Raw genomic sequence first — 186,783 nt, 5'->3', positions numbered from 1 at the left:
TCGGCGGCAGGCATCAGCCCCAACCCTGCGATGCGCTGGACAAGCAACTTGCGACCTTCCAATGTCAATCTGGCATTCTTATGGCTGTTCATCCGGTGGGATCCCTCTGTGACTCTGAAGCGTGTTACTCATAAGACGGTAACTTGCCGAGCACGCCAAGACAAGAAAGCCAGCATTCATGCGGTTTTCGAGGCGATCAATGTTCCCCAAGTTACTGACTTCTCAGTAACTCCAGTTTCCCAGACCCATTCGGGTGAACAACCTATTGAGACATCACAGCTAGGTGGCTGCTCTGCGACGAGACCACGAGCGTGTAGCCATCGGCCCTGGAGCGGGCCACGAACTGCGCGCCGATCGATCCGCCCGCGCCGGGCTTGTTGTCGATGACCATGGGCACGCCCAGGATGCGGCCGAGCGGCTCGGCGTATTGCCGCGCCATCACGTCCACCGAGCCACCGGGCGGGAACGGCACGACGAGCGTGATCGGGCGCGCCGGATACGTCTCTGCCGCGTGGCTGGCCATGGCGGGCAGGCCGGCCAGGCCCAGCCCGAGGCTGGAGGCCAGGATCTGGCGGCGGGTCAGGGGGCGGGCGTCGGGCGAGGAAAGGGCGGTGCGAAAAGGCATGGCAGGGGCGATGGCAAATGAAAAGGCAAACGGTAAAAACGGGAGGGCTGCGGCGTGCGAGCCGGCTATCAACCCAGCGCGAGCAGGGTGAGCGCGAGCGCCTGAGCGCGGGGCACGAAAGTGCTCAGGTCGCAGAACTCGCGCTCGCTGTGGGCATATCCGCCCACCGGGCCCAGCGCGCACAGCGAGGCAATGCCCATCGACGAGGTGATGCCGCTGTCGGCGGCCCCGCCGGTGAATTCGCCCTCGACCGCAAAGCCGACCTGGGCCGCGCTGCGCTGGTAGGCGGCCAGCAGTTCGGGCGGTGTTTTTGCCATGGGCAGCGTGCCGGTCTGCTCCACGATGCGGCCACTGGTGCGGGGCAGCGATTCTTCTTCGATGATGGCGCGGATGCGGGCCAGCACGGCGTCCAGGTCGTTTTCCGCCGTGTAGCGCAGGTCCAGATGGGCCTTCGCCAGCGGCGCGACCACGTTGGAGGCCATGCCGCCCTGGATGAAGCCGACGTTGAGCGTCACACCCGGCTCGCAGCCGTTGAGCGCGTGCAGTGCCACGGTCTTGCGCGCCAGGGCCTCGATGGCGCTGGCGCCCTGGGCGGGGTTGATGCCCGCGTGCGCCGCTACGCCCTGCACCTCGAAATCGATGCGGTACGAGCCCTTGCGCTCGACCACCACATTGCCCGAGATGCGGCCCGGCTCGGCATTGAGCACGGCGCGCGCGCCCTGGGAGATTTCACGGATCACCGTGCGGCAGGCAGGCGAGCCCACTTCTTCATCGCAGGAGAAGAACAGGTGCACGGGCGACGCATTGCCGCCGAACCGGGCCAGGGCCTCGGCCACGAAGACGTTCATCACCAGACCGGATTTCATGTCGGCCACGCCGGGGCCGAAGGCCTTGCCGGCCTCGACCCGCCAGGGACGCTCGGCGGCCGTGCCCAGGGGAAACACCGTGTCCATGTGACCCATGAGCTGCAGGTGACCCGTAGCCGCCGGGTCGCTGCCCGGAATGCGGGCCAGCAGGCATTCGCCCCACCCCGGCTGCGGCCGGGTTTCGACCGCGATGCCCGCTGCCTCCAGGTGCCCGCGCAGCAGCGCGGCCACTCGCTGCACGCCTGGCACGTGTCCGCTGCCGCTGTCGGTGTTCACCACATCGCGCAGGCGGTCGAACATCGCGTGTTCCTGTGACGACAGCCATTCCAGGATGGGCCGAGCGGCAAGCGACGGGGCACTGGCGGCATCGGGATGGACGGCGCTCGCAGAGGCTTCGATCGAAGTGGACATGGGCTGAGTCGTTGGGTGAAATGAATATTTCAATCATCATATATTTTTGAAAAAATCATTGCAAAAAAGCCGCTGTCGCTATGCTTGCCGGCGCTGGTGGGCGCTGCCGACCGCCGTCGATCGCCGCCACCTTCCAACGTCTGCCTACCGTAGTACTTTCGCCATGCTCCTGACCGAACGGCTCGTTCTTCACGCATCCACCCTGACGGCCAGCGAGCGAGCGCTGGCGGACGATCTGCAGCGCCATTACCCCGATGGCCTGCTCGATTCGGCCAGTGCCATGGCGTCGCGCGCCGGCACCAGCGCCTCTACCGTTGTGCGTCTTTTTGCCAAGCTGGGGTATGCCAGCCTGGCCGAGGTGCGCCGCGAGGCCCGCAGCGAGGTGACGGTGTTGCTGCAGACGCCCGCCCAGCGCACGCGGGCCACCATCGGCAGCGACCGCACGCTGGCCGAGTGCGTGGACGATGCCTTGCTGCACGACCAGCACAACCTCACCGCCACGCGGCAGGGGCTGGACATGGCCGTGTTCGGGGCGGTGGTGGACGCCATCAGCGGCTGCAAGGGCCGCGTTTTCGTGATGGCCGAGAAGAACAGCGTGCCCGTTTCGTCCTACCTCACCACGCACCTCAACATGTGCCGCGCGCATGTGCTGGAACTGGGCGCGGGCGCGCCGTTCGCCGTGGACCGGCTGCTGTGGACCCAGCCGCAGGATGTGTTGCTGGTGTTCACCATCCGCCGCTATTCCAACGGCGCGCTGCTGGCTGCGCAGCACTTTCGGCAGCAGGGCTGCACGGTGATCGCCATCACCGACAGCGCTGCCGCGCCCATCGTCGCGTGCGCCCACCACAGCCTGCTGGTGGCCACGGCCAATGCATCGCCGTTCGATTCGTACACCGCTGCGTTCTTCCTGTGCAACGCGTTGGTGTCGGCCGTGGCGCAGCAGCGGCACGCCGAAGTGGCGCAAACCCTGCAGCGGCGCGATGCGCTGTGGAAGGACTTCGAGGCCGACGCGGTGGATGGCCTGCGCCGCACGACGCAGCCGCCCGGGCGACCCCGCGGCGGGGCGTAGCAGCCCCACGGCCCAGTGCGGCCGGTGGAGGTTTCTACAATGGCGGAATGCTCCCACACGACCTGTTTTCCGGCGCGCCAGCGCCTTTTGGTGCTGGCGACGCCGGCCCCGCGCCGCAGTCCGATGCCGCTTCGCCGCTGCTGCAGAACCTGAACGACGAGCAACTGGCGGCGGTCACGCTGCCGGCCGGGCACGCCCTGATCCTCGCGGGCGCGGGATCGGGCAAGACCCGCGTGCTCACCACCCGCATCGCCTGGCTGCTGCAAAACGGCTACGCCACCCCCGGCGGCATCCTGGCCGTCACCTTCACCAACAAAGCCGCCAAGGAAATGGTCCTGCGCCTCTCGGCCATGCTGCCGGTGAATATTCGCGGCATGTGGATCGGCACGTTCCACGGCCTGTGCAACCGGCTGCTGCGCGCGCACTACAAGCTGGCCGGTCTGCCGCAGGCCTTCCAGATCCTGGACACGCAAGACCAGCTCTCGGCCGTCAAGCGCCTGTGCAAGCAGTTCAACATCGACGAGGAACGCTTTCCCCCGAAGCAGGTGCAGTACTTCATCAGCGGCTGCAAGGAAGAGGGCCTGCGCCCCGGCGACGTGGATGCGCGCGATGCCGATGCCCGCAAGAAGGTCGAGCTGTACCAGCTGTATGAAGAGCAATGCCAGCGCGAGGGCGTGGTCGATTTCGGCGAGCTGATGCTGCGCAGCTACGAGCTGCTGCGCGACAACGACCCGGTGCGCGAGCACTACCAGCGGCGGTTCCAGCACATCCTGGTGGACGAGTTCCAGGACACGAACAAGCTGCAGTACGCGTGGCTCAAGCAACTGGCGGGCGATACGGTGGAAGGCCATTTCCAGGCCCGCGGCAGCGTGATCGCCGTGGGCGACGACGACCAGAGCATCTACGCCTTTCGCGGGGCGCGCGTGGGCAACATGGCCGACTTCGTGCGCGAGTTCGACGTGCAGCGCCAGATCAAGCTGGAGCAGAACTACCGCAGTTACAGCAACATCCTCGATTCGGCCAACGCCCTCATCAGCCACAACAGCAAGCGCCTGGGCAAGAACCTGCGCACCACGCAAGGGCCGGGCGAGCCGGTGCGCGTGTTCGAAGCCACCACCGATCTGGCCGAAGCGCAGTGGATGGTGGAGGAGATCCGCCAGCTCGTGCGCAGCGATGGTTTTGAGCGCAAGGAAGTCGCCGTGCTCTACCGCAGCAATGCGCAAAGCCGGGTGATCGAGTCGGCCCTGTTCAATGCGGCGGTGCCCTACCGGGTGTACGGCGGGCTGCGGTTCTTCGAGCGGGCTGAAATCAAGCACGCGCTGGCGTACCTTCGAGTGCTGGAGAACCCGCACGACGACACGAGCTTTCTGCGCGTGGTCAATTTCCCGCCGCGCGGCATCGGCGCGCGCACGGTCGAGGTGCTGCAGGACGCGGCACGCAGCGCGGGCTGCTCGCTGCACGACGCCGTCACCGCCGTGCCGGGCAAGGCCGGCGCCAACCTGGGCAGCTTCGTCGCCCTGGTCGATGTGCTGCGCGAGCAGACCCAGGGAATGACGTTGCGCGGCATCATCGAGCAGATGCTCGAATCGAGCGGCCTGCTGGAGCACTTTCGCACCGAGAAGGAAGGCGCCGACCGCATCGAGAACCTGCAGGAACTGGTGAACGCGGCCGAGAGCTTCGTCACGCAGGAAGGCTTCGGGCGCGACGCCATCGCGCTGCCGGTGGACGAGCACGGCACCCCGCTCACGCAAAGCCCGGCGAGCCAGGGCCTGGACCCGGCCCTGCCCACCACCGACGAGCCGCTGCCGGGTGGCGTGGCCGGCATCGTGGACACCGATACCGGGGAGACGCTCTCGCCCCTGGCCGCCTTCCTGACCCACGCGGCGCTGGAGGCGGGCGACAACCAGGCGCAGGCCGGGCAGGATGCCGTGCAGCTCATGACCGTGCATGCGTCCAAGGGCCTGGAGTTCGATGCGGTCTTCATCGGCGGTATGGAAGAAGGGCTGTTCCCCCATGAGAACGCCATGAGCGACCGCGAGGGGCTGGAAGAAGAACGCCGACTGATGTACGTGGCCATCACCCGGGCGCGAAAGCGCCTGTACCTGAGCCACTCGCAGACCCGGCTGCTGCACGGCCAGACGCGCTACAACGTCAAGAGCCGGTTCTTCGACGAACTGCCGGAAGCCGCGCTGAAATGGATCACGCCCAAGCAGCAGGGTTTTGGCACCTTTGCTCCTAATTCAGGAGCTGGTGGCGCATATGGATCAAGCGCTAGGGGTGGATTTGGCTACAAGTCGGAATCGTTCGCCAGCCCGCCGGTCCCGGCGCAGAAGACCGCCCCCTCGCACGGGTTGCGGGTGGGATTGGGCGTTTTCCACACCAAGTTCGGCGAGGGCAAGGTGCTGGCGCTGGAGGGCACTGGCGACGACGCGCGTGCGCAGGTGAATTTCCCCCGGCATGGCACCAAGTGGCTGGCGCTGTCGGTGGCCAAGCTGACCGTGGTGGATTGACGCTCAAAGCCTTCTGCGAGAGGGGGCTGCCCGGCCAGTGCTGGCCTGGTGGCCGCCGCCCACGACTTTCTCGTCGGCACTGCAACACGCCATGTGTTATCTAAAGTAACAAGGCCATGGCATGCGAAAGCAGGGTTTACCCGGCCAGCACCCAATGGTTGTCCACCCGCGCCTTCGACAGTTCGCCGTGGTGTGCGTGGCTGCGGGGGGCCGTCTTGAGGGCCTCTTCGAGCGTATGGTCGAGCCCTGCCGCCCAGAGCGCAGTACCTTGCACCGCCAGCGCACAGACCTCGGGCAGCGCTATCAGCCGCTGCCATTCGCCTTGCGTGCAGAACGCCGCAATCCCCTGAGCTTTCGGGCAACTGACAGCCCAGCCTTCGCGGGTGGCGGCGATGCTGCCGCCATATCCGCGCAGACCGCCTCGCAGCTGGGCGGGTGGTGGGGCTGCAGCCTGCAAGCCCTTGCCATCGAAAAGCGCCAGCACGGGGGCTGCTTCACGGAGCGTCTGGCCGTCGTGTTCGGCCTGAAGCGCAATGCCCAGGACGGTTCCTTCGCTGTTCCACGCCAGGTGCCGCAGGCTCAACCGGCGATCGTCCAGCCGCCATTGGCCCAGCACTTCGCCGGTGCGGCCGTGCAGCCGCACGATGGACGAATCCATGGTGTCCAGCGCGCGCTTGACGCGGCCGGTTTCGGGGGCTGTCGGCACGCCGCCATTGGCGACGAGCAAGGTGGGGAAACCGCCCGCCAGCGTGCGACGGTCCCAGATGAGTTCATGCGCATCGATGCCTTGCGTGGGCCACGCTTGCAACGTCTCCAGCGTTTGCGCGTTGCGCTGCACGGCGAAGCTCTGGCCGGTCTCGGCATCGGTCTCGGTGGCGTAGAGCAGCCGTCCGTCCGGGGAGGCGATCACATGCCCGTTGAACGAGCGGGCGCCGTCCGACCACTGCCACACCGGTTCTCGCGCGGCGTCCGGCCACCATCGCACGAGCCAGTCGCCGGGGCGGCGCGATGCCGCCACGATGCTGCCGTCGGGCAAGGGGCACAGGCCGTGGGCGCGGGTGGGAATGTCCAGCGCGTGCGCGACCTGCAGCGGCGTGTTCTGACCGGGTTGGGCTGCCAGCACGCCGATGCGGTAGCCGCCATCCTCCTGCTGCCAGGCTGCGGCCAGTCGCAGGGTGCCCTGCGCGGCGCCCGGCCTGCCCCAGGCGGCCGCCAGCGGCACGGCCAGGCCAAGGCCCGCGCCGATGCGCAGCGCCTGCCGGCGGCTCAGGCGTATTGGCATCGACGAGGCGCCGTCCGTTCGTGCGGCCGCCATCGCGTCAGTCCCCATCGGCATCGGAGAAGCCGATGCTCACCTGCAGGGCCGGCGCGACCTCCGCCTCGGCCAGGCGTTTGAGCGCGCTCAGTTCCTTGGCCGCTTCGAGCACTTGCGGGCCGCCCTTGGCGGTGCCGGCCTTCTGGGCCGCCGCCATGGCAGCGTCGATGCGCAAGGCGGTGGCGCGCAATTGGTCGGCCAGCGGGTTCAGTCCCCGCCCGCGCAGGTAGGTTTCGAGCGGCACCAGGGCCTCGCCGGGCTTGGGCAGCGCGGCGCCTTCGGGCAGCACGGCCAGCGTGCGCAAGGCGTTCCACTCGGCGGCCCAGGCTTCGGGCGTGAGGCCGCCGGCGGCGCGCGGATAGTCCGGCGCGCGCGTGCCCTGGGCGGCGCGCAAGGGCTTTTCCATGTGGGCCCAGCGCAGGCGCTCGATGCCGCCCACCCATTGGTTGATGAACTCGCCCATGGCTTGGGTGGAGCGCTCCTGCTCGTCCTCGGCGGCCCAGTCGGTGGTGGCTGCGCCGTCGAACGCCGCCTTGAGGGCGACGGCCTCGCGCTCCACGTCCAGCGCGGCTTCCACCGCATACCGGCACGCGGACGTGGCCGGCTGAGCCGGCTGCGTCCACAGCAGCCATTCGATCGCGGGCAAGCCCTTGGCCGGCGTGCCCACGCGCTCGAAGGCCTTGGCGCCCTGTGGCTGCGTTTTGATGGCGCGCTCGATCAGCTGCGGGCGGGTGGGCGCAAAGTCGATCTGGCGCTGCGTGCGCCGCGCGATCACCGGGCCCACGGCCACGGCGCCCAGGCTTTCCCACGCGAGCATGGTGCTGCGCCAGGCGCTGCGGGCAGCGTTGAGCGCCGCGCCGGCCTGTGCGGGCGGTGCCTCGCACAGGGCGCGCAGCGCGGGCGGCAGGGCCTGCGCGGCCGTGGCGAAATCGCCCGCGCGTGGCAGCGCCCAGTGGCCGTACAGGCTTTGCAGCGCGTGCGTGGTGTCGTAGAACGGCACGGCATCGTGCCGCCAGTCGGTCTGCGCGGTGGCGGTGGCCGCAGCGCCGGCCAGGGCGCACAGCGCCACGGCGGCCAGGCGTCGAACAGGGCTCATAGCGCTCATAGGGCGAGGAGGGCGAGGAGGGCGAGGAGGGCAGGGGAAGGGGAACTTCGTCATAGCGACTCCACGAATTGCACCAGCGCATCGCGCTCGGCCTTGTTCATCTTGAGCACGTTCTGCTTGGCGCCTTCGGCTTCGCCGCCATGCCACAGAATGGCTTCGAGCACGCCGCGCGCGCGGCCGTCGTGCAGCAGGCGGGTGTGGCCGTTCACGTCCTGGATCAGTCCGGCGCCCCAGAGCGGCGGCGTCTTCCACTGCCGGCCGTTGGCCGCGAAGTCGGGCCGGTGGTCCGCCAGGGCTTCGCCCATGTCGTGCAGCAGCATGTCGGTGTAGGGCCAGATGCGCTGGCCCGAAACGGCTTTGCTGGTCAGGCGCGGGAATGGCCCTTCCCTGGTCACGTAGCTGGGGCGGTGGCAGGCGGCGCACTGGGCCTGCGCGAAGAGCGCCTGGCCGCGCTGCACCTGCACGTCGTTCACCTTGCGCCGCGCGGGCGGCGCCAGCGTGGCCTGGTAGAACACCACGTCGTCGAAGGTCTTGTCGTCGATCTCCACGCCGGGCTGGCCCTGCTGGCCGCCGCTCCTGCCGCTCGGGGCGGCCAGGCAGTCTTTCTGGGCGGGCGTGCAGGCCTCGTTGGGGAAGTGGCGCGAGGTGATGCCCATGTCGCCCACGAAGGCGCCGCCGGTCTGGTGCGCGATGGTGGCCACATTGCCCTTCCAGCCGAAGCGGCCGATCATCATGCGCGCCGAGGGCGCGTCCCACACGCGGTTGGGCACGCCCTTGATGGGGCCGGGCGCCTTGGCCTGGTCGGCGGCATTGGCCAGGATGTCGGCCTCGTCGATGGCTTCCAGCAGCCCCACGCCGATGATTTGCGGCGCGATGCGCGGGCTGATCATCACCTCGGGGTGCATGGGCCCGTACCCCAGGTCGGTAAAGCCGTATTTCGGGGCCAGCAGCGAGTACGGCGTGCCGTCGGCGAATTTGCCGTCGATGGTGTCGTAGCGCAGCGTGACACGGCCCTCGGGCTTCACGCCCGTGATGCCCGCGTTGTTGAACTGGTCGCCGTACACGGGCTCGTGCAGCGGCCCGCCGTGGCCGTCTGCGCCGGGGATCGACAGGCGAATCAGCAGCGCCACCGTGGGGTCCTTCGTTTCGCCCAGGCGGTTGAAGATTTCCGGCGGCTCGCCACGGCCGTCCTGCACGTGGCAGCCGCCGCACGAGCGCGCGATGAAGTGCGGCCCCAGGCCGTCGCGCGCCTTGGTCGAGGCGGGTGCCTCCACCCAGTTGCGGCGAAAGAACGAGTTGCCGATGACGAAGCGCGTGCGCTCGTCGTCCGGCAGGTTGGCTGCGGGGAACGAAAAGGCATTGCGCCCGGTGGCGAACACCGTGGTGTCGCCGCCGGGCTTCTCGCCCAGCGGGTCGGGGTTGCCGCTGGCGACCAGGCCCGTGGCGGCCGCCGCCAGGCCCGCGCTGGCGGTGGCCAGCCGCCAGGTGCGGCGGCGGTGGAAGGCTTTCAGGAAACGCATCGCGGCGATCAGGGTTGCACGAGGGTCAGCCGGGTGATGCCGATGGCGTTGGCGGCGGCGACCAGGTCCTTGGACTGGGCGCTCAGGCTGTCGATGGTCTTTTGGATGCGCTGGCGGCCCGGCGCGTCCTTCTCGCCGATGATTTCGCGGTCGAACGGCGCCTGGATGGCTTCGGCCGCCTTCACCGACGCGGCGATCTGCTGCGTGGTCTTCTCGGCCAGGGCCGCGTCCTTGGCGGCCACCAGGTCGCGCAGCGATGGGCCCTGCACCTGGCTGCCGTCGGCGCGGCGGTACTGGCCCAGCCACACGTTCTGAATGCCCTGCGCGTTGGTCACGGCGTCGCGGTGCGTGTTGTCGGAAAAGCAGGAGTGCTCGTCTTCCTGGTCCTGGCTGTTGAGCGCCACTTCCAGCCGCTCGCCGGCCAGTTCGCCGCGCGAGAGCGAGCCCAGGCCCACCAGCATCTTGCGCACCGATTCCTGTCCGCCCTTGGCGAACTGGGCGCGGTAGTTGTTCCTGGCTTTCGGGTCCCAGGCTTTCACGAGGAAGGTGAGGTCGTCGATGAGCAGGTCGGTGACGACGGTCAGGTACTGCCGGCGGCGGTCGGCGTTCTTGCCCTTGCCGTCCACGAAGTCCTCGAAGTTGCGGTCGCCGGGGCCGGTTTCGGAAAGGTCCTGGCCCCACAGGAAGAATTCGATCGCGTGCCAGCCGGTGGCGATGTTTTCCTCGCCGCCGCGCTCGTTCTGCCCGGACAGGGCTTTCTTGGTGATGGCGAATTTGCGGTTGTTCACCAGGCCGGCATCGGGCTTGCCTTCCACGCTGTCCACGTACGACTCGTCCATGGGCCAGGCGTTGATCTGGCCTTCGGGGCCCTTGTCGTCGTCGATCGGGCCGCCGTAGAAGCGGAAGGCTTCGGTCTGGCCGTAGAACTCGCGCGCGGCCAGCCAGGTCTTGCGGGCCTCGGCCAGCGTCTCCACCGAAGGCTTGGCGGTGAAGGCCTTGATGGCGGCCTGCATGGTTTTGGCCGCGTTCAGCGTGTCTTCGTAGTTGGCGTGCACCAGCGTGGCGTAGTGCGCCGCCACGGCATTGGCGGTGGCGGGCTGTGAGGCCTGGACGGCGGAACCTTGTGCCTGGGCCACGCCCACGGTGCCGAGCATGCCGGCAGCGGCCAGCAGGGCGGCGAGGGTGGCGGTTCTGAACAAGGGGGTCGTCATTGGCATCTCCTGGGTTGGGCAAAACGGGACGGGCAGGCGCTTGTTGGTCAGCCCGCCGAGGCAGGCGCCGTACCGCGAGCCGAGAGGGCAGCGACAGGTCAGCGGCAGCGGGAACAGGCGGCAAGGGCTGGGGCTCTTGGCCGCGCCGGGACGGCACGGCGCCCGGATGCGCCTGAGTGAGCGGGCATTATAAGAATGCGATCCATTATCATTTGAAGACAACCCTTCGCCTTGTACCGCCATGCGCGGCGTTCAAGGAAAAACCATCCTCGAAGCGGCAAAAGTGCGATGCTATTGTTTTTATAGCTATACCCCCTAGAGGAATATGCGCTGGAGGCGTTTTTCGCTCAAAGCCCCGCAATGCCGCAATGCCGCTGCGCGTTGCCTGCGGTGGCATGGCTGGACCGCATCGAAGGCGCCATGAAAAAAGCGAGGCACTGCCTCGCTTTTGGAAAGAGGCCCGGGTCCGCCGCACTGGCGATGGCCCGGAGCCGGTGACGGGCTGCGCTCAGCTCAGCTTCATCTGCGACGGCGTGCCCGTCAGGTAGCCCACGGCCGAGCCGAACTTGTCCTTGTAGTTGGCGCGCACCAGCGGATCCAGCGTGTCCTTGACCTTGCTGTGGATGCTGCCCCAGTCGCCGGCGTGCTGGAAGTTGCTCATGATGTACGTGAAGCCGTTGATCTCGTCCACGGCGTGCAGGCCGGTGGATTCGCCCCCGGCGGGGACCGACATCAGGCGCGACAGCTGCTTGGTGTCCACGTTGTACGCCCACAGGAAGTTGTTGACGTGCTGGCTGCTGTCTTCGCCGATGAACAGCGTGCGCAGCTTTTCGGAGAACTTGAGGTTGTCCGGGTTGGCGATGTTGTTCGGGTTGGCGGTGTTGCCCAGTGCGTCGGCCGTGATGTCTTCGCCGGCCAGCAGGGCCTTGGTGTCCACGGGCATCCAGTCGCTGTTGATCGCGGCGCCGGTCGTGTCCTTCTGGCCGCCGCGCAGGTTCAGCGCCATCACGGCGCCGGCCACGAGCTGCTTGGGCACCGAGATGCCGTTGCCCGGCACGTTGGCGGCATTGCCCGCGACCATCGATGCCTGGATGTTCTGCAGCGCCGAGTAGGCGATCTTGTCCTTGGCGTTGACCGTGGTGCCTTCCATCTTGGTGAAGCCCAGGCTGGCGCCCAGCAGGGCGGCGTAGCGGTGGGTTTCCAGGAAGGCGGCGGCCTTTTCCATACCGGCGTTCAGCTTGATCCACTCGGTCTTGCCGTTGACGACGATCTTGGTGAAGGTCGCGTCCTTCGGGTCGGCGCTCGCCACCGTCATGATGTCCGTGGGCTTGAGCTGGTTGGCCAGGGCTTCGATTTCGGCGCTGGTGGCCGAACCCAGCTTGATCCAGGTCAGGGGAGCGGCGCCGGTGGCGGCGGGGTCGATGGAGAAGCCCGCGCCGACCTTGGCGGCATACAGCGTGCCGGAGGACAGGTCCTTTTCCTTGTCGGCCACGAAGACGAAGTAGGCGCTGTTGGTGGCGTCGTCACCCATCAGCGCGGTGCGCTGGTCGGGCATGACCTGCACCAGTTCGTGCGAGATGCGGCCCATGCAGAAATGCTTCTTGATGCTGGCGGTGCCGTCGGCGTTCACCGTCACTTCGGGCATGTGGCCGTAGTGGTAGGGGTTGGCCGCCGTTTCGCTGCCGAACAGGTTCTTGCTGTAGGCCTTGAACTGTGCGTTGGAGGCGATGGTGAAAGCGTCGGGCTCGTACTCTTCGCTGGACAGGTGGGTGCCCCAGGGCGACAGGCTGGCGCCGCAGGTGATCCACAGGCCGTGCACCTTGGAGGTGTCCACGTTGTGGTACTTGACCAGCGACAGCTTGCCGGTGGCGGGGTCCTGGTCCAGGCTCAGCACGGCGATGGGGGAGGGCAGCTTGCCGTACATGTCGGTCTTGCCGTCCTGCGCCCAGGTGGTGTATTCGAACTGCACCACGGCGAACACGGGGTTGCCCTTGACGCCATCGACCTTGGCATTGGCCACGGTCAGCAGCGACGTGCCGTCCGGCGAGTCTGAGAAGAACTGGCGTTCCTTGCCAGCCACGGTGGTGTCGATGATGGCCTTGTTGTTGATGTCCACATAGCCGCCCGCGAGGATCTTGCCGCCCTTGCCGTCCGATACCATGTCGCCCGTCACGAAGAAGGGCTGATAGGCCAGCTGGTAGTTCTGCACCGAGTTGTCGCTGAACTTCACGCTCATCGTGGAGCCGACGGTGGTGGTCGCCATGGCGGCCGGGTTGGCGAGCGTGGGCGCGGCCATCGGGCTGAAGCTGGCCGATGCGAACGTGGCGCCATCGCTGCCGCCGCCGCAGGCAGCCAGCAGCGACGCGGAAGCGCTGGCGCCCAGCGGCAGCATCGGCACGCCGGCGAGGAATTGCAGGGCCTTGCGGCGGGTGGGCATCGGGGTGTGGGACATCGTTTTGTTCCGGAAAGGGAGAGGTGCGGTACGCCGCCAGCGACCACCGCAGGAAAGCGGCATGCCGGCGAGCCAAACGCGGAACCGGCGCAATGCCGCTTCCACTGCACGCATGCTAGGAATGCGCCGTGACAGCGATTTGAAGAAACGATGACAGTCGCGTGACGATGCCGGGCCGACCGCCCGGATGGCCGCGCCATGCCCCTGATCGAACCCGGCCGGAACGGACTGCGGCGGTCCGGTCGGCTTGGGCGGTGCTGCGGTGCCGCGCCGACCCGGGCTTTCAGGCCCCGCAGCGGCCGCAGGCTGCGGGGCTCAGAGCGGGCCGGGCGTGGAGCTGGCCGGGGTGTCCGCCGTGGGCGGGACGAGGCGTTCCGGCGGCTCGAAGCAGTCGCGGAACGAAAACACCACCGAGGTGAAGAACATCGCCGCCAGCATGAGGGCCGTGCCGACCATGATGCCCCCCGCGATGCCGGCGCCCAGGCCCAGCAGCGCCAGCAGCGTCACCGCGATGCTCACCACGATGCCGGCGCCCAGGAACACGCCCGTCCAGGCCAGGCCGTACACGGTGAACGCACCGAAATTGCGCAGGCACGCCACCATGCTGAAGAACAGGGCCTTCACCGGCGGCACGCCGTGCCAGTGGACCAGGCCGGGCGCATGCCAGAACAGCAGCGACAGCGGAACGTACAGCGCCAGCGCCACCCACATGGCCGCCTGGAAGTCGCCGGCTTCGGCCACTTCGCGGGTGAGCTGCTCGCCGCCCAGGTACACGCGGGCGAACTGACCGTCGTCCACCAGCGCCGAGATCGCCATCACGGCCAGAAAGCCGACGGCGTACAGGGCGCCCAGGATGAGCATGTCGCGCAGCCGCTGGCGCCCGGTGCGAAACGCCACCAGCAGCAGCGCCGGCGTCGGAAAGCGCCCCTGCGTCGCCTCGCCCGCGGCCACCATCATGGCCAGCGTGGCCGAAGGCAGCAGGGCCAAGGCCACGGCCGGCCCGATCAGCGGCAGCAGCGTGGCCAGCGACATGGCGGCCATGGTCATGAAGAACAGGGCCGCCAGCGCCATCGGCTGGCGCCAGAAGACGCGAATGCCGAGCCGGACCCACTCAAGGCCGGCGCGGGCGGGAACGATGTGGAGTTTCATGGGTGGATTGTGGTGGAGGGGCTTCGGCCGTGCGCCGGCCAGGGGCATGCGGCCATCGGCATGCCGCGGGTGCCGTCGTCAGGCATGCACGGGATGTGCCAGGCGTTGGCGCAGCACGCGCTCGAAATGCGTGGGGTCGTGGGGTGTCAGCAGCGAGGCCTCGCGCGGCAGGTAGAAGTCCCACAGCCGCGAAATCCAGAAACGCAGCGCCCCCGAGCGCAGCATGGCGGGCAGCAGCGTGCGCTCGTCGGCCGTGAGCGGGCGCACGCTCTGGTAGGCGTCCAGCATCGCCCGGGCCCGCGCGCCGTGGTGCGCACCCGTGGGCAGATCGATGCACCAGTCGTTCAGGCACACGGCCAAGTCGAACAGGAAAGTGTCCACGCCCGCGAAGTAGAAGTCGAAGAAGCCGGTGAGCTCTTCGCCGTCGAACATCACGTTGTCGCGGAACAGGTCGGCATGCACCGGCCCGCGCGGCAATGCGGCGTAGCCGGCCGAGGCGGCCACGTGGTTCTGGTAGGCCAGTTCGGCGCGCAGCAGTGCGGCCTGTTCGGGGCCGACGTGGGGCAGCACGGCAGGAACCGTCTCGTTCCACCAGGCCAGCCCGCGCAGATTGGGCTGGCGGCGTTCGTAGTCGCGCCCGGCCAGGTGCATGCGCGCCAGCGTGGCGCCCACGGCGGCGCAGTGCACGGCCTCGGGGGCCAGCTGGCTCTTGCCGCGCAGCTTGCTCACCACGGCGGCCGGCTTGCCGGCCACGCTGTGCAAGATGTCGCCGTGCTTGTCGGCCCGCGGATCGGGCACGGGAATGCCCGCGTGCGCCAGATGCTTCATCAGGTGCAGGTAGAACGGCAGCTGCTCGGCCGTGAGGCGCTCGAACAGCGTGAGCACGTACTCACCCTGGTCGCTGGTGAGAAAGTAGTTGGTGTTCTCGATCCCGCCCTCGATGCCGCGCAGCGATGCCAGCGTGCCCAGTTGCAAACGGCGCAGCAGATCGCGCGCCTCTTTCTTGGAGACTTCGGTGAAGACGGCCATCGCTCAGCGCAAACGAAGAAAAGGAAAAAGAAAAGGGAGGGGAGAAAAGAAGCGGAAAGCGCGAAGGCCACGGGTGCGGCAGCAAAGGCCGCCGCAGATGCCCGGGCTCACGCGGGCGAGGCGCGCAAACCTCAGAACTTGATCACGTTCCACACGCGCGGGGCGGTGTTGGTTTCGGCGCCGTTGCGGGGCCGGGTGCGTGCGCCTTCGCCGGGCTGGATCTCGTATTCGGGCATGCTGCCGGTCTTGGGCTGCACCGTGATGCTCTGCGTCTGGCCGCCCACGCGCAATTCATTCACGCGGCTGCCTTCGTCTTCGACCTGGATGCGCTCGACGCGCTGGTTCTGGCGGCCGTCCGCTTGCTCCTGATTTGGTAGCTGCTCGCGCTGATCCACTGTGCGCTGGGCCGCATTTTGATCAGTGGTCTGGGCCAGGACGGGGCCGGCAGCCAGTGCCAGCAGGAAGAGGGTGTGGACAGCGCGCATGGGCGGATTGTAGAGCGCCGCACCTGGCGGGCGCGCAGCGCGGGGCACAATCTGCGGCTATGAGCAAACCCAAGACCCTGGTGCTGGTGGACGGCTCCAGCTATCTGTACCGCGCCTACCATGCCATGCCCGACCTGCGGGCCGTACCGGGCGACCCGGCCAGCCCGGCCACGGGCGCCATCCGCGGCATGGTCAACATGATGCAGGCCCTGCGCCGCGAAGTGCGCGCCGACTATGCCGCCTGCGTGTTCGACGCCTCGGGCAAGACCTTCCGCGACGACATCTATCCCGAGTACAAGGCGCAGCGCGCCCCCATGCCCGACGACCTGCGCAGCCAGATCCCGGCGATCCACGAAGTGGTGCGCCTGCTGGGCTGGGCCGTGCTCGATGTGCCCGGCGTGGAGGCCGACGACGTGATCGGCACGCTCGCCGTCACCGCCGCGCGCCAGGGGGTGGAGGTCATCGTCTCCAGCGGCGACAAGGACATGAGCCAGCTGGTGGATGCGCACATCACCATCATCGACACGATGAGCGGCAAGAAGCGCGACATCGCCGGCGTGACGGCCGAGTTCGGCGTGCCGCCGCACCTGATGGTCGATTACCAGACCCTGGTGGGCGACACCGTGGACAACGTGCCCGGCGTGCCCAAGGTCGGTCCCAAGACGGCTGCCAAATGGCTCATGGAATACGGCTCGCTCGATGCGCTGATGGAGCGCGCGGCCGAGATCAAGGGCGTGGCGGGCGAGAACCTGCGCAATGCCCGCGACTGGCTGCCCACCGGCCGCCAGCTCGTCACCATCCGCACCGACTGCGACCTGGCCGCGCACGTGTCCGGCCTGCCCTCGCTGGATGCCCTCACCACCGGCGCGCAGGACGCCGCTTCGCTCAAGGCCTTCTACGAACAGTACGGGTTCAAGGGCCTGGCCCGGGCCATCGACATCCAGGAAGCCCCGCCCGAGCTGCTGGAAGAAGACGCGGCCAAGTCCGGCAAGGGCCGCCGCGGCGCCGCCATGAACCCGTCGCCCGGCCTGTTCGACGAGCCGGCCGAAGCCGCCGCCGCCAAAGTCAGCAACCTGCAATACGACACCGTGCTCACCTGGGAAGCCTTCGACGCCTGGTTCGCGCGCCTGCAGGCGGCCGATCTGGTGGCGATCGACACGGAGACCACTTCGCTCGACGAGATGCGCGCCGAGATCGTCGGCATCAGCTGGAGCGTGGAGGCCGGCACGGCCGCCTACGTGCCGCTCATGCACGACTACCCCGACGCGCCAACGCAATTGCCCCGCGACGAAGTGCTGGCGCGGCTCAAGCCCTGGCTGGAGGACGGCACGCGCAAGAAGCTGGGCCAGCACGTCAAATACGACCGCCATGTGCTGGCCAACCACGGCATCGAAGTGCAGGGCTATGCCCACGACACCATGCTGCAGAGCTATGTGCTCGAAGTGCACAGGCCGCACGGCCTGGGCAGCCTGGCGGAGCGGCACCTGGGACGCAGCGGCATCCATTACGAAGACCTGTGCGGCAAGGGCGCCAAGCAGATTCCGTTCAGCCAGGTGTCGATCGAGCTGGCGGCGGAGTATTCGTGCGAGGACTCCGACCAGACGCTGGACGTACACCGCGTGCTGTGGCCCCAGTTGCAGGCCGACGACAAGCTGCGCGGCATCTACGAGCTGGAGATGGCCAGCAGCGAGGCGCTGTACCGCATCGAGCGCAACGGCGTGCTGGTGGATGCGCCCATCCTCGCGCAGCAAAGCCATGAACTGGGCCAGCGCATCCTGCAGCTGGAAACCGAGGCGTACGAGATCGCGGGCCAGCCGTTCAACCTGGGCAGCCCCAAGCAGCTGGGCGAGATCTTCTTCGACAAGCTGGGCATGCCCGTGGTCAAGAAGACCGCCACCGGCGCGCGCAGCACCGACGAAGAGGTGCTGGAAAAGCTGGCCGAGGATTACCCCCTGCCCGCCAAGCTGCTGGAGCACCGCAGCCTGTCCAAGCTCAAGGGCACCTACACCGACAAGCTGGCGCAACTGGCCCATCCGTCCACCGGCCGCGTGCATACGCACTATGCGCAGGCCGTGGCGGTGACGGGCCGCCTGTCCAGCAACGACCCCAACCTGCAGAACATTCCCATCCGCACGGCGGAAGGCCGGCGCGTGCGCGAGGCCTTCGTGGCGCCGCCCGGGCGCCTGATCGCCAGCGCCGACTACAGCCAGATCGAGCTGCGCATCATGGCCCACCTGAGTGGCGACGCTTCGCTGCTGCACGCCTTCACCGAAGGGCTGGACGTGCACCGCGCCACGGCGGCCGAAGTGTTCGGCGTGGACGTCAGCCAGGTCAGCAGCGAACAGCGCCGCTACGCCAAGGTCATCAATTTCGGGCTCATCTACGGAATGAGCAGTTTCGGCCTGGCCAAGAACCTGGGCATCGAAACCAAGGCCGCGGCCGCCTACATCGACCGCTACTTCCAGCGCTACCCGGGCGTGAAGGCGTACATGGACGAAACCAAGGCCCTGGCGAAGACCAAGGGCTATGTGGAAACCGTGTTCGGCCGGCGCCTGTACCTGCCCGAGATCAACTCGCCCAACGGCCCGCGCCGCAGCGGCGCGGAGCGCGCGGCCATCAACGCACCCATGCAGGGCACGGCGGCCGACCTCATCAAGAAGGCCATGGTGGCGGTGCAGGACGTGCTGGGCGCCGAAAAGCCTGGGGTGCTGATGATCATGCAGGTGCACGACGAACTGGTGTTCGAGCTGCCCGAGAGCGAGGTCGACTGGGTGCGCCGCGAGATTCCCCGGCTGATGGCGGGCGTGGCGGACTTGAAGGTGCCTCTGCTCGCGGAAGTCGGCATGGGGCCGAACTGGGACAAGGCGCATTGACGCCAGCGGTGCGCTGACGCCCGGCGCTGCGTGCGCCTGACGCGCTGTAGCCGGTCGGTCAGTGGCCCGTTACAGGCCCGTGAACGGCACGTCAACGGCCCATCAACGTCCCTCAATGGCCCATGAGCGCAGGCAGCGCTTTCTCGCAGGCGTCTCCGCAGAGGAACCGCTTCGATTCAGAACGGGCCGCCTGTTCAGTCAGGTACCCGGCACCCGCCGCGTGGATGCGCCAGGCGTACCGCTTGCCACCCTTCGTCAGCGTGCCGGAAACGCTGCACGGCAGGATGATCGCCTCCGCATCGAACCGGCTCGCTGAGACTTCGGCCGCTGTCGAAAAATAGGTTTCCACATCCTTCGCTGCCAACGTGAGCGTTTCACAGCCCATCGTGGCTTGGGTGTGGTCGATGGCGTGTTCAAGGGGATGCGCCACCGCATGCCCTGGCATGCCGGCCGGACTCGGCAAAGCCAGCCAGAACCAAGCAAGCCCTCCCGCCGCGCAGGCGATCAGCGCCGCGGCACCCAGCCTTGGGGATTGGGGTCGGCCGGCTTTCATTGCCCCGTCGGTGCGAGGCCGATGCATCAGGATCAAGATGCCGGGCAGTCCGCCGCGACATCCGATCCCAGCGGGAGGTAGTAATGGGCTTTCGGCGTCCACTGGCCCTTTGCGCCGCTTTCCGCGATCTTCACGTGCATTCCCTCGCTGGAGAGGCAGTGGTCCACGCGCACCCTGGCCTTGCGGTCCGGCCATCGCAGCACGATGCGGTGGGCCGACGTGCGTGTGGCCACCGCGTTCTTTTGCAGCAGCAGGCCCACGAAGCCTTCATCGGGCGCTTTCTGGAATTGCGCCTCGCGTTCATCCACGGGCACCGCGTCTTCGCCGCGGTATTGGAGGATGGAGGCCTCCTGTGCGGCCGCGCCCGGCTGCACGCAGCACTCCGGCTTCTTGCCCATCGGCGGAGACAGCCGCAGGTAGTGCTGCGGCTCGCCGTCCGGCTGCGGTTGGGCCATGACCAGGCGGGGCGCATCGGGCCGGCGCGCGTCCAGGATGCCGACACGGGACGACACCGCCTGGGCCGACGGTGCCGACGGTGCCGACGGTGCCGATGGGGCAGGCTGGGCGGCCGGCGGGGCTCCCGCTTGCGCGGCCATGCCGCTGAAAAGCATGCCCAGCAGCGCGAGCACGGCGGGGCGCACCGACCGGCCCGCAGAAAAACCGCCGGCGCCGGTGCGGCGCGCAGGGGCGCCTTCAACGGGGCGTTCAGTGCCCATCGTCGGACCAGTGCGGTGGGTCGGACACCAGCTTGTAGACACCGTAGGTGGCGCCGAGGGCGTGCAGTTGCGCAGCGGTGGTGACAGTGGTGCTGGTGCCAGTGGCATTGTTGAAAGCCTTCCCTGAATAATTGGTGATCGTCATGTCGATGGCACGGCCCTCGGAGTGCCGCGAGGCGAGGGCCGGCGCATACACGATGCCATAGCCCGCAACCATCTGGTTGGCCGCGACCCGGGAGGCGCCCGCATTGACCGCTCCGGTGGCGCCGCGGTGCACCCATTCGATGTCCACGCCCGCCATGGCCGGCACGGTGCCGGCGTCCAGGTTCTCGCGCGCGATGCGCCATGCGTAATGCATGAGGTAGGCGCGTTCGGGCGGTCGCATCGTGGCGGAAATGGCAACCGATGCACCGCCGGCCTGCAGCGCGGCGATGAAGCTGTCCACCTTGGTGCGAAAGCTCGCGATCAGATCGCTCGTCTGGTTGCTGGTCGGAAATCTGGCCACCCATGCGCTGCCACTTAAATCTGCCATGCCTGTCTTTCTGAAAAAAGGTTGTCGGTGATGTTCTGGAACTGGAGGGAACCAGGACACGGAGAAAGGAAGAATGCGCCGCCGGAACACGGGCTTGCTCGCCGGCTCCGTCGCGCAATGCAGCGAGCCTATCGGTCTCTCATGACCGCCGTGCGGCATCTGTGTCAAATTGCTTCAACGGCAGAGCTGGGCAAGATGCTTTTTGATGCAATATGGCTGGCTTCGCCGTTCAAGAAAAGCCCGTTTCGCCATGCGCTTGCGCCACATCGAAGTCTTCAATGCGGTGATGCTCACCGGCAGCGTGAGTGCCGCCTCGCGGCTCATCAACGTCACCCAGCCTGCGGTCAGCCGCATCCTGGCGCATGCCGAGCTGCAGTTGGGCTTTCCGCTTTTCCACCGCATGAAGGGCCGCCTCGTGCCCACGCGCGAGGCGCAGACGCTCTACCCGCACATCGAACGCTTGTTCAACCAGCTCGACGATGTGCAGCGGCTCGCCAACAGCCTGCGCGGCCAGCAGCGTGAGGGGGAACTGCACGTGCTGAGCGTGCTGGCCCTGAGCCACGAAGTCATGCCGCGCGCACTGCACGCCTTTCGCAAGCTGCACCCCCGATGTGGCGGTGCGCATCGATGCGCTGCATTCGCCCCAGATCGTCTCGGCCCTGGTGCTGCAGGAGGCGGACATCGGCTTCGTATTCAGTGCGCTGGTGCATCCATCGCTGGCGCAGGAAACGCTGGCCGAAGGCCGTGTGGTGTGCGTGGCGCCCAAGGGCACTTTGGACGCGGCCATCGTTCAGGCAGGCGTGGTGCACCTCGCCGATCTGGCCCATACGCCCGTGATCCGGCTGGAGGCGACCGATCCGCTCGGCACGATGGTGAACCATGCCAGCCGCGAGGCCGACGTGGGGCTGCAGGCGGCCTTCACCGTGCAGACCTACCACGCGGCGCTGGCGCTCGCGCACCACGGGCTGGGGGTGGCGCTCGTGGATGTATGCACTGCGGCTTCCGCCGATCTGTCCCGGGTGGACGTGCTCGCGCTGGCGCCCCGCATCGCCGTGCCCGTGAAGGCTTTGCGCATGGTGAACCGGCCGGCCTCGTTGCTGACCGATGCCATGGTGCGCTGCATGCGGGAGGCGGTGGCGCAGACCTTGGCGTCGACCGGGCTGACGGAACGCGACTGACTTTGCGGCGGCTCAGGCGTGCGCCGTTGACTGCTGCATCTGTTTCGCCAGCAGCGCGGCCGTGCCGAAGGCCAGCGTGAAGCCCAGTGCGCCGTGGCCCGTGTTGATCCACAGGTTGGCGGGGCCTGCATCCGCGCGGCCTGCAATGGGCAGGCCGGTGGGCGTGGCGGGGCGCATGCCGGTCCAGGGGCGCAGCGCGTCCGCGGGCGCTTCGTGCCCCAGCACGGTGCGCACCGTGGCACGCAGGCCGTCGATGCGCGCGGGCGAGATGCTGTGGTCGTGGCCCACGAGTTCGGCCATGCCCGCCACGCGCAGCCGCTGCCCCAGCCGGGCAAACACCACCTTGCGCCCGGCATGCGTGACGTTCATGCGCGGCGCCCACGGCGCACCGTCCGGCGCGTCGAGCGTGACGCTGTAGCCTTTGATGGGATAGACCGGCAGGCGCACGCCCAGCTGGCGTGCCACCGCCACGCTACCGCTGCCCAGCGCCAGCACGAAGCGTTGCGCCTGGATCGGCCCCGCGCTGGTGCGCACCGCGGCGATGCGGCCCTGTGCAAGGTCGAAGCCCTGCACCTGCGCGCCCAGTTCGAAGCGGGCGCCGCGCCGGGCGAGCAGCGCGTGAAGGCCCTCGCACACCTTCTGGCAGTCGGCTGCGCATTCGCTTGGGGTGTGGATGGCCCCGGCGATGTGCGCGGCGTGGTGGGCGAGGGCAGGTTCCAGTTCCACGCACCGCTGGGCGGAAATCGACGCCTGTTCGCTGCCCCAGGCGCGCTGCAGTTCCATTTGCCTTTCGGCCGCAGCGAGGCTTTCCGGCGTGCCATAAAGCACCAGTTTGCCGGTGTCCGAAAAATCGCAAGACAGCGCTTCGCGGGCCCGCATGGCCTCGAAACCGGCGCGGCTGCGCACGGCCAGCGCCAGCAGTCGTTCGGTGGTGCGGCGCGATGTGGCGCTGTTGCAGGCCGCCAGAAACTGCAGGGCCCAGCGCCACTGGTGCGGGTCCCACTGCAAACGCAGCTGCAGCGGCGATTCGCGCGACAGCAGCAGCTTGGGCAACTGCGCCCAAAGCCCGGGGTCGGCCAGGGGCTGCACGTAGCTGTAGCTCAGCTGTGCGCCGTTGCCGCCGCTCGCACCGCCGCCCACGGGCCCCTGGTCGATCACCGTGACGCGCATTCCCTGGCGCTGCAGTTCGTAGGCGGTCGCCAGGCCCACGATGCCTGCTCCCATCACACATGCATCCATATCGCTCGATTCCCTTGGTTGTCCGTGGACAGTACTCTAAGGACGGCGGGCCTCGTTGAACAATGCCAAACCGCGCGGGACACATGCCGGCAAGTTATGCGTGGCACCGGGCGGTGGCTTGCATCGCCCGAGCGGGCCCGGAGATTGCTTCCGGCGCTCTATGGTCAATGCGGATGGCATAACTTTTCGTCATGGCCCATGCTGCCGAATGAATTGTTCAAAGCGGTGCCGAGTTCCTAAAGTGCCGTGGCACCCGCGCCGTTCCTCTCACTTTTTCTCTCCCTTTGTTTCCGTCAAGGAGTTCTCATGAAGCCATTCCTGTCTGCAGCCGTCCTTGCCGTCGGCGCTTTCGCTGCCACGGCGGCCAATGCCGATACCCTGCAGAAAATTGCCGAGTCGGGAAAGATCACGCTGGCCTATCGGGAATCGTCGGTGCCCTTCAGCTACCTGGCGGGCCCCGGAGAGCCGATCGGCTTTTCGGTGGAGATCTCCAATGCCGTGGTGGAGGCGGTGCGCGCCAAGCTGAAGAAGCCGTCGATCAAGGTGGAACTGCAGGCCGTCACGTCGCAGAACCGCATTCCGCTCATCACCAACGGCACGGTGGACCTGGAGTGCGGCTCCACCACCAACAACTCCGCGCGCGGCAAGGATGTGCAATTTGCCGTGAACTATTTCTACACCGGCACCCGCTTGCTCACCAAGAAGACGTCGGGCGTGCAGAACTACGCCGATCTGGCCAAGAAGAAGGTCGCCAGCACCAGCGGCACCACCAACGCGCAGGTCATCCGCAAGTACAGCCGCGAGAACAACCTGGACATGGACATCGTGCTCGGCAAGGACCATGACGACTCCATGCTGCTGGTCGATTCGGGCCGTGCGGAAGCGTTCGCGATGGACGACATCCTGCTCTTCGGCCTGAAGGGCAATGCCCGCAATCCGGCGGACTGGGTGGTGGTGGGCGATTCGCTGCAGGTCGAGCCCTATGCCTGCATGATGCGCAAGGACGACCCCCAGTTCCAGGCGCTGGTGAACGGCGTCATCGGCGCAATGATGAAGTCTGGCGAGTTCGAAAAGCTCTACACCAAGTGGTTCATGTCGCCCGTGCCGCCCAAGGGCCAGAACCTGGGCCTGCCCATGTCCAAGGAGCTGCGCGACAACCTGGTGGCGCAAAGCGACAAACCCGCCAACTGACCCGTCACCGATCGCCACGCCACCGCTTCCGAGGGGTTTTCATGATGACGGCGACTTTGTCCGTGCCCGCCTTGCAGCCCCGCATGGTCGGCATCCTCGGGGGCATGGGGCCCGCGGCCGGGGCTGATTTCGTGCGGCTTTTCGTGGAGGCTTGCACGCGCCGCATGGAGGCGCTGGGCATTCCCGTGCGCGACCAGGCCTATCCCGAACACTGGCTGGCGCAAGTGCCCATTCCCGACCGCACGGCGGCGCTGGGCGAGCGCATGCCCAGCGCATCGCAGCCTGCCGAACCGATGGCGCAGGCCACCGGCCGGCTGGCGGCGCTGGGGGTTCAGGCGATGGCGATCGCGTGCAACACCGCCCATGCCTGGCATGCAGAACTGCAGCAGCGGTTTCCGCAGGTCACAGTGCTTCATGGCATGCGCGAGGTGGCGGCGGCTTTGTCGGCTGCGCGGGAGCCGCGCGTGGGATTGCTCGCCACGCAAGGCTCGTACGACACCGGCCTTTACCAGGCCGCGCTGGCGGAGCAGGGCGTGGTCTGCGTGCTGCCCCTGCCGCATGAGCGCGAGCAGCTCATGCAGGGGATCTACGGCGGGGTGAAGGCTGGCGACTACGCGCTGGCCCGCAGCCGCTTTGCCGCCGTGTCGCAGGCCCTGCGCGAGCGCGAGGGCCTCTTCACGCTCATCATGGGCTGCACTGAAATTCCGCTGGCTCTGGACGAAGCGGCGGCGGGCACGCGACTGGTCAACCCCTCGCAGGTGCTGGCCGAAGCGCTGGCACGGCATGCCTATGCGGGCGTGCAGGCCGTGGCGAAGGCTGAGACCCTCGCCAGCGCCTGACCGGCCTCAGCCCCACAGCGCGGGCTTGTGGACCATCAGGTAATAAATCGCCAGCATCGCCACGAAGGCCGGGTAGCCCAGGGCTTCCCACCACCGCGCATAGCGGTTGTAGAGCGCTGGCATCGGCGTGCCATGGGCCGCCGCATCGCGGGCGATGGCGGCCATGCGCCACTGCAGCCACAGCACCGGCAGCCAGCACAGGCCCGCCAGCCCGTAGAGCCCGATCGATGCTGCGAGCCACGGCGTGGACAGCGGCCAGCCGGCCATCATCGCCATGGCGACACCGGTCACCGGCTGCACGATGCCGGCCGGCGTGGTGAACCAGGTGTCCGCCCGCACCACCAGCCGCGACACCACGGCCTGGGCCGCCACGCTGCCGCTGCGGTTGGCGAAGAACAGGTAGAACGCCGAGCCGAAGCCCGTGCCCACCAGCAGCACGCTGGACAGGATGTGAACCCATTTGAGCGCAAGGTAGGTGTTCATGTGCGGGGCGCTTTCAAGAGAACGATGAGGATGGCGGCGATGGGCAGGTTCTTGAGCAGCGGGCCCAGCGGGTCCAGCCACAGCGTGGGCAGCAGAACCGTCGCGATGGCGGTCATCACGCCCATCAGCACGAGCGCCATGGCATCGGTGGTGCGCCCGGGGCGCAGCCACAGCGCCAGGCCGATGGCGGTGTCGGCCGCGATGCCGCCCCACACCAGGGCCTGGATCCAGGCTTCGTTCTGCAGGCCGCCGCGCACCAGCAGGTCGCGGCCCTGGCCTTGCGCTTCGATGGCGCTGGCCAGCGCCGTGCCCAGCCATACCAGGACGAGGCTGCCGCGCAGCCATCGGGCGGTGGCGGCGTTCATCGTGCAGCCGGCGCCCAGGCGCTTTCGACCAGGCGGCGGTAGGGGGTGGCTTCGTGTCCCAGCAGGCGCCGAAGGGCGGCGGGGTCGGCCGTGTTGTCGCTGCCCAGCAGGGCGAGCGTTTCGCTGCACCACGGTACGCCGGGCACCTGGTCGCCCAGGCGCGCACTCAGGCGGCTGAGCGGCTCTGGCAGCCGCAGCACGCGGGCCGGGCCGTGGCCGCTTTGCTGGCGCAGGCTGGCGATCAGGCCGGCCATGGGCACGGCCTCGGGGCCGCTGCATTCGATGAGGCCGGTGGTGTCCTGTGCCGGGCCCATCAGGGCCACCACGGCATCGGCCAGGTCATGCACCGACACGGGCTGCACGCTGGCCTGCAACACGGCCCCAGGCAGCACCACCACGGGCAGCCGGGCCAGGTTCATGAACAGCGCGCTGCTGGCACCGCCGCGGCCGAACACGATGCTGGGCCGCAGCACCACGCCGGAGACATCTCCGCGCGCGGTGAGGCCGAGCAGGTGCGTGTCGGCCGCGCGCTTGGTGGCGGCGTAGCGCGTGCCGCTGCCCGCGATGCCGAGCGCGGAGATCTGCACGATGCGCCGCACGCCGGCCTGGGCGCAGGCATCGAACAGCGCCACGGGCGTGTGCTGGTGCAGGGCGTCGATCGGGCGGGCGCGGGTGTCGCGCAGCACGCCCACGGCATTCACCACGGCGTCGATGCCTGCCAGGCGCGGCAGCCACACGGCGGGGCTGGTGTCATGGGCGAAGTCCATGGCCACCTCGCCGGGCTGGCTGGCGAGGTGGCGCGGTGAAACGCCACCGTGCACGGTGTGGCCTGCGCGTTCGAGTGCGCGCTGCACCGTGCGGCCGATGAATCCGGTCGAGCCGGTCAGAAGGATGTGCATGGCATGGGCCTTTGAAAGAATGAAAGAAGGGCAGACGGCTGCGCGGTTCGCGGAGGGCTGCTGCGCCTCAGAGCCGGCATTGGTCGTCGCCGGGCTTGCAGTGGCGGGCCGCCGCGCGCCGGGCCGCGGCGCCGCTCGCGCGTTCGAACAGGCCCTGCACCAGCCACTGGGGCAGCCGGTAGCGGTTGCGGGCCAGCACCGGGTAGACCTTGTCGGCCAGCGGGCCGATCACGGGCCAGCGCGTGGCGGCGGTGACCCAGCCCAGGCCGACCGCTTCGTAAGCCGCGCGGAACACCGCCACGCCCCGCAGCAGGCCGCCGTCGGCGCGGCGCGCATGGATGAGGGTCAGAAGCTCTTCCTGGCTCGTACCGGCGGGAGGGCCTTCGAAGTCGGGCGCCCAGACGTCGGCGAAGCGCAGCAGGCCGGCCGTGTTGCGCACCATCAGGTTGCCCATCTCGGCGGCGCACAGGCGGCAGCGGGAATCGAAGTACAGGGTCAGGGGATAAACGGCCGGGTCGAGGGGGGCTGCGGAACTCATCTTTCAATCCTTCCGAAATTTCATTCAAAACAGAAATAATCTGGCAAAAAAAACCGCATGAGGCGTCAAGGCGGGGAGGGCGCCTTGCCCGCCTCGCCGCCCCGCACGAACTTCTGCACGCTGGCCCCCAGGCGCAGCACCTTGTCCAGGGTCGATGGGGAAAGCCGCAGCATTTCGTCGGCCCACACGCCCAGCGAATCCATGAGGTGCAGCGTTTCGCGCACGCGGTCCTGTGCGTCGGCGGTTTCGCCGGCGAAGTCGGGGCGGGCCACCAGCTCGCGCAGCATGCGCACGGTGGGGTCGAATTCGCGCTCCTTGCGTTCGCGCACCACGGTGCGAAACAGCTCCCACACGTCAGTGGAAGTTTCGAAATAGTCGCGCCGGTCGCCCAGCACGTGCGTGGTGCGGATCAGGTTCCAGTTGAGCAGCTCTTTCAGGCTGTTGCTGGCATTGGAACGGGCCACGCCCAGGGTTTCGCAGATCTCTTCCGCGTGCAAGGGGCGGCCATGAAAGAAGAGCAGCGCGTGGATCTGGGCCACGGTGCGGTTCACGCCCCAGGCGGTGCCCATCTCTCCCCAATGGACCACGAAACGTTGGGCGATGTCGGTGAGTTGCATGGGCGCAGTCTAGGCTTTCTTTTATTTCTGTCAAGACAGAAATAAAAGGCGGGTTGATGCGGTGGAGATGCCATGCCGCGCCAAGTGCGATGGCTTCGGAATCCCGCGTGCCTCTGCGGGGCATGCCGTCAGAGGCTGCAGGCCCTAGACTCCTGCGCTGCCGATCCCTTCACCCAACCAGGAGCCAGACCATGCTGCGTGACGACCTCAAGACCGATTTCGATGCCCTCTTGCCGGGCCAGAGCACCGAAGCGGGCGCGACCCGCCGAACCGCGATGCGCGTGGCCCTGGGTGCCGGCTTCGGGGTGGGCTACGCCGCCGCAGCCATGCCCGTGATGGCGCAAACGGCCATCCAGACCCCTGCGGACGGTCTGACGGCCGGCAAGGTGAGCATCGAAGTGAACGGTTTCAAGGTGCCGGCCTACCGCGCCGCGCCAGCGGGCAAGACCGACCTGCCGGTGGTGCTGGTGATCCAGGAGATTTTCGGCGTGCACGAGTACATCGCCGACACCTGCCGCCGCTTCGCCAAGGCCGGCTACCTGGCCATTGCGCCCGAGCTCTATGCCCGCCAGGGCGATCCGCTGCAGTACACCGAAGCCGCCAAGCTCATGAGCGAGCTGGTGTCCAAGGTGCCCGATGCGCAGGTGCTGGCCGATCTGGACGGCACCGTGAAATGGGCCGGCGAAAACGGCGGCGACCTGAAGAAGGTCGGCATCACCGGCTTTTGCTGGGGCGGCCGCATCACCTGGCTGTATGCCGCCCATGGCCCCGTCAAGGCAGGCGTGGCCTGGTACGGCCGGCTGGTGGGCCAGTCCAGCGAACTGACCCCCAAGCACCCCGTGGACATCGCCCCCATCCTCAAGGCGCCGGTGCTCGGCCTGTATGGCGAGAAAGACAGCGGCATCCCCCTTGACACGATTGATAAGATGAAAGCGGCTCTCCAGACCGGCTCCCCCGCCGCCAAGGCGTCGCAGTTCGTCGTGTACCCCGACGCACCCCACGCCTTCCATGCCGACTACCGGCCCAGCTTCCGCAAGGAAGCCGCCGAAGACGGCTGGAAGCGGGCGCTGGCGTGGTTCAAGACCCACGGCGTGGCTTGAGTTCCAAGCCTGCGCGGGCGTCCCCCCGGCGGTGAGCCTGTTCCTAAGCCCTTCGGGGCTTTTTTTGCGCGCCCTGCGCGCTGCACCGGCATCGATTTGACAAGGCCGAGAGGCCCTAGGGAAAGCGCGAGACACCATGACCTTGGCAGCAATCATCCTGGCCACGCTGGCGGCGGGCATCGGCAGCGTGTGGGTGGCCGCCCTGTTCATGCGCGCGGGCCTGGGCGATGGCCGGTATGGCGTGGGGCCGCAGCATCTGCTCAGCCTGGCGGCTGGCGCGCTGCTGGCCACGGCGTTCATGCATCTGCTGCCCGAGGCCTTCGAGAGCCAGGCCGGCGCGCACGACCTGTTCGCCACGCTGCTGGTGGGGCTGGTGTTCTTCTTCCTGCTGGACAAGGCCGAGCTGTGGCATCACGGGCACGAGCATTCCCACGATCACGGCCACGGCCACGGCCACGGTCATGGGCACGGCCATTCCCATGGCCACGTCCATGGCGACGATGACGGCCCCGGGCGGCGCGGCGGCGGCTGGGCGCTGCTCACCGGCGACAGCGTGCATTGTTTCGGCGATGGCATCCTGATCGCCTCCGCCTTCATGGCCGACCTGCGGCTGGGCCTGGTGGCGGCGCTGTCCGTGCTGGCCCACGAGGTGCCGCACCACATGGGCGACCTGGTGGTGCTGCGCCAGTCCAGCGCCAACCGCCGCATGGCCCTGGTGAAGGTGTCCCTGGCCGGCGCGGTGACCGCCCTCGGCGGCGTGGTGGGCTACTTTCTGGTGGGCGAGCTGCAAGAGTGGCTGCCGTACTTTCTGGCCATCGCCTCCAGCAGCTTCGTGTACGTGGCGCTGGCCGACCTGATTCCCCAACTGCAAAAGCGCCTGAGCGCACGCCAGACCGTGGCGCAGATCGCCTGGCTGGTGGCGGGCATGGCCGTGGTCACGCTGGTGAGCGGCATGGCCCACGCGCACTGATCGAGCGGCGGGATGCGGCGGCAGGGCCGGCGCTGCCTGGCCGGGGCACGCTGCGGCGGTGCCATGCTGCTGGCCGTTCGTTTGCTATGTTATTGATAGCTGGTTGCCGGCGTGTTTATTGCGCTGAAGGCCAAAAACACCATAACTCAGCGGGCCAGTTCTTCCCGCACGGCAGTGACCTGGCGGCGCGAGACCGCCAGCAGTTCGGTCAGTCCGTGCAGCCGCACGGCCCAGCCTTCGCCTTCCTCGGGGTCGTAGTGCTTTTCCAGCGCGCGCACGGCGCGGCGTGCCACCAGCGCGTTGCGGTGGATGCGCAGGAAGCGATCGCCATGGCGCGCCTCCAGTTCGTTCAGCGATCCGTCCAGGATGTAGCTGCGCACGGCGGTGCGCACGGTCAGGTATTTCTGCTCGGCCTTGAGGTACAGCACCTCGGACAGCGGCACGCGCTCGGTGCGGCCCCGGTCCTGGATCACCAGGGCTTCGCCTTCGGGCAGCGCGGCGGCCGCGGGCGGCGGTGCGCCCTGCTGCGTGGCGCGCCGGGCCTTGGCCAGGGCCTGTTCCAGCCGTTCGCGCCGCACGGGTTTGGTGAGGTAGTCCACCGCGTCCAGCTCGAACGCGCTCACGGCGTGGTCCGCGTGCGCGGTCACGAACACGATGGCGGGCGCCAAGGGCAGGGCGCGCATCGCATGCGCCAGCGCCAGGCCGTCCTGCCCGGGCATGTGGATGTCCAGCAGCACGGCGTCGAACGCCCTGCCGCCGGCGGGCTGCATCTGCGCCAGGGCATCGGCGGCGTTCGCCGCTTCGGCGCAGGTGTGCCGCGCGTCGCAATCGCCCAGCAGCGTGCGCAGGCGGCTGCGGGCCAGGGCTTCGTCGTCAACGATCAGGATGTGCATGGAGGATGTGCGTGGGCAAGGGCGACAAGAGCGTTCACGACCGTGCAGGCAGCGAAATGCGCACCTGGTAGCGGCCATTTTGCATGCCGGCGCTGAACTCGCACTGCACGTCGTGCAGCAGGCGCAGGCGGTCGCGCACGTTGGCCAGCGCGATGCCATGGCCGCGCGGCCGGCCCTTGTCGCGCTGGGGCACGGCGGGCACGGTGTTGGTGATGACCACGATCACGCGGCTGCCGCGCAGTTCGGTCACGATGCGCACCTTCCCGCCTTGCGGGCTGGGCTCCACGCCATGCTTGACCGCGTTTTCCACCAGCGGCTGCAGCAGCAGCGGGGGCAGGCGGGCGCCGTCGGCGCGGGCGTCCAGCGACCACTGCACGCGCAGCCGCTCTTCGAAGCGCACCTGCTCGATGTCCAGGTAGCGGCGCGCCAGGGTGATCTCCTCGCCCAGCGTGGCCGACTCGCCCTGGTCCATCAGTGCGTGGCGGAACAGGTCGCTCAGGTCTTCCAGCAGCGCCTCGGCCTTGGCCGGCTCGGCCCGCACCAGCGCGATGGCGCTGTTGAGCGTGTTGAACAGAAAATGCGGCCGAATGCGCGATTGCAGCTCGGACAGCCGTGCCGTGGTGGCTGCCGGGGTGCGGGCGCGTGCGCGCAGCACCAGGGCCGCCACCAGTGCCGCCGACAGCAGGGCGCCGCTGGCGCCGCTGGCAATCCAGGGCGGCTCGGCGGTCGCGCCCACCAGCGCGAGCATGCCGCAGGCATACAGCCCGGACAGCGTGCCTAGCGCCACGCCCGCCGCGTATTGCAGCGCCACCGGCAGGCGCTGCAGCACGGTCTTCAGGCTGCAGGCGGTGACCAGCCAGGCCAGCGTGGCGGGCAGGGCGCCGCCGGTCAGCAGCGACAGCCGCGAGATCCATTCCAGCGGCGTGGCGGCGTTGAAGAGCGCGCCCACGCCGAGCACCGCCTCCACGAAAAGCACCGCGCGCAGGATCACGCCGACATGGCAGGCGTCGAACACCAGCACCCGCCGGCCGAGGGGCTGGCGGGGGTCATCGGAGAGGGGCTGCGGCCGGGTCGATAAAATTTGCGTCTCTTGCATTGCGGCATCCGGGTGTTCCGGGTGTCTGAACCATCGGATTATTGCCCTCCATGTCCACCAGCCCCGCCTCCAGCCCAGCGTCCGCCCCCTCCCACAACCAGCTCGACACCAAGGCCCAGGCCTGGTCGGCGCTGTTTTCCGAGCCCATGAGCGACCTGGTCAAGCGCTACACGTCGAGCGTGTTTTTCGACAAGCGCCTGTGGCAGGCGGACATCGCGGGCAGCCTGGCGCACGCCGACATGCTGGCCGCGCAGGGGATCGTCAGCGGTGAAGACCATGCCTCCATCCAGCGCGGCATGGGGCAGATCCAGCAAGAGATCGAGTCCGGCGCCTTCGAGTGGAAGCTCGACCTCGAAGACGTGCACCTGAACATCGAGGCACGCCTGACCCAGCTGGTGGGCGATGCCGGCAAGCGCCTGCACACGGGCCGCAGCCGAAACGACCAGGTCGCCACCGACGTGCGCCTGTGGCTGCGCAGCGAGATCGACCTGATCGCCGATCTGCTGAAAGAACTCCAGGTGTCGCTGGTCGATGTGGCCGAGCAGAACGTGGAGGTGATCCTGCCCGGCTTCACCCACCTGCAGGTGGCCCAGCCGGTGAGCTTCGGCCACCACATGCTGGCTTATGTAGAGATGTTCGCGCGCGACGCCGACCGCATGGCCGATGTGCGCCGGCGCGTCAACGTGCTGCCCCTGGGCAGCGCCGCACTGGCCGGCACGACCTACCCGCTGGACCGTGAACGCGTGGCGAAAACGCTGGGCATGGTGGATGCGAACGGCAACCCCGCGGTGTGCCAGAACAGCCTGGACGCGGTGAGCGACCGCGACTTCGCCATCGAATTCACGGCCGCCGCCAGCGTGTGCATGGTGCACGTGAGCCGCCTGTCGGAAGAGCTCATCATCTGGATGAGCCAGAACTTCGGCTTCATCCGCATCGCCGACCGCTTCACGACCGGCTCGTCGATCATGCCGCAGAAGAAGAACCCCGACGTGCCGGAACTGGCGCGCGGCAAGACCGGCCGCGTGGTCGGCCACCTGATGGGCCTGATCACCCTCATGAAGGGCCAGCCCCTGGCCTACAACAAGGACAACCAGGAAGACAAGGAGCCGCTGTTCGACACGGTGGATACGCTCAAGGACACGCTGCGCATCTTTGCCGAAATGGTCGGCGGCCAGCTCAACCCCGCCACGGGCAAGAAGGAGGGCGGCATCACCGTCAACGCGCCCGCCATGGAGCAGGCCGCGCTCAAGGGCTACGCCACCGCGACCGACCTGGCCGACTACCTGGTCAAGAAGGGCCTGCCCTTTCGCGATGCGCATGAAACGGTCGCCCATGCGGTCAAAGCCGCCGTGTCGCACAACGTGGACCTGTCGGAGCTGCCCCTGGCCGTGCTGCAAGGCTTCCACCCGCAGATCGAGAAGGACGTGTTCGACGCCCTGAGCCTGCGCGGCTCGCTCAATGCCCGCAACACGCTGGGCGGTACGGCGCCTGCCCAGGTGCGCGCGCAGCTGGCGCGCCACCGCAGCCGGCTGGCCTGATCGCCCCGGTCATCCGCATCGCCCACGTTGCCCACGTTGCCCAGGCTCCCCGCATCCCAAGCGCTGGCCCGCATTCTGCTCAACCGTTTCGCACACTTCATGGAGCCGCTCATGCACCGTTCTTCTTCGCGCCGCCACTGGCTCGTGCAAACCGCCCGCGCCGCCGTTCTGGCCGGTGCGGCGGGCGTTGCCGCCCTGGCCTCGGCCCAGGCGCCTGCCAGCGGGCAGCCGATCCGCGTTCTGGTGGGGTTTCCGCCCGGCGGCGGCACCGACGCGATCGCGCGGCTGCTGGCCGAAAAGCTCAAGGACGAGCTGGGCACGCCGGTGGTGGTGGACAACCGCCCCGGCGCGGGCGGGCAGATCGCTGCCCAGGCGCTCAAGGCCGCCCCGGCGGACGGGCACACCGTGTTCCTGTCGCACGACCACACCATCTCGATCCTGCCGCAGGTGGTGAAGCACCCGGGCTATGACCCGGTGACCGACTTCATTCCGGTCGGCGGCGTGGCGACCTTCGTGAACGCCTTCGCCGTGTCCGGCGCGTCGCCGGCCAAGTCGTTCAACGACTATGTGCACTGGATCGCGACGCAGGGTGGCGGCAAGGGCGCGGTGGGCATTCCGGCGCCGGCCTCCACACCCGAGTTTCTGGTGAAGCTCATCGGCGAGAAGTACCGCATCGACCTGGTGGCCGCTCCCTACCGCGGCAGCGCGCCGATGATCGCCGACATGCTGGGCAACCAGATTCCGGCCGGCGTGGGATCGGTGCAGGACTTCATCGAAAACCACAAGGGCGGCAAGGTGCGCGTGGTGGCCGTGCTCGGCACCCAGCGCCAGGCGGCGTTGCCGGACGTGCCCACGTTCGACGAACTCGGGCTGAAGGGCTTCGAGGACCTGCCGTACTACGGCTTTTATGCGCCCACCGGCACGCCGGCCGCGTTCGTCACGCGGTTTTCGCAGGCGCTCGCCAAGGTGATCGCCCAGCCGGAAGTGAACCGCCAGCTGACCGCCATGGGCCTGACCGTGGCGCCGATGTCGCCCCAGCAACTGGGCGCGCGCCAGCAGGCCTACACGCAGGCCTGGACGCGAATCATCCAGCGCAGCGGCTTCGTGCCTCAGTGAGCGCCCCCGCGTTCTCGCGGCGCCTTCGCGCGCCGGGCCGCGCGCGCCGGCATGGCCAGGGCTGAATCGGCGCTCGCCCGGCCATGTTCTACGCCATTCCGCTGGACCAGCGCCCGTCGTGGCGCAATCCGCCATGGGCCACGGTGCTGCTCATCCTGGTCAACCTGCTGGTGTTCTGGGGGCCCCAGCGGTGGGAGGCCAAGGCCATCGACCGCGCGGCGCAGGGATACCTGTCGAGCCCGCTGCCCGACATCGAACTGCCCCGCTTCGTCCAGTGGCTGGAAGACTCCGGCCGCCGCGATGCCGGCCGGGCGCAGCGCCTGCTGGCATCGGGCCGTCAGCATGCGCTGCTGCAGTGGATGGAGCGTGAAGAAGCCTTTCAGGCCCGGCTGCATGCCGACCAGGTGGTGCGCAAGGACGAGCCCGTCCATGCCGACTGGAAAGCTGCCCGGGCGCGCTACGACGCCACGTTGCCCGAGCCGTTCACCCGCCGCTGGGCGCACAGCTACAAGGAAGACGCGCCGACGAGGCCCGTGACCTGGATCACCGCTGCCTTCCTGCACGCAAGCACCGGCCATCTGCTGGGCAACATGGTGTTCCTGTTTCTCTTCGGCTTCTCGGTCGAGCTGGCGCTGGGCCGGGGGCTGTACCTGGCCTTCTACCTGCTGGGTGCGCTGGGCGGTTCGCTGATGGCCGGCTGGGCCTATGCAGGGCAGGAGACCTATGGCCTCGGGGCTTCGGGCGCGGTGTCGGCCCTGATGGGCATGTACGCGGTGCTGTACCGGCTGCGGCGCGTGCGGTTCTTCTACCAACTGTTCTTCTACTTCAACTACGTCACCGCGCCCGCCATCCTGCTGCTGCCGGCGTGGATCGCGAACGAGCTGCTGCAGCATTGGCTCAGCGGCAAGGGCGTGGCCTACATGGCCCATCTGGGCGGGCTGCTGACGGGCGCTGCGCTCATGGCCGGCGCCGGGCTGGTGCGCCGCCAGGCCATCCCGGTGCCGCAGGCCCAGGCGCCGGCCGTGCCGGACGACGGGTTCGACGGCCATGTGGCCCAGGCGCGGCAGCTGGCGAAGGCGATGCAGTTCGAGCGGGCCCTGGTGCAGTGGCGGGCCGCGGCGCAGTTGAGGCCGCACGATCTGCCGGTGCTGAGCGCCTGGTTCAAGACGGCCAGCCTGTGGCCTTCCGGGGACGACTTCCACCGTGCCGCGCGCCGCATTTTCCGCCTGTCCCCGCAGGACGCGGCCACGCTGGATTTTCAGCACGCCAGCTACCGCACCTATCTGGACACCGCCAAGCCGAGCGCCCGCCTGGTGCCCGACGACATGGCCGCGCTGGCCCGCCGCTTCGTGCGGGGCGGCCACTGGAGCGATGCCGAAAAGCTGCTCACCGCCTTGCACCGCACCGCGCCCCAGCACACGGCGCTGGGCGAACTGGTGGGCATGCTCGTGACGGCGCTGCTGCAGTCGGGACGGCGCGATCAGGCCATGGCGTGGCGGCCGCAACTCCAGCAACTGGCGCCGGGCAGTGCGCCGCTGCGGCAACTGGAGGGCCTGGAAGGGCTGGCGTCAGCCAGTGCTATTGAAAGGTGAGCAAGATGCCGTGGGATTCATTGCACTTCAAGGCGAAAAACCATTGAAACCCAATGAAATCATGCGCTGGCAGCTATGCTTTTTGAAGCGAGGCGGCTTGCACGGCTTCAGGGTGCGGCAGGCGCCGTGCCTGCGGGCGCAGGCGCCGGGGGCAAGTGGGCGCGCAGCAGCCATTGCACTTCTTGCGTCGATGGGCTGTCCGCGTGCCGCGCCTGCAGGGTGGCCAGCACCTTGAGGGCCATGTCGGGCCGGTTCAAGCCCTGCAGCAGAACCCGCGCCGCCAGCTCATAGGCCTTGGGCACGAGCGCATGCCCCTTGAAGCGCCGGTCGAATCCGCCCAGCAGCGCGACGGCCTGCCGGGCGTCGCCGCCGTTCCACGCGGTGGTGGCCAGCGACAGGACGTGGCCGGCATCTTCGATGGCGAACTGCGCATCGCGCTCGCGGCAGGTGGTGAAGACCTTCAGCGCCTCGGTCGTCTGCCCCAGGTTCAGCAGCAGCGGGATGAAGCGCTCGGCATGGCTGAGCAGCGTTTCGGTCTTGTCGGTCAGCGCCAGCACACGGTGGTAGCGGCGCTGGGCGGGCAGTTCGTCCGGGTGCACGCGCTGGTCCTCATAGGCCGTCGCCAGGGCGCCCGCCAAGTCCCCGTCGGTGATCTGCTGGGCCACCAGCGCATCCATGGCCTCCTGCGCGATCTGCCTGGGCGTGCGCCGGTCCGGCGGGGCGTCCTCGTCCAGTCCGCCACCGGGGAGCAGGTCGATGTCGAAAGCCTCGTGGTTCTGGTACATCGCATACCCCAGCAGGCTGCACATCACCCAGCCGAAGTAGATGAACAGCCAGTTGGCCAGCGGCAGCAGGATCCAGCCCTTGAAAATCGGGCCCAGCACCGACAGCGCGATGGCGGCCCCCTGGCTGAGCAGGAACAGGAAAAAGCACAGCAGCACGTACGGCCAGCCGATGATCCGCACCACGCCCCAGGCGGCGGCCGGGTTGAGCGAGGCCCAGAGGCTGCCGGTCTGCACCAGCAGGATCAGCGTGGCGGGCAGCAGAAAGCTGACTCCCAGCCATGCCAGCTCGGCCAAGCCCGAACTGACGCGGTTCAGCCACCCCAGCACGATGCCTTGCACCACCAGGATGCCGAACAGCTTCCAGGGCAGGGCCTTCCACTCGTCGTCCAGCGCCTCGGGAAAATCCGCAGACCGCTGCAGTCCGCGCGATCCCATCGCCACCACCTTGAACCCGTAGCGCGATGCCGCCAGCAAAATGCCGATTTCCACCAGCAGCACCGCCAGAAAGTCCGGCAGGAAGAAAAAGAGGCCGTAGAGCAAACTGCACAGCGCCAGCACCGTGCCGTAGAGCAGCGGCTTTCTCTGCAGCGGAAAAGCGAAAAATTGGTTGAGGCGGCGCCAGAACGGAACGGGGTCCGAGGGTGCAAGATAGGCAGGTGGCATGGCAAGGGGAAAGCCCGATGGGCATTCCGGTGTAAATTTGTAAAAATTGTATGTGGTGGGAACGCCTGCCAAGACAAATCGCTCACACGCCGCTGCAGTCCTTTTTGGAGCCGCCTATGCATTCTCTCCGGGCCTTATCGACGCGTTCCCTCGTGACCCTGGTTCTGGCCTCTGCCGGTTTCGCGGTGCAGGCGGCGCCCGCCGCCACGGCGGCGGGGCTGAAGCTCCCGCCCGCCGATCCGTTAGCGCCGTCGGCCCTGGCGGCAGCGCCCTCTCCCTACGCCCGCTGGCAGTCCAGCATGGAAGCCTTCGCCGCCGCCGACAAGGAACGTCTGCCGAAGGCGGGTGGCGTGCTCTTCGTGGGCAGCTCCACCATTCGTTTCTGGACCGATGTGGCGGATGACTTCCGCCAGCTGCCGGTGGTCATCAACCGCGGTTTCGGCGGCTCGACCATGGCGGACTGCAACCATTTCGTGAAGAACCTGGTGCTCCAGTACCGCCCGCGCCACGTCATGGTCTATGCCGGAGACAACGACCTGGCCGAAGGCCGCACGCCCGAGCAGATCCTGGAGAGCTTCCGTTCCTTCGTGCAGACCGTGCGCGCGGAACTGCCCGACACCCGCATCAGCTACATCTCCATCAAGCCCAGCCCGTCCCGCGTGTCGCTGATGCCGCAGATGCGTGAGGCCAACGCCCTGTTGTCGCAGTACGTGCGCACCGTGCCCAACAGCGACTACATCGACGTTTTCTCCGCCATGCTCGACGCTTCTGGCACGCCCCGGGCGGAGCTCTTCGGCCCTGACCGCCTGCACATGAACGACGCGGGCTACGACCTCTGGCGCACGGTGATCGGCGCCTTCGTCACGCCAGCGCCCACGCTGGAAGCGGGCGTTGCGTCGCCTGCCACCGCCATCGCCACCGCCACGGCAGGCAAGGGCATCGGCAGCGCCGCACTGGTGCGGGTGGGCGCCGAACGCTGACTGGCAGGCATTGCTGCGGTGATGGTCTGGCGGTCCGCCGGACTCTGCGGCAGGCTGGCGTTCATGCCGGGGCCCACTGACGGCGGTTTGCCGGTGGGCGAGGGCTGGACCGGGTGGCCGTCGTCACCCGGTGGCTTGTCGATCCACAGCGTCACCCGGGCCACCGCATACAGCGTGGCGAAGCAGGCGGCCAGCAGCGCGATGTCCTGCGGCCATGGCCGCTCGTAATCGGCGCCCATGGACACGAGGGCGAGCAGCACCACCACCAGATGGGTGCAGAACACCGGCAGCGAGGCCGCGCCCAGCGTCTCCAGCCAGCGCTGGCGGGGCAGCCTGGCGGCCAGGGTCGGCCCGAAACGGATCGCCAGCAAGGTGAGCGCCAGCAGGTCGATCAGCCGCAGCGGGCCCAGCGCCCACTTGTCGAACAGCAGGTTCAGCGCCGGCCGGTCGTCGCCGAAGGGCACCTGCCCGATGGCATGCCGCCACACCATGCACACCACGGCGATGGCGCAGGCCACCCACACCGACCAGCGCGGAAACTGAAACGGCGGGGCTTGGGGATCGTTGCGGCTGGCGCCCATCCACAGGCCCAGCACCCAGAGAAACTGCCAGCCCCACATCACGAAAGCGCCGGTTTCGGTGAACGGAATGGGCATCGGCACGACCGCCGCGAACGCGTCATAGATCCAGCGCGACAGGCCGAACTGGGCCAGCACCCACAGCAGCACGCTGCCCGCCATGACCGGCGCCCAGCCGCGCCGCAGCGCGAACGTCATGATCCACGGGCTGGCCAGCATGAACAGCACGTACAGCGGAAGGATGTCGAGCAGCGGCGGCTCATACACCAGCAAAAGCCCCCCGACCAAGGCCTGCAGCGGATGCAGCAGGTAGAAGGTCATCATTCCCTTGATGGCCGGCTCGTCCACGCGGATGCCGATGAACGCGATCACGGTGAACAGGAACAGCAGCGTGGCCGCCTGGCAGCCATAGATCTTGAGGGCCCGCCGCCAGAACGCCTGGCGCATGTCGGCCACGCTCTTGCGCCAGGCCAGCCGGCCGTACACCATGCTCGCCATGTAAGCCGACAGCAGCACGAAGCCCTCGGCCGCCGAGACGAAGCCGAACGGCTGCCCGAGCGGCTGCGTGAGGCGCGTGGGAAGGTGGGTGACGGTCATCAGGGCCAGCATCAGGCCCCGGACGGCGTCGATTTCCCAGCGGCGGGTGGAGTTTGGGGGAGGCATGGGCGCGCCAGGGGTGGAAGTGCCGCCATTCTCCCGGACGGATGGGTGCGCGGCATGTAGTCCATTTACAACTGCGTCACTGCGCTGGTGGTTGCGGCCCCGCCGATGGGCTACGCTGCCGGTCCGTGAGGAAGACGGCCCACCCGGGCCCGTCCATATTCCGTTCAAACCCATGACAACAGCCATTTCCTTTCGCACCCTGGCGTTCGCCGCGGTGATGTGTGCCGCTGCGCAGGCGCACGCTCTTTCGATCATCAGTTTCTCGCCCCAGGGCGAGGTGTCCCGCGTCCGGCAGGCGGTGGCCAAGTTCGATGGCCCGGCGGTCAACTTCGGCGATCCCAAGGCACCGGCCCCGCTCACGGTGAGCTGCGCGGATGCTGAAGCCGGCCAGGGCACGGGCCGCTGGACCAGCGACCGCGAGTGGGTGTACGACTTCAAGGGCGACCTGCCGCCCGGCGTGCGTTGCACGGCACAGGTCAAGGCAGGGTTCAAATCGGCCTCTGGCGCAGAACTGGCGGGCACGAAAGGCTATCAATTCAATAGCGGCGGTCCGTATGTGCAGAACATCCGCCCCGGCACCTACCAGTCCATCGACGAAGAGCAGTTCTTCATGCTGCAGCTCAATGGCCCGGCCACGGTGGCCAGCCTGCAGGCCAACACCTGGTGCGTGGCGGACGGCGTGGGCGAGCGCATCCCGGTGCGCCTCATCGAAGGCCCCCAGCGCGAGGCGCTGCTGGCCTCGCAGGGGCTCGACAAGGCTGCGGCCAAGGAGCCGCTGAAGTTCGTCACGATGGCCTGCAACCGGCGGCTCACCTCCGGCGGGCGCGTGCAGATCGTGTTCGGCAAAGGCGTCGCCACGCCCAGCGGCGTGGCCAACACCGTGGAAAAGCGCTACGAGTACAAAGTGCGCGAGCCCTTCTCGGCCGATTTCCGCTGCGAGCGCGAAAACGCCCAGTCGGCCTGCCTGCCGATCCGCCCCATGTTCCTGTCGTTCAACGCCCCCGTGCCGCGCAAGCTGGCCGAAGCGGTGCGGCTGAAGTCCGACAAGGAAACGCTCAAGCCCCGCATCGAGGGCGAGGGCGACGAAGACACGGTGGTGAACGGGGTGCGCTTCGATCCGCCCTTCACCGCGCAGACGGCGTTCACCGTGCAGCTGCCCAAGGATTTCAAGGACGCCTCCGGCCGCACCCTGCGCAATGCCGACAGCTTTCCGCTCAAGGTGGGCACGGGCGCGATGCCGCCCCTGGCCAAGTTCGCAGCGTCGCCGTTCGGCGTGGTCGAGCGCTATGCCGAAGGCCCCAAGGAGCCCGCACTGCTGCCGGTGACCCTGCGCAACGTGGAGGCGGCGCTCAAGGTTCAGGGCCTGGAGGCCGGCGCTGCTGGCGCTGCTGGCGCTGCTGGCGCGCAGCCCAAGGTCAGCACGATGCAGCCCGGCACCGATGCCGAAATCATTGCGTGGTTCCAGAAGGTGCGCCGCTACGACGGCTATCTCGTGAGCCGCAAGGACGCGCGCCGCGATGTGAAGGGCCCGCTGCCCGCATCGCTGGAAAACGAAGGCGCCGACTATGTGCAGTCGCGCATGGTGTCGCTGCTGTCTGGGCAGGGCGGCGTCAAGACGCTGGATTTGCCCAAGCCGGTCAACAGCGACCCGCGGCCGTTCGAGGTGGTGGGCATTCCGCTGCCCACCGGCTTCCATGTGGTCGAGATCGCCTCGCCGCTGCTGGGCAAGTCGCTGCTGGATGAACGCCACGGCGAGGGCCGCACCATGTACGTGCGTACCTCGGCCCTGGTGACCAACCTGGGCGTGCACTTCAAGCTCGGGCGCGAAAATTCCGCCGCCTGGGTGACCACGCTGGACAAGGGCCAGGTGGTGGCGGGCGCCAAGGTGCGCGTGTCCGACTGCAACGGGCGCGAACTGGCCACGGCCACGACCGATGCGCAGGGCGTGGCCCGGTTCGAAGGGCTGTCGCCCGAGCCACCGGTCTGCCAAGGCGACTACGGTGGCAGCCAGGCATATTTCGTCAGCGCGCGTGCACCGGGGGCGGATGGCTCGCAGGACATGGCGTTCACCTGGAGCGACTGGCAGCGCGGCATCGAGCCCTGGCGCTTCAATCTGCCCACCAGCTCCGAGCCCCGCCCTGACGAGCGCGCCCACACCGTGTTCGACCGCACGCTGCTGCGCGCTGGCGAAACGGTGTCGATGAAGCACCTGATCCGCACCGAAAACCGCAAGGGCTTCGGCATCCCCGACCTGCAGCCCGACACGCTGGTGATCACCCACGTGGGCAGTGGCCAGCAGTACACCCAGGACCTGAACTGGCGCAAGACCGCCACTGGCGGCCTGAGTGCCGAGAACACCTTTGCCGTACCGCCTGCCGCCAAGCTCGGCGTCTATCAGGTGCAGTTGCAAGGCGGCGAGAACGACCGCAGCAGCTTCGAATCCGGCCAGTTCCGCGTGGAGGAGTTCCGCCTGCCCGTGCTGGAAGGCCGCATCACGCCTGCAGAGAAGAAACCGCTGGTGCGCGTGCGCTCGGTGCCGACCGATGTGCAGGTGAACTATGTCTCCGGCGGCGGTGCCGCCAATCTGCCGGTGCGGGTGTCGGCGCTCGTGCGGGGCAAGGCCCCTCAGTGGAGCGATTTCGACGCTTTCAGCTTCACGCCGCCCAGCCAGCGCCGCACCGGCTCGCAGACGGCCAGTGACGACGAAGAGCCTGCCGCCGAACAAGACGCCCGGGTGATCGCCGACAAGCTGCCGCTGACGCTCGACAAGAACGGCGCCGGCAAGCTCGCCATCGACAACGTGCCCCTCGCTCGCCAGCCGCAGGAACTGCTGCTGGAGGCGACCTATGCCGACCCGAGCGGTGAAGTGCAGACCCTGCGCAGCACGCAGACCCTTTGGCCCGCTGCGGTGGTGGCCGGCATCAAGACCGAAGGCTGGGTCTCTGCCTCGCAGAAGATCCGCTTCCAGGCCCTGGCCCTGGGCATCGACGGCAAGGCGCAGGAGGGCGTTCCGCTGCAGGTGCAGGCCATCGCCCGCATCACCACCACCAGCCGCAAGCGCATGGTGGGCGGCTTCTACAGCTACGACAACAAGACCGAAACGAAAGACCTGGGCACGGTGTGTTCGGGCAAGAGCGACTCGCGCGGCCTGCTGCTGTGCGAAACCAAGCTCGAAGAAGCGGGCGAGGTCGAACTGGTGGCCACGGCGCGCGACAAGGACGGCAATACGGCCGATGCCGCGTCGTCCGTCTGGGTCACGCGCCAGGGCGAACTGTGGTTCGGCGGCGAAGACCACGACCGCATCGACCTGCTGCCTGAAAAGAAGAGCTACCAGCCCGGCGAAACCGCCAAGCTGCAGGTCCGCATGCCGTTCCGCCATGCCACGGCCCTGGTGAGCGTGGAGCGCGAAGGCATCATCGACATGCGCGTGGTGCAGCTCAACGGCCAGGACCCGACCGTGCAGGTCAAGATCGAAGAGGGCTGGGGCCCCAACGTCTACGTGAGCGTGCTCGCCCTGCGCGGGCGCCTGCGCGAAGTGCCGTGGTACAGCTTCTTCACCTGGGGCTTCAAGGCGCCGACCGAATGGTGGAGCGCCTTCTGGTACGAGGGCAAGGAATACGTCGCGCCCACGGCCATGGTGGACTTGTCCAAGCCGGCCTACCGCCTGGGCGTGGCCGAGATCCGCGTGGGCACGCAGGCCCACCAGATCCAGGTGAAGGTCACGGCCGACAAGGAAAGCTATCCGGTGCGCGGCAAGGCGCAGGTCACCATCACCGCGACGCTGCCCGGCGGCAAGCCGGCTGCGGGTGCCGAGGTGGCGCTGGCGGCGGTGGACCAGGCCCTGCTGGAGCTGATGCCCAACACCAGCTGGAACCTGCTCGACGCCATGCTGCAGCGCCGCTCCTGGGGCGTGCAGACCTCCACCGCGCAGATGGAAATCATCGGCCGGCGCCACTATGGCCGCAAGGCCGTGCCTGCGGGCGGCGGCGGCGGCCATGCCCAGGCGCGTGAGCTGCTCGAGACGCTGCTGCTGTGGCAGCCCGCGATCCAGCTCGACGCCAACGGCCAGGCCAAGGTGACCGTGCCGCTCAACGATGCGCTCACCACGTTCAAGATCGTGGCGGTGGCCGATGCCGGCACGGGCCTGTTCGGCACCGGCAGCACGAGCATCCGCGCCACGCAGGACCTGCAGATCATCAGCGGCCTGCCGCCGCTGGTGCGTGAGGACGACCAGTTCCGCGCCCAGGTCACGCTGCGCAACACCACGCAGGCTGCGATGAAGGTCGAGGTGGCCGCCCGCGCCACCCTGCTGCAGCTGGACAAGCAGAGCGTGGACATTCCCGCTGGCGAATCCCGCGAAGTGGCCTGGACCGTGACGGCGCCGGCCCAGTTGGCACAGACCCGCACCGAGGCCATCCTCTGGGAAATCGAGGCCCGCGACACGACCGGCGCCAACGGCGCGCGCGATGCGCTCAAGGCCACCCAGCGGATCATTCCCGCCGTGCCGCTCACGGTGCAGCAGGCCACGCTGGTGCAGGTGGACGGCAGCTTCAACATCGACGTGAACCCGCCGGCCGATGCGCTGCCGGGCCGCGGCGGGCTGAAGATGTCGCTGCAGCCCAAGCTGGCCGAGGGCCTGCCGGGCGTGCGCGACTGGTTCGCCAACTACCCCTTCGCCTGCCTGGAGCAAAAGACCAGCAAGTCGGTGGGCCTGCGCGACGGCAAGCTCTGGCAAACCATGATGGCGCAACTGCCCACTTACCTGGACGGCGATGGGTTGGCCAACTACTTTCCGCCCCAGGCGGGCAGCGCCAACCGGGGCAGCGACACGCTCACGGCGTACCTTCTGTCGGCCGCGCACGAGGCCTCCAGCCTGTACCCCGATTTCGCCTTGCCCGACGAGGCCCGCGCGGCCATGGAGCGCGGCCTGACCGCATTCGTCGAGGGGCGCATCCAGCGCGAGTTCTGGAGCCCGCGCAAGGACCTGGACATGCGCAAGATCGCCGCCATCGAGGCGCTCTCGCGCTACGGCAAGGCCTCCGGCCGCATGCTGGGCAGCGTCACCATCGCGCCCAACCAGTGGCCTACGCACACCGTGATCGACTGGCTCAACGTGCTCAAGCGCGTGAACGACGTGCCCCAGCGCGACCAGCGCCTCGCCGAGGCCACGCAGGTCTTGAAGGCCCGGCTGAGCTACCAGGGCACCAAGCTCATCTTCAGCACCGAGCGGGACGACTACTGGTGGTGGCTGATGCAGAACGGCGACGTCAACACCGCGCGCCTCATGCTCGCGGTGATGGACGACCCGGCCTGGAAGGACGACATGGGCCGCCTGGCCAACGGCTTCATCAGCCGCCAGCAAAACGGCGCCTGGCACACCACCACGGCCAACCTCTGGGGCGGCCTGGCGCTGGAGAAATTCAGCGCCAAGTTCGAAGCCACGCCCGTCGCTGGCACGACACGCGCCGCCATGGGCAGCAACAACGCCAGCGTGGACTGGGCGAAGGTCGAACGCGTGAAGACCAGCGACGCCACCGGCGCTGCGCACCAGACCACCTGGTTCGGCGCGCCGGCATCGCCGGGCAACTTCAAGAACAACGGCATGTTCCTGCCCTGGTCGTCCACGGGTGGCAAGGAAAACCTGGCGGTCACCCACCAGGGAACGGGCAAGCCGTGGCTCACGCTGCAATCGGTCGCTGCCATCCAGCTCAAGGCCCCGTTCGCGGCCGGCTACGCCATCAAGAAGACCATCACCCCGGTGGAGCAGGCCGTGCCCGGCAAGTACACGCGCGGCGACGTCTTGCGCGTGACGCTGGAGGTGAACGCCAGTGCCGACATGACGTGGGTCGCGCTGACCGACCCGATCCCGGGCGGAGCCACCATCCTGGGCAGCGGCCTGGGCCGGGACTCCGAAATCGCGACCCAGGGCGAAAAGCGCGAAGGCAGCGGCTGGCCCGCGTTCGAAGAGCGCAGCTTCGAGGCTTACCGCAGCTACTACGAATACCTGCCCAAGGGAACGATCAAGGCGGAGTACACCGTGCGGCTGAACAACGTGGGCGACTTCGCGTTGCCCCCGAGCCGCGTGGAAGCCATGTACGCGCCCGAAATGTTCGGCGAAACGCCGAACGCGCGGGTAAAGGTGGAAGCCGCTGTGCGTTGATCGCAGCAGGCCGTTTTTTATCTTTCACGAACGGATTGCATGGCCTACATCTCTGCCAATTACGCGAAGAATACGGATGCGCCCGTCGGCAAGTGGACCTGCGCTCCGTCCTCGTCCCAGGAGCCTTTCGCAACGGCTCCGTCGGGCGACGACACCCAAGGCACGGACCTTTGCGGCCAATGCGTGTCTTACGTCAAGCGCGTGTGCCCGACCCTGCCGTCCACCTCCGCCTGGAAGAAGGGCGCGGCGGTGAAGGGCAATACCAAGTTGGTGCCCGGCACCGTCATCGCGACCTTCAACGCTGCCGGCAGCTACCACGGGCATGCCGCCATCTACGTGGGGCAAAGCCCGGCAGGCATCAGCGTGTATGACCAATACGTCACGCCGCCCAGTCCCAAGGCCATCGGCCCCCGGACGCTGCGCTGGGGTGCCCATGGAAACTCGAACAACGGAGACAAGTTCTATGTCGTCGACTAAGCCCCTGCTGGTGCTTTTGTTGGCGGCTGCTGCTGGCTGCGGCGGCTTGCCCGTTCAGGCGGCCGAGGTGTGCCCCGCGCAGCCGGCACAGCCTCTGCGGCAAGTGGACGTGTTCGACGGCCCGGTCGAGGACCTCGCTACCTTGGTGCCCGACAGCGCAAAGGAGCGCTCGGGTTACTGGCAGGTTGGGTACGTTTATGCCGCAGGCCGCACCGTGAATGTGCGCTGCCATTACGCCGATGGGCGCACGGTCGATGTGCCCATGGCGAAAAAGGTGGACCGCTGCGACTACCGCATCGACGCGAAGAAAACGCTGACGCTGAACTGCCAGTGAAGTCGGAATGGAAGGTCGTGATCGGAGCGGCTTGCCGGCCTCGTGCGGGCACGACGAATCTTCAGTGTTCGGCGGTGCGCCGATCGGTATGGGCTGCAAAGATCGCCGGTTTCAGCGAGCCAGAAATCCCTGGAGAGCCGCCGTTCGGATGAAGTGAACTTGTCCCGTCGAACGATATGAAGAACTCATGCGAAAGCTCATTTCCACATTGGCATTGATCGTTATGACCGGTATCAGCCAAGCGCAAGGAATGCCGCCCGAGGTCGCGCGGCTGGTGTCCGCCGTCTCATCGGTGAAGGGGACCACCCAGGTCGAAATCGAAAAAACCTACCTTCCAGACGTGAAGGTGTCGGATTTTTCGCTGCCCGGTGCATCTGCGGACCTGCCGATCGCCGCGCTTCGCCGCTCCAAAGGTGCGCTTTTAGACGAACAGCTTCTTTCCATCCACTTTCGGATAGAAAGAAATGAGACGGGACTGAAGGCCCTGGAGTTTCTTTCGTGGTGGGTACGGGACCAATCGCGCGGGGGAGAGACCATGCAAATTCGCTCGATGGGTCTCCCTCCAATGATTGGCGATCAAAAACAACTGGGCTCGACGCTTCGCTTCACGATCGATTGGTTCTACGCCGGCAAATCGCGCAACATGCAAGAAGTGCTCGCAGCGATGGACGCGAAAGCGAAAGAGTTGGAGCTTGCAGTGAAACTCTATGCCGCCGCCTTCTAGCGCGAACAGGGCTAACCCTCCGTGCGAGGGGATGCTGTCCTGGCTATCACATCCCGTGCCGACCGCCAATCGGGGCCGACGGCGTGCTGTGGTTTTGCCGTCGCATCGCTTGCGCGAAGCACTTGCTACGGTTGAGCACCCCTCGGAGAATGCGCAGGCCAAGCCACCGCACCCGCGCGGCATTTACCGCACGGAGCAGGGGCGATGGACCAGAATTTTTCAAACACTGTGGGGAGAGCGGATGCGCAAGATGATTTGTCCGGTGCTTGCATCGGTGGTGATGGCGATGGGCGCGGCAGCCCCTTCGTGGGCGCAGACTCCGCTCCGGGCCTGGGACACCCACCCGGACGGCTATCCGGTCACCGAGGCCATGAAAAGCTTCATCAGCGAAGTCGAGGCATCCACCAAGGGCCGCTATGCCATCAAGCTGTTTTCCGATGCCGTGCTGGGCGACCAGGCCAAGGCGGTGACCATGCTCAAGGCCGGCGAGATCGACGTGGCGGAGTTCAACCTGGGGCCGCTCGCCGAGGCTGCGCCGGGCCTGCAGGCCTTCAATCTGCCCTTTCTCTTCACCGACGCCCCGCACATGTTCCGCTACCTCGATGGCAGCATGGGCGACCGCCTTTCCGAGAAGCTGAAGGCCTCTGGCTTCGTCGTGCTGGGCTGGTACAACGGCGGCTCCCGATCGTTCTACTGCGCCAACAAGCCGGTCGCGCGGCGCGAAGATCTCAACGGGCAGCGGGTGCGCGTGCAGCAGTCGGACACCTACATCGAAATGGTCAAGCTGCTGGGCGCCACGCCCGTCGTGCTTCCCTACAAGGAAGTGCTGGAAGGTTTCCGCAGCGGCACCATCGACTGCGCGGAAGGCAACCTGGTTTCATACGAGTCCACCGGCCACTACAAGGTCGCCAAGTACATGCTGCTGGACCAGCACATGATCTCGCCAGAGGCCCTGGTCGTGTCCACCAAGCTGTGGAACCAGCTGAGCGCGGAGGACAAGCAAGCGTTTCAAAAAGCGGGCAAGGCATCGGCGGTGCTGATGCGCAGCCTGTGGGAAAAGCGCGTGGTCTCGGCCCGGGCCAATGTCGCGAAGGAAGGCGTGCAGTTCTTCACCGTGTCCGACTTCTCCCCCTATGTGCGCCGCATGGCGCCGCTGTACAAGAAATACACGGACAACCCCGAAGTGCGGGGCGATCTGCTCACCATCATCTCCAACCAGTGAGCGACCACCGGCCCTGGGCGCAAGGCGGCCAGGGCCGGGTCGATCAACGCCGCATTCGGCGATGCCACGTTATCGGACGGGCGCCGCAGGGGGCAGGCCAGACTCGGTGCGCCGGCGCTGGAAGAATGCGATCAACAGATGGGCGCCGATGGCCAGCGCCAGGATGATCAGCGCGCCCAGCCCCCAGATGGCCCAGGCCAGCACCGTGGCGGTTCCGGCCAGTGCCGGCATGGCGTCGAGCGCTCCCTGAACGATCGGGCCGGTGGAGGCGATCATGGTGCCGAACTCCCGGGCGAGGTCCGGCGGTATCCAGCCCCTGATCCACTCGGGCACCAGGGCCACGTTCGCGGCTGCGGCCGAAGCGCCGCTTGTCATGGTGCCTGCACTGGTCACGGCCCAGACCGTCAACGCATGCAGGCCCCAGCAGGTCAGCGACCACAAGCCCAGCACCATGAACGACAGAAACCAACTGATTGCGTAGAACATCGAAGTCATCCTTTCAAAAATAACCAGTCCAGTATGGTCAAGGCAGCCCTTGATGGACACCAGGTTGGGCCGAACTTAGTATTCGGTTTTATCGAACGGGACATGGCATGTTGAACTATCGGCATCTCTACTATTTCTGGATGGTGACGAAGGAGGGTGGATTCGCCCGTGCTGCGGATCGTCTGGAGATGGCGGTGCAGACCATCAGCGCGCAGGTGCGCGATCTGGAAAAGGCGCTGGGGCACCAGCTGCTCAAGCCATCGGGGCGGGGCATGGTGCTGACCGAAGCAGGCCAGGCGGCGTATGCACGGGCGGAAGAGATTTTCCAGTTGGGGCAGGGCATCGCCGAAGAAGTGCGGGAGGCCGCCAATGCCAAGGTGGCGCGGCTGACGGTGGGGCTGTCCGACGGCATCTCCAAGTTGGCGGCGCATGCCTTGCTGGAGCCGGTGCTGGCGACGCCCCACCTTCGCCTCGTGTGCCACGAGGGCGAATTCGACCAACTGCTGTCGGAGTTGGCCCTGCACCAACTCGATGTGGTGCTGGCCGGGCAGGCCGCGCCGCGCAACCCGAACCAGCGCCTGACCAGCGAACGGATCGCACGATCCCCGCTGCAGTGGTATGGCCCGGCTTCGCTCGTCCGAAAGCCCGCGCGCGACCGTTTTCCGGAGTCGCTGCAGGAGCTTCCCGTGCTGCTGCCGACTTTTCATTCTCCCTTGCGGTCCACGCTGGACCACTGGTTCCAGGACATCGGCGTGCGCCCCCGGATCGTGGGCGAGTTCGAAGACAGCGCGCTGCTCGCCGTGTTCGCGGCCCGCGGGCTCGGGGTGTTTCCCGTCAGCCAATTGGGCGCGCAGGATGTCGGCCTGGTGCGTGGCCTGCGCCTGCTGGGCGACTGCCCTGACATCAGCGAGGAGGTGCATGCCATCTGGTCGCGCCGAGGGCAGCACCATCCGCTGGTGCGGCAACTGGTGGCTTCGGCGCATGGGGGTCGAAGCGCTGCTTAGCGTCGTGGGACAGGGCGGGGCGCAATGCCCCTGGCCGACCGCAAAGGGCGCCAATGGCCCTGCGTGTCTTTGCTGGCTGGCGCGGTCAGCAACGCTGGCCAGCGCGGCGCCTCAGTGCTGCGTCGGCAAGTCGCCCGCCCGCCATTGCTTCAGTGCCGACGCCATGATCCACGCCTCCGCCGCGGCCACATGGCGGTCTGCCGTTGCGGCGGTATCGGCGAAGTGCAGCACCCGGTTCTGCAACTGCGGGTCGGTCACCTCTGCCAACAGAGCCGACAAGGTTGCCTGGTCGATGCTGCCGGTCAGCAAGCGGCGCTCACGCGCTCCCATCAGCAGGTCTTCGCAGAGCGCGTGCAGCACACCGGCGAAATCACCGGGCGCCAGGCCGAGCCCCTGTTCGACATCCAGCCCTTCGAGGGCCTCCATTTCGGAGCGGCTCACGTGGCCGTCCGAGATCAGCAGCAGGGCGACGATCCGGGCCGCTGCTTCCGGGCTGTTGGTGGGGTAGCTGCGCATCTTGTTTCTTTCGTTGGCGTGTGGGTTCGTCTGGGTTTGATTGACGGGTTCAGTCTCGATGCCGGTATTGGCGCCCTGGCCGCTCGCGGCGCATGGAGTCGATCCGCACAGGCACCAGGGCGGGTGAACGCAATGCCTGGCTGGCCTGCGTCGCGGTCCACCGCAGCTGCCGTGCGCTGTCGCGCAGCGAAGCCAGCAGAGCCGCAGCAAGAGAAGACAGTGTTTTCATGGGGTGCATTCCTTTTGTGGTCGAGCCTCGAATGTGCGGCCACGTTGGCAATATCAGAAGCAGTTTTTTTCTGAGTGCTGCATCGTATCGGCCGAACCTTCATCGTTTCGGCCGGTGTCGTAAGCAGCAGGTTTTACAAGATGCCCTGCGCAGAGAAAACCTGCTGTGCCATGCGGATGGCACGGGCTAAGGTGCAGGCTCCAACCCAGGAGAACGTTGATGCAGATCTTTCTCAAATCCCGCCATCCCGAAGCTGCCTTGATGCGCGAAACCGTTGATCGCCGGGTGCGATTCGTGTTGCGCCGGCTGAGCGAACAGGTGCCCCGTGCCGACATCCATCTGGTCGATGTGAATGGCCCTCGGGGCGGCATAGACAAGCGATGCCAGATCGAGTTGCGCATGGCGGGCGCGGGGCCGGTGGTGGTGTCGGCGGTGGCCAAGGATTGGCGAGCGGCGCTCGATGGTGCATTGGCTCGCGCGGCCCGCCATGTGCTGCGCGCCTGGCGCCGCGCTGCCACGCCCCGAAGGCCCCGCCAGCGCCTGCCCGAAATCGAGTCCTGACCCATTGCTGTCGCGGATTCAACGCTGCCGGGCCGCCGGCCCGGTGGCCTGCGCCGGGCAGACTTATAGCCCGCGAATGCCCGTTTCTACCGTGTGTTGAGCAAATTTGAGGATTGAAACATCGGCTCACCATAAAGATCGATGCGCCTCCCCGATCGATGTTGGCCAGCGCTATAACTGGCCCGGTGTTCATCGATTTCAAAAAGGGGTTTTCATGAAGAAACTGTTCGCGCAATGCGTTCTTGCAATAGCGGTCATCCTGCCGGTGGCAGCCCACGCACAGGTGCCCGTGGTGGAGCAGCCGGACCACGAGCAATTGCTCAAAAGCTATGACTGGCGGCTGGCCTGGAACAAGCGGTTGGTCTATGACTTCTGGCGCGAGGTGTTCGAGGCGGGCCACATGGATCTGGCACCCAGATACATGGCCGAAGACTACATTCAGCACAACCCCACGGTGGCGACGGGCCGTGCGGCCTTCATCGAATTTTTCTCGCAATTCGTGTCACCCCAGCCGATCGAACCACGCGTGAAGGCGCGGCTGGTTGCCATCACCGCGGAGGGCGACAAGGTGATCCTGAGCTTCGTGCGCGAGATGACGGACCCGCAAGACCCGACCAAGAAATACACGACCACCTGGTTCGACATGTTCCGCATCGAAAACGGCAAGATCGCCGAACACTGGGACGCGGCCACCAAGAACTGACGCTGTTCTCGGCGCCCAGCGGGCGGCGGTGCAGGCCACCGGGCGTGGCCTGCACCGCCGCCGCGTATCAATCCAGCGGCTGGCTCCGTGACCAATGCCGGAGCGAAGTGGCGTTGTGCCAAGGGTTACACGAGGGCACGGCTCGATCGGCGAAAGTCCCCAGGGCCCGTGCAGGTCCTTGAGCGGCATGCGGTAGCGCCTGCGCGAGAATCGGAAGGGCCCGCCCTGCGTCCGCGATTCAGGGTGCGGACGGCCCCCGGTGCAAAGCCGGGGCGAGGGGCGGTCACGAGAGGAGGCGACAATCCACGGTCGCGGCCGGCCTGTCGGCCGGGCTTTGCTCTCTTCGATTTCGACCCACCCCTTCTTCCCATGGCCCTGGACTTTCTCGCGGTAACTTTCGCGGTCGTGCGCGGCATCGCCACCTTGCGCCGCCACGCCCCGCGGCGAAGCGTGCCTTTCTCTTTCTGCGACGCCGGTCCCGCCACCGGCCGCCGTGAAAAAACCGCGATGGCTGCGATGGCCGCGGGCCGCACGTTCCTCACGCTGGCCTTGGTGGGCATTGCTGCCCCGGCCGCCTGGGCCTTGCCGACCTACAACGAAGTGCGCGCGGACTATCGCCCGTCGGACACCTTGGTGCTCTCGCGCGAGGGCGAGGTGCTGCAGCGCCTGCGCACCGACGCCACCGTGCGGCGCGGCCAATGGGTGCCGCTGGCCGAGGTGTCGCCCGCGCTGCGCACGGCGCTGGTGCTCAGCGAAGACAAGCGGTTTTACGAACACAGCGGCGTGGACTGGCGGGCGGTCTCGGCGGCGGCCTGGGGCAACCTGTGGAACCAGCGCACGCGGGGCGCGAGCACGCTCACCATGCAACTGGCCGGGCTGCTCGACGGCGACTGGCGGCAGGGGCCGGGCGGACGCACGGTGGTGCAAAAGCTCGGCCAGACCGTGGCGGCCCAGGTGCTGGAACGCCGCTGGCGCAAGGACCAGGTGCTGGAGGCGTACCTGAACCTGGTGCCGTTCCGTGGCGAGATCGTGGGCATCGACGCGCTTTCGCGCACGCTGTTCGGCAAGGCCGCGCATGGCCTGGACGAGCGCGAGGCCGCCGTCGCCGCGGCGCTGGTGCGCGCGCCCAATGCCCGGGCCGCCGCGGTGGCGCAGCGTGCCTGCGGTGTGCTGCGCGAAATGCAAAAGCCCGTGGTGCCTTCGTGCGACGCGCTCGATCTGTTCACCACCGCCGCGCTGCAGCGCCGGGCGTTCGACGGGGCCTATGGCGTGGCGCCGCACTTTGCGCGCTATCTGCTGCGGCAGGTGGACGCGCCGGTGCCATCGCCCGCCGCAACACCGGCCACGACACCGGCCGAAGAGCCACCGCAGCGCCGCGAGCGTGTCGCATCGACCGTGAGCGCGCCCCTGCAGCGATTCGCGGTGCAGACGCTGCACCAGCACCTGCGCGAGCTGCGCGGGCGCAACGTGGAAGACGGGGCCGTGGTGGTGCTGGACAACGCCACGGGCGAGGTGCTGGCCTGGGTCGGTTCCTCCGGCCTGCTCAGCCAGGCGGGCGAAGTGGACGGCGTGCTGGCCCTGCGCCAACCCGGCTCCACTCTCAAGCCGTTTCTTTATGCCCAGGCGTTCAGCGAGCAGCGGCTCACGGCGGCGTCGCTCATCGAAGATTCGAGCGCGCACATTCCCACCGCCAGTGGCCTGTACATCCCGCAGAACTACGACCGCCAGTTCAAGGGCTGGGTTTCCGCGCGCACGGCGCTGGCCGCGTCGCTCAACGTGCCGGCGGTGCGCACGCTGGTGATGGTGTCGCCCGATGCCTTCTTTCGCCAGTTGCGGGCGCTGGGTTTGCCGCTGCGCGAGAGCGGCGACTATTTCGGCTACAGCCTGGCGCTCGGAAGCGCCGAGGTCCCGCTGCTGCACCTGACCAATGCGTACCGCGCGCTGGCCAACGGCGGGCGATACGGTCCCGTGGCCGTGACGCCCGTTGCAGCGGGCCGTACGCCGAGTGCGCTTTCGCGCACGGCCTTCGCGATCTCTGCGACCGCGACGGCAACCGCGGGCGCAGCATCGGCCACCCCCGCCATCGATGCACGCGCCGCCTTCCTGGTGGGCGACATCCTGTCCGACGGCAACGCGCGCGCGCGCACCTTCGGCACCGACAGCGTGCTGGCCACCCGTTTCTGGACCGCCGTGAAAACCGGCACCAGCAAGGACATGCGCGACAACTGGGCGCTGGGCTGGTCGCGCCGCTACACCGTCGGCGTGTGGGTGGGCAACGCCAGCGGCGCACCCATGCACGACGTGAGCGGCACCAGCGGCGCCGCGCCCATCTGGGCCGAGATCATGGGCTGGCTGCACCACGCCGGACCAGGCGCTGGCGTGCGCAGCAGCCCGCCGGCGCCGCCCGCCGGCATGGTGCAGGCTGCCGTGCGTTTCGGCCCCGAGCCCGGCGGCACCCGCCAGCTCGAAAGCGCCCGGCAGGAATGGTTCATCGCTGGAACGCAGCAGCCGCTTTTTGCTATAGATATCGTAGCAATGCAACCAATAAAGACGGCGGCAGCACGGCAAAACCGCTCAAACCCGGGCCGCGCTGCCGCCGACGCCCCTGACGACGGCCTGCAGGCCCCCACCGCCCGCATTCTGGCGCCCGCGCCCGGCACCATCGTGGCGCTCGACCCCGACATTCCGCCCGATCGCCAGCGGCTGCAGTTCGCGGCCACGCCCTCCGAAGGGCTTGCCGACCTGCGGTGGCGCATCGATGGCCGCGTGCAGGGCCGGGGCGTGCAGTGGGCGTGGCTCCCCTGGCCCGGGCGGCACCGGGTGGAACTGGTGGACGGTGGCGGGCAGGTGCTCGATACGATCAGCCTCGAAGTGCGGGGCGCAGGATTGAAAAAATGAAACGATGCTTCGCGCGCGGTGCCTCCACCGCGCTCCCCTGCGGCGGTGGCGCAATGCGCCGCACGCCGTGGTTGGCCGCTGCGCCCCGGAGCGCCGCATGACCGCCTTCGCTCCGCTGCTGTTCGTGGTCATCTGGTCCACGGGCTTTCTCGTGGGCCGTGGCGTTTCCGCGCACGCCGATCCGTTCTGGTTCCTGGCGGCGCGTTTCGTCGGCGTGGCCGTGCTGTTCGGCGCGGCGGCGCTCTGGGCCCGTGTGGAATGGCCGCGCGGGCCGCGCCGCATCGCCCTGCATCTGGTCGCGGGCGCGCTCATGAGCGGCCTGTACGTGGGGCCGAGCTGGTGGGCCATGGCACAGGGCCTGCCTTCGGGCGTGATGGCGCTCATCGGGGCGCTGCAACCGCTGTTCACGGCGCTCATCGCCGTGACGCTGCTGCGCGGCCGGCTGGGGCCGGGCACCTGGGCGGGGCTGGCGCTGGGTTTCAGCGGCGTGGCGATGGTGCTGTGGCCTCGCCTGGCCGTCAGCGCCGGTGCGGCCGGGTTGTCGCTGCCCGTTCTGCTGGCGGCGGCGGGGAGCATTCTGGCCTTGACGGTGGGATCGATGGTGCAGAAGTCGCCGCTCGCGGCGGGCGACCTGCGCAGCGCCAGCGCGGTGCAGAACGTGGGCGCCATCGCGGTGCTGGTGCTCATGGCCCTGGTCTTCGGCGAGCCGCGCTGGGACGGCTCTCCGCTGCTGTGGGGCTACCTCGCCTATGCGGTGCTGGTGCTGTCCATCGGCGGCGCCACGCTGCTGATCTGGCTCATGCGCCACGGCGAAGCCACCCGCACCGCTGCGCTGGTGCTGGCCGTGCCGCCGCTGTCGGCCCTGCAGGCGTGGTTCATCTTCGGCGAGACGCTCACCGGGCTGCAGATCGTGGGCTTCGTGGTCGCCATCCTGGGTGTGGCGCTGGCGCGCCGATAAAAGGCCGGGCCGTTCACATCCGGCCGCTGCCATGCGGTGTGGCGCCGGCCCTCAAAATTTCTCAACCCCCGGGGAAAAGTCTTCAGCCCCTGGCAGGGGGCAGCCGCTACGATGCCCGTGCTCCGTGTTGCCGCCGTGGTGGGGCGCGGCTTTCAGAAAAAAACCAGGAGCATTCCCCTTGGCCGATCTTTCCAAAATCACCTGCATCGAAGACCTGCGCGTCATCGCCAAGCGCCGCGTGCCGCGCATGTTCTACGACTACGCCGACTCGGGCTCGTACACCGAAAGCACCTACCGCGCCAACAGCGAGGATTTTCAGCGCATCAAGCTGCGCCAGCGCGTGGCGGTCAACCTGGAAGGGCGCACCACGCGCACGCTGATGGTCGGGCAGGAGGCGGCCATGCCGGTCGCCATCGCGCCCACGGGTCTCACGGGCATGCAGCATGCCGATGGCGAAATTCTCGGCGCACGCGCAGCCAAGGCATTCGGCGTGCCGTTCACGCTGTCCACCATGAGCATCTGCTCGCTGGAGGACGTCTCCAGGCACGCCGGGCCGGGCTTTTGGTTCCAGGTGTACGTGATGCGCGACCGCGACTTCATCGAGCGCCTGATCGACCGCGCCAAGGCGGCAGGCGTGTCGGCGCTGCAGCTCACGCTGGACCTGCAGATTCTTGGCCAGCGCCACAAGGACATCAAGAACGGCCTGTCCACGCCCCCGAAACCCACCGTGGCCAACCTGCTCAACCTGGCGACCAAGCCGCGCTGGTGCCTGGGCATGCTGGGCACGCAGCGGCGCAGCTTCGGCAACATCGTGGGGCACGCCAAGGGGGTGGGCGACCTGTCGTCGCTGTCGTCCTGGACGGCCGAGCAGTTCGATCCGCAGCTCAACTGGCGCGACGTGGAATGGATCAAGAAGCGCTGGGGCGGCAAGCTGATCCTCAAGGGCATCATGGACGCCGAGGACGCTCGCCTGGCCGTGGCCAGCGGCGCCGATGCGCTCATCGTCAGCAACCATGGCGGGCGCCAGCTCGACGGCGCGCCTTCGTCGATCCACGCGCTGCCGGCCATCGTGGAAGCGGTCGGCAAGGACATCGAGGTGTGGATGGATGGCGGCATTCGCGGCGGGCAGGACGTGCTGAAGGCCTGGGCGCTGGGCGCGCGCGGCACGCTGATCGGCCGCAGTTTTCTGTACGGCCTGGGCGCCTTCGGCGAAGCAGGCGTGACCCGCGCGCTGCAGATCATCCAGAAGGAGCTGGACGTGACCATGGCTTTCTGCGGCCACACGGACATCCACCGCGTGGACCGGTCGATCCTGCTGCCGGGCACCTATCCGGTGTGAGAGGCTTCAGATCAGAAATGGCCGCAGCGCATATTCCCCTAGGGAGTAATGCTACAAAATTTGTAGCAAATGCCGCTGATCAAAAAGCCCGCGTCAACCGATGACCGCTGGCATCGCGGAGCAGGGAGGCGGTAGTTCTTGCGCCACCGCGCTCTTGCCTGCGTAGAACGCGCCGGCCGCCAGCAGCACGGCACTGGCGGCGAAGGCGACGCGGCGCTTCATGGAATGCGGGTGGCTCAAGGGAAGGGCCTTGGATCGGGTGTCTCGCATGCTGTCTCCTGGTGGGTCGGAAAAAGAGGCTGACAAGGACTGAGCCCTGCCGTTCACCTTAATACGCGGGCATCGGCCGAATGGATGCAGAGCCCTTGCCAGCATGAGGGCCTTGTATCCGCCAGCCCACACCTGCCGTACTGATGGGCATGGCCGATCGTGTACTTTTTCTCACACAATGCGTGCATGAGCACCTCCCTGACGGATACCCAACTGATGGCACTCATTGACCAAGTCGCGGGGCGTGACGATGCCGCCCTCAAGCGTCTGTACGACCACACGTCGTCGCGCCTTTTCGGGGTTGCGCTGCGCGTGCTCCGAAACCGCGAATGGGCCGAGGACGTGCTGCAGGAGGCGTATCTCACCATCTGGCGGGTGGCCGGCAGCTACCGCGAAACACTGAGCCCGCCCATGGCATGGATGGGCCTCATCGTGCGCAGCAGGGCGCTCGACTTTCTGCGCCGGCGCACCGCCGACCGCGCCCAGCTCACCCAGGCGTTCGACGACGAGATGGCGCAGAGCCTGCAGGCCGATGTGCCCTCGCCGGTGGACATCGCCCAGGCCAGCGAGCAGGCGACCGCGCTGCACCAGTGCCTGGGCCGGCTGGAACATCGCCATCGCGAAGTCGTCAGCCTGGCGTATCTGCGCGATCTGAGCCACGGCGAACTGGCCGAGCAATTGCGGTTGCCGCTGGGCACCGTCAAGACCTGGATCCGCCGGGGCCTGGGCCAGCTGCGCGAATGCCTGTCGCGCTACGCATGAGGTGCCACTGTGAACCTGTCCAAAACCCCTGAACTCCTCGACCGCCTGGCCGCCGCCTATGCCCTGGGCACGCTGCGCGGCGGTGCGCGCCGCCGCTTCGAAACCCTGGCCCGCGAGCATGCCGGTGTGCGGGCCGCCGCCCTGGTGTGGCAGTCGCGCTGGTCCGGGCTGACCGAACTGCAGGCCGAGCAGGCGCCGCCGCCCGAGGTGTGGCTGCGCATTCACAACCTGGTGCAGGCCGAGAAGGCGCGTGAAGCCATGCGGGCCGCCCGCCAGGGTGCCGTCCAGGCGCAGGCCGATGGCCGCGACAGCGGCGGTGGTGGCTGGCTGCGCAGCGTGCTGCTGTGGCGCGGTGCGGCGGCGCTGGGCGCGCTGGCCACCGTGGCTGCCGTGGTGGTGGGCCTGCAGACGCACCAGCACCTGCGCACCGAAAGCGGCGCGCAGATTGCCCAGCTGCGCCAGCAACTGGCGGCAACGCCGCAGGTGCGCTATGTGGCCGTGCTGGCCGACGCCAAGGCCGATCCCTCCATGCTCGTTACCTTCGATGCGCAGAAGAACGCGCTGGTGCTGCAGCGCGTGGGTGGTTTCCAGGAAGGCAGCGACCAATCCCTGCAACTGTGGGCCTTGCCGCCCGGTGGCGGTCCGCGCTCGCTGGGCGTGCTCGGGCAGCAGGCGCTCCTGACCCTCAGCACGCCTGAAAGCGCGGTCAAGAACGTGCCCACGCTGGCGATCAGCCTGGAGCCGCGGGGCGGTGTGCCGAGTGAAACGGGCCCCACCGGGCCGGTGCTGTTCAAGGGTGCATTGATCGAGCGCATGCTGTAGCGCGGGACCATCGCATTTCTGCCGGGTGGAATCCCGGACTTCCGCCATCGGACGATATCGGTAACACTGTGCTACGGCGCAGGCTGGCGCTGCTTCCGACGGACCTTCCATGTACCTCAATCCTTGGTTCTCCGCGGTGGCCTGGACCACCGGGTTTTTCATGCTGGTGGCGGCCACGGGCTCTGCACGGGCCGAAACCGGCAAACTGCTGCTGACGGGCGGCGTGAGCAACATCGCGGGCTCGGCCGGCGGCGGCCTCACCCCGTGGGCGGTCGTGGGATCGAACGCCACCGAAGGCGAGATCGGCATGAGCGCCTTCACCACCCGCACCCGCACCCGTGACTACGGGCTGACCAGCTACGGCGCGGCCCTGGGTTGGAACGAGCGGGTCGAAGTCTCCGTGGCGCGGCAGAACTTCGACGCTGCCCCGGCGGTGGCGCTGAACGGCGTGGCGGCTTTCGGGGTGGAGCCCAATCTGCACCTCAAGATGGACATCGTCGGGGTCAAGGTGCGCCTGCTCGGCGATGCGGTGCTCGATTCCGACAACGCCATGCCCCAAGTGGCGGTGGGCGTGGAGCACAAACGGCTCGATCCGGCATCCGCCAGCAAGGTCATCGAATTTTTGGGGGCCGACACCAGTGGCACCGACCTCTACGTGACCGCGACGAAACTCCTACTGGACCGCAACCTCGTGCTGAGCGCCACGCTGCGCTACACGAATGCCAACCAGAATGGCCTGCTGGGCTTCGGCGGATCGGCGCCCGGGCGCCACCGCCGCAGCCTGCAGCCCGAGATTTCGGTGGCGTACCTGCTGCGGCGCGACCTGGCCATCGGTGCCGAATACCGCTTCAAGCCCGACAACCTGCAGGCCATCGGTGCCTCGGCGGGCCTGGGCGCGGCGCTGCGCGAGGACGACTGGCGCGATGTGTTCATTGCCTGGGCGCCCAACAAGCACACCTCGATCACGCTGGCCTACGTCAACCTCGGGCTGATCGTGCCCGGCGTGACGGGCTACCGACGCCAGACCGGCCTGTACCTGTCGGTGCAGGCGGCCTATTGATCCTCTGAATCGAGCCGGGCCAAGCCACAAGGACGCACGCACCATGCCGATCCGCACTCCCACCAAGACGGCCTTTGCCGGGCTCGCCATCACGCTCGTGGCCGTTTGCGCCACGGCCCAGACGCCTGCCATTCAGCCCGCCATGCCGCCCGCAGCGGCCACTGCCCCGGGGGCTGCCAGCGCGCCTGGCCCTGCCGGGTCGCCCGACCCGTCCGGCGCCGTGGCCGCTGGCGCGGCGGGCAAGGTCGCGCCAGAAGGGCTTTTCGACGCGCTCGGAGGCCAGCCCGGCATTGCGCGGATCATGAATGGCCTGGTGGACCGCGCCTTCAAGGACGCGCGCATCGGCCACCTCTTCAAGGAAACCAAGCCCCAGGCCCTGAAAGACAGCCTGACCAACCAGGTCTGTCTGCTCGCGGGCGGGCCGTGCCGCTACGAAGGCGCGGACATGAAGTCGGCCCACGCAGACCTGGAAATCCGAAAGCGCGATTTCAACGTATTGGTCGAGTTGCTTCAGGACTCGATGGACGAGCAAGGCGTTGCTTTTACGCAGCAAGGCCGTTTACTGGCACTTCTCGCGCCCATGCACCGGGACGTCATCACGGTGCGTTGACAAGCACCAATCCAGTGCATTCGGCGCAATGCACTGAATTGGTGATAAGTCAAATTTTTTAGTATCTTTGTGTATCTGTGTGTGTAATACGCCGGTGAACAACGCTGCGCGGCTTGAGTCAATAAAATGATGGAATCGCCTGATTTGACTGCAAAAAAGTGAAATTGGGCATTCTCCTACGGCCCGGTATTGAGTGTTTCTATCAAGTCCGCGGTGTTTTAATTTTTACAACTGGTGACATCATTTGCCAGTGAGATTGACCTATGACCCACTGGATCAACAACCTCCGGATCTCGCACAAGTTCTTGCTCATCGGCGCGCTGGCGTTTTTCATGTTCGCCATTCCCACCACCCTGCTGCTGCAGGTCAACTGGACCAGCCTGCGCACTGTCGAACGGGAAAACCTGGGCGTCGCACCTGCCAAGGAACTGCTCAAGCTGGTGCAACTGACGCAACAGCATCGTGGCCTGTCTGCGGCGTTTCTCGGGGGCGATGCCTCGCTGAACACACCGCGTCAAGCCAAGCAGGCCGAGGTCGAAACCGCATTCGCGCGGGCCCAGGCCGCTGCCACCGGACTCGACGACCGTGCCCTGACCGCCAAGCTGGCTGCCGTGTCTGAAGAGTGGCGTACCCTGGTTTCAGCGGTGGGCTCAAAGTCCATCACGGGCGCACAGAGCAACGCCCGCCACGTTGTGCTGGTGGCGGGCGAACTGGGCCTGATCGACGACGTGGCCAACAGCTCCGGCATCTCCCTGGATTCGGATCCGGGCAGCTACTTCCTCCAGCGGGCTGCGCTGACCCACCTGCCGCACCTGACCGAATCGCTGGGCCAGATGCGCGCACGCGGTGCCCTGGTGCTCGCCCGCGGAGATGCCTCGCCCGAAGAAAGGGCCCGCATCGAAACGCTTGTGGATCGCGCCCGCCAGCACTACGGCGATGCCCGCAAGACTCTCGAACTGGCCTCCGGCGGCAACCTGCCGCCGCAGGTGGAGGCGGCCCGCAAGGCCGCGCTGGCCGCGGCCGAAGAGGGCTTCAAGCTCGCCGACGAAAACGTCATCCAGGCCACTACGCTGTCCATGCCGTCCACCCAATGGGTGGCGCAGATGACCCGCATCATCGACACCCAGTTCGCGCTGGTGGCCGTGTCCTTCGACGTGCTCACCGATACGATGAACGCGCGCATCCAGGCGATGCGCCGCGACATGCTGCTGATATTGGGCGCCGTGGCCTTGCTGGCGGCGCTGGCCGCGTGGGTGATGTGGATCGTCACCCGGGCCACCACCCGCTCGGTCGAGGCGGCCGTGCATCTGGCCGAAGCCGTGGCGCAGGGCGACCTGAGCACCCGCGTGCAGAGCCAGGGCCGCGACGAGATCGCGCGGCTGCTCCAGGCCCTCGGCACCATGAACGACCGCCTGAGCGATGTGGTGGGTTCGGTGCGCGGCAATGCGGAAAGCGTGGCCAACGCCAGCCTGCAGATCGCGCAGGGCAATGCCGACCTGAGCCAGCGCACCGAAGAGCAGGCCAGTTCGCTGGAGGAAACCGCAGCGTCCATGGAAGAGCTGGGCTCCACCGTGCAGCACAACGCCGACAGCGCCCGCGAAGCCAGCCAGTTGGCGCGCAGCGCATCGGGTGTGGCCGTTCGCGGCGGCGAGGTCGTGGGCCAGGTCGTCGAAACCATGAAGGGCATCAACGGCAGTTCGCGCCGCATCGCCGACATCATCGGAGTGATCGACTCCATCGCCTTCCAGACCAACATCCTCGCGCTGAATGCCGCGGTGGAAGCGGCCCGGGCCGGCGAACAGGGCCGCGGCTTCGCCGTGGTGGCGAGCGAGGTCCGCTCGCTGGCCGGGCGCAGCGCCGAGGCCGCCAAGGAAATCAAGACCCTCATCAACGACAGCGTGGAGCGCGTCGAGCGCGGCTCGGCCCTGGTCGATGAGGCGGGCACCACCATGAGCGAAATCGTCGCTTCCATTCAGCGCGTGAGCGACATCGTGACGGAAATCAGCGCGGCCACCGCCGAGCAAAGCTCCGGCATCTCGCAAGTCGGCGAAGCCGTGAGCCAGATGGACCAGGTCACGCAGCAGAACGCCGCTCTGGTGGAAGAAAGCGCTGCCGCCGCTGCGAGCCTCAAGGTACAGGCCCAGCAACTGGTGGACACGGTGGCCGTGTTCCGCCTGGCGGGCGAGCCAGGCGCCTTGCGCCTGAACTGAGCGGCTGGCGGCGGGCACCGGGCGGCACACCGCCCGGCGTGTTTCCGCCGCCTCGCGGGGCCATCCCGCGCCGCCTGCGCGCCACTGTGCGGGCGCATGGACAATGGCGGGCGTGACCGCCTCACCCGAGCCCGCACCGACCCTTCCACGCCGCATCGCCCATCTGGACATGGACGCGTTCTACGCCTCCGTGGAACTGCTGCGCTACCCACAGTTGAAGGGCCTGCCCGCCGTCATCGGAGGCGGGCGGCGCGTGCCCGACGAGGCGCTGGCCGCCGAGTTCGCGGGCCGCAAGGCCGACATCCCCATCGATGCGTTTCCCCGCCTCAAGGATTACGTGGGCCGTGGCGTCATCACCACCGCCACCTACCCGGCGCGCCAGTTCGGCGTGGGCTCGGCCATGGGGCTCATGAAGGCCGCGCGCCTGTGCCCGCAGGCCATCTTGCTGCCGGTCGATTTCGCGTCGTACCGGCGGTTTTCGCGCCTGTTCAAGGAGGTGATCCTTTCCATCGCGCCCGTCATGGAGGACCGGGGCGTGGACGAGGTGTACATCGACTTCACGCACGTGCCAGGCGGCCAGCGCAATGGTGGCCGGTCGCTGGCGCAGCTCATCCAGAAAAGCATCCTCGACGCCACCGGGCTGACCTGCTCGATCGGCGTGGCGCCCAACAAGCTCATCGCCAAGATGGCCAGCGAGTTCAACAAGCCCAACGGCATTTCCATCGTGCACGAGGGCGATCTGGAGAAAACCATCTGGCCGCTGGCCTGCCGCAAGATCAACGGCATCGGCCCCAAGGCCGACGCCAAGCTGCAGTCCTATGGCATTCACACCGTGGGCGAACTCGCCGCGCGCCCGCGCGACTGGCTGGTGCGTCACTTCGGCAAGGCCAGCGGCGCCTGGCTGCACGAAGCCGCCTGGGGCCGCGACGACCGCCCCGTGGTCACCGAGAGCGAGCCCGTCTCCATGAGCCGAGAAACCACCTTCGACCGGGACCTGCACGCCGTGCGCGACCGCGCCGAACTGGGCCGCATCTTCACCGACCTGTGCGAGCGCGTGGCCGGCGACCTGCAGCGCAAAGGCTATGCGGGCAAGACCATCGGCATCAAGCTGCGCTACGACGATTTCAAGATCGCCACGCGCGACCTCACCATCGACCACCCCACGCAAGATGCCGACACCATCCGCCGCGCGGCCGGACAGTGCCTCAAGCGCGTTCCGCTGGACAAGCGCCTGCGCCTGCTGGGCGTGCGGGTGGGCAATCTGCTGACCGAGGAGGCCGCGCGCGAGGCGGCCACGGTGCGAAAAGCGCCGATGACGCCGGGGCTGTTCGACTGACAGGGTGTTTCTTGGTGCTGCAGATCACGCCGAAGTGCTTTTCAAGCACGCGTGAATCTATCCGCTTCAAGAGCTCATTGAGATGGCATGCCTGGGAGGCCGCGCTGATTTCCGTGGAAAAGCGCGTCGTCGAATGCCTCGTCGCACCAAACACCCATCGGTAGAGATCTCTCGGGCAGTTGTTTTCGCAGCGTTTCGATCTTCTTCACACACTGGTTGTCGTCCGTGAGGAAATGGGAGATACCGGAAATCTCGCACTGTGCAAGAAGTTTCAGGTCATCTTTGGCGGTATCGCGTGGATAGCCGGTGGGACGTGCTTTGGCGCCCGGCGCTGCCAGAGCGGCCGCAGCCCGCGCGTCGTCAAAATTGAACGGCAGCACCAGAAAGTTATGCAGCGGAAGGTCCGTGATCGGTTGCCGCACCTCGAACTCGGAAATGACGATGGCCGATAGGTACATGGGAATCATCCGTTCCAGGCAAGCCCGGTAGTACTCCTTCGCCACCAGATGATGTTCGCGGTCTTCTTTGCTGAGAGTGATCAGAAAGCTTGTGTCGAGCAGGGCTCCATTCATCCCTGGCCACCTCTGAGCTCGCGTACCCATTGGGCCGGATCATCGACGTCTGCCCAGGCCTTCTTGCCCTTCTCGGTGAACCGCTTGAATTCGTCTTCGTCGAAGCTCGGCTGATAGTTGACGAACTCGATCAAAGATGCGTCTCGAAGCTCGCCCGTGGCGATGTTGAGTTTGGCCCGAATTCTCAAATGAACGGTTTTGTAGACCAGATTGCTGCGTTCCGCCAGGATCAATTCCTTGTCTGTGCGGACGGTCAGCTTCTTGCCGTCAGGCAGCACCACATGAGCGTTTGACGTGCCCGCACCGCCAAGATCAGTAATTTCGCCCCGGACATACCGTTCCACACTGACCCATTGATCCACCTCTTGGGCAACAAAGTCGCTGTCTTTGTCAATGACGATGGCCTGCGAAATTGCATTCGTGGCAATTTTGATGGAGCGATGCGCCGTCTTTTTGGTGCTGGCTTGCCACCGTTCCAAGACAGCTCGCCGCTTGTGATCTATGCGCGCCAAGTTTGTCGACGCTGCAAGTGCTCGGAGGTCTCTTAAAAAGCTTCCCGAAGCAGGGGGCAAGAACGCAAAAGCCAGTGACCCGTCAACGATCTTTACCTCAATCTCGTCGGTATCTACTTCCTTCTCGCTTCCGCGCACCAGCTTCGCTACATCGGCTGAAAACTCTGCAAGCATCGAGAGTGGGACACGATCCGGCGAAATCGCGTATCCCTGCGATTTATCTTCAAAAGCAATGGTGATGCGGTCGGCAGCCATGCGGGCATTCTCCCACGGGGAAAACGTCCTTTGCCAGCGCCTTGGCAAAGGCTTTGCTGCCCTGTGCGAAGTTTCAATTTACTTTCACTGACCTCCATTTAGCGAATATCTTGCGAAAGGGTTTCGCGGGATTTTCTTTTGCTCAGCCAAGCCAGCCGGAGCGCATCCAGCCCCAGTCCGCAGGCCACGCCCACGGTGTAGGCCACCAAGTCCATCGCACCGAACCGCGACCCCAGCACCAGATGGCCCGGCGTGGTGCTTCGGATCGCGTTGATCCACGGCGCCTGGTACAGCTGCGAGAACTCCACGGCGAACGACGTTGCCAATGCCAGCGCAGCCAGCCGCACCGGCGCCATGCGCGGCCTCACGCAGGCCCAGCCGAACATCACCATCAGCGCCCATAGCGCGTCGCCGGGGTATTTGCCGAGCGCCTCGGGAAACAGCACCCCCGGCCAGCGGCGCGAAGCCAGCCCCAGCGCGATGGTGGCGGCGATGCCCGCGACCAACACGGCGCGGTGGCGAGGGGCGGCAGGATGGGGCGGAAAAGCGGCGGGTGGCAGGAGCGGATGGACCATGCGAAGGCTGAAAGAAAAGAGACGAAAAAGAAGAAAAGAATGGCGGGGCAGTGGAGTCCAGACAGGGCCAGGCCAAGCCAAGGCGAGGGAAGAACAGGAGCGGGCCTGCAATGCTCGAAGCCGTGCGGTCGGCAGTATCGCCGAGCGCCCACGCGCGTCAGGGCCGCAACGCCTCCAGCACGAATCGCGTCGGCCCGCTCGTGTCCCGGTCGCTGACTGCCAGGCCCAGTTGCCGCCACAGCGCCGGGCTCAGCGGGCGCACGGCGATGCGTGGATCACGCGACGGTTCGTACGACTCCTGCGGCAGCAGCGCCGCGCCGTAGCCCGCAGCGACCAGCGTGCGGATCGCATCGTTGTAGTTCAGCTCGATGCGTGGCCGGCAGTGCAGGCCTGCCGCAGAGAACCATTCCGCCGTGAGCCGGTACAGGCGCGTGGACGGGTCGTTCATGATCAGCGGCCGCTCGGCCAGCCACTGGGGCGTGAGCCGCCGGGGCGCTTTCCAGGCCGCCGGAAGAAAGGCCACCACCGCCTCGCGCCGCAAGGGCGTGACGTGGACTCCGCGCACCGGCACCTGCGGCAGCGCCACCACCGCCAGGTCCAGGCTGCCTGCGGCGAGCCGGGCCATGCTTTCGTTGGAGGTGAGCACCTGCACGTTCACCTCCACGCCGGGATGCGCCCGCGCCAGGCGTTCCAGCGCGGGCGGCAGCAGGTGCGCGATGGCGCCCGTCGAGGCGCCCACCCGCACCCGGCCCGTCTGGCCGGCAAGCTGCCGGCGCACGTCTTCCACCGCATCGTCGGCGTCGGCCAGCAGCCTGCGCGCCCGCGCGATGAATCGCTCGCCCAAGGCGGTCGGCTGTGCAGGCCCGCGCCCGCGAATGAGCAACTGGCCGCCCAGGCGCGACTCCAGCTCCGCGATCTGCACGGTCACCGTGGGGGCAGCCAGGTGAAGGGCGCGTGCGGCATTCGCCAGCGAGCCGAGATCGGCAATGGCAACCAGGGTCCGCAGATGGTCAAGGCTCAGTTCTCGCATCGGGACAGTTTAATTTTTCTGAAGCCGGGGTTGCATATATTCAGCTGGAGCCATCGGCGCTGCGCTCCTACGATCGCACCCCATGAACCACCATATCTTCATCGACGGCGACCAGGGCACCACCGGCCTGGACCTTCAAAACCGCCTGCGGGGCAGCGAATTTCGCATCCGCACCCTGCCTGCCGACTTGCGCAAGAACGCCGCCGCCCGGCGCGAGGCACTGAACGATTGCGACATCGCCATCCTCTGCCTGCCCGATGCCGCTGCGCGCGATGCGGTCGCGATGATCGAGAACCCTGCGGTGCGCGTCATCGACGCCAGCTCGGCCCATCGCACCAGCCCGGGATGGGTCTATGGCCTGCCGGAACTCGACGCCCGGCAAGCCGAGCGCATCGCCGCCGCGTCGCGGGTCACCAATCCGGGCTGCTACCCCACCGCCGCCGTGGCCCTGCTGCGACCGTTGACGGATGCAGGCCTGCTGCCCGCCGACTATCCGCTGGTCATCCAGGCCGTGTCCGGGTATTCGGGCCAGGGCAGGGCGGGGGCCGAAGCGCACGAGGCCGGCACGGGCTCGCATTCGCTGAAGCTCTATGGCCTGGGCCTGGAGCACAAGCACGTGCCCGAAATCGAAGCCTACGCCGGCCTGGCGGCGCGGCCCCTTTTCGTGCCGGCCTACGGAAGCTATCGGCAAGGCATCGTGCTCACCATCGGGCTGCATGCGAGGCTGCTGCCGGCGCAGGCTTCGGGCGCGCGCATTCACGAATGCCTGGTGGAGCGGTACCGCGATGCGGCGCATGTGCATGTGGTGCCCATGTCGGCTGCCGCGCCCGTCATCGAGCTGGACCCGCAGGTGCACAACGGATCGAACGACATGAGTCTGGCCGTCTCGTGGAATGCGCGCACGGGGCAGATCGTGTTGAGCGCAGTGCTGGACAACCTGGGGAAAGGGGCTGCAGGGGCGGCGGTGCAGAACCTGCGGTGGATGGCCGGGGCTTCGCGGGCACCCTCTGGAGCGTTGGAGTTTGAAGGCGCTGCGGGAGGCTGATGCGTCCGGCGCCGGTTCGAATCGCTTGCGGCCTGCCGACCTCGTTACTTTTTATTCTTCTTGGCTTGGTCATGATGCCACTTGATGGCGAAAAACATGCCCACGCCGAAAACGAGAACCTTGAACACAATGAAAACGATAGGAACCCAATCCATCTTTGAAATCTTCCTGGCTGTGATCTTGAAACGATGAAATCGCCCCGGCCTTCGCGAAGGCTGCCTGGCTGAAGTCAGCCACCACCGCAGTGTCTCGATGGCGATTCACTGCTGGTAGTTTGCCTCGGCCCGCGCCTGGGTCTTGCGTGCGCAGCAGGAAGAGGTCGGACGAGCCCTGGTAGGTGCGCGCGCGTTGCGGCCCGCGGCAGCCAGGGGCCGGTGCGGCATTCGATGTCGCAGCTTGCGCTGGCACCTGTCAGCCGCCCAGCTCGCCCACCCGCGAGGGCGTGCCACCGCGCCCGAACTGCTTCCATGCCCGCCGCAGTTGCGTGTCCGAACTGAACCCCGCCATCTCCGCCGCCGCCGTCACGTTGCGCCCCGCGCGCAGCGCGGCCTCGGCGGTGGCCAGGCGAATCCGGCGCAGATACTGCAGCGGCGCAATGCCGGCGTGGTCCAGAAACAGTCGCGTCAGGTGCCGTGGCGATGCGTGCGCCACCTCTGCCATGGCGGGCACGCTCCACTCCGCCTGGGGCTGCTGAGCGACGGCGTCCTGCACGCGGTGCAGCGCGCCGTGCAGGTGGTTGCGGTGGTGCAGAAAGGGTGACATTTCCGGATCGTGCGGGCCGCGCCGCAGGGCGACCACCATGGTCTGCGCCACTTCGGCGGCGACGGCGGGGCCGCACACATCGGCGATGCGGTGCAGCACCAGGTCGATGCCGGTGGTCACGCCCGCGCTGGTGTGCAGGGCGCCGTCGGCCACGAAGACGCGGTTGGCAACCACGTCGCAGCGGGGTTCCACCTCGGCCAGTTCGGCCAGGTGCTGGTGGTGCGTTGTGGCGCGGCGCCCGGCCAGCAGCCCGGCGTGTGCGGCCAGCACGGCGCCGGCGCACACGGTCACCAGTTCCAGCCGCCCGGCGGACAGGCGCAGGCCGCGCAGCCAGTGCAGCAGTTCGCGCGCCTCGCTGCGCTGCACGTCGATGCGCTGGCCCGGCAGGCCCACGAGCACGACCCAGGCCGGGTGCGGCAGCGTGGCCGGCAGCGGAGCGAGACCGGAGAGCGCCACGCCCACCGAGGTGACCGACTCTGGCGTGGGGTTGACGAAGTGCAGCACGAAGGCCGGCGCCACGCCCCGCGACTGCAGCACCTGGTTGGCGATGCGCAGGGCTTCGGCGGGGCCTGCCCAGTCCAGCACGAGGCTGCCGGGCAGCAGCGCGAAATAGACGTGGATGGGCGCGGCAGTGGCTGCGGCCACGGCCACCGACGCGGCACCGCCCCTGGTGGCGCCGCTGCCGCTCTTGCGATCCCTGCTGCCGTTGCCGCTCATCGCTGGGTGGGCGGCACGTGGCGCAGGGTTTCGGTGAAGGCGGCGTGCGCGGCGGGGTCCACCGGCCGGTGGCGCACGGTGGTGCTGGCGGGGTCGTTGCCCAGGAAGTTGTTGCCCTTGTGGTTGTGGGCGGGGCGAATGGGGCGCGGGGCGAAGCCGCCGCCGCAGTTGGGGCAGACGTTGCCGAGCACGCGGTCCACGCAGGAGGCGCAGAAGGTGCATTCGAAGCTGCAGATGCGGGCATCGGCCGAGGCGGGGGGCAGGGCGGTGTTGCAGTTTTCGCAGGTGGGGCGCAGTTCCAGCATGGCGTGCTCTTTCTCGAAAAATGGGGTGGTGGATGAATGAAAAGGGGTCAGGAAAAGGGGGAGTGCTGAAGACGGTGCCGGTCAGGCCGCAGCGGCATCCACCCGCGCCAGTGCCTGGGCGGCGGTGCACACGGTGGCGAAGCGGTCTTGCAGCACGGTGGCGGTGCGCGCGCGGATGTCGTCGGCGGTCAGCGGGCGGCCGTCGGGCTGCACCATGTCCCAGGTCAGGGTGGCGTCGAGGGCGTAGTCCACCTCCCAGCCCAGGTCGCAGGCGTGGCGCGTGGTGGTCTCGCAGCATTGCTCGGTGCGAATGCCGCTCACGATCAGGCGCTGAATGCCGTGCTGGGTGAGCCAGACGCCGAGCGCAGTGCCCACCAGGGCGCTGTGGCGCTCTTTGGTGAAGGTGGCGGCGGCCTCGAAGGGGGCCAAACCGTCCAGCGGACGCACGTGGCCGGATTCGATGGCGAACGGGTTGCCGGGTTCGGCGGGGCCATCGCTGTGCAGCACGCGCACCACGGGCACGCCCCGGGCGACGCAGCCGTCGATGAGCGCGTTCTGCGCGGCCAGATAGGGCGGCAGGCTCGCTTCGGTGAAATAGGGGCGGTGGCGGAACGATTCCTGCACGTCGATCACTATGAGACAGATTTTCACGGAGAGGGCCTTCGCAAGGGTGGGAGTATGCCGCTCATTGTGTTTGCGCTGGCGGGCGGCGTCCGGGCGGAGGCGGCCGAAAATCGATCATTTCAGGACATGAATTGGCTGGATTTTTCAGTCTGGCGACGCTCTGTTTGTAGGGCATCTGCGCCAATTCCACCGCAGACGGGCTCGAAAAATGCTGCAGTGCAGCAAAACTGGTATGGTGACCCTGCTACCCCGCCGATTGGACGACCGCTCATGCCCCGCAGCTCCCGCCTGTTCTCTCTGTCCGTGTTCACCCGGGCCTACCAGCGCAATTTGAAGGCGCTGGCCCGCGCCACGCGCCCTGCCCGGGTGAAGGCGGCGGCCAGGCCCCTGCTGTCGCTGGTCAACGCCGCCACCCCCAAGGCCCGGGCGCCACGCAAGCTGCCTCCCGGCGCTGGCGAGTGGATCGGGGGCATCGCCCCTGGCCCGGCCGGCGCACGGCGCTTTCATCTGCACATTCCCCCTGGCCTCGCCTTGCGCGAGGGCGAAAAACTTCCCCTGATGGTGATGCTGCACGGCTGCGGCCAGACCGGCGCCGATCTGGCCGCCATCTCGCGCATGAACCGGCTGGCCGCGCGCGAGCGTTTTTTGGTGCTGTACCCCGAGCAGGAACGCATCGCCAACGCCCAGGGCTGCTGGAACTGGTTTTCGCACCGCAACGGCAAGGCGCATGCCGAAGCGGCCACGCTGATGGGGGCCGTGGACCAGATCGCGCGGCGCCACCCGGTCGATCTCACGCGCGTGGCGGTGGCCGGCCTGTCGGCCGGGGCCTGCATGGCGGTGCTGCTGGCGGCACGCTACCCCGAGCGTTTTTGCGCGGTGGCCATGCATTCCGGCGTGGCGCCGGGCACGGCAGAATCGTCCGCGCAGGCCATGGCGGCCATGGGCGGCCGCCGCGAAGCGCTGTTGCCGGTGCCAGCGCCCCCGGTGCTGGGCATGGGCCCGGCCCCCGCCGAAGGCCCGATGCCGCTGCCCGCGCTGCTGGTGCTGCACGGCGAGGGCGACGGCGTGGTGTCGCCCCGCAACGCCTGCGCGACCGCCGAGCTGTGGGCCCAGGCGCTGGGCGCCAAGGCCGGTGCCGCGCGCATGCAGCAGCGCGGCAAGCGGCACGCCACCCGCCTGACCGAGTTCAAGCGGCAGGGCCGCACGGTGGTGGCCCTGCGAGAAATCCAGGGCCTGGGCCATGCCTGGAGCGGCGGCGCCGCCAGCCTGCCCTACAGCGACCCAGAAGGCCCGGACGCCTCGGCGCTGATCTGGGCATTCGTGGCGAGGCAGTTCAAATCGGAGTGATGCGGAATCACGGCGAAAAGGGCCTGATGCCGTTGATTCATATGCCTTGATTGCTATTGAAATAATAGCAAATCGCGGCGTTGCGGCTTTGTGGCCGCCACCGTTCAGGCGGCCTGGTCCGGGATGCACCAGGCGTTCAGGCCCTTATCGTTCGACCCCTCGACCCCTCGACCCCTTGACCCACCGCTGGCGCGATGCGATGAGCGGCAAGGAAGGCCTGCCGTGCTCGAAGGGCTCCGTGTCAATTCAATCGTGCAAGTGCCGGTGCGAGTGCAGTCGCCGGTCCCGGCCGCCGCAGCGCGGCCTGTGCCCTGCCATGCCCCGATTCCCCGGCGCTTTCCGCAGCGCTGTGCAGTTGAAAAGCGGCCACCACCTGCCTGAGTTCGTTGGCCTGCTGCTGCAGCGAGGCGGCCGCAGCGGTGGCCTGCTCGACCAGGGCGGCGTTTTGCTGCGTGCCCTGGTCCATCTGCGAGATGGCTTCGTTGATCTGCTCGATGCCGTCGGTCTGCTCTCGGCTGGCCTGGCTGATTTCCTCGATCACGGCCGATACGCGCAGCACGCTGTCCACGAGGTTCTGCATGGTGGTGCCGGCCTCCTGGGCCAGCTGGGTGCCGGCTCTCACCTGCTCGGCAGAGTTGCCGATCAGGGTCTTGATCTCCTTGGCGGCCTCGGAGGACCGCTGCGCCAGGCTGCGCACCTCGGTGGCGACCACCGCGAAGCCACGCCCCTGCTCGCCGGCCCGGGCCGCTTCGACGGCCGCGTTCAGCGCCAGGATGTTGGTCTGGAACGCGATGCCTTCGATCACCCCGGTGATTTCCGACACCTTGCGCGACGACGCATCGATGGAGCCCATGGTCTGCACCACCTTCTCCACCACCGTGCCGCCTTTGCGGGCCACGTCGGAGGCCGATTGCGCCAGCACGCTGGCCTGCCGGGCGTTGTCCGCGTTCTGCTTCACGTTGGACGTCATCTCCTCCATGGAGGCGGCCGTCTGCTCCAGCGCGCTGGCCTGTGATTCGGTGCGCGCCGACAGGTCGTGGTTGCCGGCCGCGATCTGCTGCGAGGCCCCGGCGATGTGCTCGGTGCCGTCGCGCACGCGCTGAACGATGCGGTGCAGGCTGTCGCGCATCGCCTGCATGTCCAGCAGCAGGCTGGAGCGGTCGCCCTGGCGGGTGTCCACCGCCACCGACAGATCGCCTTCGGAGATGCTTCGGGCAATGGTGCGGGCATAGCCGGGTTCGCCGCCCAGCGCCCGCAGCAGGTTGCGTGAAATCAACGTGCCGATCACGAGCAGCGCCGCCCCCAGTAGCAGGGCCACGAGTCCGAACCCGAGCGCGCGCTGCCAGATGGTGGCGTTGACCGTGTCGATGTACACCCCCGAGCCGATGACCCAGCCCCACGGCGCGAACCCTTGCACGTACGACGTCTTCTCGACCGGCGTGTCGCTGCCGGCCTTGGGCCACAGGTAAGGCACGAAGCCCCCGCCGCTGGCTTGCACGGTGCGCACGAACTCGACGAACAGCTGCTTGCCGTTCGGGTCCTTGTTGGCGGTGAGGTCCTTGCCGTTCAGCTCGGGGCGAGCGGGGTGCATCACCATGCGCGGGTGCATGTCGTTGATCCACACGTATTCGTTGCCGCTGTAGCGCAGCGCCTGGATGGCGGCGGCGGCGCGCTTGCGCGCCTCCTCGTCGGTCATGCCGCCCTTGGTGCTGAGTTCGTGGAAATGCGTGGCGATGCCGTGCGCCGCCTCGACCACCTGGCGCACGCCGGTCTGCCGCTCTTTCAGGATCAGCTGTCGCTCCGAGATCAGAAACCACGCTGTCATCACCGCGATGCCGAGAATGGCGCTCAGCACGAGGAGGGCCAGTTTTCTTGCGATGGTCATGGGAATCTTTCAAGGAAAGCGAGGAGGGGGCATGGTGCGCGGAATGCCGCCCCGAGGGCTGCGTGCCGCACGGGGCTAGCGTAATGCTTGAGTTGAAAGCGACGGCTCGGCACAAACCCGCAGGGCGGGTGGGGGCCATGGGCCCGGCCCGGGCGTGCCGCTGGCCCGTTCCTACACCAGCTGAGCGGCCTGCAGCTCTTTCTTGAGGTAGGCGTAGAACAGCGGCGCCGCCACCAGCCCGGCGGGGCCGAAAACGGCCTCGGCCACGAACATCACCGCCAGCAGTTCCCACACGCCCATGTGGGTGCGCTGGCCCACCACCTTGGCGTTGATGACGTATTCAGCCTTGTGGATCAGGATCAGGAAGACCAGGCAAGCGATGGCCGCCGCTGGCGACACCGACAGCCCCACGATGGTGATGACCGCGTTGCACAGCAGGTTGCCCACGATGGGCACCAGTCCGGCCAGGAAGGTGAGCGTGATCAGCGCCGGCGTGTAGGGCAGCTGCATGCCCCACAGCGGCAGCACGCCCAGCAGGAAGATGGCGGTCAGCAGCGTGTTGAACGCGGCGATCCAGAACTGCGCCGCCACGATCTGGCGGAATGCTTCGCCGAAGAACGTGATGCGCGTGGCCAGGGCCTCGGCCAGCGGGCCGCGCGTGCCGCCCATCGTCCGCACGGCTGCCAGCGCACCGATCAGCAGGCCCACGTAGGCGTGCAGCAGCCCGCTGAGCCAGGCCCGTCCCGCCATGGCGAGCGCGCCGGCCTTGGCGCCCAGGTAGCCGGCGATGGTGCGCTGGATTTCGACCGCGCCCTCGGGCAGGTGGGAGGCGATGTCGGGCGGCAGTTTGAGGCGCAGTTCCAGCACGGTGCGCGCCAGAAAATCGAGCAGTTCCCGGTATTGCTGCGGCGCCTCGACGATGTAGCTGCGCGAGTGCGACGCCGCCAGCACGATCAGCGACAGCGGCGCCAGCATGACCACGGCCGCGGCAATGGCCTGGCCGGTCGTGGCGCCACCGCCCGGCCGCCGCGCCACGGTGCGCCCGGGCGGCCAGGCCAGCCGGGGCGCCAGCCAGCGCGTGAGCAGAAAACCCAGGCAGGCGCACAGCAGGCCGGGCAGCAGGCCCTGCCACATCACCAGCAGCAGGGCGCAGGCCATGAGCACGTAGCTGGCGGTGACCACGCCGCGGCGCGGAGCGGATGCGGGGGGCGCTGGGGCGGCAGTGGCAGGTGGCGGCGTGCCAGCCGGCACGCCTGAAGATGCGCTGGCCGCAGGGCCCGCGCGCACGGAGCCTGCGGCGGAGGGCGGGACTTCGTGCGGCGCGAGCGGCTCCATCAGCCCACGACCACGGCGGCGCCGTCGCCCCGCTCGGCAATGGTGCCGATCGCATAGACCGTCTCGCCCAGCGAGCGCAGCGTTGCGGCCGTGGCTTCTGCCTGGGCTGCCGACACCACCACCACCATGCCGATGCCGTTGTTGAACGTGCGGTTCATTTCGATGTCGTCGATGCCGGCCGTCTTCTGCAGCCAGGCGAACAGCTCGGTCTGCGGCCAGCTACCGGCCTTCAGGTGCGCGGCCAGGCCGTCGGGCAGCACGCGCGGAATGTTCTCCAGCAGGCCGCCGCCGGTGATGTGGGCCAGGGCCTTGATGCCGCCGGCCGAGGCCGCGTCCTGGGGCGCCGGGTACTGGGCCAGTGCGGCCAGCACGTTCTTCACGTACAGGCGGGTGGGTTCCATGATGGCCTGCTTGAACGGCTTGCCGTCCAGCGTGGCGGGGGCCGAATCGCCGGCCCGCTCGATGCACTTGCGCACCAGGCTGAAACCGTTGGAGTGCACGCCGGCCGATGCCAGGCCCAGCACCACGTCGCCGGCCGCCACGGTCTTGCCGGTGAGGATCTTGGATTTTTCGACTGCGCCGACGGCAAAGCCGGCCAGGTCGTATTCGCCGGCAGGGTACATGCCCGGCATTTCGGCCGTTTCGCCCCCGATCAGGGCGCAGCCCGACAGTTCGCAGCCCCGGGCGATGCCGCCGACCACGGCCGCGGCCGTGTCCACGTCGAGCTTGCCGCAGGCGAAGTAGTCCAGAAAGAACAGCGGCTCGGCACCCTGCACCAGCACGTCGTTCACGCTCATGGCCACCAGATCGATGCCCACGGTGTCGTGCATGTTCCATTCGAACGCCAGCTTGAGCTTGGTGCCCACGCCGTCGGTGCCGCTCACCAGCACGGGCTCCTGGTAGCGCTTGGGCACCTCGAACAAGGCGCCGAAACCGCCGATGCCGGCCAGCACGCCCTCGCGCATGGTCTTCTTGGCGAGCGGCTTGATGCGCTCGACCAGCGCGTCGCCGGCATCGATGTCGACGCCAGCGTCTTTGTAGGAGATGGGGGTGGTGGGGGCGAAAGAGCTCATGGAAGGGTTCGTGAGTGCTGGTGGGCCCGCGCGGCGGGCTGGAGCGGCGGATTTTAAGGGCCCCGCCCGGCCGGCCCGCCAATGTCCCCGCTGGGCCGGCGGATGGCCCCTTGCCGGCTGGGCCGCGGCGCCTGTACGGCGCCTTCGCGCTGCGGTCGCTGGCGGGGTGGCTGCGGCAGACTAAAATTCGCGCCGGCGTGTCCTTTCGCACCAGGGCTCACCCGCCTCGTTTCGTCTTCAGCCCTGGTTCCGGTCGCTAATCCCCTTCTTTTTCTTCTCCATGCCGTCTCGCTCCCTTTCATCGCCCGCCGCCCTGCACCGCGCTCCATGCCGGAGCCTGGGCGCACGGCGCGTGCATGGCTTGCGCGGCGCCGCCCCGGGGCGGCCGGCATGAAGCAACTGGCCCTCGACATCGGCCTGGCCACCGGGCCCACGCTCTCCCGTTTCTTTGCCGGCACCAACGAGGCCGCGCTCCAGCACCTGCGCCTGGCCGTGGGCGAAGGCACCACCGAAGTGCTGCGCTCGCCGGTGCCTACCTACCTCTGGGGCGAATCGGGCAGCGGCAAGACCCACCTGCTGGAGGCCGTACGCGAGGCGCTGCGCGAGCAGGGCGCCTCGGTGGGCTGGCTCGATGCCTCGGTGGCCGAGCCCACGGCGTTCGACGACCGCTGGTCCGCCGTGCTGCTGGACGAAGTGCATCTGTACAACACCGCCCAGCAGGCGGCGGCGTTCAACTGGTTCGTCAACGCCATCAGCCCCGCCGTGGGCGAGCCCCGCTGGGTGCTGGCCGCGGGCCAGACGCCGCCAGCCGACCTGCCGCTGCGCGACGACCTGCGCAGCCGCCTGGGCTGGGGCCACATCTTTCAATTGCACCTGCTGGGCGAGGCCGAACGCCGCGCCGTGCTGCGCCAGGAGGCCGACGCACGCGGCATCTTCCTGGGCGACGACGTGATGGACTACATGCTCAAGCGTTTCTCGCGAGACCTGGGCAGCCTCATGCAGTTGCTGGACCAGCTGGACAGCTTTGCCCTGCGCACCCAGCGGGCCATCACCATTCCCTTGCTCCGGGCCATGCTGGAGTCCGAATAGCAGCGCGTGCTGCCGGCTTCCCCTGTGCCCCATCGACCCTTCACGCATGAACCCTGAACCCCCGGCGCAACGCCCTCGGCTGGCCCTGTTCGATCTCGATCACACGCTGCTGCCGCTCGACTCGGACTATGAGTGGGGCGAGTTCACCATTCGCATCGGCTGGAACGATCCGGTCGAATTCGGCCGCCGCAACGACGAGTTCTACGCGCACTACCAAGCCGGCACGCTGAACGTACACGACTACGTGCGCTTCGCCATCGACGCTGTGCGCCAGCGCGGCCCCGAGGCGGCGGCCGCCGCGCACGCCCGGTTCATGCGCGAGGTGATCGAGCCGGCCATCCGCCCGCAGGCGCTGCAACTGGTGCAGCAGCACCAGGCTGCGGGCGACCAGGTGGTCATCATCACCGCGACCAACGAGTTCGTGACCGGCCCCATCGCCCGCGCGCTGGGCGTGGACGAACTGCTCTCCATGGGCCTTGCGCGCGATGCGCAGGGCTGGTACACCGGCGCCATCGAGGGCACGCCGACCATGCGCGAAGGCAAGGTCCGGCGCATGGAAGAATGGCTGGCCTCGCGCGGCCTGGCCTGGAGCGGCGTGGAGAGCACCTTCTACAGTGACTCCATGAACGACGTGCCGCTGCTCGAAACCGTCGACCACCCGGTGGCTACCAACCCCGACCCCCGCCTGCGGGCGCTCGCGCAGCAGCGTGGCTGGCGCATATTGGATCTCTTTCCCTCCCAACCATGATCAAGAAGTTCATCGACAAACTGCTGGGCAAGGGCGCCGCTGGCGCCGGCCGCGGCAAGAACCGCTTCGGCAAGCGCGAGGAAGTGCCCGCCTCGGTACACGGCATCGACCCCGAACTGGTGGACCGCCGCGCCGCCGACGTGGTCCGCACGCTCAAGGCGGCCGGCTACGAGGCCTACATCGTGGGCGGCGCGGTGCGCGACCTGCTGCTGGGCCTGCGCCCCAAGGATTTCGACGTGGCCACCAACGCCACGCCCGAGCAGGTCAAGGGCCTTTTCCGCCGCGCGTTCATCATCGGCAAGCGCTTTCGCATCGTGCATGTGGTACACGGACGGGGCCGCGAGCACGAGGTGATCGAAGTCTCCACCTTCCGCGCCTATCTGGACAACACCGCCATCGAGCAGCAGGTGAGCGGCAACGAAAAGACCAGCAAGCAGCAACTGGTGGGCATGCAGCATGCCGTGGACGCCAGCGGCCGCGTGCTGCGCGACAACGTGTGGGGCCCGCAGGACGAAGACGCCACGCGGCGCGACTTCACCGTGAACGCCATGTACTACGACCCTGAAACCCAGGTGGTGGTGGACTACCACAAGGGCATTCAGGACGCGAAGAAAAAGCTGCTGCGCATGATCGGCGACCCGGCCACGCGCTATCGCGAAGACCCGGTGCGCATCATCCGCGCCGTGCGTTTCTCGGCCAAGCTGGCCGGGCTGGGCTTCACCATCGAGCCCAAGACCGCCGGCCCGCTGATCGAGTCGCAGGCGCTGCTGGCCGACGTGCCGCAAAGCCGCATGTTCGATGAAATGCTCAAGCTGCTGCAGACGGGCCATGCCGTGGCCACCATCGCGCAGCTCAAGAAGCTGGGCATGACCACCGGCATCTACCCGCTGCTGGACGTGGTGGTCGAGCGGGCCGACACCTCGTTCGTGAGCGCCGCGCTGGCCGACACCGACCGCCGAGTGGGCGAAGGCAAGCCCGTGGCGCCGAGCTTCCTGTTGGCCTGCGTGCTGTGGCAGGACGTGAAGACCGGCTGGGACCGCCGCATCGCGCAGCGCGAGCAGCCGTTTCCCGCGCTGCAGGACGCCATCGACGAAGTGTTCGAGCGGCGCATCGGCGACGTGTCGGGCCGCGGCAAGCTGGCTGCCGACATGCGCGAGATCTGGGTCATTCAGCCCCGCTTCGACAAGCGCGTGGGCTCCACGCCCTACAGCATGGTGGCCCAGGCGCGCTTTCGCGCCGGTTTCGACTTCATGCGCCTGCGCGCCGACGTGGGCGAGGTCGAGGAAGCGCTGGCCGAGTGGTGGCAGGAGTTCCAGCACGCCGACGACCTGCGCCGCGACGACATGATCGACCAGGCACGCGAAGAGCAAAAATCCCGCCAGCGCAAGGCCCAGCCGGTCGTGCGCCGCGTGCCACGGCCCACTGAAGCGGATGGTGGCGCCGCCGCATCCGGCGAGCCGCGCGCCGCGGCTGCCCCTTCGGCTTCGGGCGAAGACCAGGAACACGACGGCGGTGAAGAAACAGCCGGCGACGGTGCGGCGCCCAAGAAGCGCCGCCGTCGCCGCCGCAAGCCGTCGGGTGGCGGGGGCGGGGGCGGTGAAGGCGCCGCACCTGCTCAGTCGTCCGGCCATCCGGACGACTGAGCACGGCTGCCGGTGCGCACCGCGATGGCCGCGCCTGTGCCGCCAGCCGCCAGCGACGGCATTGCCGTGCCGGCTTGGATCGGGCTGGGCGCCAACCTGGGCGATGCGCGGGCGGCGCTGATCGGCGCGCTCGATGCCATGGCCCGCTGGCCGGGCACCCGTGTGGTGCGGGTGTCGCCGCTGTACCGCAGTGCGCCGATCGACGCGGGCGGGCCCGACTATCTGAATGCCGTGGCCGAACTGGCCACGCCCTGGGCTGCCATCGACCTGCTGCGGGCGCTGCAGGCCATCGAACAGGCCGCTGGCCGCGAGCGCCCATACCGCAACGCGCCGCGCACGCTGGACCTGGACGTGCTGCTCTACGGTGAAGAGCGCATAGACACCCCCGAACTGACGGTGCCCCATCCGCGCATGGAAGAGCGGGCCTTCGTGCTGCTGCCCCTGGCCGACATCGCGCCGGGGCGCGTGGACCTGGCCCGCCTTGCCGCCGTGCAATCGCAGCGCATCGAGCGGCTCGGAGCCTTCTTGCCCTGAGGCTTTCGGCTGCAACCTGCAACCTGCAGAAGGGCTGCAGCCTCGCCGGTCAGGCGGCCTGGCGCCCGCGCTGGTTGGAGCTGAACACGTTGTCCTTGGGCAGCGCGCGGCCCGCCTGCACGGCAGCCACCCATTCGCTGGTGGGCGCCACCTCGGGGTGCAACTGCCAGCGATCCGTGGCCTTGTCGAACAAGGGCGCGCCCGCCGGAGCCGTGTGCTGCACCACCACCACCGGCAAGCCTGCGGCCCGGGCCGCGTCCATGGCCCGCACGATGTTGGGCAGGGTGTCGGCGACGGGTGGGTATTCGATGGGCAGGTTGCCGCCGGCGAAGTATTCGTTTTGCACGTCGATGACGACGAGCGCGCGGCGGGGTGCGGAAGAGGAAGAAGCGGCGGAGGATGAAGCCATTGCGAGGTCCTTGGTGATGAAAGTGGCGAAGCCAGTAACCGTTGCCGTCGTGGCTTTCGACGGCATCAGTCCTTTTCACCTCTCGGTGCCTTGCCGGGTGTTCGGCGAAGACCGCACGGTGCAGGGCGTGCCGCGCTACCGGCTGGTGGTGTGCGCGGTGCAGCCCGGCCCGCTGCGCACGTCGGCCGGGTTCGGCATCGAGGTAGGGCAGGGCTTTATGGCGCTTCGGCGCGCGCAGACCATCGTCGTGCCGTCGTGGCATGACGACCTGGCCCCGGTGCCGCCCGCACTGCTGTCGGCGCTGCGGGCTGCGCACCGCCGGGGGGCGCGCATCGTGGGCCTGTGCCTGGGAGCCTTCGTGCTGGCCGAGGCAGGGCTGCTGGACGGCCGCGCCGCGACCACCCACTGGGCGCTGGCGGCGGAGTTTGCGCGGCGCTACCCCCAGGTGTCGCTGCGGCCCGAAGTGCTGTACGTGGAAGATGGCCCGGTACTGACCTCTGCCGGCACGGCCGCAGGCATCGATTGCTGCCTGCATCTGCTGCGCCAGCAGCACGGCGCCGAAGCCGCCAACCGTGCCGCGCGCCGCATGGTGGTGGCGCCGCACCGCCAGGGCGGGCAGGCCCAGTACATCCAGCAGCCGGTGGCGCCTTCGGTGCGGGGCGACCGGCTCGCGCCGCTGCTGCAATGGCTGGGCGAGTACCTGCATGAGACGCACACGCTGGAATCGCTGGCCGAGCGGGCCGTGATGAGCCCGCGCACCTTCACTCGGCGTTTTCGCCAGGCCACGGGTACGACGGTGGGGCAATGGCTGCAGAACCAGCGCATCGCGCTGGCGCAGCGCCTGCTGGAAGGGGGCGACCAGTCGATCGAGGCCGTGGCCGTCGAATCGGGCTTTGGCTCCGCCGTGTCGCTGCGGCAGCATTTCTCCGCCGCGGTGGGCATTGCACCCTCTGCTTACCGGCGGCAGTTCAACGCGTTCGGTTAAAACGAAATGCTATAAAAAATATAGCTGACCACCCTAGTGGAATATGCGCTGGCGGCCATTTTTTTTAGATTCCGAACGGACCACCGGCGTGGGCTGTCAGCCGACGCTGCAGCCCTTCGGATGTGTCAGTCGACCTTGGCGCCCGAGGCCTTCACGACCTGCTGGTACTTAGCGCGCTCCGATGCCATGAAGGCGTCGAACTGCTCCGGCGTGGTGGCCACGGGCTCGGCCATGAGCGCAGCGAAACGCGTCTTGGTTTCCGGTGCGTTGAGCGCGGCCACGAAGGCCTTGTTCAGGTTGGCGATGATGGGCTTGGGCGTGCCGGCCGGGGCGACCAGGCCCCACCATGTCTCGATCGAAAAGCCCTTGAAGGTGTTCGACAGCGGGGGCACGCCCGGCAGCGCGGCGCTGGCCTGCGGCGAGGTCACGGCCAGGGCCTTGAGCTTGCCCGAGCGGATGTTGGGCGCCGCCGCAGCCAGGTTGTCGATGTTGAAGTCCACTTCGCCCGCCAGCAGGGCGAGCTGCGCGGGGCTGGCGCCGCGATAGGGAATGTGCAGCGCGAAGATGCCGGCGCGCTGCTTGAACATTTCGCCCGCCAGGTGCCCGGCGCTGCCGTTGCCGCCGCTGCCGTAGTTCAGCTTGGCGGGGTTGGCCTTGGCGTAGGCGATCAGGTCCGCCACGGTATTGATCTTCAGTTCCGCCGCCTTGGCCGCGTTGATGACGAGCACGTTGGGCACGCTCACCATCTGCGTGATGCCGGCGAAGTCCTTGGCCGCGTCGTAAGGCATGCGGCTGTAGAGCCAGGGATTCACGGCATGCGTGGCCGTGGCCGCCAGCCCGATGGTGAGCCCGTCGGGCGCTGCCTTGGCGACCGCGTCGGCACCGATGTTGCCGCCGGCACCCGCCTTGTTGTCGATGACCACCGTGCCCAGCGTATCGCGCACCCGTTCGGCCAGCGCGCGGGAGGTGGCGTCCAGCGGGCCGCCGGGCGCGTACGGCACGATCAGGCGGATGGGGCCCTCCTGCGCATGGCTCAAGGGGGATGCAAGCGCCGAGGCGAGGGCGGCGGCCGAGAGGAGGATGTTTCTGCGGCTTATGCTGTGATTGTGCAAAAAACGGAGGGGTTGCGATGCAGCAGTTTGCTGCCACGTCCTACAGCGCCCACAAAGGGGCATTTCTATAAACGTTGAAGACGTTTCCAGTTTGCACCCTTTGCACCCCATTGCCCTCCGCCGAGCTGGCGGAAGAAGGACTTTCCATGCCGCAGGCTTTCGCCGACACCAACGACACCCTGACCACCTCGCGCTATGCCGATTGCATTCGCGCTTGCAACGAATGCGCCGACGCCTGCGATTACTGCGCGGCCTCGTGCCTGCGCGAAGCCGAGCCCCGCTACATGGTCCATTGCATCGCGATGGACATGGACTGCGCTGCGCTGTGCCGGGTGGCTGCCAGCGCGATGTCGCGCGAAAGTGCCCACGCGCACGAGATCTGTGCGCTGTGCGCCCGCCTTTGCGACAGCTGCGCCAACGAATGCGCCCGCCACGACATGCCGCACTGCCGCGCCTGTGCCGCCGCGTGCAGGCGCTGCGCGGACATGTGCCGCGCGATGTCGCACTGAGCGGCTATTACCGACCGTTACTTTTGCGATACGCAGCGGACGCGCCCCGGCAAGGTACGAGGCGTTGAATAGAGCCCACGGACCCGATCAAGGAGCCATCCATGTTGTCCATCCGCTTCATCACCATCGCCGCCGCTTCGGCGGCAGCCAGCTTGCTCACGGGCTGCGTCGTGGCCCCTGTCGGCGGTTACTACGCAGGGTCGGGCTACTACGGCGGACCGGGCTACTACCAGACCGACTCCGTGTATGTGGCACCGGCGCCCGTGGTGGTGGCGCCGACCATCGGTTTCTTCGGCGTGTATGGCCGGGGCGGTTACGGGTATGGGCACGGCTATGGCCGTGGCTACTATGGCCGGCCCGGTGGCTGGCGCCGTTGAGTCAGCGCCGGCTCAAAGCGTGTTTTTTTCAGCCCGCCGCTGCGCCGTCGGGCTGGGTGGATGGCTCGCTCGCCCCGTGCTTGTCCGCTTCCGACGTGAAAGCATCCGCATAGAACTCGTCGGGAGGCAGTTGGCGTTCCGCGCTGTACGCCACCCGCGCGGTATCCACCACGATGGGGGCACCGCAGGCATACACCTGGTGGCCTGACAGATCGGCGTGGTCGTCCATCACGGCCTGGTGTACGAAGCCGGTACGGCCTGTCCAGCCGTCTTCGGGCAGTGCCTGCGACACCACGGGCACGTAAGAGAGCTGCGGCATTTCAGCGATGCGCTCTCGTACCCATGCATCCATGTACAGATCGCCAGGGCGGCGGCCACCCCAGTACAGCGTGACCGGGCGCTCGATGCGCTTGGCCTGCAGGTGCTCGATGAGCGCCTTGATGGGCGCGAATCCCGTGCCCGATGCCAGCAGGATGATGGGTTTTTTGCTGTCCTCGCGCAAAAAGAAGCTGCCGAAGGGGCCTTCCACGCGCAGGATTTCCTTTTCCTTCATGGTGCCGAACACATGGTCGGTGAACCGGCCGCCGGCCATGTGGCGAATGTGCAGTTCCACCCCGGGCGCTTGCGCCTGGGTGTGCGGCGCATTGGCCATCGAATAGGCACGGCGGGCGCCGTCGCGCAGGATGAACTCGATGTACTGCCCCGCGTGGTAGCGGAACGTGTCGGCCGCCGGCAATTGCAGTCGCACCACCATCACGTCGTTGGACACCCGCGTGAGCGTGGAGACGCGCACGGGCAGCTTCTTGATCGGGTATGCGCTTTCATCGGTGACCTGGCGCGACTCCAGCACCACGTCGGTCAGCGGCTGGGCGCAGCAGGTGAGCACGAAGCCGGCATCGGCCTCGGCCGCGGTAAGGGCCTTGGATTGGTGTTCGCCATGCGCGACGGAGCCGCTGAGCTTCTTGCATTTGCACGAACCGCAGGCGCCGTCCTTGCAGCCATAGGGCAGGCCCACGCCGCCGCGGATGGCCGCCGCCAGGATGGATTCGCCTGGCTGAGCGGAAAACGCCCTGCCACTGGGCTGTACGGTGATTTGATGGGTGGCCGCGGCCGTCTCTGCGGGGGTCATGGAATGGGTATCCTTGGAGGTTTTCTTCTCGCCGAACGGACCGATTTTGCCCTCAAACCAAAGCCCCCTAGGGGCCCTGCCGGCGCGCTTTCGCCGCCAGCGCGTGCTCATCATCGGCTGTGGCGACGTGGGCCTGCGTGCGTCACGCGCCATGCAGGCGCGGGCGGGCGCCCCCGGGCCCCGGGTGCTGGCCCTCACGTCCAGCCTGGACCGCGTGCCGGAACTGCGCGCCGCCGGCATCGTGCCGCTGGTCGGCAACCTGGACGATGCCCGCAGCCTGCGCCGTCTGTCGGGGCTGGCCACCCGCGTGCTGCACCTCGCGCCGCCGCCTGGCGAAGCCGCAGCCGGCGCTGCCTGGTGGCGCGATGGCCGAACCGTGGCGCTGGCCCGGACGCTGCGGCTGCGCACCCCACCCGCGGCGCTGGTCTATGGCTCCACCAGCGGCGTCTATGGCGACTGCGGCGGCGCCTGGGTGACCGAGGCGCGGCCCGTGGCGCCATCCACCCCCCGAGCCCAGCGCCGCGTCAACGCCGAGCGTGCGGTGCGCCACCTGGGGCGCGGCCCGGTGCGCGCGAGCATTCTGCGCATTCCAGGCATCTATGCGCCCGACCGCGAAGGCGGCACGCCCGAGGCGCGCCTGCGCCGTGGCACGCCAGTGCTGCTGGCAGAGGACGACGTCTACACCAATCACATCCATGCCGACGATTTGGCCCGCGCCTGCGTGGCGGCCCTGTGGCGCGGCCGGCCTCAGCGCGTGTACCACGTGAGCGATGCGAGCGACATGAAGATGGGCGACTACTTTGATCTGGCGGCAGACCTGTATGGCCTGCCGCGCCCGCCCCGATTGGCACGCCAGGCGGCACAGGAGAAGCTGCCGGCCCCCCTGCTGAGCTTCATGAGCGAGTCGCGCCGGCTCGATGCCACGCGGCTGCGCCGGGAGTTGCGCGTGGTGCTGCGCTACCCGACCGTCACCGAGGGGCTGCGAGCCCGGTAGCCGTCCGGGGCCGGTGAGCTTTCGGCGGCCGCGCGCTCTGGTTCAGAGCCCTTCAGCGCGGACGCACATTGCCCGCCTGGTCGTAGCAGCGAAACACGTTGCAGTGCGAAATCGGTGCCGCTGGCACGGGCAGGGCGGGTTGCACCACCACTGGACGGCGGGGCGGCACGATGACCACTGCGGGCGGCGCGTAATAGTCGCTGCCGCCATTGGCCATGCCGCTGCCGCGGGCCCGTTCGACTTCGGCATACCCCTGCGGCCCGAGGCAATCGAGGTCCATCTGGCGTTGTGCCGCAGCCATGCGGGCCTGGCCGTCGTAGTTGCCCAGGCCGGATTCGCTGGCCACGCGGTCGAGGTTGCGGCGCGACCGGGCGCATTCGGGGGAGCGCGATGGATCGGCCGGCGCCCGCGCTGCGGATCGCTCGCGGTCCTGCCTTGCCTCCTGCTGGGCTTCCTGGCGCTCGATCTGCAGGCGCTGCTGCTTGAGCTGCAGCGCTTCGCGGGCCTGAGCCCGCTCTTCCTGGATTTCTTCGGGGGTCTTGCGCGACTCGACCTCTCGCACGGCAGTGCCCTTGTCGCAAGCGCCGTCGGTGTACGTGACTTTGCCGGTGCCTGGGTCGGTGCAGCGCATGACCTGCGCGTGGACGGGGCCGGCCAGGCTCGCGCAGGCTGCGACGGCCAGCGCCGCGCAAAAGCGCCATGCCGCAGGGGCGCGGCGAACGGGGACAAGAAGGGTCATGGCCGTTTTCGGTGGAGTCGATCGAAGTGGCCTGCCGGAGGTCAGGGCCGATTCTGGGGATTTTGCTCCAGGCGCCATCCGGGCGCTGGCGGTTGGTCGCGCGCTCCGGGGGGGCGGCGGTCTTCGCCGCGCTGGCGATTGTCGCGTTCGGCCTGCTCGCGGCGCTGCCGGTCGAGTTCCGCACGCTGGCGGTCCATTTCAGCGCGGCGCCGGTCCGCATCCGCACGCTGGCCGTCGCGATCTCGGCGGCGGTCCGCTTCGCGCGATTCACGCGCTTCGCGGTCCCGTCGGTCGCGCCAGGCGCGCTCGCGGTCTTCGCGCATCTGCCGCTCGCGCCAGTCGTCGCGGCGGTCCACGCCATAGACCGGAGCCGGAACCGGCACGTACACGGGGTACGACGGCCGGCTGTAACCGTAGGCCGGCTGCTGCTCGTACACCGTGATGGACGTGGAGCCCGTGGCCGGGTAGGGGTACGAAGGCGCCGTGGGGTAGCTGGGGGACGATGGGTAATTGGGGTAAGCGGATTCGTAGTACGGATCGCCGGGCACCGCGCAGCCCGTGGCCAGCACGGCCAGGGTGCCGGCGGCAAGGATTCGGAGGGCGGGGTGGAACATGGAAGGCCTCGCTGGCTGGTGGCCGCGCTGCAGGGAGCGTCTGGCGGCCGATGGGTGACGGCGGCGGTCAGGGGACACGCCGCGCCCGTGTGTGACGCGCTGATGACCATTTTGGTTGACCAGGCGCGCGCGCCATTGTCAGTCTTTGCCCCGTCTTCACACGACGGCGGCGTAGGGTGTGCCAAGGTTGCCGAAGGCGCCAAGGGCATCAGGCCGGCCCGCCACGGGCGCGTAATGCAAGACGGTCGGAAATGGATCGTAGAAGCCGTGCAGCAGCGATTTCCACGCCTGGTACTCCGGCGATTGCCGAAAGCCTTGCTCGTGCGCCTCGACCGTGGTCCAGCGCACAAGCAGCAGGTATTCCTGCGGCCGCTCCACGCAGTGGTGGAGTTCATGCGAGAGATACCCGGGCATGCTGGCGATGAGTCGCTGGGCCTCGGCAAAGGCCAGCTCGAACGCGGCGTTCTGTCCGGGGCGGATGGTGAGCGGGGCGGTTTCCAGAATCATCCGGGCAGTCTATGCGACGGGCTGGCGGCGAATGAAACGGCAAGGCGCCACCTGCCACCCGCCACCCGCCATGTGCCCTGCGCCCGTTCTTCTACACTCTGCGGCTTTGCCTTCGGCCTGCTTCGGTACGGCCGAAGGCCTCACCCGGACGACATGACCGAAGACTCAGAACACACCCCCGTACAGGAACCCCGCCTGTGGAGCGACGAGCGCTGGACGGCGCGTGTCGTCAAGAACGAAGACGACGACGGCTGGGCCGTCGAGATGACGTTGCGGGGAGAGTCCGACCCCGCGCTGGTCGGCCCCTGGACCATGGGGCGCGACAAGAAGAACCCCAAGCCGCTGGACGTCTCGGCCTTCCACACCCTGGTCAAGACCGCGTCCGAAGTGCTGCGCCGCCACGAGCAGCAGTTGCATGCGCAGCTGAACAAGAGCGTTACCGTCACGGCGCAAGGCCAGCGTGTGCGGGTGTCGCTCGCCATCGAGCCCGACGACGAACACCCTACCGCCACGCTCAGCGCGCACTCGGCGTTGGACGGCGATCTGCTGGCCTCCGTCAGCGCATCGCCCGGCTTCCTGCTCACCAGTGCCAGTGCCATCGCGTGGATCGAAAGCGGCTTCGAGCGGCCGCGCTGACACGGCGCGGGCGCTCGCTCGCTCGATCGATCATTGCCGCCTGTGCGGCCCCGGCGCTGATGGCTCGCCGCGGCAAACGCCTGCTTACTTGGGCAGCACGCGGCGCATGGTTTCCGCCAGGTCTTCCGCGACGAACTTCGCCACGTAGCCGTCCGCGCCCACGCTGCGCACGTGGTCTTCGTTGGCCGAGCCGGACAGCGAAGAGTGGATCACCACCGGAATCTTGTTCAACCGCACGTCCTGCTTGATGTTGCGGGTGAGCGTGAAACCGTCCATCTCCGGCATTTCGAGGTCGGTCAGCACCAGGGCGACGCGGTCCGCTGCGGTCTTGCCCTCGGCCTCGGCCGCGCGTGCGATGGCGTTCAGACGGTCCCAGGCTTCCTTGCCCGACTTGGTCATCTCGTAAGGGGCCTGCAAAACCTGCAGTTCCTTTTCGATGAGCGAGCGGGCCACGAACGAATCGTCGGCCGCCAGGATCATCGTGCCGGGCTTGAGCTTCAGGCGAGGGCCGACCTTCTCGGGGTCCACCTTGTGCTCGTCGGAGGGCGAGACCATCTGCAAGATGGCTTCCACGTCGAGCACCTGCGCCAGGCGCGATCCGTCGGTGTTGCCGTCGAGCCGCGCGATGCTGGTCACCAGTTGGCCGCCGGTGCCGCTGGCCTCGGCGGACAGCACCTGTTTCCAGTCCAGACGCACGATGTCTTCCACCGATTCGACCGCGAAGGCCTGTGTGGTGCGCGCGTACTCGGTCACCAGCATGATGTTCAAACCGGTCTGGGGCTTGCAGCCGACGATCGAAGGCATGTCGAGCACTGGAATGATCTGGCCGCGCAGGTTGACCACCCCCAGCGAATGCGGCGTGGCCCCGGCGATCGGCGTGATGCTGGGCATGGCCACGATCTCGCGGATCTTGAACACGTTGATCCCGAACAACTCGGACTTGCCCAGGTTGTTATCGATGCCCAGGCGAAAGAGCAGAAGCTCGAATTTATTGGTGCCGGTGAGATTGGTCCGCTCGTCGATTTCCTGCTGCACTGCTTTCATCGCTGCCTCCTTCGCATTGATACGCGTGTTTACAAATTCTAGAGCGGGATGATGAAAGCCCGGCCCTAAATATTTTTCCGTGTTGCGCCCGTGCTTCGAAAGCGCCGCCGGTGCAACCCCTACTTGCCAGCTGGCTCAGAACGTTGGGCTGACTCGCGGGGCTTTCTGATGCCTCAGCCGGCCAGGGCAAGCCCCGGCGCCCTTTGCAACCGGGGTTTTGTGGGTTCGCCGTGTGGGGGCAGGCGGAACACCGCCACGGCTTGCACCAGGTGTTGGGCCTGCATCTTGAGGCTGTCGGCCGCTGCCGCGCTTTGCTCGACCAAAGCCGCGTTTTGCTGGGTGGCTTGGTCCATCTGCATGACGGCTTCGCCAATCTGCGACACGCCGGCACTTTGTTCGCTGTTGGCGGCACTGATCTCGGCCACGATGTCGGTCACGCGGCGGATGGAGGCGACCACCTCCGCCATCGTCGTGCCGGCCTGGTCTGCCAAGTCCGAGCCCTTCTGCATGCGCGAGACGCTGGTGTGGATGAGGGTCTTGATCTCTTTGGCCGCATCGGCGCTGCGCTGTGCCAGCTGACGGACCTCGCTCGCCACGACCGCGAAGCCCCGGCCCTGCTCGCCCGCCCGCGCTGCTTCCACGGCTGCGTTCAGCGCCAGGATGTTCGTCTGGAAGGCGATGCCGTCGATGACGCCCACGATGTCGGCGATCTTGCGGCTGCTGTCGTTGATGCCGCGCATGGTGTCGACCACTTCGGACACCACGGCGCCGCCCTTGGACGCGACGTCCGAAGCGTTCATGGCCAACTGGTTGGCCTGCCTGGCGTTTTCCGCGTTGGCCTGCACGGTGGAGCTCAGCTCCTCCATGGACGCAGAGGTTTCTTCCAGTGCGCCGGCCTGCTGCTCGGTGCGGGCGGACAGATCATTGTTGCCCTGGGCGATCTCGCTGCTGGCGGTCGCCACGCTGTCGGCGTTTTCGCGCACATTGCTCACCACCAGCGACAGGCTGGTCTGCATGGTGTGCAGCGCATTGAGCAACTGTGCGATTTCGTCCTTCCCCCGGGCTTCGGTCGCGACGGTCAGGTCACCCGCTGCGACCGCTTCGGAGATGCGCACCGCGCTGCCCAGCGGGCCCGTCACGGTGCGGCTGAACAGCACGGCGCCGATGATTCCGGCCGCGCAGACCACCAGCATCACGGTCAAGCTGACCCAGGTCGCCTGGCGTGCCGTCGATTGGGCATCCAAGGCTACCGCCGCGCTGGCCTTGCCGATCAGTTCGCCCGTCTGCTCCAGCAACTGAGCCGGTTCGCGGTCCATGCCCTGGACGGCACGGTCGCCGACCTGCGGATCACGACCAGCGGCTTTGAAGGCCTCCAGTCCCTTGCGGTAAGCCACGCCCATTCGCTGATGGGCCTCCAGGAACTGCCCGATGCGCTCGCGCACGTTGCCTGCCGGCAGTTCCCCTAGCAGCTTGCGTGCCTGTGTCTGCACCTGAGATTCGCTCTTTTCGAAGGCGGTCCAGTAGCGCGACAACTGGGCGTCCTCCTTGCCGCGCAGCAGCACGTTTTTCCATTCCTGGACCTGCACCTGGAAGTCGCGCAGGATGTCCGAGGCCATCCGTTCTTGATCGGTACTGGTGGCAACCGTGGTCTGGTACGTGGTGAGCGCAGCGTTCAGCCTGCCGATTCCGACCAGGGCCGCTGCGAACAGCAGCAGCAGCGCCAAAGTGAACACGAGCGGTAGTTTTCGGCTGAGTTTCATGGGTAATTTCCGGTATGGGTGTTTAACGGCATCTGTATGTAGGACTGAAGGCCGTTCCGTGGAAATTCGATTTTATTTAATTTATCATTTTTATCACATAGCATTTCTCAATGATGCCGATAAAGATTTGCACTGATCCATCGAAAGCCCCATGAAAAAAGCCTTGCGGGCAGGCAAGGCTTTCGAGAAATGAGCGCGTGTGAAACCGTATGGCTGGCTACAGCACTTTCCGCGTCCTGAGTTCCGCGATCCGCTCTGGCGCCAAGCCCATCTCGGTCAGCACTTCATCGGTGTGCTGCCCCAATGCGGGCGGCGCCCGGTGCAGCACCGGGGGCGTGGCCGACAGGCGCAGCGGGCTGGCCACTCCGGCAATGCGGGCCACGCCGTCGCCAGCGGCGCCCTGCGGCCACCGGCTCTGTTCCACCCGCAGGCCACGGGCCTGGACCTGAGGGTCGTCGAAGGCTTCGGCCAGGGTGTTGATCGGCCCGCACGGCACGGCCTTGTCTTGCAGCAGGGCGATCCACTCGGCCGTGGTGCGTGTTCGGGTGACCGCCTGCATGGCGGGAATGAGTTCTGCGCGGTGCTGAACGCGCAGGGTGTTGGTGGCATAACGGGCGTCCTGCGCCCACTCCGCACAGCCGGCCGCGGCGCAAAAGCGCGCGAACTGCCCGTCGTTGCCGATGGCCAGCAGTACCGCCCCATCAGCGGTGGGAAAGTCCTGGTACGGCACCAGGCTGGGGTGCGTGTTGCCCTGGCGCGTGGGTGCCTGGCCCGTGGCGAGAAAACCCGATGCCTGGTTGGCGAGAACGGCCATCCCCACGTCGAGCAGCGCCATGTCGATGTGCTGCCCCTCGCCCGTGCGCTGGCGCACGTGCAGCGCCGCCAGGATGGCATTGCTGGCGTAGAGCCCGGTGAACAGGTCGATCACGGCCACGCCGACGCGCAACGGCCCGGCGCCAGGTTCGCCATCGGCCCGGCCGGTGATGCTCATCAGCCCGGTCATGGCCTGGATCATCAGGTCATAGCCGGCGCGCTCGGCATAAGGGCCGTCCTGCCCGAAGCCGGTGACCGAGCAGTAGATCAGCCGGGGGTTGAGCGCCCGCAGGCTGGCATGGTCCAGCCCGTACTGCTGCAGTCCGCCGACCTTGAAGTTTTCCACCACCACGTCGGCCTGCTCCGCCATCTGGCGGATCAGCGCCTGCCCCTCGGGGGTGGCCATGTCGATGGTGACCGAGCGCTTGTTGCGGTTGCAGGCAGTGAAGTAGGCGGCCTGCGCCGTGTCGTTGCCCGCGTCGTCTTTCAGGAAGGGCGGGCCCCAGTGGCGGGTGTCGTCGCCCACGCCGGGCCGCTCCACCTTGACCACGTCCGCCCCCAGGTCGGCCAGCACCTGGGTGCACCAGGGCCCTGCCAGCACGCGGGACAGATCGAGCACGCGAATGCCGGCCAGGGCACCCGCAGGGGCTTGGGAAGGGGCGGTCATGCAACAATCACTTTGCTATTAAATATGTAGCAATATGCCGGCGTATTCATTGCGCTGGAGGCCTGAAAGGCTCCAAGCCCGCAAAGGCCGGCTCGCCGTGCGGGCCAGTGGCCGCCGCCATGGCCTGCTTTCCCGGTTTTCCCGGTCAGTTCGCGAAGGCGGCGATGCCGGTCTGCGCCCGGCCCAGGATCAGTGCGTGCACATCGTGCGTGCCTTCGTAGGTGTTGACCACCTCCAGGTTCACCAGATGGCGCGCCACGCCGAACTCGTCGCTGATGCCGTTGCCGCCCATCATGTCGCGCGCCATGCGGGCGATGTCCAGCGCCTTGCCGCAGCTGTTGCGCTTGATGATCGAGGTGGCTTCGACCGAAGCGGTGCCTTCGTCCTTCATGCGGCCCAGGCGCAGGCAGGCCTGCAGGCCGATGGCGATCTCGGTCTGCATGTCGGCCAGCTTCTTCTGGATGAGTTGGTTGGCGGCCAGAGGGCGGCCGAACTGCTTGCGGTCCAGCGTGTACTGGCGCGAGGTATGCCAGCAGAACTCCGCCGCGCCCAGGGCGCCCCAGGCGATGCCGTAGCGCGCGCTGTTCAGGCAGGTGAAGGGGCCCTTGAGGCCCTGCACTTCGGGGAAAGCGTTCTCTTCGGGCACGAAGACCGCATCCATCACGATTTCGCCGGTGATGCTGGCGCGCAGCCCCACCTTGCCATGGATGGCCGGGGCACTCAGGCCCTTCATGCCTTTTTCGAGCACGAACCCGCGGATCGGGCCGACCGCGCCGCTTTCGGACACTTCCTTGGCCCAGACCACGAACACATCGGCGATCGGGCTGTTGGTGATCCACATCTTGGCGCCCGAAAGCGAGTAGCCGCCGGGCACCTTCTTGGCGCGCGAGGCCATGCTGCCGGGGTCTGAGCCGTGGTCGGGCTCGGTGAGGCCGAAGCAGCCGATCCATTCGCCGCTGGCCAGCTTGGGCAGGTATTTCTGTTTTTGCGCTTCGGAGCCGAACTCGTGGATCGGCACCATCACGAGCGAGCTTTGCACGCTGGCCATCGAGCGGTAGCCCGAATCCACGCGCTCGACCTCGCGGGCGATCAGGCCGTAGGCCACGTAGTTGAGGCCGGGGCCGCCGTACTGCTCCGGAATCGTGGGGCCCAGCAGGCCCAGTTCGCCCATTTCGCGAAAGATGGAGAGATCGGTCTTTTCATGGCGGAACTGCTCCAGCACGCGCGGGGCCAGCTTGTCCTGGCAGTACGCAGCGGCGGCGTCGCGCACCATGCGCTCGTCGTCGGTCAGTTGCTGGTCGAGCAGGAAGGGGTCGTTCCATTGGAAGGCAGCGTGGGCCATGCGGGTGTCTCCGGAGAAGCTGAAGGTGTCAGGTATGAAGGTGCGGGCCGATGTGCATAAAGCGCATGGGGTCGGTGCTTCGTGCAATGGTAGGCGCATGGATACTGCGGTGCAAGCGAGGATGGTGCATCCAGAAATGCATTTGACTCATATCTTGAGAGGGATCGTGCTTTCGGCGGCACAATGCCGCCATGCGCCGAACGCTTCCCTCCACCCAGTCGCTGGCTTGCTTCGAGGCCGCCGCCCGCCATGAAAGCTATACCCGGGCCGCGCAGGAGTTGGCGCTCACCCAAAGCGCTGTCTCGCGCCAGATTCTTGCGCTGGAGGTCTTTCTGGGCGTCTCGCTCTTTCGTCGAACGCGGCACGGCGTGGCGCTCACCCCGGCGGGCACCCACTATGCAAGGCAGGTGGGGCGCTGGCTGCAGGGCCTGGAGCGCGACACGCTGGATGTCATGGCCCACCAGGGGCAGGGCGGGGCGATCGCCCTGGCCGCCGTGCCCACTTTCGCCACACGCTGGCTCATCCCGAGGCTGCCCTTGCTGGCGCGAGCGCACCCCGAGATCGTCGTGCACATCGAAACGCGCACGCGCCCCTTTTTGTTCGCCGACGCCGGGTTCGACGCCGCCCTGTACGCCGGCACGCCGGAGCAGGTCAGCAACTGGCCTGGCACCCAGGCCCAATGGCTTTTGCAGGAAGACGTGGTGCCCGTGTGCAGCCCCAGCCTGTTGCCGGACGGACAACCGCTGGCGCCCCAGGCACTGACCAGCCTGCCGCTGCTGCAGCAGACCACGCGCCCCTATGGCTGGCGCCAATGGTTCGAGGCCATGGACGTGCAGGCCCCGCGCGCGCTCGACGGGCCGCGGTACGAACTGTTTTCCATGCTGGCCGTGGCGGCCTCGCATGGGCTCGGGGTGGCGCTCATGCCCCCGCTGCTCATCGAGGCCGAGCGGGCCCGCGGCGAGTTGGTGCTCGCCTGCGAACGCCCGCTGCGCGGGGAACGTGCCTATTACCTGGTCAGCCCGTCGCAAGAACAAACTCCGGTGCTGGCAACCTTTGCCCGCTGGTTGCAGGACATGGCCGCGAGTTGAGCCGCCAGGCGCTTTCTGCGCCGCGATCCGATTGCAAGGCGTTGGCGGCGCAGCTACTCTTGAATCAGCTGCAGCTCAAGCATGGTATTGGCCGTGCGGACCGTGGCTTTGTGCAACCAACAAGGAGAAGACTTCATGGGAACCGTTTATCACACACCGTATTTCGACCCGACCGTGGATGAGCTGAACGCGCTCAAGCAACTGGAGATGGGCAAGGCCATCAGCGTGACCGATGCGATCACGCACCATCTGTCGGGACGACTGTACGAACGCGGTTACGTGGCGAAGAACGACGCTGGCGATCTGGCCATCACCGACACCGGCCGCCAACTGATCCGCCGCCAGGAAAGCTGACCGCTTCGATGTTCCCAGCGCTGGCCCGATAGCCAGCCACTCCAACCCGGCGATCGCCCTTCGTTTCAGAAGGCGACGCCGGGTTTTTTCATGGGCGGAAGGCGCGGCGGCCAACGCTTCGGCATCGCATCGCCTTCGTCCTACAGACGAGGTGATAGGTCGGTCCTAACGTATCGCCTGTGCCGCTTCACAGCGTATTGAACCTGAAGCAGCGAGACCAACCCATCCGAGGAGCAGCGATGCCAAGAGGTGACAAACCGGCTTACACAGACAAGCAAAAACGCCAAGCCAAACGCATCGAAGACAGCTATGAAACCCGCCCGCCCTCGTAACCATTTTTGTGCCCCCAGCGTCGGTGGATGCCAGTCATAGCTCGCTTCCGATGGTCTGTTCCTATTGAAGGATTGAACATATGAAAGAAACTCTGACTGTCCTGCCCGGATTCATGCTGTTTTCCAGCCTCGGGATCGCCTACTTGGCCGCATCGGTCATGAGCGGTCTCTGAGTCGGGAGTGACAGAGCATCTCGGCCCGCATCCCCACGCCGGCACCCGGCACATTTCCCCCTCAAATCCCTGGCACCCTTCATGGCCACTCACCCCAACGCTCCTGACAAGGCAGATCTGCCCGTCGAACCCGATGTCCCCGCGCCTCCGCCGGAACAGGCGGACGAACCTCCCCACGTTCTGCGCGCAATAGGGATGGCCGCCGGGAGTTTCCCATGACTGCCGACGCCACCGAGCGCCAGGTCGACGACGCGGAAAGGCGGGTGGGTGCGGTGCTGGAGCAGCTGGAAGAACAGACCAACTCCGAAGTCGAAAAGATCGCGCTCGAAGACGTGGTGGACACCAACGAGGAAACCGGTCGTCCCGAAGTGCGCAAGGCCGTGGACATTCGGGTCAAGCCCAAGGTGCAGCGCAAATGGACCAAATGACGCGTTGACGGCGCCTTAGCGTTGAGTTCCTGAAACCCGTACGTTCCCACGTCGCGGGTTTTTTCGCATGTAGGCAGCTGCTGACGCCAACGGATGACTTCCGCCCGCGCTGCCCTTGCAGGCCTCGCTTTAGTCTTTCAGCCATGCAAAGCCATTTTGTTTTGCACATACCTCACCGAAAGGACTCACCATGAATACCGATCAAGTCAAGGGCGCTCTCAAGGACGCAGCAGGCAAGGTTCAGGAAAAGGCCGGCGAGCTGATCAACAGCCCCGAGCAACAAGCCAAGGGTATCGCCAAGCAAGTCGAAGGCACGATCCAGAAGAACTACGGCGACGTCAAAGAAAACATCAAAGACGCGACGCGATAATTGCAGCGAGGACTGGTCCCTTACTGCTACGAAGCCCGATGTGCAAACGCATCGGGCTTTTTCGTTGGAGTGCTCGACTCGGTGGCCGATGCCGAACAAGGCAACTAACCGAACGACCGTAGCAATGCCATGGATAGGCAAAAAGCGGCAGGAGAGATGTTTGATTTGCCAGTGCTGCCACAAGCGAGTGTGGGACTGAACCAAGCTGCAAGCCACGGCTTAGGAGCCATGGTGCCCGGGGCCGGAATCGAACCGGCACGCCTTGCGGCGGGGGATTTTGAGTCCCCTGCGTCTACCAATTCCACCACCCGGGCGACGCGAAGATTGAAGCCGCGAATTATGGCACAGTAGCGCGCTATGAAGACTTATCCCACCATCGAAGATGCGATTGGACACACCCCTCTGGTCGCCTTGCAGCGCATCGGGGCACAAGAGAATGCAGCGCGGGGCACTGTCGTGTTGGGCAAGCTGGAGGGCAACAATCCGGCGGGATCGGTGAAGGACCGGCCCGCGCTGTCGATGATCCGCCGGGCCCAGGAGCGGGGAGACATCAAGCCGGGCGATACGCTCATCGAGGCCACGTCGGGCAACACCGGCATTGCCCTGGCCATGGCGGCGGCGATCAAGGGCTATCGCATGGTGCTGGTGATGCCTGAAGACCTGTCGGTGGAGCGCGCCCAGACCATGAAGGCGTTCGGCGCCGAGCTGATCCTCACACCCAAGAGCGGTGGCATGGAGTACGCGCGCGATCTGGCCGAAACCATGGTCAAGCAAGGCAAGGGCGTGGTGCTCGATCAGTTCGCCAACCCCGATAACCCTCGCATCCATTACGAAACCACCGGCCCCGAGCTGTGGGAGCAGACCGAAGGGCGCATCACGCATTTCGTGAGTGCGATGGGCACGACCGGCACCATTACCGGCGTGTCGCGCTATCTGAAGGAAAAGAACCCGGCCATCCAGATCATCGGCGCGCAGCCCAAGGAGGGCTCGCGCATTCCGGGCATTCGCAAGTGGCCGCAGGAATATCTGCCCAAGATATACGACCCGAGGGCGGTGGACGAGACGATCAACGTGGGCCAGGACGACGCCGAAGAGATGTGCCGCCGCATGGCGCGCGAAGAGGGCATCTTTGCCGGCATTTCCGCAGCGGGTGCCTGCTGGGCCGCTCAGGAAATCGCACGGCGCGAATCCGATGCGACCATCGTCTTCGTGGTGTGCGACCGGGGCGACCGTTACCTGTCCACCGGCGTCTTCCCGGCTTGAACATGAAGAGAGTCTCGGCATTTCGTTCAGGTGCGTGCGGCGGCCGACTTGAGACAAAAAATGCCCTCTGCCGCAGTATCCATTGCCTTGATTGCTATTAAAAATATAGCGTTATGTACGAAACCCGTTTCTGCACCCATTGCGCCACGCCGCTGGCGCGCATCACCGTGGCGGAGGATGGCGGCGACGTGGAGCGCCTGCGCTGCCCGGCCTGCGGCTGGACGCACTGGAACAATCCGACGCCGGTTCTGGCGGCGGTGGTGGTGCGTGAGGGCAAGGTGCTGCTGGCGCGCAATGCGGCCTGGGCGGGAAAGCAGTACGCGTTGATCACGGGCTTCATGGAGGCGGGTGAAACGCCGCAAGAAGGCATCACGCGCGAGATCAAGGAAGAGACCAACCTGGACGTGAGCGCCCTGGCGCTCATCGGCGTGTATGAGTTTCGGCGCATGAACCAGGTCATCATTGCCTACCACGCGGTGGCGCATGGCGAGGTGCGGCTTTCGCCGGAACTGGTGGACTATCGCCTGATCGCTCCGGAGGCCGTGAAATGCTGGCCCGCGGGCACAGGATACGCTCTGGCCGACTGGCTGCGAACGCAAGGCATCGAACCCGAATTCGTGGATTTTTTCCAGAGCGGCGCAGCCCCTTCGGCTGCTTAGAATGGGGCTCATTCGCCCAGGAAGCACGTGATGGACATCCACAAGGAAATCGACACCCGCGGTCTCAATTGCCCGCTGCCCATTCTCAAGGCCAAGAAGGCACTGGCCGACATGGTCAGCGGCCAGTTATTGAAGGTGGTCTCCACCGACAATGGCTCGCTGCGCGACTTTCAGGCGTTTGCCAAGCAAACGGGCAATGAGCTGGTCGAGCAAAAAACGGTGGGGGAAGAATTCATCCACCTGCTGCGCAGGCGCTGAGGGCGCGCAGCGAGCGCTACTGGCTCCCTCTTTTCGATCCCGTTGGGGGTTGCCATGCGGTGACGTGCTGTGCTTTTTGCGGCACGGTAGCGGCATCAATACCCGGGCGAAACCCCTCGGCGGGATCGAGCCCGTGGTCCAGTTCCCTGCGCAAGGGCTGGACCCCAGGCGTTCAGCTCAGATATCGACGGTCTTGAGGTACTCGCGGAAGGCGGCGCCCACTTGCGGATGCTGCAGCGCCAGTTCCACCGTCGCTTCCAGAAAACCTTCCTTGCTGCCGCAGTCGTAGCGCTTGCCTTCGTAACGGAAAGCGTAGACCGCCTCGCGTGCCATGAGGCGTGCGATGGCATCGGTCAGCTGGATCTCGCCGCCCACGCCCTGGGGCTGGTTGCGAATTTCGTCGAACACGCCGGGCGTGAGGATGTAGCGGCCGGCCACACCCATGCGCGATGGCGCGTCTTCGGGCGCCGGCTTTTCCACGATGCGGTCGATGCGGATCAGCGGGCCACCGGCGGGTTCACCGGCCACGATGCCGTAGCGGCGCACCTGGTCGGCGGGCACTTCCTGCACGGCCAGCAGCGAGCGGCCCTGCTTGCGGAAGGCGGTGGCCATTTGCGCCAGCACGGGCTGGCCGCCAGGCGCACCGACCATCAAATCGTCGGCCAGCAGCACGGCGAAGGGTTCGCGGCCGACCAGCGGCTCGGCGCACAGCACGGCGTGGCCCAGGCCCAGCGATCGGGGCTGGCGCACGAAGGCGCAGTCCATGTCGCTGGGGGCGACCGAGCGCACCAGTTGGAGCAGATCGTTCTTGCCAGCGGCTTCCAGCTCGTTTTCCAGCTCGTAGGCGGTGTCGTAATGGTCTTCGATGGCGCGCTTGCTGCGGCCGGTCACGAAGATCATGTGGCGGATGCCGGCAGAGTAGGCTTCCTCGACCGCGTACTGGATCAGGGGCTTGTCCACCACGGGCAGCATTTCCTTGGGGGACGCCTTGGTGGCGGGCAGAAAGCGGGTGCCCAGGCCTGCCACGGGAAACACGGCTTTGCGGATCGCGGAAGTGTTGTCGGTCATCGATGCTCCTTCTTGGGGTCGGTCAGTCGGTGTCGTAAAGGGTGAACGTTGGGGCGAAGCCGGCGCTATCAAGCCAGCCGTGCCAGCTGGTCGCGCAGGCGGGCCAGCGTGGCACCGAAGTCGGCCACGCGCTTTTTCTCCTGGTCGATCACGGCGGGGGGTGCCTTGGCGACGAAGGCTTCGTTGGACAGCTTGGCCTGGGCCTTGGTGATCTCGCCGTCGATGCGGGCGATCTCCTTGGACAGGCGGGCTTTCTCGGCCGCGACGTCGATCTCCATGTGCAGGCACAGGCGGACATCGCCCACCACGGCCACCGGGGCGGCCTGTGCAGCGGTGGCCCAGGCGGCCTCGTCTTCGAACACCTGCACCTCGCTGAGCTTGGCCAGTGCCTGCAGCGCGGGCGCGGCCGAGCGCATGAAGGCCGCGTCGCCCACGGCGTACAGCGGCAGGCGCGTGGCGGGCGATACGTTCATCTCCCCGCGCAGCGTGCGGCAGGCGTCCACGAAAGCCTTCAGGCGCGCCACATGGGCGACGGCGGCTTCGTCCACCTTGTCCAGCTGCGCCTGCGGGTAAGCGGCGATGCTGACCGACTCGCCCGCGCGGCCTGCCACGGGCGCGACCTTCTGCCACAGGGCTTCGGTGATGAAAGGAATCAGCGGATGCGCCAGCCGCAGGATGGTTTCCAGCGTGCGGATGAGCGTGCGGCGCGTGGCGCGTTGCTCGGCCGGCGTGCCGGTCTGGATCTGCACCTTGGCGATTTCCAGATACCAGTCGCAGAACTCGTTCCAGACGAAGTCGTAGATCGTGTTGGCCACGTTGTCCAGGCGGAACTCGGCAAAGCCCTTGGCCACTTCGGCCTCGACCTGCTGCAGCAGCGAGACGATCCAGCGGTCGGGCTGGCTGAAGGCCAGATAGCCGCCGCCTTCGCAATCGGCCGGGGTGTGCTCTTCCAGGCCGCAGTCCTGGCCTTCGCAGTTCATCAGCACGAAGCGGCTGGCGTTCCAGAGCTTGTTGCAGAAGTTGCGGTAGCCCTCGCAGCGCTTGCTGTCGAAGTTGATGCTGCGGCCCAGGCTGGCCAGCGCGGCGAAGGTGAAGCGCAGGGCATCGGCGCCATAAGCGGGAATGCCCTCGGGGAATTCCTTTTGCGTGTTCTTGCGCACCTGGGGCGCCGTCTCGGGGCGGCGCAGGCCGGTGGAGCGTTTTTCCAGCAGCGGATCGAGCGCGATGCCGTCGATCAGGTCCACGGGGTCGAGCACGTTGCCTTCCGACTTGCTCATCTTCTTGCCCTGCGCATCGCGCACCAGGCCGTGGATGTACACGTGCTTGAACGGCACGCGGCCGGTGAAGTGCGTGGTCATCATGATCATCCGGGCGACCCAGAAGAAGATGATGTCGTAGCCCGTCACCAGCACGGAAGAGGGCAGGTACAGGTCGTAGTCCTTGGTGGCGTCCTGCCCGTCCAATGCCTCGGGCCAGCCGAGCGACGAGAACGGCACCAGCGCGGCCGAATACCACGTGTCCAGCACGTCGTTGTCACGCGTGAGCTTGGCGCCTGCGCCGGCCTGCGCCTGGGCGTCGGCCTCGTCGCGTGCCACGTACACCTTGCCGGTTTCGTCGTACCACGCGGGGATCTGGTGGCCCCACCACAGCTGGCGGCTGATGCACCAGTCCTGGATGTTGTTCATCCACTGGTTGTAGGTGTTCACCCAGTTCTCGGGCACGAACTGCACCTCGCCGGACGCCACCGCGTCGATGGCCTTCTGCGCGATGCTCTTGCCGGTGGGGTCCTGTTCGCTGGTCTTGCTCATGGCCACGAACCACTGGTCCGTCAGCATGGGCTCGACCACCTGGCCCGTGCGGGTGCAGATGGGCACCATCAGCTTGTGCTTCTTGGTTTCGACCAGGGCGCCCGCCGCTTCGAGGTCGGCCACGACGGCCTTGCGGGCCACGAAGCGGTCCATGCCCTGGTACTTGGCCGGCGCGTTCTCATTGATGGTGGCTTGCAGCGTCAGCACGACGATCAACGGCAGGCTGTGGCGCTGGCCTACCGCGTAGTCGTTGGGGTCGTGCGCGGGCGTGACCTTGACCACGCCGGTGCCGAACTCCTTGTCCACGTAGTCATCGGCAATGATGGGGATTTCGCGGCCGACCAGCGGCAGCGTGACCGTCTTGCCGATGAGGTGGGTGTAGCGCTCGTCCTCGGGGTGCACCATCACGGCGACGTCGCCCAGCATGGTTTCGGGGCGCGTGGTGGCCACCGTCAGGCTGCCGGATCCATCCGTTAGCGGGTAGGCGATGTGCCAGAGCGAGCCGTCCTTCTCTTCGTTCTCCACTTCGAGGTCGGATACGGCGGACTGCAGCTTCGGGTCCCAGTTGACGAGCCGCTTGCCGCGGTAGATCAGTCCCTGTTCGTACAGGCGCACGAAGGTATCGGTCACCACCTTGGAGAGCTTGTCGTCCATGGTGAAGTATTCGCGGCTCCAGTCCACGCTGTCGCCCATGCGGCGCATCTGCGTGGTGATGGTGTTGCCGCTCTGCTCTTTCCATTCCCACACCTTGGCGACGAAGTTCTTGCGGGCTTCGGGCGGGGTGGGGCCCATGTCGTGGCGGCTGATGCCCTGCTCCTGCAACTGGCGCTCGACCACGATCTGCGTGGCGATGCCGGCATGGTCGGTGCCCGGAATCCACGCCGTGTTGAAACCCTTCATGCGGTGGTAGCGCGTGAGGCTGTCCATGATCGTCTGGTTGAACGCATGGCCCATGTGCAGCGTGCCCGTCACGTTGGGCGGCGGCAGCTGGATCGCGAACGACGGCTCGCCCGCGCGGGCCTGGCGCGAGCCGCGGTAGCCCGCATCGCCGTAGCCCCGGCGTTCCCATTCGGGGCCCCAGTGGGCTTCGATGGCGGCGGGCTCGAAGGATTTGGACAGGCTTTCAAGGCCGGGTTGGTTCAGGGGCGAGCTCATGGGGTCTGGTGTGCAAGAAGAGGGGCGAACGGGCAAAGCGCCTGCCCGGGCCCGGTCAAGGGGGGACCGAGCATTTTAAGGCAGTGGGGTGGCCGCTTCGCGACGGTGGCGCCGGTGGAATGGGCGTGGCCTGCTATCGCTTTGTTACCTTTTAACGTGCGCTGCAAGAGGATGTGAACAGGATGGGTGCCGATAATCGCCGGCCTCGGAGCCAACGGGGCGCCCTTGCAGGGTGCCGCCGGCTTCCGTGCCGTGCCGCCAGGTTCCATTACCACTCCAACACACCGTACCCATGGCCCTACACCCCACGCTGCGCGCCGGTCTCGGCAAAGCCTTTCTTCTCTCGGTGCTCTCGCTGTTCGCGGTGCCGCTCATCACGTTCTTCTTCGCCGGTCACGTGCAGCGCGACCTGGACACACAGTTCCTGGCCGCCATCGAGCCGCGCATCGAAGCCGTCAAAGACCTCTCGCCCGCCGACAAGCAGGAGCAAAAGGACTATTACCGGGCCCATCCCCCGTCCACCATCTGCACCGACCCCACGCCGGACGCGCAGGAGTACCGCGAGGCCATGTGCCCGCGGTACTCCAACAACTGGCAGTTCTTCATGGCGCGCGCCGTGGCGGTGTGGACGCTGGTGGCGGGTGCCGTGGTGCTGCTGGCCGCGCTGGGGCTGGGCGCGCTGGCTTTCGTGAACCGCAGGCTGCAGCACGCGAGCTTCATCGCCGGCTGGCGCCTCATGACGGCAGCGAGCGCGTTGGCCGTGGTGGTGGAGGGCGCGATGGTGGCGTGGCTGTCGTTCTGGGTCACGGCGTACTTCTGGCACCGGTATTCGCCCAAGCTGATCATGGCCGTGTGCATCGGGGTCGCGGTGGCGGTGGTGCTGGCGGTGGTGGGCATCTTCAAGCGCGTGCACAGCCACAGCGAGGTCGAGGGCGAACTGGTGCAGGAGGCCGATGCGCCGCTGCTGTGGCAGCGCATCCGCCACATGGCAGAGCGGCTCAAGACGGCGCCGCCTCAGCAGATCGTGGCGGGCATCGATGCCAATTTCTTCGTGACCGAATCGCCCATCCAGGCGGGCGGGAAAATGCTCACCGGGCGCACGCTGTTCGTCAGCATTCCGTTGTTGCGCCTGCTCGACCAGTCCGAAGCCGATGCCGTCTTCGCCCATGAACTGGCCCACCTGGGCGGCGGCGATACCGAGAGCAGCGCGCGGCTGGGGCCGAAGCTGGTGCAGTACGACCAGTACCACCATGCGATGCGCACATCGGGCCTGACGGCCGTGGTGTCGCCGCTGCTGACGCTGTACCGCCTGATCTTCGAATGGGCCCTGGCGCGCGACAGCCGTGCCCGCGAATTCAAGGCCGACCGCGTCGCTGCGCAACTGGTGTCGCCGCAGGCCATCGGCCAGTCGCTGGTCAAGATCGCGGCCTATGCCAAGTACCGCCACAAGATCGAAAGCGACCTGTTCGACAAGGAAGAGCAGCTGGCCGGCGCGCTCGGCATTGCGCACTTCATCTCGCGCGGGTTGCCGCCCTACGCGCAGTCCGCCGAGTTCCAGGCCGCGATGCAGACGGCGCATGTGCCGCATCCGTTCGACACCCACCCGCCCATGCCCGAGCGCATCCGCAGCGTGGGCTGGGTGCTGCCCGAGTCGGATTACGGCGCCATCGTGGTGCGGCCCCCTGAGCGCACCTGGGCGCAGGACATTATTACGGCCGATGCCATCGAGCAGCGGCTGTGGAGCGACTATGAACAAGCCTTCGCGCAAGGCCACGAGCGCAGCCTGGCCTACCGCTACGAGCCTGCCAATGCCGAGGAACTGGCTGTGGTGCTCAAGTATTTTCCTGCCCGCCAGTTCGCGCTGAAGGGCGGCCGCACGGTGCAGGTGAGCCACGAAGGCATCACGACCTCGGCCGATGGCGCCACCGTGCCCTGGGACGCGGTGAAGGCCATGGCCTTCAAGGACAGCATCCTGGGCGATTCGCTCACCATCACGCACCCGGAAAAAAGCCTGCTGCGCGCCAAGACCACGAAGCTCAAGCTTCCCGGCCTCAAGAAGGACAAGCAGCGCTTCAAGGCGACGCTGGAGCACTACTGGGAGCGCCACCAGGTCATGCGCGGGCGCGAAGCCCTGGACGACTGAACGGCCGGTTCTGGCCCCAGCCCCGGCGGGCGGCGCGGCGATGCGAGCCGGTCAGCCCTTGGCGTATTCCGGCCGGTCGTTCTGCGCGGGCTTGAGCGGCGCAGCGCTCTTGCCCTCGGCGCGCTCCTTGCGCCATTGCTCCTTGCGCGCCGTCCACTCGTTCAAGCGCTGGTGGGCCACCGTGCTGTCTTTTTCCATCTGCTGCGCGTCGGCCAACTGCGCCGACAGCTCCAGGCGGATGCCGTTCGGATCGAAAAAGTAAATGCTCTTGAAGATGTGGTGATCGGTCACGCCGAGCACCTCGATGCCGTGCGCCTGCAGCCGGGCCTTGGTGTTCTCCAGCTCCTGCACCGTGTCCACGCGGAACGCGATGTGGTTGACCCACAGCGGCGTGTTGGGCGAAGGCTCGGCCTTCACGTCGTCGCCCAGGTCGAAGAAAGCGATGAAAGAGCCGTCCTTGAGCCTGAAAAAGAAGTGCGTGTAGGGGCAGTACTCGCCCGTGCTGGGCACGTAGTCGCTCTGGATGATGTGATAGAGCGGCAGGCCCAGGATGTCTTCGTAGAAATGCCGCGTTTCCTCGGCGTCGCGCGCCTTGTAGGCGTAGTGGTGCAGTTGCTGCACGGCGGCGGGCGGGGGCAGGGTGGACAGATCGGGCTTCAGCACGGCGTTCATGGCGGTCTCCATCGTATGATTTTTAAAATTGTACTATCCGTAATTAATTTCATATGAGTGAATTTTCATCGGCGCCCGGCCCGCTTTATAGTGCGGCCCTTCGATCGTTTCGACCCCCGCCCACCGAGGTTCTTCACCCATGCGCCTGTAAGCCCCCCTTCCGTCCGTTCCGCTTCGCCCTTGTGCGGGAAGCGGCCGACCCGATGGCTTGGAGCTTCACCATGGCGACATTCAACGCGGACCACCGTCCGCACCGCGGAGCATTCGACGCTGCTCCGGTTTCCTCTTCCTCTTCTTCCTCTCCCGCATCCGTTTCCGATGCTTCCGCCCCCGCTTCTTCGCTCTCGCGCGAAGGTTCCTTGCTGCGGCTGTGCGGGGTCCAGTGGCGGCGCGCCGACGGCGAAGCGCTGTGGGCCCAGGCGCTGGACTTGAGCCTTGCCCCCGGCATCACCGGCCTGGTGGGCGACAACAGCGTGGGCAAGAGCGTGCTACTCGCGCTGGCCGCAGGCACGCTGGAGCCCGCCACTGGCGCGGTGGTGCGGCATTGCCGCGTGCATGCCGTGGACCAGCACCGCGCCGGCACCACGGTGGCGGCGCTGGCGGGCCTCGATGCGGTGCTGCAGGCATTGGCACGCCTGGAAGCCGGGCAGGGCGGAGACGCGGACTTGCTGATGGCCGAGGGCCGGTGGGACTGGGCCGCCCGCTGGCAGCGCACGCTCGAAGGCGTGGGCCTGGCCCATCTGCCGGCCGGGCATGACGCGGCCCTGTTGAGCGGTGGCGAACGCGCCCGCGTCGCCCTGGCCGGCGCCTTTTTCTCCGAGGCCGATGTGCTGCTGCTCGACGAGCCCACCAACCACCTCGACGCGCCCGCCAAGCGCTGGCTGGCCTCGGCCTTGGGCGCCTGGCGCGGCGCCGTGCTGGTGGCCACGCACGACCGTGCGCTGCTGGAGGGGGTGGACCGCATCGCAGAACTCACGCACCACGGCCTGCGCACCTATGGCGGTGCCTGGAGCGTCTACGAGGCGCAGCACGGCGCCGAAGCCCAGGCGGCGCACGCCGCGCTGCACCATGCGCGGGCCGAGCGCGATGCCGCGCTGCGCGACCTTCGACGGCAGCACGACGCACAGGCCCGCCGCGCCGCCCGGGGTCGCACTGCCGGCAAGGACACGAACCAGTCGCTTTTGCTGCTGGACCGCAAAAAGGGCAACGCAGAGGCCTTCGCAGGCCGTGAGCACGAGTGCCGCCTGCAGGCGGCCGAGCGGCTCGACACGGCCGTGCGCGAGGCCGCAGGGCGAGTGGGCGCTGCCGCGGCGCTGGCCCTTGCGCTGCCGGAAAGCGCCATTCCCGCAGGCAAGCCCGTGCTGCGGCTGGAACGCGCCGTGCCGCCGCAGCCTGCTTGCGGCGCACAGCCGCTGGACGGGGTGTGGAGCGGGCCCGTGCGCATCGCCATCACCGGCCCGAACGGCTGCGGCAAGACCACGTTGCTGCGCAGGGTGGCCGGCCAGTTGGCGCCGGCTTCGGGCCGGGTGCACTGCGCCGTGCGGACCGCCTGGCTCGACCAGCACAGCGCCACGCTGCTGCCACCCGGCCAGAGCGTGCTGGAGCGGCTGGCGCAGACCGGCTCGCCGCTGCCGACCGCCGTGCTGCGCACCCGACTTGCGCAACTGGGGCTGGATGCCGCTTGCGTGCAGCGGCTTGCCGGCATTTTGAGCGGCGGCGAGCGCATCAAGGCCGCACTGGCGTGCGCGCTCTGGGGCGGAGAACCTGCGCAGATGCTGCTGCTGGACGAGCCCACCAATCACCTGGATGCGCGGGCCGTGCAGGCTCTGCAATCTGCGCTGCAATCGTTCACCGGGGCGCTGTTGGTGGTCTCGCACGACCGCCACTTTTTGCAGGCCCTGGCGCCGCAGGCCGTGTGGGCCTGGGAAGGGGAGAAGGATGGGTGGAACCTGGATGCCGAGCCGCAGGTGGCGTTGCAGTGAGCCCTCGGCCGGCATGCCGGCGCGGCGCGAGAGCGGCGTGCGGCAGGTGCGCCGTCAGGACGCCAGCGCGGCGTTCTTCCAGGCAGCGGCGGCGGCTTCGATATCGCCCCGCCGCTCGGCCATTTCGGCCAGGTGGCGCCAAGCGCTGCAGCGCAGGCTGGCATCGCCCAGTTGGACCGTGGCCTGCGTGAACATTTGCTGCGCCTTGCCCCAAAGTTGGCGCCGCAGGCAGGCCATGGCGGCCAGATACTGCAGGCGCGCATCGCGCGGGTTGGCCTGCTGGGCCGATTCGATGCGGGCCAGCCAGGCGGTGTCGAGCGCGTCCAGGTTGTTTTCCAGCGCGCGCACCAGCTTGAGCGCCTGGTGGTCGGTAATGGCGTGGGGCAGTTCCACCATGCGCTCCCACACGGGCAGCAACCACTGGCGGACCTGCGCCGCGTCGCCGCCCAGGGTGCTCAGGCGTTGCGCAGCGTGGATGGCCAGCTCGGGCATGGCGCGCTCGGCGGGCTCCAGCGACATCCACACCTGCTGCAACTGGGCGGGGTCGTGTGCGCCGTTCAGCAGCTCCATGGCCAGGCCACGCACGATGCTCTGCGCCGCGCTGGGCGAGAACGCCCGGTGCTTGCCCAGCAGGCGAGCGGTTTCCAGGGCTTCCTGCGTCTGGTGTGCCAGGCGCGTGGCTTTCAGGCGCGCGCGCAGGGCCAGCGTGCGCCGGGCCGCGCCCTGGGGCAGGGCCGCCAGGCGTTCGAGTGCGGCATTGGCGTCGCGCTCGTCCAGCGACCAGCGCGCGGCGCGCAGGTGGGCGCCTTCGCGCAGTTCCAGTTCGGTGACCGGGGCGCGGTCGGGAATGTTGTTGAGCGCGTTTTGCAGATGCGCCTCGCGCGTGGCCCGGTCCTGCAGCGCATGCGAGCTTTCGGCGGCCACCAGATGGGCCAGCGTGCGCAGCTGGCGGCCGTGGGGAACGGCCTCGCCCGAGGCTTCCAGCGCCTGCTCCTGCGCGAGGGCGGCGGTGGCGGCCTTGCGCGAGCGGATGAAGCGCCCGGCCAGCAGTTGCGACAGCGCATCGAGCAGCGCCGCGTGCATGGAGCGTTCCTTTTGCTGCGCGCGCCAGCGCCGGGCCTGGCGGGGCAGCTCCAGCAGTGCGGCCAGGGCCCGCAGCGCGGCGTACAGCGTGGCGAAACCGCCGAAGAGCAGCAGCAAGACGAGGTTGAGCGACAGATCGACGCGGTAGGGCGGCCAGAACAGGGTCACCGTGCCCTGGTTGTTGCCCGCGAACAGCGCGGCCGCGACGGCCACGCCAAAAAGTGCCAGAAACCAGAGAGCTGCGCGCATGGGTGCGGTCCTCTGGTGGCTCAGCGGCCCGCCGCGGCCGTGGCCAGGGCGGACAGGGTTTCGTCGAGCGGCGGGAGTTCGGCCGTGCGGATGTGCGACTGCGCCTGCTGCAGCACCGTGGCGGCCATCTGCGTGCGGCGCGACGCCGGGTCGAAGTAGCGGTTGAGCGCTGCGCTCGCGGCGGCCAGGTCGGCGCGGGCCGAGTCGAGCTGGCGGGCCAGCACGCCCAGGCGGGCGTTCATGAGCTTGAGCTTCAGGTTCTCGCGCAGGAAGAACGCCTGGTCGGGGGATACCAAAATCGCCTCGGGCCGGTCGATGCGGCTCACGCGCAGCAGGCCGCGGGCCTCGTCGCGCACCACTTCCCAGGCGCGCTGCAAAGCGGATTGCCACCAGGGGCTGGGCGCTGCGGGCGGCGAGGTGCTGTCACCGGCGGGCACCTGGGAATTCATGCGGCGCGTCGCGGCGGCCTGTGCCACCGCGTTCTGCAGGGGCAGCTCGTCCACCTGCCGCACCAGATCGTCGAGCCGCGCGAGCAGGCCGGCGGTGTCGGTCACCTGGGCGGCGCCGATGCGCTCCAGGTCGCGGCCGATGGCGCGCGACAGGGGTGCAAGGCGCGGCTGGGCGGCGCGTTCGATGCGCTGGTTGGCGCTCTTCAGGGCCGCCACCAGCGGCTCCAGGCTGCCGGTGAGCTGGGCCTGCTGCTGCGCGAGGCGAATGCCGGATTCGATGTCCACCACCAGGTTCTCGTCGCGCGAGCGCGACAGGCTTTGCATCAGTTCTTCGAGCTGGGCGCGTTGCAGGGCGACTTCGCTCACGCGGGTCTCGTTCACCGTCAGGCGGGCCGAGGTTTCGCGCGACACATCGAGCGCCTGGTGAGCCAGCGTGCGGGCTTCGATGGACTGGGCGCCGGAGTCGGCCGTCTGCCGGGCCAGTTGCTCTTGAATGCTGTTGAGCCGCTGCCACAGCAGGGCACTGCCCAGCAGGCCGGCCGCGGCGACCAGGCCCAGCGCCCAGAGCGCGTAGCGGGTGCCGGCCCCGCTTCTCGCGGGCACGGCGGCCGCAGAGGCAGGGGCGGCATGCGGTGGGGCGGCGGGGGCGGAAGCGGGCTCGAAACTCATGGGTGCGATTCTATCGAGGCGACCACGTCGTCGAAGGCGGGCCGGCACTGCCGCACGGCCCCGAAGCCTGCGGCGTCGGCGGCCTGCGCGATGCGCGGGTGGGTGACCAGCGCGCGGGCATCGCGCCAGTCCTGGCCGGGCAGCGCCGCGGCGAGATGGGCCACCGCTTCGGAACTGCTGAACAGCCAGAGCGAGCCATCGGTGGCGGCCCCGGTGGCCAGGGCCTGCTGCTCCGGGGTGAGCTGCGGTGCGCAGCGTTCATATGCCGCCACGAACTCCACCTGCCCCCCGGCGGCGGCGATCTGCTGCGCCAGCCATTCGCGCCCCGTGCCGCCCTGGGCGGTGTCGCCGGGGCCGTCCGCATCGCCCTGGCTGCCGCGCACGATCAGGATTCGGTCACCGGGCCGCACCTGCGGCTGCACCTGTTCCCAGAGCGATTCGGAATCGAACTGCCCCGCCGTGGCTGCGGGCTGATCGATCCTGTCCGCGGGCAGCCCGCACTCGCGCAATGCCTGGGCGGTCCCGGGGCCGGGTGACCATGCTCTTGTTTTTGTAGCAATACCCCCTAGTGCCAATTGCGCTGGAGGCCGATTTGACTCAAAGAAGTAGCGCACGGCGTTGGCGCTCACGAACATCACCGCACGGTAGGTGTCCCAGCCCTCGCGCGCCTGGCGCAGCGCCGCGACCGCTTCGGGATCGCTGCAGCCGGCAATGGCGATCAGCGGCAGCGCCACCGCCTCGATGCCACGGGCATGCAGGCCGACGACCCACTTCGCGGCATCGCGCTCGGGACGGGTGACGATGGCGCGGCGGGCAGGGGACGTGTGGTGCGAAAGGCTCAATGGACGGAATCTGAGTGGAAGGAGGGAAGTGACGGCAGAGGGTTTCAGCCAGCGGGCTGCGCGCCGCGTGCGCACAACTGCGCTGCGGCGTCGCTGCCCAGGGCATCGGCCTGCGCCAGGGTCTGCACGGCGCCCGACACGCTGGCGCGCACCAGCGGCAGCACGCCTTGCGGGTCGCCCCACGCGGCGTCGAGCTGCAGCGTGCCGTCCGCCTTCCAGTGGGAGTACGCGGCCAGCGGCATGGAGCAGCTGCCGCCCATCGCGCGGCTCACGGCGCGCTCGGCCGTCACGCCCAGCCAGCTGGGCCAATGGGCCAGCGGCTCCAGCGCGGCGATCACGTCCTGCCGGTGGCTGCGCACCTCCAGGCCGAGCGCGCCCTGGCCTGCGGCGGGCAGCATCTCGGACGGCTCGAAGGTCGTGCGGATGCGGTCGTGCAGGCCCAGGCGCTTGAGGCCCGCGGCGGCGAGCACGATGGCGTCGTACAGCCCTTCGTCGAGCTTGCGCAGGCGGGTGTCCAGGTTGCCGCGCAGCGGCTCGATCTTCAGGTCGGGCCGCAGGGCCTGCAGCAGCACCTGGCGGCGCAGGCTGGAGGTGCCCACCACCGCGCCCTGGGGCAGGTCGGCCAGGCGTGCGTGGTGGTTGGACACGAAGGCATCGCGCGGGTCTTCGCGTTCCATCACCGCCGCGAGGTGAAAGCCCTGGGGCAGCTCCATCGGGACGTCTTTCAGCGAGTGCACGGCGATCTGGGCGCGGTCTTCTTCCAGCGCCACTTCCAGCTCCTTCACGAACAGGCCCTTGCCGCCCACCTTGCTGAGCGTGCGGTCCAGGATCTGGTCGCCCCTGGTGGTCATGCCCAGCAGCTCCACCGCATGCCCCCGGGCCTGCAGCAGGGCGCGGACATGTTCGGCCTGCCACAGGGCCAGGCGGCTTTCGCGGGTGGCGATCACGAGGGGGGAAAAGGAGGGGTGTGGAGAGAGATTCATCGCGGTGTCGGGAGGGCCTGGCGCGAGGGTGCGCGCGAGGCCGGGCGCCGTGCGGCGCGGGCAGCGGGGATGCTAGCATGGGCCGCTGCAGCAGCCGCCCTCTGTCCATGATGCGCCGAGCGCGCAGGAGACCCTTTCCGCATGAACGCGACCCCCCGCAAAACCGACGCCGCGCCCGCACCGGCCGCGCCCCGCAGGACCGACAAGGACCTGCCGCTGATCCAGGACATCCGCCTGCTGGGCCGCATTCTGGGCGACGTGATCCGCGAGCAGGAAGGGGTCGCCGCCTATGACCTGGTCGAGCAGGTGCGCAAGCTGTCGGTGGCCTTTCGCCGCGACGCCGATCAGGAGGCGGACAAGGCGCTCAAGAAGCTGCTCAAGGGCCTGTCGGGCGACCAGACGGTCAGCGTGATCCGTGCCTTCACCTATTTCAGCCACCTGGCCAACCTGGCCGAGGACCGCCACCACATCCGCCGCCGCACCGTGCACGAGCGCGCCGGCAGCGCGCAGGAGGGCAGCATCGAGGTGGCCCTGGCCCGGCTGCGCTGGGCGGGCATCGCGCCGCGCACCATCTCGCAGACGCTGGCCAAGAGCTATGTGGCCCCGGTGCTCACCGCCCACCCGACCGAAGTGCAGCGCAAGAGCATCCTGGACGCCGAGCGCGACATCGCCCAGTTGCTGGCCGAGCGCGGCGACATCCAGGTGCGCGCCCAGCTGTACAACAGCGCCAAGGACGCGCTCACCCCGCGCGAGTTGGCCGCCAACGAGGCGCGGCTGCGTGCCCGCGTGGCCCAGCTGTGGCAGACGCGGCTGCTGCGCTACACCAAGCTCACCGTGGCCGACGAGATCGAGAACGCGCTGTCGTACTACGAATCGACCTTCCTGCGCGAGATCCCCAAGATCTACGCCGATCTGGAGCGCGAGCTGGGCAACCAGCCCGTGGCGAGCTTCCTGCGCATGGGCCAGTGGATCGGCGGCGACCGCGACGGCAACCCCAACGTGAGCGCGGCCACGCTCTCGCTGGCGCTGGGCCGGCAGGCCGAAGTGGCGCTGCGCCACTACCTGACCGAGGTGCATTTTCTGGGCGGCGAACTGTCGCTGTCGGCCCGCCTGGTGCAGGTTTCGCCCGACATGCAGGCCCTGGCCGAGCGCTCGCCCGACCACAGCGAACACCGGCAGGACGAACCGTACCGCCGCGCGCTCACCGGCATCTATGCCCGGCTGGCCGCCACGCTGCGCAACCTGACCGGCGGCGAGGCCGCGCGCCATGCCGTCGCGCCGCAAAACCCCTATCCCGATGCCGAGGCTTTTCTGGCCGATCTGCGCGTGATCGAGGCCTCGCTGCGCTCGCACCGCGGCGCGGCGCTGGCCGCCGAGCGCCTGCACCCGCTGGTGCGCGCGGTGGAGGTGTTCGGCTTTCACCTGGCCACCGTGGACCTGCGCCAAAGCTCCGACCAGCACGAAAAGGTGGTGGCCGAGCTGCTGGCCACCGCGCGCGTGGAGCCCGACTACGCGGCCCTGCCCGAGGCCGACCGCCGCGCGCTGCTGCTGCGCCTGCTGGCCGATGCCCGGCCGCTGCGCGTGGTGGGCGCCACGTATTCCGAGCACACCACGGGCGAGATCGCCATCTTCGAGACGGCGCGGCAGATGCGCGAGCGCTTCGGCCCGCAGGCCATCCGCCACTACATCATCAGCCACACCGAAACGGTGAGCGACCTGCTCGAAGTGCTGCTGCTGCAAAAGGAAGTGGGCCTGATGCACGGCACGCTCGATGCCGAGTCCGCCGCACCGGGCAGCGGCGCCAGGCCCGCCACCACCGACCTCATCGTCGTGCCGCTGTTCGAGACCATCGAAGACCTGCGAAACGCCGCGCCCATCATGCGCGAGCTGTACGCCGTGCCCGGTTTCGCCGCCATGGTGCAGGCCAGCGGCGCCGAGCAGGACATCATGCTGGGCTACAGCGACAGCAACAAGGACGGCGGCATCTTCACCAGCAGCTGGGAGCTGTACCGCGCCGAGATCGCTCTGGTGGCGCTGTTCGACGAGCTGGCCGCCAGCCACCGCATCCAGCTGCGCATGTTCCACGGCCGCGGCGGCACCGTGGGCCGCGGCGGCGGGCCGAGCTACCAGGCCATCCTGGCGCAGCCGCCCGGCACCGTGCGCGGGCAGATCCGCCTGACCGAGCAGGGCGAGGTCATCGCCTCCAAATACGCCAACCCCGAAATCGGCCGGCGCAACCTGGAAACGCTGGTCGCCGCCACGCTGGAGGCCACGCTGCTGCAGCCCACCAAGCCCGCCACCAAGGACTTTCTGGAAGCGGCGGCGCAGCTGTCGGTGGCCAGCATGGGCGCCTACCGCGCGCTGGTGTACGACACCCCGGGGTTCACCGATTACTTCTTCAATTCCACGCCCATCCGCGAGATCGCCGAGCTGAACATCGGCTCGCGGCCCGCCTCGCGCAAGCCCAGCCAGCGCATCGAAGACCTGCGCGCCATTCCCTGGGGCTTCAGCTGGGGCCAGTGCCGGCTCACGCTGCCGGGCTGGTACGGCTTCGGCGCCGCGGTGGAAGCCTTCGTCAAGCAGCCCGGCCAGGATCCCAAGGCGCAGATGGCGCTGCTGCAGAAGATGTACCGCCAGTGGCCGTTCTTCGGCACGCTGCTGTCCAACATGGACATGGTGCTGGCCAAGAGCGACCTGGCCCTGGCCTCGCGCTACAGCGAACTGGTCGCCGACACGCGATTGCGCAAGAGGGTTTTCAGCGCCATCGAGGCGGAGTGGCAGCGCACGGCCGACGCGCTGACCCGCATCACGGGCGAGAAGCACCGCCTCACCCACAACACCGCCCTGGCCCGCTCGATCCGACACCGGTTTCCGTACATCGACCCGCTGCACCATTTGCAGGTCGAACTGGTGCGCCGCTGGCGTGCGGGGCAGGGCGACGAGCGCGTGCAGACGGGGATTCACATCTCCATCAACGGCATCGCTGCGGGGTTGCGCAATACCGGCTGAGGCGGTGGGGGCGCGCCTGCTGGCGCAGCTCGGCATGGTGGGTTTTCAGCGGATGCTGTCCTTCCTTGTCGTTTTTAATAGTTACGTTGCGTAGCCAAAAATATGGGCGACTCCGTGTTTCTGCTCCGCTTTGTTTTCTAGAATCCGTGATTCGAAAACAAGCGACAGCAAACAAGGGAGTGTTGATGAGCGGCATGGTCAAGGTGGACCCGGAGCAGTTGCGCGCGCAACTGGAGAAAAAGCTGCCGCCCAAGGTGCGGCTGTTCCAGCTCGACGATATTCCGGGCGTGATGCGCTCGCGCATGGGATGGCCGGTAGCGGCGGCGTTGATGGAGCGGTGGTTTCGCGGGGCGGCTTTCGAGATGCCCTATGAGATGAAGCGGGGTGATCCTCCCCATCCAACCGCCACGTTGAATTCGGTGCAACTGGATGAAAGCACCGTCTCCATGGCCTGGGCTCTGGGTTTCGCACGGGTGCGTACGGCCATGGCGACGTTGCAGGCGCAGTGGGCCAGCCCGGCCGGTTTGGCGCAACTGAGGAAACTGGTGGTGCAGCAGGGCAGGGTGCGCCCTCAGCCGTCTTGGCGGTTCGGCTCGCTGGGCCAGCCGGCCAAGGCCGTGGATAAAAGCTGCCAGGTGAATATCTTGAGCGTAGGGCGTTTGAGCGATCCGCTGGACGATTTCTACGGCGCGATGGGGGAGGCGATACTCAAAGTGGCGGTGTCCGGCATCGTCACTTCCAAAGGCGCTGGAAAGACGGCCATCCTGATCGATGAACTGGGCTTTTACTTGCGAGACTCCTACGATTTCAACGATGGCGACCAGCCCTTCCTCTCGCAGCCCCTGGGCTTCTGGGGGTATGGGGGCGTCAGCCGCATCGACCTGGGGGAGCGAGTGTCGATTTCTGAACAGTGGGCGAATGAAACAGAGGCCAAGGCTCGGGGCCATTCCTACTGGGTCCAGAACCAGGACTTTCGCCGATGGCGTGGCATGCACGGACGGGGTGGCGACTTCATTGTCCTGTCCGACGTGCATCGGGTTGGCCTGCCTTTTCCTATATCGCTGGAGTGGTCATGAAACTGCCCGATTTCAAGAAGGTTCCGTGCATCGTCTGGTGCGTGGCGCTGGACCTGTTGCTCCTGTCGGGCTGGTATGTGTCCGCCCCCACTTTCCGTTCCAGCTACAACAGCCCCCGCATGGCGTATCGCCTGGAGTTTTATGATCCATCCATTCTTCAGCGCATCGTTCATTACGATTTCAGGATGCCCGCCATGGTGCGCTTGTACCAAGTGGACCCTAGGGCCTTGCTGGGCGAAAGCGAGGTGGTCGATATGAACGGCGGCAATAGCCAGATCATGTGGTTCGTGGACCCCCCCAAGGACCTACAAATAGTGAGCGTGGGCATGGATGTGGAGTTCAAGAACGTTCCGCTGGAATGCGCCGAGCAGGATTTGCATTTGCCCGAATGCCAGAAGAATTTCGGAAAGTGACGGCAATGCTTTCCTCCTTCAAGAAAATTCCGTGCATCGCCTGGTGGCTGGCATTGCACGCCGCCATTTTTCTGGCCTGGTACGTTTCCACGCCGACGCTCTACAACCGCTATAACAGCCCCCGGTATGTTTACCGATTGGACATCTACCACGCCTCCTGGTGGCAGCGAGTCACCCACCCCGAGATGAAGAAGCCGGCCGTGGTGCGCCTGCACCGATTCGAGTCCAGGGTGCTGCTCGGCGAAAGCACTGTGGTCGATCTGTGGCACAACGACGGCATCGTCTGGGACGTGGACACACCCGGCCCCGTGAACAAGGTGCACGTGGGCCGCGATGTGGTGTTCGAAAAGCTCCCCTCGGAATGCACGCCGCCTTCGCCGTTGCTCAGTTGCGAAGGGCGCTCGTGAAGTGGCCGTCGAGGCGTTTTGCTTCATCGGCCTGTCCGACGTGCATCGGGTTCACCTTCCGTTTCCCATCAAATTGGAAGGGTAATGAAGCTGAATGACTTCAGGAAAGTCCCTTGCATCGTCTGGTGCCTGGCATTGACTGCATTGGTTTTTGTGTCTTGGTACGCTGCGACGCCCCCATTTTTCGATAGCGAAAACAGCCCTCATCGCGTCTATCGCCTTGAGTTTCATAAAGCGTCTCTCGTTCAGCGCATCATTCATCACGACTACAAGATGCCCTACGTGGTGCGGTTGTACCGTGTGAATTCCAAAAAACTCCTGGGTCAAAGTCAGGTCGTCGATCTTTGGATGAATGGAGAAATCCATTGGTGGTTGAGTCCGCCCAACAATGCGGTACAGGTCGGCAATGATGTGGCTTTCGAGAACATTCCTCCCGAATGTGCCGATCCATCGCCCCCTCCGGCCTGCGACGCAAAACATTGATGGATACTCTGCCCGTTTCAAGCGCAAAAAAAGTCCCCTGCCTCGTCTGGTGTCTGGTGTGGAATGCCTTGTTGTTCATCGACTGGTTTGCCGCCACGCCCAGGCTATTCAACAGCTACAACAGCCCCAGGTGCGTTTACCGGCTGGAGATTCATGATGCTTCCCTGTTGCAGCGTGCTATTCATTACGACCAAAAAATACCGTCACTTGTGCGCCTGTACCACGTGAATTCCAGAGCCCTGCTGCGCGGCTTGTCTCGTGTCTGCGTTCGGGGCGTGACCCGCTGAATTTTTCCATCTCTCTCCAGGATTGCAGCGATCTTGAAAACGGCAATGGCAGGTTGGGCTAGGCGCTTGTGGGCGCAGGACGCGCTGGTCTACGGGGTGCGCGTTTTCATCGCCCTGAGCGGCGCCATGGCCGTGTGCTGGTGGCTGGACAGCGTGCCGCTGGTGACACCGATCTTCCTGGGCATCATCGCCAGCGCCATCGCCGAGACCGACGACAACTGGCGCGGCCGGCTGCGGGCGCTGCTCGTCACGCTGGCGTGCTTCGCCACCGCCTCGTTCTCGGTCGAGGCCCTGCTGCCGTGGCCGCCGTGGTTCGTGGCGGGCATGGCCGTGTCCACCTTCGGCTTCACCATGCTCGGTGCCGTGGGCGAGCGCTATCGGGCCATCGCCTCGGCCACCGTCATCCTCGCGCTCTACACCGCCATCAGCGTGGCGCCCGGCGCGCACCAGGGCAGCGGCAGCGGCCTGGCTTCGAGCGAGCCCACCTGGCTGCTCGCCGGCGCCACGTGGTACGGCCTGCTCTCGCTGGGCTGGTGCGCAATGTTTCCGCACCAGCCGGTGCGGCAGAACCTCGCCAAGCTCTACGGCGTGCTGGGCGCCTACCTGCGGCTGAAAGCCAGCCTGTTCGAGCCCGTGCGGGGCGTGGACGTGGAGCGCCGGCGCCTGGCGCTCGCACAGACCAACGGCCGCGTGGTGGCCGCGCTCAACACCACCAAGGAAAGCATCTTCAGCCGCCTGCGCGCCCGCAGCGACGCGCCGCCCCCCACCGGCCGGCTGCTGCGCCACCTGAACCTGTACTTCATCGCGCAGGACATCCACGAGCGCGCTAGCTCGTCGCACCACCATTACAACGACTGGGCCGACGTGCTGTTCCACAGCGACGTGCTCTACCGCTGCCAGCGCGTGCTGCAACTGCAGGGCGTGGACTGCACCCGCCTGGCCGAAGCCCTGCAGACGCACGAACCTTTCGTGCGCGACCCCGCCGGCGAGCGCGCCATGGCCGACCTGCACGACTCCATCGCCCACCTGGAAAGCCAGCGCCAGAGCGCCTGGCAGCGGCCCTTGCGCAGCCTGCGCGCACTGGCCCGCAACCTGGTCACGCTCTCCGGCCAGCTCGATGCGGCCACGCACCCCGACGGCGGCGAGCGCCTGGGCGACACCAGCCTGCTGGACCGATCGCCCCGTTCGCTGGCCGAGGCCTGGGGCCGCGTGCGCGCGCAACTGCACCCGGGCACGCCGCTTTTCCGCCACGCCACGCGCCTGTCGCTGGCGCTCGCGGCCGGCTATGTCGCCATGCAGCTCATCGACCCCGTGCACGGCTACTGGATTCCGCTGGCCACGCTGTTCGTGTGCCAGCCCACCTACGGCGCCACCGTCACGCGCGTGTCGCAGCGCATCGCCGGCACCGCCATCGGCCTGGTGGTCGGCTGGGCGCTGCTCAAGCTCTTTCCCAGCCTGCCGCTGCAGGCGCTCTTCGCCGTCGCGGCGGGCGTGCTGTTCTTCGTCACCCGCACCACGCGCTACCTCACCGCCACCGCCGCCATCACGCTGCTGGTGCTCATGTGCTTCAACCAGGCCACCGGCGAGGCTTACACGCTCATCCTGCCGCGCCTGCTGGACACCCTGATCGGCAGCGCCATCGCCACCGTCGCCATGATGGTCGTGCTGCCCGACTGGCAGGGCCGCCGCCTGGCCACCGTGGCCGCGCAAGCCCTGCAGGCCAACGGGCAATACCTGCGCGAGCTCATGTCCCAATACGCCACCGGCAAGGAAGACGACCTGGATTACCGCCTGGCCCGCCGCACCGCGCACAACGCCGACGCCGCCTTCTCCACCGCCCTGTCCCACATGCTGCGCGAGCCGCGCCACGTGCGATCGCACTCGCAGGCCGGCATGCGCATGCTGGTGCTGTCGCACACGCTGCTCAACTACCTCTCGGCGCTCGGCGCCCACCGCGGCCAGCTGGCCGAAGGCATGGACGACCCGCTGGTGCAGGAAGGCGCCCGGTACGCCGTCGAACGCATCGAAGCCGTCGCCCGCGCACTGCGCACCCGCGAAGCGCTGCAGGGCGATGCCGCGCGCGGTGAAACCCTTGCCACCGCCCTGGAACAGGCCGCCGACGCCGCGCCCGACACGTTGCGGCTCGTGCTCACGCAACTGGCGCTGGTGTGCCGCCAACTCGCCTCGCTGGAAGCCGTGGCCGCGCAACTGGCAGCGCGCGGGGTGCTGCAGCCGGCATAGCGCCCGTGTGCAGTGGCAACTGGCGCGCTGTGCCCATGCGCTTCGCTGCTGGTCCCGAAAAGCCCTGGTGAGGGTTGATTGCGGATTGGTTACGTCGCGTAACCAAGAAGTCGCCGAACGTGGCGCCGTGCGTGTTTTTTGCGCTGAGAATCCGCAGTTCCGAAAACAAGTGAACACGGACGAGGGAGGTTGCATGAGGGAAATGGTCAAGGTAGACCAGGAGCGGCTGCGCGCGCAGCTGGAGAAAAAGCTGCCGCCGAAGGTGCGGCTGTTTCAGCTCGACGATATCCCCGGCGTGATGCGCTCGCGCATGGGGTGGCCGGTGGCGGCGGCGTTGATGGAGCGGTGGTTTCGCGGGGCGGCTTTCGAGATGCCCGATGCGATGAAGCTGGGCGATCCTCCCCATCAAACCGCCACGTTGAATGCGGTGCAACTGGATGAACGCACCGTTTCCATGGCCTGGGCGATGGGTTTCGCACGGGTGCGTACGGCCATGGCGACGTTGCAGGCGCGGTGGGCCAGTCCGGCCGGTTTGTCACAACTGAGGAAGTTGGTGGAAAAGCGGGGCAGGGTGCAGCCTCAACCGTCTTGGCGGTTTGGCTCGTTGGGCCTGCCCGCCAAGGCCGTGGATGAAAGTTGCCAGGTGAATATCTTGAAGGTGGGGCGTTTGAGCGATCCGCTGGACGACTTTTACGGCGCGATGGGGGAGGCGACACTCAAAGTGGCAGTGTCCGGCATCGTCACTTCCAAAGGCGCTGGAAAGACGGCCATCCTGATCGATGAACTGGGCTTTTACTTGCGAGACTCCTACGATTTCAACGATGGCGACCAGCCCTTCCTCTCGCAGCCTTTGGGCTTCTGGGGGTATGGGGGCGTCAGCCGCATCGACCTGGGGGAACGTGTGTCGATTTCTGAGCGGTGGGCGAACGAGGAAGAGACCAAAGCACGGGGCCATTCCTATTGGGTTCAGAACCAGGACTTCAGCCGTTGGCGTGGCATGCACGGACGGGGCGGCGACTTCATTGTCCTGTCCGACGTGCATCGGGTTGGCCTGCCTTTTCCTATATCGCTGGAGTGGTCATGAAACTGCCCGATTTCAAGAAGGTTCCGTGCATCGTCTGGTGCGTGGCGCTTGACCTGTTGCTCCTGTCGGGCTGGTATCTGTCCGCCCCCACTTTCCGATACAGCTACAACAGCCCCCGCATGGCGTATCGCCTGGAGTTCTATGACCCATCCATACTTCAGCGCATCGTTCATTACGATTTAAGGTTGCCCAAATTTGCCCGCCTGTACCAGGTGGAGCCCCCAGCCCTGCTGGGCGAGAGCGAGGTGGTCGATATGAGCGACGGCAATGGCAAGATCATGTGGTTTGTAGAGCCCCCCAAGGACCTACAAATAGTGAGCGTGGGCATGGATGTGGAATTCAAGAACATTCCGCTGGAATGCGCCGAGCAGGATTTGCATTTGCCCGAATGCCAGAAGAATTTCGGACAGTGACGGCGATGCTTTCCTTGTTGAAGAAAATCCCGTGCATCGGCTGGTGGCTGGCACTGCACGCCGCACTGTTCCTGGCCTGGTATGTGTCCACGCCGACGCTCTACAACCGCTACAACAGCCCCCGGTATGTGTACCAAGTGGACATCTATCACGCCTCCTGGTGGCATCGGGTCACCCATCCCGAGATGAAAAAACCGGCCGTGGTGCGCCTGTACCGATTCGAGTCCAGGGCGCTGCTCGGCGAAAGCCCGGTGGTCGATCTTTGGCACAACGACGCCATCGTCTGGGACGTGGACACGCCCGGCCCCGTGAACAAGGTACACGTCGGCCGCGATGTGGTGTTCGAAAAGCTACCCTCGGAATGCACTCCGCCTTCGCCGCTGCTCAGTTGCGAGGGGCGCTCTTGAAATGCCTGCCGAGGCGAATTGTCTGAATGTTCAGACCCATCGCAGTTGGCAGCGTGTTCTAGACAGCCGTGAGGTTTTTTGGGAAGTCTCGTGTATTGCCTGACGAGCCCGTACTGAATTTTGTGTGCGGCGCAATCTCAAAGCTCGCTGCATGCCATCGATGCCTACTGCACGGCGATCCAACGCTCCACACTGTCGTTTCGCGAGAAATCGGCACTGCTAGTGTGAGCCTGGCCAGGTCTGGCCAAGCCAGGCTGCGGCTTGTGTTTTTTCAATCCCCCAGCAGTTCCCCCACCGCCCGCAGATCCTCCACCCGGTCGCAGATCGCCTTCACCGCCATCATCACGGGAATGCCGAGCAGCAGGCCCCACAGGCCCCACAGCCAGCCCCACACCAGCACGCTGACGAACACGGCCACGGGGCTCATGCGGCTGGTCTTGCTGGTGAGCCACGGCGTGAGCAGGTTGCCCACCAGGGTGTGGATGACGAGCGATGCGCCGCCGATGGCCAGTGCCATGTCCAAGGTGCCGAACTGCAGAAAAGCGACCAGCGCCGAGGCTCCCGTGACCACGACCGAGCCGATGTAGGGCGCGAGATTGAGCACGCCGGCCACCACGCCCCACACTGCGGGGTTTTGCAGGCCCAGCAGTGCGTACACCACGCCCGTGGCCACGCCCACCAGCACGCTGGTGAGCAGTTGCACCAGCAGATAGCGCTGGATCTGGCCGGTGATGTCGTCCAGCACGGCCATGGTGACCTTGCGCCGCTCCAGGCTGTGGCCGGCGATGCGCATCAGCTTGCGCCGGAACAGGTTGCCCGACGCCAGCGCGAAGAAGGTGAGAAAGATCACCACGGTGAGCTGCCCGGCGGCCGAGGCCAGGCCCATGGTGCCGCTCCACACGTAGTCGCGGATGTTGAAGGGTGCGCGCTCGATCACCACGCGCTGCACGCCCCGGCGCGTCTGCGGCGGCACGCTGTCGTTGGCGGCCTGCTCGATCTGCGAGGCGGCCTTCTGCATGGTGTCCAGCGGGCTGGGGCCGCTCACGCGCAAGCGGGCGGCGTCGCGCACCTTGCGTGCCGCGACGGGCAGCGAATCGACCAGTTCGGCCGCGCCGTCGCTCAGTGACCAGGCGGCGCCGGTGAGGCTTCCGACGATGCCGATCAGCAGCACGCCGGCACCGAGCCAGCGGGGAATGTGCCAGCGGTGCAGCGCGGTCACCGCGGGGTGCAGGGCGGTGGTGAGCAGCACGCTCAGCATCAACGGAATGAACACGGCGCTCGCCCAGTGCAGCAGGGCGACGGTGGCGAACAGGGCCAGCAGGGCGAGCGACATGTTGCGCACGTCCAAGGGCATCTGCAGCATGATGTTCGGCGCCGAGGGGCCGGCCATGGCGGCCGGGGACGGCGTGGGCGGCGATGTGTGGGAAGCGTCTGAAAACAAGGACGAGGACCAGGACGAGGACGCGGCGGCGGATGAGGGCGATGCCGCGCTGGCTTCGGCCGCGCCGCCCGCCGCCGGGCCCGGGCGGTGCACGGCGTTTTGCGCTGCGGGCGCTTGCGCTGGTTCGGTGGGTTGTGCCGGCCGTGCGGGTTTCGCGCTGGCGTCCGTCCCGATCACGGCGTCGGCCTCGGCGCGTTCCGGTGCCGGCGGAACGTCTTCCGCCGGGTCCGGCGCGGCGGGGTGTTCGGGTGGAGGGTTGTCGATCTGCGGAGCGCCGCCAGCCGGCTGATGACCTGTGGCTGCAGAGGTCGGAAGGGCGCGCGCCAGGGGCGGCGTGGGGGTTTTGGGGGCGGCGGGGCGGGGCATGGCGGGGATTTTGTCGCAAGGCGGCTCGCGCGCCGCGTAGGTGGGCGCCGCAGCAGCGGGGCGCGCAAGTCCGGGAAAGCCCGGTGCGCAGCGTTGGGGATGGCCCGCGCGGGTGACCGGGCAGTTCGTCGGCACCGCATCGGCAGCAAGCCGGGCGCGGAACGCAGCGGGGCTCTTTGTGCCCCGAATGGCCCGTTTTCCCCGTGAGAACGGGGCCAGGGTAGTGTGGGCGCATGGGCCTAGCGAGCCGGCAGCAGGGGAAAAGCGGCGCTGTTCGGCCGATGCCCCATGCCTGCCGCGGCTAGCATTTGCGGGTATGGAATCTGACAAAAAACTCGCGCGCAGGGCCGGCCCCGCGCCGCTGCACAACGGCGGATCGGCGGCTGCCGCGCGTTCGGCGGGCCTGCGCTGGTTGGCCCCTGCCGGCGTTCTGGCCGCGGCCGCCTTGCTCGGCGGCTGCGCCGCGCCGGACCTGCCGCAAAGCGAGGCGCATGCGCCGTCCACCCAGAAGACGGCGCGCGCCGTGCAGCACTGGGACGTGCTGGCCCGCGATGTGGCCGAGCGCACGGCCGTCAAGCTGCGGGACTGGCCGCCGGGCGAATACCCGCTCTACATCGTGCCCGCGCAGGGCGATGGGTTCGATGCGGGCTTTCGCTCGCTGCTGATGACGCGGTTGGTGGACCGGGGCATCACGCTGTCGGTGCAGCCGACGGGCGTGCGCATGGCCGTGTCCACGCAGGTGGTGCAGCACCAGGGCGGCGGGGTGGGCGCGCCGCCGCGCGTTCGGCTGTCCGAGGGGGTGGCCGTGGTGCGCGATGCCTCCGGCGCCTATGTGCCGGCGCCGGACGTGCTGCTCGCCAGCGGCCCGGCGCGCACGGAAATCCTGGTGACGACGTCCATCCAGTCGGACGAGCGCGTGCTCGCACGCACCAGCGACGTGTATTCGATCGACCAGGGCGATTTGGCGCTGTACCTGCCGCGCATGCCGGCGGTGGTGGCCACGCCGGTCAAGACGTGGCAGGTGGTGCCATGAGGCGCCGCACCCTGCTGACCGCCGCATTGGCCGGCGCCGCGGCGGTGGCCCTGCCGGGCTGCGCGCGCTACTACTACGGCAGCGCGGCCGCGGGCGGCGTGCAGACCGATCTGCTCGAATTCAACCAGAAGGCCGCCGACATGCTGCTGCAGGGCGCGCCGCTCGACCCGCGCCTGCCGGTGCTGGTCGCCACGCTGGTGCATCTGGACCGGCTGAACGAGTCGTCCCGGCTGGGCCGCCTGTGCTCCGAGCAGATCGCCGGGCGGCTGGTGCAGCGCGGCGTGCGCGTGACCGAACTGAAGCTGCGCGAAAACCTGGTCATGCGGCCGGGCGAGGGTGAACTGCTGCTGTCGCGCGAGGTGCGCGAGGTGAGCCGGGCGCAAGCGGCGCAGGCCGTGGTGGTGGGCACTTACGCGGCCACGCCACAGACCGTGTACGTGAGCCTCAAGCTCGTGAGCCCCGAGGGCAATGCCGTCATGGCCGCCTACGACTACGCGCTGCCGGTGGATTCGGACATTCGCATCCTGCTGGCGATGCGCTGAGGCCTTCCGGCGCGCCACCATGAAAAAACCCGGCCAATGCCGGGTTTGAACATCACAAGCTTGTTGCTACTAAATTTGTAGCAATGTGCCTTAGAGGAATATGCGCTGGACGGTTTTTTGGCTTAAAGCCGTCTCTGCTCAATGCAGCATCAGCGCGCCGGCCGACTTGCTCTTGCCGGCGCGGGCAGGCGGGTTGCACAGGCCACAGGTGTAGTTGCGGGCGTTTTCGTACAGCTCGGTGACGAACTGGCCGCTGCACTGCGAGCAGGCGGTGCGGGTCAGCATGCCGGCGTCCACGAACTTCACCAGGCGCCAGGCGCGGGTGAAGGACAGCAGGGGTTCGATCTCGGCGGTGGTGACCTGCTCGTTGTACAGGCGGTAGGCCTTGGTGAGCAGTTCCACCGAATCCAGATCCACGCCCTTGGACAGGTATTCGTAGATGTTCAGGAACAGCGAGCTGTGGACGTTTTCTTGCCAGGTCAGGAACCAGTCGGTCGAGAAGGGCAGCTGTCCCTTGGACGGCGACTTGCCGGCGATCTCCTTGTACAGGCGGATCAGGCGCTCGTAGGAGAGCGTGGTTTCCGACTCCAGCACCTGCATGCGGGCACCCATCTGGATCAGCATGGCGGCGCGTTCGATCTGCTTGGACTCGTTGAGGACGCTCTTGACGGGTGCGGACATGGCTGGCTTTCGAAGAAGGGTGGACGGCGGCGGCAGGCGGGTGAAGCGGCGAGGGCAGCGGGCGCTGCGCTCAGAGCACTTCGGACACGCGGCTGGCCATCAGGATGTTGGCGTGCAGCGTGTTGGTCGCTTCGTTGCCGACCTTCTTGGGGGTGTTGTGGTTGGTGAGCAAGCTCCACACCAGGTTGTCGTCCACCCGGAAGCTGCACAGCAGCGTGTTGCGGGAGGCCAGCTTGAGCACTTGCGCTGTCGACAGCGAGGCGAGGATGTCGGCGGCGTCTTCGTTCATGCCCAGACGGAAAACAGCTTCCGCCTTGTCCTGGCGGATCAGGGTCTGTGCCAACATCAGGTACGTGAGGTTGGCTTCGCGGATTTCAGCGAGAAGTTGTTCGGAGGTCATGGTGAATCCTTTTTCCTTTAACCGATCTGGCGGGGTTCATGCGGTTTGCATGGTTTCGCGATCCGTTGAAATGGATTGTGAATTCAGCCCAATCAAAAATTAAGTCGGGGTTTGGATGTGCAGCGTGTCTGGTCGGCACGCCGGCCCTGTAGGAATTTGCCTTACGAAACGCGTGGCCGGTGTCCGACCATGCAGAGGGGGGCGGCCTGCTGCGAAGCCGGCCGCCCGAAGGGCCTCAGCCCCGCTCTACCGGCCGGTCGGGATGGCTGCACCATTCGCTCCAGCTGCCTGCAAACAACGCTGTTTTGCCCAAACCGGCCAATTCCATGGCCAAAACGTTGGGCACGGCGCTCACGCCGCTGCCGCACTGATGCACCACCGTCTGCGGCGCCCGGCCACCCAGCAGGGCCTCGAACTCGGCGCGCAGTTGCGCGGCGGGCTTGAAGCGGCCGTCGGGCCCGAGGTTCTCGCTGAACGGGCGGTTCAGCGCGCCCGGAATGTGCCCGGCCACGGGATCGAGCGGCTCGACCTCGCCCCGGTAGCGGGCGGGGGCGCGGGCATCGACCACGGTCTGGCTGGGCTGGCCCAGGGCGGCCTGCACATCGGCCGCGGTGGCCAACTGGCGCAAAGGCTCGCCCAGCTTGAAGTTGGACTGGAAGTGCGCGGGCTCGTCGCCGCTGGCGAGGGCCCCGCCCGCAGCGGTCCAGGCCTGCAGGCCGCCGTCCAGCACGGCCACGGCGTCGTGGCCGGCCCACTTGAGCATCCACCACAGGCGGCCGCAATAGTTGGCTCCGTTGCGGTCGTACACCACGGCCTGCATGCCATTGGTGAAACCGACGCGCGAGAGCCAGGCTTCGAGCCGGTCGCGGTTGGGCAAGGGGTGGCGCCCGCCGGACGCGGGCTGGTCCGCCTCGGTGGCGACGATGGTGCCGCCCGCGCCGGGTGCGCCGTGCTTGGCGCTCAGGTCGCGGTCCAGGTGCGCATAGAGCGCGCCGGGAATGTGCGATTCACGGTATTGCTGCTCGCCCAAAGAGGGCTGGGACAAATCGAACGTGCAGTCGAAGACCATCAGCGGCGCGCCGCTGGCGATGAGGGACTGGAGTTCGGCGGCGGAGATCAGGGTGGTGTACGGCATGGCGCTCCTGCGGTGGCAAACAAGCCCTTATTGTGGGCCGGCGCTGCAGGCTTGCACGTCGGACAGGCCTTACCGCGCTGCCGCGCCCCGAGGGCCCGGCGTCAGTGTTCTTCGGCCGGGGCGCCGGGGGCCGCGCGTGCCCGCAGCACGGTGGCCACGATGCCGCTCACCACGATCAGCACCATGCCGGCCCAGCCGATGGCGGGAATGTCGTCGCCGAACAGCAGCACGCTGTAAAGCCCCGCGAACACGATGCCCGAATACTGCAGGTTGGCGACCACCAGCGTGCCGCGCGAGGTGCGCGCGCTGGCATAGGCGCGGGTCAGGCACAGCTGGCCGCCGGCTGCCAGCACGCCGATCGGCAGCAGCCACAGGCTGGGCCAGCCCGGCCAGTCGGAGGTCCCCGTGAGCAGCAGGCCTGCGCCGCCGGCCACGGCCGAGCCGACCGCGAAATAGAACACCGTGCGCGTCTCGGGCTCACCCAGGCGAGACAGCGCCATCACCTGCATGTAGGCGAACGCGGCGGTGAGGCCCGACAGCAGCCCGATCAGGCCGGCGAACGCCTGGTTCTGGTCGAGGCTGGGGCGCAGCATCATCACCACGCCGGCAAACCCGACCATCACGGTGAAAACGAGCGTGCCCTGCAGCGGCGGGCGCGAGCTGCTGCTCGAAGGCCGCCAGGCCAGCAGCGCGCCGCCGACGAGAAAGGCCGCGATCCACACGCTGCTCATGTAGTTGAGCGTCATGGCGGTGGGGAGCGGCAGGTGGGCGATGGCGTAGAACCACGACCCCAGCGACACCACGCCGATCAGGCTGCGCCAGGCATGCATGCCGGGGTAGTGCGTGCCCAGCTTGACGCGCTGCGATCGCGCCAGCGCCCAGAGGATCGCCATGCCGATGATGCCGCGGTAGCACACCAGTTCGGCCGGGTTGAAATACGCCGAAGCCACCTTGACGCACACGCCCATGCTCGCGAAGAGGAATGCCGCCAACACCATCCAGAGCGCTTGCATGGGAGTGAGTCTTCAGTAAAAAGGGCCGCCCGCCCTAGTGAATCATGCGGTGGCAGCTATTGTTTTTATAGCAAAAGGGTGGCGGGCTCAGCGCGTTGGCACCGCATCGCCCATGGCGGCGCGGTACCACTCGTGAAAGTGCTGCATGCCGTCTTCCATGGGGCTCTGGTAGGGGCCGACCTCGTTGTCGCCGCGGTCGTAGAGCGCACGGCGGCCGGCGTCCATGCGCTCGCCGATCTCGTCGTCCTCGATGCAGGTTTCCATGTAGGCGGCCTGCTGCGCCTCGACGAATTCGCGCTCGAACGCGGTGATCTCTTCGGGGTAGTAGAACTCCACCAGGTTCATCGTCTTGGTCGGGCTGACGGGGTGCAGCGTCGAGACGGTGAGCACGTGCGGATACCACTCCACCATGATGTGCGGGTAGTAGGTGAGCCAGATCGCGCCGCGCTCGGGCATCTTGCCTTCGCGGTACTGCAGCAGCACGTCGTGCCACTTGCGGTAGATGTCGGAGCCGGGCTTGCCGAAGGTGGAGGCCACGCCGACCGTCTGCACCGAATAGTGCTTCTGGAACTCCCAGCTCAGGTCCTCGCAGGTGACGAAGTTGCCAAGGCCGGGGTGGAACGGGCCCACGTGGTAATCCTCGAGATAGACCTCGATGAACGTCTTCCAGTTGTAGTTGCACTCGTGCATTTCCACGCGGTCGAGCGAGAAGCCGTCGAAGCTCAGCTCGGCGCGCGGTCCCATGCCGGCCAGATCGGCGCCGATGTCGCGGCCGTTGTCTTCGAACAAAAGGCCGTTCCACTCGCGCAGGCCGTAGTTGTTGAGGTTCAGGCAGGGGTCTTGCGCGAAATGCGGCGCGCCCAGCAGCTGGCCGCTGGGCGAGTAGGTCCAGCGGTGCAGGGGGCACACGATGTTGCCGCCCGCGTGGCCCTTGCCATGGCCCTGCAGGGTGCCGCGCCCCTTGAGCATCACGGCCTGCCGGTGGCGGCAGACGTTGGAGATCAGCTCGACGCCGCCCTGCGCGTTGCGCACGAGCGCACGGCCTTCGCCTTCCTGCGGCAGGGCATGGTAGTCGCCCGCATGGGGCACGGAAAGCTGGTGCCCCACATAGCGGGGCCCGCGTTGGAAGATGGTCTCCAACTCGCGCTGGAACAGCGCCTCGTCAAAGTAGCTTGAAACTGGTAGTTGGCTTGAGGCCTGCTGCAGTTGAAGACTTAAATCAGACATGGGTGACCTGACCTAAAGACTCCCCACAGGGAGGGTGCGTGAAGTGCACACGGAAAAAAGAAACCGGCATGCAAGCCGGCCCGAAGGGAATGGGATTGTAGCCGGTGGGGTTGTTTCCGCGCCCCCCGTATGTGTATTGGCGCGGCATGCTTGGCCGCTCTGCGCCGGATCGGGCCCCTGCCGTGTCGCCCAGGCGCTGGCCGTTTCCACCCCCTGCCATAGGGAGGGCCTAAAATCGCCCGTTTTACCTGCGCGTTCGCCGCTCCCCGTTCCATGCCCAAGGCCTCCGCCACCCCCCCGAAACTCCCCGAACCCGCCAGCTACGAAGCCGCGCTGGAAGAGCTGGAGCAACTCGTGGGGCGCATCGAATCGGGCCAGCTGCCGCTGGACCAGATGCTGGCGGGCTACCAGCGCGGCGCAGCGCTGCTGGCCTTTTGCCGCAGCCGCCTGGAGGCCGTGCAGGACCAGATCAAGGTATTGGACGAAGGAGCGCTGCAGCCATGGACGCAGGACTGATGACCCCCATGGCAACGACGACCGCTGCCGAGCCGTTCGACCTGTCCGGCTGGAGCCATGCGCAACTGGCGCGCGTGGAGGAAGCCCTGTCGCGCTGGGTGTGCGGCGACGCCCCTGCGGGCCTGGGCGAGGCCATGCGCTATGCGGTGCTCGACGGCGGCAAGCGGCTGCGGCCGCTGCTGGTGCTGGCGGCGTCGGAAGCCGTCAACGGTCTGGACGAGGCGGCCCTGCGCGCCGCCTGCTCCGTGGAACTGATCCACGCCTATTCCCTGGTGCACGACGACATGCCGTGCATGGACAACGACGTGCTGCGCCGCGGCAAACCCACGGTGCACGTGCGCTTCGGCGAGGCGCGCGCGCTGCTGGCGGGCGATGCGCTGCAGGCGCTGGCGTTCGGCCTGCTCACGCCCGAAGGCCCGGGCGTGCCCCCTGCCATGCAGGCCATGCTGTGCCGCATGCTGGCGGGCGCCGCGGGCGCCGACGGCATGGCCGGCGGGCAGGCCATCGACCTGGCCAGCGTGGGCCATGCCCTGACCGAGGCCGAACTGCGCCAGATGCACAAGCTCAAGACCGGTGCGCTGCTGCAGGGCAGCGTCGTGATGGGCGCGGCCTGCGGGCACGCCCCGGCGGCGGCGCTGGCGGCGCTGTCGCAGTACGGCGCCGCGCTGGGCCTGGCGTTCCAGGTGGTGGACGACATCCTCGATGTGATCGCCGACTCCGCCACGCTGGGCAAGACCGCTGGCAAGGATGCGGCGAGCGACAAGCCCACCTATGTTTCGCTGCTCGGACTCGACCGCGCCCGGGCCCATGCCGACGAACTGCTGGCGGATGCCAAGGCCGCGCTGGCGGCCAGCGGCCTGCCCGACACGCGGGCGCTGGCGGCGCTGGCCGACATGGTGGTGAATCGCTCGCACTGATGATGATGGCGGCACGCCTGCCTTCGCCCGCCCCCGGGCCGGCCGCCACGATGGCCAGGGTACCGTGCCCCGCTGACCGATCGGCCTGCAGCGCTTGTGTCTATTGCGCAAGCAGCTACTAAAAAGATAGCTTATGTCCACGACTTCCTTCCCCCTGCTGCAGACCATCAACGATCCGGCCGACCTGCGCCGCCTGTCGCGCGCCGAGCTGAAAGACCTGGCCACCGAGCTGCGGGCCTTCGTGCTGGACAGCGTCTCCAAGACCGGCGGGCACCTGAGTTCCAACCTGGGCACGGTGGAGCTGACGGTGGCGCTGCATGCCGTGTTCGACACCCCGCGCGACCGCCTCGTGTGGGACGTGGGCCACCAGACCTACCCTCACAAAATTCTGACGGGCCGTCGCGACCGCATGGGCACGCTGCGGCAGTTCGGCGGTCTCTCGGGCTTTCCGCAGCGGGCCGAGAGCGAGTACGACACCTTCGGCACGGCGCATTCCAGCACCAGCATCTCGGCTGCACTCGGCATGGCGCTGGCGGCCAGGCAGCAGGGCGGGAACCGCCATGCGGTCGCCATCATCGGCGACGGCGCCATGACGGCCGGCATGGCGTTCGAGGCGCTGAACAACGCCGGCGTGGCCGATGCCAACCTGCTGGTCATCCTGAACGACAACGACATGAGCATCAGCCCGCCGGTGGGCGCGCTCAACCGCTACCTGGCCCAGTTGATGAGCGGGCAGTTCTACGCCAAGGCGCGCGACGTGGGCAAGAGCGTGCTCAAGAACGCGCCGCCGCTGCTGGAACTGGCCAAGCGGCTGGAGCAGCAGGCCAAGGGCATGGTCGTGCCGGCGACGCTGTTCGAGAAGTTCGGCTTCAACTACATCGGCCCCATCGACGGCCACGACCTCGATTCGCTCATTCCCACGCTGGAAAACATCAAGGGCTTGAAGGGCCCGCAGTTCCTGCACGTGGTGACCAAGAAGGGCCAGGGCTACAAGCTGGCCGAGGCCGATCCGGTGGCCTACCACGGCCCCGGCAAGTTCGACCCCAGCGTGGGCCTGACCCAGCCCGCCACGCCCCCGAAGCAGACCTTCACCCAGGTGTTCGGCCAGTGGCTCTGCGACATGGCTGCGAAGGACGAGCGGCTGGTGGGCATCACGCCCGCCATGCGCGAAGGCTCCGGCATGGTGGAGTTCGAAAAGCGCTTTCCCGGCCGGTACTACGACGTGGGCATTGCCGAGCAGCACGCGGTGACCTTCGCCGCCGGCATGGCCTGCGAAGGCGTGAAACCCGTGGTGGCGATCTACTCGACCTTCCTGCAGCGCGGCTACGACCAGCTGATCCACGACGTCGCCCTGCAGAATCTGCCCGTGGTCTTCGCGCTCGACCGCGCGGGCCTGGTCGGCGCCGATGGCGCGACGCATGCCGGCGCCTACGACATTCCGTTCGTGCGCTGCATTCCCAACATGGGCATGGCCTGCCCCGCCGACGAGCGCGAGTGCCGCCAGTTGCTGACCACCGCCTTCGAGCAGAACCACCCCGTGGCCGTGCGCTACCCGCGCGGCAGCGGCGCCGGCGTGGTGCCGCTGGCCAGCCTGGAAGGGCTGCCGTTCGGCAAGGGCGAAGTGCGGCGCACCACCAGCGCACCCGCGGGCCGCCGCATCGCCATCCTGGCCTTCGGCACGCTGCTGTATCCCGCGCTGCAGGCCGCCGAAGCGCTGGACGCCACGGTCGTCAACATGCGCTGGGCCAAGCCCATCGACACGGACCTGCTCCTGCAGGTGGCCGCGAACCACGAAGCGCTGGTGACGCTGGAAGAGGGCACCACCGTGGGCGGCGCCGGCAGCGCCGTGTGCGAGGCGCTCAATGCCGCCGGCGTGCTGCGGCCGGTGCTGCAACTGGGCCTGCCCGATGCGTTCATCGAGCATGGCGACCCGGCCAAGCTGCTCGCACTGCAGGGCCTCGATGCCGAGGGCATTCAGCGCGCCATCGCAGCCCGATTCGGCGCCTGACGGCGACGGGGCGGTCGGATCGATGGCCCGCCTGCAGCGGACCCACAGCGGAAGGCACCGCGTGCAAGGCGCGGAGCGCTCGCGCGGGCGACCCAGCGGCAGGCTCTGCGCCATTGCTTGCAGAAGTCTGAATTGATAGCACCGAATGGCGGCATTTAGCGGGAAAACCCCAGCCAATGCCGGGGGGGCTATTTCTACAATCGTTTACCCATTCGCTGCGCCGCACGGAGTTCCATCCGGGCGGCGCAGTGTCATTACTTTCGGAGACAACCCATGGATCGTCGTTCGCTCATCAAGCAGGCCGGTATTGCAGGCGTTCTCGCCGCTGGCGTGGCACCCGCCGTGCATGCCCAGACCGCAGTGCGCTGGCGCCTGGCTTCCAGCTTCCCCAAATCCCTGGACACGATCTTCGGTAGCGCTGAGATGTTCTCCAAGACGGTGAAGGCCCTGTCGGGCGGCAAGTTCGAAGTCTCGGTGCATGCCGGCGGCGAACTGCTGCCACCCTTCGGCGTGGTCGATGCCATCCAGAACGGCACCATCGAAATGGCGCAGACGGCGCCTTATTACTTCACCGGCAAGGACTCCATCTTCGCCTTCGGCTGCGCGGTGCCCTTCGGCCTCACGGCCCGCCAGATGGACGCCTGGATGGAGCACGGCAACGGCCGCAAGCTGATGGATGCGTTCTACGCCAACTACAACATCAAGAGCCGCAGCGCCGGCAACACCGGCACGCAGATGGGCGGCTGGTATCGCAAGGAAATCAAGACCGCAGCCGACCTGAAGGGCCTGAAGATGCGCATGGGCGGTGGGCTGTTCGGCGAAGCCATGCAAAAGCTCGGCGTGGTGGCCCAGAACATGCCGGCCGGCGACGTGTACCAGGCGCTGGAAAAAGGCACGCTCGACGCCACCGAATTCGTCGGTCCTTACGATGACGAAAAACTCGGCTTCAACAAGGTCGCGCCTTACTACTACTACCCCGGCTGGTGGGAAGGCAGTGCCGAGCTGGAGTTCTTCATCAACGCCAAGGCCTACGCCGCGCTGTCGCCCGAATTCCAGGCCATCGTCGATGCCGCCACCGCCGTGGCGGCGCGCGACATGACGGCCAAGTACGACACCTTCAACCCCATCGCGTTGAAGCGTCTGGTGGCCGCCAAGACGCAGCTCAAGGCGTTTTCGAAAGAGATCATGGATGCCGGCTACCAAGCCTCCATGGAAGTGTTTGCCGAGCACGAAGCCAAGTCGCCCGAATTCAAGAAGATCCACCAGGACATGCGTTCGTTCCAGCGCGACCAACTGCTGTGGGCGCGTTATTCGGAACTGCGCTTCGACACGTACATGGCCGGCGTGAAGCTCTGATCCGGAACGCGGGGCGCGCCGCTACCCGCCGCGCCCTGCCTGGTTCGCCGTGCCTGCCCTGCCGCCGCTACCCGCGGCGCACGAAGGCCTCTCTTGTTTTCTTCATACCTGGAGGTATCCATGGATCGTCGTTCCCTCATTAAAAACGCAGGCATTGCCGGCGTGTTGGCTGCTGGCGTGGCGCCTGCCGTTCATGCCCAGGCGGCGGTGCGCTGGCGCCTGTCGTCGAGCTTCCCGAAATCGCTGGACACGATCTACGGTTCGGCCGAGGTGTTCTCCAAGGCCGTGAAGGAAATGTCGGGCGGCAAGTTCGAAATTTCCTTGCATGCCGCCGGCGAGCTGATGCCCGCGTTCGGCGTGGTCGATGGCGTGCAGAACGGCACGGTGGAAATGGCGCACACGGCGCCTTACTACTTCTTCGGCAAGAGCGAGGCATTCGCCATCGGCGGGGCCATCCCGTTCGGCATGAACTCCCGCCAGCTCACGTCCTGGATGATCGACGGCAACGGCTCCAAGCTCATGCGGGAGTTCTACGCCAAGTACAACATCGTGAACTTCATCGGCGGCAACACGGGCGCGCAGATGGGCGGCTGGTTCCGCAAGGAAGTGAAGACGCCTGCCGACATCAAGGGCTTGAAGTTCCGGGTGGGCGGTTTCGCCGGGCGGGTGATCGAACGCATGGGCGGCGTGCCGCAGAACATTCCTGCGGGCGAGATCTACCAGAGCCTTGAAAAGGGCACGATCGACGCGGCCGAGTGGATCGGCCCCTACGACGACCTGAAGCTGGGCCTCAACAAGGTCGCGCCGTTCTACTACTACCCCGGCTGGTGGGAAGGCAGCCTGAATCTCGAGTTCTACATCAACGACAAGGCATTCAATGGCCTGTCGTCCGAGAACAAGGCCATCGTCCAGGCTGCGGCCCACGAGGCCCATGTGACGACCCAGGCCCGGTACGACGCACGCAACCCCGGTGCGCTCAAGCAGCTGGTGGCCGCGAAGTCCAAGGTGCTGCCGTTCCCGCAATCCGTGCTGGAAGCCTCGTTCAAGACCTCGATGGAGGTGTATGCCGAGCTGGCCGAAAAGAACGCCGACTGGAAGAAGATCTATGGCGACTACCGCAACTTCCAGCGCGACCAGATTCTCTGGTTCCGCTTTGCCGAAGCGCGGTTCGACAGCTTCATGTCCGCGCAAAAGCTCTGAGCATCGCGCTGGTCTAAAGGCCCGCTCCTGGTGAGCGGGCTTTTTTTTGCCCGGCCGGTGTCCGATGGCTTCGTGACGGCCGGTGCGCCCGTGAAACGGCGGGGGAAAGCCTTGGCCTTGCCGTAGGGTCTTGCCGCGAGCCTTCCTGGAAGCGCCGGATAAACTGCGAACCGGGTGGAACGCCCTGCCGGGCGTTTCAGGATGAGCGAAGGTCGGGCCGCCTCGCTGCATTGGCACGACCTGGAGCCTTCATGTCCGACACCCCGATCCAGTGGATCGCAGCATCCATCTTTGCATTGGCCCTGCTGCACACGTTCAGCGCCAAGCAGTTCGAACGACTCTCTCACCGCTATCCGCGCCATGGTGGGCTGTTCCACCTGCTGGGCGAGGTGGAGGTCGTGTTCGGCTTCTGGGCCATCGTGCTGATCGTCGCCATGGCGGCGGTCGTGAGCGGCGGCGATGCCCTGCAATATGCCGAATCCCGCAACTACACCGAGCCTCTTTTCGTGTTCGTGGTCATGGTGATCGCGGCATCGCGCCCGGTGCTGCGCACCGTCGTGTCGCTGGTCGATGCCATCGCCCGCGCGGTCCCCGTGAGGACGCCGCTGGCGACCGCATGGCTCGGCCTGGCGGCGGTGCCATTGCTCGGCTCGCTCATCACAGAGCCCGCTGCGATGACGATCGCTGCCCTCATGCTGGCACCGCAGATCTTCCGGCGGCAGGTTCCTGAACGGGTGAAGTACCTGGCGCTCGGCGTGCTGTTCGTGAACGTCTCGATCGGCGGCACCCTCACGTCCTACGCCGCGCCGCCCGTGCTGATGGTGGCGGCCACCTGGCAATGGGACAGCGCCTTCATGCTGGCCACGTTCGGTTGGAAGGCCGCCCTCGCGGTGCTGGTGAACGCCACCGTGGCCACTTACGTGCTGCGCGGGCATCTTCTTGAAGCGGGCATGGGCGAAGGCGAAGGCCGTCAGGAGGCGCGCGTTCCGCTGCCGGTGGTGCTCGTCCATCTGGGGCTGCTGGCGGGCGTGGTGCTGTTCGCCCACCACCCCGTCGTGTTTCTCGGCCTGTTCCTGATGTTTCTGGGGTTCGCGCAAGCCTATGAGCGCCACCAGAGTCCGCTGATCCTGAAAGAGGCGCTGCTGGTCGGGTTCTTTCTCGCGGGGCTGGTGGTGCTGGGCGGCATGCAGCAATGGTGGCTGCAGCCCATCGTCTCCGGGCTTTCGCCCGTCGCCCTGTTCCTGGGCGCCCTCGGACTCACCGCCATCACGGACAACGCCGCATTGACCTATCTCGGATCGCTGATCGTCGGCATCTCCGACCCTGCGAAGTACATGCTCGTGGCCGGCGCGGTGGCGGGCGGTGGCCTGACCGTGATCGCCAATGCGCCCAACCCGGCCGGCGTCGCCTTGCTCAAGCGGGGTTTCGCCGACGAAACCATCGGCGCAGGCGGATTGCTGCTCGGCGCGCTCGGCCCGACCGCCGTGGCAGCGGCCGCCTTCCTGTTCCTGTGAAGGCTCGGTGAGCCGCTGCGCGACGCCGACGCGCGCCTTGCCGCAACGGCCCCCTCCCGCCCTCACGCCCTTCCGTTCGCCCGCCCGGCAGCAGCGAGCCGGGCCACCCGCCATGAAAAAAGCCCCCCGGCATCTGCCGGGGGGCCTGGGAAGGCGGGACTGAATGCAGGCCCTGCGGCTTCTCGGTCACATCACTCTTTTTTCTCGGAGCGGCTGAGCGCTTCTTCCATGGCTTTCATGGGGTCGTCTGCCGCGCTGCCGGGCTGGGCATCCGAAGAGGCGCCGGTGCCGGGCTGCGAAGCGCCGCCTTCCATGTCCTTGGTCGGGTCGTCGCTGAAGCCGGGGTCGGGCATGGCCGCTTCCATTTCCGTGCGCACCTTGTCCAGGTCGTAGACCTCCTTCTTGTCGAGCCCGCTGGAGACGATGCCCGGGAAGGCGATGACCAGGGACACCATCAGAATCTGAATGGCCAGGAAGGGCAGGGCACCCCAGTAGATCTGCTGCGTGGTGACCGGCTGGATCACCTTCTTGGTGACCTTGTCCACATACGCCTTCACCGGAGCCACGCTGCGCAGGTAGAACAGCGCGAAGCCGAAAGGCGGGTGCATGAACGAGGTCTGCATGTTGATGGCCAGCAGCACGCCGAACCAGATCAGGTCGATGCCCAGCTTGTCGGCCACCGGCGCCAGCAGCGGCACCACGATGAACGACAGCTCGAAGAAGTCGAGGAAGAACGCCAGGAAGAACACCATGATGTTCACCACGATGAGGAACCCGAGCTGCCCGCCTGGCAGGCCTGCCAGCAGGTGCTCGACCCACAGCGGTCCGTCCACGCCCTGGAAGGTCAGGCCGAAGATGGTGGCGCCGATCAGGATGAACACCACGAAGCACGACAGCTTGGTCGTCGTGTTGAGCGCCTGCTGGAGCAACTGAAAGCTCATGCGTCGCCGCGCCACGGCCATGATCAGAGCGCCCATCGCGCCCATCGCGCCGCCTTCGGTCGGCGTCGCCACGCCCAGGAAAATCGTGCCCAGCACCAGGAAGATGAGCAGCAGCGGGGGGATGAGCACGAAGGTCACGCGCTCGGCCATGCGCGACAGCAGGCCCATGCGGGTGACCTTGTTGAGCATGGCCACGGCGAAGGCCAGGGCAACGCCGAAGCACATGGCGACCACGATGGTCTCGTCCAGCGCGACGCGCTCGACGGTCTCGCCCGTCCACCAGGTGTGCAGTTGCGCCATGTGCTGGCCCACGTAGATCGATGCGACCGTGCAGATCACGGTCAGCACCAGCAGCGACAGCACGCCGCTCTTGCCGTTGTCGTCACGCAGCGTGCGCGCTTCGGGCGGCAGTGCGGGAACCCACTGGGGCTTGATGAAAGCCAGCAGCACGACGTACATCGCATAGAAGCCGGTGAGCATCAGGCCGGGCAGGAAAGCGCCCTTGTACATGTCGCCCACGCTGCGACCCAGTTGGTCGGCGATGATGATGAGGACGAGCGATGGCGGAATGATCTGCGCCAGCGTGCCCGAGGCGGCGATCACGCCCGCAGCCAGCCGCCGGTCGTAGCCGTAGCGCAGCATGATGGGCAGCGAGATGAGGCCCATCGAGATCACCGACGCCGCCACCACGCCCGTGGTGGCCGCCAGCAACGCCCCGACGAAGATCACCGCCAGTGCCAGGCCGCCGCGAACGGGGCCGAACAATTGGCCGATGGTGTCCAGCAGGTCTTCCGCCATTCCGCTTCGCTCCAGGATGAGCCCCATGAGCGTGAAGAACGGAATGGCCAGCAAGGTGTCGTTCTGCATGATGCCGAAGATGCGCAGCGGCATGGCCTGCAGCAGCGCTTCAGGCAGGACCCCCATCTCGACCCCGATGAACGCGAAGAAGAGTCCGCAGGCCCCGAGGCTGAACGCCACCGGAAAGCCCACCAGCAAAAAGCAGATCAGCCCCGCGAACATGAGCGGGGCCAGGTTGTGTGCAATGAATTCCATGGTGGTCTCCGGCGCGCTTCAGGGGGCTTTTTGTGTGGTGGTCTGGGCCCCGCCGGCCTCTGCCAGGCGGCGGATCGATTCCGCGAGTTCCTCTTCGGTCGATTTCTCCCCCTTCTTCACGGTCGGGTCTTCGATCAGGCCCTTGAGAAAGGCGATGCGCTTGATCAGTTCGGACCAGCCTTGCAGCACCAGCAGCGTGAAACCCAGCGGCATCATGAGATAGACCGGCCAGCGGATCAGCCCGCCGGCGTTGCTGGACATTTCGCTGGTCTTGAGGGCGTTGATGAAGAACGGCGTGCCGAACCAGAGCACCGCCGCGCACATGGGCGTGAGAAACACCACGAAGCCGAAAATGTCGATCCAGGTCTGAGCACGCTTGCTGAGCTTGCTGGCGATCACATCGACCCGGACGTGCTCGCCCTGCAGCAGGGTGTAGCCCGCCGCCAGCAGGAACGAGGCGGCAAACAGATACCACTGAACCTCCAGGAACGCGTTGGAGCTGGCGTTGAAGGCCTTGCGCACGACCGCATTGACGGCGCTGATGATGGTGGAGCCCAGGATGAGCCAGATGACGTATTTGCCGACGAAGGTGTTGAGCCAGTCAACACCCCGCGAAAAACGGAGTAGGGCCTGCATGATGTTTATGTCTCCAAATGGGCTTCAGGTACTTTGCCTGAGCGCCTGGCTGTGCACCGGGCACTCCTGTCCAGGCGGGATTCTAAGGAGTCCTCCACTGGAGACCCTGACGATAGGGTGACGCCGCTTGCCGTGCCACGCAGGAAACCCCCCGGCCGGCCGAAACGCTTCGTTCCGCCATGCCGCACGGGCCATTGCGAAGCGCGTGAAAGCGCGCTGCGCTCGGGGCCGGCGCAGCGTTTCAGCGGTGAAGGAAGCGGGCCGCTCCGACACCGCAAAGCCCGCAGAGCCCGCAGAGCCGTGTCCGCAGCGCCATGCGGGCCGGTATCGCGGTCCATCGAAAGAACGGCCAGACGCCCTGGCGGGGTCTGGCCGTGCTGATCGCGCTCGCTGGCTCGGGAAAACCCCGAAGGGTTATGGAATCCGGTGATCTTCCCCGGCAGGCCCTTCACCGGGTCCGCGCTTGCGCGGCCACCAGTGCTCGATGCATTCCGCGGCCCGGTCCTTGCCGCCCAGGCCGAAGGCCAGCGCCAGCGCGAACACGGCGCCGCCCAGCACGATGAGGAAGCTCTGGCGCACGATGTCGCCACCGATGCGCAGTTGGTCCAGCGCGATCAGCACCACGAAGGCGACGATCGCGTACTGCGCCAGCTTGCCCAGCAAAACCGTGTCCTTCATGCCGCTGCGCCGGCCCTGGGATGCCACCATCTCGCCGACGAACCGGCCGAAGTACGAGCCCAGCGCCAGGATGATGAGCGCGATGAACAGGTTGGGCACGAACCACACCACCCGGCTGAGCAGTGCCGTCACGTAGCTCAGGCCCAGCCCGTTGAAGGCGATGAGCAGCGAGGCCAGGATGACCAGCCAATACACCAGCACCCCGAAGATGCTGGTGGTGTCGCCCTGCACGCCGCCTTGCTTCAGAAAGCTGTCCAGCCCGGCGCGTTGCGTCAGCACCTGAAAGTTGATCGCGCGCAGGCCGCGGGTGACGGCGAAGCGGGCGGCCTTGGCCACCAGCCAGCCAGCGGCGACGACGAGCAGGGCGATCAGAAGCCGCGGCAGGAACGCGCTGACCTGCAGCAGCATGGCGCGGGCCGGCTCCAGATGAATACCGAAATTTTCCATGGAAGGATGCCCTCAGATTGGTCGTGTGAACGTGAACGGTCGGCAGCCCGGGTCGCCGCGCTTACGGCGCGAACGGCGCCGGGGTGGAAGAAGCGGCCGCGCCGATGAGCGCCAGCAGCCCCTGCAGCGGCACCTGCGCCCAATCGACGCGGTTGCCCAGCTCGTAGCGCAGCTCGTACAGCGCCTTCTCGATCTCGAAGAGCGCCACCAGTGCGCCGTCCGCCACCGGCGCAGCGGACGGGGCAACGGTCGGCGCGGCCGGAAAGCCATCGCGCGCCGGCACCGCCGGTTCCTCCGCATGCGCTTGCGCATAGGCGTCCAGGAAGGCGGCGCGGGTTTCGCGCTCCCACTGCTGCGCGGCCTCATCGAGGCGCAGCAGCTCTTCGGTGGATTGCGTCATGCGCTTCAGTGCCGCCCAGCGCGCGTAGTTGAACGACCGCAGCATGCCGGCCACGTCGCGCAAAGGAGAGCTCTTGGTGCGCCGCTGCTCGAACGTGCGGCCCGGCTCGCCTTCGAAATCGATGATGACGAAGTCGTTGTCGGTCACCAGCACCTGGCCCAGGTGGTAGTCGCCGTGGTAGCGCGTCTTGTGCCCGGCCGGGGCCGTGGCGGCGCCCTGGCCGATGCGGTCCATGACGGTGGCGCGCCGCGCCAGCAGGGCCTGGGCGTCGGTGCGTGCCGCGGGCGGCAGGTCGGCCATGCGCTGCTCCAGCAACGCGAAGGTCTCGCTGGCCTCGGCCAGTGCGCGCTCGTGAAACGCCTGCACGTCCTGCGGGGTGATCGGTTCCGGATCGAAAGCGGGGTTGCCGGTGCGCAGCGCCAGCGCCCGGTGCAGCCCTGCGGTACGGCGCCCGAGGGTCCGCACGAGGGCGAGGAAGCCGCCATGGACGTTTGCGTCCACGGGGCCGGTCGCGATGCGGATGTCTTCCAGAAACCGCTCCAGGTAGCCCAGCGTGTATTCCCAGCCGTCGCCCTGGTTGGAGACGTACGACTGCACCAGTGCCAGCGTCATGGTCGTGCCGTCGCTGGCAACGTATTCGACCGCGCCGCCCACGGGCACGCAATGCTCGAAGCGGGCGGCTTCGGTCAGGAAACGGCCCACCTCCAGTTCGGGGTTGACGCCTTCGCGCACGCGCCGGTAGCCCTTGAGGAACAGCTTTTCGCCCAGGGTGACGACCGTGTTGCTGCTCTGCGCGCCGGGGCGCCCGACCGCGAGTTCGTCCAGGCCCTCCGCCATCTTGGCGAAGGCCAGGGTGCTGCGAAAACGCAGCGTGCCCCCGCGATCGGTGCCCAGCTGCTCGTTGGCGCCGATGGCACGCACCACGGCGCGGCAGAAGCTCTCGTCATGGAAGGCGTCTCCCATCACGCCCACGTTGGCCTGCTGGCGCACGCGCGCCACGCCACCGGGCGACAGGCGGCGCATGCGCTCCTCGTCGCCTTCTTCCCAGGCCAGCGCCAGCGGCACGAAATACGACGCGGCCGGCGCGGCGGGCGCGTCCACCGTCAGGATGGGCAGCATCCACTCGCAGCCGCCATCGGGCTTCCATACCGTGTGGTCCTGGATGCGGGCGCGGTCGATGGCCGTGCCCTTGCCGGCATACCAGCGCTGAAGCTCGATGTAGCGCGGCAGCGTGTCGGATTCGAATTGCGCACGCATGCGCTCGGCCATGCCGATGCGCCAGGGCATCACGCTTTCGCGGAAGAAACTCGTCCAGCCGTCGAACAGCACCAGCACCGGGCGTTCCTGCAGGTCGAGCCCGTCCTGGTGCCAGGACGGCACCTGCGCTTCGGTGGACAGGCGAAACCAGTAGAACCCGTAGGAGTGCAGCGTGAGCAGGTAGGGCAGGTCGCCGATGGGCGGGAAGGTCACCCGGCCCAGCATCTCCAGGGGCGCTCGCCCCTTGTAGGCGGACAGGTCCAGCTCCACCGGCTGCGCCGCGCGCGAGAGGTTGAACACGGTCAGGATCACGTCGTCGCCGTGCTCGCTGATGTACGCCAGGATCTTGCGGTTGCCCGGCTTCAGGAAGATGCGCTTGCCGCGTCCGAAGGCCCGGCTGGTCTTGCGCACGGCGAGCATGCGCCGCGTCCAGTTCAGCAGCGAGCTTTGGTCGCCGGCCTGCGCTTCGACGTTCAGCGCTTCGTAGCCGTACACGGCGTCCATGATGGGCTGAAGGTACAGCCGCTGCGGATCGGCGCGCGAGAAGCCGGCGTTGCGGTCGGGGTTCCACTGCATCGGCGTGCGAACGCCGTTGCGGTCGCCCACGAAGACGTTGTCGCCCATGCCGATCTCGTCGCCGTAATAGATGATGGGCGAGCCCGGCATCGACAGCAGCATGCCGTTCATGAGCTTCACGCGGTCGATGTCGTTTTCCATCAGCGGCGCCAGGCGCCGGCGGATGCCCAGATTGATGCGCGCACGCATGTCGGCCGCGTACATGGTGTACATGTAGTCGCGTTCCTTGCTGGTCACCATCTCCAGCGTCAGCTCGTCGTGGTTGCGCAGAAAGATCGCCCATTGGCAACCGTCGGGAATGTCGGGCGTCTGCTGCAGGATCTCGACGATGGGATGGCGGTCTTCCTGCGCGATTGCCATGTACATGCGCGGCATCAGCGGGAAGTGGTAGGCCATGTGGCATTCGTCGCCGTCGCCGAAATACTCGCGCACGTCCTCCGGCCACATGTTGGCCTCGGCCAGCAGGAAGCGGTTCTTGTACTCGGCATCGATCGCCGCGCGCAGGCGCTTGATCACCGCGTGCGTCTCGGGCAGGTTCTCGTTGCTGGTGCCGTCGCGCTCGATGAGGTAGGGAATCGCATCGAGCCGGAAGCCGTCCACGCCCATGTCCAGCCAGAAGCGCATGGTCTTGAGCACGGCCTCCATCACCACCGGATTGTCGAAGTTCAGGTCGGGCTGGTGGCTGAAGAAGCGGTGCCAGTAATACGCCTTGGCCACCGGGTCCCAGGCCCAGTTCGACGTCTCGGTGTCCGTGAAGATGATGCGCGTGCCCTGGTAGATCTGGTCGGTGTCGCTCCACACGTAGAAGTCTCGCTCGGGCGAGCCGGGCGGCGCGGTGCGGGCGCGCTGGAACCAGGGGTGCTCCGACGAGGTGTGGTTGATCACCAGTTCGGTGATCACGCGCAGGCCGCGCTGGTGGGCGGCGTCCAGCATCTCGCGGAAATCGTCCAGCGTGCCGTACTGCGGGTGAACGTCTTCGTATTCGGAGATGTCGTAGCCGTCGTCCCGCAGCGGCGAGGGGTAGAACGGCATGAGCCAGATCGTGTTGACGCCCAGGTCCTTCACGTAGTCGAGCTTGGCGGTCACGCCCTTGAAGTCGCCCACCCCGTCGCCGTTGGTGTCGAAGAAGGCCTTGACGTTGAGCTGGTAGATGACCGCGTCCCGATACCACTGCGGATCGTCGCTGGTGTCGATCTCGGTGTTTTCGGGGGTGACGGCCGGTTCCGGCTCCGGCAGGTGATGGACCAGGGGTGCGTTCATAGGCGGCTCTGCTTATTCGAAATGGTCGAAGTCATCGTGGCGGCCGGCACGCCGGCGCACCACGAATACATGGGCGGGGGAGCGGTGCGGGTCCAGCAAGACGTAGTGCCCGTCGCCCTGCCAGACGAAGCGCTGGTGGCTCAGCAGGTCGTGCATCTGCCAGTCGGCGGCCAGCGGGTCCTGCGGCGTGATCGCGATGTCGGCCGGTGACAGGTGCACCCAGCCCGATTGCGGGTTGTGCGGGTCCAGGTTGACCACCGTGACCACGATGTTCCTGCCGTCGGCCGAGCGCTTGAGGTAGGCCAGCAGCATGTCGTTGTCCACGGGCAGAAAGCGCAGGCTGCGGTCGGACTGCAGGGCCGGGTTTTCGCGCCGGATCTGGTTCACGCGGGCGATGAAGGCGCGCAGGTTGCCCGGCCGCTCCAGGTTCCAGTGGCGCAGCTGGTACTTCTCGGAATGCAGGTATTCCTCGCTGCCCGGCTCGCGCGGCAGGTGCTCCAGCAGTTCGTAGGCCGGCCCGTAGATGCCGTAGTTCGCCGCCAGCGTTGCCGCCAGCACCAGCCGCGACATGAAGACGGCGGGCTCACCGCCCTGCAGGTGTTCGTGCAGGATGTCCGGCGTGTTGGGCCAGGCGTTGGGCCGGAAGTACTCGCTGCCGGGCCCGGTGGACAACTCGGTGAAGTACTCGGTCAGCTCCTGCTTGGTGTTGCGCCACGTGTAGTAGGTGTAGGACTGCGTGAAACCCCGCTTGGCCAGCCCGTGCATCACCTTGGGCCGGGTAAAGGCCTCGGCGAGAAAGATCACGTCGGGGTGGTCGCGCTGGATCTCGGCGATCACCCATTCCCAGAACGCAAACGCCTTGGTGTGCGGGTTGTCCACCCGGAAGATGCGCACGCCTTCGCCGATCCAGTGGTCGAACACGCTCTTGAGTTCGCTCCACAGCCCGCGCCAGTCGTCGCATTCGAAGTTGAACGGGTAGATGTCCTGGTATTTCTTGGGCGGGTTTTCGGCGTACTGCACCGTGCCGTCGGGACGCCAGCGGAACCAGTCGGGGTGCTCCTTCACGTAGGGGTGGTCCGGCGCGCACTGGAAGGCGATGTCCAGCGCCACTTCCATCCCGTGTTCCTTGGCGGCCACGACCAGCCGGCGAAAGTCCTGCACGGTGCCCAGCTCGGGAAGGATGGCCTTGTGCCCGCCTTCCTCGGCACCGATCGCCCAGGGGCTGCCCACGTCGTCCAGCCCGGCCGCGAGCGCATTGTTCTTGCCCTTGCGCTGCACGCGGCCGATGGGGTGGATCGGCGGGAAATACAGCACGTCGAAGCCCATCGCGGCGATGTCCGGCAGGCGGGCCTGCACATCGCGGAAGGTTCCGTGCTCGCCCGCGTTGGGCGATGCGGAGCGGGGGAACAGCTCGTACCAGGTGCTGTACCGGGCCCGCTCGCGGTCGGCCCGCAGGGGCAGGGCGGTGGGGTAGCGCGTTTCGAAGCGGCGGTCCGGGTAGCGGCGCATCGCCTCGGCGGCGTCTTCGTTCAGTGCCAGCGCCTTCAGCCCTTCCGAGCTGCCTTCGGCCTTGGCGCCGCGCTCCAGCGCTTCGGCCCATTCGGTCAGTGCGCGCCGGTCCGCGTCGGCCGTGGCGCGGTCGGCGGCGGCCAGGGCTTCCGCCGCGCCCACGCGCGCTGCGATGCGAATGTCCTGCGGGTCCACGCGGCGCTCCAGCTCGCGGCGCCACGACTCGAAAGTGTCCACCCAGGCGGCCACCGTGTAGCGGTACAGGCCCGGTTCGGGCGGTGTGAACTCGGCCACCCATTCGTCGTTGCCGGTGGGCAGCATCGGCAATTCGGTGGCGCTCTCGGGGGGCGCGTGGGTGGCGGTGGCCGTTCCGGCGTCATCGGCTCGCCACCACGTCAGCGCCACGCGCAGCACATCGTGGCCGTCGGTAAAGCAATGGGCCGTCACCTGCACCGGCTCGCCCGCCACGCGCTTGGCGGCGAAGCGGCCGCCGTCCACGCAGGGCAGCACGGCCTCGATCACCGCGCGCACGCGGCCGTCCGCGCCGCCGATGGCGGTCACGGCATGGTTGCCGGCTGCGGGACCGGTCGTGTGCCCTGTCGGGGGCACGGCCGGCGAAGCGGCGCGGGGCGCAGCGCTTTCGCCAGGGCGGCCGTTGGAAGACCGCGAAGCCGGCGAAGGCGATGAAGAAGGCAAAGGCGATGAAGGCGATGAAGGGGGAGAGGTATCAGGCTTGGGCATCGTGCGCAGGCTCCTGTCGGAAGATGAGGGTAGAGAGCGGCGGCAGGGTGAGGCACAGCGACTGCTCCCACTGGTGCGACCGCACGGGCGCCGTGTCCAGGCCACCCAGATTGCCCCAGCCGGCGCCGCCGAATTCGCGGGCATCGCTGTTGAGCAGTTCCTGCCAGCGGCCTGCGGATGGAACCCCCACCAGGTAGTTGTCGCGCGGCACCGGCGTCATGTTGCAGACCACCAGCACCGGGCCGGCGCCTTGCTGCTGCGCCCGGTGGCTGGGCTTGCGCAGGAAGGCGATCACGCTCTGCCCGGCGTCGTCGGCCTGCACCCACTGGAAGCCCTCCGCCGAAAAATCGACTTCATGCAGCGCAGGCTCGCTGCGGTACACGCGGTTGAGTTCGCGCACCAGGCGCTGCACGCCGCCGTGCAGCGGGCTGTCGCACACCCACCATTCCAGCTCGCCCTCGTGCGTCCATTCGCGGCGCTGGCCGAACTCGCCACCCATGAACAGGAGCTTCTTGCCGGGGTGCGACCACATCAGTCCGAACAGGGCACGCAGGTTGGCGAACTGCTGCCACTCGTCGCCCGGCATCTTGTTGATGAGCGAGCCCTTGCCGTACACCACCTCGTCGTGCGACAGGGGCAGCACGAAGTTTTCGTTGAAGGCGTACACCAGCGAAAACGTGAGCTTGTGGTGGTGGTAGCGCCGGTTGATGGGGTTTTCCTTCAGGTACGACAGCGTGTCGTGCATCCAGCCCATGTTCCACTTCATGCCGAAGCCCAGGCCGTTCATCTCCACCGGGCGCGACACCATCGGCCAGGCGGTGGATTCCTCGGCGATGCTGACCGTGTCCGGGTGGTCGCGGTACACCGCGCGGTTCAGCAGGCGCATGAACTCGATGGCCTCCAGGTTCTCGCGCCCGCCGTGGCGGTTGGGAATCCATTCGCCGTCCTTGCGGGCGTAGTCGAGGTAGAGCATGGAGGCGACCGCGTCCACGCGCAGGCCGTCCAGGTGGTACTTGTCGAGCCAGAACAGGCCGGAGGAGATCAGGAAGCTGCGCACCTCGTGCCGGCCGTAGTTGAAGATGGCCGAGCTCCACTCGGGGTGAAAGCCCTGGCGCGGGTCCGAGTGCTCGTAGAGGTGCGTGCCGTCGAACTCCGCCAGTCCATGGCCGTCCACCGGAAAGTGCGACGGCACCCAGTCCAGCAGCACGCCGATGCCGCGCTGGTGCAGGTGATCGACGAAGTACATGAAATCCTGCGGCGTGCCGTAGCGGGACGTGGGGGCGAAATACCCCGTGGTCTGGTAGCCCCACGATCCATAGAAGGGGTGCTCGGTGATCGGCATCAGCTCCACGTGCGTGAAGCCCATCGAATGCACGTAGTCGGCCACTTCGTGGGCCAGCTCGCGGTAGTTCATGAACTCGCCATTGCGGCGGCGCCAGGAGCCGGGGTGCATTTCGTAGATCGACATCGGCGCATCGAGCGCGTTGCGCGGCCCGCGCGAGGCCATCCAGTCGGCGTCGCCCCACTCGTAGTCGAGCGACCAGATGCGCGATGCGGTGCGGGGCGGCAGCTCGGCACACACCGCGAAGGGATCGGCTTTTTCAAGCACGCGGCCGCCGTTGTGCGAGACGATCCGGTATTTGTAGGCCTGGCCGTGCGCCGCATGGGCGGCAGCGCCTTCCCAGATGCCGCTGCCGTCCGGGCGGGCGTGCAGCACGTCCGCTTCGGCGTTCCAGCCGTTCCAGTCGCCGATGACCGAGACCGAGGCGGCATTCGGTGCCCACACGGCGAAGTCGGCGCCGCTGCCATCGCCGCGCAGGTGGCAGCCCATGGCCTGGTAGAGGCGTGAATGCGTTCCCTCGCGCAGGAGATAGGCGTCGTGGGCAGTCAGCAAGGCGGTTTGTGGCAAAGGCACGGGCTTGAATCCTTGGGGAGTTGGTGCTTTGCGGCGCAGAGGGTGCGCCAACGCATCCGGTTTACAAGACCCATTGGGGCACGTTGCGCGGGGTGGGTTCTGCGCGCGAGTGGCGCTTGGGTTTGTAGGACAGCGCCCATCGAAAAAGGCGCCCCAGAGGGCAGGGCCTGTTTGGCTGCCACACGGCGGCGAACCCGTCAAGGGGCGCGGTGGTGCGCGCGGCCGGGCCCGGAAACCCATCTGCGCCATCGCTCGGACTGGAGCGGCCATGACAGATCGCAGTGTGCTCACATGGGTTTGCTATATAAATAATAGCTAGTCCCCCTAGTGTTTATTGTGCTGTAGGCACTTTTGGTTCTGATGCCGGGCGACATCGCGGCGGAGGGCTCTTCTGCCCGGCACCGCCCCTCAGCCCAGCAGCGCCACACCCTTGATCTGCGCGAACACCGCCAAACCCGGCGCCAGCGCCAGGGCGCGGGCCGAGCGCTGCGTGATGCGGGCGAGCAGCGGCGTGCCTTGCGCCTCCAGCGCCACCATGGCCAGGCCCGGCCCGTCGTCGCGCAGCGCCACCACATGCGCCGGCAGCACGTTGAGCACGCTGCTGTGCACCGGTGCCACCCGCGCCAGCGTCACGTCGCGCGCCTGCACCCGAAAGCGCACGGCACTGCCGGCCGCCAGCGGCGACGCGGTCGCCACGAGCAGCACGGCGCCGCCGGGCAGGCGCACGCTCATCAGCTGGTCCACCGGGTCGTGGCCGGTGGCGATGCCCTCGGCCACCGTGGCGGCCGTGTCGCCCTGGGCCAGCGGCAGGTCCAGGCGTGCCATGAGCGCCGGCGCGGCGCCGCTCGCCACCACGCGGCCGTCGGCCAGCAGCACCAGGTGGTGCGCGAGCCGCGCCACCTCGTCCTGCGCGTGGCTCACGTACAGCACGGGGAGGTCCAGTTCGCGCTGCAATCGCTCCAGGTAGGGCAGCACCTCGGCCTTGCGCTGTGCGTCCAGCGCGGCCAGGGGCTCGTCCATCAGCAGCAAGCGCGGGCTGGCGGCCAGCGCCCGGGCCATCGCCACGCGCTGGCGTTCGCCGCCCGACAGGGTGTGCGGCTGGCGCGCCAGCAGGGGCGCGAGGCCCAGCAGCTGCACTGCCTGCTCCAGGGAGATGTTGCGGCGCTCCCGGGGCGTGCGGCGCAGGCCGTATTCGAGGTTGCCGCGCACGTCCAGGTGCGCGAACAGGCTCGATTCCTGGAACACGTAGCCCAACGCCCGCTGGTGCGTGGGCCGCCACAGGCGCTGCGCGTCGTCCTGCCAGACCTGCCCATGCACGGCCACGCGGCCGTGGGCGCGCTCCAGCCCCGCCACCGCCCGCAGGCAGGTCGTCTTGCCGCAGCCCGAGGGCCCGTACAGCGCGGTGATGCCCTGGCCAGGCAGGGCCAGGTCCACGTCGAGCGTGAAGCCGCCGGGGCGCTGCAGGCGCAGGCGCAGTTCGATGGCGTCCGTCATGCGCGCCCCCGCGCAGGCTGCAGCCAGTGCAGCGCCAGCAGCACGGCGAACGAGAACACCACCATGCTCCCCGCGAGCCAGTGGGCCTGCAGGTAATCCATGGCCTCCACGTGGTCGTAGATCTGCACCGACACCACCCGGGTCACGCCGGGAATGTTGCCCCCCAGCATGAGCACCACGCCGAATTCGCCCACGGTGTGCGCAAAGCTCAGCACCCCCGCCGTGAGAAAGCCGGACCGGGCCAGCGGCACCGCCACGGTGAAGAAACGGTCCCACGGGCCTGCGCCCAGCGTGGCCGCGGCCTCCATCGGCCGGTCACCCACCGCCTCGAATGCGCGCTGCAGCGGCTGCACCGCGAACGGCAGCGAATACGCGACCGAGCCCACCAGCAGCCCTGCGAACGTGAAGGGCAGGGTGGCCAGCCCCATCGATTGCATCGCGCGGCCGACCGGGCCGTTGGGCCCCAGGGTGAGCAGCAGGTAAAAGCCGATCACCGTGGGCGGCAGCACCAGCGGCAGCGCCACCACGGCCGACACCGGCCCGCGCCAGCGCGACGGCGTGCGCGCCAGCCACCATGCCAGCGGCGTGCACAGCACCAGCAGCACGAGCGTGGTGAGCGCGGCCAGCCGCAGCGTGAGGCCGATGGCGGCCAGATCCTGTGCGGTGAAGGGCATCGACCGCTGCGGTCAGAGCCCGTAGCCGTACGCGCCGATCACCTCGCGCGCCGCGTCACTGCGCAGAAACCGCATCAGCGCGACGGCGGCGGGCTGGTCCTTGCCGGCCGCGAGCAGCACGGCATCCTGGCGGATCGGGTCGTGCAGCGATTCGGGCACCCGCCATGCCGAACCCTTGGCGATCTTGCCGCCCTCCATCACCTGCGACAGCGCCACGAAACCCAGCGGCGCGTTGCCCGTGGCGACGAACTGGTACGCCTGCGCGATGTTCTCGCCCGTCACGAAGCGCGGCTGCAGGCGCTCGCCCAGGCCCAGCTTGTCCAGCGTCTGCGTGGCCGCCAGGCCATAGGGCGCGAGCTTGGGGTTGGCGATGGCCAGGTGGGCGAAGTCGCCGGTCTTGAGGATCTGGCCCTGGTCGTCCACGTAGCCTGCGCGCGGGCTCCACAGCACCAGCCGCCCCACGGCGTAGGTGAAGCGCGAGCCCTGCACGCCCTGGCCCTCTTGCTCAAGCTTTGCAGGCGTGGTGTCGTCGGCGGCCAGCAGCACCTGAAAAGGCGCCCCGTTCTTGATCTGCGCATAGAACTTGCCGGTGGCTCCGAACGACAGCACGGCCTTGTGGCCCGTGGCCTGCGCGAAAGCCGTGGCGATCTTCTGCATGGGCGCCGTGAAGTTGGCCGCGACGGCCACCACCACCTCGGCGGCCTGCGCGGCGGAAACGCTGGCCCATGCCAGGACGGAGGCCGCCAGCAGGCGGGACAGTGGGGCAGAAAACGGCATGGCGCTATTCCTTGGATGAATAGCGGTCGAGTATAGCCACGGGCCTTTGCCGAATGCACTGGCGGCGCGGCATGATGCGCGCATGAAAAAGCGGCTTTCCCTCTCCGATGCACTGGGCCAGGGCATGGCGGACCGGCGCATCGACATCCTGCGCCAGATCGGCGTGGGCGGCTCCATCTCGCAGGCCGCGCGCGCCGTGGGCGTGAGCTACAAGGCCGCGTGGCAGGCCGTGGATGCGCTCACCAACCTGGCCGGCGTGCCCCTGGTGGCGCGCGCCGTAGGCGGCACCGGCGGCGGGGGCGCGCAGTTGACGCCGGCAGGGCAGGAACTGCTGCACGCCGCCGATGCCCTGGAGCAGGCCCGCCGCGATGTGCTGGCGCGCCTGTCGCCCCCGGCAGGCGCTGCCTCCGGCGGCGGACCGGGCGGCAGCGCGGCGCTGGCCCGGCTCGCGTTGCGCACCAGCCTGCGCAACCAGTGGCCGTGCACGGTGCAATCGCTGGAGCCGCTCGGGCCCTTGGTGCGCGTGCACCTCGAGGGCGAGGCGGCGCTGGATTTGTTGCTGTGCGCCCGCATCACGCAGGAGAGCGCCGAACTGCTGGCGCTGCGCCCCGGCCTGCCCGTGCTGGCGCTGTGCAAGGCAGCCGCCGTGCGGGTGCAGCCTGGCGTGCCGGCTGCGCTGCAAAGCAACCGCTGGTCCGCCCGCGCATCGCGCGTGTCGCGGGGGCCGGCGGGCGACGAAGTGGCGGCCACGCTGGACGCCGGGGTTCACATGGTGGGGTTCGCAGCGCCATCGAGCGGCCTGCGGTCGGGCCGGCGCGTGGCGATGTCGGTGGACGAGTCGGCCGTGGTGCTGGCCGTGACGGGATGAGTGCGCTTGGCGCGCGAACTCATGGCCGCAATGCGGCCAGGCTGCGCCGCAGGTCTGCGATGTCCTGCAGCTGCACGGGCATGAACTCGCGCACATGGGGCCCATCGGGCGGTGGATGCAGCAGGTCTTTCTCACAGCGTTCGATATTCACTTCGATGGCCGCGCGGGTCGTGGTGGAAACGGTATAGCGCTCGCGCTGTACCGCCCGAAAGTACTCTGCCAGGGTGAGGTGGGCGCACTGCGTGAGCTGCGGAATCTGCGCGCTGGCCTGGTCGAGGCTGAACGCGCTGCAGGGCGGGATCGACAGGTAGAACTGGAACAGCCGCAAGTGCGCGTCGGGGCTGGTCTGCACCACACGCTGCATGGTCGATTCCACGGTGCGCGCATCGAAACCGGGAACCTTGTCGCAATAGGCGTCCATGCTGCGCCGCAGGTCCAGGCCCGTGCGCGCGCCATGCATCGCTTTCAAATGCCATTCGTAGGCCTGCTCAAAGGGGCGGATGCCTGACAGGTAGTTACCGTATGCCCACTGCGCCGGGTTGTCGCCGCTCTCGGCCCGGCGCCGCAGTTCGATCAGACAGACGCCGTGGTAGGAATATTCGTCCTGCTGGTCGCAGGTGACGGCGCTGTCGATCCACCACCATGCCATCCAGGCGCCGAGCAAAAGTGAAACGACTAAGACGATCTTTTTACCCGAACCCCATTTTTTCCATGGGCGAATCATCTGCGCTTCCTTGTTTCGTGCATCGGCCCGCCTTTCAGAAGGTCGCCAGTATCGCGCGGTGAGGTAGGGGTCGTTGCAATGGGTTGACCGTCGGGGCCCCAGGTTCGCCAGCGGCCCGGACGCAGCAGGTCTGGGATGGGAAGCGCCGACAGGATTCCTGGGAGCTTTTCGAAAGCGCCTTGCCCCACTGCGGAGCCACCCAGAGGGTAGTTCCAGGTCGTGGTGGTGGGCGCGGTGACATGCGTTTGCAAAACTCTTGCGAGTTCGCCGGCAATGCCATCGGAGGATGCGCCTGCGTTGCAGGCATCGATCAGCACCGGTTCGCCGTGCCACAGTCCGCTGCGCCGTATGGCATCGGCCACTTCCATGCCATGGATCATTCCCTGGATGCTTTTTGACGTGGCATGGGCAAAAAGATAAAGATACCCCGACACGCCTTTTTCGCTCAGTCCTGATCGGTAAAGCACCTTGTCTCCGGGCTGGATCAGGATGATCTTTTTCCGGACCGGGTCGATGGTGGCGATTTTCTTCACAGTGTTTTGCGAAGCGTCCAGGCCCTCGAACACCTGCTTGATCAGTCCTTTTCCGGGTCCGTATTGAATGCGCCCGTTCACCACGGGTTCTGCGGGCTCGCTGGAGAGCCATTGTTTCCATGTCATTGATGGCCGATCTGGATGCTGTGACATGGCGAACCGCCGCAGGTCTTTGTCGCCTTGCAGTGCGGTTCACCTCCCTTTGCGTTGCCTGTTTTTCGCAGGCCGCCGGATGATAGCGCCGCATTTTTCGCTACGGTTTCGTTGCGCAGTGCACCGCTCGCTGCCGGCTGAAAGCGCGCTCGCCACCGACATTCGCCCCGTGCTCATTCGCCCCCGAACCGCGCGCGGAATTCCTCGCAGAACGTCGGTGCGCCGCTGATCGACAGCGTGACGGTGTGCCGCGGCAGCGCGGGCGCACCGGTGCTGGCGACCAGTTGGTGGGTGGTTTCGTCGAAGGCGAGGGTCTGCACGGCGGAGACCTCCCGCACGGCTTGCAGGTCGTAGTCCCAGGCGGCGCCGTCTTCGATGGCGCCGTTCCGGCCCTTGAATTCGGTGTGGGCCCAGCCGAGCACTTCGGCGATCTCGGCATGCAGGGCGGGCAGGTGCGGCTCGGTCACGCTGGCCATGGCGTCCCAGGTGCCGGTGCCTTCGTCGTCTTCGCTGTAGTCGAATTCCAGGTAGCGCAGGGTCATGGTGTTCCGGTTCGTCGAGGGGTGGACCGCTCGCGCGGCCGTGGCGCATTTTCGGCGAGGCGCGTGCCGGGCATGCCACAGAATGTGTACCACCACTGCGTTTCTCGGCGCCTGGATGGCGAGCCGCTATTTTTCCGTTCTGTTTCTTGTTCTTCCGATGCCCATGCCCGATCCGACGACGCTGCCCTCCGCCCCCTTGCAATGCAACGGCCTGCGCTTTGCCTACGGGCACGGGCCGGCCGTGTTCGACGGTTTCACCGCCAGCGCGGCAACGGGCGCGACGCTGGTGCGCGGCGATGAGGGCCGTGGCAAGACCACGCTGCTGCGCCTGCTGGCGGGCGAGCTGCGGCCCCAGGGCGGGCAGGTTTCGTTGAACGGCGTGCCGTGCGCGGAGCAGGCCGCGGCCGATGCAGGGGCCGTGTTCTGGGCCGATCCGCGTGCTCGGGCGCTCGACAGCACCAGCCCGGCCGCCTGGTTCGCGGCGCTGGCCGGGCGCTATCCCGCATGGAATGCGCAGGCGCTGCAGGCGCATGTGGCCGGCTTCGCGCTGGACAGCCATTTGCCCAAGTCCATGGAGCAGTTGTCCACCGGCACGCGGCGCAAGGCGCTGATGGCGGCGGCGTTCGCGTGCGGCGCGCCGCTGGTGCTGGTGGACGAGCCGATCGCCGGGCTCGACCGCCCCTCGGTGCAATACCTGCAGCAGGTGCTGGCGCAGCGGGCAGCGCAGGGCGGGCCGGGCATCGCCCTTGTGGCGCACTACGACGCGCTGGCGGGCGTGCCATGGAACGCGGTGATCGATCTGCCGTAGCGTTCGGCGTCCTTGCACCGCAGCGCCCCTTTCCGAGGCCCTACACTGCGCTTTTCCGCTCGTTGCCCCTTTTCGTTGCCTTGCAGGAGCCAGTGATATGGATGCTCTCCTTTTCGCCCCCGTGGCCGTGGCGATTGCCCTCACGCCCGGCCCCAACAATTTTTGCGGCCTGAACAACGGCATCCGTGCCGGGGTCGGGACGGCGCTGGTGGCGACCATCGGCCGTGCTGTGGCCTTCGCGATCTTTCTGACCGTGTCCGCCGTGGGGCTGGGCGCGATGCTGCTGGCGTCCGAGGCGGCCTTCACCGTCGTGAAGTGGGTGGGGGCGTGTTACCTCTTCTGGCTGGGACTCAAGGCCTGGCGCAGCCGCGAGTTCGGCGGGCTGGAACTGGTGGACGGCGCCGAGGCCACCCCGTCGAGCACCCCGCTTCGCCTGCGCTCGCTGATCCTGCAGGAGTTTCTGCTGGGCATCACCAACCCGAAGGCGATCATTCTTTTCGCGGCGGTGTTTCCCCAGTTCATCGACCCGGCCAAGCCGGCGGCGGCGCAGTTTGTGGTGCTGGGCTCGGTGTACCTGGCGGCGGAGTTCGTCTCCACGGCCGTGTACGCCACGGGCGGGCGGCAGATCCGCCGGGTGATCCGGTCGCAGCGCGGCGTGGTGCGGCTGAACAAGGCCACCGGCGGGTTCTTCATGGGGGCGGGCTGCCTGCTGCTGGCTGCCAACCGTTAACCGTTAACTGCTAATCGCCGAGCGCCGAGCGCGCAGCCTCCCGCTTCGCCCGCTACATCGCCTTGAAGCGGTGGGCATACAGGCGGCTCACCGGCAGGCTCTCCGGCCGATCGCGCAAGCGCAGGTGCAGCCGGCCCGATTCGTCGCGCACGGCCGAGGCGATGGCGCCGGCCCGCACCAGCGTGCCGCGGTGCACCTGCCAGAACACCTCTGCATCGAGCTGCGCCGCCAGTTCCTTGAGCGGCGTGCGGATCAGGACTTCCTGCGTGGCGGTCAACACGCGCACGTATTTGTCGGCCGCCTCGAAATAGACCACATCCGCCACCGGCACCAGATGGATCTGCGCACCGCTGCTGGCCTGGATGACGGTGAGCGGCGGCGCCTGCGGTGCCGCGCCCGGCAGGCCCGCCGCGCCCGCGCCGCCGGCCCCCGGCAGCGAGACGAGCGCCCGCAGGCGCTCCAGCGTGGCCTCGAAGTCCAGCGCAGCGGGGGCCGCCTGGCGCTCCAGCGCCGCCCGCAGCTTGAGCACGGTCTTGCGAAGGCGCTCGGGTTGCACGGGCTTGAGCAAATAGTCGATTGCCTGGGCTTCGAACGCCTGCACGGCGTACTGGTCGTAGGCGGTGACGAACACCAGCGCCGGGAACGGCGTGCCGGCCGGCCAGGCATCGGCCAGCTCCGCCGCGGCCTCCAGGCCGCTCTGGCCCGGCATGCGGATGTCGAACAGCAGCACGTCCGGCTGCAGCGCCAGCGCCTGCTGAACGGCGACGAGGCCGTCGCCCACGGTGGCGACGATCTGCAGCTCCGGCCAGGCCTGCGCCAGTTCGTGGCGCAGCGCGGCGGCAAGAAGCGGCTTGTCCTCGGCGATGAGGCCCCGGGGCGCGGCGCAAGAAGCGGGTGTCGAAGTCATGGCAGGAGCAAGGGTTTTGAAGGAAAAACGGCTCTGGCGCAAGTAACACTAAGGCACATTGCTATCAATTCGATAGTACCTTGGCTGCCGTACAGCGTGTGCAGGCGTTCGCGCACCTGGCTCAGCCCGAAGCTCTGGTGGTGCGCCAGCATGGCGGGCGGCGGTGCGGCGCCGCCAGGGTCGGCCAGGCCCACGCCGGAGTCTTTCACCAGCAACTCCAGCCGGCCGTCGGGCAGTTGCCGCGCGGCGATGTGCAGCGTGCCGCCTTCCACCTTGGGCTCCAGGCCGTGGCGGATGGCGTTTTCCGCCAGCGGTTGCAGCAGCAGCGGCGGCACCGGAACGCGGGCCATCGATTCAGGCAAGTCCAGCGTGTAGGCCAGCCGCGGGCCCATGCGCACCGACATCAGCTCCAGGTAGTCGCGCAGCCGGGCGAACTCGTCCGCCAGCGGGTGCAGCGTGGCGCGTGATGCGCCGAGCGTGGCATCGCGTTCGCGCTCCAGCAGGCGCGCATGGAGCCGGCCGCCCGGCAGCGCCAGCCATACCGCCGCGCCGCGGATCGCCAGGCCCAGCCCCCAGCCCATCGCCGGAAAAATGGCCCAGTGGCGCCCCTGGTAGGCCGCCAGCGCGGCGAGCGCCAGGTTCACGCAGAGGTAAACGCCGGCGTGGATGATCCAGCCCGTCTTGGCGCCGGCGCGCTTGCGGGCCAGGCGGTCAAGGCGGTCGGCGGGATCGACGGGGGGCGAAGCGTGGAAGGCGGTCATGGCGGCTCCTGGGGGCGGGGTGGTACAAGGGGTGGCTCACTGTGCCGGGCCGTGCTCAAGCCGGCGAGCGGCATGCGACGAACCGACGGCGGCACGGCGCCAGCCAGCGAGGGCCGGGGCCAAAGGCAGCACGGGAGCACGGAGGGCGGAGCACGGCAGATTTACCTTTCTTCGCACAGCAGCCGGACAATCGGTACGTTGAGCCCCTACGATTCGGCCTGCCCCCCGTGCGCCCTCGCCGCAGTCCGGCCGGGGCCTTGTTTCGCGACCCGCCACCGCCAGCCATTTCCATGAATCCACAACCACACGACGCGCCCACCCCCAACCCGCCGCCTTCCGGCCACCGGCCCCCGTCGCGGCGATCGCGCTGGCTGGGCGCGCTGCTGATGCTGGCCGTGGTGGCGGTGCTGGTGCTGGGCGGCGGCGCCTGGTATCTGGTGCAGCGGAGCACCGCGCCGGCAGGCCCCGCGCGGGGACCGGGCCCCCCGGGTGCGCCGGCCGGGCCCGGCGGTCCCGGGGGGGCTGGCGGCCCCGGTTTCGGCGGCGGCGGGCGGGCCATGGTCACGGTGGGCGAGGCCACGGCCCGGCAGTCCACGCTGCCGGTGGTCATCGACGCGCTGGGCACGGTCACGCCGGTCACCACGGTCACCATTCGTCCGCAGGTGTCGGGCGTGCTCACCCAGGTACTGTTCACCGAGGGGCAGATGGTCAGGAAGGGCCAGGTGCTGGCGCAGATCGACCCCCGGCCGTTCGAGCAGGCGCTGATGCAGGCGCAGGGCACGCGCCAGCGCGACGAGGCGCAGCTGGACAACGCCCGCATCACGCTGGAGCGCTACCGCACGTTGCTGTCGCAGGATTCGATCGCGCGGCAGGACGTGGACACGCAGGCCGCACTGGTCAAGCAGCTGCAGGGCACGGTCATGACCGATCTGGCGCAGGAAAAGACGGCGCGGCTGAACCTGGACTACACCCGCGTCACCGCGCCCGCCACGGGCCGCATCGGCCTGCGCACGGTGGACGCCGGCAACTACGTGAGCGCGGGCGAGGCCACGGGCATCGCCACCATCACGCAGATCGCGCCGATCGATGTGCAGTTCTCGGTGCCGCAAGACCGCGTGACCGACGTGCAGGCGTCGCAGCAGGGCGCCGGGCCGCTGGCCGTCACGGCCTTCGACCGCACCCGCACCACCGAAGTGGGCAAGGGGACGTTCTCGACGCTGGACAACCTGGTGGACACGACCACCGGCACGGTCAAGGCCAAGGCGCGGTTCGAAAACGCCAACGGCGCGCTGTTTCCCAACCAGTTCGTGAACGTGCAGCTGCTGCTGCGCGAAGTGCCGGCCGTGGTGGTGCCGGTGACGGCCGTGCGCACGGGAGCGAGCGGCGATTTCGTCTATGTGATCAATGAAGACCGCACGGTGTCGCTGCGCAAGGTCAAGCGCGGGCAGGCCACGGTGGGCCTGATGGCCGTCACCGAGGGATTGAGGCCGGGCGAGCGCGTGGTGACCGAAGGCGGCGACCGCTTGAAGGACGGCGCCATGGTGCAGCTGCAGGGCGCGCGCGGACCGGCCTCGGCCGCCAGCGGGGCCGCAGGTGCGCAGCCGCGCCATGCGCGCGCCTCGGGACCGCGCGGCGAGGGCCGCGGGCCGGACGGCGAACGGCGTCAGCGGCCGCCGCAGGAAGGCGCCCAGCCGGGCGCTGCCGGTGCCTCCGGTGCCGCTGGTGCCGCTGGTGCAGGCGCCAGCGCTGCCTCCGCCCCGCAGACTCCCTGACCGCACGGCGCCTTCGTCCCATGAGCCCGTCGCGTCCCTTCATCGAAAGACCCGTCGCCACAGCGCTGCTGATGGTGGCCATCGTGCTGGCCGGTCTGGTCGGCTTCAAGCTGCTGCCGCTGTCGGCCCTGCCGGAGGTCGATTACCCCACCATCCAGGTGCAGACGCTGTACCCCGGCGCCAGCCCCGAGGTGATGAGCCGCACCGTGAGTGCGCCGCTGGAGCGCCAGTTCGGCCAGATGCCGGGGCTGGCGCGCATGTCGTCCACCAGCGCCTCGGGCGTGTCCATCGTCACGCTGCAGTTCGGCCTGGGGCTGGCGCTCGATGTGGCCGAGCAGGAGGTGCAGGCGGCCATCAATGCCGGCGCTTCGCTGCTGCCCACCGATCTGCCCGCGCCGCCGGTGTATGCCAAGGTGAACCCGGCCGATGCGCCGGTTCTCACGCTGGCCATCAGTTCCGACAGCCTGCCGCTCACCGAGGTGCAGAACCTCGTGAACACGCGCCTGGCGCAGAAGATGAGCCAGGTGCCCGGCGTGGGCCTGGTCAGCCTGGCCGGGGGGCAGAGGCCGGCCGTGCGCATCCAGGCCGATACCAAGGCGCTGGCTTCGTACGGCATTGGGCTCGATACCCTGCGCACCGCCATCACCTCGGCCAACGCCAACAGTGCCAAGGGCAGCTTCGACGGGCCGCAGCGCTCCTACAGCATCAATGCCAACGACCAGCTGGTGACGGTGGCCGACTACCAGAACCTCATCGTCACCTGGAAGAACGGCGCGCCCGTGCGCATGACCGACGTGGCCCGCGTGGTGGACAGCGCCGAGAACAACCGCCTGGGTGCCTGGGCCGGGGTCAGCGACCCCTTGCGCGCCGCGCCGGGCAGCCCCAAGCAAGCAGAGGCCCCCTCGGGGGGCAGCGAACCACGCGAAGCGGGGAGCGTGGGGGCCACACTCCGCGCCGCGCCGGGCAGCCCCAAGCAAGCGCAGGCCCCCTCGGGGGGCAGCGAACCACGCGAAGCGGGGAGCGTGGGGGCCACACTCCGTGCCGCGCCGGGCAGCCCCAAGCAAGCAGAGGCCCCCTCGGGGGGCAGCGAACCACGCGAAGCGGGGAGCGTGGGGGCCACACTCATTCCGGCCATCATCCTGAACGTGCAGCGCCAGCCGGGCGCTAACGTGATCGCCACGGTGGACAACATCAAAAAGCAATTGCCCGAGCTGCAGGCCGGGCTGCCCGCCTCGCTGAGGGTGGAGGTGCTGTCGGACCGCACCACCGGCATCCGTGCATCGGTGCACCACGTCGAGATGGAGCTGGTGCTGGCCGTGCTGATGGTGGTGCTGGTGATCTTCTTTTTCCTGCACAGCCTGCGCGCCACGGTGATCGCCAGCCTGGCGGTGCCGATCTCGCTCATCGGCACCTGCGGCGTGATGTACCTGCTGGGCTACAGCCTGAACAACCTGAGCCTGATGGCGCTCACCATCGCCACGGGCTTCGTGGTGGACGACGCCATCGTGATGATCGAGAACATCGCCCGCTACATCGAAGAGGGCGAGCCGCCGTTCCAGGCCGCGCTCAAGGGCGCCACGCAGATCGGCTTCACCATCATCTCGCTCACCGTGTCGCTGATCGCGGTGCTGATCCCGCTGCTGTTCATGAGCGACGTGGTGGGCCGGCTGTTCCGCGAGTTCGCCGTCACCCTGGCGCTCACGATCCTGATCTCCGCCGTGGTGTCGCTCACGCTCGTGCCCATGATGTCGGCCCGCTGGCTGAAGCCCGAGCCAGCGCACGGCGAGCGGCGCGGCTGGAGCGGCGCGGTGCAGCGCGGCTTCGACCGCGTGATCGCGCGCTACGACATCTGGCTGCAGTGGGTGCTGCGCCGCCAGGGCGCCACGCTGGTGGTGGCGCTGCTCACCATGGCGCTCACGGCGCTGCTGTACGTGGTGATTCCGAAAGGACTCTTTCCCACGCAGGACACGGGCCAGCTGCAGGCGCGCGTGGAGGCCTCGCAGGACGTGTCGTATGCCCGCATGAGCGAGCTGCAGCAGGCCGCGGCCCGCGCCATCCTGGCCGACCCGGACGTGCAGTCGCTCAGCTCCTTCATCGGGGTGGATGCGGCCAACAACACCATGCTGAACGCCGGGCGCATGCTGATCAACCTGAAAGCCGAGCGCGACGGGCAGGAGGCCGTCATGCAGCGCCTGCGCGACCGGGTGCGCGCGGTGGCCGGCGTGACGCTTTACCTGCAGCCCACGCAGGACCTGACCATCGATGCCGAGACCGGCCCCACCGAATACCGCCTGTCCATCGGCGGCGTGGATTCGGCGCAGGTCAACGAGTGGACGAACAAGCTGGTGGAGCGCCTGCGCACCGTGCCCCAGGTGCGCAACGCCACCACCGATGCGGGCGCACAGGGCCTTTCGGCCTACGTGGACATCGACCGCAACACGGCATCGCGCCTGTCGGTCACCGCCAGTTCGGTGGACGACACGCTCTACAGCGCGTTCGGCCAGCGCATCGTCTCCACCATCTTCACCGAGACCAACCAGTACCGCGTGATCCTGGAGGCGCAGCAGGAGCACCTGGACAGCCCCGAGGCGCTGGGCACCCTGCAGCTGCGCACGGGCGGCGGCACGCCCACGCCGCTGTCGGCCGTGGCCACCATCCGCGAGCAGCTCGCGCCGCTGCAGGTCACCCGCGTGGCGCAGTACCCGGCCGCCACGCTGGGCTTCGACCGGGCCGAGGGCGTGTCGCTGGGCAATGCGGTGGATGCCATCCGTGCGGCGGCGCAGGAGATCGGCGTGCCGGCCGGGCTTTCGATGCAGTTCCTGGGCGCGGCGGGGGCTTACGAAAAATCGCTGTCCAGCCAGCTGTGGCTCATCCTCGCGGCCATGGTGTGCGTGTACATCGTGCTGGGCGTGCTGTATGAAAGCTACATCCACCCGCTCACCATCCTGTCCACGCTGCCCTCGGCCGGGGTGGGGGCCTTGCTGATGCTCATGGTGACGGGCAACGACCTGGGGGTGATCGGCATCATCGGCATCATCCTGCTGATCGGCATCGTGAAGAAGAACGCGATCATGATGATCGACTTCGCCATCGACGCGGAGCGCCAGCAGGGCATGCCCGCGCACCAGGCGATCCATCAGGCGGCGCTGCTGCGGTTCAGGCCGATCCTCATGACCACGCTGGCCGCTCTGTTCGCCGCGCTGCCGCTCATGCTGGGCTGGGGCGAGGGGGCCGAGCTGCGCCGGCCGCTGGGGCTGGCCATCTTCGGCGGCCTGGTCTTGAGCCAGATGCTCACGCTGTTCACCACGCCGGTGATCTACCTGGCCTTCGACCGGCTGGGCCGCCGCTGGACGGGCCGGGGCACGGCCGCCGCTCCGGCGCAGGCCGCGCCTGCCACCTCGCCAAAGTCCGCGCCCGAGTCCGCGCCCGGGTCCGCCCCATGAACCTGTCGCGCCCCTTCGTCGAGCGCCCGGTCGCCACCGTGCTGCTGACCATCGGCCTGGCGCTGGCGGGCATCGCCGCGTTCTTCGTGCTGCCGGTGGCGCCGCTGCCGCAGGTGGACTACCCGGCCATTTCGGTCTCGGCCAGCCTGGCGGGCGCCAGCCCCGAGACCATGGCCACCAGCGTGGCCACGCCGCTGGAGCGCCGTCTGGGCGTGATCGCGGGCGTGAACGAGATGACTTCGAGCAGCTCGACCGGCTCGGCCCGCGTGAGCCTGCAGTTCGACCTGAGCCGCAACATCGACAGCGCCGCGCGCGAAGTGCAGGCGGCCATCAACGCCGCGCGGGTGGACCTGCCGGCCACGCTGCGCAGCAACCCCACCTACCGCAAGCGCAACCCGGCGGATGCGCCCATCATCATCCTCACGCTGACGTCCAAGACGCGCACGCCGGGCGAGATCTACGACGCCGTGTCCAACGTGGTGAGCCAGCGCATCTCGCAGGTGGCCGGCGTGGGCGAGGTCGAGATCGGTGGCGGCTCGCTGCCCGCGGTGCGCGTGGAGCTGCTGCCCTTTGCGCTCAACCGCTACGGCATCGGCACCGAAGACGTGCGCGCTGCCATCCAGGCCTCCAACGCCAACCGGCCCAAGGGCGCGATCGAAGGCGATGGCAAGCGCCTGCAGATCTACACCCCGTCGCCATCGCGCAACGCATCCGACTACGCCTCGCTGGTGATCGCCTGGCGCAACAACGCCGCCGTGCGGCTGGGCGACGTGGCGCGCGTGGTCGATGGCGTGGAGAACACGCGCACGCTGGGCCTCTTCAATGGCGAGCCGGCCATCATCGTGCTCATCACGCGCCAGCCGGGCGCCAACATCATCGACACGGTGGACGGCGTGCGCGCGCTGCTGCCGGACCTGCAGGCCCAGCTGCCGCAGGACATCCAGGTGGCGGTGGCGTCGGACAGCACCAATTCCATCCGTTCGTCGCTGCGCGAGATCGAGTTCACGCTCATGGTTTCCATCGCGCTGGTGGTGCTGGTGGTGGGGCTGTTCCTGCGCAAGGCGCGGGCCACCGTCATCCCCGCGGTGGCCACGGTGGTCTCGCTGCTGGGCACCTTCGGCATCATGTACTTCCTGGGCTTCAGCCTGAACAACCTGAGCCTGATGGCCCTCACGGTGGCCACCGGCTTCGTGGTGGACGACGCCATCGTGGTGCTGGAGAACACCAGCCGCCACATCGAGGCCGGCATGGACCGCATGGCCGCTGCGCTGCTGGGCGCGCGCGAGGTGGGCTTCACGGTGCTGTCGATCAGCCTGTCGCTGGTGGCGGTGTTCATCCCGCTGCTGTTCATGGACGGGCAGGTGGGCCGGCTGTTCCGGGAGTTCGCGGTCACGCTGTCGGTGGCGGTGACGATCTCGCTCGTCATCTCGCTCACCACCACGCCGATGATGTGCGCGTGGCTGCTGCGCTCGGAAGACGCCGCCAACGCCAGGCCCCCGGGCCGCCTCGCGCGCTGGGCCGAGCGGGGCTACGACGGCATGCTGCGCGGCTATGCCCACAGCCTGGACTGGGCGCTGGCGAGCAAGGCGCTCGTCATGCTGGTGCTGCTGGCGGTCATCGGGCTGAACGTGTACCTGTTCAGCAAGATCCCCAAGGGCTACTTTCCGCAGCAGGACAACGGGCAGCTCAACGGCGGCCTGCGTGCGGACCAGAGCATTTCGTCCGATGCACTGGCGCGCAAGCTGCGCCAGGCGGTCGGCATCATCCGGGGCGACCCCGCAGTGGATACCGTCGTGGGTTTTTCCGGCGGCGGGCGGGCGGGTGGCGGCTTTCTGTTCATCAATTTGAAGCCGGCGAGCGAGCGCACCGACAGCAGCAACGCCGTGATCTGGCGCCTGCGCCCGCAACTGGCGCAGATCACGGGGCTGCAGGTGTTTCTGAGCCCCGTGCAGGACTTGCGCATGGGCGGGCGCTCCAGCAACTCCACCTACCAGTACACCTTGAAGAGCGACAACCTGGCCGACATGCGCCTGTGGGCCACGCGGCTGGCCGAGCGCCTGAAGCAGGAAGAACTGCTGACCGACGTGGACACCGACCAGGCCGACAACGGCGTGGAAACCTATGTCGAGGTGGACCGCGCCAGCGCATCGCGCCTGGGCGTGAGCGCGTCGGCCATCGACAGCGCGCTGTACAACGCGTTCGGCCAGCGCTCGGTGGCCACCATCTACGGCGAGCTGAACCAGTATTCGGTGATCATGGAATGGGCGCCCGAATACACCAAAGGGCCGCCCGCGCTCGCCGACATCTTCGTCGCCTCGAACCCCGCGGGCACCACCGGCACGGCGGCCAACCCGGGCCAGCGCGGTGCCTCCACGGGCCAGGTGCTGAGCAATACCGCTTCCACCATGGTGCCGCTGAGCGCCATCGCCAAGGTGGTGGAGCGTGCCTCGCCCACTTCCATCAATCACCAGGACGGCGAACTCGCCACGACCATTTCGTTCAACCTGGACGGCAACACGTCGCTGGGCCAGGCCCGGCAGATCATCGAGCAGGCCGAGGCCGACATCGCCATGCCCACCAACGTGCGCGGCAGTTTCCAGGGCACGGCGCTCGGGTTCCAGCAGTCGCAGTCGCAGCAGTTCTTCCTGATTCTGGCGGCCATCGTGGTCATCTACATCGTGCTGGGCGTGCTGTATGAAAGCCTGATCCACCCCATCACGGTGCTGACCACGCTGCCCTCGGCCGGTGTGGGGGCGGTGCTGGCGCTGCTGCTGTTCAACATGCAGTTCACCATCATTGCGCTCATCGGCGTGTTCCTGCTGATCGGCATCGTGAAGAAGAACGCCATTCTCATCATCGACTTCGCCCTGGAGGCCGAGCGCGCCCGGGGGCTGTCGGCGCTGGAGGCCGTGCGCGAGGCCTGCATGCTGCGCTTTCGCCCCATCCTCATGACCACGCTGGCGGCCGCGCTGGGCGCACTGCCGCTGGCCATCGGCTTCGGCCAGGGCTCCGAATTGCGCCAGCCGCTGGGCGTGGCCATCATCGGCGGGCTGATCGCCAGCCAGTTGTTGACCTTGCTCACCACCCCGGTCGTCTACGTGCTGCTGGACAAGCTGCGCCGCCGCTCCGCCAACGAACACCAACTGAGCCGCGCGGCCCCGCCTGCGGGTGCCGCTGCGGCTCCACTGCAATAACCATGAAATCCGCTTTTTCTTCCCTTGCCTGGGCACCCCGCGCTGTGCGCATGGCCTGCCTGGGCGCGCTGCTGCCCCTGGCCGCATGCTCCGTGGCGCCCGTGTACCAGCGCCCCGAACTGCCCCTGCCCACCGCCTTCAAGGAAGCGGGGGCGGTTTGGCAGCCCGCCGCGCCCGCCGATGCGATCGACCGCGGCGACTGGTGGACGCTGTTCCAGGACGCCGACCTGAACCGCCTCGCCTCGCAAGTGCAACTGTCCAACCAGAACATCGCTGCCGCCGTGGCGGCCTACGCCCAGGCGCAGGCGCTGGTGCGCGAGCAGCGTGCCGGCCTGCTGCCTTCGGTCAGCCTGTCGGGCAGCGGCTCGCGCGCGGGCGGCGAGGGCTCCACCCGCCGCGGCACCACCACGCAGGCGGCACTGGGTGCGGACTGGGCACCCGACCTGTGGGGGCGCCTGGGCGGCGCGGTGGATAACGCCAGCGCCAATGCCCAGGCCAGCGAGGCCGACCTGGCGTCGGCCCGGTTGTCCGCCGTGGGGTCGCTCGTGTCGGCCTATTTCCAGCTGCGCGAGGCCGATGCCGAAATCGATCTGCTGCAGGCCACCGTGCAAGGCTACGAGCGCAGCCTGCAGATCGCCCAGAACCGGTACTCCGCTGGCGTGGTTGCCAACTCCGACGTGCTGCAGGCCCGCACCCAACTGGCCAACGCGCGGGCCGATCTGGCCACCATGCAGCAAAACCGGGCCCGCTACGAGCACGCCATCGCCGTGCTGACGGGGGTGGCTCCCGCTTCGTTCTCGCTGCCGCCCGCGCCCTGGGTGATGCGTGCGCCCGAGGTGCCTGCCGGCATTCCCTCGACCCTGCTGCAGCGCCGCCCGGACATCGCCGCGGCCGAACGCGCGGTGGCCGCCGCGAATGCGCAAATCGGCGTGCAGCGTTCCGCCTATTACCCCAGCCTGAACCTGACCGCTTCGCTGGGCCGCAGCGGCACCAGCGTGGGGGATCTGTTCAGTGCCTCCGGCGCGCTGTGGTCGCTCGGCTTGTCGGTGGCGCAGACCGTCTTCGACGGCGGTGCCATCGCCGCCCGGGTCGAAGGCGCCGAAGCCGCCCGCGACGCCCGTGCGGCCACTTACCGCCAGACGGTGCTCACCGCCTTCCAGGGCGTGGAGGACCAGCTCACCGTGCTGCGCACGCTGCAGGTCCAGGAACCCCTGCGCCAGGAGGCCGTGTCGGCCGCCAACCTGACCGAGCAGCAACTGCTGAACCGGTATCGGGAGGGCCAGGTGAGCTACACCGAGGTCGTCACCGCGCAGGTGACCGCGCTGTCGGCACGGCGCGCTTTGCTGCAGCTGCAGGTGAACCGGCAGTTGGCTGCGGCGACGCTGGTGCAGGCGCTGGGTGGTGGATGGCATGCTCGTTTTCACGAACCTTATCTTTGAGAAGCATGCGGCTACTCAAGGGGTGGCATGGGGGAGAAATCCTCGCTGACTCCCTGCTGAAAATCATCCTGAAGTCCATGAGCGAAGCCGTTCGCTGGCAATTCGCAAATACCTTCTTTTCCGCCATAGAAGTTTCATTGCCTATCGGATCGCTTTGACCGAAGGGAATGCAGAGGCAGTCTAATAATGATGCACCTTGCGGCATTCGCATTTCCAGGTGTTCGAAAAGCGAAGCAAAACGCCATTTCTTAATCTTTTGCTATTGTGGTGAGTGAACCGATATGTAATATTCGCAAACAATTTTTGCACGTCAGCGTCGCGATGCGGGCAAGTGGATCGATCGTAAGGAAAGCAATTCCATGGGTTTTACTGATGTGTGGGCCACTTGGCATGCCCGCAGGCGCATGCGTTTCGAGAATACCGATGCGTTTCCCCTGAGCGAGGAATTGAACGAACTCGACGTTTCGACGTATTCGCATCCTTCGGAAATGGGGGTTGCCTTGGTGCTCAAGCAGCACCTGAATCGGCCCCGTACCCGGGTCGTTCCCGTGCTGCTGTGTTTGCTGTATCTCGCATGCGCCCTGGCTTTTTATGCCTTGGGCGTCGTCGATTTTTCGACGGTGCTGGTGGTGGCCGGGTTGATTGCAGTGCTCGTCGTTTCGTTCACGGGGCTGTTTTATGCGGGGCTTCATGAGCGGTTTGCCGATCGGCAGATGCGCCTGCCGATCGTGGTGGGGGCCTCGAGTGCGCTGCTGCTGGTGTTTTATCTGGAGCCCGTCACCCAGATCGCGCTGACGCCTTTTTTGTTCGTGGTGATGGCTTATGGCCTGTTCACGCTGTCGCGCAACATGGCGCTGGCGGTGTGCGTGGGAATACTGGCCGGCTACGGGTTGGTCGCCGCGCTGCACTATGGCCAGGGCGAGAATGCAGCGCTGCTGCGACTGGCAGCGCTGCACATGGTGTCTCTGGCGCTGGCACTGCCGGCCTATGTCCTGTTGATGGGCCGGGTGCGAACGCTGCACCGGTTGCTGCAGAAAAAGAGCAGCGAGATGCGATCCATCACCGAAAGCTCGCGCCAGGATGCCTTGGCAGGCTGCTTGAACCGCCGCGCGATCCTGGCCGCCCTGGAAGAGCAGAAACAGCTGGCGGACGAGAGCGGGATTCCGCTGTGCATGGCGGTGGTCGATCTGGACCATTTCAAGCGCATCAACGACGAAATGGGGCATCTCGAAGGCGACGAAGTGCTGCGCACTTTTTCCAAGCTGGGCCAGACCGCCGTGCGGGCGGACGATTTCTTCGGGCGCTATGGCGGCGAAGAGTTTCTGGTGATCTTTCCGGCTACGCCCTTGCTGCCCGCCCTCAATACCTGCGAGCGCATCCGGGTGCAGGTCGAATCGCATGGCTGGGACAACCCCTGGCTGAAGGGCAAGGTCACGGTGTCGATCGGGGTCACCCAATATGTGTTGGGGGAAACCGCGCTCGAATTTTTCGCGCGGGCCGATGCCGCGATGTACCTGGCCAAGCAAGGGGGCCGCAACCAGGTGGTGGTGCAGGAGCCCGTGGTGCCAGGGGCCGCGGCCAACGACGACGAAGCGCAAGGGCCGGCCCACGGCTACTTTTAGCAGGAGGCGGCGTGCCCACGCCTCGTGCGTGGGGTGCTCCGCCGCCTCGGTCACTGCGTCACTGCCTTTTCCTGGCGGCCCCAACTGCTGCGCCAATGCTTCACGGGCCCGCTGGCCGCTCTGGTCGCCGACCCGTTCATGCAGCACTTGCGCCAGTTGCTGCAACTGGCGTTCGGTGATCCCCACGTTCATGCCGATGCCCATGTGCGATTGCAGTTGCGGCGCGACGCCTTGCATCGCCGCCAGCATGCTCACCGTGGCGATCTCGCGGGCCTGCCAGTCCAGGTTGTCGCGCTCGAAAATATCGCCGAACAGATGCGTCTTGAGGTATTCGTCGATGGCGGGCGCGAAATCGAACAAGGCGCCCTTCACCGGGGCACCCACCAGTCTTGTCTGATTGGCCGTGCCAGCCGCCAGCAGGGCGTCGCCCTTTGGAATCGGCCGGCCCGGCGATGGCCCCGGCGCATCGCGCAGGCCGCGCTGCTTTCTGGCCTCGGCCACCTTCATCAGTTCACCCAGGGCATTGAGGCTTCGGGGAAAACCGGCATAGGCATACAGCTGCACCAGCACCTCCTTGATCTCGTTCAGGGCCAGTCCTGCGTCGAGGCCTTGCTCCAGCGCGGATGCCAGGCGAGCCATGTCGCCTTGCGCCGCCAGAGCGGCGATGGGAACGAGGGCCTGCTGGCGCAGCGAGAGGGTGTCGCTGGGGGGGGCCTGCATCGGGGCTGTGGCGCTGGTGTCCGGGGAAGGCGGTGCCGCGGCTGCAGGGGTCGCCGCGGCGTCCAGCCCCAGCGTCAACGCCAGTGCCGCCTGCACGAGGCCTTTAACGTGCGGTTTCTGTGTATTGGGCATCGGTGACTTTCTCCATCCATTCGACGTTCTTGCCGTCTTCGGCGGCTCCGGTGACGGCCAGGTGCGTCATCGCGGTCGTTGGCGACGCCCCGTGCCAGTGCTTGACGCCCGGCGGGCACCACACGACATCGCCGGGGCGGATGGCCTGCATCGGCTTGCCCCATTCCTGCGTGAGGCCCGTGCCGGAGACGACGACCAGCCGCTGGCCCTTCGGATGGCTGTGCCAGGCGGAGCGCGCGCCCGGCTCGAATGTCACGTAGGCGCCCGAAGCGTTGATGCCTGCATCGGCGGGCCAGGCGGGATCGACCCTTACACGCCCGGTGAAGAAGGCTTCAGGGCCGGCCGCCGAAGGCTGCGAGCCAGCGTGGGCGATCTGCTGGGCGGAGGTGGCGGAAGACTGAGGTTCGGCGGCGCCAGCAGCGCCGCCCTGTGCAACGGCCAGCAGTGCCGCGGCCAGTGGAATGGGACTCTTGAACATGCAAGCAAGCTCCTGGTGATGGTCAACGGGTGGCGGATCGAAAGGGCTGGCGGTGGCCCTCGAAGCGCGCGTCGATTCACTGTAAAAGCCCTCCATTCACCCGCGCGGCGGCGCAACTGGGCCTGTCGCGCTCGGCCCTCAGCCATGCGATGACTGCGCTGGAGGCGCGGCTGGGCGTCGGCCTGCTCACGCGGACCACGCGCAGCGTTTCCACCACCGAAGCGGGTGCCCGCCTGCTCGCGACGGTGGCGCCCCGGCTGCAGGAGATCGAAGCCGAGCTCGGTTCGTTGAGCGCGCTGCGCGACAAGCCTGCCGGCACCGTGCGCATCACGGCGCACGACCATGCCATCTCCACCGTGCTCTGGCCCAGGCTGCTCCCGTTGCTGCAGCAGTACCCCGACATTCAGGTCGAATTCAGCGTGGACTATGGGTTCACCGACATCGCGTCCCAGCGCTTCGACGCAGGCGTGCGCGTCGGGGACCGTGTGGACAGGGACATGGTGGCGGTCCGCATCGCGCCGGACCTGCGCATGGCGGTGGTGGCGTCGCCCGGATACCTTGCCGGCAAGCCGCTTCCGGTGGCGCCGCATGACCTGACGGCTCACCGGTGCGTGAACCTGCGCCTGCCCACGCACGGCGGCCTTTACGCCTGGGATTTCGAAAGGGGCGGAGACGCCATCACGGTGCGGGTGCGGGGGCAGACGGTGTTCAACAACACGTTGCTGATGCTGCAAGCCGCGCTGGACGGAATGGGCTTCGCCTACGTGCCGCACGACCTGGTCGAGGCACACGTTTCGCAAGGGCGGCTCGTTGCGGTGCTGCAGGACTGGTGGCCCCGCTTTCCCGGCTACCACCTGTACTACGCCAATCGCCGCCACATCGCGCCTGCGCTGGCGCTGGTCGTGGATGCCTTGCGCTACCGCAAAGGCCCGGCCGGGCGCCGATAATCCGGCCTGTCATTTCAAGGAGCGCCAGTGGACGTCGTATTGTTGGTCAAGGCCGCCATCATGGGGGTGGTCGAGGGCCTGACCGAGTTTCTTCCCATCTCTTCCACCGGGCATCTGATCCTGGCGGGTTCATTGCTCGGTTTCGACGACGACAAGGCCAAGGTCTTCGACATCGCGATCCAGACCGGCGCCATCTTCGCGGTCACCCTGGTGTACTGGCAGAAGATCCGCGACACCGTGGTGGCGCTGCCCACGCAGCGGCAGGCGCGCCGCTTCGCGCTCAACGTGATCATCGGGTTTCTGCCAGCGGTGGTGCTGGCGCTGATCTTCGGCAAGCTCATCAAGGAGCATCTCTTCACGCCCGTGGTGGTGGCCAGCACGTTCATCATCGGCGGCTTCGTGATCCTTTGGGCCGAGCGCCGCTCGCCGCGCGCAGTGCGCGTACAGACCGTGGACGAGATGACGCCGCTGGATGCGCTCAAGGTGGGCCTGGCGCAGTGCCTGGCCATGGTGCCGGGCACGAGCCGCAGCGGGGCCACCATCATCGGCGGCATGCTGCTCGGTCTCTCGCGCAAGGCCGCCACCGATTTTTCGTTCTTTCTGGCCATTCCCACGCTGATCGGAGCGGGCGTCTACAGCCTGTACAAGGAGCGGCATCTGCTGTCGGCGGTCGATGTGCCGCTGTTCGCGGTGGGGCTGGTGTTCTCGTTCATCAGCGCGTGGCTTTGCGTGCGCTGGCTGCTGCGCTACATCAGCACGCACAGCTTCGTGCCTTTCGCGTATTACCGCATCGGCTTCGGCATCGTAGTGCTGATCACGGCCTGGACGGGCTGGGTCACCTGGGCGGACTGACAGGCGTTGGCAAGGCGCTGAGGGGACCACCGGCATGCGGGTGTGGTTTCCCGGGCCTCCAGGCCCTGGCGGTCTGGTAACAGAAAGTGATAAGCTGCCCCGCGCAGCCCGGAGGCTGTGGGTGTACGGCGGCGGGAGGCTGCTGCTGCGCCCGCCCTGTCTTTCCCGGGGTGCCCACGCCGCCAACGACAACAGTCAAGGGTTCCCGCCGTATGACGCCAAACGAGCTGCCGGGATTTCGCGCGCTGCCCGCATCGGGGTCGGCGCCGGAATTTTCAGCCGAAGAGATGCTGGGCCTGCTCACACGCAGCGTGGGCGCCACCGTGGCCGTGGTGAACCGTCAGCAGCGCCTGGTGTATGCGAACGACGAATATGCCCGCTGGTTCGGTGCACCGGCCTCGGAGCTCGTCGGCAAGACGCTGATGGAGCTTTACGGGGACTACAACCATTCGCGCTTCATGCCGTTCGTGGAGCGCGTGCTGCGCGGCGAGCGCCTTAACTACCAGCGTCTGGTGCACAACCCCGAAGGCTTCGAGGAATGGCGCACCATCTGCCTGGCTCCGTGGCGCAACCCGCAAGGCGAGATCGACGGTTTCGTGACCACCGCGCTGGACGTGCATGAGCTGCAGGTGACGATGAACGCCTTGCGCGCAGCCAACCAACGGCTGTCCTCGCACATCGACAACAGCCCGCTGGCGGTGCTGGAGATGGACCACGAGCTGCGGCTGCTGCACTGCTCGCGCCGCGCCGTCCAGCTGATGGGTTGGGAAGACGTGGTGCAGATCGAGGCGCGCTCGCTGCTGGCACTGCCGGGCACGGCCGCCATGGACGAGCACCTGACCCAGGCCCTGGCCAATCTGCAATCCGGCCGCGAGTCGCAGAACCGCGTGGAAACCTGCTTTCTGCGCGGTGACGGCAAGGAGATGCATTGCGAGTGGTTCAACTCGGCGCTCACCGATGCGGAGGGCCGGGTGACCTCGATCATGTGCCTGGTGCAGGACGTTTCCGCCAAGATCGAAATCTCCCGCCAGCAGCAGTATCTGGCCAACCACGACTCGCTCACCGGCCTGTACAACCGCTCGGCCTTTCACCTGCGCTGCGAGCGCTCGCTGGAGGCGGCGCGCCACCACGCCGGCACCGTGGCGCTGCTCTTCATCGACCTGGACGGCTTCAAGAAGATCAACGACGAGCAGGGGCACAAAGTGGGCGACGAGGTGCTGAGGCTCGTCGCGAAGCGGCTGGGCAACGTGGTGCGTGCGCAGGACACGGTGGCCCGCTTAGGGGGCGACGAGTTCCTGGTGATGCTGGACACCGACGTCACGCAGGGCGCCCCGAGCAGCATGGGCCACCGCATCATCGATGCGCTGGCCCAGCCGATGCGGGTGGAGGGCTGCGACGTGCGCGTGGGCGCCAGCATCGGCGTGGCGACCTATCCCCCGATCGAGGGCGACATCGAGGTGCTCATGGGCCATGCCGACCAGGCCATGTATGCGGCCAAGCGGGCAGGGTCCGGCTGCGTGATGCACGCGGAGCCGCCACCGCCCGCCTGATCGCGAACGGGGCGGCGCCCGGCGGGGTGTGCCGAGCGCTGCGCGCCTGGTTGTCCCCCAGGCGCCAGGCGGTCAGTCGCCCAGGATTTTCGGCAGCGCGATGCTTTGCGCGTAGTGGAAGAAGTTCGTCGGGTCGTACCGGAGCTTGGCCTGCTGCAGCTTGGCGTAGGTAGGCGCATCCCAGTAGGCGTCGGCAAAGTTCTCCAGCGTGGCGTCCGGGTAGTTCTGGTAGACCGCGCCGCTCAGCCACGGCTTGACCAGCTCCATGAAGCCGGCCAGCCACAGTTCCATGTGGGCGCGCTCTTCCTCGTTTTGCCAGAACACGTCCACCACCAGGTCGCAGGCCACGTCGCGGTGGATGAAGGCGCTGTCGGCAACCGGGTAGCGGTTGATCGCGCCGCCGTAGGGTTCGAGGTAGGCCAGCGACCACTTGTTGGGCGACGTACCGAAGTAATCCACCACCTGCTGCCATTGGGCCTGCGTCATCGGCTGCGGAATGTACGCGCTGGCCTTGGATTCGCACACCTTGGCGGGCAGGTTATCAGGCAGCGTGTAGGGCTGGTCTTCCAGGTACTTGTTCATGTCGGTGTAGGTGCCCACCTGGTCCACGAGCAACCGGGCGCTCGGCACGTCCATCAGCGAAGCGATGGCCTGCATGCCCGCTTCACGCGTGCCGCAGAACATGCCCTGCACCATGTAGACGGGCACTTCCTGGTAGTAGCCCAGGTTCATCATGTAGCCGAGCGCGTCGGGCGCACCGGTCTTCATGTAGCTGGTCTGCATGAGCGCCAGCACCTCGGCGGCATGCGCCGCATCCCAGCTGATGGACCATGCCCACACCTGGTCCAGCGGCACCATGCGGTAGGTCACCTGCAGCACCACGCCGAAGTTGCCGCCCGTGCCGCCGCGCAGCGCCCAGTACAGCAGATCGTTTTCGGTCTCGCTGGCGACGACGATGCTGCCATCGGCCAGCATCACGCGCATCGACTGCACCAGATCGCTCTGGATGCCGAAGGCCCGCGAGGTGTAGCCATAGCCGCCGCCCTGCACGAACCCCCCCACGCACACGTTGCCACAGGCCCCGGTGGGCACATGCCAGCCGGTGTGGTTCATCGCTGCGTTGAAGTCCTCGAAATCGGTGCCCGGCAGCACGGTCACCACTTTCTGGCTGGGGTCCAGCACCACGCCGCTCATCAGGCTCAGGTCCACCACCATGCCGCTGTTGACCGAGTAGCCGGCCGTGCTGTGGCCGCCGCAGCGCACGGCGACCCAGGCGTTGAAGGTGCGGGCATATGCCAGGCACAGGGCCACGTCGTTCTCGCATTTGCAATAAACGATCACCCAGGGGTAGGCCTGAAAGGCCGGGTTGGACTCCTGGCGATCCTTTTCGTAGTGCTCGTTGCCGGGCAGCACGATGTAGCCGAGCAGGCCGTATTCCAGCGTGGCCAGGGCCTGCCAGGGCGTGGGGTCGTCCGCCGGCTGGCTGGCCGCCAGCGCATTCAGGTGGGCGACGCGGGCGTCCTTGGCGATGCGGGCGGGACTCTTGCGGTGGGCCATGGGGGAAAACTCCTTGGGTTGGTTTGGAAGTCAGGGAAAAAGTGAAATTGCAGGGGAAGACGGGGGAGCAGGGCGGTCATCGGCCGGGGCCTGGCCCCTAGGCGGAGGACAGCGCCAGGTCCCCCGTGTTGCGCCGCACGCAGAACTTGCCGCTCTGCTTGCCGTTGTACATGGCGGCATCTGCCAGCTTGATGAGAAGGGTGGGCTCGGTGGAATCGAGCGGAGCGAGCGCGTAGCCGATGGTCAGCCCCACGTGCAGTTCGAGCGCTCCGAGCATGATGGGTCTGCGGAACGCGTCGAGCAGCTGGGTGCCCAGTTCATGCGCTTCTTCGGCGCTGGTCAGGTCGTTGGCCATCACCACGAACTCGTCGCCGCCGATTCGGGCGACCGTGTCCGTGTGGCGCAGGTGCTCATGCAGCCGGGCCGTGACGGCGACCAGCAGCTGGTCGCCCACCGCATGGCCGTGGCGGTCGTTGACGGGTTTGAAACCGTCCAGGTCGAGCATGTAGACGGCTGCCAGATGGTCGGGCGTGCAGCGCGCCAGCGCGGCGGCCAGGGCCAGATCGAGCCCGCGCCGGTTCGCCAGGCCCGTGAGTGGGTCGGTATGGGCCAGCGAACGCATCGCATCGCGCTCGCGGCGGGCCACCTGCGCGGCCGTGCGCAGCGCCGCATTGCGCAGCCCCAGCACGCGCAGGAACAGCAGCATGTTCACCACCGCACCGATCTGAAAGGCATGAAGCGTCCAGAAACTGGCCGGCAGCAGGCCTTGCGCCAGCAAACCCATGCCAGCGGCCGCGACGATGTAGGCCACGCCCGCCGCCAACAAGGTCGTGCCCTGCGGGTCGCCGCGGCGCGCGCGACGCCAGGCCACCGGTGCGCTCACGAGCAAGGGCAGGGCGCCCAGGACACTCAACAGCGCCATGGCGGTGCGCGTGCCGATCACATCCACCAGAAAAGCGGCGCCCAGCGCGGCACTGAGCGCCGCGCCCCCTTGCATGGTGCGCAGAAAGCCGCCGTGTGGAGAGCCATCCAGCGCATGGCCCATGAACAGGAACAACGCCGACAGCGCCGTGAAACCGCACAGGCTGGCGATGTGCAGTTCGACCCACAGCTGGTCCCGCCACAGGTACTGCGCCCCGATCCCGAAGAGTTGCAGGCAAAAACCCGCGCTGGCGGCCACCAGCACTGCGTAGTAGAGAAAAATCCGCTCGCTCCCGCCCATCCATTGCCCCAGGCTGTAGATCAGCAGGCAGGCGGCCATGCCCGCGAACAGGCCCTGCAGCATCTGTTCGGCCAGCGCGGACGCGACGAAGGCCGGGGCCTGCGATACGGTGGCCGGCAGAATCATCGCGCCGCCCGTGCGAACGCGCACCAGCAGTTCATACGAAGCGCCGGCAGTCATGTTCAGGCCCATCGCCGGTGTGCGCGACTGCCATGGCCGCTGGCTGAAGCTGCGCAAGTTGCCCAGGGATGCGTGCTGTGCGATGCGGCCGTCACGGGCCAGATAGATGTCCACCTGGTGCAGCGACGGGTAGTCGATGTTGACGATCCAGTCCGTGCTGGCGCTCGCGCCGTTGACCAGCGTGGCGCGCAGCCAAACGGCCCCGTTGCGAATGCCGAGCGACCCGCCACTGCGCGAAGGCACGGCGAACGCGGCGGGGTTCGCCAGCGCTTCTTCGGCGGTCAGCGCTGCGGTTCGGTCGGCCATCGTGGTGAAGGCCGACCACAGGTCGGCGGGCGGCATGCCGTCGCGCAGCACCAAGGGCTGCGCCTGCGTCGCGTGGACCCCGCCGGCGCCGACGAGGCAGGCCAGCACGAAGCCCCATTGCAGCAGCCTGCGCAGGCAGGCCGCCATGAAGTCTTCGAGACGGTGGCGCAAGCGGATGGGGCGGCGCATGGATGCAGGTGGCTCGACGGCAACGACCATGCAAACCCGGCTCAGGCCGGGCGGCGCGAAGGGGGCGTGAGCGGGCCAGAGGGCCCTGAACGGCGGCTAACACGGCAGGATGTTTCGGAATCAATCACGATGTATCACCTTGTAACGCTGCCGCAGTGTAGGTGAACTTTTCGCAAGATTCCATTTTTTTCAGCACGCTTGTGCGTTCTGCCGCTAAACCGGCAGGACTGCGGGTTTACGCGGTGGCGTGAGCGGTGCGCTCTCAGGAGCAATGGGCGCTAAATGGCCTGTGCGATGGTCGGGCGAATGCAGATGTAAATCCGACGAAAATTCCGGCGCAAATCGCTGCCATGCGTGGCGCTGCGGCCGCGATCGCACTGCCTGTCGGCAGCCCTGCGACCACCAGTGCCTCGCTGGCGCCTCAGGTTTTTGGAAGGCTTGCCAGGTTCAGCAACGCGGCTTCGATGGCCGCTGCCGTGGTCCGGGGCTGCTCCATGGGGAACAGGTGGCTGCCGTCGAGCACCATCACCCGGCCCTGGGTGACTTTGAGCGTCATCGCCATCCCCACCTGCCGTACCTCGGCCGAGGCGCGCCCACCGATGAAAGCCGCGGGGCAGCGCAGCGGATGGGCGCGCAGCAGTTGGGACAGGTTGTGCGGCAGGGTGTTGTAGATGGCGGTCTCGACCGCGCGGTCGAAGTGCAGCATGTGCTTGCCTTCCTGCTCGCTCAGGCCGTGCCGGATGTAGTCGCGCAGCACTTCGTCGTCCCATTGCGCGAAGGCTTTCTTCTTGCGGAAATGCTCCAGCGCTTCGTCGGGCCCGGCCCAGGCATTGCGCCGGGCCCGGCTCACCTTGCCCGGCGAGACCGATCCCACCAGCTGCGTCTGCTTGGCCATTCCCAGCGCACTGGCGCGCCAGCCGCTGATGAGCGGCGAGTCGATCATCAGCACCCCGCGCGCCAGCTCCGGGTGGCGCGCCGCCGCCATCACGCTCAGAAAACCGCCCAGCGAATGGCCCATCAGAAACACCGGCCCGCCCACGCGCTGCACCTGCTGCCGCGCGAAGTCGGCCAGTTGCTGCACCAGGTGCGGCCAGTTGTTGGTGACCGGGTATGCGGGCGCATGCCCGTAGCGGTCGGGGGCGCTCACATCGAAGCCCCGGTCCTTCAGGTGGCGAAACAGCACCGAGTAGGTGCCTGCCGGAAAACTGTTGGCGTGCGAGAAGACGATGGGGAGCATGCGGCTGCGCGACGCGAGCAAGGCGTCAGACGAGTTTGTCGCGGGGATTGGTGATCTTCTTGATCGGGCGGCTGCGCGACGGCTCCACCTTGAGCGGCACCTCGGTCAGGCCGCCGTGCCAGGCCGGGTCTTCGATGCTGTCGAACACCTCGCGCAGCTTCTCGCCCCAGCTGTTGTGCAGCATGCGGAAATAGGGGTTGTGCTCGTCGATGCACACGATCTTGTCGGTGGCGAACTGGTTCACCTCATACACCACGAGGTCCAGCGGCAGGCCCACCGAGAGGTTGGATTTGAGCGTGCTGTCCATCGACACCAGCGCGCACTTGGCGGCTTCGTCCAGCGGCGTGTCCGGGGTCAGCACCCGGTCGAGCACGGGCTTGCCGTATTTGGACTCGCCGACCTGAAAGTAAGGCGTTTCGGAAGTCGCTTCGATGAAGTTGCCGGCCGAGTACACCTGGAACAGGCGCATGCCCTCGCCCTGGATCTGCCCGCCGAACACCAGCGACACGTTGAAGTCCACGCCCGATCGCTTGAGGGCCGCGCCATCGCGCTCGTGCACGTGGCGAACCGCCGCGCCCAGCACGCGTGCCGCATCGAACATGCTCTTGGCGTTCCAGATCGTCATGGGTTCGCCACCGTCGCGGTCGGTGAGCTGCTCGGACTGCAGGATCTCCCGCACCGATTGCGAGATGCTCAGGTTGCCTGCGGACAGCAGCACCATGAAACGGTCGCCAGCCTTCTCGTAGATCATCATCTTGCGAAAGGAACTGATCTGGTCCAGGCCCGCGTTGGTGCGGGAATCGGACAGGAAAACCAGTCCGGCATTGAGCTTGATGGCGACGCAATACGTCATGGAGGGCAACTTCGAGGGCAAAGGGTCGAGTGTAGAGGCTTGTCGCCATTCTGGTGCATGGCCGCTGTGGGCCGATGCCGTACGGCCCCGAGCGAAAACCGCTGAAAGCGGCACGCAAATGGTTTGAGATATTTCCGCTATATGGAAAGACATTCGCGCCTGCCTGCAGCTGCTTCGCATGGCGCGCTTTGTTTTCGGCCACGGTTTGAAAAATGGAGGCGGGTGGTGAACGGCTTTTGTTCCGCCGTTACCCCTTCGTCCCGTTCCATCCATTCGTTCGTTCGTTCGTTCACGACCACCAACCTTCCAACCCATGACCACCAGTTCCATTGCTTCGGCCTCCCGTTCTTCTTCTCCGCGGCCGGACCGCACCGACGTCGCCGATACGGCGTCATCGGCAAAGCGGCCCGCCCCGGGCAGCAGCCCATCCGCCAACGATGCACGCCTGGATGGCCTGTCGGCGCGCTCTTCGGAGGCGCAGCAGGCCTTGGCGTCGGCAAAGCGCCCACGCATGGCGCTGCCCGGCGCCGACTCCAAGGACATCGCCGCCCGCGAATCCGCGCTCGACAAGGTCTATACCGCGGTTTCCGCGCAGGACCGGCAAAAGCACATCGGCAACCAGAAACGCCTGGAGTCCGGCATTCGGACCTTCCTCCAGCAAGCCTCGGTGAAAGCCGACATCGCGGCGGGCAAAGATGTGCGCGATTGCGTGGCAGGGGCGCTGGACGGCCTGTTGAAAGAGGCCCAGCTATCGACCGACGTCTACCAGCCCAAGAGCGACGAATTGGCAGGCTACGGCCGCTATCTGCTGCACAGCCATCCCGAGCCCGGCGAGTCGTTCTGCCTGCAATTGTTCGCGTTCGCCGACGGCCAGAAAACCCCGATCCACGACCACCCCAACGAGTGCGCTTCGTTCGTGCTCCAGGGCAACCTGTGGGAGCGGCTCTACTCTCCGAGCGAAACGCCCGAAGGTGCGCCGGTGCCCCTGGCCGTCAAGGACAAGAAGAACGAGCGCCTCCAGGGCTCCATGGACGGCTTTGGCCCGACGGAGCTGGGCATTCCCCACAGCCTCAAGAACAAGTCCGGCGACATCGCTCTGTCGGTGCACCTGTACCGCGACATGGACGGTTTGTCCGAGCAGCAGCAGATCGCGGCCAAGACCAAGTTCGAGCGGGCGCCGAAGGCTCCGAAACCCTGACGCCCCGATGCCCGATGCCTCCCCGGCCGGATCAGCGGGCGGCCCCGGGACTAGCCCCGCGCCAGCCGCTTGAGCTGGTACAGCGCGTCCAGCGCCTCGCGCGGGCTCAGGGTGTCGGGCTGCAGGTCGGCCAGCGCCGCTTCCACCGGGCTCACCAGCGGGCCGTCGGCATCGGGCGGCTCGGCGAACAGATCGACCTGCGTCTCGCCCTCGTTCGCCCGCTGCTCCAGCGCGGCGAGCGTGTGGCGGGCGTGGTTCAGTACCGCGCCGGGCACGCCTGCCAGGCGGGCCACGTGGATGCCGTAGCTGCGGCTGGCCGGGCCCGGCTGGATCTCGTGCAAAAAGACGATGTTCGAGCCCGACTCGGTCGCGCCCACATGCACGTTCACCGCGTGCTGATGGCGGGCCGACAGCTCGGTGAGTTCGAAGTAGTGCGTGGCGAACAGCGTGAAGGCCTTGGTGCGGTCGTGCAGGTGCGTGGCGATGCCGCTGGCCAGCGCCAGGCCATCGAACGTGCTCGTGCCGCGCCCGATCTCGTCCATCAGCACCAGGCTGTGCGGCGTGGCCGAATGCAGGATCTGCGCGGCCTCGGTCATCTCCAGCATGAAGGTCGATTGCGCGTTGGCCAGGTCGTCGGCCGCGCCGATGCGCGTGTGGATGGCGTCGATCGGCCCCAGCCGGCACGACGTGGCCGGCACATGGCTGCCCATGCTGGCCAGCAGCACGATCAGCGCGACCTGCCGCATGTAGGTCGATTTGCCGCCCATGTTGGGGCCGGTGATCACCTGCATGCGGGTGTTGGCGTTCAGCCGCGTGTGGTTGGCGATGAAGCTGCCTGACGAAGTCTCCGCCAGCCGCGCCTCCACCACCGGGTGGCGCCCGCCTTCGATCTCGATGCAGGGCTCGGGCGCGAACTGCGGCGCGCACCAGCTCAGCGTGAGCGAGCGCTCGGCCAGCGCGCACAGCACGTCCAGCGTGGCCAGCGCATGGGCCAGGCGGGTCAGCGCGGGCACGTGCGGCTGCAACTGGTCGAGCACCTGTTCGTACAGCCACTTCTCGCGCGTCAGGCCGCGCTCCTGCGCCGACAGCGCCTTGTCCTCGAAGGTCTTGAGTTCGGGCGTGATGAAGCGCTCGGCGTTCTTGAGCGTCTGGCGGCGGCGGTAATCTTCGGGCACGCGGTCCAGGTGGCTGCTGGTCACCTCGATGTAGAAGCCGTGCACCTTGTTGAACTGCACGCGCAGGTTGGCGATGCCGGTGCGCGCCTTCTCGCGCGTTTCCAGGTCGAGCAGGAACGCATCGCAATGGGTCTGGATGCCGCGCAGCTCGTCCAGCTCGGCATCGAAGCCTGCCGCGATCACGCCGCCGTCGCGCACCAGCGCCGCAGGCTCTTCGTGGATGGCCGCGCGCAGCAGATCGCCGCAGTCCACCGGCGGGCGCAGGTGTTCGAAGATCTGAGCCAAAAACGGCTCTGGCGCAATGAATGCGCCGGAGAGTTGCTCTGCTTTTTGTAGCGTCCTGCACAGGCCCAGCAATTCGCGGGGGCGCACCTGGCGCAGCGCGATGCGCGCGGTGATGCGCTCCACGTCGCTCACGCCGCGCAGTTCGCCGCGCAGGATCTGCCAGGGTCCTGCACCCGCGCCGGTGCCGCGCAGCGCGGCCGTGGCCGACAGGCGCTGGCGCGCCTCGGTGCGGTCGCGCCGCGGCTCCAGCAGCCACGTCTTGAGCAGGCGGCTGCCCATGCCCGTCATGCAGGTGTCCAGCAGCGAAAAGAGCGTGGGCGAGTCTTCGCCGCGCAGCGTGCGCGTCAGTTCCAGATTGCGGCGCGTGGCCAGGGGCAGGGCGATCAGTTCGTCGCTCTGCTGCACGCTCACGCCGTGCACATGGGTGAGCGAGCGGCCCTGCGTGTGCTCGGCATAGGCCAGCAGCGCCGCCGCGGCGGCATGCGCCTGGGCGAGGTTCTGCGCGCTCCAGGCCGCGAGGCTGGCGGCGTTCAACTGCTCCAGGAGCTTGCGCTCGCCCAAGGCGGCATCGAACTGCCAGTCGGGCCGCAGGCTCAACGGGCAGGCGAACGTGCCGCTCTGGCGCAGCGCCTTGAGTTGCTCTTCGAAGCGCTCGGTCACCCCGGCGCTGTAGATCACTTCGCTGGGGCCGATGCGGGCGATCCATGCGCCGACCTCGTCGTGCATGCATTCGGCCAGGTGGACCAAGCCCTGCGTCACGCTCAGCCACGCCAGGCCGCAACGCGCGCGCGGGCCCTGGTGGATCGACAGCAGCAGCGATTCCGCCTTGTCGGACAGCAGTTCGCTGTCGGTCAGCGTGCCGGGCGTGACCACGCGCACCACCTTGCGCTCCACCGGCCCCTTGGACGCCCCCACTTCGCCCACCTGCTCGCAGATCGCGACCGATTCGCCCATCTTGATGAGCCGGCCCAGGTAGTTCTCCAGCGCATGGAACGGCACCCCGGCCATCACCACCGGCTGCCCGCCGGACTGCCCGCGCTGCGTGAGCGTGATGTCCAGCAACCGCGCGGCCTTCTCGGCATCGGCGAAAAACACCTCGTAGAAATCGCCCATGCGGTAGAAAACTAGCGTGTCGGGGTATGCCGCCTTGAGGGCCAGGTACTGCTGCATCATGGGGGTATGCCCGGCGAAGGCTTGGCCCTCCTCTGTGTTTTCGGATTTATCTAATTTTTTCAACAGCTTAGCCAATCTTCTGTTTATCTTTTACTACCATGCGCCTTCACTTGCCGTCGTCTTACTCGCACTTCAGGGGTGCGTATAGGGGACTAAAGCATGTCTTTGCTGCTTCTGTCATATGTCTCAGTCCCCCTTCGAGATGAAATCAAGAAAACTTAATTTTATCAATAGCTTATGGAAGAAGATGAGTCCCCCTCTGGCCGCCGTCCAAGTGCAAGGATGGTCCTCACGCGCGCCATCGTGCTGCGACTGCGCCGTGACGAACGCCCGACCGGGGTAGACGCAAACGGGAAGCCTATTTTCGAGGCAAATCCGGATGGCAAGGACTACATCGTATGGGACGAGGCGCGCACTGCGCCTCCGGGCTTCGGAGTCCGTGTCTCCCGAAAGAAAACCTACGTCCTGCGTCGCAAGGTGGGTGGCCGCTCCTTCATGCCGGTCGTCGGCAACGTGGCGGACTTCAACGACATCGAGGACGCGCGTGCAAAGGCCGCCGTGCTGGCGCGCGAAGTCGTTGAGACCCGCGCCAATCCCAATGAAACGGCGCGCAAGGCCGAGAAGGCGGAACTGACGCTCCGGCGGGCCTTCGAGCGCTATCGCAGCTTCCTCGCGACCCGCGTGAATCGCAAGGCCTCGGATGAAAGCCTTCGCGTCCATGACCGCGTGGTCGGCAAGTTCAACGCCCTTGGATGGCTGGATCGAAAGATTCGCGAACTCGACCCGGATGAGGTCGTCACCAAGTTCGGCGAGGGCATGGACAAGCCTTCAGCCAACGAGCAGATGTACCGGTGGGCATCCACAGCGGTCAACAAATGCCTGTCCGATGACATTTTGGGGGCGAAGGTCAAGGGTCAGCAAGTTCCCGAAGGGGCGAACCCTTTCGAAGTGCTCACGCGGCGGCAATTGTTCCGCTCGCCGGCGACCCTGACCCGGGAACGGCAAGCGAATGGGGCACGCACGCCGCTCGGGCCGTCGACCACGCTCGGCACGTTCCTGGAGGCGGCCTGGAGCAAAAAGGACATCAATGACGGCGCCACTGGAGTGCACTACCTGATCCTGATGCTGCTATGGGGCTGCCGCGCGTCGGAGCACGCGGCCTGCCGTTGGGGCGAGCTCCTGTCTATGCATGGGGAGTCGGGGGCGGCGCTGGCGAACACCTCGCATGTCTGGCTGCGCGATGACGGCGAGTACGGTCCCTACGTGTTGTTCCACGACACGAAGAACCACTGTGACCACCGTTTGCCGATCGCGCCCATGGCGCTGAACCTGCTGCGGCAGCGACAGAGGCTGGCGGCCGAGGAGGTGGCCCGTCGCGGCTTCAACGCGAAATCGCGGCCGTTCGTCTTCCCGGCGCGCAGCCGGTTCTCATCGACGGGGCACTACATGGATGCCACCGATCTACTGGGGCGCATCCGTGACGAGGCGGGCATTGCCCGCCTGACCCGCCATGACCTCAGGCGCTCGTTTGGCTCGGTGATGCGAAGCCTTGGGGTGGACGAGGGCATCAAGAGCCGTTTCTTCAATCACGGGAGCACGAATGTCACGGCCATCTACACGGCCGCTGAATGGGCGCTGCTGCGACGGGAGATGGAGCGCATCGAGCAGGCCATCCTGGTGACTGCGCCGAACGTTTTCAATGCGCTGAAGCCGCCGGAGTGGTCACCGCTGGCGGCGCCGGATCCGCATGAGTGCAAGCCCGCCAAGCCTCGGTCCGGTCGTCCTCGCAAGGACGCGGAGGCCGATGCGGGTTCCGCGCGATGACAGTGCAGCCTCACTGTTGCTTGGATTTTCATTCGACTTGAACTTGAAGCCGGTGGGGTCTCTACACGGCTCCAGGGCTCGCATGTTCAACGGGATTTAGCCGCAGCATGCTCAGGGTGGCTTTGAACGTGGCCCTGTAGCATTGGTCATGAGTCATTCATGCTCAGCAGCGAGCAGTTTACGATAGCAGGCAATCAAGAAGGGATCATGTTCCATGGCTGCAGTCAGCGCGCAAACGAGACAAACTCTGACGGTCATTTCTGCTCTGACGGCCATTTCTGGTCTTATTCGGGGGAACTTAATGAGCAAGGCCTCTGCTGATTTGGCGAGGCTAATCGGAGACCTCGGACCTCAGGAGTTTGTCCTGGCCTCTCATGGCATCCGGAGTCTGATCGAGGGGTTTCACAAGCAGCGTCGCCGCGACCTACTTGTAGAACTGGACCGTCGTCTCGGGAATGTAGCATCTCCCCCAAGGTAAGCGACGGCTTTACCGTCAGAAGTCCTATGTCGCCCACTGCGACTGGGCACTTGCTGAGTGATCGCGCCGGCGTGATGTTGCAATAATTGGCGAACAACCACATCTTTACTCAAAAGTCAGAAATATAGGCGACAGATGGGTGTCTGAAGAATGACCTGATGAGTGCAGGATCTTCAGCCACCGACTGCAACTGCGCATCCACACGCTCCTTGAGCTTGTCTCCCTTTCGCAATGGACTGCGCGCCACCCCTGTGCGCTTGGCGTGGCTCCATACCAGCTCATCTGGATTGAGGTCTGGCGCATAGCCGGGCAGGAAGTGCAACGTCGATGCGCCCGCCGTGCTTGCCACGTATTGCTTGACGAGGGCCTTCTTGTGAGCCGGCAAGCCATCGACGACCAAGTGCACGGGTTTCTCACGCTCGGCCATCATGTTCTTGAGCAGTTGCACGAACAACTCGCCTGTAAGCGCTCCCTGGTAGGTCTCAAACCAGAACGCCCCTTTGGAGTTGACGGCTGAGGCCGCCGAGATCGACTGGCGCTGGCCCGGGCGCTCCACGACCGGGGTCTGGCCCTTGGCTCCCCAGGTCTTGCCATGCACGGCATCAGCGCGAAAGCCCGACGTGGGTTTTTGCCGTTGACCCAGCGAAAAACCTGGCGCTCCTGCACGGGTGTGAGGCTGCGCGGGCGGCCTGTGCCTTTGGTCGAGCGCAGCGGCTTTGCACTTGTAGGCCCAGCCCCTGTGCATGCCCAAGGAAGCCGCCACCGCTGCTGGCGACTCTCCTTCGCGCATGCGCTGTACGGCCAGCATGCGCATTTCTTCCAACACATTGTGGGCCAGGGTGCGTCCGTCTCGTTTCATGCTTTCAATGAAAGCACCGATGGCCGCACTGCGCAAGAGCGTGTTCTCTAAGTTACTGACTTATGAGTAAACCACCCGAGAATAGAAACGCTGTGGGTGTTTTTGCACCACTGCCAGGTCGATGCCGTCGAGTAGCCAATGAAGTTGCTCGACCGTCAGGCTGGGCACTGTCGCCACATCCGGCCAGATGAAGCGGTCTTGCTCGAGCCGCTTCATCAACAGCCAGAAGCCGTTGCGCTGCCAGCCCAGAATCTTGATGCGGTCGCGTCGCTTATTGCGAAATACGTAAACGGCCTGGGCGAACGGGTCCATGCCGAGCGCCTGCTCGACCACAATTGCCAGACCATTGAGACCGACACGAAAGTCGATGGCATCGCGATGCAGGTAGACCTTCAGGTCCGGGT

General features: G+C 67.4%; 157 protein-coding genes, 1 tRNA gene and 8 pseudogenes. 80 read left to right on the top strand and 86 right to left on the bottom strand.

Annotated features, from left to right (window positions below; genetic code table 11):
• Positions 1 to 277 precede the first annotated feature (277 nt).
• Together AVHM3334_RS01780 and AVHM3334_RS01775 are read right to left on the bottom strand one after the other, a co-directional pair.
• A pseudogene (locus AVHM3334_RS01780) lies at positions 278 to 625 on the bottom strand (Bug family tripartite tricarboxylate transporter substrate binding protein); the annotation flags it as partial.
• Positions 626 to 693: 68 nt separating this feature from the next.
• On the bottom strand, positions 694 to 1,902 hold the full coding sequence (locus tag AVHM3334_RS01775; protein WP_284409111.1) for a M20 family metallopeptidase: 1,209 nt from the start codon (positions 1,900 to 1,902) through the stop codon (positions 694 to 696).
• A gap of 163 nt (positions 1,903 to 2,065) precedes the next feature.
• Between AVHM3334_RS01775 and AVHM3334_RS01770 the strand changes: the two genes are divergently transcribed.
• Together AVHM3334_RS01770 and AVHM3334_RS01765 are read left to right on the top strand one after the other, a co-directional pair.
• Positions 2,066 to 2,971, top strand: coding sequence for a MurR/RpiR family transcriptional regulator (locus tag AVHM3334_RS01770; RefSeq protein ID WP_284409109.1), 906 nt, complete (start codon positions 2,066 to 2,068; stop codon positions 2,969 to 2,971).
• A gap of 47 nt (positions 2,972 to 3,018) precedes the next feature.
• On the top strand, positions 3,019 to 5,481 hold the full coding sequence (locus AVHM3334_RS01765; protein ID WP_284409107.1) for a UvrD-helicase domain-containing protein: 2,463 nt from the start codon (positions 3,019 to 3,021) through the stop codon (positions 5,479 to 5,481).
• A 136-nt stretch (positions 5,482 to 5,617) separates the two neighbouring features.
• Here the strand turns inward: AVHM3334_RS01765 and AVHM3334_RS01760 are convergent, their stop codons facing one another.
• The 8 genes from AVHM3334_RS01760 to AVHM3334_RS01725 all read right to left on the bottom strand — a co-directional run bounded on the left by AVHM3334_RS01760 (position 5,618) and on the right by AVHM3334_RS01725 (position 15,747).
• Positions 5,618 to 6,796 carry a DUF1513 domain-containing protein gene (locus AVHM3334_RS01760; protein WP_284409105.1) on the bottom strand — a complete coding sequence of 393 codons (1,179 nt, stop codon included), beginning with the start codon at positions 6,794 to 6,796 and terminating at the stop codon, positions 5,618 to 5,620.
• A gap of 4 nt (positions 6,797 to 6,800) precedes the next feature.
• Entirely contained in the window at positions 6,801 to 7,892 is a 1,092-nt protein-coding gene (locus tag AVHM3334_RS01755) for an imelysin family protein (RefSeq protein WP_284409103.1), read from the bottom strand.
• 59 nt (positions 7,893 to 7,951) lie between these two features.
• Positions 7,952 to 9,421 (bottom strand): di-heme oxidoreductase family protein, encoded by a 1,470-nt coding sequence (locus tag AVHM3334_RS01750; protein WP_284409101.1) that lies wholly within the window; start codon positions 9,419 to 9,421, stop codon positions 7,952 to 7,954.
• A gap of 8 nt (positions 9,422 to 9,429) precedes the next feature.
• The gene (locus AVHM3334_RS01745) at positions 9,430 to 10,632 is read right to left on the bottom strand and encodes an imelysin family protein (RefSeq protein WP_284409099.1); all 1,203 of its coding nucleotides are present in this window, start codon (positions 10,630 to 10,632) and stop codon (positions 9,430 to 9,432) included.
• Between the two features lie 508 nt (positions 10,633 to 11,140).
• Positions 11,141 to 13,084, bottom strand: a complete 1,944-nt coding sequence (locus AVHM3334_RS01740; RefSeq protein WP_284409096.1) for a PhoX family protein — start codon at positions 13,082 to 13,084, stop codon at positions 11,141 to 11,143.
• A 315-nt stretch (positions 13,085 to 13,399) separates the two neighbouring features.
• Complete coding sequence (locus AVHM3334_RS01735; protein ID WP_284409094.1) at positions 13,400 to 14,233, bottom strand: BPSS1780 family membrane protein; 834 nt, start codon at positions 14,231 to 14,233, stop codon at positions 13,400 to 13,402.
• A 78-nt stretch (positions 14,234 to 14,311) separates the two neighbouring features.
• Complete coding sequence (locus AVHM3334_RS01730) at positions 14,312 to 15,262, bottom strand: homoserine kinase (RefSeq protein ID WP_284409091.1); 951 nt, start codon at positions 15,260 to 15,262, stop codon at positions 14,312 to 14,314.
• Positions 15,263 to 15,393: 131 nt separating this feature from the next.
• Positions 15,394 to 15,747 carry a hypothetical protein gene (locus AVHM3334_RS01725; protein ID WP_284409090.1) on the bottom strand — a complete coding sequence of 118 codons (354 nt, stop codon included), beginning with the start codon at positions 15,745 to 15,747 and terminating at the stop codon, positions 15,394 to 15,396.
• Between the two features lie 59 nt (positions 15,748 to 15,806).
• On the opposite strand from AVHM3334_RS01725, the gene polA reads away from it, so the two are divergent.
• A complete protein-coding gene (gene polA / locus AVHM3334_RS01720) occupies positions 15,807 to 18,620 on the top strand; it encodes a DNA polymerase I (RefSeq protein WP_284409089.1) in 2,814 nt (937 codons plus the stop codon).
• Between the two features lie 112 nt (positions 18,621 to 18,732).
• On the opposite strand, the gene AVHM3334_RS01715 is transcribed toward polA, so the two are convergent.
• The 3 genes from AVHM3334_RS01715 to AVHM3334_RS01705 are packed head-to-tail and all read right to left on the bottom strand — an operon-like array spanning position 18,733 to position 20,421.
• Entirely contained in the window at positions 18,733 to 19,173 is a 441-nt protein-coding gene (locus AVHM3334_RS01715) for a hypothetical protein (protein WP_284409087.1), read from the bottom strand.
• 32 nt (positions 19,174 to 19,205) lie between these two features.
• Positions 19,206 to 19,889 carry a hypothetical protein gene (locus AVHM3334_RS01710; RefSeq protein ID WP_284409085.1) on the bottom strand — a complete coding sequence of 228 codons (684 nt, stop codon included), beginning with the start codon at positions 19,887 to 19,889 and terminating at the stop codon, positions 19,206 to 19,208.
• The gene (locus AVHM3334_RS01705) at positions 19,879 to 20,421 is read right to left on the bottom strand and encodes a hypothetical protein (protein ID WP_284409083.1); all 543 of its coding nucleotides are present in this window, start codon (positions 20,419 to 20,421) and stop codon (positions 19,879 to 19,881) included. Before AVHM3334_RS01705 ends, AVHM3334_RS01710 begins: the two co-directional genes overlap by 11 nt.
• Positions 20,422 to 20,671: 250 nt before the next feature.
• Here AVHM3334_RS01705 and AVHM3334_RS01700 point away from each other — a divergent pair.
• Positions 20,672 to 21,599, top strand: a pseudogene (locus AVHM3334_RS01700) (LysR substrate-binding domain-containing protein).
• 12 nt (positions 21,600 to 21,611) lie between these two features.
• Here AVHM3334_RS01700 and AVHM3334_RS01695 read toward each other — a convergent pair.
• A complete protein-coding gene (locus AVHM3334_RS01695) occupies positions 21,612 to 22,838 on the bottom strand; it encodes a D-amino acid dehydrogenase (RefSeq protein WP_284409081.1) in 1,227 nt (408 codons plus the stop codon).
• Between the two features lie 306 nt (positions 22,839 to 23,144).
• Between AVHM3334_RS01695 and AVHM3334_RS01690 the strand changes: the two genes are divergently transcribed.
• Together AVHM3334_RS01690 and AVHM3334_RS01685 are read left to right on the top strand one after the other, a co-directional pair.
• Positions 23,145 to 24,029 (top strand): amino acid ABC transporter substrate-binding protein, encoded by an 885-nt coding sequence (locus AVHM3334_RS01690; RefSeq protein WP_284409079.1) that lies wholly within the window; start codon positions 23,145 to 23,147, stop codon positions 24,027 to 24,029.
• A gap of 41 nt (positions 24,030 to 24,070) precedes the next feature.
• The gene (locus AVHM3334_RS01685; protein ID WP_284409077.1) at positions 24,071 to 24,868 is read left to right on the top strand and encodes an aspartate/glutamate racemase family protein; all 798 of its coding nucleotides are present in this window, start codon (positions 24,071 to 24,073) and stop codon (positions 24,866 to 24,868) included.
• Between the two features lie 6 nt (positions 24,869 to 24,874).
• On the opposite strand, the gene AVHM3334_RS01680 is transcribed toward AVHM3334_RS01685, so the two are convergent.
• The 5 genes from AVHM3334_RS01680 to AVHM3334_RS01660 form a co-directional block, all read right to left on the bottom strand.
• Positions 24,875 to 25,351 carry a DUF2269 family protein gene (locus tag AVHM3334_RS01680; protein ID WP_284409075.1) on the bottom strand — a complete coding sequence of 159 codons (477 nt, stop codon included), beginning with the start codon at positions 25,349 to 25,351 and terminating at the stop codon, positions 24,875 to 24,877.
• Positions 25,348 to 25,716 carry a DoxX-like family protein gene (locus AVHM3334_RS01675; RefSeq protein WP_284409073.1) on the bottom strand — a complete coding sequence of 123 codons (369 nt, stop codon included), beginning with the start codon at positions 25,714 to 25,716 and terminating at the stop codon, positions 25,348 to 25,350. Before AVHM3334_RS01675 ends, AVHM3334_RS01680 begins: the two co-directional genes overlap by 4 nt.
• Positions 25,713 to 26,615: an NAD-dependent epimerase/dehydratase family protein gene (locus AVHM3334_RS01670; RefSeq protein WP_284409071.1), complete on the bottom strand. Its 903-nt coding sequence runs from the start codon at positions 26,613 to 26,615 to the stop codon at positions 25,713 to 25,715. The genes AVHM3334_RS01675 and AVHM3334_RS01670 overlap by 4 nt, the downstream gene beginning before the upstream one ends.
• A 67-nt stretch (positions 26,616 to 26,682) precedes the next feature.
• Entirely contained in the window at positions 26,683 to 27,153 is a 471-nt protein-coding gene (locus AVHM3334_RS01665) for a thiol-disulfide oxidoreductase DCC family protein (protein ID WP_284409069.1), read from the bottom strand.
• Positions 27,154 to 27,218: 65 nt separating this feature from the next.
• Positions 27,219 to 27,770, bottom strand: coding sequence for a GbsR/MarR family transcriptional regulator (locus tag AVHM3334_RS01660; RefSeq protein WP_284409067.1), 552 nt, complete (start codon positions 27,768 to 27,770; stop codon positions 27,219 to 27,221).
• A 191-nt stretch (positions 27,771 to 27,961) separates the two neighbouring features.
• Here AVHM3334_RS01660 and AVHM3334_RS01655 point away from each other — a divergent pair, with 191 nt between their 5' ends.
• Complete coding sequence (locus AVHM3334_RS01655) at positions 27,962 to 28,870, top strand: dienelactone hydrolase family protein (protein WP_284409064.1); 909 nt, start codon at positions 27,962 to 27,964, stop codon at positions 28,868 to 28,870.
• A 136-nt stretch (positions 28,871 to 29,006) separates the two neighbouring features.
• A complete protein-coding gene (locus tag AVHM3334_RS01650; RefSeq protein ID WP_284409062.1) occupies positions 29,007 to 29,840 on the top strand; it encodes a ZIP family metal transporter in 834 nt (277 codons plus the stop codon).
• A gap of 146 nt (positions 29,841 to 29,986) precedes the next feature.
• Here the strand turns inward: AVHM3334_RS01650 and AVHM3334_RS01645 are convergent, their stop codons facing one another.
• Together AVHM3334_RS01645 and AVHM3334_RS01640 are read right to left on the bottom strand one after the other, a co-directional pair.
• Positions 29,987 to 30,733 (bottom strand): LytR/AlgR family response regulator transcription factor, encoded by a 747-nt coding sequence (locus AVHM3334_RS01645; RefSeq protein ID WP_284409060.1) that lies wholly within the window; start codon positions 30,731 to 30,733, stop codon positions 29,987 to 29,989.
• Positions 30,734 to 30,767: 34 nt separating this feature from the next.
• Positions 30,768 to 31,829, bottom strand: coding sequence for a sensor histidine kinase (locus AVHM3334_RS01640; RefSeq protein WP_284409059.1), 1,062 nt, complete (start codon positions 31,827 to 31,829; stop codon positions 30,768 to 30,770).
• Between the two features lie 50 nt (positions 31,830 to 31,879).
• On the opposite strand from AVHM3334_RS01640, the gene argH reads away from it, so the two are divergent.
• The 3 genes from argH to AVHM3334_RS01625 all read left to right on the top strand — a co-directional run bounded on the left by argH (position 31,880) and on the right by AVHM3334_RS01625 (position 36,075).
• Entirely contained in the window at positions 31,880 to 33,367 is a 1,488-nt protein-coding gene (argH, locus tag AVHM3334_RS01635; protein WP_284409058.1) for an argininosuccinate lyase, read from the top strand.
• Between the two features lie 111 nt (positions 33,368 to 33,478).
• Positions 33,479 to 34,483 (top strand): Bug family tripartite tricarboxylate transporter substrate binding protein, encoded by a 1,005-nt coding sequence (locus AVHM3334_RS01630; protein ID WP_284409057.1) that lies wholly within the window; start codon positions 33,479 to 33,481, stop codon positions 34,481 to 34,483.
• 83 nt (positions 34,484 to 34,566) lie between these two features.
• Positions 34,567 to 36,075 (top strand): rhomboid family protein, encoded by a 1,509-nt coding sequence (locus AVHM3334_RS01625; protein WP_284409055.1) that lies wholly within the window; start codon positions 34,567 to 34,569, stop codon positions 36,073 to 36,075.
• 107 nt (positions 36,076 to 36,182) lie between these two features.
• Here AVHM3334_RS01625 and AVHM3334_RS01620 read toward each other — a convergent pair whose 3' ends face one another.
• Positions 36,183 to 37,523 carry a tetratricopeptide repeat protein gene (locus tag AVHM3334_RS01620; RefSeq protein ID WP_284409053.1) on the bottom strand — a complete coding sequence of 447 codons (1,341 nt, stop codon included), beginning with the start codon at positions 37,521 to 37,523 and terminating at the stop codon, positions 36,183 to 36,185.
• Between the two features lie 116 nt (positions 37,524 to 37,639).
• Between AVHM3334_RS01620 and AVHM3334_RS01615 the strand changes: the two genes are divergently transcribed.
• Positions 37,640 to 38,503 (top strand): SGNH/GDSL hydrolase family protein, encoded by an 864-nt coding sequence (locus tag AVHM3334_RS01615; protein ID WP_502869828.1) that lies wholly within the window; start codon positions 37,640 to 37,642, stop codon positions 38,501 to 38,503.
• A 119-nt stretch (positions 38,504 to 38,622) separates the two neighbouring features.
• On the opposite strand, the pseudogene AVHM3334_RS01610 reads toward AVHM3334_RS01615, so the two are convergent.
• Positions 38,623 to 39,744 (bottom strand): annotated as a pseudogene (locus AVHM3334_RS01610) (OpgC domain-containing protein); the annotation flags it as partial.
• Positions 39,745 to 39,916: 172 nt separating this feature from the next.
• On the opposite strand from AVHM3334_RS01610, the gene AVHM3334_RS01605 reads away from it, so the two are divergent.
• From AVHM3334_RS01605 to AVHM3334_RS01585, 5 genes are all read left to right on the top strand, one after another.
• On the top strand, positions 39,917 to 45,904 hold the full coding sequence (locus AVHM3334_RS01605; RefSeq protein ID WP_284409048.1) for an alpha-2-macroglobulin family protein: 5,988 nt from the start codon (positions 39,917 to 39,919) through the stop codon (positions 45,902 to 45,904).
• Between the two features lie 39 nt (positions 45,905 to 45,943).
• Complete coding sequence (locus AVHM3334_RS01600) at positions 45,944 to 46,381, top strand: BPSL0067 family protein (RefSeq protein WP_284409046.1); 438 nt, start codon at positions 45,944 to 45,946, stop codon at positions 46,379 to 46,381.
• Positions 46,368 to 46,715: an STY0301 family protein gene (locus AVHM3334_RS01595; RefSeq protein WP_284409044.1), complete on the top strand. Its 348-nt coding sequence runs from the start codon at positions 46,368 to 46,370 to the stop codon at positions 46,713 to 46,715. Before AVHM3334_RS01600 ends, AVHM3334_RS01595 begins: the two co-directional genes overlap by 14 nt.
• A gap of 187 nt (positions 46,716 to 46,902) precedes the next feature.
• Positions 46,903 to 47,439, top strand: a complete 537-nt coding sequence (locus AVHM3334_RS01590; RefSeq protein WP_284409043.1) for a hypothetical protein — start codon at positions 46,903 to 46,905, stop codon at positions 47,437 to 47,439.
• A 250-nt stretch (positions 47,440 to 47,689) separates the two neighbouring features.
• Positions 47,690 to 48,661: a TRAP transporter substrate-binding protein gene (locus AVHM3334_RS01585; RefSeq protein ID WP_502869830.1), complete on the top strand. Its 972-nt coding sequence runs from the start codon at positions 47,690 to 47,692 to the stop codon at positions 48,659 to 48,661.
• Between the two features lie 69 nt (positions 48,662 to 48,730).
• Here AVHM3334_RS01585 and AVHM3334_RS01580 read toward each other — a convergent pair whose 3' ends face one another.
• The gene (locus AVHM3334_RS01580) at positions 48,731 to 49,147 is read right to left on the bottom strand and encodes a hypothetical protein (RefSeq protein WP_284409041.1); all 417 of its coding nucleotides are present in this window, start codon (positions 49,145 to 49,147) and stop codon (positions 48,731 to 48,733) included.
• Positions 49,148 to 49,254: 107 nt separating this feature from the next.
• On the opposite strand from AVHM3334_RS01580, the gene AVHM3334_RS01575 reads away from it, so the two are divergent.
• Positions 49,255 to 50,151 carry a LysR substrate-binding domain-containing protein gene (locus AVHM3334_RS01575; protein WP_284409039.1) on the top strand — a complete coding sequence of 299 codons (897 nt, stop codon included), beginning with the start codon at positions 49,255 to 49,257 and terminating at the stop codon, positions 50,149 to 50,151.
• Between the two features lie 111 nt (positions 50,152 to 50,262).
• Here AVHM3334_RS01575 and AVHM3334_RS01570 read toward each other — a convergent pair whose 3' ends face one another.
• Both AVHM3334_RS01570 and AVHM3334_RS01565 read right to left on the bottom strand, forming a co-directional pair.
• Positions 50,263 to 50,667 (bottom strand): TerB family tellurite resistance protein, encoded by a 405-nt coding sequence (locus tag AVHM3334_RS01570; RefSeq protein ID WP_284409037.1) that lies wholly within the window; start codon positions 50,665 to 50,667, stop codon positions 50,263 to 50,265.
• Between the two features lie 49 nt (positions 50,668 to 50,716).
• The gene (locus AVHM3334_RS01565; protein ID WP_284409035.1) at positions 50,717 to 50,896 is read right to left on the bottom strand and encodes a hypothetical protein; all 180 of its coding nucleotides are present in this window, start codon (positions 50,894 to 50,896) and stop codon (positions 50,717 to 50,719) included.
• A gap of 219 nt (positions 50,897 to 51,115) precedes the next feature.
• Here AVHM3334_RS01565 and AVHM3334_RS01560 point away from each other — a divergent pair, with 219 nt between their 5' ends.
• The 5 genes from AVHM3334_RS01560 (at position 51,116) to AVHM3334_RS01540 (ending at position 57,355) form a co-directional block, all read left to right on the top strand.
• A complete protein-coding gene (locus tag AVHM3334_RS01560; RefSeq protein ID WP_284409034.1) occupies positions 51,116 to 51,457 on the top strand; it encodes an HPF/RaiA family ribosome-associated protein in 342 nt (113 codons plus the stop codon).
• A gap of 214 nt (positions 51,458 to 51,671) precedes the next feature.
• Positions 51,672 to 52,160, top strand: a complete 489-nt coding sequence (locus AVHM3334_RS01555) for a nuclear transport factor 2 family protein (protein ID WP_284409032.1) — start codon at positions 51,672 to 51,674, stop codon at positions 52,158 to 52,160.
• 516 nt (positions 52,161 to 52,676) lie between these two features.
• On the top strand, positions 52,677 to 55,058 hold the full coding sequence (gene pbpC / locus AVHM3334_RS01550) for a penicillin-binding protein 1C (RefSeq protein ID WP_284409129.1): 2,382 nt from the start codon (positions 52,677 to 52,679) through the stop codon (positions 55,056 to 55,058).
• Between the two features lie 97 nt (positions 55,059 to 55,155).
• Positions 55,156 to 56,016, top strand: a complete 861-nt coding sequence (locus tag AVHM3334_RS01545) for a DMT family transporter (RefSeq protein ID WP_284409030.1) — start codon at positions 55,156 to 55,158, stop codon at positions 56,014 to 56,016.
• A 178-nt stretch (positions 56,017 to 56,194) separates the two neighbouring features.
• Positions 56,195 to 57,355, top strand: a complete 1,161-nt coding sequence (locus tag AVHM3334_RS01540) for an alpha-hydroxy acid oxidase (protein WP_284409029.1) — start codon at positions 56,195 to 56,197, stop codon at positions 57,353 to 57,355.
• Between the two features lie 93 nt (positions 57,356 to 57,448).
• On the opposite strand, the gene AVHM3334_RS01535 is transcribed toward AVHM3334_RS01540, so the two are convergent.
• Positions 57,449 to 57,625 carry a hypothetical protein gene (locus AVHM3334_RS01535; RefSeq protein WP_284409028.1) on the bottom strand — a complete coding sequence of 59 codons (177 nt, stop codon included), beginning with the start codon at positions 57,623 to 57,625 and terminating at the stop codon, positions 57,449 to 57,451.
• A gap of 186 nt (positions 57,626 to 57,811) precedes the next feature.
• Between AVHM3334_RS01535 and AVHM3334_RS01530 the strand changes: the two genes are divergently transcribed.
• From AVHM3334_RS01530 to AVHM3334_RS01505, 6 genes are all read left to right on the top strand, one after another.
• Entirely contained in the window at positions 57,812 to 58,387 is a 576-nt protein-coding gene (locus AVHM3334_RS01530; RefSeq protein ID WP_284409027.1) for a sigma-70 family RNA polymerase sigma factor, read from the top strand.
• 9 nt (positions 58,388 to 58,396) lie between these two features.
• Positions 58,397 to 59,209, top strand: coding sequence for an anti-sigma factor (locus AVHM3334_RS01525; protein WP_284409025.1), 813 nt, complete (start codon positions 58,397 to 58,399; stop codon positions 59,207 to 59,209).
• A 160-nt stretch (positions 59,210 to 59,369) separates the two neighbouring features.
• Positions 59,370 to 60,269 carry a DUF3034 family protein gene (locus AVHM3334_RS01520; RefSeq protein WP_284409127.1) on the top strand — a complete coding sequence of 300 codons (900 nt, stop codon included), beginning with the start codon at positions 59,370 to 59,372 and terminating at the stop codon, positions 60,267 to 60,269.
• Between the two features lie 43 nt (positions 60,270 to 60,312).
• Positions 60,313 to 60,879, top strand: coding sequence for a group I truncated hemoglobin (locus tag AVHM3334_RS01515; protein ID WP_349816602.1), 567 nt, complete (start codon positions 60,313 to 60,315; stop codon positions 60,877 to 60,879).
• A gap of 263 nt (positions 60,880 to 61,142) precedes the next feature.
• On the top strand, positions 61,143 to 63,089 hold the full coding sequence (locus AVHM3334_RS01510; protein ID WP_284409024.1) for a methyl-accepting chemotaxis protein: 1,947 nt from the start codon (positions 61,143 to 61,145) through the stop codon (positions 63,087 to 63,089).
• Between the two features lie 103 nt (positions 63,090 to 63,192).
• A complete protein-coding gene (locus AVHM3334_RS01505; protein ID WP_284409022.1) occupies positions 63,193 to 64,425 on the top strand; it encodes a DNA polymerase Y family protein in 1,233 nt (410 codons plus the stop codon).
• 74 nt (positions 64,426 to 64,499) lie between these two features.
• Here AVHM3334_RS01505 and AVHM3334_RS01500 read toward each other — a convergent pair whose 3' ends face one another.
• From AVHM3334_RS01500 to AVHM3334_RS01485, 4 genes are all read right to left on the bottom strand, one after another.
• Positions 64,500 to 64,997 (bottom strand): type II toxin-antitoxin system VapC family toxin, encoded by a 498-nt coding sequence (locus tag AVHM3334_RS01500; protein ID WP_284409020.1) that lies wholly within the window; start codon positions 64,995 to 64,997, stop codon positions 64,500 to 64,502.
• On the bottom strand, positions 64,994 to 65,764 hold the full coding sequence (locus tag AVHM3334_RS01495; protein WP_284409019.1) for a hypothetical protein: 771 nt from the start codon (positions 65,762 to 65,764) through the stop codon (positions 64,994 to 64,996). The genes AVHM3334_RS01500 and AVHM3334_RS01495 overlap by 4 nt, the downstream gene beginning before the upstream one ends.
• Positions 65,765 to 65,862: 98 nt before the next feature.
• On the bottom strand, positions 65,863 to 66,339 hold the full coding sequence (locus AVHM3334_RS01490; RefSeq protein ID WP_284409017.1) for a ribosomal maturation YjgA family protein: 477 nt from the start codon (positions 66,337 to 66,339) through the stop codon (positions 65,863 to 65,865).
• Between the two features lie 157 nt (positions 66,340 to 66,496).
• Positions 66,497 to 67,369: a LysR family transcriptional regulator gene (locus tag AVHM3334_RS01485; protein WP_284409016.1), complete on the bottom strand. Its 873-nt coding sequence runs from the start codon at positions 67,367 to 67,369 to the stop codon at positions 66,497 to 66,499.
• A gap of 52 nt (positions 67,370 to 67,421) precedes the next feature.
• On the opposite strand from AVHM3334_RS01485, the gene argC reads away from it, so the two are divergent.
• Positions 67,422 to 68,414 (top strand): N-acetyl-gamma-glutamyl-phosphate reductase, encoded by a 993-nt coding sequence (argC, locus tag AVHM3334_RS01480; protein ID WP_284409124.1) that lies wholly within the window; start codon positions 67,422 to 67,424, stop codon positions 68,412 to 68,414.
• Positions 68,415 to 68,483: 69 nt separating this feature from the next.
• Here the strand turns inward: argC and AVHM3334_RS01475 are convergent, their stop codons facing one another.
• From AVHM3334_RS01475 to AVHM3334_RS01460, 4 genes are all read right to left on the bottom strand, one after another.
• The gene (locus tag AVHM3334_RS01475) at positions 68,484 to 68,654 is read right to left on the bottom strand and encodes a hypothetical protein (RefSeq protein ID WP_284409014.1); all 171 of its coding nucleotides are present in this window, start codon (positions 68,652 to 68,654) and stop codon (positions 68,484 to 68,486) included.
• Positions 68,655 to 68,825: 171 nt separating this feature from the next.
• Complete coding sequence (locus AVHM3334_RS01470; RefSeq protein ID WP_284409012.1) at positions 68,826 to 69,893, bottom strand: GlxA family transcriptional regulator; 1,068 nt, start codon at positions 69,891 to 69,893, stop codon at positions 68,826 to 68,828.
• On the bottom strand, positions 69,890 to 70,198 hold the full coding sequence (locus tag AVHM3334_RS01465) for a DUF1272 domain-containing protein (RefSeq protein ID WP_284409010.1): 309 nt from the start codon (positions 70,196 to 70,198) through the stop codon (positions 69,890 to 69,892). Before AVHM3334_RS01465 ends, AVHM3334_RS01470 begins: the two co-directional genes overlap by 4 nt.
• Positions 70,199 to 70,279: 81 nt before the next feature.
• On the bottom strand, positions 70,280 to 70,849 hold the full coding sequence (locus AVHM3334_RS01460) for a cysteine hydrolase family protein (protein WP_284409009.1): 570 nt from the start codon (positions 70,847 to 70,849) through the stop codon (positions 70,280 to 70,282).
• Positions 70,850 to 71,092: 243 nt separating this feature from the next.
• Here AVHM3334_RS01460 and AVHM3334_RS01455 point away from each other — a divergent pair, with 243 nt between their 5' ends.
• Positions 71,093 to 72,169, top strand: coding sequence for an extracellular catalytic domain type 1 short-chain-length polyhydroxyalkanoate depolymerase (locus AVHM3334_RS01455; RefSeq protein WP_284409007.1), 1,077 nt, complete (start codon positions 71,093 to 71,095; stop codon positions 72,167 to 72,169).
• Positions 72,170 to 72,410: 241 nt separating this feature from the next.
• Here the strand turns inward: AVHM3334_RS01455 and AVHM3334_RS01450 are convergent, their stop codons facing one another.
• The 3 genes from AVHM3334_RS01450 to purM all read right to left on the bottom strand — a co-directional run bounded on the left by AVHM3334_RS01450 (position 72,411) and on the right by purM (position 76,462).
• On the bottom strand, positions 72,411 to 74,054 hold the full coding sequence (locus AVHM3334_RS01450) for a methyl-accepting chemotaxis protein (RefSeq protein ID WP_284409005.1): 1,644 nt from the start codon (positions 74,052 to 74,054) through the stop codon (positions 72,411 to 72,413).
• Between the two features lie 171 nt (positions 74,055 to 74,225).
• Positions 74,226 to 75,305 (bottom strand): AI-2E family transporter, encoded by a 1,080-nt coding sequence (locus tag AVHM3334_RS01445; RefSeq protein ID WP_284409121.1) that lies wholly within the window; start codon positions 75,303 to 75,305, stop codon positions 74,226 to 74,228.
• 83 nt (positions 75,306 to 75,388) lie between these two features.
• Complete coding sequence (gene purM, locus AVHM3334_RS01440; RefSeq protein ID WP_284409003.1) at positions 75,389 to 76,462, bottom strand: phosphoribosylformylglycinamidine cyclo-ligase; 1,074 nt, start codon at positions 76,460 to 76,462, stop codon at positions 75,389 to 75,391.
• Between the two features lie 390 nt (positions 76,463 to 76,852).
• On the opposite strand from purM, the gene hda reads away from it, so the two are divergent.
• Genes hda through folK form a run of 4 tightly spaced genes read left to right on the top strand, consistent with a single transcriptional unit; the run spans position 76,853 to position 80,476 of the window.
• Positions 76,853 to 77,551 carry a DnaA regulatory inactivator Hda gene (gene hda, locus AVHM3334_RS01435; RefSeq protein ID WP_284409002.1) on the top strand — a complete coding sequence of 233 codons (699 nt, stop codon included), beginning with the start codon at positions 76,853 to 76,855 and terminating at the stop codon, positions 77,549 to 77,551.
• Positions 77,552 to 77,597: 46 nt separating this feature from the next.
• Positions 77,598 to 78,299: a histidinol-phosphatase gene (locus AVHM3334_RS01430; RefSeq protein ID WP_284409000.1), complete on the top strand. Its 702-nt coding sequence runs from the start codon at positions 77,598 to 77,600 to the stop codon at positions 78,297 to 78,299.
• On the top strand, positions 78,296 to 79,942 hold the full coding sequence (pcnB, locus tag AVHM3334_RS01425) for a polynucleotide adenylyltransferase PcnB (RefSeq protein ID WP_284408998.1): 1,647 nt from the start codon (positions 78,296 to 78,298) through the stop codon (positions 79,940 to 79,942). Before AVHM3334_RS01430 ends, pcnB begins: the two co-directional genes overlap by 4 nt.
• 24 nt (positions 79,943 to 79,966) lie before the next feature.
• Positions 79,967 to 80,476 carry a 2-amino-4-hydroxy-6-hydroxymethyldihydropteridine diphosphokinase gene (gene folK / locus AVHM3334_RS01420; RefSeq protein ID WP_284408996.1) on the top strand — a complete coding sequence of 170 codons (510 nt, stop codon included), beginning with the start codon at positions 79,967 to 79,969 and terminating at the stop codon, positions 80,474 to 80,476.
• Positions 80,477 to 80,621: 145 nt separating this feature from the next.
• On the opposite strand, the pseudogene AVHM3334_RS01415 reads toward folK, so the two are convergent.
• A pseudogene (locus AVHM3334_RS01415) lies at positions 80,622 to 80,885 on the bottom strand (isochorismatase family protein); the annotation flags it as partial.
• A gap of 16 nt (positions 80,886 to 80,901) precedes the next feature.
• Here AVHM3334_RS01415 and AVHM3334_RS01410 point away from each other — a divergent pair.
• Positions 80,902 to 81,870, top strand: a complete 969-nt coding sequence (locus tag AVHM3334_RS01410) for a GlxA family transcriptional regulator (RefSeq protein ID WP_284408994.1) — start codon at positions 80,902 to 80,904, stop codon at positions 81,868 to 81,870.
• Between the two features lie 125 nt (positions 81,871 to 81,995).
• Here AVHM3334_RS01410 and AVHM3334_RS01405 read toward each other — a convergent pair whose 3' ends face one another.
• Positions 81,996 to 82,967: a tripartite tricarboxylate transporter substrate binding protein gene (locus AVHM3334_RS01405; protein WP_284409119.1), complete on the bottom strand. Its 972-nt coding sequence runs from the start codon at positions 82,965 to 82,967 to the stop codon at positions 81,996 to 81,998.
• A gap of 161 nt (positions 82,968 to 83,128) precedes the next feature.
• Here AVHM3334_RS01405 and AVHM3334_RS01400 point away from each other — a divergent pair, with 161 nt between their 5' ends.
• Together AVHM3334_RS01400 and AVHM3334_RS01395 are read left to right on the top strand one after the other, a co-directional pair.
• Positions 83,129 to 83,491, top strand: a complete 363-nt coding sequence (locus AVHM3334_RS01400; protein ID WP_284408992.1) for a four-helix bundle copper-binding protein — start codon at positions 83,129 to 83,131, stop codon at positions 83,489 to 83,491.
• 101 nt (positions 83,492 to 83,592) lie between these two features.
• Entirely contained in the window at positions 83,593 to 83,868 is a 276-nt protein-coding gene (locus tag AVHM3334_RS01395) for a hypothetical protein (protein ID WP_284408990.1), read from the top strand.
• A gap of 28 nt (positions 83,869 to 83,896) precedes the next feature.
• Here the strand turns inward: AVHM3334_RS01395 and AVHM3334_RS01390 are convergent, their stop codons facing one another.
• Complete coding sequence (locus tag AVHM3334_RS01390; protein WP_284408988.1) at positions 83,897 to 84,997, bottom strand: CDP-6-deoxy-delta-3,4-glucoseen reductase; 1,101 nt, start codon at positions 84,995 to 84,997, stop codon at positions 83,897 to 83,899.
• Positions 84,998 to 85,043: 46 nt separating this feature from the next.
• Between AVHM3334_RS01390 and AVHM3334_RS01385 the strand changes: the two genes are divergently transcribed.
• Complete coding sequence (locus AVHM3334_RS01385; RefSeq protein WP_284408986.1) at positions 85,044 to 85,991, top strand: NAD-dependent epimerase/dehydratase family protein; 948 nt, start codon at positions 85,044 to 85,046, stop codon at positions 85,989 to 85,991.
• A 52-nt stretch (positions 85,992 to 86,043) separates the two neighbouring features.
• Here AVHM3334_RS01385 and AVHM3334_RS01380 read toward each other — a convergent pair whose 3' ends face one another.
• The 3 genes from AVHM3334_RS01380 to AVHM3334_RS01370 all read right to left on the bottom strand — a co-directional run bounded on the left by AVHM3334_RS01380 (position 86,044) and on the right by AVHM3334_RS01370 (position 87,851).
• Complete coding sequence (locus AVHM3334_RS01380; protein WP_284408984.1) at positions 86,044 to 86,730, bottom strand: DUF4124 domain-containing protein; 687 nt, start codon at positions 86,728 to 86,730, stop codon at positions 86,044 to 86,046.
• A 41-nt stretch (positions 86,731 to 86,771) separates the two neighbouring features.
• Positions 86,772 to 87,344, bottom strand: coding sequence for a hypothetical protein (locus AVHM3334_RS01375; RefSeq protein ID WP_284408982.1), 573 nt, complete (start codon positions 87,342 to 87,344; stop codon positions 86,772 to 86,774).
• A gap of 156 nt (positions 87,345 to 87,500) precedes the next feature.
• Complete coding sequence (locus AVHM3334_RS01370) at positions 87,501 to 87,851, bottom strand: antibiotic biosynthesis monooxygenase family protein (RefSeq protein ID WP_284408980.1); 351 nt, start codon at positions 87,849 to 87,851, stop codon at positions 87,501 to 87,503.
• Positions 87,852 to 88,004: 153 nt separating this feature from the next.
• Between AVHM3334_RS01370 and AVHM3334_RS01365 the strand changes: the two genes are divergently transcribed.
• Positions 88,005 to 88,487, top strand: coding sequence for a hypothetical protein (locus AVHM3334_RS01365; RefSeq protein ID WP_284408978.1), 483 nt, complete (start codon positions 88,005 to 88,007; stop codon positions 88,485 to 88,487).
• An 84-nt stretch (positions 88,488 to 88,571) separates the two neighbouring features.
• Here the strand turns inward: AVHM3334_RS01365 and AVHM3334_RS01360 are convergent, their stop codons facing one another.
• The 4 genes from AVHM3334_RS01360 to AVHM3334_RS01345 all read right to left on the bottom strand — a co-directional run bounded on the left by AVHM3334_RS01360 (position 88,572) and on the right by AVHM3334_RS01345 (position 94,113).
• Positions 88,572 to 89,531, bottom strand: a complete 960-nt coding sequence (locus AVHM3334_RS01360; protein WP_284408976.1) for a chemotaxis protein — start codon at positions 89,529 to 89,531, stop codon at positions 88,572 to 88,574.
• Positions 89,532 to 89,704: 173 nt separating this feature from the next.
• Entirely contained in the window at positions 89,705 to 91,291 is a 1,587-nt protein-coding gene (locus AVHM3334_RS01355) for a methyl-accepting chemotaxis protein (RefSeq protein WP_284408974.1), read from the bottom strand.
• 217 nt (positions 91,292 to 91,508) lie between these two features.
• Positions 91,509 to 92,771, bottom strand: a complete 1,263-nt coding sequence (locus AVHM3334_RS01350) for a CaiB/BaiF CoA transferase family protein (protein ID WP_284408973.1) — start codon at positions 92,769 to 92,771, stop codon at positions 91,509 to 91,511.
• Positions 92,772 to 92,916: 145 nt separating this feature from the next.
• A complete protein-coding gene (locus AVHM3334_RS01345) occupies positions 92,917 to 94,113 on the bottom strand; it encodes an acyl-CoA dehydrogenase (RefSeq protein WP_284408971.1) in 1,197 nt (398 codons plus the stop codon).
• Positions 94,114 to 94,304: 191 nt separating this feature from the next.
• Here AVHM3334_RS01345 and AVHM3334_RS01340 point away from each other — a divergent pair, with 191 nt between their 5' ends.
• The 4 genes from AVHM3334_RS01340 (at position 94,305) to AVHM3334_RS01325 (ending at position 96,858) form a co-directional block, all read left to right on the top strand.
• Positions 94,305 to 95,201 (top strand): LysR substrate-binding domain-containing protein, encoded by an 897-nt coding sequence (locus tag AVHM3334_RS01340; RefSeq protein ID WP_284408969.1) that lies wholly within the window; start codon positions 94,305 to 94,307, stop codon positions 95,199 to 95,201.
• Between the two features lie 135 nt (positions 95,202 to 95,336).
• Positions 95,337 to 95,555: a hypothetical protein gene (locus tag AVHM3334_RS01335; protein ID WP_284408967.1), complete on the top strand. Its 219-nt coding sequence runs from the start codon at positions 95,337 to 95,339 to the stop codon at positions 95,553 to 95,555.
• Positions 95,556 to 96,275: 720 nt separating this feature from the next.
• Positions 96,276 to 96,488: a hypothetical protein gene (locus AVHM3334_RS01330; protein ID WP_284408965.1), complete on the top strand. Its 213-nt coding sequence runs from the start codon at positions 96,276 to 96,278 to the stop codon at positions 96,486 to 96,488.
• Between the two features lie 190 nt (positions 96,489 to 96,678).
• Entirely contained in the window at positions 96,679 to 96,858 is a 180-nt protein-coding gene (locus AVHM3334_RS01325) for a CsbD family protein (RefSeq protein WP_284408963.1), read from the top strand.
• A 229-nt stretch (positions 96,859 to 97,087) separates the two neighbouring features.
• Here AVHM3334_RS01325 and AVHM3334_RS01320 read toward each other — a convergent pair.
• Positions 97,088 to 97,172, bottom strand: a tRNA-Leu gene (locus tag AVHM3334_RS01320).
• 43 nt (positions 97,173 to 97,215) lie between these two features.
• Between AVHM3334_RS01320 and cysM the strand changes: the two genes are divergently transcribed.
• The 3 genes from cysM to AVHM3334_RS01305 all read left to right on the top strand — a co-directional run bounded on the left by cysM (position 97,216) and on the right by AVHM3334_RS01305 (position 99,038).
• Positions 97,216 to 98,121: a cysteine synthase CysM gene (gene cysM / locus AVHM3334_RS01315; protein WP_284408962.1), complete on the top strand. Its 906-nt coding sequence runs from the start codon at positions 97,216 to 97,218 to the stop codon at positions 98,119 to 98,121.
• A 113-nt stretch (positions 98,122 to 98,234) separates the two neighbouring features.
• On the top strand, positions 98,235 to 98,780 hold the full coding sequence (locus AVHM3334_RS01310) for an NUDIX domain-containing protein (protein WP_284408960.1): 546 nt from the start codon (positions 98,235 to 98,237) through the stop codon (positions 98,778 to 98,780).
• A 30-nt stretch (positions 98,781 to 98,810) separates the two neighbouring features.
• Positions 98,811 to 99,038, top strand: coding sequence for a sulfurtransferase TusA family protein (locus AVHM3334_RS01305; RefSeq protein WP_284408958.1), 228 nt, complete (start codon positions 98,811 to 98,813; stop codon positions 99,036 to 99,038).
• A 177-nt stretch (positions 99,039 to 99,215) separates the two neighbouring features.
• On the opposite strand, the gene galU is transcribed toward AVHM3334_RS01305, so the two are convergent.
• Together galU and AVHM3334_RS01295 are read right to left on the bottom strand one after the other, a co-directional pair.
• On the bottom strand, positions 99,216 to 100,106 hold the full coding sequence (gene galU, locus AVHM3334_RS01300) for a UTP--glucose-1-phosphate uridylyltransferase GalU (protein WP_284408956.1): 891 nt from the start codon (positions 100,104 to 100,106) through the stop codon (positions 99,216 to 99,218).
• A gap of 68 nt (positions 100,107 to 100,174) precedes the next feature.
• The gene (locus AVHM3334_RS01295; protein ID WP_284408954.1) at positions 100,175 to 103,069 is read right to left on the bottom strand and encodes a valine--tRNA ligase; all 2,895 of its coding nucleotides are present in this window, start codon (positions 103,067 to 103,069) and stop codon (positions 100,175 to 100,177) included.
• 292 nt (positions 103,070 to 103,361) lie between these two features.
• Between AVHM3334_RS01295 and AVHM3334_RS01290 the strand changes: the two genes are divergently transcribed.
• On the top strand, positions 103,362 to 105,212 hold the full coding sequence (locus AVHM3334_RS01290) for a M48 family metallopeptidase (protein ID WP_284408952.1): 1,851 nt from the start codon (positions 103,362 to 103,364) through the stop codon (positions 105,210 to 105,212).
• Between the two features lie 51 nt (positions 105,213 to 105,263).
• Here AVHM3334_RS01290 and AVHM3334_RS01285 read toward each other — a convergent pair whose 3' ends face one another.
• Complete coding sequence (locus AVHM3334_RS01285; RefSeq protein WP_284408950.1) at positions 105,264 to 105,884, bottom strand: VOC family protein; 621 nt, start codon at positions 105,882 to 105,884, stop codon at positions 105,264 to 105,266.
• Positions 105,885 to 106,105: 221 nt separating this feature from the next.
• On the opposite strand from AVHM3334_RS01285, the gene AVHM3334_RS01280 reads away from it, so the two are divergent.
• A complete protein-coding gene (locus tag AVHM3334_RS01280) occupies positions 106,106 to 107,866 on the top strand; it encodes an ATP-binding cassette domain-containing protein (RefSeq protein WP_284408948.1) in 1,761 nt (586 codons plus the stop codon).
• A gap of 54 nt (positions 107,867 to 107,920) precedes the next feature.
• Here the strand turns inward: AVHM3334_RS01280 and AVHM3334_RS01275 are convergent, their stop codons facing one another.
• The 4 genes from AVHM3334_RS01275 to hemC are packed head-to-tail and all read right to left on the bottom strand — an operon-like array spanning position 107,921 to position 112,141.
• Complete coding sequence (locus tag AVHM3334_RS01275) at positions 107,921 to 109,198, bottom strand: heme biosynthesis protein HemY (protein WP_284408946.1); 1,278 nt, start codon at positions 109,196 to 109,198, stop codon at positions 107,921 to 107,923.
• Between the two features lie 20 nt (positions 109,199 to 109,218).
• On the bottom strand, positions 109,219 to 110,316 hold the full coding sequence (locus tag AVHM3334_RS01270) for a uroporphyrinogen-III C-methyltransferase (RefSeq protein WP_284408944.1): 1,098 nt from the start codon (positions 110,314 to 110,316) through the stop codon (positions 109,219 to 109,221).
• Positions 110,313 to 111,158 (bottom strand): uroporphyrinogen-III synthase, encoded by an 846-nt coding sequence (locus tag AVHM3334_RS01265; RefSeq protein ID WP_284408941.1) that lies wholly within the window; start codon positions 111,156 to 111,158, stop codon positions 110,313 to 110,315. Before AVHM3334_RS01265 ends, AVHM3334_RS01270 begins: the two co-directional genes overlap by 4 nt.
• Positions 111,159 to 111,202: 44 nt before the next feature.
• The gene (gene hemC, locus AVHM3334_RS01260) at positions 111,203 to 112,141 is read right to left on the bottom strand and encodes a hydroxymethylbilane synthase (RefSeq protein ID WP_284408939.1); all 939 of its coding nucleotides are present in this window, start codon (positions 112,139 to 112,141) and stop codon (positions 111,203 to 111,205) included.
• Between the two features lie 141 nt (positions 112,142 to 112,282).
• On the opposite strand from hemC, the gene ppc reads away from it, so the two are divergent.
• From ppc to AVHM3334_RS01210, 10 genes are all read left to right on the top strand, one after another.
• The gene (gene ppc, locus AVHM3334_RS01255; protein WP_284408937.1) at positions 112,283 to 115,150 is read left to right on the top strand and encodes a phosphoenolpyruvate carboxylase; all 2,868 of its coding nucleotides are present in this window, start codon (positions 112,283 to 112,285) and stop codon (positions 115,148 to 115,150) included.
• A 185-nt stretch (positions 115,151 to 115,335) separates the two neighbouring features.
• Positions 115,336 to 116,226 (top strand): DUF6402 family protein, encoded by an 891-nt coding sequence (locus tag AVHM3334_RS01250; protein ID WP_284408935.1) that lies wholly within the window; start codon positions 115,336 to 115,338, stop codon positions 116,224 to 116,226.
• Positions 116,223 to 116,639: a hypothetical protein gene (locus AVHM3334_RS01245; protein WP_284408933.1), complete on the top strand. Its 417-nt coding sequence runs from the start codon at positions 116,223 to 116,225 to the stop codon at positions 116,637 to 116,639. Before AVHM3334_RS01250 ends, AVHM3334_RS01245 begins: the two co-directional genes overlap by 4 nt.
• A gap of 5 nt (positions 116,640 to 116,644) precedes the next feature.
• Positions 116,645 to 117,046, top strand: coding sequence for a hypothetical protein (locus AVHM3334_RS01240; protein WP_284408932.1), 402 nt, complete (start codon positions 116,645 to 116,647; stop codon positions 117,044 to 117,046).
• A gap of 84 nt (positions 117,047 to 117,130) precedes the next feature.
• Positions 117,131 to 117,529, top strand: a complete 399-nt coding sequence (locus AVHM3334_RS01235) for a hypothetical protein (protein WP_284408930.1) — start codon at positions 117,131 to 117,133, stop codon at positions 117,527 to 117,529.
• A complete protein-coding gene (locus tag AVHM3334_RS01230; RefSeq protein WP_284408928.1) occupies positions 117,529 to 117,816 on the top strand; it encodes a hypothetical protein in 288 nt (95 codons plus the stop codon). The genes AVHM3334_RS01235 and AVHM3334_RS01230 overlap by 1 nt, the downstream gene beginning before the upstream one ends.
• A 45-nt stretch (positions 117,817 to 117,861) precedes the next feature.
• A complete protein-coding gene (yccS, locus tag AVHM3334_RS01225; RefSeq protein ID WP_284408926.1) occupies positions 117,862 to 120,057 on the top strand; it encodes a YccS family putative transporter in 2,196 nt (731 codons plus the stop codon).
• Between the two features lie 193 nt (positions 120,058 to 120,250).
• The gene (locus tag AVHM3334_RS01220) at positions 120,251 to 121,141 is read left to right on the top strand and encodes a DUF6402 family protein (protein WP_284408924.1); all 891 of its coding nucleotides are present in this window, start codon (positions 120,251 to 120,253) and stop codon (positions 121,139 to 121,141) included.
• Positions 121,138 to 121,554: a hypothetical protein gene (locus AVHM3334_RS01215; RefSeq protein WP_284408922.1), complete on the top strand. Its 417-nt coding sequence runs from the start codon at positions 121,138 to 121,140 to the stop codon at positions 121,552 to 121,554. Before AVHM3334_RS01220 ends, AVHM3334_RS01215 begins: the two co-directional genes overlap by 4 nt.
• A gap of 5 nt (positions 121,555 to 121,559) precedes the next feature.
• Positions 121,560 to 121,961 carry a hypothetical protein gene (locus tag AVHM3334_RS01210; protein WP_284408920.1) on the top strand — a complete coding sequence of 134 codons (402 nt, stop codon included), beginning with the start codon at positions 121,560 to 121,562 and terminating at the stop codon, positions 121,959 to 121,961.
• A gap of 271 nt (positions 121,962 to 122,232) precedes the next feature.
• On the opposite strand, the gene AVHM3334_RS01205 is transcribed toward AVHM3334_RS01210, so the two are convergent.
• Positions 122,233 to 123,768 carry an AI-2E family transporter gene (locus AVHM3334_RS01205; protein WP_349816601.1) on the bottom strand — a complete coding sequence of 512 codons (1,536 nt, stop codon included), beginning with the start codon at positions 123,766 to 123,768 and terminating at the stop codon, positions 122,233 to 122,235.
• Between the two features lie 316 nt (positions 123,769 to 124,084).
• Between AVHM3334_RS01205 and AVHM3334_RS01200 the strand changes: the two genes are divergently transcribed.
• Together AVHM3334_RS01200 and AVHM3334_RS01195 are read left to right on the top strand one after the other, a co-directional pair.
• On the top strand, positions 124,085 to 124,801 hold the full coding sequence (locus AVHM3334_RS01200) for a hypothetical protein (RefSeq protein ID WP_284408918.1): 717 nt from the start codon (positions 124,085 to 124,087) through the stop codon (positions 124,799 to 124,801).
• Positions 124,798 to 125,343: a FlgO family outer membrane protein gene (locus AVHM3334_RS01195; RefSeq protein ID WP_284408916.1), complete on the top strand. Its 546-nt coding sequence runs from the start codon at positions 124,798 to 124,800 to the stop codon at positions 125,341 to 125,343. The genes AVHM3334_RS01200 and AVHM3334_RS01195 overlap by 4 nt, the downstream gene beginning before the upstream one ends.
• Positions 125,344 to 125,481: 138 nt before the next feature.
• Here AVHM3334_RS01195 and flhC read toward each other — a convergent pair whose 3' ends face one another.
• The 5 genes from flhC to AVHM3334_RS01170 all read right to left on the bottom strand — a co-directional run bounded on the left by flhC (position 125,482) and on the right by AVHM3334_RS01170 (position 129,799).
• Positions 125,482 to 126,024, bottom strand: coding sequence for a flagellar transcriptional regulator FlhC (flhC, locus tag AVHM3334_RS01190; protein ID WP_092740592.1), 543 nt, complete (start codon positions 126,022 to 126,024; stop codon positions 125,482 to 125,484).
• Positions 126,025 to 126,094: 70 nt separating this feature from the next.
• Entirely contained in the window at positions 126,095 to 126,424 is a 330-nt protein-coding gene (gene flhD, locus AVHM3334_RS01185) for a flagellar transcriptional regulator FlhD (protein WP_284408913.1), read from the bottom strand.
• Positions 126,425 to 126,659: 235 nt separating this feature from the next.
• The gene (locus tag AVHM3334_RS01180; RefSeq protein WP_284408911.1) at positions 126,660 to 127,559 is read right to left on the bottom strand and encodes a sulfurtransferase; all 900 of its coding nucleotides are present in this window, start codon (positions 127,557 to 127,559) and stop codon (positions 126,660 to 126,662) included.
• A 101-nt stretch (positions 127,560 to 127,660) separates the two neighbouring features.
• Positions 127,661 to 128,572 carry a DMT family transporter gene (locus AVHM3334_RS01175; RefSeq protein ID WP_284408909.1) on the bottom strand — a complete coding sequence of 304 codons (912 nt, stop codon included), beginning with the start codon at positions 128,570 to 128,572 and terminating at the stop codon, positions 127,661 to 127,663.
• Between the two features lie 87 nt (positions 128,573 to 128,659).
• Complete coding sequence (locus AVHM3334_RS01170; RefSeq protein ID WP_284408907.1) at positions 128,660 to 129,799, bottom strand: aromatic ring-hydroxylating oxygenase subunit alpha; 1,140 nt, start codon at positions 129,797 to 129,799, stop codon at positions 128,660 to 128,662.
• Positions 129,800 to 130,072: 273 nt separating this feature from the next.
• Between AVHM3334_RS01170 and xseB the strand changes: the two genes are divergently transcribed.
• The 6 genes from xseB to AVHM3334_RS01140 all read left to right on the top strand — a co-directional run bounded on the left by xseB (position 130,073) and on the right by AVHM3334_RS01140 (position 137,310).
• On the top strand, positions 130,073 to 130,315 hold the full coding sequence (xseB, locus tag AVHM3334_RS01165) for an exodeoxyribonuclease VII small subunit (protein ID WP_284408905.1): 243 nt from the start codon (positions 130,073 to 130,075) through the stop codon (positions 130,313 to 130,315).
• 8 nt (positions 130,316 to 130,323) lie between these two features.
• Positions 130,324 to 131,232: a polyprenyl synthetase family protein gene (locus tag AVHM3334_RS01160; RefSeq protein ID WP_502869829.1), complete on the top strand. Its 909-nt coding sequence runs from the start codon at positions 130,324 to 130,326 to the stop codon at positions 131,230 to 131,232.
• A 133-nt stretch (positions 131,233 to 131,365) separates the two neighbouring features.
• A complete protein-coding gene (gene dxs / locus AVHM3334_RS01155) occupies positions 131,366 to 133,240 on the top strand; it encodes a 1-deoxy-D-xylulose-5-phosphate synthase (RefSeq protein ID WP_284408901.1) in 1,875 nt (624 codons plus the stop codon).
• 273 nt (positions 133,241 to 133,513) lie between these two features.
• Positions 133,514 to 134,596: a TRAP transporter substrate-binding protein gene (locus AVHM3334_RS01150; RefSeq protein ID WP_284408900.1), complete on the top strand. Its 1,083-nt coding sequence runs from the start codon at positions 133,514 to 133,516 to the stop codon at positions 134,594 to 134,596.
• Between the two features lie 120 nt (positions 134,597 to 134,716).
• Positions 134,717 to 135,796, top strand: a complete 1,080-nt coding sequence (locus AVHM3334_RS01145) for a TRAP transporter substrate-binding protein (protein ID WP_284408898.1) — start codon at positions 134,717 to 134,719, stop codon at positions 135,794 to 135,796.
• Positions 135,797 to 136,047: 251 nt separating this feature from the next.
• A complete protein-coding gene (locus AVHM3334_RS01140; RefSeq protein ID WP_284408896.1) occupies positions 136,048 to 137,310 on the top strand; it encodes a putative Na+/H+ antiporter in 1,263 nt (420 codons plus the stop codon).
• A gap of 191 nt (positions 137,311 to 137,501) precedes the next feature.
• On the opposite strand, the gene AVHM3334_RS01135 is transcribed toward AVHM3334_RS01140, so the two are convergent.
• From AVHM3334_RS01135 to modA, 9 genes are all read right to left on the bottom strand, one after another.
• Positions 137,502 to 139,304 (bottom strand): TRAP transporter large permease, encoded by a 1,803-nt coding sequence (locus tag AVHM3334_RS01135; RefSeq protein ID WP_284408895.1) that lies wholly within the window; start codon positions 139,302 to 139,304, stop codon positions 137,502 to 137,504.
• A gap of 18 nt (positions 139,305 to 139,322) precedes the next feature.
• Positions 139,323 to 139,940: a TRAP transporter small permease subunit gene (locus AVHM3334_RS01130; protein WP_284408893.1), complete on the bottom strand. Its 618-nt coding sequence runs from the start codon at positions 139,938 to 139,940 to the stop codon at positions 139,323 to 139,325.
• A gap of 414 nt (positions 139,941 to 140,354) precedes the next feature.
• Positions 140,355 to 141,065 carry a mechanosensitive ion channel family protein gene (locus tag AVHM3334_RS01125; RefSeq protein WP_284408891.1) on the bottom strand — a complete coding sequence of 237 codons (711 nt, stop codon included), beginning with the start codon at positions 141,063 to 141,065 and terminating at the stop codon, positions 140,355 to 140,357.
• Positions 141,066 to 141,126: 61 nt separating this feature from the next.
• Positions 141,127 to 144,558, bottom strand: a complete 3,432-nt coding sequence (gene treS / locus AVHM3334_RS01120) for a maltose alpha-D-glucosyltransferase (RefSeq protein WP_284408889.1) — start codon at positions 144,556 to 144,558, stop codon at positions 141,127 to 141,129.
• Positions 144,559 to 144,570: 12 nt separating this feature from the next.
• Entirely contained in the window at positions 144,571 to 146,808 is a 2,238-nt protein-coding gene (locus AVHM3334_RS01115) for an alpha-1,4-glucan--maltose-1-phosphate maltosyltransferase (RefSeq protein WP_284408887.1), read from the bottom strand.
• A complete protein-coding gene (gene glgB, locus AVHM3334_RS01110) occupies positions 146,795 to 148,717 on the bottom strand; it encodes a 1,4-alpha-glucan branching protein GlgB (RefSeq protein ID WP_284409115.1) in 1,923 nt (640 codons plus the stop codon). The genes AVHM3334_RS01115 and glgB overlap by 14 nt, the downstream gene beginning before the upstream one ends.
• 414 nt (positions 148,718 to 149,131) lie before the next feature.
• Complete coding sequence (modC, locus tag AVHM3334_RS01105; RefSeq protein WP_284408885.1) at positions 149,132 to 150,217, bottom strand: molybdenum ABC transporter ATP-binding protein; 1,086 nt, start codon at positions 150,215 to 150,217, stop codon at positions 149,132 to 149,134.
• Positions 150,214 to 150,891, bottom strand: coding sequence for a molybdate ABC transporter permease subunit (gene modB, locus AVHM3334_RS01100; RefSeq protein WP_284408883.1), 678 nt, complete (start codon positions 150,889 to 150,891; stop codon positions 150,214 to 150,216). Before modB ends, modC begins: the two co-directional genes overlap by 4 nt.
• Before the next feature lie 12 nt (positions 150,892 to 150,903).
• Positions 150,904 to 151,668 (bottom strand): molybdate ABC transporter substrate-binding protein, encoded by a 765-nt coding sequence (modA, locus tag AVHM3334_RS01095; protein WP_284408881.1) that lies wholly within the window; start codon positions 151,666 to 151,668, stop codon positions 150,904 to 150,906.
• A gap of 82 nt (positions 151,669 to 151,750) precedes the next feature.
• On the opposite strand from modA, the gene AVHM3334_RS01090 reads away from it, so the two are divergent.
• Positions 151,751 to 152,536, top strand: coding sequence for a TOBE domain-containing protein (locus AVHM3334_RS01090; RefSeq protein WP_284408879.1), 786 nt, complete (start codon positions 151,751 to 151,753; stop codon positions 152,534 to 152,536).
• Positions 152,537 to 152,555: 19 nt separating this feature from the next.
• Here AVHM3334_RS01090 and AVHM3334_RS01085 read toward each other — a convergent pair whose 3' ends face one another.
• The 3 genes from AVHM3334_RS01085 to AVHM3334_RS01075 all read right to left on the bottom strand — a co-directional run bounded on the left by AVHM3334_RS01085 (position 152,556) and on the right by AVHM3334_RS01075 (position 154,488).
• A complete protein-coding gene (locus tag AVHM3334_RS01085) occupies positions 152,556 to 153,185 on the bottom strand; it encodes a hypothetical protein (protein ID WP_284408877.1) in 630 nt (209 codons plus the stop codon).
• Positions 153,186 to 153,256: 71 nt separating this feature from the next.
• Complete coding sequence (locus tag AVHM3334_RS01080; RefSeq protein WP_284408875.1) at positions 153,257 to 153,919, bottom strand: DUF8616 domain-containing protein; 663 nt, start codon at positions 153,917 to 153,919, stop codon at positions 153,257 to 153,259.
• 200 nt (positions 153,920 to 154,119) lie between these two features.
• Positions 154,120 to 154,488: a hypothetical protein gene (locus AVHM3334_RS01075; protein WP_284408873.1), complete on the bottom strand. Its 369-nt coding sequence runs from the start codon at positions 154,486 to 154,488 to the stop codon at positions 154,120 to 154,122.
• A gap of 82 nt (positions 154,489 to 154,570) precedes the next feature.
• Here AVHM3334_RS01075 and AVHM3334_RS01070 point away from each other — a divergent pair, with 82 nt between their 5' ends.
• Together AVHM3334_RS01070 and AVHM3334_RS01065 are read left to right on the top strand one after the other, a co-directional pair.
• Positions 154,571 to 155,296, top strand: a complete 726-nt coding sequence (locus AVHM3334_RS01070; RefSeq protein ID WP_284408870.1) for an ABC transporter ATP-binding protein — start codon at positions 154,571 to 154,573, stop codon at positions 155,294 to 155,296.
• A gap of 97 nt (positions 155,297 to 155,393) precedes the next feature.
• Positions 155,394 to 156,026 carry a LysE family translocator gene (locus AVHM3334_RS01065; RefSeq protein ID WP_284408868.1) on the top strand — a complete coding sequence of 211 codons (633 nt, stop codon included), beginning with the start codon at positions 155,394 to 155,396 and terminating at the stop codon, positions 156,024 to 156,026.
• A 52-nt stretch (positions 156,027 to 156,078) separates the two neighbouring features.
• Here the strand turns inward: AVHM3334_RS01065 and AVHM3334_RS01060 are convergent, their stop codons facing one another.
• The 3 genes and pseudogenes from AVHM3334_RS01060 to AVHM3334_RS01050 form a co-directional block, all read right to left on the bottom strand.
• Complete coding sequence (locus AVHM3334_RS01060) at positions 156,079 to 156,933, bottom strand: LytR/AlgR family response regulator transcription factor (RefSeq protein WP_284408866.1); 855 nt, start codon at positions 156,931 to 156,933, stop codon at positions 156,079 to 156,081.
• Positions 156,930 to 157,415, bottom strand: a pseudogene (locus tag AVHM3334_RS01055) (sensor histidine kinase); the annotation flags it as partial. The pseudogene AVHM3334_RS01055 and the gene AVHM3334_RS01060, both read right to left, overlap by 4 nt.
• Positions 157,413 to 157,694: pseudogene (locus AVHM3334_RS01050) on the bottom strand (2TM domain-containing protein); the annotation flags it as partial. The pseudogenes AVHM3334_RS01050 and AVHM3334_RS01055, both read right to left, overlap by 3 nt.
• A gap of 290 nt (positions 157,695 to 157,984) precedes the next feature.
• Here AVHM3334_RS01050 and AVHM3334_RS01045 point away from each other — a divergent pair.
• The 5 genes from AVHM3334_RS01045 to AVHM3334_RS01025 all read left to right on the top strand — a co-directional run bounded on the left by AVHM3334_RS01045 (position 157,985) and on the right by AVHM3334_RS01025 (position 169,164).
• Positions 157,985 to 159,466 carry an efflux RND transporter periplasmic adaptor subunit gene (locus AVHM3334_RS01045; RefSeq protein ID WP_284408864.1) on the top strand — a complete coding sequence of 494 codons (1,482 nt, stop codon included), beginning with the start codon at positions 157,985 to 157,987 and terminating at the stop codon, positions 159,464 to 159,466.
• Positions 159,467 to 159,486: 20 nt separating this feature from the next.
• Positions 159,487 to 162,909 (top strand): efflux RND transporter permease subunit, encoded by a 3,423-nt coding sequence (locus AVHM3334_RS01040; RefSeq protein WP_284408862.1) that lies wholly within the window; start codon positions 159,487 to 159,489, stop codon positions 162,907 to 162,909.
• Positions 162,906 to 166,103, top strand: coding sequence for an efflux RND transporter permease subunit (locus AVHM3334_RS01035; RefSeq protein ID WP_284408859.1), 3,198 nt, complete (start codon positions 162,906 to 162,908; stop codon positions 166,101 to 166,103). The genes AVHM3334_RS01040 and AVHM3334_RS01035 overlap by 4 nt, the downstream gene beginning before the upstream one ends.
• A gap of 2 nt (positions 166,104 to 166,105) precedes the next feature.
• A complete protein-coding gene (locus AVHM3334_RS01030) occupies positions 166,106 to 167,542 on the top strand; it encodes an efflux transporter outer membrane subunit (RefSeq protein WP_284408857.1) in 1,437 nt (478 codons plus the stop codon).
• A gap of 359 nt (positions 167,543 to 167,901) precedes the next feature.
• Positions 167,902 to 169,164 (top strand): GGDEF domain-containing protein, encoded by a 1,263-nt coding sequence (locus AVHM3334_RS01025; RefSeq protein ID WP_284408855.1) that lies wholly within the window; start codon positions 167,902 to 167,904, stop codon positions 169,162 to 169,164.
• A gap of 81 nt (positions 169,165 to 169,245) precedes the next feature.
• On the opposite strand, the pseudogene AVHM3334_RS01020 reads toward AVHM3334_RS01025, so the two are convergent.
• Together AVHM3334_RS01020 and AVHM3334_RS01015 are read right to left on the bottom strand one after the other, a co-directional pair.
• Positions 169,246 to 169,884: pseudogene (locus AVHM3334_RS01020) on the bottom strand (carboxymuconolactone decarboxylase family protein); the annotation flags it as partial.
• 103 nt (positions 169,885 to 169,987) lie between these two features.
• Complete coding sequence (locus AVHM3334_RS01015) at positions 169,988 to 170,494, bottom strand: (R)-mandelonitrile lyase (protein WP_284408853.1); 507 nt, start codon at positions 170,492 to 170,494, stop codon at positions 169,988 to 169,990.
• A gap of 74 nt (positions 170,495 to 170,568) precedes the next feature.
• Between AVHM3334_RS01015 and AVHM3334_RS01010 the strand changes: the two genes are divergently transcribed.
• The 3 genes from AVHM3334_RS01010 (at position 170,569) to AVHM3334_RS01000 (ending at position 173,843) form a co-directional block, all read left to right on the top strand.
• On the top strand, positions 170,569 to 171,441 hold the full coding sequence (locus AVHM3334_RS01010; protein WP_284409113.1) for a LysR family transcriptional regulator: 873 nt from the start codon (positions 170,569 to 170,571) through the stop codon (positions 171,439 to 171,441).
• 27 nt (positions 171,442 to 171,468) lie between these two features.
• Positions 171,469 to 172,293: an undecaprenyl-diphosphate phosphatase gene (locus AVHM3334_RS01005; protein ID WP_284408851.1), complete on the top strand. Its 825-nt coding sequence runs from the start codon at positions 171,469 to 171,471 to the stop codon at positions 172,291 to 172,293.
• A gap of 212 nt (positions 172,294 to 172,505) precedes the next feature.
• A complete protein-coding gene (locus AVHM3334_RS01000) occupies positions 172,506 to 173,843 on the top strand; it encodes a diguanylate cyclase domain-containing protein (RefSeq protein WP_284408849.1) in 1,338 nt (445 codons plus the stop codon).
• A 72-nt stretch (positions 173,844 to 173,915) separates the two neighbouring features.
• Here the strand turns inward: AVHM3334_RS01000 and AVHM3334_RS00995 are convergent, their stop codons facing one another.
• The 4 genes from AVHM3334_RS00995 to AVHM3334_RS00980 all read right to left on the bottom strand — a co-directional run bounded on the left by AVHM3334_RS00995 (position 173,916) and on the right by AVHM3334_RS00980 (position 179,387).
• Positions 173,916 to 175,400, bottom strand: a complete 1,485-nt coding sequence (locus AVHM3334_RS00995; protein ID WP_284408847.1) for an FAD-binding oxidoreductase — start codon at positions 175,398 to 175,400, stop codon at positions 173,916 to 173,918.
• A 97-nt stretch (positions 175,401 to 175,497) separates the two neighbouring features.
• On the bottom strand, positions 175,498 to 177,297 hold the full coding sequence (locus tag AVHM3334_RS00990; protein ID WP_284408845.1) for a diguanylate cyclase: 1,800 nt from the start codon (positions 177,295 to 177,297) through the stop codon (positions 175,498 to 175,500).
• Between the two features lie 421 nt (positions 177,298 to 177,718).
• Entirely contained in the window at positions 177,719 to 178,534 is an 816-nt protein-coding gene (locus tag AVHM3334_RS00985; RefSeq protein WP_284408843.1) for an alpha/beta fold hydrolase, read from the bottom strand.
• A gap of 25 nt (positions 178,535 to 178,559) precedes the next feature.
• Positions 178,560 to 179,387: a proteasome-type protease gene (locus AVHM3334_RS00980; RefSeq protein WP_284408841.1), complete on the bottom strand. Its 828-nt coding sequence runs from the start codon at positions 179,385 to 179,387 to the stop codon at positions 178,560 to 178,562.
• Positions 179,388 to 179,700: 313 nt separating this feature from the next.
• Between AVHM3334_RS00980 and AVHM3334_RS00975 the strand changes: the two genes are divergently transcribed.
• Positions 179,701 to 180,585 carry a cysteine dioxygenase gene (locus AVHM3334_RS00975; RefSeq protein WP_284408837.1) on the top strand — a complete coding sequence of 295 codons (885 nt, stop codon included), beginning with the start codon at positions 179,701 to 179,703 and terminating at the stop codon, positions 180,583 to 180,585.
• A 50-nt stretch (positions 180,586 to 180,635) separates the two neighbouring features.
• Here the strand turns inward: AVHM3334_RS00975 and mutS are convergent, their stop codons facing one another.
• Positions 180,636 to 183,218 carry a DNA mismatch repair protein MutS gene (mutS, locus tag AVHM3334_RS00970; RefSeq protein ID WP_284408836.1) on the bottom strand — a complete coding sequence of 861 codons (2,583 nt, stop codon included), beginning with the start codon at positions 183,216 to 183,218 and terminating at the stop codon, positions 180,636 to 180,638.
• Positions 183,219 to 183,500: 282 nt separating this feature from the next.
• Here mutS and AVHM3334_RS00965 point away from each other — a divergent pair, with 282 nt between their 5' ends.
• Positions 183,501 to 185,042, top strand: coding sequence for a tyrosine-type recombinase/integrase (locus tag AVHM3334_RS00965; RefSeq protein ID WP_284408835.1), 1,542 nt, complete (start codon positions 183,501 to 183,503; stop codon positions 185,040 to 185,042).
• A gap of 587 nt (positions 185,043 to 185,629) precedes the next feature.
• On the opposite strand, the pseudogene AVHM3334_RS00960 reads toward AVHM3334_RS00965, so the two are convergent.
• Positions 185,630 to 186,379: pseudogene (locus AVHM3334_RS00960) on the bottom strand (IS630 family transposase).
• A 60-nt stretch (positions 186,380 to 186,439) separates the two neighbouring features.
• Positions 186,440 to 186,783 (bottom strand): IS66 family insertion sequence element accessory protein TnpB (tnpB, locus tag AVHM3334_RS00955; RefSeq protein WP_284408832.1); only part of this gene is annotated, 344 nt, incomplete at its 5' end.

The sequence above is a fragment of the Acidovorax sp. SUPP3334 genome, assembly GCF_030159055.1.
Lineage (GTDB): Bacteria > Pseudomonadota > Gammaproteobacteria > Burkholderiales > Burkholderiaceae_C > Paracidovorax.
The sequence above is the reverse complement of the archived record's forward strand: the minus strand, read 5'-3'. Positions and strand labels throughout refer to the sequence as shown.

Excerpts from the sequence above, each read along its gene's own strand:
- AVHM3334_RS01570 (WP_284409037.1), bottom strand. The coding sequence starts at position 50,667 with ATGCGCAGCTACCCCACCAACAGCCCGGAAGCAGCGGCCCGGATCGTC.
- AVHM3334_RS01025 (WP_284408855.1), top strand. The coding sequence starts at position 167,902 with ATGGGTTTTACTGATGTGTGGGCCACTTGGCATGCCCGCAGGCGCATG.
- AVHM3334_RS01500 (WP_284409020.1), bottom strand. The coding sequence starts at position 64,997 with ATGAATGGAGCCCTGCTCGACACAAGCTTTCTGATCACTCTCAGCAAA.
- AVHM3334_RS01620 (WP_284409053.1), bottom strand. The coding sequence starts at position 37,523 with ATGCCACCTGCCTATCTTGCACCCTCGGACCCCGTTCCGTTCTGGCGC.
- AVHM3334_RS01630 (WP_284409057.1), top strand. The coding sequence starts at position 33,479 with ATGCACCGTTCTTCTTCGCGCCGCCACTGGCTCGTGCAAACCGCCCGC.
- mutS (WP_284408836.1), bottom strand. The coding sequence starts at position 183,218 with ATGATGCAGCAGTACCTGGCCCTCAAGGCGGCATACCCCGACACGCTA.
- AVHM3334_RS01495 (WP_284409019.1), bottom strand. The coding sequence starts at position 65,764 with ATGGCTGCCGACCGCATCACCATTGCTTTTGAAGATAAATCGCAGGGA.
- modA (WP_284408881.1), bottom strand. The coding sequence starts at position 151,668 with ATGCCGTTTTCTGCCCCACTGTCCCGCCTGCTGGCGGCCTCCGTCCTG.
- AVHM3334_RS00965 (WP_284408835.1), top strand. The coding sequence starts at position 183,501 with ATGGTCCTCACGCGCGCCATCGTGCTGCGACTGCGCCGTGACGAACGC.
- AVHM3334_RS01455 (WP_284409007.1), top strand. The coding sequence starts at position 71,093 with ATGCCCCGCAGCTCCCGCCTGTTCTCTCTGTCCGTGTTCACCCGGGCC.
- AVHM3334_RS01275 (WP_284408946.1), bottom strand. The coding sequence starts at position 109,198 with ATGCGCGCAGCTCTCTGGTTTCTGGCACTTTTTGGCGTGGCCGTCGCG.
- AVHM3334_RS01125 (WP_284408891.1), bottom strand. The coding sequence starts at position 141,065 with ATGGAAAATTTCGGTATTCATCTGGAGCCGGCCCGCGCCATGCTGCTG.
- AVHM3334_RS01680 (WP_284409075.1), bottom strand. The coding sequence starts at position 25,351 with ATGAACACCTACCTTGCGCTCAAATGGGTTCACATCCTGTCCAGCGTG.
- cysM (WP_284408962.1), top strand. The coding sequence starts at position 97,216 with ATGAAGACTTATCCCACCATCGAAGATGCGATTGGACACACCCCTCTG.
- pbpC (WP_284409129.1), top strand. The coding sequence starts at position 52,677 with ATGGCCGCGGGCCGCACGTTCCTCACGCTGGCCTTGGTGGGCATTGCT.
- AVHM3334_RS01350 (WP_284408973.1), bottom strand. The coding sequence starts at position 92,771 with ATGACCGCCCCTTCCCAAGCCCCTGCGGGTGCCCTGGCCGGCATTCGC.
- flhC (WP_092740592.1), bottom strand. The coding sequence starts at position 126,024 with ATGTCCGCACCCGTCAAGAGCGTCCTCAACGAGTCCAAGCAGATCGAA.
- AVHM3334_RS01230 (WP_284408928.1), top strand. The coding sequence starts at position 117,529 with ATGGATACTCTGCCCGTTTCAAGCGCAAAAAAAGTCCCCTGCCTCGTC.
- AVHM3334_RS01555 (WP_284409032.1), top strand. The coding sequence starts at position 51,672 with ATGAAGAAACTGTTCGCGCAATGCGTTCTTGCAATAGCGGTCATCCTG.
- AVHM3334_RS01530 (WP_284409027.1), top strand. The coding sequence starts at position 57,812 with ATGAGCACCTCCCTGACGGATACCCAACTGATGGCACTCATTGACCAA.
- AVHM3334_RS01395 (WP_284408990.1), top strand. The coding sequence starts at position 83,593 with ATGTTGTCCATCCGCTTCATCACCATCGCCGCCGCTTCGGCGGCAGCC.
- AVHM3334_RS01490 (WP_284409017.1), bottom strand. The coding sequence starts at position 66,339 with ATGGTCCATCCGCTCCTGCCACCCGCCGCTTTTCCGCCCCATCCTGCC.
- AVHM3334_RS01655 (WP_284409064.1), top strand. The coding sequence starts at position 27,962 with ATGCTGCGTGACGACCTCAAGACCGATTTCGATGCCCTCTTGCCGGGC.
- AVHM3334_RS01585 (WP_502869830.1), top strand. The coding sequence starts at position 47,690 with ATGATTTGTCCGGTGCTTGCATCGGTGGTGATGGCGATGGGCGCGGCA.
- AVHM3334_RS01745 (WP_284409099.1), bottom strand. The coding sequence starts at position 10,632 with ATGACGACCCCCTTGTTCAGAACCGCCACCCTCGCCGCCCTGCTGGCC.
- yccS (WP_284408926.1), top strand. The coding sequence starts at position 117,862 with ATGGCAGGTTGGGCTAGGCGCTTGTGGGCGCAGGACGCGCTGGTCTAC.
- AVHM3334_RS01090 (WP_284408879.1), top strand. The coding sequence starts at position 151,751 with ATGAAAAAGCGGCTTTCCCTCTCCGATGCACTGGGCCAGGGCATGGCG.
- AVHM3334_RS01670 (WP_284409071.1), bottom strand. The coding sequence starts at position 26,615 with ATGCACATCCTTCTGACCGGCTCGACCGGATTCATCGGCCGCACGGTG.
- AVHM3334_RS01160 (WP_502869829.1), top strand. The coding sequence starts at position 130,324 with ATGGCAACGACGACCGCTGCCGAGCCGTTCGACCTGTCCGGCTGGAGC.
- AVHM3334_RS01650 (WP_284409062.1), top strand. The coding sequence starts at position 29,007 with ATGACCTTGGCAGCAATCATCCTGGCCACGCTGGCGGCGGGCATCGGC.
- AVHM3334_RS00995 (WP_284408847.1), bottom strand. The coding sequence starts at position 175,400 with ATGGCCCACCGCAAGAGTCCCGCCCGCATCGCCAAGGACGCCCGCGTC.
- AVHM3334_RS01220 (WP_284408924.1), top strand. The coding sequence starts at position 120,251 with ATGAGGGAAATGGTCAAGGTAGACCAGGAGCGGCTGCGCGCGCAGCTG.
- AVHM3334_RS01590 (WP_284409043.1), top strand. The coding sequence starts at position 46,903 with ATGCGAAAGCTCATTTCCACATTGGCATTGATCGTTATGACCGGTATC.
- ppc (WP_284408937.1), top strand. The coding sequence starts at position 112,283 with ATGAACGCGACCCCCCGCAAAACCGACGCCGCGCCCGCACCGGCCGCG.
- AVHM3334_RS01145 (WP_284408898.1), top strand. The coding sequence starts at position 134,717 with ATGGATCGTCGTTCCCTCATTAAAAACGCAGGCATTGCCGGCGTGTTG.
- AVHM3334_RS01180 (WP_284408911.1), bottom strand. The coding sequence starts at position 127,559 with ATGCCGTACACCACCCTGATCTCCGCCGCCGAACTCCAGTCCCTCATC.
- AVHM3334_RS01290 (WP_284408952.1), top strand. The coding sequence starts at position 103,362 with ATGGCCCTACACCCCACGCTGCGCGCCGGTCTCGGCAAAGCCTTTCTT.
- AVHM3334_RS01280 (WP_284408948.1), top strand. The coding sequence starts at position 106,106 with ATGGCGACATTCAACGCGGACCACCGTCCGCACCGCGGAGCATTCGAC.
- AVHM3334_RS00990 (WP_284408845.1), bottom strand. The coding sequence starts at position 177,297 with ATGCGCCGCCCCATCCGCTTGCGCCACCGTCTCGAAGACTTCATGGCG.
- AVHM3334_RS01205 (WP_349816601.1), bottom strand. The coding sequence starts at position 123,768 with ATGCCCCGCCCCGCCGCCCCCAAAACCCCCACGCCGCCCCTGGCGCGC.
- AVHM3334_RS01485 (WP_284409016.1), bottom strand. The coding sequence starts at position 67,369 with ATGCGAGAACTGAGCCTTGACCATCTGCGGACCCTGGTTGCCATTGCC.
- AVHM3334_RS01340 (WP_284408969.1), top strand. The coding sequence starts at position 94,305 with ATGCGCCGAACGCTTCCCTCCACCCAGTCGCTGGCTTGCTTCGAGGCC.
- AVHM3334_RS01085 (WP_284408877.1), bottom strand. The coding sequence starts at position 153,185 with ATGGCATGGTGGTGGATCGACAGCGCCGTCACCTGCGACCAGCAGGAC.
- AVHM3334_RS01690 (WP_284409079.1), top strand. The coding sequence starts at position 23,145 with ATGAAGCCATTCCTGTCTGCAGCCGTCCTTGCCGTCGGCGCTTTCGCT.
- AVHM3334_RS01640 (WP_284409059.1), bottom strand. The coding sequence starts at position 31,829 with ATGCAAGAGACGCAAATTTTATCGACCCGGCCGCAGCCCCTCTCCGAT.
- AVHM3334_RS01715 (WP_284409087.1), bottom strand. The coding sequence starts at position 19,173 with ATGAAAGCCGGCCGACCCCAATCCCCAAGGCTGGGTGCCGCGGCGCTG.
- AVHM3334_RS01775 (WP_284409111.1), bottom strand. The coding sequence starts at position 1,902 with ATGTCCACTTCGATCGAAGCCTCTGCGAGCGCCGTCCATCCCGATGCC.
- AVHM3334_RS01580 (WP_284409041.1), bottom strand. The coding sequence starts at position 49,147 with ATGTTCTACGCAATCAGTTGGTTTCTGTCGTTCATGGTGCTGGGCTTG.
- AVHM3334_RS00980 (WP_284408841.1), bottom strand. The coding sequence starts at position 179,387 with ATGACGTATTGCGTCGCCATCAAGCTCAATGCCGGACTGGTTTTCCTG.
- AVHM3334_RS01115 (WP_284408887.1), bottom strand. The coding sequence starts at position 146,808 with ATGCCCAAGCCTGATACCTCTCCCCCTTCATCGCCTTCATCGCCTTTG.
- AVHM3334_RS01625 (WP_284409055.1), top strand. The coding sequence starts at position 34,567 with ATGTTCTACGCCATTCCGCTGGACCAGCGCCCGTCGTGGCGCAATCCG.
- AVHM3334_RS01015 (WP_284408853.1), bottom strand. The coding sequence starts at position 170,494 with ATGTTCAAGAGTCCCATTCCACTGGCCGCGGCACTGCTGGCCGTTGCA.
- AVHM3334_RS01200 (WP_284408918.1), top strand. The coding sequence starts at position 124,085 with ATGGAATCTGACAAAAAACTCGCGCGCAGGGCCGGCCCCGCGCCGCTG.
- AVHM3334_RS01345 (WP_284408971.1), bottom strand. The coding sequence starts at position 94,113 with ATGGCCCACGCTGCCTTCCAATGGAACGACCCCTTCCTGCTCGACCAG.
- AVHM3334_RS01645 (WP_284409060.1), bottom strand. The coding sequence starts at position 30,733 with ATGCACATCCTGATCGTTGACGACGAAGCCCTGGCCCGCAGCCGCCTG.
- AVHM3334_RS01520 (WP_284409127.1), top strand. The coding sequence starts at position 59,370 with ATGCTGGTGGCGGCCACGGGCTCTGCACGGGCCGAAACCGGCAAACTG.
- purM (WP_284409003.1), bottom strand. The coding sequence starts at position 76,462 with ATGAGCTCTTTCGCCCCCACCACCCCCATCTCCTACAAAGACGCTGGC.
- AVHM3334_RS01470 (WP_284409012.1), bottom strand. The coding sequence starts at position 69,893 with ATGAGCGGCAACGGCAGCAGGGATCGCAAGAGCGGCAGCGGCGCCACC.
- AVHM3334_RS01565 (WP_284409035.1), bottom strand. The coding sequence starts at position 50,896 with ATGAAAACACTGTCTTCTCTTGCTGCGGCTCTGCTGGCTTCGCTGCGC.
- argH (WP_284409058.1), top strand. The coding sequence starts at position 31,880 with ATGTCCACCAGCCCCGCCTCCAGCCCAGCGTCCGCCCCCTCCCACAAC.
- AVHM3334_RS01505 (WP_284409022.1), top strand. The coding sequence starts at position 63,193 with ATGGCGGGCGTGACCGCCTCACCCGAGCCCGCACCGACCCTTCCACGC.
- AVHM3334_RS01060 (WP_284408866.1), bottom strand. The coding sequence starts at position 156,933 with ATGACTTCGACACCCGCTTCTTGCGCCGCGCCCCGGGGCCTCATCGCC.
- AVHM3334_RS01390 (WP_284408988.1), bottom strand. The coding sequence starts at position 84,997 with ATGACCCCCGCAGAGACGGCCGCGGCCACCCATCAAATCACCGTACAG.
- flhD (WP_284408913.1), bottom strand. The coding sequence starts at position 126,424 with ATGACCTCCGAACAACTTCTCGCTGAAATCCGCGAAGCCAACCTCACG.
- AVHM3334_RS01030 (WP_284408857.1), top strand. The coding sequence starts at position 166,106 with ATGAAATCCGCTTTTTCTTCCCTTGCCTGGGCACCCCGCGCTGTGCGC.
- AVHM3334_RS01595 (WP_284409044.1), top strand. The coding sequence starts at position 46,368 with ATGTCGTCGACTAAGCCCCTGCTGGTGCTTTTGTTGGCGGCTGCTGCT.
- AVHM3334_RS01000 (WP_284408849.1), top strand. The coding sequence starts at position 172,506 with ATGACGCCAAACGAGCTGCCGGGATTTCGCGCGCTGCCCGCATCGGGG.
- AVHM3334_RS01035 (WP_284408859.1), top strand. The coding sequence starts at position 162,906 with ATGAACCTGTCGCGCCCCTTCGTCGAGCGCCCGGTCGCCACCGTGCTG.
- AVHM3334_RS01725 (WP_284409090.1), bottom strand. The coding sequence starts at position 15,747 with ATGCGCGCTGTCCACACCCTCTTCCTGCTGGCACTGGCTGCCGGCCCC.
- AVHM3334_RS01600 (WP_284409046.1), top strand. The coding sequence starts at position 45,944 with ATGGCCTACATCTCTGCCAATTACGCGAAGAATACGGATGCGCCCGTC.
- AVHM3334_RS01560 (WP_284409034.1), top strand. The coding sequence starts at position 51,116 with ATGCAGATCTTTCTCAAATCCCGCCATCCCGAAGCTGCCTTGATGCGC.
- AVHM3334_RS01355 (WP_284408974.1), bottom strand. The coding sequence starts at position 91,291 with ATGAAACTCAGCCGAAAACTACCGCTCGTGTTCACTTTGGCGCTGCTG.
- AVHM3334_RS01430 (WP_284409000.1), top strand. The coding sequence starts at position 77,598 with ATGAACCCTGAACCCCCGGCGCAACGCCCTCGGCTGGCCCTGTTCGAT.
- AVHM3334_RS01730 (WP_284409091.1), bottom strand. The coding sequence starts at position 15,262 with ATGGCCGTCTTCACCGAAGTCTCCAAGAAAGAGGCGCGCGATCTGCTG.
- AVHM3334_RS01605 (WP_284409048.1), top strand. The coding sequence starts at position 39,917 with ATGACAACAGCCATTTCCTTTCGCACCCTGGCGTTCGCCGCGGTGATG.
- AVHM3334_RS01770 (WP_284409109.1), top strand. The coding sequence starts at position 2,066 with ATGCTCCTGACCGAACGGCTCGTTCTTCACGCATCCACCCTGACGGCC.
- AVHM3334_RS01270 (WP_284408944.1), bottom strand. The coding sequence starts at position 110,316 with ATGAGTTTCGAGCCCGCTTCCGCCCCCGCCGCCCCACCGCATGCCGCC.
- AVHM3334_RS01130 (WP_284408893.1), bottom strand. The coding sequence starts at position 139,940 with ATGCAGGCCCTACTCCGTTTTTCGCGGGGTGTTGACTGGCTCAACACC.
- AVHM3334_RS01515 (WP_349816602.1), top strand. The coding sequence starts at position 60,313 with ATGCCGATCCGCACTCCCACCAAGACGGCCTTTGCCGGGCTCGCCATC.
- pcnB (WP_284408998.1), top strand. The coding sequence starts at position 78,296 with ATGATCAAGAAGTTCATCGACAAACTGCTGGGCAAGGGCGCCGCTGGC.
- AVHM3334_RS01310 (WP_284408960.1), top strand. The coding sequence starts at position 98,235 with ATGTACGAAACCCGTTTCTGCACCCATTGCGCCACGCCGCTGGCGCGC.
- AVHM3334_RS01250 (WP_284408935.1), top strand. The coding sequence starts at position 115,336 with ATGAGCGGCATGGTCAAGGTGGACCCGGAGCAGTTGCGCGCGCAACTG.
- AVHM3334_RS01070 (WP_284408870.1), top strand. The coding sequence starts at position 154,571 with ATGTGTACCACCACTGCGTTTCTCGGCGCCTGGATGGCGAGCCGCTAT.
- AVHM3334_RS01140 (WP_284408896.1), top strand. The coding sequence starts at position 136,048 with ATGTCCGACACCCCGATCCAGTGGATCGCAGCATCCATCTTTGCATTG.
- AVHM3334_RS00975 (WP_284408837.1), top strand. The coding sequence starts at position 179,701 with ATGACCACCAGTTCCATTGCTTCGGCCTCCCGTTCTTCTTCTCCGCGG.
- AVHM3334_RS01375 (WP_284408982.1), bottom strand. The coding sequence starts at position 87,344 with ATGTTCCACCCCGCCCTCCGAATCCTTGCCGCCGGCACCCTGGCCGTG.
- AVHM3334_RS01065 (WP_284408868.1), top strand. The coding sequence starts at position 155,394 with ATGGATGCTCTCCTTTTCGCCCCCGTGGCCGTGGCGATTGCCCTCACG.
- AVHM3334_RS01325 (WP_284408963.1), top strand. The coding sequence starts at position 96,679 with ATGAATACCGATCAAGTCAAGGGCGCTCTCAAGGACGCAGCAGGCAAG.
- AVHM3334_RS01695 (WP_284409081.1), bottom strand. The coding sequence starts at position 22,838 with ATGGATGCATGTGTGATGGGAGCAGGCATCGTGGGCCTGGCGACCGCC.
- AVHM3334_RS01735 (WP_284409094.1), bottom strand. The coding sequence starts at position 14,233 with ATGAAACTCCACATCGTTCCCGCCCGCGCCGGCCTTGAGTGGGTCCGG.
- AVHM3334_RS01370 (WP_284408980.1), bottom strand. The coding sequence starts at position 87,851 with ATGATTCTGGAAACCGCCCCGCTCACCATCCGCCCCGGACAGAACGCC.
- treS (WP_284408889.1), bottom strand. The coding sequence starts at position 144,558 with ATGAACGCACCCCTGGTCCATCACCTGCCGGAGCCGGAACCGGCCGTC.
- AVHM3334_RS01285 (WP_284408950.1), bottom strand. The coding sequence starts at position 105,884 with ATGAACGCCGTGCTGAAGCCCGATCTGTCCACCCTGCCCCCGCCCGCC.
- AVHM3334_RS01450 (WP_284409005.1), bottom strand. The coding sequence starts at position 74,054 with ATGACCATCGCAAGAAAACTGGCCCTCCTCGTGCTGAGCGCCATTCTC.
- AVHM3334_RS01235 (WP_284408930.1), top strand. The coding sequence starts at position 117,131 with ATGAAGCTGAATGACTTCAGGAAAGTCCCTTGCATCGTCTGGTGCCTG.
- AVHM3334_RS01765 (WP_284409107.1), top strand. The coding sequence starts at position 3,019 with ATGCTCCCACACGACCTGTTTTCCGGCGCGCCAGCGCCTTTTGGTGCT.
- dxs (WP_284408901.1), top strand. The coding sequence starts at position 131,366 with ATGTCCACGACTTCCTTCCCCCTGCTGCAGACCATCAACGATCCGGCC.
- AVHM3334_RS01740 (WP_284409096.1), bottom strand. The coding sequence starts at position 13,084 with ATGTCCCACACCCCGATGCCCACCCGCCGCAAGGCCCTGCAATTCCTC.
- AVHM3334_RS01465 (WP_284409010.1), bottom strand. The coding sequence starts at position 70,198 with ATGCTGGAACTGCGCCCCACCTGCGAAAACTGCAACACCGCCCTGCCC.
- AVHM3334_RS01330 (WP_284408965.1), top strand. The coding sequence starts at position 96,276 with ATGACTGCCGACGCCACCGAGCGCCAGGTCGACGACGCGGAAAGGCGG.
- AVHM3334_RS01305 (WP_284408958.1), top strand. The coding sequence starts at position 98,811 with ATGGACATCCACAAGGAAATCGACACCCGCGGTCTCAATTGCCCGCTG.
- modC (WP_284408885.1), bottom strand. The coding sequence starts at position 150,217 with ATGACGGACGCCATCGAACTGCGCCTGCGCCTGCAGCGCCCCGGCGGC.
- AVHM3334_RS01360 (WP_284408976.1), bottom strand. The coding sequence starts at position 89,531 with ATGAAAGCAGTGCAGCAGGAAATCGACGAGCGGACCAATCTCACCGGC.
- AVHM3334_RS01365 (WP_284408978.1), top strand. The coding sequence starts at position 88,005 with ATGACCGAAGACTCAGAACACACCCCCGTACAGGAACCCCGCCTGTGG.
- hda (WP_284409002.1), top strand. The coding sequence starts at position 76,853 with ATGAAGCAACTGGCCCTCGACATCGGCCTGGCCACCGGGCCCACGCTC.
- AVHM3334_RS01045 (WP_284408864.1), top strand. The coding sequence starts at position 157,985 with ATGAATCCACAACCACACGACGCGCCCACCCCCAACCCGCCGCCTTCC.
- AVHM3334_RS01710 (WP_284409085.1), bottom strand. The coding sequence starts at position 19,889 with ATGGGCACTGAACGCCCCGTTGAAGGCGCCCCTGCGCGCCGCACCGGC.
- AVHM3334_RS01080 (WP_284408875.1), bottom strand. The coding sequence starts at position 153,919 with ATGACATGGAAACAATGGCTCTCCAGCGAGCCCGCAGAACCCGTGGTG.
- AVHM3334_RS01335 (WP_284408967.1), top strand. The coding sequence starts at position 95,337 with ATGGGAACCGTTTATCACACACCGTATTTCGACCCGACCGTGGATGAG.
- AVHM3334_RS01195 (WP_284408916.1), top strand. The coding sequence starts at position 124,798 with ATGAGGCGCCGCACCCTGCTGACCGCCGCATTGGCCGGCGCCGCGGCG.
- AVHM3334_RS01170 (WP_284408907.1), bottom strand. The coding sequence starts at position 129,799 with ATGTCTGATTTAAGTCTTCAACTGCAGCAGGCCTCAAGCCAACTACCA.
- hemC (WP_284408939.1), bottom strand. The coding sequence starts at position 112,141 with ATGAATCTCTCTCCACACCCCTCCTTTTCCCCCCTCGTGATCGCCACC.
- AVHM3334_RS01215 (WP_284408922.1), top strand. The coding sequence starts at position 121,138 with ATGAAACTGCCCGATTTCAAGAAGGTTCCGTGCATCGTCTGGTGCGTG.
- AVHM3334_RS01245 (WP_284408933.1), top strand. The coding sequence starts at position 116,223 with ATGAAACTGCCCGATTTCAAGAAGGTTCCGTGCATCGTCTGGTGCGTG.
- AVHM3334_RS01400 (WP_284408992.1), top strand. The coding sequence starts at position 83,129 with ATGCCGCAGGCTTTCGCCGACACCAACGACACCCTGACCACCTCGCGC.
- xseB (WP_284408905.1), top strand. The coding sequence starts at position 130,073 with ATGCCCAAGGCCTCCGCCACCCCCCCGAAACTCCCCGAACCCGCCAGC.
- AVHM3334_RS01075 (WP_284408873.1), bottom strand. The coding sequence starts at position 154,488 with ATGACCCTGCGCTACCTGGAATTCGACTACAGCGAAGACGACGAAGGC.
- AVHM3334_RS01545 (WP_284409030.1), top strand. The coding sequence starts at position 55,156 with ATGACCGCCTTCGCTCCGCTGCTGTTCGTGGTCATCTGGTCCACGGGC.
- galU (WP_284408956.1), bottom strand. The coding sequence starts at position 100,106 with ATGACCGACAACACTTCCGCGATCCGCAAAGCCGTGTTTCCCGTGGCA.
- AVHM3334_RS01705 (WP_284409083.1), bottom strand. The coding sequence starts at position 20,421 with ATGGCAGATTTAAGTGGCAGCGCATGGGTGGCCAGATTTCCGACCAGC.
- AVHM3334_RS01240 (WP_284408932.1), top strand. The coding sequence starts at position 116,645 with ATGCTTTCCTCCTTCAAGAAAATTCCGTGCATCGCCTGGTGGCTGGCA.
- AVHM3334_RS01295 (WP_284408954.1), bottom strand. The coding sequence starts at position 103,069 with ATGAGCTCGCCCCTGAACCAACCCGGCCTTGAAAGCCTGTCCAAATCC.
- modB (WP_284408883.1), bottom strand. The coding sequence starts at position 150,891 with ATGCCCTTCACCGCACAGGATCTGGCCGCCATCGGCCTCACGCTGCGG.
- AVHM3334_RS01040 (WP_284408862.1), top strand. The coding sequence starts at position 159,487 with ATGAGCCCGTCGCGTCCCTTCATCGAAAGACCCGTCGCCACAGCGCTG.
- AVHM3334_RS01175 (WP_284408909.1), bottom strand. The coding sequence starts at position 128,572 with ATGCAAGCGCTCTGGATGGTGTTGGCGGCATTCCTCTTCGCGAGCATG.
- AVHM3334_RS00985 (WP_284408843.1), bottom strand. The coding sequence starts at position 178,534 with ATGCTCCCCATCGTCTTCTCGCACGCCAACAGTTTTCCGGCAGGCACC.
- polA (WP_284409089.1), top strand. The coding sequence starts at position 15,807 with ATGAGCAAACCCAAGACCCTGGTGCTGGTGGACGGCTCCAGCTATCTG.
- AVHM3334_RS01755 (WP_284409103.1), bottom strand. The coding sequence starts at position 7,892 with ATGAGCCCTGTTCGACGCCTGGCCGCCGTGGCGCTGTGCGCCCTGGCC.
- AVHM3334_RS01675 (WP_284409073.1), bottom strand. The coding sequence starts at position 25,716 with ATGAACGCCGCCACCGCCCGATGGCTGCGCGGCAGCCTCGTCCTGGTA.
- AVHM3334_RS01660 (WP_284409067.1), bottom strand. The coding sequence starts at position 27,770 with ATGCAACTCACCGACATCGCCCAACGTTTCGTGGTCCATTGGGGAGAG.
- AVHM3334_RS01410 (WP_284408994.1), top strand. The coding sequence starts at position 80,902 with ATGAAAGTGGCGAAGCCAGTAACCGTTGCCGTCGTGGCTTTCGACGGC.
- AVHM3334_RS01575 (WP_284409039.1), top strand. The coding sequence starts at position 49,255 with ATGTTGAACTATCGGCATCTCTACTATTTCTGGATGGTGACGAAGGAG.
- AVHM3334_RS01510 (WP_284409024.1), top strand. The coding sequence starts at position 61,143 with ATGACCCACTGGATCAACAACCTCCGGATCTCGCACAAGTTCTTGCTC.
- AVHM3334_RS01750 (WP_284409101.1), bottom strand. The coding sequence starts at position 9,421 with ATGCGTTTCCTGAAAGCCTTCCACCGCCGCCGCACCTGGCGGCTGGCC.
- AVHM3334_RS01210 (WP_284408920.1), top strand. The coding sequence starts at position 121,560 with ATGCTTTCCTTGTTGAAGAAAATCCCGTGCATCGGCTGGTGGCTGGCA.
- folK (WP_284408996.1), top strand. The coding sequence starts at position 79,967 with ATGGCCGCGCCTGTGCCGCCAGCCGCCAGCGACGGCATTGCCGTGCCG.
- AVHM3334_RS01380 (WP_284408984.1), bottom strand. The coding sequence starts at position 86,730 with ATGACCCTTCTTGTCCCCGTTCGCCGCGCCCCTGCGGCATGGCGCTTT.
- AVHM3334_RS01535 (WP_284409028.1), bottom strand. The coding sequence starts at position 57,625 with ATGCGAGACACCCGATCCAAGGCCCTTCCCTTGAGCCACCCGCATTCC.
- AVHM3334_RS01665 (WP_284409069.1), bottom strand. The coding sequence starts at position 27,153 with ATGAGTTCCGCAGCCCCCCTCGACCCGGCCGTTTATCCCCTGACCCTG.
- AVHM3334_RS01615 (WP_502869828.1), top strand. The coding sequence starts at position 37,640 with ATGCATTCTCTCCGGGCCTTATCGACGCGTTCCCTCGTGACCCTGGTT.
- AVHM3334_RS01685 (WP_284409077.1), top strand. The coding sequence starts at position 24,071 with ATGATGACGGCGACTTTGTCCGTGCCCGCCTTGCAGCCCCGCATGGTC.
- AVHM3334_RS01135 (WP_284408895.1), bottom strand. The coding sequence starts at position 139,304 with ATGGAATTCATTGCACACAACCTGGCCCCGCTCATGTTCGCGGGGCTG.
- AVHM3334_RS01150 (WP_284408900.1), top strand. The coding sequence starts at position 133,514 with ATGGATCGTCGTTCGCTCATCAAGCAGGCCGGTATTGCAGGCGTTCTC.
- AVHM3334_RS01760 (WP_284409105.1), bottom strand. The coding sequence starts at position 6,796 with ATGGCGGCCGCACGAACGGACGGCGCCTCGTCGATGCCAATACGCCTG.